Origin of the sequence: Paraburkholderia sp. GAS334 (genome assembly GCF_050436625.1) — a bacterium.
Taxonomy (GTDB): domain Bacteria; phylum Pseudomonadota; class Gammaproteobacteria; order Burkholderiales; family Burkholderiaceae; genus Paraburkholderia.
This window is the reverse complement of the sequence record NZ_JBNDMO010000011.1, coordinates 1-228,836: the sequence shown is the minus strand read 5'-3', so window position 1 is coordinate 228,836 and position 228,836 is coordinate 1. Positions and strand designations below refer to the sequence as shown.

Here is a 228,836-nt window from a genome sequence, read left to right as displayed (position 1 = left end):
GCCGCACAGGTCCATCAACTGCTCGAAGCCGAGCGATTTATCGTCACGCAGACGCGTCGCCACTTCGAGGTAATCACTCGCCTTGACGACGATCGTCAGCTCACCGATTGCTTCGGTGACGCTCAGCAGGCGGCCGCCAAAGGCCGCCTCGAGGTTCGCTTTGAGAGTCTCGAGTTTGCTTGCCATATTGTGGGGGAAGAGGCGTTGGCCTTATTGACGGGCGATGGTATTGGTGCGGCGGATCTTCGCCTGCAGCTGGATCACGCCGTAGACCAGCGCTTCCGCCGTGGGCGGACAACCCGGCACATAGACGTCGACCGGCACGATGCGATCGCAGCCACGCACCACCGAATACGAGTAGTGGTAGTAGCCGCCGCCGTTCGCGCACGAACCCATCGAGATCACCCAGCGCGGCTCGGCCATCTGGTCGTAGACCTTGCGCAGAGCAGGCGCCATCTTGTTGCACAGCGTGCCGGCGACGATCATCACATCCGACTGACGCGGACTCGGACGAAACACCACGCCGAAACGGTCGAGGTCGTAACGGGCAGCGCCCGCATGCATCATCTCGACCGCGCAACATGCGAGACCGAACGTCATCGGCCACAGCGAGCCGGTGCGCGTCCAGTTGATCAGCTTGTCAGCGGTGGTGGTGACAAACCCTTCCTTCAAGACCCCTTCGATACTCATTTGCTTTCCACTCCAGACGGGGCAGCAAGCCGTGCCACCCACGCAAACCGGCGATTAATCTGTCATTCCCAATCGAGGCCGCCCTTCTTCCAGATATAGGCGAAGCCAAGCAGGAATTCGAGCAGGAAAATCATCATCGCCATGAACCCGGGCCAGCCGATGTCGCGCAGGGCTACACCCCACGGGAACAGAAACGCGGTTTCAAGGTCGAAAATAATGAAGAGAATGGCAACCAGGTAGTAGCGCACGTCGAACTTCATGCGCGCATCTTCGAATGCCTCGAAGCCGCACTCGTACGGCGCGTTCTTCTCGGTGTCAGGCCGGTTGGGACCGAGGATCTTGCCGATACTGACCAGTGCTACGCCTAAACCGGTTCCAACAATAAGGAACAACAGGACGGGGAAATAGGCTGCGAGGTTCAAGACTATCCTCAATCGGTTGGTTCTGAATGTAGCCAGGGCGTGCAGCTTACCGCAGTTTCCTGACATCAAATCACTTCGGGCTACTTTGCAATGCAAGCAAATGGCAAGCAGCCCACCAGAAGTAAAAATGCCAGCCGAAGCAAAAGCAATCGGCTGGCATTAGATAACATTGGTGCCGACGGCGAGACTCGAACTCGCACAGCTTTCGCCACTACCCCCTCAAGATAGCGTGTCTACCAATTTCACCACGTCGGCACTACTGCAATCCGGGAAAACAAGCTATAAAACCCGCGAATCGCTTCAAGACTTCAATTGTAACTGGTTTAAACAGTTTGTTCAACGCACAAAAAGCGTTTCGACCGAAAATTTTATTTCGGCACGTCCTGGCCCGGAGCCGATGCAGCAGACGCCGCAACAGGCGCCGACACACCCGCCGGAGCGGACGCAGCAGAAGCCGAAACCGGAGCGGTCACTGCCGCGCCGAGCACGCCCACCGACGGTTTCGAGCGATACGAACCGAGGTACGTGAGCGTCAGCGTCGTGACGAAAAACACAGCGGCGAGCACGGCAGTGGTACGCGACAAAAAGTTTGCCGAGCCCGTCGCGCCGAAGAGACTTCCCGACGCGCCGCTGCCGAATGCAGCGCCCATATCGGCGCCCTTACCGTGCTGCAGCAAGACGAGGCCAATGACCCCAAGCGCCGACAGTAACTGAACGACGATGATCAACGTTTTCAAATACAGCATCACACTCACCTGAGAGTCTTTATTTAACCGCGCAACACAATGTGTGGTGCACGTAATGGGTCTTCCTCGCCCGGGCGCCCTGCCCGCCTGAGCGGCTTACGCCGCGTCGGCCATCACGGCTTGCGCCGCGCTGCAGATCGCCAGGAAATCCTTGTCCTTCAACGATGCGCCGCCAATCAGGCCGCCATCGATATCCGGCTGACGGAACAACTCTTCCGCGTTGTCGGGTTTCACACTGCCGCCATAGAGCACGTGCACATCGGCGACCGCTGCATCTTTTGCGGTGAGGCGCCCGCGCAAAAACGCATGAACCTGCTGCGCCTGTTCGGCCGTCGCACTCCTACCCGTGCCAATCGCCCAGACCGGCTCATAGGCCACCACGATGCGAACCGCCTCTTCCAGCGAAAGCTTCGCGAGCACGTCGTCAATCTGGGTGCCGACTACCAGCTCCGTCTCGCCCGCTTCACGCTGTTCGAGCGTTTCGCCGACACAGACAATCGGAATCAATCCCGCCTCAAGCGCACGCTGCGTCTTCGCGGCCACCAGCTCTGCGCTTTCGCGATGATACGCACGACGTTCCGAATGCCCGACGATCGCGAACTTCGCGCCGAAATCGGCGGCCATGTCCGCGGCTACTTCGCCGGTGTACGCACCTTCCTTGAACGCGGAGACATCCTGTACGCCCCAGGCCACGCGCGAACCTTCGAGCAACAACTGCGCCTGCGAAAGGTACGGGCACGGCACACACAGGCCCACCAGAATACCTTCCGGCAACGCATCGACGCCCTGCGCCACAGCCTTCAGCAGCCTCGCGTTATCGGCAAGGCGACCGAACATCTTCCAGTTACCGACTACCGCTTTTGCTCGTTGTTTCGACATTGTCTCGTCTTGTCATGAGACAGGCTCGGACACGAGGTCGGCCCGTCTTTCAGAATTCAATGAACCGTGCGTCGGGCGCAAAACATGCGATTTTACTGTGCGCAGACGGATCGGGTCAAACCAGTCGAATTAAACATCCGCGCCCCAATTCAGCACGATCTTGCCCACGTGCGTACTGCTTTCCATCAGCACATGCGCTTCGGCGGCCTGCGCAGCCGGAAACACGCGATGTACGACAGGCTTGATACGGCCACCCTCGATGTGCGGCCACACGTGCTCTTTCAGCTTCGCGGCGATTTTCGCCTTGAACTCGACCGGCTGCGGACGCAGCGTCGAACCGGTAATCGTCAGACGACGGCGCAGGATCTCGTTCAGGTTCACTTCCGCCTTCGCGCCGCCCAGCAGCGCGATCAACACCAGACGACCACCATTGGCGAGCGCCGTCAGTTCGCGCGGGATATAGCTGCCGGCCACCATATCGAGAATGACGTCGACGCCGCGATCGTTTGTCAGCGACTTCACCACTTCGACGAAATCTTCAGTCTTGTAGTTGATCGCGCGCTCGGCGCCCAGTTCTTCGCACGCGCGGCATTTGTCGTCCGATCCGGCGGTTGCGAACACGCGGAAACCCAGCGCATGCGCGATCTGGATCGCCGTCACGCCGATGCCGCTCGAACCGCCCTGCACCATGAACGTTTCGTTCGCGCCGCCCTCGCCCGCGCCCAGTTTCGCGCGATCGAACACGTTGCTCCACACTGTGAAGAAAGTCTCCGGCAGCGACGCCGCCTCGATATCGGTCAGGCCCTTCGGCACCGGCAGACATTGCGCAAGCGGCGCAACCGCGTATTCCGCGTAACCGCCGCCCGCGAGCAGCGCGCACACGCGATCGCCAATCTTCAGGCCAAACGGGTTGTGCTTCGCGTCGATCGAGCCGCCAACGATCTCGCCCGCCACTTCCAGCCCCGGCAGATCCGATGCGCCCGGCGGCGGCGCATACGCACCCTTGCGCTGGAACACGTCCGGACGGTTGATGCCCGACGCGGCCACCTTGATCAGCACTTCGCCCGCTTTCGGTTCTGGCATGGGCCGTTCGGCCAGCTTCAGAACGTCCGGCGCGCCGAATTCGGTAATCTCGATCGCTTTCATCTGCATCACCTCCAAAGGTGTGGATTGCACTGCAAACCCTGAGCCCGGGCCGGCCGGTTCGCAGTGCAATCCATCCTCCATGAAAAACGGCCGGCGCGCATTCACGCTACCGGCCGTCATTCCCCTACTGCATTACTGCGGCGTCGGCTCGCCTTGCGGCGCGCCAGCCGGCGTTTCGTTCAGCAACGCCTTGGCCGACAGACGCACACGACCCTTCTCGTCCGTCTGGATGACCTTGACCTTCACGTGCTGGCCGTCCTTCAGGTAGTCGTTGATATCCTTGATGCGCTCGTTCGCGATCTCGGAAATGTGCAACAGACCGTCCTTGCCCGGCAGGATGTTGACGATCGCGCCGAAATCCAGCAGCTTGAGAACCGTACCGTCATACACCTGACCGACTTCGACTTCCAGCGTGATGTTTTCGATACGCTTCTTCGCTTCGGCCATGCCTTCGCTGCTCGTGCTTGCGATGGTGACCACGCCGTCGTCCGAAATATCGATCGTCGTGCCGGTTTCTTCGGTCAGCGCGCGGATCACCGAACCACCCTTGCCGATCACGTCACGGATCTTTTCCGGATTGATCTTGATGGTGATCATGCGCGGCGCGAATTCCGACAGTTCCGTGTTCGCACCCGAAACAGCCGAGGTCATCTTGCCGAGGATGTGCATGCGGCCTTCCTTCGCCTGAGCGAGCGCGACCTGCATGATTTCCTTCGTGATGCCCTGGATCTTGATGTCCATCTGCAGCGCGGTCACGCCTTGTTCCGTACCCGCAACCTTGAAGTCCATGTCGCCGAGGTGATCTTCGTCGCCGAGGATGTCGGTCAGGACGGCAAACTTGTTACCTTCGAGGATCAGCCCCATCGCGATGCCGGCGACGTGCGCCTTCATCGGCACGCCGGCGTCCATCAGCGCGAGGCAGCCGCCGCACACCGAAGCCATCGACGACGAACCGTTCGATTCCGTGATTTCCGACACGACGCGGATCGAGTAGCCGAATTCTTCAGCGCTCGGCAGGCACGCGACGAGCGCGCGCTTGGCCAGACGGCCGTGACCGATTTCACGGCGCTTCGGCGAACCGACGCGGCCCGTTTCGCCGGTCGCGAACGGAGGCATGTTGTAGTGAAGCATGAAGCGTTCGCGGTATTCGCCTTCGAGCGCGTCGATGTTCTGTTCGTCGCCCTTCGTGCCGAGCGTCGCGATCACCAGCGCCTGCGTTTCGCCACGCGTGAACAGTGCCGAACCGTGCGTACGCGGCAGCACGCCGGTACGGATTTCGATCGGGCGCACCGTGCGCGTGTCGCGGCCGTCGATACGCGGCTCGCCGTTCAGGATCTGCGTACGGACGATCTTCGCTTCGATGTCGAACAGCACGTTGCCGACAGTTGCCTTGTCGGCGGCGACCGTGCCGGCAGCAGCGGCTTCTTCTTCCAGCTTTGCCGACGTGGCTGCGTAGACTTCCTTCAGCTTCGTCGAGCGCGCCTGCTTGTCGCGGATCTGGTACGCGGCGAGCAGATCGGCTTGCGCCAGTTCCGACACGCGTGCGATCAGCGCTTCGTTCTTCGCAGCCGGCTTCCAGTCCCATTCCGGCTTGCCGCCTTCACGGACGAGCTCGTGGATCGCGTCGATCGCGATCTGCATCTGCTCGTGACCGAACACCACTGCGCCGAGCATGACTTCTTCGGTCAGTTGCTGCGCTTCCGATTCCACCATCAGCACTGCACGTTCCGTACCGGCGACGATCAGGTCGAGCGCCGATTCCTTCATTTGCGGACGCGTCGGGTTCAGCACGAATTCGTTGTTGATGTAGGCCACGCGTGCTGCGCCGACCGGGCCGTTGAACGGCAGACCGGACACGGCGAGCGCTGCCGACGCGCCGATCAGCGCGGGAATGTCAGCAGGCACATCAGGGTTCAGCGACAGGACGTGGATCACGACCTGGACTTCGTTGTAGAAGCCTTCCGGGAACAGCGGACGCAGCGGACGGTCGATCAGGCGCGAGATCAGCGTTTCGCCTTCCGACGGACGGCCTTCGCGACGGAAGAAGCCACCCGGTATCTTGCCGGCAGCGTAGGTCTTTTCGAGGTAGTCGACGGTCAGCGGGAAGAAATCCTGGCCAGGCTTTGCCGTCTTGGCACCGACAACGGTGGCCAGCACAACGGTGTCTTCGACGTCGACGAGCACCGCACCGCTTGCCTGGCGGGCGATTTCGCCCGTCTCGAGGCGAACGTTATGTTGTCCCCATTTGAATTCTTTGACGATCTTGTTGAACATAGTCACTCCTTTTCTCTTCGTTATGCCGCGCGGACGGGCAGCGGCGCGGCAACGCCAGAGCCGGCGCCACACGGGAAGAGAAGTGTTATGCCATTCCAGAGAACCACGCTTAAGCGCGCGAACCGCTGGAATGACACAAAACTCTGCCCTGAGGCCCGGCCGTGTTCCGGTCACCCGCCGCATGATCTTCCATGCGCACCGCGGATGACATTTCGATGCGCCCCACATGAAGCGCACCGTTCAAAAACAAAATGCCTGTATCAGTTGACTGACACAGGCATCTTGCTGAGAGACTAACCCGATTACTTACGCAGACCCAGCTTCTCGATCAGCGCACGGTAACGGTCAGCGTCCTTGCCCTTCAGGTAGTCGAGCAGCTTACGACGACGGCTCACCATGCGCAGCAGACCGCGGCGGCTGTGGTGATCCTTCGTGTGAGCCTTGAAGTGAACGGTCAGTTCGTTGATGCGCGTCGTGAGCAGCGCGACCTGAACTTCGGGGGAGCCGGTGTCGTTAGCTGCGCGTGCGAATTGCGCAACGACGTCGGACTTCTTGCTTGTTTCAACTGCGGACATGTTGATTTCCTTAAGTACTAGACAGGCGGTCACGGAAGAAAGGCCGTGCCGTGGGGTTACAACGAGGGGCGTATTGTAGCACAGCCCGAACGGGCCGCGAACCCTCCCTTACAACCCTGAACGGGCCGGCCCAAAGGGCGCGACCGGCGCGCTCACGGGCGTTTCATGCGACAAACCGCCGGCGGCACGGTGCGCACCGCCGGCAGCGCCAGCACCGTACGGAATCCGTAGCCGGAGCCCTCGTTGTCGAAGCGCACGCCCGGCGTACCGGCCTTGTCCATCTCCATCACATAAAGGGGCTGGATGAATTGATGATCCTCCGCGCGCATCCACGATGAGTGGAAGCCGTTATCGAACTTCATACCCTCCAGCGCCTTCGCGACGGCCTCGGGCTGGGCGCTGGCCGCGCTGTTCATCGCGGCGGCGAGCATCTCGATCATCATTTCCATGCGTAGCACAGGATAGTCATCGGCTGCGGCGGGAAAACGGGTACGGAAGGCTTTGTACCACGCGTCTGAGGCCCCGCCACCAGCGTTCGGATGCCAGTCCGCAACCGCCACCACCCTGCCGACGCCCGCATCGCCGAGCGCAGCCGGCGCGCCGAGACTATTGCCGTAGAACGTATAGAACTTCGTGTTGAGTCCCTGCTCGCGCGCCGCCTTGACCAGCAGCGTCAGGTCGTTGCCCCAGTTGCCGGTCACGACCGCGTCCGCGCCGCTCGCGCGGATTTTCGCGACGTAAGGCGCGAAATCCTTCACGCGCCCAACCGGATGGAATTCATCGCCGACGATAGTGATATCCGGTCGCTTTGCCTTGAGCGTTACACGCGCCAGCGCGCTGACATCGTGGCCAAAGCTGTAATCCTGGTTCAGCAGATAGATTTTCTTCACGGACAGGTCGCGCTGGATCACGTCGGCGAGCGCGTCCATGCGCATGCCGGCGTGCGCGTCGAAGCGAAAATGCCAGAAGCTGCAGTTTGCGTTGGTCAGCGCGGGATCGTCGGCGGAATAGTTGAGGAACAGTTCGCGGTTATCCAGCTCGCGGGCGTTCTGCTTTTCGATCGCGGTCAGCAGCGCCGCGGCGACCGCCGAACTGTTGCCCTGCAGGATGTAGCCGATATGCTGGTCCGCCGCCGCGCGCAGTTGCACGAGCGCCTCTTCGGCGCTGCCCTTGCTGTCGAGCACGACGAGCTCGAGCGGATGCGCGCCGTCGGCGAGCTTCACGCCGCCCGCTGCGTTCACGCGCTCGACGCCGAGCCGCAGGTTCCGCTCCACCGCCGCGCCGGCGTTGGCAAACGGCCCCGACATGCCTTCGATCAGCGCGAGCCGCACCGGCTCGCCGCCGGCGTGCGCGGCCGTCATCGAGACTGCCGCGAGCGCGGCCAGCGCCGTTCGCATCCAGTTCGCCACCATCGTTGCTCCTGCTGTGGTTGGTTCATTCGAAGCGCGGATCATAGAGGCGTGCGCGGCGTCGGGCAAGCGTGCGCGCGATGCGCCGCAGGTGCGCCGTCACGCACCGCCGGCAAATCTTTTGCCGCGCCGCATGTCAAAATGACGTGGCTCCATGACAAAAAATGTAACGCGAGGCCACCAGAATGCCATCGGAGGAATTCATGTTTAACCGCCTCTCAACCGCGCCCGCCGCGACCCCGACGTCAGGACAGCCGGCAGAGCCACGCCGGCGTCTGCGGCGCGCGGCGCTCGCCTGCGTCGGCGTGCTGATGCTCGCGGGCTGTGCGCAGCCGTGGCAGCAGTTCCGGCCGGGCGAGGACCAGTCCGCGCTGATCACCCGCCTCGGCGCGCCGCGCGAAACGTATGACCTGCCGAACGGCAGCAGGCGTCTGATGTGGCCAACCCAGCCGATGGGCGAAACCACCACCGCCGCGGACGTCGACGCCGCCGGCAAGATTCTGTCCGTGCGTCAGGTGCTGCAACCCAACGAGTTTTATCGCGCCGATATCGGCAAGTGGACGCGCGACGATGTCCTCGTCAATTTCGGGCGCCCGGTGGAAACGTCGTACTTCCCGCTGATGAAGCGCGAGGTCTGGACCTACCGGTATCTCGAAGACAACATCTGGTACATGATGTTCAGCTTCTACTTCGACGATCAGGGTGTACTTCGGACCACGCAGAAAAGCCCGGATCCGCTGCACGACCCGAGCCGCCGCAACTTCTTCTGACCTTATCGCCGTCATTCGAGCACGCAGGCCGCCTCGTTTCCGAGGCGGCCTTTCTGTTCATCACCCGCCCCTCCGGAGCCGCTTTCGATGAACCTTCCACGACAGATGCTGGCCGCCAATGCCGAATGGGCAGAAGAAACCCTCGCGCGCGACCCGCTTTTCTTCAAGGAACTGTCACAGGGACAGAATCCACAGGTACTGTGGATCGGCTGCTCGGACAGCCGCGTCCCCGCCGAGACCATCACACATTGCCAGCCGGGCGATCTGTTCGTCCATCGCAACATTGCGAACCTTTTCCCGCCCGACGACGACAACTGCGCGAGCGTGCTCGAATACGCAGTGCGCGTGCTGAAGGTCGGTCACGTGATCGTCTGTGGCCACTATGGTTGCGGTGGCGTACGGGCCGCGCTGCTGCCGCCGTCGCCGGAGTTGCCGCATGTCAACCGGCGGATCGCGCCGCTTTGCGCGCTCGCGCAGACGCATCGCCACGAGCTTGACGTCCATGCGTCGGAGGACGGGCGCATTAACCGGCTCGCCGAACTGAATGTGCTGGAACAGGTTCAGCGGCTGCGTGACACCGCCATCGTGCGCGAAAGCCGGCCTGCGCCGCTCGTGCACGGCTGGATCTTTTCGCTCGACGACGGACGCATCAATGTCGTCGCATCGGGTTATTCCGGCGATGAGCCCGCTAGCGCGTAGGCGGTTTCGTTCACGCGAGTGCCGCGAGCATACGCCGCGGCGACACGCACGTGGCCCGGAAAGCAAAAACCCCGTGCTCTCGTGAAGCACGGGGTTTCAAATGAACGAACGCGCGGGACCGCACCCTGCGTCCCGCATATCAACATGCGTTATGAACGTTGCGGGTTCAGCTTGTCGAAGTTCGAGTACAGCTTGTTGAGCGCCGAGATATAAGCCTTGGCGGAAGCCGCGACGATATCCGGATCGGTGCCGACGCCGTTCACAATGCGGCCGCTCTTCGACAGACGCACCGTCACTTCGCCCTGCGCCTGCGTGCCCGTCGTGATTGCGTTCACCGAATACAGCAGCAGTTCCGAACCGCTGCCCACTTCGGTTTCGATCGCGTTCAGCGTGGCGTCAACCGGGCCGTTGCCGTTCGCTTCGCCGGTCACTTCCTTGCCTTCTATCGAGAACACGATCTTCGCGTGCGGCTGCTCGCCCGTTTCCGAATGCTGCGACAGCGACACGAACCTGTAATGTTCCTTTTCGTAAGCTTCAGCGGATTCTTCCGTGACGATCGCGATGATGTCTTCGTCGAAGATTTCCGACTTGCGGTCGGCCAGTTCCTTGAAGCGCGCGAACGCCGTGTTCAGTTCGCCTTCGCTTTCCAGCGAAATGCCGAGTTCCTGCAGACGCTGCTTGAACGCATTACGGCCCGAGAGCTTGCCGAGCACGATCTTGTTCGCGCTCCAGCCCACATCTTCGGCCCGCATGATTTCGTAGGTGTCGCGCGCCTTCAGGACGCCGTCCTGGTGAATGCCCGACGCGTGCGCAAACGCATTTGCGCCGACCACCGCCTTGTTCGGCTGCACGACAAAGCCGGTGATCTGCGACACGAGCTTCGACGCCGGCACGATCTGCGTCGTGTCGATACCGAGATCGAGGCCGAAATAATCCTTGCGGGTCTTCACGGCCATCACGATTTCTTCGAGCGACGTATTGCCCGCGCGCTCGCCGAGACCGTTGATCGTGCATTCGACTTGACGCGCGCCACCGATCTGCACGCCGGCCAGCGAGTTCGCCACGGCCATGCCGAGGTCGTTATGGCAATGCACGGAGAACACGGCCTTGTGCGAATTCGGGATGCGTTCGCGCAGATCCTTCACGAGCTTGCCGTACAGTTCCGGCACGCCGTAGCCGACCGTGTCAGCGATATTGATCGTGGTCGCGCCTTCGGCGATCACGGCTTCGAGCACGCGGCACAGGAAGTCCATGTCCGAGCGGCTGCCGTCTTCCGGCGAGAATTCGACGTCGTCTGTGAACTTGCGCGCGAAGCGCACCGCCAGCTTTGCCTGCTCGAACACCTGGTCGGGCGTCATGCGCAGCTTCTTTTCCATGTGCAGCGGCGACGTGGCAATGAACGTATGGATGCGGAAGCGCTCAGCGGGCTTCAACGCATCGGCGGCACGCTGGATGTCCTTGTCGTTCGCGCGGGCGAGCGAGCAGATCGTGCTTTCCTTGATCATCGACGCGATCGTGTGGATCGAATCGAAGTCGCCATTCGAGCTGGCCGCGAAGCCGGCTTCGATGACGTCCACTTTCATCCGTTCGAGCTGCTTCGCGATACGGATTTTCTCTTCCTTGGTCATCGACGCACCGGGCGATTGCTCGCCGTCGCGCAACGTCGTGTCGAATATGATCAGCTTGTCTGCCATGTCGGGTCTCCGGGGACTCAATCAAATGTGGGGATGAAGAAACGGAATTCGGGTGTTTGCGCCACCGCTGGCGACGCTCAACAACAGACGAGGCAGACGGGGGGCGAAAACGATCAGCGCGGCAGGCGCGCTAGCGCTAGTGCGCATAGAGGCGCACCGGCTTGAAGAGACAGGAAGGGGAACTGGAAAATAACCATGTCAGCGACTATAGCGGCATTCCGGAAAACGTGCAATTAGCGGCATTCCCTGCTCCGGAAATGAAAAACAGCAGCCCTGAGGCTGCCGTTTTCCCGCTTCCATCCCGGTCGCGTGAGCAGCGTCAGTGATCGCGCTGCGACGAACGGGCCGGATTCGCCCTGCCCCGGAGCGCCTGGTAGGCCCAGAACACATAGCCCGACAGGCCGTACAGCACAAACAGACCGAACAGCATCAACGGCGGATCGGACGAAACCAGCACGAACGCCATCACCACCAGCAGGATCACGCCGAACGGCACGCGATGCCGCACGTCGAGCGCCTTGCCGCTGTAGAACGGCGCGTTCGACACCATTGTCACGCCTGCATAGATCGTCAGCACGAACGCGACCCACGGCAGCCAGACGAGCTTGAGCGGCACGCGGTTATCGGTGGCGAGCCACACGAAGCCCGCGATCAGCGCCGCCGCAGCCGGACTTGGCATGCCCTGGAAGAACCGCTTGTCCACCACGCCGATGTTCGTGTTGAAGCGCGCGAGCCGCAACGCTGCGCCCGAGCAGTACACGAACGCCGCAAGCCAGCCCCAGCGGCCAAGGTCCTTCAGGATCCATTCGTACATCACGAGCGCCGGCGCGACGCCGAACGACACCATGTCGGAGAGGCTGTCGAACTGTTCGCCGAACGCGCTCTGCGTATGCGTCATACGCGCGACGCGGCCGTCCATGCCGTCGAGCACCATCGCGACGAAGATCGCGATCGCCGCGACTTCAAAGCGCACGTTCATCGCCTGCACGACGGCGAAGAAGCCGCAGAACAGCGCGGCGGTCGTGAAGGCATTCGGCAGCAGATAGATGCCGCGCTTGCGAAGGAACTGCTGGCGGGCGGCGCGCCGGCTATCGACTACGCCCGGCTCCTGGATCGGCTTGTTGCGGCGGAAAGGCCGCGGCTGCGGGCCGGCGCTACGGGGTCGACGCGATTTGAATGCGGCCATCGAAACCTCCTTGTGCCGCGTTATAGTTCAGCGAGGATCGTCGACGAGGCAGACACCTTCTCGCCAATCGACACACGTGGACGGCTGCCCACCGGCAGATACACGTCGACACGCGAGCCGAATCGGATGAAGCCGTAGCGCTGACCACGCGTGAGCGGTTCGCCCGCGCGCACATAGCAAAGAATCCGGCGTGCAATCAACCCTGCGATCTGCACCGACGTCACCGTCTGGCCGCCAGCCGTTTCGATCACCAGCGCATTGCGCTCGTTCTCGAGCGAGGCTTTATCGACTGCAGCATTCAGGTAAGCACCCGGAAAATATTCGACCTTCGAAATCGCGCCGTCCACCGGCGAGCGTTGCGAGTGGACGTTGAACACATTCATGAACACGCTGATCTTCAGCGCTTCCCGGTTCGCGTACGGATCATGTGCCGTCTCGACAGCGACGATGCGACCGTCGGCGGGACACAGCACAGCGTTGGCCTGCGTGGGAATCGGGCGAGCCGGATCGCGGAAGAACTGAACGATGAAAATCAGGATCAGCCAGAACGGCCATGCAAAGCCGAACCCCGCGATGGCATGGATCAACAACGCAACGACGGCCGCGATGGCGATGAACGGCCAGCCTTCGCGCGCGATGATCGGATGAGGGTAATTCATGAGTGGCTTCAGTATTTTTGTAAAACCGTAGGATAGCAAAAGCCGCCCAGGGTTCATCACACCTGGACGGCTTTTGGGACATCCGGTGAAGCGTTCGCGATTGCTGCGAACGCACAAACCGGATAGAAGAGCGCGCTAGCCTAGTTCTTCGACTGGTCGACCAGCTTGTTCGCAGCGATCCACGGCATCATCGAGCGCAGCTTTGCACCGACCGTTTCGATCTGGTGCTCAGCCGTCAGACGGCGACGCGATTGCAGCGTCGGTGCGCCAGCGCGGTTTTCGATGATGAAGCTCTTTGCGTACTCGCCCGTCTGAATGTCGGTGAGAACCTGCTTCATCGCCTTCTTCGTTTCGGCCGTCACGATCTTCGGACCCGTCACGTACTCGCCATATTCGGCATTGTTCGAGATCGAGTAGTTCATGTTCGCGATGCCGCCTTCGTAGATCAGGTCGACGATCAGCTTCAGTTCGTGCAGGCACTCGAAGTACGCCATTTCCGGCGCGTAGCCCGCTTCCACCAGCGTCTCGAAGCCAGCCTTGATCAGGTCGACCGTGCCGCCGCACAGCACGGCCTGTTCGCCGAACAGGTCGGTTTCGGTTTCTTCGCGGAAGTTCGTTTCGATGATGCCGGCACGGCCGCCGCCGTTCGCTGCTGCGTACGACAGTGCGATGTCACGCGCTGCGCCCGACTTGTCCTGCGCGACCGCGATCAGGTGCGGCACGCCGCCGCCTTGCGTGTACGTGCCGCGCACCGTGTGGCCCGGCGCCTTCGGCGCGATCATGATCACGTCGAGGTCAGCGCGCGGAATCACCTGGCCGTAATGCACGTTGAAGCCGTGCGCGAATGCGAGGGCCGCGCCCTGCTTGGCGTTCGCATGCACTTCCTTTGCGTAGACCTCGGCGATCTGCTCGTCCGGCAACAGCATCATGACGACGTCTGCGCCCTTCACGGCTTCGGCCACTTCCTTGACCTTCAGGCCGGCGTTCTCAGCCTTGCTCCACGATGCGCCACCCTTGCGCAGACCCACCGTCACGTTCACGCCGCTTTCGCTCAGGTTCAGCGCGTGGGCATGGCCTTGCGAGCCGTAACCGATGATGGTGACCTGCTTGCCTTTGATGAGGGAGAGGTCGGCGTCCTTGTCGTAGAAAACTTTCATGTTCGTTCCTTGGCAATATTCAGAGAGATTCAGGTACTGCGTGTTGTGTACTGCAGGCCGGGTTTGCGTGAAGCGCATCCGGCCCTGATCGATGCGAACGGCGTTACACCTTCAGAATGCGTTCGCCGCGCCCGATCCCCGAGCTGCCCGTGCGGACCGTTTCGAGAATCGCGGTAGCGTCGAGCCCTTCGATGAAGGCGTCGAGCTTGTCGCTCGCGCCCGTCAGTTCGATCGTGTAGGTCTTTTCGGTGACGTCGATGATGCGGCCGCGGAAAATATCCGACATCCGCTTCATCTCTTCACGCTCCTTGCCGACCGCCCTTACCTTGATCAACATCAGCTCACGCTCGATATGGGCGCCCTCGGTAAGGTCGACCACTTTCACCACCTCGATCAGGCGGTTCAGATGCTTCGTGATCTGTTCGATCACGTCGTCCGAGCCAATGGAAACGATGGTCAGGCGCGACAGCGAATGGTCTTCGGTCGGGGCCACCGTCAAGGTTTCAATGTTGTAGCCGCGTGCAGAGAAAAGACCGACCACGCGCGACAGCGCGCCCGGTTCATTTTCCAGCAGGACGGAAATAATGTGTCTCATGTTTCGCTTCTTCCAGATGTCGATGTATCGATGTATGCGGGCCGGTTCGGGCCGCTTCGTCCGCTCTCGCCCTTTGTGGAGACGTGCGCGACGAAGCCGGCGTCAGAAACGGTCGTTATAGATCTTCCGAACCCATGAGCATCTCCGTGATGCCCTTGCCGGCCTGAACCATCGGCCAGACGTTTTCGGTCGGATCGGTCTGGAAATCGAGAAACACCGTGCGATCTTTCAGGCGCAGCGCTTCCTTCAGCGCCGGCTCGACATCCGCGGTTTTTTCGACGCGGATACCGACGTGCCCGTAGGCTTCAGCGAGCTTCACGAAGTCAGGCAGCGCATCCATGTACGAATGCGAATAGCGCTTGCTGTATTCGATCTGCTGCCACTGGCGCACCATGCCCAGATAGCGGTTGTTCAGCGAAATGATCTTCACCGGCGTGTCGTACTGCTTGCAGGTCGACAGCTCCTGGATGCACATCTGGATCGAGCCTTCGCCCGTGATACAGAGCACGTCGTCGTCCGGATGTGCCATCTTCACGCCCATCGCCGCCGGCAGGCCGAAGCCCATCGTGCCGAGGCCACCGGAATTGATCCAGCGACGCGGCTTGTTGAAGCGATAGAACTGCGCCGCCCACATCTGATGCTGGCCGACGTCGGAACACACGAAGGCATTGCCGTCGGTCAGTTCCCACGCCTTTTCCACCACGTACTGCGGCTTGATGATCTCGCTCTTGCGATCGAACTTCAGGCAATCTTTCGCGCGCCAGGCTTCGATGTCCTTCCACCAGTCGGCGAGCGCCGCGGTGTCGGGGCCATGCTCGGCCGTCTGCAGCTGTTCGATCAGATCCTTCAGCACTTCCTTCACGTCGCCGACGATCGGAATGTCGACCTTGACGCGCTTGGAGATGGAGGAAGGATCGATGTCGATATGAATGATCTTGCGCGGACGCGACGCGAAGTGCGCCGGATCGCCGATCACACGGTCGTCGAAGCGTGCGCCGATCGCGATCAGCACGTCGCAGTGCTGCATCGCCATATTGGCTTCGTACGTGCCGTGCATGCCGAGCATGCCGAGGAATTTCTTGTCGCTCGCGCGGTAGCCGCCCAGCCCCATCAACGTGTTCGTAACGGGATAGCCGAGCAGATCCGCGAACTGGTTCAGCTCACGCGATGCGTCGGCCAGGATGATGCCGCCGCCGGTGTAGATATACGGACGCTTCGCCGACAGCAGCAAGGCAACCGCCTTGCGGATCTGACCGGAGTGGCCTTTCGTGACCGGGTTGTACGAGCGCAGCGAAACGGTCTTCATCGGCTCGTACTGGCAAGGCGCCTTCGACACGTCTTTCGGAATGTCGATCAGCACCGGGCCTGGCCGGCCGGTACGGGCAATGTAGAAAGCTTTCTTGACGGTAGCGGCAAGCTCACGCACGTCCTTCACAAGGAAGTTGTGCTTCACGCATGGACGCGTGATGCCGACCGTATCGCACTCCTGGAACGCGTCCTGGCCAATCGCGGCGGTCGGGACCTGGCCGCTGATCACCACCAACGGAATCGAATCCATATAGGCGGTGGCGATGCCGGTCACCGCATTGGTGACGCCGGGGCCGGAAGTCACGAGACACACGCCGACCTTGCCGGTCGAGCGTGAATAGGCGTCGGCGGCATGAACCGCGGCCTGCTCGTGGCGCACGAGGATGTGCTGGAATTTGTCCTGCTTGTACAGCTCGTCGTAGATGTAGAGTACCGAGCCGCCGGGATAGCCCCACACAAACTCGACGTCTTCGTCGGCCAGTGCGCGCATGAGCACGGTGGCGCCGATAGAGTCAGCTTCGTGAGGAGGAGTCGTATCCGACGTGGAGAATTCCGCGCTGGGCATATTCATTGTTCACCTTTCGAATTTTCGGCAAAAAATTGATCGGGTGCTCTCTGCCGGGCTTGTGGCTCGGGTTCAAGCGGCGCGTCCAGTTTGACAGGTGAGCTTCTTGGGCCACACCTCAAATGAGACAAGTCACTTATGTTGCGAACCGTCGACGATATCTGCTGTCGCGATATTGGTCAAGCAGATATTTCCGCGCTGCGGCATGCCACGCATCGGTTCAGCGCGCTTTTACCGGAGCATGCGCGTGCCCTCTTTTCCCTGGTGGGGGCAAAAGTTTGTTAGCATCCGCGGGTTTTACGACATTTTTCGACCGATTACGCGCACGCTCGTTGCGCCGACCCCCAAACGGATGGCATCAGACAAGGAACTCGCCGATTTTCTGGCGGGCGTCGAGAGGCGCGCATTCAAGCAGACGGTCTACGCCGTGCGGGATGATGACGCCGCACTCGACATCGTGCAGGACGCGATGATCAAGCTCGCCGAAAAATACGGCGACCGTCCTTCAGCCGAACTCCCGCTTTTGTTTCAGCGTATTCTCCAGAATACGATGCACGACTATTTCCGCCGGCAGAAGGTGCGAAATACGTGGGTCAGCCTGTTTTCGTCGCTCGGCGGTTCCGACGACGACGATTTCGACCCACTGGAAACGTTCGAAGCCCAGGAAGGATCGGCAGGCGCCGAGAGCAGCGAACAGCGGCTGGAGCGCGAACAGGTACTGCAGCTTATAGACGAAGAAATCCAGAAATTACCTGCACGTCAACGGGAGGCCTTTCTCATGCGTTACTGGGAAGATATGGATGTCGCTGAGACTGCCGCCGCGATGGGCTGCTCCGAAGGCAGTGTGAAAACGCACTGCTCGCGAGCTACCCACACGCTGGCGCAAGCGCTCAAGGCCAAAGGAATCACGCTATGAGCTCCGCTCCCGATACGAAAGAACTCGAGTTTGCGCGACAGCTGCGTCGCGCGCTCGACGAAACCACTGCCAGTCTTCCGCCCACTACCGTCGACCGTCTCGCTGCGGCGCGCCAGGCCGCGCTCGCCCGCAAGAAAGCCGAGCCGGTATCGGCGCCGGCGTTCGCGCCGGCTCTCGCTGGCGCTGCTGCCGGCATGTCTGCCGGTGCGCCGGTGCCCGAATTCCGCCCGGCGAATGCGCCGCGCCGCTCGCCGCTGCGCCGCTTCGCGCTCGCGTGGCCGCTTGCCGCGCTGGTCGTGAGCCTTGTGGCTATCGCCTACTGGGAAGACCAGCAGCGCACCGCCGAACTCGCCGATATCGACGCCGCCATGCTCAGCGACGACCTGCCGCTCAACGCGTACCTCGATCACGGGTTCAACGCGTATCTGTCGCGCGCGCGCTGACCGGAGGTCGATCGGGTGAGTTACAAGCGCGGCCTCGCCGTTGTCTCCGGATGCGTGATCGCGATCCTCGTATCGTTCGCCGCCACCTGGCCACGTTTCCATCCGAAGCCCGTGTCCGCTGCGGCACCCGTCGCCGGCGCGCCTGCTTCGTCGTCTTCGCCCTCGTTGGGTGTCGATCTGGCGGGAATTGCCAGCAACAACCCGCTTTCCTGGTCTCACCTTACTGAGGCCGAGCGCATCGCGCTTGCGCCGTTTGCCGGCCAATGGGATACCTTCAGCGACGCGCGCAAGCGCAAATGGATCAAGATCGCGTCGCGTTACGCGAAATTGTCGCCTGAAGCGCAGAAGCGACTCCATGAACAGATGACCGCATGGACCCGCATGACGCCGGAACAACGGCGTGTCGCGCGGGAAAACTATCAGGCGTCGAAAGAACTGCCGCGCGAAGCACGTCAGAATGCGTGGAAGGCGTATCAGCAGTTGTCGGAAGAACAAAAAGAGCGGCTGGCGGCAAGCGAGCACAAGCGCCGGCCGACCGTCGTCAGCGCGCCGCCGACGGGCAAAACCGAACTCAAGGACATCGACAGGCTTGTGAACGCCCGCGGCGCGAGCGGCCCGGTCGCGTCGGCAGCGGCGGCTGGCGCTCCTTTGCCCGCGCCGGCGGTCCTTCCGCCGGGTACGGCGCCCGCTGGCGGCTTTGTTCCGGCGACGCCGCAACCTGTCTCGCCCGCTGACGCGCCGTCGATCTTCAACGGCTCCTGAGCCCTTCTCTTTCGTCCGACGATCCGTGTCCAGCCCGCCCGCCACCGCCGACCTGACTCCGGATCGCCCCGCATCCGCTCCGACCGTGCGTCGCCGGCTGGCGACGATGCTCTACGAAGGCGTCATCCTGTTCGGCATCGTGTTCTTCGCCGGCTATCTGTTCAGCACGCTGACGCAGCAACGCAACGGCCTCACGCATCACAACCTGCTCGCCGCGTGGGTTGGGCTGGTGGTCGGCCTGTATTTCGTCTGGTTCTGGACGCACGGCGGACAGACGCTGCCCATGAAAACCTGGCGCCTGCGCCTCGTCAGCGCTGACGGCGCACCTGTTTCGACGGCGCGCGCGATCATGCGCTATGTGCTTGCGTGGTTGTGGTTTCTGCCGCCGCTCGCGCTGCATCCGCTGCTGGGACTGGCCGTGCCGCAGACGCTTTTCGTTGCTGCCGTCTGGTTCGTGCTGTGGGCGGCCACCGGGCGGTTCGGCGCGAGCCGCCAGTTTCTGCACGACCGGCTCGCCGGCACGCGGATTATCGAAGTGACGCGCTAGACGCGCCGGACACGCCGGCCGCGCGAACACGCGCGCCAATCGCGAGGCCGGCGAGCGGCACCATCCAAAACACGGTCCATAGCGACACTTTCACCGGCAGTTGATGCCGCGCGAACGCGCACACGTCGCAATGCACAACGGTTGTATTCCCGCCACGTAAGGATGCGCTGCCGCACGCCGTAATAAGAACTTCTCGTGACTGTCACGGCACCGACACACGCCGATGGCCGAATGCACGTACCGCAACCCGACGCGTGAGCCATGGACAACCAGACGTCCGCGACTTCCCTCTTCCGCCAGACCGGCCCCGGCGTCGACCCCGTCGCTTTCGGACCGGGCACCCTTCCCGGCAATACGATTCCGCTGCCCCATCCCCCGTCGATACCGGTGACGGGCGCAAGCCATCACGAAGATGACCACGACGCGACGCATCGTTACCGCACGATCTGGCTCTCGGACATCCACCTGGGTTCGAGCGGCTGTCAGGCGCCCTATCTGCTGGATTTCCTGCGTCACAACGAATCGGAATACCTGTACCTCGTCGGCGACATCATCGACGGCTGGCAGTTAAAGAAAGGCTGGTACTGGCCGCAGGCGCACAACGACGTCGTGCAGAAGATCCTGCGCAAGGCGCGCAAAGGCACGCAGGTCATCTACGTGCCGGGCAATCACGACGAAGGCGCGCGCCAGTTTTGCGACCTCGCGTTCGGCGACATCCACGTACGCGGCGAAGCCTTCCACACGACGCTCGCCGGCAAGCGTCTGTGGATCACGCACGGTGACCTGTTCGACGGCGTGATCCAGCACGCGAAGTGGCTCGCCTATCTCGGCGACTCGCTGTACACGCTGATCCTTCTGCTCAACCGCTGGTTCAACCGGATTCGCAGCCGGCTCGGATTCCAGTACTGGTCGCTGTCGCAATACCTGAAGCATCAGGTCAAGAACGCGGTGAACTTCATCTCGTCGTTCGAACGCGTGATGACCGACGAAGCGCGCCGCCGCGGCTGCGATGGCGTGGTCTGCGGACACATCCACAAGGCCGAGATCCGCGATATCGACGGCGTGCTCTACTGCAACGACGGCGACTGGGTCGAGAGTCTGTCGGCGCTCGTCGAGACGTTCGAAGGCGAACTCAAGGTGATCTACTGGACCGTGATGCGCTCGCCGGAAGCAGGCACGCAAAAGGCCCGGGCTACTGCCGCATAACGTGCATCACATCAAAACCTGCTGAACACGCGTCACCCCTTCACTTCACCTGGGCCAGAACGATGAAGATCATGATCGTCACCGATGCATGGGAACCGCAGGTCAACGGCGTCGTCCGTACGCTGAAGAACACGACGCGCGAACTGACCGCGCTCGGTCATCGCGTCGATCTGCTGACGCCGCTCGAATTCCGCACGATTCCGTGTCCGACGTACCCTGAGATCCGTCTCTCGCTGCTGCCGAAAAAGCGCCTGCGCCAGCGTATCGGCGAATTCGCGCCGGACGCGCTGCACATCGCCACCGAAGGTCCGCTTGGCCTCGCGGCGCGCGCGTATGCGATCCAGCACAAGCTGCCGTTCACGACCGCGTATCACACGCGCTTTCCGGAATACGTGCAGGCGCGCTTCGGCGTTCCGCTCGCCGCCACGTACAAATTCCTGCACTGGTTTCACAAGCCGTCGCTCGCGGTGATGGCGCCGACGCCGGTCGTGAAATCCGACCTCGAAAAGTTCGGCTTCACGAACGTCGTGCTATGGACGCGCGGCGTCGATCTCGACATCTTTCACCAGATGGACTCGAAGGTGCTCAACAGCGCACGGCCGATCTTCCTGTACGTCGGACGCGTGGCGGTCGAGAAGAATGTCGAGGCGTTTCTGAAGCTCGATTTGCCGGGCTCGAAATGGGTGGCCGGTGAAGGTCCCGCGCTCGCGGAACTGAAATCGCGCTATCCGACGGTGAACTATCTGGGCGTGCTGACGCAGGCTGAACTCGCGAAGGTGTATGCCGCCGCCGATGTTTTCGTCTTCCCGAGCCGCACCGACACGTTCGGTCTCGTGCTGCTCGAAGCGCTCGCGTGCGGCACGCCGGTCGCGGCGTATCCGGTCACGGGCCCGATCGATGTGCTGGGCGATGGGGGCGCGGGCGCAATGAACGAAGATCTGCGCGAAGCGTGTCTCGAAGCGCTGAAGATCGATCGCAATCATGCGCGTGCGTGGGCGGAACGCTTCTCGTGGGGCGCGGCGTCGGAACAGTTCGCGGCGCATCTGAAGCCGCTGCCGCGCGCGTCGTTCAGCGAGGAAAGCGCCGCCGCATGATGCGTCGCGCACCGCCCACCATGCAGGCCAGAACCTCCTCTGTCCGGCGCCCGTCCGCGGACGCGCCTCGCGCGCCGCGTGATGCGGCGCGCCCTCATCCTGCGGACGCCGACGGCGCCATCACCAACGGCATTGCCAACGCAAACGGCATTGATCCGTTCGACGACGAGTCACAGCCGCATTCGCAGTCGCACCCTCGTCCGCATGGCAAAGGCGGCACGATGCAGACGGACACAGAAACGCACGGCGAGCCGCTGGGCCCGGACGATCCACTCGCGCCCTTGCCGTTCAATCCATACAAAGGCAATCGCGGCCTGACGCGCGCCTGGCACGCGATGAAGAACTCGCTCGCCGGCTTTCAGGTCGCGATCCGGGAAGAAAGCGCGTTCCGCCAGGAGTTGACGCTCGCGGCGATTCTGCTGCCGATCGGCCTGATCGTGCCGGTCGAGCCCGTCGCGCGCGTGCTGCTGCTCGGCTCCGTGCTGCTCGTGCTGATCGTCGAACTGCTGAATTCGAGCGTCGAAGCCGCAATCGACCGCATTTCGCTCGAACGGCATGAATTGTCACGCCGCGCCAAGGACCTCGGCAGCGCGGCTGTGATGGTCGCGCTGGTGATGTGCCTGATGACGTGGGGACTTGTCCTTACCCCGCTCGTGCTTCGCTGGATCGAAGCATGGCGCTAGTCTCCGCTGACGCCGATCCCATCGGCGCGCGGGCGCCCATCCCGAATCTCGCCTGATAACCCTGGTAGCCCCGGTAACCCTGGTCAATTAACGTCCGGTTTATAATCGAACGATCCATTTTTTGACAATACCAACCGCGTCCGGGTGGAATTCGCAGCAGTTGTTGCCGCGCACCAACCCGGCCAAACCAGGGCCGGACGACATGGAAGCCAAACCTCCCCGCCGCACCCGCGAACGGATTCTCGAACTTTCGTTGAAGCTCTTCAACGAAATCGGCGAGCCGAACGTCACGACGACGACGATTGCCGAGGAAATGGAGATCAGTCCAGGCAACCTGTACTACCACTTCCGCAACAAAGACGACATCATCAACAGCATCTTCAGCCAGTTCGAGCAGGAGATCGAAAAGCGTCTGCGTTTCCCCGACGATCACCGCGCGACCATCGACGAAATGTGGTCGTATCTGCAGTACATGATCGATTTCACATGGCGCTACCGCTTCCTGTATCGCGATCTGAACGACCTGCTCGCGCGTAACCGCACGCTCGAGACGCACTTCAAGCAGATCATCAGCCACAAGGTGCGCTTTGCGAGCCAGTTCTGCGAGCAGCTGGTGACGGACGGCGAGATGGTCGCGACACCCGACGAACTGCACGTGATCGCAACCAACATCGGTGTGATCGCCACGTACTGGCTGTCGTACCAGTTCGTGATGAACCCGCGCAAATACAACGAGCAGGAAGCGATCCGCGTCGAGCTGCATCAGGTCAGCGTGCAGATCATTTCGCTGATGGCGCCTTATCTGCGCGGCCGCTCGCGACAGATCTTCGACGATCTCGTCTCGGGCAAGCTGCCGAAGCGCGAGTTCTACGATTACCTGCCTCCCAAAGACGGCGCTCTGCCGCGCAATGAATCGAAGGACAGTTGAGCATGAAGGCAGTCTGCGTATATTGCGGTTCCTCCGATGGAGCCAAACCTCTTTACGCCGAAGCTGCGAAAGCGTTCGGACGGGCACTCGTTAAAGCGGACCTCGCGCTCGTGTACGGCGGCGGCAAGGTCGGCCTGATGGGCGTGATCGCCGACGAAGTCATGACGGCTGGCGGTCGTGCGATCGGCGTGATTCCCGAGTTGCTGGTGAACAAGGAAGTCGGCCACAACGGGCTGACCGAACTGCACGTCGTGCCCGACATGCATCAGCGCAAGAAGATGATGGCTGACCTGTCGGATGCGTTTGTCGCGATGCCGGGCGGCGCGGGCACGCTCGAAGAGCTGTTCGAGGTGTTCACGTGGGCGCAACTGGGTTACCACCAGAAACCGGTGGCCGTGCTGAATATCGACGGCTTCTACGATCCGCTGGTGTCGCTCCTGCGTCACACCGTGGATGAAGGCTTCATGCGCCAGACGTACTTCGACATTCTGCAGATCGACGCAGACCCCATGGCGCTGATCGGCAAGCTGCAACGCTACCAGCCGCCCGCGCGGGACAAGTGGGCCGATAACCGCGAAGTCGTCTGATTTGTGTTTTACGCTGCGTTGATCGCTGACACTCTCCAAAGACTTCTGCCATGACCAAGGTCGTTCTGATCACAGGTGCAAGCCGCGGTATCGGACGCGCTACCGCGCGGCTTCTGGGCGCTCGCGGGTGGTCGGTCGGCGTCAATTACGCACACAACGAAGCGGCCGCGCGTGAAACCGCCGCTGAAGTCGGCCGCGCCGGCGGTCATGCGCGCGTCATTCCGGGCGATGTGGCCGATGAAAGCGCCGTCATCGCGATGTTCGACGCGCTCGTGCATGCGTTCGGACGCATCGATGCGGTGGTCAATAACGCGGGCATCGTCGCGCCGTCGATGCAACTCGCCGACATGGATGCCGCACGGTTGAAGCGCGTGTTCGACGTCAACGTACTTGGCGCGTATCTGGTCGCGCGCGAAGCTGCGCGGCGGATGGCGAAGGATCGCGGCGGCGATGGCGGTGCGATCGTGAACGTATCGTCGGCGGCATCGCGGCTCGGTTCGCCGAATGAATACATCGACTATGCCGGCTCGAAAGGCGCGATCGATACGATGACGATCGGCCTTGCGAAGGAACTCGGCCCGCAGGGCGTGCGCGTGAATGCGGTGCGTCCAGGACTCATCGACACCGAGATTCATGCGAGCGGCGGTCGCCCGGACCGCGCCGCGGTGCTCGGCGCGCAAACGCCGCTCGGACGCGCCGGCAGCGCGGACGAAGTGGCCGAAGCGATTGTGTGGCTGCTGGGCGATGCGGCGTCGTATGTAAACGGCGCGCTGCTGGACGTCAGCGCGGGACGCTGAAGCCACCCTCTCCCCTCTGTTTCTGGCTTTCTGCCGGGGCATAGTCGCGTCCGCGCGGCCGTATTTCAGAATCCTTGCGCGCCCTGTAACCGTTCGTAATAAATGGCGCATAGAATGTCGCCGGGTCTCGCGGAGCAATGCGCGAGCCAGGACTACACGTGGCGCTACCAGACAACACGGACGACACGCATAACCACTCGCGGACCGCAGGGTCGCAGCGGCGACGAGAGACTTTCGCAATGGATCACCCAAAGCCACATCCTGCGCGCGTTCACGCGACAGGCGCCGCCGTCGCGAGCGATGCGCGAACCGGCGCGGCAACCCCGCTGCTCATGGCCGGAAACCCGGCCGCTCCGCTTTCACCCGCCACGCCCGCGAGCCCGGTTCGCCGGATCGAATGGTCGCGCTCCGTCATCTGGATCATCGCCATCGCGCTGCTGTGTGCGTGGGTGCTGCCGGGCACACTCGGGCACGACCCGTGGAAGCAGGACGAAACGTATACATTCGGCATCGTCCAGCACATGCTCGAAACCGGCGACCTGGTGGTGCCGACCAACGCCGGCCAGCCTTTCGTCGAAAAGCCGCCCATCTATGACTGGGTCGCCGCAGGCCTAGCGTGGATGTTCGGACGCTATCTGCCGCTGCACGACGCCGCCCGCCTTGCGAGCGCGCTTTTCTCGGCCGCCACGCTGTTCTGCACGGCGCGCCTGGTGCGTGCTGGAACCGGCGCACAACGCTGGCTCGATATCCGCGTGATCGGCGGCATTGCGCTCTTCGCGAGCAGCCTTGTCGTGATCAAGCACGCGCACGACATGATGACCGACGTCGCGCTGATGGCGGGCGCAGCGCTCGGCTTTTGCGGACTGTTCGAGCTCGTGTGCGCGCAGCTTCGCACGATCGACGACGCTCCGCAGCCGGCTGCGAAGCACGCGGCGGTGATGTTCGGCGCGGGCGTCGGCGTCTCGCTGATGGCCAAGGGCCTGTTTGTGCCACTCGTGTTCGGTGCGACGACGGCGGCGGTCATGCTGCTCTATCCCGCGTGCCGCACGCGCAGCTTTGCGCGTTCGCTGATGCTCGCCGCGCTCGCGTTCGCGCCGTTTGCGCTGATCTGGCCGGCCTGTTTCTACACGCGCTCACCAGAGCTGTTCAAGGTCTGGCTGTGGGATAACAACGTCGGCCGCTTCTTCGGGTTTTCTGTGGCCGAGCTTGGCTCGGAAAACGACACGCGCTTTTTCATACTGCGCGCGCTCCTGACCGTCGGTTTCCCGGTCAGCCCGCTCGCGCTCATCGCGCTCGCGGCACGATTGCCCGGCGGATGGCGCCATCTGCTCGATCCGAAGATCGCGCTGCCGACGCTCTTCGCCGGCATCGGCGTGCTCGTCCTGCAGATGTCGGCGACTGCGCGTGAGGTCTATATCCTGCCGTTCATCGCACCGCTGGCGCTGCTCGCCATCCAGGGCGTCGAACGCGTACCGGAACGTGTCCATTTCTTCTGGGATATGACGAGCCGCGTGCTTTTCGGCGCGTTCGCCGCGCTCGCATGGACCGTCTGGTCGACGATGACGGGGCCGGTCAACGCCCATGCGAGCGTGCATCTGCTCGGCCGCTGGCTGCCGCTCGACTGGGTGATGCCGATGCGGCCGGTACTGATCGGTTCAGCGCTGCTGCTGACCACCGGCTGGCTGTGGCTGCTGCCGGCGCTCAAACATGCAGGCCGATGGCGCGGTGCGTTGAGCTGGTGCCTCGGTGCGATCGTCGCATGGGGTCTCGTCAGCACGCTCCTGCTGCCGTGGCTCGATGAGGCGAAAAGCTATCGTTCGGTGTTCGAAGACCTGCGCACGCACCTCGACATGGACTGGAACGACGGCGACTGCATGGCGAGTATCGGGCTGGGTGAATCGGAAGCGCCGATGCTGTATTACTTCGCCGGCGTTGAACACATGCCCGTCAAGGACACCGACAGCACGGAATGCACGTGGCTCATCGTGCAAGGCGGCCGACACGCCACGCGCCCTCTGTCAAGCGACTGGCAGCCGTACTGGTCAGGTGCGCGGCCCGGCGATACCGACGAACTGTTGAGCGTTTTCGTGCGCACGCCGGCCACTGGTCAGCCTTAACCGTCAACGACGCAGGCGGCGTGGCGACACGAACGTCTCCCTGCGCTACGCAGCGGCAGTTCATCCGGCCACGCGCTCACACAAACTCCAGCACGATGCGCCGCGTGCGCGCGCTCTTCTTTTCCAGCTTTGCCACACGTAACGCGCCGATTTCCTCCGTGTTGCGCACGTGCGTGCCGCCGCACGGCTGAAGATCCACATTTTCGATGCGCAACAGACGCACGCGCCCGAGCCCCATCGGCGGCTTCACGCTCATCGTGCGAACGAGTTCGGGACGCTGCTCCATTTCTTCGTCCGTGATCCATTGTGTCGAGACGCCATGCGCACCGCCGACCAGCTCGGCGAGACGCGCTTCGATCATCTCGCGTTCGATCGGCTCGACTGTCGCAAGATCCAGACGCGCGTATTCGCTCGTGATGCTGCAGCCGTCCACCGGATACGGCAGCACTGCGCAGATCAGATGACTCGCCGTATGCAGACGCATGTGCCGGTAGCGACGCTCCCAGTCGATGTCGGCCGTCACGCGCTCACCCGGCTGAAAGCGCGCCAGCAACGCTTCCTGGCCGGGCGCGGGAACATGCACGGCGTCATCGGGCGTGGCGCCTTCGAACTTCGCCTTGCGGGTGTCCGCGATAACAAGACGCGTGCCGTCGGCGAGCGTCAGCGTGCCGGCGTCGCCCGCCTGGCCGCCGCCTAGCGGATAGAACACCGTCTGGTCGAGATGGATGCCCTGCTCGTCCACGGCGGTAATCGTGGCTTCGCATTGCGTGAGATAGGCATCGTCGCGAAACAGCGCGCGCGTCGTCATGATGAATCCCTTCGTTGTTCCGCAAAAACCCATTATGCCGGGCGGTCGGCGGCACCGAAAGTCAGCCGCATGGCCAGGACGACCGGACTGTACTGGCTGTTGAAACAGGCCAGTTGCGGCCGCGCCGCGGCACCCCACGTCACGCAGAGCGCGGCGCAACGTGTTATCCGCCGCCAACTGGCAGACAGACGCGCAGCCGGATCAATCCGGCCGGTTACGCATCCAGCTCCTGTGAAGACTACTTACTGTTAGTTGTTGCCAAATAGCTGAGTGGAAAAAGGGTGAGTTCTATTCCGGAAGGCTGTTGCCATACTGCCGGACTCCGGGGCATGAGACTCGTCTTCTCCACGGATGACTTCGTCTACGCCGGACCGCCCCGTCCAGACCCAGTGAAACATAACTCCGTTCCGTATTTCACTTCGCCAGCAACCGTTGGTTATGCCCACGATATTGCGCGTCCCAGAGGTGACTCACGTCAGATACAACACGGCATCGCTGTCTCAGCCCCCTTTCGATTGGGCATCACGAAAACTTTTCCAGCAACCTGAGCCTGGAGAGAGGTTACCTCGTCGCGGAGCGTCTCGTTAATGGACGCAAGGGTGGCGATATCACTTTGCGCCGCCTTAAGCTGCTCTCGTAGTTCCTTCAGCTCGGCACGCGCCTCGGCAAGCTCTGCTGCCTTGATATCGCGCTGCTGGCGCGTGGAACGACCAACCAGGGCTCGAATGTCTTCAGCGGGGTCGGGGTAAGTGTTATGGATGAGGCTTGGGCTCACCCCCGCCTCGGCGGCGACCGCTGATATGCTCATTTTCAGGCCTTTATTCTTGACCCGCAAAACCGCAGACTGTAGTTCCTCCTTCGTCTTGTCCCGGTTGCGCGGCCGAGGCTCACGAGTCGCGTTTTTGCCAGTCGGCTTCACGAGATTATCCCCGACTTTGCGTAGGCCGCCCTTTGTGCCGCAGAAGGTAAAGGAACACCAGGTTCTCGTAGGACCTGCTTAGAGCGCCGAATTGCTCGCCGGGCCTTCTGCACCACGGCTGGGCCGCAATCAGTGACAGCCGCCAAACGCAGATTGTCAAGATGTATCGCCTGCCAAACGGCAGCATGGTTGCGGTCAATGACGGCATGGGAGCATGCCTGCACAATTCGTTGGCTCATAGACGCCCTGCCCGTGGCAAACTCGGGTGCCACTTAGGCACCAAGCGTGGCCAGTGCTACGAATTTCGATGGACTCCGCAGTATGCAGGAGCAGTTCGTCCAAGTCGCGGACAGGGATAGCTCGCGCTTGAAGCAACTTTTTGCCTCGGCGGAGCGAATTGGCTTGATAGTTCTTTTTCCTCGCCATTGACTGTTCCCCGGGTTATCAGTTCGAAGACGATGTGCTGACGCTGTGTGCGAGCAGCACCGGGGTTACGTCGTAGAGACGGTCGAACTCCTCCATCATCGAAAGCGCCTCTGCGCCCACGAGCCGCTCAATTTGGTCGAGGTACACCATCGTCGTCTGCACGTTCGTATGCCCGAGGCGGTCGCGGACATACATAAGCGGCTCCAACTTGATGCTCGGGTTCGCAACTGCAGGTCCTGACGGCATACCGCGCACGCGGTACTCCGGCGCTAGTAATGCCGTGTTACCAATCTCGCACCGCCGTTTCACCTGTGTCCAGCATCGCAACCTACACTTCGAGCCGTAGTCACTGACATTGCACTCGAATGTGCGAGGAGTAGCGAAGATGAACAAGAAGATACTTGGCGCAGCACTTGGTCTGGCGGTTCTGGCGGCATCAACGGCAGCATCGGCGCACGTCGACGTCGCCATCGGACTGGGCATCCCCGGAGCCGTGTATGCGCCGGCAGAGCCGGTGTACGCACCGCCACCTCCCGTCGTGTATGCTCCCGCACCTGTCGCCGTCGCGTACGACGGTGACGACTGGCGTGCCCGGGAATGGCGCGAGCGTCGTGAGTGGCGTGAACGTGAATGGCGCCGCCAGGAATGGCGTGAGCACGAGTGGCGCGAGCGTCGTGATTGGCGCGGGTATTGAAACGACACCGGAAAGCGCCACATCCGAAAAATAAAACCTCAGAGTACCTTCGAATGAAAGCTAGCCCGATAAGAATCGCCTTGATTGCAACGACGCTGGCCTTCGCAATGGCAGGCACGGCAAACGCCGCAGGCTGCCTCAAGGGCGCGGTGGTAGGCGGGGTCGCTGGGCATTACGCGGGGCACCACGCTGTCGTTGGTGCGGTAGGTGGCTGCATGGTCGGCAGGCACCTTGCGAAGCAGCACGCTCAACAGCAAGCCGCGCAACGTCAGGCAGCCCAGGCGCAATAAAACGTCGTGTCGTTTGCTTGCCCGGTGGGCCTGGAGAATCGCTAGTCCACCGGGCAACTGCCAACTGTGCTCAGGTCGCCAACTCGGCGCCAGACTCGACTGTGGCCACCGGAGCAGTCACGGCTGCGGTCTTGCGTGGCGCTTTCTTTGCCGGCGCTTTCTTGACTGCGGTCGGCACGGTGTTCTTCGCTGCTGCTTTCTTAGCCGGCGCCTTTGCGCTCACGGCCTTCCTGGCAGCAGTTTTCTTCGCCGTCGGGGCCTTCTTCGCAACAGCCTTCGTGACCGCCGGTTTCGCATCGGCCGCCGTGCTGTCGCCATCAATCAGAAACTCGCTGCGGTCTTTGGCACCAGCCAGCCACGCCGGCGCACGACCGCGGCCGCTCCATGTCGCGCCCGATGTTGGGTCCTGATACATCGCCGGCTGCGGACCGCGAACATAATTGCCAGCAGCCTTCGCTTCGCTGACGGGAGCCGGCTTCGCCATCGCCGTACTTCCGTCAAACAAGAATTTGTCTCGGTTCTTCGCGGCGGCAATCCAACCTGGTGCCCGGCCACGTCCGGTCCAGGTTGCACCACTCTTCGGGTCGCGATACTTGACCGCAGCAGCGCTACCTTTGCTCGTGGTCCTGGCAACTGCCTTCGTGGCGCGTTGCTTGCCGCCAGCGTGCGCGTCAATGTCAGCGGTGGTCAGGCCGTGCTTCGCCATCAACTCGCGAATCTTTTCGATGACGCCCGACGATTGCTTTGCAATCAGCGCATCCGCTTGGGCCTGCAATTTTTTAATCTTCGCCTGCATTGCTTTCAAAGTCGTTGCCATCAAGTGGCCTCCTCATAAATGTGGTCGCAATATGCCACGGTCTCGCTAGGAAAGGCTAGTGCATTGACTGGAGCGGCGTATCACCGAAAATCACAACACTGCGTCGCCGCGCTCCATGCCCTTCTATGCGGTCCGCTCAAGGCTTGTCCTTGCCGCGAACATTACTTGGTGGTTCCCCGGTGCTTCCACCGCTCCTCCTTCGGCGTTGGAAGAGTGCGCCGAATCCAACGGCTACAAGCAATGCCGTCATCAGACCGGCGCTCATGCCGGTCGTGCCCCGCGACTCACTCGCGCCCGAGGGAGTAGACGCGACCGTAGGCGAAGAGGCTTGTGTCTCCACGGGTTTCGGAAGCGCCACGCCGGCGGCACTCCCTTGGCGCACCAGAGATGCTTCCGAAGTCGGCAAGGCCTGGGATGCGGGATGGACGATTGCTTCCGAAGCAGGTCCGACAGGAGCCATGGCAGTAGCCGAGGTCATAACCGGAGCCACCGCAGCGCGGGAATTGGTTTCGACAGACTTGGCCATCGCCGCCCACCGAGCAAATACGCCGTCGATGCAGTGGACGTCACCGCAGGCGTTGCGCGATTGCCGCCACTGAGCGAGTTGTTCAGGTGAGAGCTTTCCACTGCTCAGCAGAGCCTGCTGCTGCGCGAAGACATCGTCGTATTCATTGTTCAGGATGGCGTGGTCGCATATCACGCGTTCCGCCGGTTGTCGCGTGGTCGCACATCGAATATCGCTCGCCCATGCCGCGGTCGAACCAAACGCTGCCATTGACAGCAACAAGACCAAATTTCGTCTCAGATACACCCGTCCTCCTGGAATGTGATTGCCGCTATTAAAACTGCCGTCGCCCGTGAGGGAGCTCAAGTCTGTGCCTAACGGACTCAAGGGACACATGGCGCCGCTATTGCATCAACCGTATTAGTTCAGTCGTGGGAAAGGTCTGAACTAACTCGCCTATCGTGAACAGCGGGAGTAGGCACCACGATGAATCCCCCTAGCTCATCGCCGTACGCTTCGACTCTTCCGTCAAGTAGATAATTTGCCGTCAACGCGCACAGCGCCGCATCAACGTCGTCGATAGACCTCAGCGGCGTTGTTTCAACTCCCTCATGTTTGAGGATTTCTCGGCGCTGAGTTCCCTTTTTCTTCGCTGATGCGACTTCCTTCCCAAGGTAGGCGCAAGTTATCGCGTGGGGAAACGTCTCGAAACACACTCGGTCACCGATTTCTTCACCATTCTTGAAAAGAGGAAAGTGTGGAGCGAATGCGTCATATACACGCTCGCCGTTGAACATCCACCCGTAGAATCCGCTTTTGCTGGACATGGCCATTTCGCGAGTCGGTGTGGCAAATGAAAAGATTCTTTGCTGAGCAAGAGACTTCTCAGCTTGCCTGCCAGCCTCGCCAATTCGCCACCTGCAGGGTGCGTCAATGCCCACCGCCGCTACCTCAAATTCGAAGCATTTTTCGAGCATATGCCCCGGCGCTTCTTTGCGGAGGTTGCACACAATCTGGGTACCACGCAGAATAACCAGATGATTCCCCTTCCGGTCGCCGCCAATATCGATTCCAGCTACAGCTCGTCCAGAGCTCATAGTGCAATTGCCCATTTAAATAAGTCCCGGCGTTCGCACGGGAGGAATGCAGAATAGACCGGTGCGTTGTCGTCGTCGAACTGAATGGGCACTCCACGCTGTACCCATCGCAGCGTCCTTCCGATCTGGTGAAATCCAGGCGTGAGGGTACTCGTGCTCCTTCGAGATTGAGCAAGCATTGCGTCAATGCTGACCGGCGTTTAGCAGCATCCAAATCTGCCGCGCCAGCGGTCCGACAAGAATTCGCGAAAACACCGCGCGACAGCGAGCGCGGGTGTAGTGCTCTTCTACTCGCACATCTTTCATCATGCCGGCGCCGTTGAGCGTGGGGTCTTGATGCGGCGGCTCAGCGGCCGACTTGCCGTATAGGTCAGCACATCGCGCACAAGGTTGAATCCAAAGGTCCATTCGTGAGTTGCCAAAAATTGCGAGCGGTCGTGGCTGACAACTGCAGTTGCGCGAGGAACTGTGCGGCTCGATTTAGCCAAGCCATTATCGCGGAGCAAAGTGATGGCAGTCATGCCGCCAGTCGGTGTTCGTAGTAAGGTCGGTCACGGTCGTCCAGAATTGCATACAACGCCGCAAGGTCGGATGCGTTCGGGTTGAGCCACGCGTCTAAGTTCTCTGGTTTTATCGGAATAACGCAGCGGTCATGCCCCGCTGCAGAAATCTCTGGGGGCGGCTCATCTGTGATGGCAGCAAATGAGAGCAAGTCTGGCTCGCCCGGTGCAGACCAGCGCGACCATAAACAGGCAACAAGCATGTCGTGCGCCGGATTCGGCCGGAATTCCAAAACAACGTTTTCGTCTCTCTCACCTTTGGCAACGTTTCGCCCCTCCATCTTTGCGCGGCTGACGTTTTCATAGAACGCATTGACGACAAGGATGCCGTGCGAGTAACCGAACAGCGGCTTCCAAAAACCTTCCAAGCTGTCTCTTCGGGCGTTATAGGTTCCGGGGAATTTGACGTCATACGACGCCGGTTTGCCCGCAATGCGGCACTGATAGCGCATGGGTTTTATGACGCGCTGTCCGTTCTCCATTACCATCACTGGCGCGTAGTGCCCAGGGAAGATGCGCGAATCGGGGGCCTTCGGCTCGGTCCGCTGTATGTCGTCAAGCTTGCCGCGGGCCCAGGCGATTTTGTCGGTGGCTATTCGCTGGCTTTCGGCGGCGGCTTTCGTCACCTTAGTCTGAAGTGAACGCTCGGCGTCCGCCAAGCGAGTGCGCTGCTTGAACAGGTCCTGCTCGAGCTTCGTCACCTGCTCTGCGTTAAACCGGTCGATGAGCGCCTTCACCTCGCGCTCGGCATCGGACTGAGGCTCCGAAAACGCGTCTTCCATAGCCTTCGGAATCTTCGCTTTGCTGCCCTCCGCTCGCTCGAAAAAGAGGCGCGCGAATTCCTTGAGGCTCATCGTCGCGCCAAACATCCGTACGAACTTGCGATAGTCAGCTTGAATCTGGGCCGAGTAGCACATGGGAGTCTCCGGTTCGCGTCTCCATGATAATAGAAGCGTACGTTGGTGCCACTCGGGACAATGTCCGGCCCCGACCTAAACCGAAGAGGGCGACCCGCCGGAGCTAAAGAGTTTTCTTCAAGCAGACGGCGGTCGCGGGACACAAATGGGCAAACTGCGCACTCGCCTGGAGCTCAGTAGGTGCGCTTCCTCGCAGAAGTACGCCTCGAGCGCGGTTGACGCTGCATACACCTATCGAGTCGCACCGACCATCCGTTTACACCTGGTCAATGGATTGGAAAGTCGACGATTCCAGCAGTGTTCCGAATCATTGGGCCGTTCACCCGGCACGTCAAACATGGGTTGCTTTGTTCAGGCGGGTACCAATGCGCGTCTCGATTCTCTTCTGGGGAAACGCCCAATGGTATTTGCCAGATGATGGACTAGCCTACTTTAACTATGTCGACACATAACATGTGAAGAAAAGGACATCACCATGCTTACATGCGAGAGGTGTAGTGCACATTTCCGTCACGTCATTTCCGTCGCGTTCCTCATTCTCGTCCTTTGATAGAGATAGCTGTCGCCACTGTGTCTTGAGGTCAGATGAAATGGTGAGCCACGTCGGGTGCCAGTGATGCAGCGGAGATAGCGCTTCAGTGAAAGTTGCGGCTCGTGATGGCAGCTCGCCAAGCAGATACGACATGTCGATGAGGCGTTGAGCCACGAGATGTCGTACCTCACCTTCGCACTGCCATACACCAGGCACTCCGAGTAACGATGCGCCAAGGACTTCCTTGCGCTGCTTCTCAAGCACTTTGGGCCAGACGATACCTAACGACTATGTCCGCGAACAGTCGTTGGCTTGTCACTTAGCTTTAGTCGGTTGTGGTCGAGGCGGAGGAAGCCGCCATTCTCTAAATGAAATAATCCGTGTCACATATCTCGCATATCTGCTTTGGAAAGCGGGCTATGGCGACGCAGATTTGCAACTTTTCTGCGAAGTCGAAGCAGTGCTGGATGCAGCAGTTATCCGGGCACAGCAGGACGCCTCGTGGAGGCTAGAGGAAGTCGAAGCCGCGGCCCCTCAGACTTACGTCATCTTCTTTACTAACGATTTCTGGTTGACCATCCAGTCCGCGGTTTCGAAGAACGAATGCAGGAGCCGCTCGCGCAGCACTTCGGGTAGCCCAATGTCTTCCATCGCCCACGCCATGCAGCGCAGCCACTGGTCGCGCTCGTCCGACGCGATCGCGAACGGCAGATGCCGCGCGCGCAGACGCGGATGCCCAAAGCGGCTGATGTAGTGATCCGGCCCGCCGAGCCAGCCGCACAGGAACCAGAAGAACTTGTCGCGCGAGCCTTCGAGCGTCGGCGGATGGAGCGCGCGGATGCCGGCGAATTCCGGTTCGAGGTCCATCAGGTCATAAAAGCGGTCGATGAGTTCGCGCACGCGCGTCTCGCCGCCCACGAGTTCGAACGCCGTGGTTTGAGCGGGCGCTTCGTCGATCGGATCAGTCATACGTGAAAATAGAAGAAAGTCGAAAAATCAGATGCGGCCTCGTGTCGGACGTGAGGCCTCAGGCGTCACGCAGCGATTGCAGTGCCGGACGCGACAGGACATGCCGCAGGCTCAGCCAGCCGCCGATGCCCGCGCACGCGATGCCCGCAGCGATCCCGGTCGGCAGCAGCCACGGGTTGAAGTCGAGATGAAAGTCGAAGACGCGCGTCGCGAGCACCCAGCCGATGATCTGCGCACCCACCGCCGCCATCAGGCCCGCGAGCGCGCCGACCGCGACGAACTCAGCCACCTGCACGGCGCGCACCTGTTGGTGCGACGCGCCCAATGCGCGCAGCAGCGCGGATTCTCGCATACGCTCGTCGCGCGTGCCGGCGAGCGCCGCGTACAGCACCAGCACGCCCGCCGCGAGCGTAAAAGCGAACAGGAACTGCACCGCGCCGATCACCTGCTGCAACACGCGTTGCACCTGGGCGAGAATCGGGCCGGTATCGATCGCGGTGAGGTTCGGATACGCGGAAATCAGGCCGTCGATCGTCGCGCGCTTTTCGGGCGCCAGATGGAAGCTCGTGATGAACGTCGCAGGAAAGTCCTGCAACGACGAGGGCGGCATCAGCACGAAGAAGTTAACCTTGAACGAGCCCCAGTCGAGCTTGCGCACGCTCGTGACGGGCGCGTCGATCTGCAGGCCGGTCACGTCGAAGCGCAGCGTATCGCCGGGCTTCACATTGATGATCTTCGCGAGACCCTGCTCGATCGAAATCTGCGGCTTCGTCGCCTCGCCGTACCACGTGCCGGCTTCGATGCGGTTGTCGTCGGGCAGGCTCGTCGTGTACGAGAGGTTGAATTCGCGATCCACCAGGCGCCGCGCGTCTTCGGTCTTGTACGAATCGGGATTGACCGGCTTGCCGTTGATGGCAATCAGACGACCACGCACCATCGGCGACAGTTCGGTGCCCGGCAGCCCGTGCGCATTCAGATACTGCGTGACAACTTCGCGCTGATCGGACTGGACATCGATGATGAATTCGTTCGGCGCATCCGGCGGCGTCGACTTGCGCCAGCCGGCAACCAGGTCGTTGCGCGTCATCGCGATCAGCAGCAGGCACATCAGTCCGATGCCGAGCGCCGTGATCTGCAACGCACTCGCGTTGCTGCGTCGTTCGAGCGAAGCCAGCGCGTATCGCCAGCCGATGCCCGCATTCAGACGCTCGCTGCGCACGAGCTTCGATGCGCCCCACAATGCGAGCCGGGCGATGATCGCGAACACGAGCAGCCCGCCCGCGAACCCGCCCGCGACGATACCGCCCAGCTTGAGTTCGCCTGCAGCGACGATCAGCAGCGCCGCGAACAGCACGATGCCGAGCGCGTATGCCGCCCACGCGATGCGCCCTTCGTCGCCCCACTCGCGACGCAGCACCCGCACGGGCGGCACGCGCGTCAGCGGCAGCAACAGCGGCAACGCGAAGCCGAGCAGCAGCACGAGACCGGCCGCGATGCCTTCGAGTGCGGGCCACGCGGTCGGCCACGGCAACGCGACGTCGATCAGGCTCGCGAGCCACCACAACAACGCGAGATGTCCGCCGAATCCAAGCGCCACGCCGAGCGCACCACCCATCACACCGAGCCCGACGAATTCGAGCGTGAAGAGCGAGCGCAGCGTCTTCTGGCTGACGCCGAGGCAACGCATCGCTGCGCAACCATCGAGATGCCGTCGCATATAACGATCCGCCGCCATCGCAATCGCGACGGCGGCAAGCAACGCCGTCAGCAGTGAAACGAGGGTGAGGAAATGGCTCGCGCGATCGAGCGTCTGGCGCACCTGCGGCTGCCCGTCCTGCAGTGATTCGAGCGCGACGCCGCGCATCTTGCCGCCGTCGACGCGTTCATGCGACCACTGCGCGAATTGCGCGACGGCTTCGTCCGGACCGGCGACAAGCAACCGATAAGTCACGCGACTGCCGTACGCAATCAGGCCGGTCGACGCGACTTCGTCGTCGCGCAGCATCAGGCGCGGCGAGAAATTGACGAACGAGAATCCGCGATCCAGTTCGCGCGTGATGACCGCGCCAATCGTAAATGTGCGACTACCTACCTTCACCGCGTCGCCGACCCGCGACTTCAACGCATCGAGCAGCGCCTGATCGACCCATACGGTGCCCTTCGGCGGAATCGCGTTGACGGCGTGGTCGGGCGCATCGGGCGCAGGCGCGATGCGCAGTGCGCCACGCAACGGATAGGCTTCCGATACGGCCTTGATCGCGGCGAGCCGCGACACCGGCTGGTTCGCGTTCGAACCCGGCGTCGAACTGATCATGCTCGGGAAAATGGCGGTGGTCGCCGTGTTCAGCTTCAGCGCCTGCGCTTCGCGGCTGAACTGCAGATCGACCGGATGATCGGCACGCACGATGAAATCGGCAGCAATCATCCGTCGCGCATCGCGTTCGAGACCTTGATGCAGGCGGTCGGCGAGAAAGCCGACGCTGGACAGTGCCGCGACCGCGAGCACCAGCGCGAGCAGCAGCATCGTCAGTTCGCCGGCGCGCCAGTCGCGCAGCGTCATGCGCCCGGCCTGCCTGATGAGATCAGACAGCGTGAACCGTCGCGCTGCCCTTTCGCCTGCCGGAATGCTGATCGAAATGCGCTGCGAATCGCTCAATCGTGCCGGCTCCTGACAAGGCGCGACACCATGTGGTTCGCCATCCCGCGAAAGCCGCCCTGCACGCCGCGCCACAAGCGCGGCAACGCCCACGCGGCCGCCATCAGGAAGCCGGTCAGCAGCAGCAGGAACAGAAACGGCACGAAGAGCGCGAGCAGCAGGCCGCCGAACACAAGCCCATCTTCCGCCGACGAAGCCACCACATTCGACACCGGTTCCGGCGACAGATTGATCAGCGCGCGTGTGCCCGCCTTGGCCAGATGCGCAGTGCCGGCGAGCGTGCCGCCGGCGAGCGCCGCGACTGTCAGCAGCGCCGGATCGGCGTGACCGAGCGCGCCAACAGCGAGCATCGCGCCAGCAGGAATGCGGATGAACGTGTGAATCGCGTCCCACAGGGAATCGACCGCAGGAATCTTGTCGGCGAGAAATTCAGCAACGGTCAGGATCGCGGCCGCGCCGATCACCCACGGCGACGACAGCACGGAAAGCGTTTCGGGAAGATGGATAAGACCGAGCCGTTCGAAGACACCCGCCAGCAACACGGTCAGATAGAGGCGCAAGCCGCTGCCCCATGAGAGGCCTGCTGCGAGCGAAAGTGGTTCAAGCATGGTTGCCTCCTGACGCGCTGCGCGTGCCGTGCTTCACGCTCGCACGCGCCGTAATGGCGACGTGCATGGCAAATGCGCTGGCCGGCACGATGACGGATCTCGCTGCGCCAGAGCGGTCAATCAGACCCGAAGCGACGCCAGACCAGCCGCGCGAGGCTATTTGTGACTGGATCTGGGTTCATTATAGCCACGTTGATTCGCAGCCCGCTGAATGACCGACCTGGACCTTAGGCCAACGTTGCGCGATGCCCACTCGTCAGAACGGTCGACGAACGGGCACCCGATGCGCTCAGTGCCCCGACGACAGCTTCAGCCCGACGAGACCAAAGACGATCAGCGCCGCGCTGACGACGCGCGCCACGCTCAGCGCTTCGCCCAGCATCACGATGCCGAAGATGAAGGCGCCAACCGCGCCGATCCCCGTCCAGACGGCGTAAGCCGTGCCGAGCGGCAACTGGCGCATGGCCATCGCGAGGAGGACGAAGCTGCCGAGCGCCGTCACGATCGTGAACGCCGACGGCCAGAAGCGGGTGAAACCTTCGGAGGATTTGAGACCGGCCGCCCACGCGACTTCCAGCAAACCGGCAATCAAAAGAAGAATCCAGGACACGAGGGACCTCCATGTATGAAATGGGGTCGTCCCCGCTGAACAGAACGTGCAAGGTCGTCCTTACACGTCTGTAATTATATCAAGATGAATCTGACCGTGCAGGTCCGGTATATCCAGAAACATATGATCAGCTGGCGCCGACCAGCCGGTAGCCCACACCCGTTTCCGTCACGATATGTTCGGGCTGGGCCGGGTCGCGCTCCAGTTTCTGCCGCAGATGCGCCATGTAGATGCGCAGATAGTGATGACTTTCGACGTGCGACGGCCCCCACACATCGCGCAGCAACTGGCGATGCGTCAGCACGCGGCCGGCGTGGCGCACGAGCGTTGCCAGCAGGCGGTATTCGAGCGGCGTCAGGTGGACCGGCGCACCCTCGCGTGTGACCTGACGCAATGCCAGATCGACCGTGATCTCGCCGAAATGGATCTGCGGTGATTCGTTCGCGCCGCCGTGATTGCGCCGGCGCATGTGGGCGCGAATCCGCGCGAGCAGTTCCGATACACCGAATGGCTTCGTCAGGTAATCGTCGGCGCCCGCGTCGAGGGCGGCGACTTTTTCGCTTTCCTGCGTACGCGCCGACAGCACGATGATCGGCAGTTCGCTCCAGCCGCGCAGTTCGCGGATCACGTCGAGGCCGTCCGTGTCCGGCAGGCCGAGGTCGACGATCACCAGATCGGGTTTGCGCGTGGCCGCTTCCACGAGCCCCTGCTTGCCAGTCTCCGCGTCATAGACCGCCATGCCCTCGCCTTCCAGCGACGTGCGCACGAACCGGCGGATCTGCTTTTCGTCTTCGATCAGGACGACGGTGATGCTCGGGTCACTCATGGGCGGGCTTTGGAGTCGGCTTGGGTTCGGCCGCGGTTTCGTGCGCAATGGTGGACTGTGACACGGCTGATGCGCTCGCGGGCGGCGTGCCTTTCGATGTCTTCAATGCGGCTTCGTCTTCGATCACGTCAGGCGCATTGAACGATTCAAGCGATTCAAGCGATTCAAGTGACTCCAGCGCATCCGTTCCTTCGGGCGACGGCGGCGGCGTTTCAACCGGCAGCGTGAACCAGAAGCGCGCGCCTTCGATCCGTCCGTCGGACGCCACGCGATTGAACGCGCCGATTGTACCGCCGTGCGCATCGACGATCGCACGGCAGATTGCAAGGCCGAGCCCGATGCCCGGCTTCGCCGATTCCTTCTCGCCGCGCGTGAATTTCTCGAACACGCGCGCTTCCATGCCGGCCGGCAAACCGGGGCCGGCGTCGTCGACGCTCACGCGCACGAACGGTTTACCGTCTTCTTCGATGCGCTCGGCGCCGATCGCGAGCGGCGTATCCAGAGGCGCGTATTTCGCGGCGTTTTCGAACAGGTTCGAAAAGAGACGCTCCATCAACACGGCATCGAGTTGAAGCAACGGCAGATCGAGCGGCAACTTCACCTGCACCGGATGCCGCGCCAGCACGCGACGACACGCACGCAGCGCGGCACCGACCGTCTCTTCGAGCAGCGACCATTGACGGTTCAGCTGCAGCCCGCCCGCCTGGAGCCGCGCCATGTCGAGCAGATTCGTGACGATGCCGGTCATCCGCAGCGCTTCTTCGTGAATCGATTCCACGAGGTCATCGCCCGGTTTCGGCTCGACGTTCGATTCACGCGACTGCGCCAGCATCGACGAAAAACCGACGATGGCCGTGAGCGGCGTGCGCAGATCGTGCGAGATCGCCGACAGCAGTGAATTGCGCAGGCGCTCCGATTCCATGTTCACCAGCGCATCGCGTGCGATGTCGACGTAATGCACGCGTTCGAGCGCCAGCGCAATCTGGGCGGCGAACGCGTCGAGCATGCGCTGCTGTTCAGGCACGTCGAGTTCACGCTCGTCGTGCGTCACGACGGCGAGCACGCCACGCGTGCGCATCGGCGCTTTCAACGGCAGATACAGCGCCGTGGCCGCCGGCAACGTATCGGTGCCGTGGCCGGCCGGCTTCTGCTGGTCGTAGACCCACTGCCCGACGTCGATATCGAGCGCGGCGCCCTCCAGCGTGATGGCGGCGTCGGTTTCCTCGATCTTCTGCTTCACCTGATCGGCGCTGTCCGGCAGCAGGATCGCGACACGCGCCCGGAACACGTCGCTCACGTGCCGGCTACCGATGCCGACGATCTGTTCCGTCGCAAGCGCGGCGGCGAGCTCGCGCGCCATCTCGTACATCGCGCCCGTGCGCTGCTCGCGCCGCCGCGCCACACTCGCCTCGCGCCGCAGGCTCGACGTCAGATGGCTGATCACGAGCGACGTCAGCAGCATGCCGAAGAACGTCAGCAGATATTGCGTATCCGTCACGGACAGCGACATGCGCGGCGGCACAAAGAAGAAATCGAACGCAGCCACACTCAGGAACGACAGCACGACGCCCGGGCCGCGGCCCAGTTTCGCCGCCGCGAAAATCACGCCGAGCAGATACAGCATGACGAGGTTCGTCAGATCGATGCGATTCTCAAGCTGGCTCGCGACCAGCGTGATGACCGCGCAGATCGCCAGCGCCCACCCATACGCAGCCGGCGGCGAGCGTCGCTCGCGGGCCGCGCTCAATGCGTCGCGCCAGGCGCTTGCGCCGGCATCGAGCGGTCTGCGACGTTCGCTTCCAGCGCTCTCGCTCGCCGCACGGATCAACGTCAGATCGAGATCGCCCGCGCGTTCCGCAATCCGGTCACCCAGCGGCCGACGGATCCAGCGTGTGAATCCCGAGCGCGACGAAGCGCCCGCAACCAGCTTCGACACGTTACGCACGCGTGCATAGCCAATCAGCGCAGCGACGGCATCGTTACCGGCGAGCGTCGCGGTTTCCGCGCCCATCTCCGCGGCAAGCTTCAACGCGTTGAGCGTGCGTTCGCGGCGCGCATCGGGCAGGCGTTGCAGCTTCGGCGTTTCCACATAGACGGCGATCCAGTCGGCCCTGAGGCTGGCGGCGAGACGCGCGGCGCCGCGCACGAGCGTCGGCGCTTCCGGTCCCGGCCCGACGCAGACAAGTAGCCGTTCGCGCGCCTGCCAGATGCGCTGGATCGAACGGTCGGCGCGATACTCGCGCATCTGCGCATCGACGCGATCCGCCGTGCGCCGCAACGCCAGTTCGCGCAACGCGATCAGGTTGCCCTTGCGAAAGAAATTGCGCACCGCGCGCTCGGCCTGCTGCGGCAGATACACCTTGCCGTCACGCATCCGGTCGAGCAGTTCTTCGGCGGGCAGATCGACAAGCGTCACTTCGTCGGCGCCATCGAACACGCGGTCGGGCACTGTCTCCCACACGCGGATGCCGGTAATCGCGCCCACCACATCGTTGAGGCTTTCCAGATGCTGGACGTTGACTGTCGTGTAGACATCGATGCCGGCATCGAGCAGTTCGTGGACATCCTGCCAGCGCTTCAGATGCCGTGCGCCCGGTACGTTCGAATGCGCGAGTTCGTCGACGAGGATCAGTTGCGGTTTGCGGGCGATCGCAGCGTCCAGATCGAATTCGCCGAGCTTGCGGCCACGATATTCGATGGGCGCGAGCGGCAGCACATCGAGGCCATCGAGCAGCGCCGCGGTCTCCGTGCGCCCGTGCGTCTCCGCAATGCCCACGACCACATCGACGCCTTCGTCGGCGCGGCGGCGCGCGGCCTGCAACATCGCATACGTTTTCCCCACGCCCGCCGACGCGCCGAAGAAAATCTTCAGCTTGCCGCGCAGGCTTCTGGCTTCCTCGCGTTGCAGCTTGTCGAGGAGCGCGTCGGGATCGGGTCGGTTCATGCGTGGTCGTTTTAATGTTGCCGCCGCGGCGTGCGCGCGAACGGCGGGTCATCCGTGCATGGTCGCACGCCGGCAAGACAACTGCAATTTGAGGGCTTTCAGTGGGAAAGACAAAAGGCGGCGCCGCAGCGCCGCCCCCACCTGCACCTGCACGCCTCTCGTCAAAACCTTATCCGTGATGCTCAGCGTCGAGCGCGAGATTCAATTGCAGCACGTTCACGCGCGCCTCGCCCAGGATGCCGAACTGACGGCCACTTGTATAACGGTCCACCAGCGCCTGCACGTCGTTCACATTCATCTTGCGCGCTTTCGCGACGCGGTCGATCTGATACGCCGCCGCAGCCGGGCTGATCTCAGGATCGAGACCGCTGCCCGACGACGTCACCAGATCGACCGGCACCGGCTGCGACATGTCGGTACCGGCCGCCTTCAGTGCATCGATGCGGCCCTTGACTTCATCGGTGAGCGCCGGGTTGAGCGGGCCGAGATTGGAGCCGGACGAACCCTGCGCGTTGTACGGCATCGGCGACGTTGCCGACAGACGGCCCCAGAAGTACTGCGGCGCATCGAACTGCTGGCCGATCAGCTTCGAGCCGACCACCTTTCCGTTCGCCTCGACGAGACTGCCGTTGGCCTGATCGTTGAACGCAGCCTGCCCCACCGCGGTCATGACAGCGGGATAAGCGAGACCCGTGACCGCGGTGAGTACGGCAAAGATCACGATCAGCGGACGAAATAACGATTTCATGATGAGTAATTCCCTTTAGACCGGGTCTGGTTAAACCCAGCCGAATGCGTTCAGAACCATGTCGATCAGCTTGATGAACGGGAACGGCAGCAGGATGCCGCCCAGCCCGTACACCAGCAGATTGCGGCGCAGCAGCGACGCGGCGCCAAGCGGCCGGTACTTCACGCCTTTGAGCGCAAGCGGAATCAGCGCAACGATGATCAGCGCGTTGAAAATCACCGCTGAAAGAATGGCCGACGACGGCGAGCTCAAATGCATCACGTCGAGCACCCGCAGTTGCGGATACGTCGTTGCAAACGCGGCCGGGATGATCGCGAAGTACTTGGCGACGTCGTTGGCAATCGAGAACGTCGTGAGCGAACCGCGCGTCATCAGCATCTGCTTGCCGATTTCAACGATCTCGATCAGCTTGGTCGGATTCGAATCGAGGTCGACCATGTTGCCGGCTTCCTTCGCGGCCTGCGTGCCGGTGTTCATCGCCACCGCGACGTCGGCCTGCGCGAGCGCCGGGGCGTCGTTGGTGCCGTCGCCGGTCATCGCGACAAGACGCCCTTCGGCCTGGTGCGCGCGGATCGTCGACAGCTTCGCTTCCGGCGTGGCTTCGGCGAGGAAATCGTCGACGCCCGCTTCGGCTGCGATGGCCGCGGCGGTCAGACGATTGTCGCCGGTCACCATCACCGTCTTGATGCCCATCTTGCGCAGTTCGGCAAAGCGTTCCTTGATGCCGCCCTTCACCACGTCCTTCAGTTCGATCACGCCCAGCACGCGTGCAGCGCCTTCGACCTGTTCGGCAACGACGAGCGGCGTGCTGCCACGGCGTGCAACTTCGGCGACGGCGTTGCTGACTTCAGTCGGATAACGGCCGCCATGGGCTTCGACGTAGTGCTTGATGGCATCGGCGGCGCCCTTGCGGATCTCGCGGCCCGGCGCCCCGGAGGAAGTCCCCGTGGGGGACAGGTCGACACCGCTCATCCGGGTCTGCGCGCTGAACGAGAGAAACACCGGATGCAGCGTTGCCAGGTCGCGCTGGCGGATGTTGAAGCGCTGTTTCGCGAGCACGACGATGCTGCGGCCTTCCGGCGTTTCGTCGGAAAGCGACGACAGTTGCGCGGCATCTGCGAGCGCTTCTTCCGTCACACCCGGCGCAGGCAGGAACAGCGACGCCTGACGGTTGCCCAGCGTGATCGTGCCGGTCTTGTCGAGCAGCAGCACGTCGACGTCGCCGGCGGCTTCCACCGCGCGGCCCGAGGTGGCGATCACGTTGGCCTGCATCATGCGGCTCATGCCGGCCACGCCGATCGCGGACAACAGACCGCCGATGGTGGTCGGGATCAGGCACACCAGCAGCGCGACCAGCGCCGTAATCGTCACCACGTGACCCATCTTCGCGGCTTCGACGGAGAACATCGAGAACGGCAGCAGCGTCGCGGTGGCGAGCAGCATCACGATCGTCAGCGCGACGAGCAGGATCGTCAGGGCGATTTCGTTCGGCGTCTTCTGACGCTTTGCGCCTTCGACCATCGCGATCATGCGGTCGAGGAACGCCTCACCCGGATTCGCGGTGACACGCACGACGATCCAGTCCGACAGCACGCGCGTGCCGCCCGTCACCGACGAGAAGTCGCCGCCCGACTCGCGGATCACCGGTGCGGATTCGCCCGTGATCGCCGATTCGTCGACCGATGCGACGCCTTCGATCACTTCGCCATCGGCCGGAATCACGTCGCCGGTTTCGACCAGCACGACGTCTCCGCGGCGCAGATCGGTAGCCGTCATGATGCGGATCGGCGACTTCGGATGCGGCTCGTTGAGCTTCTTCGCCATCACGTCTTTCTTCGCGCTACGCAGCGACGCGGCCTGGGCCTTCGAACGGCCTTCAGCCAGCGCCTCCGCGAAGTTCGCGAACAGCACCGTGAACCACAGCCACAGCGTGATCGCGAGAATGAAGCCCGCGGGCGCCTCGGCCTCGCCGGCTAGCGCGGCGATCCAGAGGATCGTCGTCAGGATGCTGCCGACGTACACACAAAACATCACGGGGTTGCGGAACTGCGTGCGCGGCGTGAGTTTTCTGAAAGAGTCCGCGATCGCCGGGCGCACCAGCGCCGGGTCGAACATGGACCGGGTTGCAGAATGGTCAGTCATTTTCTTTTGTCCGAATTCCAGTGAAATGCCACATCAATGGCCGACGATCATCATCAGATGTTCGACACCGGGCCCGAGCGCAAGGGCAGGCACATACGTCAGCGCGCCTACCAGCAGCACGGTGCCCAGCAGCAGGACCACGAACAGCGGACCGTGCGTCGGCAGCGTGCCGCCCGTTACGGCGATGCGCTTCTTCGCGGCGAGCGAACCGGCAATCGCCAGCACCGGCACGATCGAGCCGAAGCGGCCAAACCACATCGCGATACCGAGGAGCCAGTTGTAGAACGGCGTGCTCACAGTCAGGCCAGCGAATGCGCTGCCGTTGTTGTTCGCAGCGGAACTGAACGCGTAGAGGATTTCGGAGAAACCGTGCGCACCGGGGTTCGCGATACCGGCCCTGCCTGCATCCGTGAGCACCGCGATCGAGGTGCCGACGAGCACGAGCAGCGGCGTCAGCAGCACGACGATCGACACCATCTTCATCTCGTACGATTCGATCTTCTTGCCGACGTATTCCGGCGTGCGGCCGATCATCAGCCCCGCGACGAACACGGCGAGCAGCGCGAATACGAGCATCCCGTATAGACCGGAACCGACGCCACCGAAGATCACTTCGCCGAGCTGGATCAGCAGCATCGGAATCAGGCCGCCGAGCGGTGTCAGTGAATCGTGCATGGTGTTGACCGCACCGCACGAAGCCGCGGTCGTGGCCACTGTAAAGATGCCGGACTGCGCGATACCGAAGCGTGTTTCCTTGCCTTCCATATTGCCGCCCGCCTGCAGCGCGCTGGCCGACTGGTCGACGTGCAATGCAGTCAACGCCGGATTGCCGCTCTGTTCAGAGCCGATTTCACCGGCCACGCAGACAGCAAACGCGATCGCCATCACGGCGAGCACGGCGATGCCCTGCTTGCGGTCCGCGATCATCTGTCCGAACACGAGACACAGCGACGCCGGAATCAGCAGCATCGAGAAGATCTGCAGGAAGTTGGCGAACGGCGTCGGGTTTTCATACGGATGCGCCGAGTTGCCGTTGAAGAAGCCGCCACCGTTCGTGCCGAGCATCTTGATCGCTTCCTGCGAAGCCACCGGACCCATGGCGATGGTCTGCGTCTTCACCGGCGTATCGACCGTGACCGGATTACCCTTCGCGTCCTTCACCGGATTGCCTTGCGCGTCGAGCTTCGGCGCGGCGTAGGTCGTGGTTTGCAGCGTCGGCACGTCCTGATACGACTTGAAGTTCTGGATCACGCCCTGGCTCATGAACAGCCCGGCGATCACGATCGACATCGGCAGGAGCACGTACATCGTGACCCGCGTGATATCGACCCAGAAGTTGCCGATGGTCTGCGCCGTATGCCGCGCGAAACCGCGGATCAACGCGATCACCACGACGATGCCCGTTGCCGCAGACAGGAAGTTCTGCACCGTGAAGCCGAGCATCTGCGCGAGATAGCCAACGGTCTGTTCCGGCGAGTAATCCTGCCAGTTCGTGTTAGTGACAAAGCTGACGGCCGTGTTGAACGCGCCGTCGGCGGTCATCGCGCTGAACTGCTGCGGATTGCCCGGCAACCAGCCCTGCACGCGCAGCAGCAGGTACAGGAATGCGACGCCGAACACGTTGAACGCGAGCGTTGCGATCGCGTAATGTTTCCAGCTCATTTCCGTCGACGGATCGACGCCCGCGATGCGATACAGCAACCGCTCGATCGGACCGCCGAAACGCACGGCGCGCGAGGTGCCATCCATCACCTTCGTGATGTAGCGCGAGACGGGCACGGCCGCGGCCAGCAGGACGACGAGAAAGAGGACGCTTTGCAGGACATTGTTCGAGTTCATTCAATGTCCTCCGCGCGCAGCAGCGCATAGACGAGATAGGCGAACAGCAACGCTGTTGCCGTGCCCGAAAGCCACAGGATCCAGGTCATGAGCGCACTCCCTGGCCACGGCGGAACTGCATCAACTTCTCGCAGCCGGCGATCAATGCAAAGGTCAGCGCTGAGAAAAGCACCAGGCCCCCGATGTACAGCACATCCATTTAGAATTCTCCATGTACGGACTTTGGATGGCTGCCAAGATATGCCGATCGGCGTAAAGGACGGGTCAAAGCTGTCAGTCGTCGTATAAAAAACGCGTAAACGTACAAAGGCCGCGCCCGGTTTCCGGGGCGCGGCCTTTGTGCGTTCTGCTTTTACTGCTTCTTACTGCTTTGTCGCGTATGTCACATACGTTACGTCAAGGCAGCAAAACCGTCGAACCCGTCGTGCGCCGGCCTTCGAGATCGGCGTGCGCCTTTGCCACATCAGGCAACGCGTAACGCTGGTTCACGCTCGTCTTCACCTTGCCCGTCACGAGCACATCGAAGAGTTCCGCGGCCATTGCGTCATAGTCGGCGCGCTTGCCGATGTACGTAAAGAGTGTCGGCCGTGTGAAGAACAGCGAACCCCGTCCGGCGAATTCGGACGAATCGATCGGCGGCAGCGGTCCCGATGCGTTGCCGAAGCTCACGAACATCCCAAGTGGCGCGAGGCAGTCGAGCGAGGCCGTAAACGTGTCCTTGCCGATCGAATCGTAGACGACCGGCACGCCCGCGCCGTTCGTGATCTCGCGCACGCGCTTCGTGAAGTTCTCGCGTGTGTAGACGATCGGATGATCGCAGCCGTGCGCTTTCGCGATTTCCGCTTTTTCGTCGGAGCCGACCGTGCCGATCACCGTCGCGCCCAGCGCTTTCGCCCACTGGCATGCAAGCAGACCAACGCCGCCCGCAGCAGCCTGGATCAGGATCGTGTCACCGGCTTTCACCGGGTACGTGCGCCGCAAAAGATACTGCGCGGTCAGGCCTTGCAGCATGACCGATGCGGCGTCTTCATAGCTGATCGCGTCCGGCAGCTTCACGACCTGCGCGGCGGGCAGCACGCGCTCCTGCGCATATGCGCCTGGTGGACGCGCGACGTAGGCAACACGGTCGCCCGCCTTCACGTCCTTCACGCCCGCGCCGACTTCCGTCACCTCGCCCGCGGCTTCCATGCCGAGGCCACCCGGCAGCGGCAGCGGATACAGGCCCGTACGGAAGTAGATGTCGATGTAGTTGAGGCCGACCGCATGCTGCTTGATACGGATCTCGCCCTCGCCCGGCTTGCCCACCTCGACGTCGACCCACTTCATCACTTCCGGGCCGCCCGTCTTGTCGAATCGGATCGCTTTGGCCATGCTGTCTCCTGATGTTGCGATTTACCTGAAAATTGTCCGGGAAAGACGGCGTCAGATCTTCTGCGTGAGACGCAGCGTCAGCACGTCGAGAATCATCCGCGCGGTCGAGATGTTCGTTGCGCACGGGATGTTGTGCACGTCGCAGGCGCGCACCAGCGCGTTGATATCGGGTTCGTGCGGCTGCGGCGTCATGGGGTCGCGCAGGAAGATCACCATGTCGACCTTGCCTTCGGCGAGCTGCGCGCCGATCTGCAGGTCGCCGCCGTGCGGGCCCGACAGCATCCGCTCGACCGTCAGACCGTGCGCCGCGGCGATGCGCGAGCCGGTCGTGCCTGTCGCGACGAGTTCGCAACGCGCGAGCGTATCGACGTATTCGCCGGCGAGCTGGACGATGTCATCCTTCTTGTGATCGTGCGCGATCAGCGCGACGCGGGTTGTCATGAAGCGATACTCCTCAGTGTGTTGTTATGGTTGGGTGTTGCTTCGACAGCCTTGAACAGCGACAGCGGCGGTTTTCTAGAACGTGCCCGGATAGGCGCCGCCGTCGATCAGCCAGTTCTGGCCGGTAATGTAACCGGCATGGGTGCTGCACAGGAACGCGCAGGCGCGGCCGAATTCGTCGGACGTGCCGAAGCGCCCCACGGGAATCGCCGCCATCCGGCGCTTGCGCGATTCTTCGATCGAGATGTCATGCGCCTTAGCCTGCGCCTCGATCGTCGTGACGATGCGGTCGGTATCGAACATGCCCGGCAGCAGATTGTTGATCGTCACGCCCTGCGGCGCGACCTTGCGCGCGAGGCCCGCGACGAAGCCCGTCAGCCCCGAGCGCGCGCCGTTCGACAGTCCGAGCACGTCGATCGGCGCCTTGACCGCCGAGCTCGTGATATTGACGATGCGTCCAAAATTGCGGCCGATCATGCCGTCGATCGTCGCGCGCATCAGTTCGATCGGCGTCAGCATGTTGGCTTCGAGCGCGCGAATCCAGTCTTCGTGTGTGAACTGGCGGAAGTCGCCCGACGGCGGGCCGCCCGCGTTGTTGACGAGGATATCCGGCTGCGGACACGCGGCGATTGCCACGGCGCGGCCTTCGGCCGTGGTGATGTCGCAGGCGACCGCTTTGACCTCGACGCCCGTGTTCTTGCGGATGTCGGCGGCTGTGGCTTCGAGCGTCGCCGCCGTGCGCGCGACGATCACCAGGTTCACGCCTTCGGCGGCGAGCGCTTCGGCGCAGCCGCGCCCGAGACCCTTGCTCGCCGCGCACACCAGCGCGGTCCGTCCTGCGATGCCCATGTCCATGTGCGTGTCCTTTCTGTTCAGTGTGGGAAATGGAATGATGGTTTTGCCAGGGCCGGCGCGCCGCGTCTGCCTCGTGTAGCACCCATCGCGCCGTACTGATGCCCCGATTCTAGAAGAATCGCGGGCGCGCTGCCGGGGCTTGCCTCGCAATCTCCGGTATCTTCCGGCGACACTTTCGGTAAACTTGCAGCCGTGGTGCGCGCGGCCGGCCGGTTTTCCGGCGCCGCAGACGTGCCAGCCGATCCCTCTTGCCGCCGCTTGCGCCCACAGCCATGACACAGGACAGCCGTTTTCCCAATCTTTTCATCCTCGATCACCCGCTGATCCAGCACAAGCTGTCGCATATGCGCGACCGGGACACATCGACACGCACGTTCCGCGAGCTGCTGCGCGAGATTACGCTGCTGATGGGCTACGAAATCACCCGCAACCTGCCGATGACGACGCGCCCGGTCTCGACGCCGCTGGTCGACATCGACGCGCCGGTGATCGCCGGCAAGAAGCTGGCGATCGTGCCGGTGCTGCGGGCGGGCATCGGCATGTCGGACGGGCTGCTGGAACTGATTCCGTCGGCGCGCGTCGGCCATATCGGCGTGTACCGGGCGGACGATCACCGGCCGGTCGAATATCTGGTGCGCCTGCCGGATCTGGAAGACCGGATCTTCATCCTGTGCGATCCGATGGTCGCGACCGGCAATTCGGCGGTGCACGCGGTCGATGTGCTCAAGCGCCGCAACGTGCCGGGCGAAAACATCATGTTCCTCGCGCTGGTGGCCGCGCCGGAGGGCGTCCAGGTGTTCCAGGACGCGCATCCGGACGTGAAGCTGTATGTCGCTTCGCTGGATTCGCATCTGAACGAGCACGCGTACATCGTGCCCGGTCTGGGCGATGCCGGCGACCGGTTGTTTGGGACGAAGAACTGAGGGTTGGCGCCGGCGTCAGGCCGGCACCACGGAAAACCCGAGGCGCCTGCCCAGCGCCGCGAACGCCGATGCGACCGGGTCGATCTTCGTCCTCTGCGCGCCGGGGGTTTGACGGCATTTCCCCGTCCTTACCCCCTGCCGCCTCGCGCCGGCATGATAAAATTCGAATCCGCTCATCACGCGGCGCGAACCGGCCCCGAACCGGCCTCGAACCTCTCGCGTACCTGTGAAGCGCGCCTCGCGCGTGCGTGATCAAGCAGCGAAAACGCATCGACAAATCGGATTAATGCGTGCGCCCGTCCGGCGCATGCGACGGAGAAAGTAATGGCGGGTCATTCGAAATGGGCCAACATCAAGCATAAGAAAGCGGCGACCGATGCCAAACGCGGCAAGATCTGGACGCGGCTGATCAAGGAAATTCAGGTCGCAGCCCGCATGGGCGGCGGCGATGCCGACACGAATCCGCGTCTGCGGCTCGCTGTCGACAAGGCGTACGACGCCAACATGCCGAAGGACAACATCAACCGCGCGATCCAGCGTGGCGTGGGTGGCGTCGACGGCGCAAACTACGAAGAAATCCGCTACGAAGGCTACGGCATCGGCGGCGCGGCGATCATTGTCGATACGATGACCGACAACCGCACGCGCACCGTCGCGGAAGTTCGCCACGCGTTCTCGAAGTTCGGCGGCAACATGGGCACGGACGGCTCGGTGTCGTTCATGTTCGATCACGTCGGCCAGTTCCTGTTCGCACCCGGCACGCCGGAAGACAAGTTGATGGAAGCCGCGCTCGAAGCCGGCGCCGATGATGTCGTCACGAACGAAGACGGCAGCATCGAAGTCGTCTGCCCGGCAAACGATTTCCCGAAGGTGAAGGCTGCACTGGAAGCCGCCGGCTTCAAGGCAGAAGTCGCTGAAGTCACGATGAAGCCGCAGACGGAAGTCGAATTCACCGGCGACGACGCGGCAAAAATGCAGAAACTGCTCGACGCCCTGGAAAATCTGGACGACGTGCAGGAAGTCTATACAAACGCAGCCATCGCCGACGAATGAGCGTGGTGCGCGGCACAGCCGGCCGGGCGCCCTCTGCGCGCCGCCCGCCGGCGCCGCGCCCGCGCTGTGCGAGGCTGCTGTGCGATGCGCCGCCCGGTTCGCGCGCGTCCTGCAGCGGTTGCGTTGAGTGCAGTTATTGCGGCAAACCACGGCTGACGCAGGCGCGTCGGCCGTCACTGTTTTTTAGTCTTCGGGGAATCACATGAAGTTACTCGTCGTCGGGTCCGGCGGTCGCGAACACGCGCTCGCATGGAAGCTCGCGCAGTCGCCGCGCGTTCAGCTTGTCTACGTTGCCCCGGGCAACGGCGGCACCGCGCAGGACGAGCGTCTGCGCAACGTCGATATCACCGATCTGAACGAGCTTGCGGATTTCGTCGAGAAAGAACAGATCGCCTTCACGCTGGTCGGGCCGGAAACGCCGCTCGCCGCAGGCATCGTGAATCTGTTCCGCTCGCGTGGTCTGAAGATTTTCGGGCCGTCGAGGGAAGCTGCGCAGCTCGAAAGCTCGAAGGATTTCGCGAAGGGCTTCATGAAGCGTCACGCGATTCCGACCGCCGAATACGAAACCTTCGCCGATGTCGCCGCCGCGCACGCGTATCTGGATTCGAAGGGCGCGCCGATCGTCATCAAGGCGGACGGCCTCGCCGCCGGCAAGGGCGTCGTGGTCGCGACCACGCTTGAAGAGGCGCACACCGCCGTCGACATGATGCTGTCGGACAACAAGCTCGGCGATGCCGGCGCGCGCGTCGTGATCGAAGAATTCCTGGAAGGCGAGGAAGCGAGCTTCATCGTGATGGTCGACGGCAAGCACGTGCTGGCGCTCGCATCGAGCCAGGATCACAAGCGTCTCTTGGACGCCGATCAGGGCCCGAACACGGGCGGCATGGGCGCGTACTCGCCCGCGCCGATCGTCACGCCGCAACTGCATGCTCGCGTGATGCGCGAGATCATTCTGCCGACCGTGCGTGGGATGGAAAGGGAAGGCATCCGCTTTACCGGCTTCCTGTACGCCGGCCTGATGATCGACGCGCAGGGCAACCCGAAAACGCTCGAATTCAACTGCCGCATGGGCGACCCGGAAACGCAGCCGATCATGGCGCGTCTGAAGGGCGATTTTTCGAAGGTCGTCGAACAGGCGATCGCGGGCACGCTCGATACGGTCGAACTGGAGTGGGATCGCCGGACGGCGCTCGGCGTCGTGCTGGCCGCGCACAACTATCCGGACACGCCGAGGAAGGGCGACCGCATCGGCGACATTCCGCCTGAAGCCGTCGATTCAGTGACGTTCCACGCAGGCACGACACTGAAGGACGGCAAGCTCGTGACGTCGGGCGGGCGCGTGCTGTGTGTGGTGGGCCTCGCGGATTCGGTGCGCAGCGCGCAGTCGGTTGCGTACGAAACGATCAACCAGATCTCGTTCGACGGCATGCAGTACCGTCGCGACATCGGTTATCGCGCGGTCAACCGCAAGCACTGAACCCGCAGCGCAGCATGGCGCTCTTCGCAGGGAACGCTACACTTCGGGGTGTCCCGCGGTGTAGCGGCTTGACCGGTGGCGCTCTCTGCCGCCCGCTGCAAATCGATTCAGGCGGCGCGTCGGGGTGAATTCCCGGGAGAATTTCCGGGTTGGATTTCCGGACGCCCCACCCGCCTCATCACCGCCCATTCATGAACCCGTGGCCTGACTATCCGGCCGCAGATCAACATCCATGACCGATTCAACCTGTGACGTACAGGCCGTCCGCGTGTGGCTTCAGGGCCTGCAGACGCACATCGCCGATACACTCGGCGCTTTCGACGGTACGCCTTTCGCCACCGATACGTGGCAGCGCGCGCCCGGCGAGAAGCTGCGCGGCGGCGGCTGCACGCGGATTCTGGAAGGCGGCAACTTCTTCGAGCGCGCGGGCATCGGTTTTTCGGATGTGGCCGGCGATGCATTGCCGGGCTCGGCCAGCGCGGCACGACCGCAGCTCGCCGGACGCGGTTTTGAAGCGATGGGCGTGTCGCTCGTGCTGCATCCGCACAATCCGTATTGCCCGACCGTGCACATGAACGTGCGTATGCTGATTGCGACGAAACCCGGCGAAGCGCCTGTTTTCTGGTTCGGCGGCGGCATGGACCTGACGCCCTACTACGGCTACGAGGAAGACGCGCGGCATTTTCACCAGGTTTGCCGCGATTCGCTGCAGCCGTACGGCGCGGACCTGTACCCGCGCTTCAAGCAATGGTGCGACGAGTATTTCTTCCTGAAGCACCGCAACGAAACGCGCGGCATCGGCGGGATTTTCTTCGACGACTTCGCTGAACCTGGCTTTGACCGTTCGTTCGAGATGCTGAAAAGCGTCGGCGATGCGTTCCTGAAGGCGTATATGCCGATCATCGAAAAGCGCCGTTCGCAACCGTATGGCAAAGCGGAGCGCGATTTCCAGGCGTACCGACGTGGCCGTTATGTCGAGTTCAACCTGGTCTTCGACCGTGGCACACTGTTTGGGCTACAAAGCGGTGGACGCACCGAATCGATCCTGATATCGATGCCGCCTGTGGTGAACTGGCGCTATAACTGGCAGCCCGAGCCGGGCACGCCGGAAGCGCGCCTGTATTCCGATTTTCTCGTGCCGCGCGAGTGGGTCTGAGCCCGGCCGTCGCCCGCCAGTCAGCCTGAACGCACCGTCACCGTCACGAAAGGACCCGCACCTGAATCCGAACGCTCATCCTGTCGCGCTGCCTCGCCGGATTGGTCTGCTCGGCGGCACCTTCGATCCGATCCACGACGGCCACCTCGCGCTCGCGCGGCGTTTCGCCGACGTGTTGCGTCTGACCGAACTCGTGCTGCTGCCCGCGGGCCAGCCGTGGCAGAAAGCGGACGTGTCGGCGGCCAAACACCGGCTCGCGATGACGCGCGCGGCGTCCCGATCGCTCGTGCTGCCGGGCGTTAAGGTGAGCGTCGCGACCGATGAAATCGAGCACCACGGTCCGACCTACACCGTCGATACGCTGCAACGCTGGCGTGAACGCGAAGGCGCGGACGTCTCGCTGTCGCTCCTGGTCGGCGCCGATCAGCTCGTGCATCTCGACACGTGGCGCGACTGGAAACGGCTCTTCGACTACGCGCACATCTGCGCAGCGACGCGGCCCGGTTTTGAATTGACGACGATCCCGCCAGTGGTGGCCGACGAGATCGCCGCGCGCAAGGCCAGCGCGGAAGTTTTGCAGGGAACCCCCTGCGGCCATCTGCTGATCGATACGACGCTTGCGTTCGACGTTTCGGCCACCGACATCCGCTCGCATCTGCGCGAGCGGCTCCAGCACCACGCGGGCGGCAACATCCTGGACAGCGCAGTCAGCCACGTCCCTGAAGCCGTGTGGGACTATATTCTTCAACATCATCTGTACCATCGGTAAATATGGATATTCGCAAACTGCAACGCGTGATCGTCGACGCCCTCGAAGACGTGAAAGGGCAAGACATCAGGGTGTTCAACACCACCCATCTGACCTCGCTGTTCGACCGCGTGATTGTCGCGAGCGGTACGTCGAACCGGCAGACCAAGTCGCTTGCCTCCAGCGTGCGTGAAAAGGTCAAGGAAAGCGGCGGCGACGTGATCAGCACCGAGGGCGAGGACATCGGCGAATGGGTGCTGGTCGATTGCGGCGACGCGGTCGTACACATCCTGCAACCGGCGCTGCGCCAGTACTACAACCTCGAGGAAATCTGGGGTGACAAGCCGGTGCGCATCAAGCTGTCGACCCCGAACCCGTTCGGCGGCGCCCGCGCAAGCGAGCCGCTCGACGACGAGGAAGAAGACGAAGCGCCGGCCGCGAAGCCCGCACGCAAGGCACCGGCACGCCGTCGCTGATCGCTGGCAGGACGCTGCTGTGAAGCTGCATATCCTCGCCGTCGGCCACAAGATGCCGGACTGGATCGCCACCGGTTTCGACGAGTACGCGAAGCGCATGCCACCCGAGCTGCGCATCGAGCTACGCGAGATCAAGCCGGAGCAGCGTTCGTCGGGCCGCCCGGCCGGGAGCGTGATGGCTGCCGAGCGTGTCAGGATCGAAGCCGCGTTGCCGAAGAACGCGCGCATCGTCGCGCTCGACGAACGCGGCCGCGACTGGACCACGATGCAGCTGGCGGGCGCCCTGCCCGGCTGGCAGCAGGATGGGCGCGACGTCGCGTTTCTGATCGGCGGTGCGGACGGGCTCGATCCTGAGCTGAAAGCACGCGCCGATATGATGCTGCGCGTCTCCAGTCTGACACTCCCGCATGCGATGGTCCGCGTGCTGCTCGCCGAACAGCTTTACCGGGCGTGGACCATCACGCAAAATCATCCCTATCACCGCGCGTGAGCGCCGGGCGACCGCTAGCCTCTGACCTCGATCCCACAGTGTGACGGTCCCGTTTCGCTCCGGTCGCTTTCATGCGCCTCATGCGATTTGCTCTAACGAGATTAACGAGATCCGTACATGCCTTCGTCGTCCGCTGCGCTTCATCCCTTCGTTTATCTCGCTTCGCAAAGTCCGCGTCGTCAGGAGCTGCTGCAGCAACTCGGCGTGCGCTTCGAATTGCTGCTGCCGCGCCCCGACGAAGACGCCGAAGCGCTCGAAGCCGAACTGCCTCTTGAACTCGCGCACCATTACGTGATGCGCGTATGCGTCGCGAAGGCGGAAGCGGCACGCGCGCGACTGGTCGCGGGCGGCCATGCGAACGCGCCGATTCTGGTTGCGGACACAACCGTCACGATCGACGATGCGATCCTCGGCAAACCCGTCGATGCCGATGATGCCGTCGCGATGCTCACACGTCTCGCCGGACGCGACCATGAAGTACTGACCGCAGTCGCCGTTATCGCTGCGGACGGCGCGTTACTGCCCGCTGTGCTTTCGACTTCGCGCGTGCGTTTCGCTGCCGTGCAGCCCGACGCGCTGCGCCGCTACGTCGCCACCGGCGAGCCGCTCGGCAAGGCTGGCGCTTACGGCGTGCAAGGCCGCGCCGCCGAGTTTATCGAGCATATCGACGGGTCCTATTCAGGTATCATGGGTTTGCCGCTTTTTGAAACCGCTGCCCTCCTTCGTGCAGCGCGCATCGACTTCTAGAACAAGACCATGAATGAAGAAATCCTGATCAACGTCACGCCCCAGGAAACGCGCGTCGCGCTCGTCCAGCAAGGCGCTGTGCAGGAGCTTCATGTCGAGCGCACGCTCTCGCGTGGCCGCGTCGGCAATGTGTATCTCGGCAAGGTGGTACGCGTGCTGCCAGGCATGCAATCGGCCTTCATCGATATCGGACTCGAACGCGCCGCATTCCTTCATGTGGCCGATATCTGGCATCCGCGCATCGCGGGCGAACCGCAACATCAGGCGCCGCATCAGCCGATCGAAAAGATCGTATTCGAAGGTCAGTCGCTGATGGTGCAGGTCGTGAAGGATCCGATTGGCACCAAGGGCGCGCGACTCTCGACGCAGGTCAGTATCGCGGGTCGTACGCTCGTGTATCTGCCGCAGGAACCGCATATTGGCATCTCGCAGAAGATCGAAAGCGAAGCCGAGCGCGAAGCGATCCGTGCGCGCCTGACCGCCGTGCTGCCCGCCGATGAGAAAGGCGGCTATATCGTGCGCACCATCGCCGAAGATTCGACGAGCGAAGAGCTCGCCGCCGACGTCGCGTATCTGCGCAAGACGTGGACGACGATCGTGGCGCAGGGTCAGCGCCTGCCGCCGACAAGCCTCCTCTATCAGGATCTGAATCTGGCGCAACGCGTGCTGCGCGACTTCGTCAATGACGAGACATCGCGCATCCAGGTCGATTCACGCGAAACGTTCCAGATGCTGACGGAATTCGCAGCGGAGTTCACGCCAGCGGTGTCGTCGAAGCTGCATCACTACGCAGGCGAGCGACCGCTCTTCGACCTGTACAACATCGAGACGGAAATCCAGCGCGCCCTGTCGCGGCGCGTCGATCTGAAATCGGGCGGCTATCTGGTGATCGACCAGACCGAAGCGATGACGACCATCGACGTGAACACCGGCGGCTACGTCGGCGCACGCAACTTCGACGATACGATCTTCAAGACCAACCTTGAAGCCGCGCACACCATCGCGCGACAGTTGCGCCTGCGCAATCTGGGCGGCGTGATCATCATCGACTTCATCGATATGGAAAACGTCGAGCATCGCGAACAGGTGCTCGGTGAACTGAAGAAGGCGCTGTCGCGCGACCGGACGCGCGTGACCGTGAACGGGTTTTCGCAACTGGGTCTCGTGGAAATGACGCGCAAGCGCACCCGCGAATCGCTCGCACATGTGCTGTGCGAGCCTTGCCCGGTGTGTCAGGGCAAGGGTCAGGTCAAGACACCGCGCACCGTGTGCTACGACGTGCTGCGCGAGATTCTGCGCGAGTCGCGCCAGTTCAATCCGCGCGAGTTTCGCGTGGTCGCTTCGCAGCAGGTGATCGATCTCTTTCTCGAAGAAGAATCACAGCATCTGGCGATGCTGATCGACTTTATCGGCAAGCCGGTGTCGTTGCAGGTGGAGTCGAATCTGAGTCAGGAACAGTACGATATCGTCTTGATGTGAGGTTCCGCGAAGCGGCGCAGCGTTGACTCACGCACAGACACCCCATCCGATTCCCAACAGTTTTTTATTGAGATGGTTGGCAGAACGCCAAATTCGTTCTACAGTAATCCTCAGACGTAAAAGCAAAACAGGTCACCGACCAACATAAACGAAGCGTCATGGGGGGCAACACATGATGACCTTGATCGACCAGGACATCGCGCACATCACGCGCGTGATGCGGCCATCGTTGCACGGGGATCTCGGCGGGCCCATCCTGCCGCCGGCCTACTGGCGAAAGCGCCTCCACCGGCTACTCGACGCCGAACATCTTTCCAAAGCCCAACTCTGCCTGATCGACAGTCTGCTGCTGCAACTGGACGAGTTTGTCAGCAATGGCATTCCAGGAAGCACGGCCACGCCGGCGCCTGATCACACAGCGATACCGCACGAACTCGTCAGCCACAGCTAGAAAGTCGCTGTCGCTGGGGTTGCAGTCCTGCCGGTTGTCCGAACGGCCGGATGGATAATATTCAATTTATTCTGAATAATCCTTCAATCGATGGCCCGATTATCAAACACGACTGATCGGTAGAGAATGCGCTCGTCGTCTTTAACAACGCGTTCTTACGATGAGGGCCAGACCGGCGATTTCCAGGCGTTCGATCTGTATCGCGTGAAAGATGGCCGGATTGTCGAAAACGGGCATCTGGAGGACAACCTGACGCTGCAGAAGCAACTTGGCGTGATCAAGCCGTAGTTCGCGGCGCGGGGCCGGTCGAGCGTCACGCGTTTGCCTGCGGATCACCTAGAATTCTTGCATGACGTTGATCAGGACGGAGGCTGCCATGGCTGAATCGATGGTCAGCATCGTAGTGGGACTGGCGGCGGTCGTCGTCGCCGTGTTGCTCGTCGCGTCGCGTTACCGGCGCGACCATCGGGCACTTCACGAACAGCACCGGGAGCGGAACCGGTTCGACGGTCACCGGCTGTGGGATCGCATGCGTCATCGGCATTGATGTCCCGGCCGGGCGGGGTTGGCCGGGCAAGGAAAGTCCCAGTCGGGAAGCCCCACGGAAAACCTGGCGACGCGCCGCTCGATGCAGCCCCAATGGAGGTAAATATGTCCGACGAACACGCACCCTGGCAGATTGTCGAGTACGAGGGCTTCGAGATTCACGCGGCGCCGGTTCCGAAGGACGCTCAGGAAAGCGAGCCGCGCCGCCAGGCCGGGCCTTACACATATATCGGCTACGTCTGCCATCCGGGCGCCGATCCGGCGATTCCGGGTCATTCCGTACCCTTCCACGCCGATGGCGAAGAAACTTTCGCCACCTGCGACGATGCGCTATATGAAGCGTTTCATGTTGGGCGCAGTATCGTCGATGGTACGCATCCGGATCTGACGGTGTTGCCGCTGGTGACCGGGGGGGTGTGAACGGAAGGTTTCGCGACTGCGAGTCAGGCCGTCGTCTGCTGCTGATACTGGATCCGGTGCAGATGCGCGTAGAGGCCACCCTTGGTGAGCAGTTCTTCGTGACTACCCTGTTCCGCGATCTGTCCGGCTTCCAGCACAAGAATCCGGTCCGCACGTTCGATTGTCGACAGGCGGTGGGCAATGACAAGCGTCGTCCGCCCCTTCATCAAGGTCTCGAGCGCGGACTGGACGTGACGTTCCGATTCAGAATCGAGCGCTGAGGTCGCTTCGTCGAGAATCAGAATTGGTGCGTCCTTGTAGATCGCGCGCGCAATCGCAAGACGCTGCCGCTGGCCGCCCGACAACCGCATCCCGTTCCCACCCACAAGCGTATCGACCCCGGCGGGCATCGCCGCGACCGCGTCCATCAGATTCGCGGCGCGCAGTGCTGCTTCGACGCGCGCGCGATCCGGCTCGTGACCGTATGCCACGTTGGCCGCGATCGTATCGTTGAACAGCACGACGTCCTGGCTGACCATCGCCATCTGGCTACGCAGATCATGAAGGTCATATTCCGGGATCGGGACGCCGTCGACCAGAATGGCGCCGCCAGTCGGATCGAAAAAGCGTGGCAGGAGGTTCACCAGCGTCGTCTTGCCGCTACCGGATGGCCCTGCCAGCGCGACCATTTCGCCCGGCGAGACCCGGAACGAAATCCTGTCCAGCGTGGAGCGGTCGACCTCGCCGTAAGTGAATGACACATCGCGGAATTCGATTTCGCCGCGCGCATCGTGCAGCCTGCGATCGCCGCCCTGCGGTTCTTCCGGTTCATCGATCAGGCCGAAAATCAGCTCGGCGGCGGTCATGCCGCGCTGCAACGGCTGATTGACGTCAATCAGGTGCTTTAGCGGCGAAATGACCAGCAGCATCGAGGTGACGAATGCGACGAAACCGCCGACCGTGGTCTGGTCGCTCGCCGACTGGACCACGGCAATGGTGATGACGATCGCCAGCGCGATAGACGCGAGAAATTGCGTGAGTGGCTGGGCGAGCCCCCCCGAAATAGACATACGCATCGCGTAGCCCCTCAGGCGCTTGCTCATGGCCGTGAAGCGATCTATTTCGTACGACTCGCCGTTATGAACCTTGACGACCTTATAGCCGCCGACGGTTTCCTCGACGATGTACGAGAGCTCATTGGTCAGTGTCTGATGCTCGCGGTTAAGCTGCCGCAACCGGCGGTTGATCTTGCTGACGAGCCAGCCGATGCCAGGCAGGATCACGGCCACGATCAACGTGAGGCGCCAGTTCAGATAAAACAGATAACCCAGCAGGAAGATGACCGTCAGCGAGTCGCGAACCAGCGTGACCATCACGCCCATCAGGACGTTGAGGATCTGGTTGACCTCGAACACGATGGCATTGATCACCGTGCTTGCAGTCTCGCGCTGGAAGAACGACGCGCTCGTATGAATCATGCGCTGGAACATTTCCAGCCGCAGTTGCAGGAGGATGCGGTTCGACACGTATGCAAGCAGATAGCCCGACGCGTATTGCGCAAGGCCGCGCACCAGCGCGAGACCAATGACGGCAACCGGGACAAACCACTTCGCAATGTCGCTGCCATGCGCGCCGAAACCATGGTCGAGCAGCGGCTTCAGCAGGGCCGGAATACCGGCCTCCGTCGCGGCAACCACGCCCATTGAGACGACCGCCAGCACCACGACCCAGATGAGCGGCTTGATGAACGGCCAGAGGCGTGTCATGACCGCTTTCGACGAGGTACGCTCCGCGCCGCCTACCGTCTTTCGTAGTGTGTTCTGCGTTTCCAAGAATTTCCCTTCTGTTACCCGTGAGCCCGCGAGCGGGGTCTGATCGTCACCTCACCGGTGCTGTTCACGCCATCACCGTCCAGCGACGATCTCCGCCGACTGCGGCGCCTGTGACCGCTCAACGCACGTGCCGCGATAGATGATTGCCATCATGGTCGCCCAGAGCAACGCAACCAGCGACACATTCATCACCAACGAAAAAACGTCGATGCTGAATCCAAAGATGATGACCGAGCCCGTGATCGCAAGGCCGCAATAAGCGGCGGTCGACACCGTGCTGTCCGTCGACTTGCAGTTCCTGAGAAAATACAACATCGGCCCAAAATACACGAGGAGAAGGCAAACGACGCCGACGACGCCCAGTTCCGCAATCGTGGAAAAGAACTCGCTGTGGGCACGATCGTTGACGATGACCTGCGACGCCTGTCCGGCGTCGGCAAGCGACTTCAACGAGCGCTTGAGATGCCCCTTCCCGACGCCGAATATTGGATTCTTCTCGAAAAGCTCCGTCGACGCGCGCCACAATTGCAGACGTTGCCCAATCGATGAATCGGCGTCGCCCTGCTCGAGCTTGGCAAAATCGGATGATGTGTCAGTCAATCGCTGGCGCACCACCTGCGTCGACAGCAGGCCGGCAGCGCACACAACGAGCACGCTGAAGATTGCGAGCAGCCGCATGCGGCGCCGTGTCCAGCCGAAATTCGCAGCCGTCAGCCAGACCAGCAACGGCAAGGCCAGCCAGCCGCCCCGCGTGCCCGACAGATACGACGCGTAGCATCCCGCGATGAGCGCGACCGCCTTGACGACGATCGCTATCCGTCGATATGACATGTCCCAGCGAATCGAAAGCACTGACAGAAAACCGAGCAGGAGCGCCGTGTTGCCGAAGGGAATGGGATTGGTAAAAGAGTTGCCCAGCCGATGCAGGTCGCTCCAGCTTGCATCCATTCCACTGATGAGTGCCCATCCGCCCACGCCCAGCGCGCCTGCCGCGCATCCCCAGCCCACCATGGCCAGACTGCTGGTCGACACGGTGCACAGTAAAAGGAAGATGGGCAGGCTCAATATGAAACGCGACATCGCATCGAACTGCTGGGGAAAATAGTAATGCTCAACGATCTGCTGCAACGGAAGCGCGATCGCGAAGGCCACCATACTCCAGACGTAGAACGGGTACTGTCGCAGAGGCGCCGTGTATTCCCGGTTGCCTCGCGCCGCGACGAGCTTACCGATGCCAATGAGCATGAGAAGGACAAAGCAGTATCCGGCACCACCCCGAAAAGTCAGTATTGTTGCGGGCGCGAGAAACAGCAGCACAGCGACGACGACGGTATTAATTCTGCTAGCTGTCATAGCGCAACGAAGGGGCCATAGAAAAACAGGTCTTTATTGAGAAAGGTCGGTGCATTATAGCCTCCCGCCCCGGGGTTCCCGCGTTTGCGCCGGGTGTCGAGGTGGAGATGCTATGCTGCGCGAACGTCAAGTTTTCAGATTTTCACAATGGTCAAAGTCGTACCTGATGGACCTGTTCCCCCTCGTGCCAGCCTGCTGCTGATCGCGTATAACCAGGAAGACACGGTGGCCGCGGCGATTGAAGGCGCGCTGAGCCAGACGTACGCCCCGCTCGAAATCATCATCTCCGACGACGCGTCGACAGACCGCACTTTCGAGGTTGCCGAGCGCACTGTCGAGGGCTATGCGGGCCCGCACACCGTGCACCTGAGGCGAAATCCGTCGAACCTCGGCATCAGCGCGCACTTGAGCCTGCTGGCCGGACAAAGCACCGGCGAACTGCTGTTCGTCGCGGCCGGCGACGACATCTCGCTGCCTGGACGATGCGAGGAAGTCGTCGGCATGTGGTTGGCCCATGACCGCAAACCTGATCTGATTGCTACCGACCTCTGTGACCTGGACGCCAATGGACAGGTCCATGACGTGATCGAGGTCACTGACCTGGGCCCTTACAAAACGTTCGACGACTGGGCGAACAACCGCCCCCATGTTGTCGGCGCAGCGCATACATGGGCGCGCCGTCTGTTCGACACATTCGGCTACATGGAAGCGGGTATCTACGGCGAAGACCAGATCATGACTTTTCGCGCGATTGTGTCGGGTGGTGCGCTCACACTGCGCAAACCGCTCGTCAAATATCGCCGCGGTGGCCTGTCGCGCAAGCGGAAGTGGAAGTCCCCCGAAGAATACGTTGCCCGCTTCAGGCTCGCAAACCGCAACGGGCTCGGTGAAACGCGACAATTGATCCACGATGCGGAGCTTGCAGGCGTAGGTGAGAAAATGCGCGCGCTGCTCGCACGCAAGTCGGCACGTGAACAGTATGTGAACGGCGCATTTGGCGCAGCCTCACTGAACACGCGGTTGGCGCTGATGCTGCGCAGCCATGACGTGTCGATCGGATTCCGGTTGCGTGTTTTCATGTACGCGACCTGTCCGTCGCTGTACAAACCGTTTTTCTTCGTGAAATGGCACTTGCGTCGCTAGTCGCGTAGAGGCGTGGCCGCGGCGCGAGTGGGGTCGCTCACGACGCCCGCTATACTCGCGAACACTCCTTTATCTCACCTGGCCTCCAGATACCGACTCCATGGCGGAAACCACCCTTGGCGTTGCCCTGATCACGCGCAATGCAGCAGGACGACTCGCGCAGTGCCTCGAAGCGCTGTCATTCGCCGATGACATCGTCATCGTGGACAGCGGTAGCACGGACGATACGGCGACGATCGCCCGCGCCCATGGCGCACGTGTGATCGTCGCGGCCGACTGGCCAGGGTTCGGGCCACAAAAAAATCGGGCGGTGGCTGCGCTTTCGACCGACTGGATTCTGTCGATCGACGCCGATGAGATCGTGTCGCCGGAACTCCAGGCTTCCATCCTCGCGGCGATCCGCGCGCCCTCCGCCGACGTCTACGCCATTGACCGGCTGTCCAGCTTCTGCGGGCGCTGGGTCCACCACAGCGGCTGGTATCCGGACTGGATACCCCGGCTCTTCAGGCGTGACGCAGCGCGTTTCTCCAACGATCTGGTGCATGAACGGCTGGTATTTAACGCGTCGGCTGCACGGCTGGAGGGAAAGCTGCTCCATTACTCGTACGAGGATTTCGGCGCCGTTCTGCGAAAGCTCGACGCCTATTCGGACGCAGGCGCCAGACAACGCCACGCGGCGGGCCAGCGTTCCAGCTTCTCCAGGGCACTTGCCCGGGGCGCGTGGGCCTTCATGCGGACCTACCTGCTGCGACGCGGCTTTCTGGATGGTCGCACAGGGTTCATGATCGCCATGTTTAACGCGGAGACTGTCTATTACCGGTTTCTGAAACTGGACGCGATGAGTCGCAAACGCGACGGCGCCTGAATTCCGCGATACCTCAAAGCGACCGTGACCGAACCTGCGCGACCAGATCCAGCAGCGCATCGACGTGAGGCGCGACGCCAGGATCATAGCCGATCGAATTCTGGCCGGGCGGCGTGCGACGCCTGTCCGCGGCTGTTTCGACGGCTTCCGCAAGCGCCCGCCTTAATCCGTCGAGATCGCCCGGCGCGAACACAATACTCGCGTTGCCCGACAACACTTCACAGCACGCCACATTCGACGAAAGGATGACGGGCGTTCCGCACAACACCGATTCGACACCAACGAAACCGAAGGGCTCATAGTTCGATGCGAGGATCGAATAGTCGGCCGCGCGATACCAGTCCTCGATATTCTTCGCATAGCCGATAAAGCGGATGCGCGACGAGGTGCGCTCCGGGGCGCGTCCCGCCACGGCAACCACAACGGGTAGTGCAGTGTCGCGCAAAGCGGCTTCAATCAACGGTAGCCCTTTGCGCTCGTGGCTACTGGACGGAAACAGCAACACCACCTCGTTATCAGCGAATCCAGACTGCCGACGCAGGTTTGCACGAGTCACCTGATCGACCGGCGTAAAACGTTGCGCATCCACCGGTGGATACAGCAAACGGATTTTCTCTTCAGCCACACCGTAGAGTTCGATCAACTCATCGCGCATAAGTCCTGAGTGCGCGACGACAAACTGCGCCTGATCGTACTGCCGCTGCTCGAGCGTAATCTGCAGGCGGTCCGAAGCCTTTGCCTCACGCCCGGATGCACGTAAATATCCGCGATGCGTGCCGCCGCAGATCGCAATCTCCGACGAGTCCACGCGATTGCAGCCGATCAGCACATCGACATTCGCAGCCCGTTTTGCCCGGCGCAGCTTCCACGAAAAGTAGTGATCGCGGAGTTTTCCCGGAAGCCAGTTCACGGCAATCGGGTGCGGTTCGACGAGCTTGATTTCCGGCAGTGAGCGGTCGAAACGGCGCGCAAACACAGCGGGTTCGACGCCACTGGCGTCGAGTCCGCGCACCAGATCCATCGCGTAGCGTTCCAGTCCACCGCTATGACGGAACGCGTTGCATGACAGCCCGATTTTGCCCAGCGCGGCTTCAGGGATATCCTGCCCATGGGCATGGCGCGCGAGGCGCGACGTGCTCGTAGGCATCAATAAACAATCTCAATCGAACTGCCCGCGAACTCGCCGCGCAACGCCGCGATCAGTTCGTCGGTCGGCTTGACGCGCCACGCGTCGCCCAGACGCACCTCGCCTTCCGCATGCTCGCTGCGATAGACGACCTGCACTGCGAGTCCGTTGGGAATGTGAACGGGCGCCCGCTGCCGGTCGCCACCACCATAGCCACCGCCGCCGCCATTGCCGCCGCGCCCACCGCCGCCACGTGCGGCGACCGGAGCCGGTGCGGCCTTCGCCGCTTCCTCCGGCCCCGCGCAATGGGCTTCCAGCACGCGACGCAGCGCAATCGCATCCGCATTCCCGTTCATCTCGACTTTCACGGCCTGCGCATAGCGGCTGCGTGCACGCTCGAGATCCATCACGGTATCGACGGTGAAGCGGATGCCGCCCGTGAATGCATCGTTACGTGCCTGGCCCTGCACCACCAGCAGTTCGTCTTCCTTGAAGAGCTGCTTGTGCGCCTCGAATGTCTCGTTGAATACCGTGACTTCGCACTGGCCCGTGCCGTCGTCGAGCAACGCGATCAGCATCTTGCCGCGCTGGGTCATCTGCGTGCGCAGCGATGCGATGACGCCGGCGACCAGCTTGTCGCGCCCTTCCTTCAGTTCGCCGATCTTCTGGCGCACAAACCGGCGCACTTCGCCCTTGTACGCATCGAACAGATGGCCGGACAGGTAGAAGCCAAGCGCGGCCTTCTCTTCCTGCAGCTTCTTCTTTTCCGCCCACGCGGGTTCGTCGACAAGCTCATGCCCTTGCGACGGTTCGTCGCCCATGTCGAAGAGACCCGCCTGCATCGCGTTGGCGCTTGCCTGATCGGCGGCCTCCATCGCGAGCGATACCGACGCGATCAACTGGGCGCGGTTGTCATGCAGCAGATCGAACGCGCCCGCGCGGATCAATGCTTCGACCGTACGACGGTTCACCACGCGACGGTCGATCCGGTTACAGAAATCGAAGATGTCGATGAATGGACCGTCTTCACGCGCACGAAGGATTTCTTCGATCGCGTTCTGGCCACTACCCTTGATCGCGCCAAGGCCATAGCGGATCGTGTTCGAGCGCTTGCCATCCGCTTCCGCGACCGGCTCGAAGCGATATGCCGACTGGTTGATGTCCGGCGGCAGCACCTTCATGCCGTTCGAAATGCAGTCTTCGAACAGGATCTTGACCTTGTCGGTGTCGTCCATGGCAAGCGACATATTCGCTGCCATGAATTCGGCCGGATGGTGCGCTTTCAGCCACGCCGTGTAGTACGCGAGCAGCGCGTATGCGGCCGCGTGCGACTTGTTGAAGCCGTAGCCCGCGAACTTCTCCATCAAGTCGAAGATTTCGTCGGCCTTTTCGCCGGTCAGGCCATTCTTCGCCGCGCCCTCGCGGAACAGCGCGCGGTGCTCGGCCATTTCCTCGGCCTTCTTCTTGCCCATCGCGCGACGCAGCAAGTCAGCGCCACCCAGCGAGTAGCCACCGATGATCTGCGCCATCTGCATCACCTGCTCCTGGTAGACCATGATGCCGTAGGTCTCTTTCAGAACAGGTTCGACACGCGGATCCGGATACTCCACAACTTCGCGGCCGTGCTTACGGGCGCAGAAGCTCGGGATCAGATCCATCGGGCCCGGACGATACAGCGCCACGAGCGCAATGATGTCCTCGAACCGGTCAGGCTGCGCGTCCTTCAGCATGCCCTGCATGCCGCGGCTTTCCAGCTGGAACACAGCGACCGTATTCGCTTTCTTCAGGATCGAGAAGGACGCGGGGTCGTCGAGCGGTACCTGCGCGAGCGACCAGTCCTGCTTCGACGGATCGAGCCGGCGGATGTAGCGCTCGGCCCAGTCGAGGATCGTCAGCGTGGTGAGACCCAGAAAGTCGAACTTCACGAGGCCGACGGCTTCGACGTCGTCCTTGTCGTACTGGCTCACGACGCCACTGTCGTCGCCCTGCGTGTACAGCGGGCAGAAATCGGTCAGCTTGCCGGGCGCGATCAGCACGCCGCCCGCGTGCATGCCGACGTTACGCGTAAGGCCCTCCACCCGTTGCGCGAGTTCGAGCAACTGGTGTACTTCGTCTTCGTTGTCGAAGCGCTCCTGCAGGAGCGGCTCTTCCTTCATCGCGTCGGCAATCGTGACGTGCTTGCCTGGCTTGAACGGAATCAGCTTCGCGATGCCATCCGTGAACATGTAGCCCAGATCGAGCACACGGCCGATATCCCGCACCGCCGCCTTCGCCGCCATCGTACCGAAGGTCGCGATCTGCGAGACGGCGTCTGCGCCGTACTTCTGCTTCACGTACTGGATAACGCGGTCGCGCCCTTCCTGACAGAAGTCGATATCGAAGTCGGGCATCGACACCCGCTCCGGATTCAGGAAACGTTCGAACAACAGGTTGTAGCGCAGCGGGTCGAGGTCGGTCACGCCGAGCGCGTACGCGACGAGCGAGCCCGCGCCTGAGCCCCGGCCTGGGCCAACCGGCACGCCGTTGTTCTTCGCCCAGTTGATGAAGTCTGCAACGATCAGGAAGTAGCCTGGAAAGCCCATCTTGATGATCGTGCCGCATTCGAATTCGAGGCGCTGGAAGTATGTTTCGCGCTGCGCTTCGCGCTCGACGATGTTGGGATACAGTTGCTCAAGCCGCTTCTCGAGGCCTTCCTTCGACAGCTGGATCAGATAGTCGTCGAGCGACATGCCGTCGGGCGTCGGGAATAACGGCAGCTTCGGCTTGCCGAGTTCGAGCGTGAGGTTGCAGCGTTTCGCGATCTCGACCGTATTCGCGAGCGCCGATGGAATGTCCGCGAACAGCGCGGCCATCTCGTCCTGCGTGTGGAAATACTGGTCGGTCGTGAAGCGTTTCTGACGACGCGGATTGGCGAGCATGTCGCCTTCCGAAATACAGACACGCGCCTCGTGCGCGGTGAAGTCGTCCGGCGTCATGAACTGCATCGGGTGCGTGGCGACCACCGGCAGTTTCAGGGCGGCCGCGATGGCCACGGCCTGCTGCACGTATGCCTCGCCGCCCGGCTGGCCGCAGCGCTGCAACTCGATATAGAAGCCATCCGGAAACAGCTTCGCCCAGCGTTGCGCATTGCGCTTTGCCGCCTCCTCGTTGCCCGCGGCGAGCGCCAGGCCGATATCGCCCTGCTGCGCGCCCGAGAGCGCCAGCAGACCTTCGCCGAGACCCGTTTCGAGCCAGCTGACCTCGACCTCGGCGCGACCTCGATACTGGTTCGTCAACGACGCTCTGGAAAGCAGCTCGCACAGGTTCAGATAGCCGCGCCGGTTCTTGACCAGCAGCAGGAGTCGCGAAGGCTTGTCGCGATCGTCTGGATTCGTGATCCAGACGTCGCAGCCGGCGATGGGTTTGACCCCTTTGCCGCGGGCTTCCTTGTAGAAACGGACGAGACCGAACGCGTTGCCGAGGTCGGTGAGCGCGAGCGCGCCCTGACCGTCTTTGGCAGCGGCCTTGACGACGTCGTCAAGGCGCACGATGCCATCGGCAATCGAGAATTCGGAGTGGACGCGGAGATGAACGAAGCGGGGATCTGACATGGGCCACATTGTAACTCCACCCTCCCGAACATTTGAGCCGAAAACCGGCGCGTTAGCCGTTCGGCCAGGGGCGAATGTGGCAAATCCCCGCGACGTGGGTCGCAGCGGGTCGTGCTGGGCGCGCAGTTGTTCCCGACACCGCTCAACGCCGGTACGGCACCTTGCTTTCGATCATTAGCCGTTCGGCCGGGTTGCCGGCGAAATGGCGGGATGAGGGATAATACAGGTTCAAGTCTTCCTGCCGTGGCCCCATCGCTTCGAATCGCGCCGCATCTTTCGTTATCTCGCCGCGAATGCGCCTTCAACGCAGTCGGCCACCCTTTACTGCTGGACCATCATGAGTATTGTTAATCTCGCTGCCTATCATTTCGCGACCCTCGACGACATCGTCGCGTGGCGGCCGCTCGTCACGGATCGATGCAACGCGCTCGGTCTGCGCGGCACGATCCTGCTCGCGCCGGAGGGCATTAATCTGTTTGTCGCCGGCACGCCGGAAGCCGCGCGCGATTTCATCGGCTACATTCGCCACGATCCGCTGTTCGAAGGCAAGTTCGCCGGTCTGCAGTTCAAGGAAAGCGTGTCGGAAAAGCAGCCGTTCCGCCGCATGCTCGTCAAGCTGAAGCGCGAAATCATCACGATGAAAAAGCCGGCCATCCGTCCTGAACTGGGCCGGGCGCCGTTCGTCGATGCCCCTACGTTGAAAGCCTGGCTCGACCGTGGCCATGACGACGCTGGGCGCCCGGTTGTGATGCTGGATACGCGCAACGCGTTCGAAGTGGACGTGGGCACGTTCGACAACGCGCTCGATTACCGCATCGCGAAGTTCAGTGAATTTCCGGAGGTCATCGAACAGAATCGTGCGGATCTCGAAGGCAAGACGGTCGTGTCGTTCTGTACGGGTGGAATTCGTTGTGAGAAGGCAGCGATCCACATGAAGGAAGTCGGGATCGAGAACGTCTACCAGCTCGAAGGTGGCATCCTGAAGTACTTCGAGGAAGTCGGTGGCGCGCACTACCACGGTGAGTGCTTCGTGTTTGATTACCGTACTGCACTCAATCCGCAACTCGAACCGACGGCAACGGCGCAGTGTTTCGGTTGCCGCGCGGTAGTCAGCCCGGAGGCGCAGAAGTCGCCGCTGTACACGCCGGGCAAAACCTGCCCCGAATGTCATCCGGAAAAGAATGGCGCGCGGGCTGCGTGATTGCGGGTATGGCGGCGTCTAACGTCCTGACGGCAGACACGGGCGCGTCGCACGCCGCCGCGAAGCCTTACCGCGGGCGCTTCGCGCCCTCGCCTACTGGCCCGCTGCACTTCGGCTCGCTCGTGAGCGCGCTCGCCAGCTGGCTGGACGCTCGCGCCCATGGTGGCGCGTGGCTCATACGGATTGAAGACGTCGACGCACCACGCACGGTGCCCGGCGCCGCGGAAAACATCCTCGCGGCCCTCGCGCGCTTCGGCATGCACGCCGATGAACCACCTGTCTGGCAGAGCCAGCGTGCCGAACGCTACCAGCAGGCGTTCGAGCAACTCGAGCGTGATGGCTTCATCTACCCGTGCGGCTGCACCCGCAAGGAAATCGCGGATTCATTGCTTCACGAGCACGCGCGACACACGACGCTCGCCTATCCCGGCACATGCCGCGACGGCCTGCACGGCAAGCCCGCTCGTGCATGGCGGCTGCGGGTGCCGGACGGCAACGCAGCCGTCGTTAGCTTTGACGATCGCTGGCAAGGTCTGCAGACCCAGAATCTGGCGACTGAGGTCGGCGATTTTGTGTTGAAGCGGGCGGACGGCCAGTGGGCTTACCAGCTGGCGGTGGTCGTCGACGATGCGGACGCGGGCATCACCCACGTGGTTCGCGGCGCGGACCTGCTCGATTCGACCGCGCGGCAGATTTACCTGCAGCAATGTCTGGGCGTGTCGACGCCCTCGTATCTGCACGTCCCGGTCGTCACGAATGAAACCGGCGAGAAGCTGAGCAAGCAGACCGGCGCGACCGCACTGGACGCGGACAGTCCACTGGTTGCGCTATACGCGGCAGCGGAACATCTGGGGCTGGGCGAATCAGGCGCGACGTCGAGCACATCGCTAGAAGCGTTCTACGCGAGCGCAACGAAGGCATGGTCCGGGCGCATTGCGCAACCCGAAACGCGCGAACACTCCTGAACGCGCGATATCGCAAGACCAACAGCATCGGGTAAGCCCGCCTCAGGCACGACTTGCTCGATTGAAGAAAACCGTCGAACAAAGCCGCTGAAGAAAACCACGCGATATCGCGAAAACTCAGGAAGACGTCGTCTTACGCGGCATGCCCAGGCCACCCAGCAACGCAGCCAGCGGCTGCCTCGAAACGGGCTTTTGCGGCGCGGCCGGTGTGTCTTCCGGCTTCTTCGTGGAAGGCGACGGCTCGTAGGGCTTGAGGAAGAAATCGTCGACGGGCGGTGCCGCGTGGCGATGATGATGCGGACGGTCGAACGATGTCGGGCCGCCCGTCGTACGGCGACGCGCGGGACGCTCGTCGCGTTCGCGTCGGCCGCCGCGTTCTTCGTGATGGTGCCGCACGGGTATATCCACCGTCAGATGCTGCACGTCGAGCGGACGCTTGATCAGCTTCTCGATGTCGGCCAGCTGCTTGCGCTCGTTCGGGCTGCATAGCGACAGCGCGTCGCCCGACGCACCCGCGCGGCCTGTGCGGCCGATACGGTGCACGTAATCTTCCGGGTTCCACGGCAGGTCGAAGTTGATCACGGCCGGCAATTCGGCGATGTCGAGACCGCGCGCCGCCACATCGGTTGCGACCAGGGCTTCGATTTCGCCACGCTTGAACGCGTCGAGCGCCTGCATCCGCTCATTTTGCGTGCGGTCGCCGTGAATGGCGGTCGCCACCACGCCGTCGCGTTCGAGCGAACGCGCGAGGCGGCTCGCACCGATCTTGCTGTTGCAGAACACGATCACCTGTTTCAGGCTGCGATCGCGAATCAGTTTCACGACCGCGCCGGTCTTGTCGCCTTCCGGAACTTCAAACACGATCTGCGTCACATTCGTCGCAGTCGAATTGCTGCGCGCGACTTCGATCGTCTGCGGATTGCGCAGATACGTCGCGGCGAGTTTCTTGATTTCGCCGGAGAACGTGGCCGAGAACAACAGCGTCTGACGTTCTTTTGGCAGCAGGTTCAGGATGCGCTGCAGGTCCGGCAGGAAGCCCATGTCGAGCATCCGGTCGGCTTCGTCGAGCACCAGAATCTGGACCTGGCCGAGATTGGCCGTCTTTTGCTGGACGTGGTCGAGCAGGCGTCCAGGCGTTGCGATCAGGATTTCCACGCCGCGCCGCAATTCGGCCGACTGCGGATTCATGTCGACACCGCCGAACACCACGGCGCTCCGCAGTGACGTGTGCTTCGCGTACGACTGCACGTTCGCGGCGACCTGGTCGGCGAGTTCGCGCGTCGGCGTGAGGATCAGTGCGCGCACCGGATGGCGGGCGGGCGAGGCGCTCGTGCTGGCCTGCGGCAACAGCCGCTGGATGATCGGCAGCGAGAAGCTCGCGGTCTTGCCGGTCCCCGTCTGCGCGGCGCCCATGACGTCGCGGCCCGCGAGTACAACGGGAATGGCTTGTGCCTGGATCGGCGTCGGCGTCGTGTAGCCCGAGTCCGTGACGGCCTTCAGAATGTCGGCGTGAAGGCCGAACTGGTCGAAGGTCGGTGTTTCGGTGCTGGGCGTGACGGCTGTGTCGGACATGGTGGCTTTCGCTAAAAATGCGCCTGCGCGGTAAGCGTGGCAGCGGGCAAGGCCGCGGAGGGCATCAGGATGAAGGCGGAGCCACGGCATGCCGCACGGGACCCGAATGAACTTGGGGAAAGAATGCGGCCGGCTCCGGCCGGCGGAAACATCCGCCGGAAAGGGCGGTATTGTAGCACTTCAGCAAAAACACTCATGGCGCACCCGCCGGCTTTCTGCTCTGCGCCGCGCAACAGGCGCCGCATTGCTCTCGATCAGCGCCGGGGACAGATCCCGGCGCACCGAGCGTACTGCGGTCAGGCGACAGTTGCGTGACGACGGCCTTTTTCGCCGAAGCACGGGCAATCACTCATAAAACGCCAGAAAAATTGCCCACTCACCACGTCTCTCGCATCACCATCAGGCGGATTTCGGTCATGTCCTCGATCGCGTAGCGAATGCCTTCGCGTCCGAGACCTGAATCCTTGACGCCGCCGTACGGCATGTTGTCGACGCGGAACGACGGCACGTCGTTGATCACGACGCCGCCCACGTCGAGCCGATCCCACGCCTGATGTGCATGCGCGAGCGAATCGGTGAATACGCCGGCCTGCAGGCCGAAATCGCTGTCGTTGACGGTCGCGAGCGCGTCGTCGAACTTCTCGAAGCGCTCCAGAATCGCCACCGGCCCAAACGCTTCCTTGCGGTACAGGTCCTGGTCGCGATGCACGTTTTCAAGCAGCGTCGCTTCGAACATTGCGCCGTCGACCTTCCCGCCCGCGACGATTTTCGCGCCCGCCAGCACCGCCGTTTCCATCCAGCCGGCAAGCCGGTTCGATTCCGACTCCGAGATCATCGGTCCGACGAAGGTCTTTTCGTCCTTCGGATCGCCCATTTTTAGAGACTTCGTTTTCGCGATCAGTTTCTCGCGCAGAGCGTCGTAGATGCTGGTGTGAATCAGGATGCGCTGCACGCCGATGCAGCTCTGCCCCGACTGATAGAACGCGCCGAACGCCAGCCGGTCGACCACGTAATCGAGCTTGTCGCGCTGGTCGCCATCGACGATCGCCGCCGCGTTGCCGCCCAGTTCCAGAATCACCTTCTTCTTGCCGGCCTTCTTCTTCAGATCCCAGCCGACCGCCGGTGAGCCGGTGAACGACAACAGCTTGAAACGCTCATCGGTGGTGAACAGATCGGCGCCGTCGCGATGAGCTGGCAGGATCGAGAACGCGCCCTTCGGCAGATCCGTTTCCGCGAGAATTTCGCCGATGATCAGCGCGCCGACCGGCGTGCGGCTCGCCGGCTTCAAGACGAACGGCACACCCGCGGCGAGCCCCGGCGCGACCTTGTGCGCGGCCAGATTCAGCGGGAAATTGAACGGCGAGATGAACGAGCATGGACCGATCGGCACGCGCTTCGTGTACCCGTGGTAGCCCTTCGCACGCGGCGAAATCTCAAGATTGACGATCTCGCCATCGATGCGCACCGATTCTTCCGCCGCCACCTTGAAGGTATCGATCAGACGCGTGGCCTCGCCACGCGAATCGTTGATCGGCTTGCCGGCTTCGATGCAGAGCGCCATCGCCAGTTCGTCGTAGCGTTCGCGAAAGCGCGCCACGCAATGTTCGAGCACGGCCTGGCGCTTGAACGGCGGAAAATCGCGCATCGCGGGCATCACGTCGACGGCCGCGCCGATCGCCTTATCGATAGCTTTTGCATCGGCAAGCGCGACGCGCGTCGCGACTTCGCCGCTGAATTTATCGGTGACTTCGAGATCGGTGTTCGCCGCGACCGGTTCGTTCGCGAGGTAGTACGGGTAAGACTTCTTCAGCATGGCGCGTTCTCCTTTAAACGATGCAGCGTGCAATGCACGCGCAGTTTCAAAGCTGTGCACTCAACCGTTTGATCTCGCGGTTCAGCACGCGTTCGTTATCCGAGTAGTCGATCGGCAGATCGATCACGTGCACGCCCGGCGTCGCGAAGCATTCGCGCAGCAGCGGCGCGAACTCGGACGCCGCTTCGATTCGATGGCCTTGCGCGCCGTAGCTTTTCGCGTAGTCGACGAAATCCGGGTTGCGCAGCGTCATCCCGTAATCGGGGAAGTTCATGTTCTCCTGCTTCCAGCGGATCATGCCGAATGCGTCGTCGCGCAGGATCAGAACCACGAGGTCGAGCTTGAGCCGCACCGCCGTTTCGAGTTCCTGCGAGTTCATCATGAAGCCGCCGTCGCCGCACACGGCCATCACCTTGCGGTCCGGATGCACGATCTTGGTCGCGATCGCCGACGGCAACCCCGCGCCCATCGAAGCGAGCGCGTTGTCGAGCAGCAGCGAGTTCGGCTCGTGCGCACGGTAGTAGCGCGCGAACCAGATCTTGTACATGCCGTTGTCGAGACACACGATGCCGTCAACGGGTGTCGTCTCGTACACGTCGTTGACGATACGCACCGGATACATCGGAAAGCGGTCGTCGTGCTGCCCTTTCACGAGATGCGCCTCGAAGTGCTCCTTGATCTCCTTGAAACGCGTGAAGTCCCAATGCTCCTGGCGCTGCTTCAGGCTCTCCTTCAGTTGCCACACCGCATTCGCGATATCGCCGACCACTTCGATCTGCGGGAAATACACCGTATCGACTTCGGCGCCGAGGAAGTTCACGTGGATCACGGTCTTCTCTACCGCCTCGCCGCTACGCATGAAGAACGGCGGCTTCTCGATCACGTCGTGGCCGACGTTGATGATGCAGTCGGCATGGTCGATCGCACGATGAACGAAGTCGCCGTCCGACAGGGTCGCGTTGCCGAGCCACATCGGATGCGATTCGTCGATCACACCCTTGCCCATCTGCGTCGTAAAAAACGGAATGCCGGTCTGGTCGACGAATTCGCGCAGCATGCGCGTCGTCGTCTTGCGGTTGCCGCCGGCGCCGATCATCAGCAACGGGTGCTTCGCCTTCATGATCGCTTCGACGGCGTGCGCCACGGCCTTCTCTTCAGCCACCGGACGACGGCTGTAGCTTTTCGGAATCGGCTTGCCGTCGCCCTCTTCGTGCGCGACATCTTCCGGCAGTTCGAGATGCGTCGCACCCGGCCGCTCTTCTTCGGCCTGCCGGAAGGCCTCGCGCACCGACGCCGGAATGTTTGCGATCGACACGATCTGCCGCGTGTACTTCGTGAGCGGTTCCATCATCCGCACAACGTCGACGATCTGGAAGTGCCCCTGCTTGCTCGACTTGATCGGCTTTTGCCCTGTGACCATCAGCATCGGCATCCCGCCGAGCTGCGCGTAGGCGGCAGCGGTCACGAAGTTGGTCGCACCGGGACCGAGCGTTGCGAGGCACACACCCGTGCGGCCCGTCAGACGTCCGTAAGTAGCCGCCATAAAGCCGGCGGCCTGCTCATGGCGCGTCAGGATCAGACGGATTTTCGAACGGCGCAGCGATTCGAGGAGATCGAGATTTTCTTCACCGGGGATGCCGAACACATACTCGACACCTTCAGCTTCCAGTGACTTGACGAACAGATCTGAAGCTTTCATTGAGAGTCTCGCTTGATGAACGGACGCGGGCACGGCCTGCGCGATGTGATCCGGAACGGACAGACTAGGGCGAAGACGATGACGTGCGCGCCGCGCGGGCCAGCGGAACGGTCGGGCGCACGAGTCAGACAGCTTACTACTGGAAGGCGAAAGATGCGCGCAAGCGGGCAGCGCGGCGCGGACAGGAAGAAAAAACGGCGACATGCGTCGGCACGCTGCCGCATCACGTAAACAGCCGGAAAAACGCGCGGACTAGCGAATGATGGTCACACAGTCGGACAGGACCGGCGGCGCGTCCTCGCCGTTCATGGCGTCGTAGAGATCAGCGCGCGGACCCTTGGTCCACCACGTATAGCTGCCCGCCTGGTACTTCACACCCGAGGCGGACAGTGTATTGACGAACAGCAGTTGCTGCCCCTTGACGGGCACAAGCGCGAAGCTTTGTCCATTCGCCGTATTCCAGTACGTCACCTGCAGGACCCGGCCGGTCGCGCAGGTGTATTTGCTCGTATGACGGTCCTTCGGCTGGATTTCCGCGAGCCGAAACGATTCGGCCGACGCCGCGTGACAGAACACGACCGCACCCAGCACAGCCGATGCAACCCCGAATCCCGTTTTCATCGAATTCCCCAGATCAAACTGCGAGAGACGACGGCGCGTCATCAGATCAGGGATCGATCACATCGGCGCAGGCGTCGGTCGGCGCGGCCGCCACGTGGCCGACCACCGGCACGATCTTCAACCCCGCCGAAGCGATCCGGCACGGTGCCGCGGCGAGGCCGCAGCCGGCAAGTCCCGCGCACAGCGCCATCAGCACGCTCCAGCGAACGAGATTGTTGCGCCGTCGCTGCATCTGAAAACGCATGGCCGTGTTCGTGACAGCGCCCGTTCGACACGCCATCTGGGCTTCAGCCTGCGCGGCATGCACATCGGTCGCGGGCTTCATATTGGTACCTCCAGATTCACCTGCCAGCGCGAACATTCGACCCGAATGTCCGCGCCGTTCACCCGTCTATTTCGCCGACACCGGCCGCACAGCCGCGGCGGCCTGTTTCGCGCGCGTACGCGCTTCGTCGGTGGTCGCGCCGGTGGCAAGCGCCACGCCCATGCGGCGCTTCGTGAAGCTCTCCGGCTTGCCGAAGAGCCGCAGATCCGCGTTCGGCACGGCCAGCGCCTGAGCGACGCCTTCGAATGCGATGCCCGTTTCCTCAAGCCCGCCATAAATGACCGCCGACGCACCCGGCTCCCGCAGCGACGTATCCACCGGCAGACCGAGAATCGCGCGCGCGTGCAACTCGAACTCCGAAAAGCGTTGCGAGCACAGCGTAACGAGCCCCGTGTCATGCGGACGCGGACTCACCTCCGAAAACCATACGTCGTCGCCAGCCACAAAAAGTTCCACGCCGAAGAGGCCGCGACCGCCGAGCGCCGCCGTCACCTGATGCGCGATCTCGCGCGAACGCTGCAGTGCGACCGGGCTCATCGGCTGCGGCTGCCACGATTCGACGTAGTCGCCCGCGACCTGCACGTGACCGATCGGATCGCAGAAGTACGTGCTGTTTTCGCCCGTCGCCGGATCGATTGCGCGCACGGTCAGCTGCGTGATCTCGTAGTCGAAGTTGATAAAGCCTTCGACGATCACGCGCCCGCCCTTCACACGCCCTCCCGCCTGCGCATATTGCCAGGCGGGTTCGACGTCGGCGTCGCTCTTCAACACCGACTGCCCTTTGCCCGACGACGACATCACCGGCTTCACGACGCACGGATAACCCACCTTCGCGATGCCGGCCTTCAGTTCATCCAGCGAATCGGCGAATGCGTAAGGCGAGGTGGCGAGACCGAGTTCTTCGGCTGCGAGACGGCGGATGCCTTCGCGGTTCATGGTCAGCTGGGTCGCGCGCGCGGTCGGGATCACGACGGCGAGACCGTCGGCTTCGATCGTGGCGAGGGCATCGGTGGCGATGGCCTCGATTTCCGGCACGATCAGATGCGGCTTTTCCTGCTCGACGAGTGCGCGCAACGCGGCGCTGTCGGTCATGTCGATCACGTGCGCGCGGTGCGCAACCTGATGGCCGGGCGCATCGGCGTAACGGTCGACGGCGATCACTTCGACGCCAAGACGCTGCAGCGCGATGATGACTTCCTTGCCCAGTTCGCCTGCGCCGAGCAGCATGACGCGCGTTGCGGATGTCGACAGCGGCGTGCCGATCCGTTGACCGATCTGCATGAGATCTCCAGAGAGGAATCTGTGAAAAAAAGAGGGTACGCAATGTTAACATGCGCTCGCGCGCGGCCTGCCGAGTGCGATACCCTTACGCCTTCGCCAGTTTTGAAGAGGAACGACGCCATGGCCCTCCGGTCTTTCACGCGACATGTTGCGCATTACGTCGCCCCGCTGAGCCTCGCGTGCCTGTTGACCGCCTGCTCGCTCCCCGTGCACACCGACGCCTCGGCCGAAGCACCCGACCCGTTCAATCCGGCCGCAACCCAACTGCTCGACGATACCACCTGGGAACTGACCAGCTGGAAGCAGGCGGACGGCGCGATGCGCAATGTGCCACACGGCGACAACGGCGAACCGGTGACGCTGGCGCTTTCGACAGCCACCGGCCAGCGGCGGGCGAGCGGCTTCTCCGGCTGCAACCGCTATATGGGCACGTACGTACTGAAGGACGGCAAGCTGTCGTTCGGGCCGCTGGCCGGTACGCGGATGGCGTGCATGACGCCGGGCGGCCAGATCGAAAGCGCGTACCTCGACGCGCTCGCACATATCGACCGTACCGGCGTGCAGATGCGCGCGCCGCAACAGCTACAGTTGATTCCCGAAAACGGCGACACGCTGACTTTCACGCGACGCGAACAATGAACGCTCGCATGACGGATGCCGCGTCGACGGCCAGCGCGGCGGGTGTCGGCGGCTGTCATGTGCGCCGGCTTGCTGCGCTGGCCGCACTTCTGCCCCTGCGCCCGCGCACCTGTCTTCGAGGCGTCCCGCTTCACCGGTTAAACTCGGCGGATTGCGTTTTCGAGCGTCCGTCATTCGTTGATGTCTAGCATGCACACGGCAGTTTTCAGCTGGTTCGGCGGGTCGGCCGTCTGGCTTCTTCCCCTTTTGTGGCGTCTCGTGAAATCCGTTCTGCCCGGCGGCGCCGGGCTGCGCGGTCCGGGCACGATCCGTCTGTGGCTCGGCTTCGTCTGTGTGATGGTGACGAGTTGCACGCTCGAAGCCTCGCTGGTTCATATCGACGGCGTCAACGGTTTCGGGCACGCGATGGCGTCCGGGTTCGGGCATCTGCTCGGGCCGATCGGGACGCCGCTCGTGATGGCCGCGCTGCTGCTCGTGTGCGTGCCGTGGCTCGTGGGCTTTCGCTGGACACAGGCTGCGGTGTGGGCCGACGGCGCATTTGGCCTCGGCCTGTCGCGTCCGTTCTCGAAGCGCGATGACGAAGCGCGTCCGCGCTCGCGGCGCGGTGGTGGTGCTGCTGGCGCTGGTGATGCCCAGTCAACGCATATGGCTACGGCCACCCGTACGATGTCGCCGAAGTCCGAAGGCCGCTACGCGCGGCCGGTCGGCTGGCGACCGCCGGCGGTTGGGCGGGGGTCGGCGGCTGGCGGGGCTGCTTCGGGTGTTGCGGGTGTTACATCGACGTCGATGGGTGAAGCGCGCGCTTCCGGCTCACAAGCCGGCGCTGGCCGATTTCCGGGCACGCGCACCGACACGCGCGCAGCGGATGCTGCGCAGACTGGCGCTTCAGGCCGCACCGGTTCGATGATGCCGCCGCGACAGAACACGCGCGCCACGTCGTGGACTCCTTCCGAGCCGGTGGCGCCCGCTGGCTGGCTGCACGATCAGCCGGCGACGACGCCCCTGAATGCGTCTGCAGCTGGCGCTGTGTCGGGCCGATCCAGTAAGGATGCCTTGCAAGCTGGCGTGCACGCCGGCGCAGCGGCTGGCGCGGGTTCGGCGCTGGCCGGCTTGCGTGGCGCAGGCGCTGCTGCGGCGAGTGGCGCATCGATGACCGGCTCGACACGTCCCGTCTCCGGATCCGTTGCGGCAACGTCGCGTCAGGAACACCCTGCGCCTGACACGGCGCGCGCCCCCGCATATTCGCGCCCGTCGCCTGGCGCCCCGCGCGTCCAGCCGCCCGCCAGCGTGCAGGAGACGTTGCGCAGCATCGAGGAAAACGCCGCCCGCTGGACGACACTGGCCGGCGCCGGACTTGCGCGCGTCAGTGCGTCTGAAACTGCCGACGGCAATACGAGTTCGACTGCCGGGCCGTCCGCTGCGAATCGCGTGGAAGACATTCCGCCTGCAGTGACGCCGGTCGAAGCAATGGTCGAGACTCCGTCGGTAGCGGCAGTAACGCCCGTCGCTGCTGGGGCGCACGTCGAAATCACACCGGCGCCTGCGTTGAGCGAAAACGTCACGCCGGTTCAAATCCAGCCTGTGGCGGAACACGTTCAGATCGAGACGTCGGCTGGGATCGACACGACGTCCGCAGCACAATCCGCAACCGCAGCCGTCACGCACGCCGTTACCGAGGCTGCTGCCATTGCGCCGGCAACTACCGAAGCCGCCGCCGAAACATCCGTGACCGGCGCGTTCATCGCTCCGACGGAACCGCCCATCGTCGCGCCGTGGGAAACCGCGGCCGGCGAACTCGACGATGTCGTCGATGACGTCGCAGCGTTGAGAACCGGCTCATCGACGGCATCGCACCATCACGTTTTTGCACCGACGCATGGCAACGACGCGTCGTCGCGACCCGTTGCACCGTCGCTCCACGTAGTCAACGTACAGCCGGCTGAACAGGAAGCAGCGGCAGCCGAAGCGGCCGAAGCAGAAGCCGAAACAGGAGCACAGCCCGACCACTCCCCTGCCCCGTCGAACATCGTGCGTTTCCCTGGCGCGCCGCTGACCGGCGTCACGACAGGCGTCGAAAACGCGTCCAGCGAAAACGAAGAAGAAGCCGGCGACGAAACCAGCAGCGAAATCCGTACCGCCGCCGAAGCCCCGCCCGCGCCGACCGTCATCGCCCCGGCGCCGCCACGTGGCCACGCGCCGACCGGTTTCGAATTCCACGCGCCGGCGGCATCGATGGTCGAACTGCCGTCGCTCGATCTGCTCGAACGCACCTCGTCCGACGTCGAACCGGTCTCCGAAGAAAGGCTCGCCGAAACCAGCCAGCTGATCGAGCAGCGTCTGCAGGAATTCAAGGTGCCGGTGACCGTGGTCGGCGCATCGGCCGGCCCTGTCATCACACGCTTCGAAGTCGAACCCGCGCTCGGCGTGCGCGGCAGCCAGATCGTCGGGCTGATGAAGGATCTGTCGCGCGGCCTCGGACTCACGTCGATCCGCGTCGTCGAAACAATTCCCGGCAAGACCTGCATGGGTCTCGAACTGCCGAACGCGAAGCGCCAGATGATCCGCCTTTCGGAGATTCTCGAAGCGGGCGTCTACCAGAACTCGCGCTCGAACCTGACGCTCGCGATGGGCAAGGACATCACCGGCCACCCGGTGGTCGCCGATCTGGCCAAGGCGCCGCACATGCTCGTCGCGGGCACGACGGGTTCGGGCAAGTCGGTGGCGATCAACGCGATGATCGTCTCGCTGCTTTACAAGGCGACGCCCGAAGAAGTGCGCCTCATCATGATCGACCCGAAGATGCTGGAGCTGTCTGTCTACGAAGGCATTCCCCATCTGCTCGCGCCGGTTGTCACCGACATGAAGCTGGCGGCGAACGCACTCAACTGGTGTGTCGGCGAGATGGAGAAGCGCTACCGGCTGATGTCGGCCGTGGGCGTGCGCAATCTCGCGGGCTTCAACCAGAAAATTCGCGACGCCGAAGCCAGCGGCAAGAAGCTCGGCAATCCGTTCTCGTTGACGCCTGAGGCGCCGGAGCCGCTCGCGCCGCTGCCACTGATCGTTGTCGTGATCGACGAGCTCGCCGACCTGATGATGGTCGCCGGCAAGAAGATCGAAGAGTTGATCGCGCGCCTGGCGCAGAAGGCGCGCGCCGCCGGCATCCACCTGATTCTCGCGACGCAGCGTCCTTCGGTCGACGTCATCACCGGCCTCATCAAGGCGAACATTCCGACGCGCGTGGCGTTTCAGGTGTCGTCGAAGATCGACTCGCGCACGATCCTCGACCAGATGGGCGCGGAGTCGCTGCTCGGCCAGGGCGACATGCTGTTCCTGCCGCCGGGCACCGGCTACCCGCAGCGCGTGCACGGCGCATACGTCGAAGACGAGGAAGTGCACCGTATCGTCGAGTATCTGAAGCAGTTCGGCGAGCCGCAATACGAGGAAGGCATTCTCGATGGCCCGGCAACCGAAGGCGCGACGCAGGACCTGTTCGGCGAAGCACCGGATGCCGAAGCCGATCCGCTCTACGACGAAGCCGTGGCGTTCGTCGTGCGTACGCGGCGCGCATCGATCTCGTCGGTGCAGCGGCAGTTGCGCATCGGCTACAACCGCGCGGCACGTCTCGTCGAGCAGATGGAAACTGCGGGCCTGGTTTCCGCAATGGGCATCAACGGTAGCCGCGAAGTGCTCGCGCCTGGACCGGCCGAGTAGCGTATCGTTCGCGGAAACAACGACGCCTGGAAACAGAAACGGCGGCATCTCATCTCGAGATGCCGCCGTTTCTGTTTCCGCGAGGACACGACGTGAAGCCACGTGCCGCGCACCGACGTCTTCATTGTGCAAACCGCGTTGAACCCGGACGCGCGGTCGGTCGACGTGCCCCGCTCGTTCAGCCCGGCGAAATCAGCTTGAAATCCACCGGCGAATCGATATCGATGCGCTTCGGATTCGCCTCCAGCAAACCCGTCTGCGGGTCGCGCCGGAACACGTACACGGTCGCGCTGTTCTGGTTGCCGACGATCAGCCATTTGCCCGTCGGATCGATGGCGAATTCGCGAGGCGCTGCGCCGAGACTCGACTGATGGCCGGCCCGCTTCAGATGCCCGTTTGCCGGGTCGACCGCAAAGATCACAATCTCGTTCGCGTCGCCGCGATTGCTTACGTACACGAAGCGCCCGTCCGGCGACGGATGGATCGCCGCTGCACCCACCTTGCCCTTGAAGCCCGGCCTGGTGAGCGGCAGCGACTGCAGCAACGTGAGGTTGCCGTCGTCGTAGCGGAACGTTTCGACGGTCGCGGCCATCTCGCTCGTCAGGTACGCATACCTGCCGCTGGCACCGAACACGAGATGACGTGGACCGGAGCCGGGTTTCATCGCCGTGTAGCGTGTTTCCGTGGGGCCAAGCAACCCGCGGCTGCCGTCGGGCGTGTAGCGATATGAATAGACCTTGTCCGTGCCGAGATCCTGCGCGAACAGATAGCGACCATCGGGCGAGAAGACCGTGGAATGCACGTGCGCGTTGTCCTGCCGCCCTTTCACCGGGCCACCGCCATCATGATGGACGGTCAGCACGGCCGCGCCAACCTGGCCATCCGGCTGGAGCGGAAACACCGAGAAGCTGCCGCCAGGATTGGCCGCGACCGAGTAATTGGCGGTCGTCAGGTACCTGCCGTCCGGCGAGATGCTCAGATAGCACGGATCGTTGCCTTCCGACGAGACCTGGTTCAGAAACGTCAACTGGCCGCTTTGCGGATCGAAGCCGAACGCACTGATGCCGCCGCGCTGGCTCGCGGGTCCGTTGTCGCCGGGCAGCTCGTTGACGGCATACACATGACGCCGGTCGCTGCTCACCACGAGATACGACGGGTTCACGGTCTTCGCCGAGGAAACAGGCGTGACATCGCCGGTCTTCGTGTCGAAGCGGTACACGTAGATGCCTTCGCTCCTGCCGCCCGTGTACGTGCCGACGAGCAGGTCGTACACGCCGTCTGCAGGAACGGCTGCGGCGCCCTGGGCAAATGCCTGGCTTGCAACAATAGAGACCATAAGTGCGAAACCTTTTATTATCGAGCGGGCAGACAGCAAAGCAGCTTTCGATGCGGAGGGTGGCACGGCGAATGCTGCAGCGCGGCGACGGAAAGGCATGACGGGCTCCTTTGACATCGTGTTGTTCCGGTCAGGGTGTCACGGGTCTGCCACGCGTGTGATCTCGTTGTTTTGTGCTTCGGCAAGTATAGGAGTGTTGCACCGGAACGCACAGCCTGAAAGGCTGACAGGCAGGTTTCAGGTTCGTTACTGCACCTGAATTCATGCTGGTTTCACAGGCGACAGGATGCGAGGCGAGGCATCACGCGTCGTGCGCCCGGCAGGTTGTACTTTCAACAAAAACAGTTCCAACCCGTGGAGTTTTCATGAACATCACACTCAGTCTTGGTCCGCTCGTTGCCCTGATCGCCGGCATTCTCATTCTCATCATGCCGCGTCTGCTTAACTACATCGTGGCGCTGTATCTGATCATCATCGGGCTCATCGGCGTCTTCGACATGGGAAGCAAGCATTTCTGACCCGGCGGCACGTTTGCCGACGGGCGCAGGCGCGCGACGACACGCACCCGCTTCCGGGCGCGCTGTCGGGTAGAACCACTTGAAGCACCGTGAACACGGGCGGCGCCGATGGCCGCCCCATCCAGACAATCAGGCCATCAGCCGTTCGAGAGCTGGTCGAGGCGGAGCTTGCCCTGCAACGACAGGCCGCCGACGGCATAATGACCGTCGTTTTCCTGATAACGCGTGAAGCACGCGCGCTCGACGAGAAATGCCGCAGCCGTTTCCATTCCGTTGCGGGAAAGGCCAAGCTGGTCAGGATCGAGCGGGAGCATCGCGTCGTCGGCGAGCGTGCTGGCGGCGGAGAGTATGGTGATGCAATCCGATTTCGACAGGTTCAGCATGGCTTCAATCCTCGAAAAACAGCGTTGCGTGGGAAAGGTATAAAGCGATACGAAGCGGTAGAAAAGTGCAACACATGAACATGACACCAGGTTGGGCCCAAAGTGCCCGTTACCTGTCAGACGTCCGGATTGTAAGCAGCCATATTTCAGAATGCCAGTCATGGTTGACCATACTTCGTGTTGAATCCGACGCCTTCACACCGGTCCGGCATGACGCTGCCCGTGACCTGTCCAACGCGCCTGCGACGCGCTCTTATCCGCCCTCCCCATGCCCTCTCTCATTGAAGACTACGCACTCGTCGGCGACGGCCACACCGCCGCACTGATCGCCCGCAACGGTTCCGTCGACTGGCTCTGCTGGCCGCGCTTCGACTCCGGCGCGTGCTTCGCGGCCCTGCTCGGCACCGCGGACAACGGCCGCTGGCTGATCGCACCCGTCGTCGACAAAGGCGCGCCGGCGCCCGTCTCGTCGCGCCGCTATCGGGGCGAAACGCTGATTCTCGAGACCGATTTCGAAACGCCCGAAGGCGCGGTCACGGTCATCGATTTCATGCCGCCGGGTAACGGCACGTCTGAACTCGTGCGGATCGTCGTCGGCAAACGCGGCACCGTGCGCATGCAGATGGAACTGGTTTTGCGCTTCGACTACGGCTATTCCGTGCCGTGGGTCAGCCGTCTTGCCAACGACAGCGGCATCAAGGCCGTCGTCGGTCCCGACACCGCCGTGCTGCGTACACCGATCGACGTGCGCGGCGAAAATATGCGCACCGTCGCCGAATTCACGGTGACGGCCGGTGAGCGTGTGCCGTTCACGCTGACCTACACGTCGTCGCATCTGCGCACGCCGCACGCCCGCGATCCGCACACCGCGCTCGCCCGCACCGAAAACTACTGGCTCGAATGGTCGGCACGCGGCACCGTCACCGGCCGCTGGGCCGAGCCGATCCGGCGCTCGCTGATCACGCTGAAAGCGCTGGCCTACGAACCGACGGGCGGCATCGTCGCGGCACCGACCACGTCGCTGCCGGAACATCTCGGCGGCACGCGCAACTGGGATTACCGCTATTGCTGGCTGCGCGACGCGACGATCACCCTGCTCGCGATGATGCGCGGCGGCTACTATGACGAAGCGCGCGCGTGGCGTCAGTGGCTGGGCCGCGTGATGGCCGGCTCGCCGCAGCAGTTGCAGATCATGTATGGCATCGCCGGCGAGCGGCGCCTCCCGGAGTTCGAACTCGACTGGCTGCCCGGCTATCAGGGCGCCAAACCGGTGCGTGTCGGCAACAACGCCGTCGACCAGCTGCAACTCGACGTCTACGGCGAAGTGATGAACGCGCTACATCTGGCGCGCATCGGCGGTCTGCAGGCGGACGAAACCGCGTGGAACATCCAGTGCGCGATGCTCGTCCACCTCGAAAAGATCTGGAACCAGCCCGACGAAGGCATCTGGGAAACGCGCGGCGGGCCCCAGCATTTCACGTTTTCGAAGGTAATGGCATGGGTCGCGTTCGATCGCGCGATCAAATCGGCCGAATCATTCGATCTGCCGGCGCCGCTCGATCACTGGCACGCCGTCCGCGCGCAGATTCACACAGATGTCTGCGAAAAAGGCTATAACGCTTCGTTGAACGCGTTCACGCAGGTTTACGGCGGCGATGAACTCGATGCGAGCGTCCTGCTACTGCCGCTCCTCGGCTTCCTGCCGCCGTCCGACCCGCGCATCGCGGGCACGGTCGCGGGCGTCGAGAAGTTTCTGCTACATGACGGTTTTGTGATGCGCTACCGAACAACCGAATTCAACGACGGCCTGCCGCCCGGTGAAGGCACGTTCCTCGCATGCAGCTTCTGGATGGTGGACAACCTGGCGTTACAGGGCCGCGTGAAGGAAGCGACCGCGATGTACGAGCGCCTGCTGTCGCTGGCGAACGATGTCGGCCTGCTTTCGGAGGAATATGACCCGGCGGCACAGCGACTTGTCGGGAATTTTCCTCAGGGCTTTTCCCATGTCGCACTGGTCCATACAGGGCTGAATCTGATGAAACACGAGCAGGAAATGGCAAAGGCGACCGGACAGCCGCCCCACGACAGCCCCGCCCCTAATGGAAATGCGGGGAATGCGGAGGTTGCGACCCGGAAAACCATTCCAGGTGCCGCGCCAAATCCTTGATTTATTTACATTCCTTACGTGCGGTGCGACACGGTTGTTGCGTTGCACAATCGGTGTTTGTCCGATATCATGAATTTCGAATGTCGGCCGATAACCAATGGTCCACTGACGGTCCACGACCAATACCGGCCTCGCCACAACGCATTACGCGTTTTTGCGCCGCCCCACGCGAACAACACTAACGCTGGAGCACCCATGCTCTATCAACTGCACGAATTCCAGCGGGCACTTTTGAGCCCGCTTACCGCCTGGGCCCAGGCCGCGTCGAAATCCTTCGCGAATCCGGCCAGTCCGCTTGCCTACGTACCGGGGGCGACCCGCCTGTCCGCCGGCTACGAGCTCCTGTATCGCCTCGGCAAGGATTACGAAAAACCCGAGTTCAACCTGCACCAGATTGTCAAAGACGGTCATAAGATTCCAATCGTCGAGCAGACGGTCATCGAAAAGCCGTTTTGCCGCCTGCTGCGCTTCAAGCGCTATGCAGACGACAGCGGCGCCGTCACGCAACTGAAGGATGAGCCGGTCGTGCTGGTGTGCGCGCCGCTGTCGGGCCATCACTCCACGCTGTTGCGCGACACCGTGCGTACGCTGCTGCAGGATCACAAGGTCTACATCACCGACTGGATCGATGCGCGCATGGTGCCGCTCGAAGACGGCGCGTTCCATCTCGACGACTACATCGCATACATCCAGGAGTTCGTTCGCCACATCGGCGCGAAGGATCTGCACGTGATCTCGGTGTGCCAGCCGACTGTGCCGGTGCTCGCAGCGATCTCGCTGATGGCGAGCCGCGGCGAAGACACGCCGCGCACGATGACGATGATGGGCGGCCCGATCGACGCCCGCAAGAGCCCGACGGCCGTCAACTCGCTCGCCACGCAGCACTCGTACGAATGGTTCGACAACAACGTGATCTACACGGTGCCGCCGAACTATCCGGGTGTCGGTCGCAAGGTCTATCCGGGCTTCCTGCAGCACACCGGCTTCGTCGCAATGAATCCGGAACGGCATGCAGCGTCGCACTGGGATTACTACCAGAGCCTGATGCGCGGCGATGAGGAAGACGCCGAGCAGCATCGCCGCTTCTATGACGAGTACAACGCCGTGCTCGACATGGCCGCCGAGTACTACCTCGAAACGATCCAGATCGTGTTCCAGGAATTCCGTCTGGCGGAAGGCACGTGGGACGTCGCGGGTGAACGCGTGCGTCCGCAGGACATCACGCGCACCGCCCTCTTCACGATCGAAGGAGAGCTCGACGACATCTCCGGCAGCGGTCAGACGCGTGCCGCGCAGGAGCTGTGCAGCGGCATCCCGGAGGAGAACAAGCAGCATTTCACCGCCGAGAAGTGCGGTCACTACGGCATTTTCTCGGGCCGTCGCTGGCGCACCATCGTCTATCCGCAGTTGCGCGACTTCATCCTCGAGCACAACAAGCCGTTCACGGCTGAAAAGAAGGAAAGGATCGCGCAGCAGGCGTAACGCTGCAACCATTGCGTCCGCTGCGCCGGTGAAGGGCGCAGCGGCGTCCTGACGACGTCACCCTAGCGGCGCATCAGATACGCCAGCAGCAACTCAGTGTTCATCTGCACGATTTCGCTACGCTCGCTGACCGAGCTGAAATCGCGGCCGAGCGTCGCTTCGAGCGTGAAGCGGTTCGACACGATGTAATACCCCATCCCCGACAACGTCACGTAGAAGCGCAACGGGTCCACGCTCGTGCGGAACAGTCCTGCGCGCTGGCCGCGTTCGAGGATATTGCCGAGCGTCGCGACGATGGGCGAGATCATTTCGCGGATGCGCGTCGACTTCTGCATGTAGCGTGCCTCATGCAGGTTCTCGTTGTTCACGAGCCGGAGCAGTTCGGGGTGATCGCGGTAGTAGTCCCAGACGAAATGCGCGAGCCGCGTGATCGCCTCGACGGGCGCGATGCCGGCGAGGTCGAGCGTGCGTTCGGCTTCGGTGAGCGCGCTGAACGCGTGCTCCAGGACCGCGGTGAACAGTTGCTCCTTGCTACCGAAGTAGTAATAGAGCATGCGTTCATTGGTTTCCGCGCGGCGGGCAATCTGGTCGACGCGTGCGCCGAACAACCCACCATTTGCAAATTCCTCGGCCGCCGCGAGCAGGATGCGGCGACGGGTGCCTTCAGGATCTCTTTTGATTTTCGGCTGATTCATGGTGGCATCGTGCTTCGTGAGCCGCGTTATCCGGATCGTGCCGCCAGCCTCTCTCCTCGGCCAGGTACCTGCGGCACTGAGCGGGCGCGCCATGGTTGGGGGACACCCTGTTGCGGTCTTTCGAAAAAGCGCTTCGATTATGGCACATGGTTTGCGAAGCACAATCAGGGAAATCGGCGATAATCCCTTATTTGGCGGAAGCCCCGTCGCGCAAGCCCTCCGGCCTTGCTGCACACCGCCGCCGCGCGCCCGGCCGGGCCTTTTTTGACATCAGTCTGGCCTGCCAGCAAGCCCTCAAGTCTTGACCGTGACCGATTCCTTAACACTAGCTGATCGCATCGAAGATCTGCTGCCCCAGACCCAATGCACGAAGTGCGGCTACGCCGGTTGCCGCCCCTACGCCGAAGCGATTGCCCTTGGCGAGGCGAACTACAACCAGTGCCCGCCGGGCGGCGTCGAAGGCATCGCGCGCCTGGCCGGCCTGCTCGGCCAGCCTGTGATCCCGCTCAATCCGGCGAACGGCATCGAGCGTCCACGACCGCTGGCCGTTATCGACGAAAACCTGTGCATCGGCTGCACGCTGTGCATGCAGGCGTGTCCGGTCGATGCGATCGTCGGTGCACCCAAACAGATGCACACCGTGATCGAGGCGCTCTGCACCGGGTGCGATCTTTGCGTTCCGCCCTGCCCCGTCGACTGCATTGCGATGGTGCCTGCCACCGGCGAACGCACTGGCTGGGATGCGTGGTCGCAGGAACTCGCCAACGCAGCCCGCGAACGCTACGAGCAACGCAACGCCCGCCTCGCGCGCGAGCGTGAAGCCGCCGAAGCGCGTGCTGCGGCGCGCCGGGCGTCGAGTTCTGCTTCGGCCGCTGCTGACGCGCCTTCGGTTGCCGCGTCTTCTGCTGCTGTGACGTCTACCACCGTTGTCGCGGACGACCCCGAAGCCAGGAAACGCGCGATCATCCAGGCCGCGCTCGACCGCGCGCGCAGGAAGAAGGAAGAACTCGCCGCTCAGGGCAAAGGCCCGCAAAACACCCAGCAGGTGAGCGCCGATGTCCAGGCGCAGATCGACGCGGCCGAAGCGCGCCGTCGCCGGCTCGGCATTGCGCAGGACGACAACGCCAGCGACGCGGCCCCGTCCACGCAAGACGCCAGCGGCACCCAACCACCGAAATCCTGACAGCCAGCATGAACGCGAACAAACGCCGCGCTATCTACGAGACGCTGCAGGAACTCAACCCGCATCCGACAACCGAACTCGAATACACGACGCCGTTCGAACTGCTGATCGCCGTCATGCTGTCGGCGCAGGCCACTGACGTTTCGGTCAACAAGGCGATGCGCCGGATGTTCCCGGTGGCGAACACGCCGCAAACGGTCTTCGATCTCGGTGAAGAAGGCGTCGCCGACTACATCAAGACGATCGGGCTTTACCGTACCAAGGCGAAGAACGTCATCGCGACCTGCCGCGTCCTGCTCGACCAGTTCGGCGGCGCAGTGCCGGACGACCGCGAGGCGCTGGAAAGTTTGCCGGGCGTCGGACGCAAGACCGCGAACGTGATCCTGAATACGGCGTTCGGCCATCCGACGATTGCCGTCGATACGCACATCTTTCGGGTTGCCAATCGAACCGGGCTTGCGCCGGGCAAGGATGTGCGCGCAGTCGAAATCGCGCTGGAGAAATTCACACCCGCCGAATTCCGGCATGATGCCCATCACTGGCTGATCCTGCATGGGCGATATGTGTGCAAGGCGCGTCGGCCGGAATGCTGGCATTGCGTCATCGAGCCGTTGTGCGAGTACCGGCCGAAGACCCCGCCGCCGGAGCTTTGAGGCGCGACGGCTGAGGGCTGAGGGCTGGTCGCTGGCGGCCGCATCGTAGCGTGCGCCATGATGCGGGAGGCACGCCGCCACGCATCAACCCGACGCCCTCAGCGAACCTTCCCCCGCCGACGTAAAATACCCGCTTGCCGTTGCCATCAGCACGCCGCCCCATCCTCGATACCACCACGATGTTCAATCCCAGCCGCGACGAAGTCCGCCTCTTTTTCACTGACACCTGGCGCAAGCAGCGCGCAGGCGAAATCCTGACGCCGCTCGAAGCCATCGCCGCCGACTGGATCGTCGAGCACCCGGAATATCACGCCGACCTGACGAACGTCGAAGGCGCCCCGGCGCAGGACTACTCGCCTGAACGCGGCCAGACCAATCCTTTCCTGCATCTGTCGATGCATCTGGCGATCACCGAGCAACTGTCGATCGATCAGCCGCCTGGTATCCGCGCGGCACACGAGCGCCTCGCATCGCGTCTCGGCTCGACCCATGATGCGCAGCACGCGATCATGGATTGTCTCGGCGAAACCATCTGGGAAGCGCAGCGTACCGGCACGCCACCGGATACCGATGCGTATCTCGCACGCATCGAGCGCCGCGCTTCGCGCGACTGAACGACCTCGGCTCAAGCGCGCATATCAGCCAGCAGCCGGAATTCGACGCCCAAAAGCAGAACACCCCGCCGAAGCGGGGTGTTCCATTTCAACCGGCTGAAGAACACCGTAATTACTTTTTCTGCACGAGATCGCCGTCGATCGATTCGACGTAGGCGCCGATGTCCTTCATGTCGTTCGGCGACAGACTTTGCACCTGCACCTGCATGATCGAGTTGTTACGACCGAGGTGCGGGTTGCCCGTGCCCATCTGATACTGACGTAGCGCCCAGTAGATGTAATCGGCGTGCTGCCCTGCGAGCTTCGGAAACTCCGGGCTCACCGGTTTGTTCATGTTCGGACCGTGGCAGGCCGCGCAGTTGTGCGAATCAGCGAGCACCTTGCCATTGGAGGCATCGGCGGCATGCGCCGCGTTCGATGCGACGAGGCCCGTGAATGCGATCGTCGCAACCGTCGCGCACGCAGCCTTCAATACCGTGTGGAGTGCCTGATGGGGCTTCTTCATGAATTCTCCTATCCCGCGAATGTGGTGAACTGTGGGTGACCTGTACCGATCACTTGTCGGGATTGTTCTTCGAAGAGGATGTCTGCGCCGCGTAGTACGCCGCGACATCGGCGATGTCCTGGTCCGACAGCGACGCCGCGATGGCGTGCATGGAGTCGAAGTGGCGGTCACCCTTCCGGTAGGCGCGCAGCGCGCTTTCGAGGTAGGCCTGGTTCTGGCCGCCCAGCTTCGGCACCCGGTAGACCTCCGGGTACGCGGTGCGATATTCGGGGATGCCGTGGCAGCCGATACACATCGCGACCTTGCCCTGGCCCGCCTTCGCGTTGCCAACGACATCCGCTGCCTGCGCGCTGGCCGCAAAGCCTGCGAGCGCTGACAGCGCTGCGATCACGAGGTGTTTGCCGACGATTTTGTTCATAGGTTCTAACCTGGCATGAGGGGAAAACGGGCGCCCGAAAAAGGCAACGGCCTGCGCCGTTATTCTTGTAGAGGTGCCACGCAGGCCAAAAAAATCGCGCTAATTGTACCGCGACGCTACGCCGGGCGTCCACATGGCGGCCGCGAGGCCTCAATGCAGCGCCGCTCCAGCATGCCGCCCGCGTACGTCCAGCGCACAATCGAACGCGGTCGACACCGGGTTCACACCCTACCCGAGCCCGCTTCGGCCCAACAGGGCTTCTGACTTATACTGGACTTTTTCCGGGAGAGCAGTTCGCCATGCGCTTCGAAGGCTCATCGCAATACGTCGCCACCGACGACCTCAAACTCGCGGTCAATGCCGCGATGACGCTCAAACGGCCGCTCCTGATCAAGGGCGAGCCGGGCACGGGCAAGACCATGCTCGCCGAAGAAGTCGCGGCGGCGCTGGGCATGCCGCTTCTGCAGTGGCACATCAAGTCCACCACGAAGGCGCAGCAGGGCCTCTACGAGTATGACGCGGTCTCGCGTCTGCGTGATTCGCAGCTCGGTGACGAGCGCGTGAAGGACATCCGCAACTACATCGTGAAGGGCGTGCTGTGGCAGGCGTTCGAATCGGACGAACAGGTCGTGCTGCTGATCGACGAGATCGACAAGGCCGACATCGAATTCCCGAACGACCTGCTGCGTGAACTCGATCGCATGGAGTTCTACGTGTACGAGACGCGCGAACTCGTGAAGGCGAAACAGCGTCCGCTCGTCATCATCACGTCGAACAACGAAAAGGAACTGCCCGACGCGTTCCTGCGCCGCTGCTTCTTCCACTACATCCGCTTTCCCGATGCAGAGACGATGCAGCAGATCGTCGAGGTCCACTATCCGGGCATCAAGAGGGAACTGCTGGCCGCCGCGCTGCAGAGCTTCTTCGAACTGCGCAACGTGTCGGGTCTGAAGAAGAAGCCGTCGACGTCCGAACTGCTCGACTGGCTGAAGCTGCTGCTCGCCGAAGATATTCCGCCGGAAGCACTCCGCTCGGCCGACCAGAAGCAGATCATTCCGCCGCTGCACGGCGCGCTGTTGAAGAACGAGCAGGACGTGAGCCTCTTCGAACGCCTCATTTTCATGAACCGCAACAACCGGTAATCCGCGTTGGGCGCAGGGGTGCGACAGATTGTCGCGGCCCTGCCCTCACGTGAAAAACGTCATCGCACGCACCCGCACGGAGATTCGTTACATGAGCCGCTGGATAGAGCCCGTTACGCTGAAGGGCCAGCACGTCATTCTGGAACCGCTGACGCTCGATCACGAGCAGGCGATCGCCGCCGCGGCGGCAGATGGCGAGTTGTGGACGCTCTGGTACACGAGCGTGCCCGCGCCCGGCACTGAACGCGCGTGGATCGAAGCCGCGCTCTCGATGCGCGATAACCTCGGCGCACTACCCTTCGCGGTGCGCGATGCCGTCTCCGGCGAAATCGTCGGGTCGACGCGTATGTTCAACGTCGAGGCAGCACACCGTCGGCTCGAGATCGGTCACACGTGGTACGCGAAACGCGTGCAACGCACGCCGCTCAACACCGAAGCGAAGCTCCTGCTGCTCACGCACGCGTTCGAATCGCTGAAAGCCATTGCGGTCGAGTTCCGCACGCATTTCATGAACCATCAGTCGCGCACCGCGATTGCGCGCCTCGGCGCGAAGCAGGACGGCATCCTGCGCAATCACCAGATCGGCAAGGATGGCGTGTTGCGCGACACGGTCGTGTTCTCGATCATCGAGTCGGAATGGCCCGCCGTGCGCGCCCATCTGAAATACAAGCTCGAGCGCTAAGGCCAGCGGCACAACCGGAGCGCGGAAACATGGCAACGCACGGGCCCGAAGACGCAGAGGAAACAGCATGCTAATCGACTTCTTCTTTTCGCTACGCACCGCAAAGCTGCCGGTTTCGGTCAAGGAATACCTGACGCTGCTCGAAGCGCTGAAGGCGAATGTCATCGCGCCATCGCTCGATGAGTTCTATTACCTCGCGCGTCTCACGCTCGTGAAAGACGAGCAGTATTTCGATCGCTTCGATCAGGCGTTCGGCGAGTATTTTCACGGTGTCGCGGGCAAGACGGAACTTGCGTTCGACATCCCGCCCGACTGGCTGAAGAAGAAACTCGAGCGCGATTTCACGCCCGAAGAGAAAGCGCAGATCGAAGCGATGGGCGGCCTCGACAAGCTGATGGAGCGCCTGAAGGAACGCTTCGAAGAGCAGAAAGAGCGTCACGAAGGCGGCAACAAGTGGATCGGTACGGGCGGCACGTCGCCGTTCGGCCATGGTGGCTATAACCCGGAAGGCATCCGCATCGGCGGCGATGCGTCGGGTCATCGCAGCGCCGTGAAGGTCTGGGAAGCGCGCGCGTATAAAGACTATGACGACCACGTCGAAATCGGCACGCGCAACATCAAGATCGCACTGCGACGCCTGCGCCGCTTCGCGCGCGAAGGCGCCGCCGAAGAACTCGATCTGCCCGACACGATCCGCAGTACGGCGGCAAACGCCGGCTGGCTCGATCTGAAGATGGTGCCCGAGCGGCACAACAACGTGAAGGTGCTGATGCTGCTCGACGTCGGCGGCTCGATGGACGATCACATCAAGCGCACCGAAGAACTCTTTTCGGCGACGAAGGCCGAGTTCAAGCACCTCGAGTTCTACTACTTCCACAACTGCGTCTACGACTACCTGTGGAAGAACAACCGCCGACGTCATGCAGAACGCACGCCGACGTTCGACGTGCTGCACAAGTTCACGCCCGACTACAAGCTGATCTTCGTCGGCGACGCGACGATGAGCCCGTACGAAGTCGTGCAGGCCGGCGGCTCGGTCGAATACAACAACACCGAGCCGGGCGCCGTATGGCTGCGGCGTCTCGCCGACCAGTTCCCGCATTTCGCCTGGCTCAACCCCGAACCGGAAGGTTTGTGGCAATACCGGCAGTCGGTGTCGATCATCCGCGAAGTACTCGGTCAGCGGATGTATCCGCTGACGCTCGCCGGCCTCGAAGCCGCGATGCGCGTGCTGAGCAAATAACTCATCCCCTGACACAACCTGACAAAAGAATGACGCATGACGCAGTCTTCCACGCCTGAACTGTCCCCTTCCGCCGCACGGCCCGTGAAGCTCCGGCCGTTTGCCGATACGTCGGTGTCGGCAATCGTCGCCGGCTTTGTCGCGATGATGACGGGCTATACCAGCTCGCTCGTACTGATGTTCCAGGCCGGTCAGGCCGCGCACCTCTCCGACGCGCAGATTTCATCGTGGATCTGGGCGCTGTCGATCGGCATGGCGCTGACCACGATCGGGCTGTCGCTGAAATTCCGCGCGCCAATCGTCATTGCCTGGTCGACGCCTGGCGCGGCGCTGCTGATTTCGTCGCTGCCGCATGTGGCGTATCCGGAGGCGATCGGCGCGTTCATCGTGTGCGCACTGCTGCTGACTGTTGTTGGCCTGACGGGCTGGTTCGACGCGCTGATGAAGAAGATTCCGGCGGGCATCGCGGCGGCGCTGCTGGCCGGGATTCTCTTCGAGATCGGCATCGAAATTTTCCGCGCGGCGCAGTTCCAGACCACGCTCGTGCTCGTGATGTTCTTCACGTATCTCGTCATCAAACGCTTTGCGCCGCGCTATGCAATCGTGACGACGCTGATCGTCGGCACCGCTGTTGCGGGCGCGCTCGGGCTGCTCGACTTCAGCCGCTTTCACATCGCGCTCGCGCATCCCGTGCTGACGATGCCCGCGTTTTCGATCGCCGCGATTGTCAGCATCGGCATTCCGCTGTTCGTGGTGGCGATGGCTTCGCAGAACGTGCCCGGCATCGCCGTGCTGCGCGCCGACGGCTATACGACGCCTTCCGCGCCGCTGATCGCGACGACCGGCATCGCTTCCCTGATCCTCGCGCCGTTCGGCTCGCACGGCATCAATCTTGCGGCGATCACAGCGGCGATCTGCACCGGCCCGGAAGCGCACGAAAATCACTCGAAGCGCTACACGGCAGCCGTCTGGTGCGGCACGTTCTACCTGATCGCGGGCATTTTCGGCGCCACGATCGCGGCGCTTTTTGCTGCACTGCCGAAAGCGCTGGTGGTGTCGGTGGCTGCACTGGCGCTGTTCGGCTCGATCATGAGCGGCCTCGCCAACGCAATGCAGGACGTGAAGCAGCGCGAGGCGGCGCTCGTCACCTTCATGGTGACGGCTTCCGGCCTGACGCTGCTGTCGATCGGTTCCGCATTCTGGGGCCTGGTCGCCGGCGTGCTGACGCAGCTCGTTCTGAACGCCCGCCGCGCCTGAAGCCGCTGGACAGGCGGTATCGGCGAGATAAACAGGTGCCAGACGTGCACTGTAAAGACCCAGGCAGCCGATCCGCCATAGAATAGAGTTATTGGGCGACGCTCCACGCGAGGCGTCACGGCAACATTGCGTGAACGTCGCATGATGACTGGCTTCCGCTGCGGCATTGTGGCGGTCCCATCTTTCCCCTGGACCATGGCGCGTGCGCGCCCAGAAGGCTCGACATGACATCCGCACTCGATCAACTCAAGCAGTACACCACCGTCGTCGCCGATACCGGCGACTTCCAGCAACTCGCGCAGTACAAGCCGCGGGACGCGACGACCAACCCGTCGCTGATCCTGAAGGCCGTGCAGAAGGACGACTACCGTCCGCTGCTCGAAAAAACCGTCCGCGATCACGGATCGAAGCCGGTCGGCGCCATCATCGACCAGTTGCTGATCGCCTTCGGCAGCGAAATTCTCAAGATCATTCCGGGCCGTGTGTCGACCGAAGTGGATGCGCGTCTGTCGTTCGATACAAAAGCGTCGATCGAAAAAGCCCACGAACTGATCGGCTACTACAAGGCCGCGGGCATCGGACGCGAACGCGTGCTGATCAAGCTCGCGTCGACGTGGGAAGGCATCCGCGCCGCCGAAGCCCTGCAGAAGGACGGCATCAAGTGCAACATGACGCTACTGTTCTCGCTGGCACAGGCCGCTGCCTGCGCTGAAGCGGGCGCGCAGCTGATCTCGCCGTTCGTCGGCCGGATCTATGACTGGTACAAGAAAAACGCCGGCAGCAACTGGGACGAAGCGCGCGATGGCGGCGCGAACGACCCGGGCGTGCAGTCGGTGCGGCGCATCTATGCGTACTACAAGAAGTTCGGCTACAACACCGAAGTGATGGGCGCGAGCTTCCGTACGACGTCGCAGATCACCGAACTGGCCGGCTGCGATCTGCTGACGATCAGCCCCGACCTGCTGCAAAAGCTGCAGGACAGCACGGACAAGGTCGAACGCAAGCTGTCGCCGGAAATGGGCAATGGCGAAAATATCGCGCGCGTTGCGGTCGACGAGCCGTCGTTCCGCTTCCTGCTGAACGAAGAAGCGATGGCGACCGAGAAGCTCTCGGAAGGCATCCGCACGTTCGCCGCCGACGCCGTCAAGCTCGAAAAGCTGATCGAAAGCCTGCGTTAAGGCGTACTGCTTCACCCTGCGCGTGACCCGTTCGCGGTCACGCGCGCGGCCCTGCGCCGCGTCAACTGCCTGCCTTTCCGCTCCTCTTCGTCGCTGTCCACACACTGTCACAATCGCCTTCGTGACGGCGTCTACAATCTCTGTACGGTCGCTTTCCGGCGCGTTCCCGCACAACGGGACGGCCGATAGCGCTGCTTCCGCGGATACCCCGCGGCACACTCAAGGAGACGACGATGCAAGTCCAGCCTTATGTTTTTTTCAACGGTCGGTGTGAAGAAGCGATGAAGTTCTACGGCGAGAAACTCGGCGCCGAGGTGGTGTTCCAGATGCGCTTCAAGGACGCGCCGCCGTCCGCCGCGGAATCAGTGCCACCGGGCAACGAAGAAAAGATCATGCACACGACGTTCAGAATCGGTGCGACCGAACTGATGGCGTCCGACGGCGACTGCAAGGGCGAAGGCCCGCGGCCCGCGGGATTCAGCCTGTCGCTCACCGCCGACGACGTCCCGTCCGCTGAGAAATACTTCAACGCGCTATCGGACGGTGGCAACGTGATGATGCCGTGGCAGGCGACGTTCTGGTCGAAGGGCTTCGGCATGGTCGTCGACAGATTCGGCATTCCCTGGATGGTGACCGTTCCGCACGAAGGCGGCTGAGCGCGTCCGCTCAGGCCACGCACGCGCCCTCGCCTGGTCGGCTCATGCGACGGCGCGCGTATGCCGCTCGATATTCCAGTTCGACTCCGTTTCCAGCAGCATCGCGCGCAGTCTGTCGACCTGCTCCGCGAGCCGCAGCCCGAGCCAGTACGGGCCGTGCAGATCGGCCGGCAGGCTGGCGATCACCGCTGGATCGGGCGTCGCGAGCGGTGACGCTTCGGGAATCCGGAAGCGCGTCGCGCCCGCGAAACGCAACGCGCGCGCCATCGCGAGCAAGCTGCTGCGCACCGTGTACACCTCGATCCCGCATTCCCGCGCGAAGGCCGCCCGGCCGGCGGCATCCAGATGTCCGATCGTGCCCGTCGCCATCAGTTCCAGCGCGCTCAGCACCGAGCGGTGCAGCCGCTGGATCTCTTCGAGCTGCGCCTGCGGAAGGTCAATTTCCTTGGCCACCGAGGGAATCAGCGAACGTAGCTGCACCAGCCGCGTGTTGAGCGCCAGAAACATCTTCAGGGTATCGTCGGCGGAAGGCGGATCGCCGTCGCTTTGCACCATGCGCGCATAGATGCGCGCACACGCTCGAAGGTTGTCCGCGAGCAGATAGCGCCATGAGTACGTTGCGTGCAGCGGCAGCGCGAACGAAAATGCCAGCGCGATCACGATGCCGACCAGCACATTCAATGTGCGCCAGAGACCGACATCGATCTGGTTGTCGCCGTGTCCCGCGACGATGCACATCGTGATCGCCGTCAGTAACGCGATATAGCCCGGTTTACCGATCGCGAACCACGCGCAGATCGCGGCCACCACCGACATCAGCAGGTACGTGAGCGGCAGCGAGCCAATCCAGTTCTGCTGCAGGATCATCACAAGCCCGATCGTTGCGCCAAGGAGCGTGCCCGCCGCCCGTTCGGCGGCCTTCTTGCGGATATTGCCCTGGTGCTGCAGGCCGCCGATCACCACCAGCAGCGTCACCGATGCCCAGATGCCGTGCGGCACGTTGACACCCGTCGTCGCGAGAATCGACACCAGCATCGCCAGACCGACGCGCAGGCTGTGAATGAGGTTCGCGTGACGATAGCGGTAGTACGGAGAGACGATGGCGCGCAGGAAGCGTCTGACGCGACCGGGGCGCGTGCGAGGGGTCCCGAGCGGGTTGGAATCGGCTGTGGCCATGCTTGACGGTGTGGGGAGCGGGGAACGGGTCTCAGGCTGGAATCAGGTGAAAGCGTCGAATGATCAGTCGAGCGAACGCCCAGTATCCCGCACCAGAAGCAGAAACGCCCGCAACTTTCGTTGCGGGCGTTTCGTTTGCATCAAGCCATCGGCCGCGCACTGCACGCGATCGAACGGCTTTCGATCAGCTTTCGACCACGTCCAGATAGTCTTCCGGACGCGTGCGGTCTTCAGCCCGCGCCATGCCAAGCGAGCGCACCAGAACGCTCACGACAACCGCCACCACCAGGTTCACGATCAGCGACCACACCGCCGCGTAACCCGGAATCGCGAAACCGAACAGGTGGATCGTGAAGATCGAGCTGGCCAGCTTCAGCGAAATCGCCATCCACGTGCCGGTTGCGATGCCGACTGCCCAGCCGATCAGCAGGCCACGGTAGTCGAGCACGCGCGTGTACAGACCGAGCACGATCGCCGGCAGCGTCTGGATGATCCAGATCCCGCCGAGCAGCTGCAGCTGGATGGCATACGTGAGCGGCAAACCGAGAATGAACGCCACCGCGCCGACCTTGACGATCAGCGACACGAGCTTGGCGATGTTCGTCTCCTGCTCGTGCGTCATGTTACGGTTCACGAACTCCTTGTGGATGTTCCGCGTGTACAGGTTCGCAGCCGCAATCGACATGATCGCCGCCGGCACCAGCGCGCCGATGCCGATCGCCGCAAACGCGACGCCGACGAACCATGACGGGAAGAAGTGCAGGAACAGCGCCGGCACCGCGAAGTTCGGGCCGAACGCCTTGAAGTACGGCGCGAATTCCGGCATATCCTTCACGCCCGCAGCCAGCGCCATGAAGCCGAGCAGCGCGAGCAGACCGAGCACCAGCGAGTAAGCCGGCAGCATCGCCATGTTGCGGCGGATCGTGTTACCCGACTTCGACGACAGTACGGCCGTGATCGAGTGCGGATACAGAAACAGCGCGAGCGCCGAGCCGACCGCCAGCGTCGCATACGCGCTGTAGCCGTTCAGGCTGGCTGCATCCGGCGCCTTCAGCAGCAGCTTCGCAGGCGGCACGACCGAGAAGATGTGCCCGAAGCCGCCCAGCTGCGGCGGGATGATGATCACGGCTGCAGCGATCGTGACGTAGATCAGCACGTCCTTGACGACCGCGATCATCGCTGGCGCGCGCAGGCCGGACGTGTACGTGTACGCCGCCAGAATCGCGAAGGCGATGATCAGCGGCAGATCGCCGATGAAGCCCGTCGTATCGAACCCGAGCGCGCCGATCACCACTTCGATACCGACCAGCTGCAGCGCGATGTACGGCATCGTGGCGACGATACCGGTCACAGCAATCGCGAGCGCGAGCATGCGGCTGCCGTAACGTGCGCTGACGAAATCGGCGGACGTGACGTAGCCGTGACGCTTCGCGATGCTCCACAGCTTCGGGAACACGACGAACGCGAATGGATAGATCAGGATCGTGTACGGCAGCGCGAAGAAACCAGTCGCGCCTGCACCGAACACGAGCGCGGGCACGGCTATGAACGTGTACGCGGTGTACAGGTCGCCACCCAGCAGGAACCACGTGACGATCGTGCCGAAGCGGCGGCCACCGAGACCCCACTCTTCCAGATGGGCGAGATCGCCGCGCCGCCAGTGGGCCGCCACAAAGCCAAGAATCGTGACGCCGATAAAGAACAGGACGAAGACAAAGGTTGCGGTAGCGTTCATCGCGCGCCTCCTTGCGAACCGTTGCCCGTCGGGCGCTTTTTGGTCTTGAAGTACACGATCGCGGTGATGACGGCGCTGATCAGCACCCACATCAGCTGGTACCAGTAGAAGAACGGGAAGTCGAACAGTTGCGGCTCGACCTTGTTGTAGGACGGCACCCAGACCATCGCGATCCAGGGCAGCAGCAGCAGCCACAACCAGCGTTTGCTGGCCTTGTTGGCGTCGGCGTCGTGAGCCATGACGTCTCCTCTTTACTTTTATTGAATTGTCCGCCTGCGTCGACGGATACCGGCCCCGCAGGCGGATAGCCGACGGGCACCCCGAAAGCTTCGAAAGAGTATAGGAGCCGCGAACGTGCGGTCAAGCGGGGTTCTTCCCATGCCCACAAGGCTTGTCAAGCGAAAAAAACTCAGGTTTGACATGCCGATGGGCGACAGAGCGTCGCGCCAGCGTCATCGAATCAATAGAAAAAGGCCGCGACGGCATGTCTGCCGTTCGCGGCCTTCGGTGTGACTGTGGCTGCGGCACGCGCCCGAAGGCACGTGCGCGCCGGGTCAGATCGAGAACGAGCCGGACGTCTGTCCAGTCGACTCCTGCAGGCCCTTGAGCCACTTGCGCGCGGGCAGCGCGAGCGTCTCTTCGATCAGCTTCGCGCGCTTTTGCAGCGTGGCGAACGGCACGTCGATGGCCGGACCGGAGAACGCAATCGCGACACGGTTGCCGTCGTGCACTTCCGGCAGCGCGAACACGCGGCCGTCGAAGGCTTCGTTCAGACGCTTCATGTTGCGCACGAAGCTCGGATGATCGCCGAACAGGTTGATCGTGACCACACCTGCACCGGTCAGACACGCACGCACCGCGCGATAGAACGCGACGCTGTCGAGCACCGGGCCGCGCGCGGTCGCGTCATAGACGTCGATCTGCAACGCGCCGATCGTGCCGTGATTCGCGCGATCGTTGACGAAGTCCCATGCATCGGTTTCGTGCACGCTCAGACGGGCATCGTCGTGCGGGAGTTCGAACATCGTCCGTGCTGCGACGACGACGGCCGGGTTCAGTTCGACCGCCTCGACCTTCGCGCGCTTCAGGAAGCGATGCGCGAACTTGGTCAGCGCAGCGGCGCCAAGGCCAAGCTGGACGATGCGCTTCGGCGTTTCGAGGAACAGCAGCCAGGCCATCATCTGCTGCGCGTATTCGAGTTCGATGTGATGCGGCTTCTTCAGGCGCATCGCGCCCTGCACCCACTCGGTGCCGAAGTGCAGATAGCGCACGCCACCTTCTTCCGAGAACGTGACCGGCGCGAAACGCGGCTTGCGCGGCGCCTCGATGAGGGGCGCGTCGTCGAGGTCTTCGTCGCGGTTCCTGCCGGACGCGCGATTTTTCACGCGCGACATTTTCTGCTTCGATGCCACGGAATCAGCCTGTTTGTTGCGGAAAGCACGCGCCTCAGCTGAAGCGCGCTTGATCAGTTTCGTCATGTAAGGATGTCGCGCCAGAGACGCAATTTTTGGTCGAACGAGAGCATAGCATTCGCCGGACTCGACGAAGGCAATACGAGGGTGGTCTAACCCACCCCGGCGATTTTTGTTCAGTTTGACACCCCCGTCGATCACACAGCATGCTCCTGTCACGCACGCATTGCTTTTCGATGTGCACTGTTCCGCCGTTACGTCATCGAAGCCTGCCAGCACCGGTTCTGGTCAGGCCCGCTCCACGACAGGGGATCCGCAAGCATGAGCTACATCCATTTGATTGGCGGGGAAAAAGGTGGCGTCGGCAAATCGCTCGTCGCCCGCGTATTAGCCCAGTACTTTATCGATCGGAACCTGCCGTTCGTGGGCTTCGACACCGACAGATCGCATGGCGCGCTGCTGCGGTTCTACGCCGACTTTGCCGCTCCGGCCGTGCTGGATCAGCATGACAGCCTCGATCCCATCATGGAATCGGCGATTGAAGATCCACAGCGACGTATTCTGGTGGACCTCGCCGCCCAGACGCAGCAGTCGCTCGCCCGATGGCTCGACGATTCGGACGTGCTGGGCTTTGCCGAAGAGCACGGCCTCACGCTGACCTGGTGGCACGTCATGGACACCGGACGCGATTCGGTCGATCTGCTGCGGCAGTGGCTCGACGCATTCGGCGGACGAATCAAGCTGGTACTGGTCCTGAATGAAGTCCGCGGCGATCGTTTCGAGATTCTGGAGGCGTCCGGCGAACGCGAGCGGGCCGAAGCGCCTGGCGCCAGCGTGATTACGCTGCGCCGTCTGCCCGATACGACCATGCAGAAGATCGACCGGCAGAGCGCGAGCTTCTGGGCTGCCGTCAATCATCCGGATCGCGCCGCCACCGGGCTCGGCTTGCTGGAACGACAGCGCGTCAAGGTATGGCTGCATCGCGCTTATGACGAACTGGACAAGCTCGCCTTGTAGGCGGGTCCCCGAACTGCGCGGGGCGTCGAGACGTCAGGAAATAATCCGTCGCCAGAGAAGCAGTTTCTGCTCAAACGACAGCATTGCATTCGCCGGGCTCGACGAAGGCAGCACAAGCGTTTCATAACCCGCCGCGCCAATCACTTCGGCAAACCGCCCCGCCGTCTTGCCGTTGAAGCAAACGGTCTTCAGCAACGGAGCATGCTCGCGCAGCGACGCAAAATCATTAGGCTGCGCATTCCGGATCGCGGCATCGAGGCTACCTTCGCGGTGACACGCGGCCAGCACATCCCAGATGCCGATTCCCCGCGAAAGCACGCGCTTCAGCCGCTCGTCATAAGGCAATTCCTGCAGCGCAGGCACTCCAATTACCGCGCCCAGAAGTTTCCAGAACTGGTTGCGAGGATGCGCGTAGTACTGCGTCGCCGCGAGCGATGCTTCGCCCGGAAAGCTGCCGAGCACGAGCGTGTGTGTGTCGGCGGCGACCACTGGCGGAAAGCCGCGCAGCATCAGCGATTTCCTTCGCGTGGGGGTCGCGGTGCGGGATGCGTGGAATGAGCAGGATGGGCGCGCGAGGTGGTGTGATCGAGCGGCCGGCCATGCTCTCGCGGATGTGCACGTGGAGGCGTTTCGTGCGCGTGCTCATGCGCACGCGTCCGTTCAGCGAGATGCGCCCACAGCGCGGGCAGCATGCATTCGGTGACCATCAATGGCGCGTTGTGTCGCTCGAACACCGAACGACGCGCGACCAGTGCGTGCGGCACGGCACTTTCGATTTCACGCGACGCCAGTCGATGCAGCGGATGTCGCGCGCCCAGGCGCCGGCTCACCAGCGCAGAGCGGGCGACGCTGCTGTCGCTATACAGCAGTTCCGCGAGCGGCCGGGTGCGCAGCCGGCGCATCGCCTGCCACGCGCCGACGCTCGCCGCCAGCGGCGCGATGCTGTGCGCGGCGACAAACGGCGTGCCGTCGACGGAAAGCACGACTTCGCGCACCCAGACCGGCGAACGCGATGGGACACACAGCGCGGCATGCTCATCGTCCCACGGCCGCGCGACCACTTCACGCGTCACACGAACGGTGACGGCGCCGAGCGTCGCGAGATGCGCGGTCAGCGAACCACCGCGTGTAAGCCAGTCTTTCTGATCTGACGAGAAACCAGGCATGGGCGCGACGCGCCAGTGCGCATCGGCGGCATCGAAACGAATAGACATGGGCCGCATTATAAGATGCGCCCCGCTCTACTGCCTGTTCGCCGATATGAGCCGCTAACGTGCGGCGGCAGCAAGTTGCTGCAAACGGGCAATCACGCGTTCGACGACCGGCGACCAGTCGCCCGGCCGCCGCTGACGGAACAGCTCGACGGTGTCGTACCAGGGTTGCATCTCCGCGACGCCCCAGCACCAGTGCGACACGTGGTCCAGCATCGCCAGCACCGGACGTCCGAGCGCACCGCCAAGATGCAGCGGCGCACTGTCGATGGTCACGATGGCGTCGAGCGCGGTAACGTGCGCAGCGAGATCGTCGAAGCCTTCGATGTAGTGCGCCGTCAGGTCGCGTATCCGTGTGCTGGCGCTGGCGTTAAAGTCCGCGGCGAACGCGGCAACCAGTTCGCCGCCTGTGCCCGGCGTCAGCGGATGGAACACGACATGTGGCAATGCCAGCAGCGGCGCGAGCGCGTCGAGCGGAATCGAACGCTTCGCATCGCGTCGATGCGACGGACTTCCGCGCCAGACCAGACCGACATGCAACGCTCTGGCTTCCCCGCCATGATCCGCGCTGATCCGCTCGCGCCACGCCGCCGCTTTACCGTCATCCGCGCACAGATACGTATCGCCGCGCACCTGCTCCGGCTGAAGTCCGATCGCATACGGCACGCTCATCATCGGCAGCGTGTAGTGAGACTGGCTGGGTAAATCGTCTTCGATAGAAATGCAATCGACACCGCGAGAACAGCGGCTTGAGCGCGCGACGACACGCCAGCACGATGCGACCGCCTTCGTCGCGCACGCGCGCCGCCAGCGCGGGCAGAAAACGCACCATCTGGATATCGTCGCCGTTGCCCTGCTCGCTGTGGACGAAGAGCGTCCTGCCCGCGAGCGGCTCGCCGTGCCAGCGCGGCCCGCGTCGAGCCATGACGTTGACGATGTTGTCCGGGGTACGGTCGTCGCGCGCGAGCCGCGCTTCATACCGCGGCCAGGCCGCGCCCCACGCACCGCGACGCAATTCCAGTTCAGCAAGATCGACCGCCGCCATCACGGCATCCGGATCGAGTGCGAGCGCCGCGTGCAGCATGGCTTCGCTTTCGGCATAACGCGACTGCTCGGCAAGATACAGACCGATCGCCGTGACCACGGCGGCGTTACCCGGCGCGGCACGGTCGACGGCGCGCATCGTGAGTTCAGCCGCGGCCGCTTCGTTGCGCTGCCACTGCGCGTGACTGAGCTGCCAGGCCATTTCGGCGTCGGCGGGATTGCGCGCGAGCGCGTCGCGCGCCACACGCTCCACAGCGTCCCACGCGCGTATCTCGCGGCAGGCGATCGCGAACTGCAATGGCAACTCCGGGTGGATCGCAGGATCGAGCGCGAAAGCGCGCGCCAGCGCCGCATGCCGTTCGACTGTGGCCAGCGCAACGCCGGGCGCCATCGCGAGCGTCTGCGCGAGCCACCATGGCGCACGCGCGTCGTCAGGGAACTGACGCCCGTACGCGCGCAGCATGTGCGCGGCCGCCGCGTACGCCGCGCATCGGTTGACGAGCCAGATGATCCACTCGACGCTCGCCTCTCGCGGTTGCGTCAGAACCGCGTGCTCGCTATAGCGCTTCGCCGCTGACGCATCGCCGAGCGCGTCAGCGAATAACGCGAGCCGCGCGAAACGCGAGCCCCGATTCACCTCTTGCGGCGCCACGGAAGCGAGGTGATACGCATCTTCGAAATAGCCCGCGCTCGCGCACAAATCGGCGTGGACAGGGGACGACGCGCCATCGGTGGCCCGTTCGGACGCGCACTGTAGCGCTGCATCGAAGCCCTGCTGTCGCAGGGTCGACCAGACGATGAACACAGACTCGGCGATCGCCGACGAAACCTGCTCGGACATAGGAAAACGCAGAGCAAAACGCATAGGCAGACGGAACCGCACCGCACAGATTGATGTGTCGCAGAACACGATCGAAACGACCGCTACTGCCCGGGTACGCCCAACAGGACGGGCTCATGGCAGATTACGACGGCGCCGCTTCCGGCCATCTCACAAACGATTCAGAAAGTGCGCGCCCACAACACCATGCATCGTTACCCATACTGTTTTTCACGACCGGCATCGCGCGGGTCGCGTCTTTCATTCCGGGTTTAACCAGCAAAAAGGAGCAGAGATTTGACCGTCAATACAAAACACACGTCCGACCGCATCGCGCATCTGGCAGCCGTCGTGCTGGCAAGGCACAGTTCGTCGCACCTGGAAAAGGAACTGGCCGGCTCGGCGCTTGCGCAACACCACACGTCGAAGCAGTCGAGCATCGCAATGGGGCGCCTCGCGGCTCAGGTCCTCGACGACAGACACGCATCCGAAGAAGCAAAGGAACTCGCCGGCTCGGTGCTCGCGCAGGTTCGCCGGTTGAGCGAGGTGAGCCGCGAGCGTTGAGCGACGTACGTCTGCTGTAGCGACTGAGTGACTACGCCCGGCGAAAAAAATGCGCTGCTTCCATGCTGAAAGCAGCGCATTTTCACTACAGCTATTGAAGCAACAACGACAGCGTGAAGCCTGACCTGTGAAACGTATCAGACGCCTCGTGCCAGCAACAACGCGTTGGTCCGCTTGACGAAGCTCGCCGGATCTTCCAGCGCGCCGCCTTCCGCGAGCAACGCCTGATCGAACAGCAGATGGCACCAGTCATCGAAATTCGTGCTATCCGTATGCAGGTTCTTCACCAGCGCGTGCTCCGGATTCACTTCCAGAATCGGATGTGACGCCGGCGCCTGCTGCCCGGCCGCCTTCAACATGCGCTGCAGATAGCCGCTCATATCGCCGTCATCCGCGACGAGGCACGACGGCGAGTCCGTCAGACGGAACGTCAGACGCACATCTTTCGCCTTGTCCTTCAGCGCTTCTTTCATGCGTTCGACGAGCGGCTTCAGTTCTTCGCCGACCTTTTCCTGCGCCTGCTTTTCTTCATCGTTCAACGCGCCGAGATCGAGATCGCCACGCGCAACACTTTGCAGCGGCTTGCCATCGAATTCGTTCAGGAACGACAGCATCCACTCATCGACTCGATCGGTCAGCAGCAGCACTTCGACGCCCTTCTTGCGGAACACCTCGAGGTGCGGGCTGTGCGTCGCGGCCTGGAACGTATCGGCCGTGACGTAATAAATCTTCGACTGCTCCGGCTTCATGCGCGAAACGTAATCAGCCAGCGAAACGGTCTGCTCCGGCGAATCGGCCTGCGTCGACGCAAAGCGGATCAGCTTCGCGATACGTTCCTTGTTCGCGAAGTCTTCGCCGATGCCTTCCTTCAGCACCTGACCGAATTCGGTCCAGAACGTCGCGTACTTCGCCTTGACGGTTGCGTCTTCCGCGTTCGCCAGATCTTCCAGCATCGACAGCGAACGCTTCGTCACGCCTTCGCGGATTGCCTTCACATCGCGACTTTCCTGCAGGATTTCACGCGACACATTCAGCGGCAGATCAGCCGAATCGACGACGCCCTTCACGAAACGCAGATACGACGGCAGCAACTGCTCGGCGTCGTCCATGATGAAGACGCGCTTCACGTACAGCTTCAGACCGCCGCGATGATCGCGGTTCCACATGTCGAACGGCGCGTGCGAAGGCACGTACAACAGTTGTGTATATTCGCTGCGGCCTTCGACGCGGTTATGCGTCCACGTCAGCGGATCCTGATGATCGTGCGCGAGGTGCTCGTAGAACTGCGTGTACTGCTCGTCCGTGATGTCATTCTTCGAACGCGTCCACAGTGCGCTGGCCTGATTGACCGTTTCGTCTTCGTCCTTCGTGACCATCGCGCTCTTTTCGGCGTCCCACTCTTCCTTCTGCATCAGGATGGGCAGCGCGACGTGATCGGAATACTTCTGGATGATCGACTTGAGCTTGTACGTAGACAGCAGTTCGTCTTCGTCGGCGCGCAGATGCAGCGTGATCGTCGTGCCGCGTTGCGCGCGCCCGATCGAATCCACCGAGAAGTCGCCTTCGCCCGCGCTTTCCCAGCGCACACCTTCGCTTGCCGGCAGACCGGCGCGACGCGTCTCGACTGTAATGCGATCAGCGACGATAAAGCCCGAATAGAAACCAACGCCGAACTGCCCGATCAGCGCCGCATCTTTCTGCTGGTCGCCTGAGAGCTTGCCGAAAAATTCCTTCGTGCCCGAACGCGCGATCGTGCCGAGGTGCGCGACCGCTTCGTCGCGGCTCATGCCGATGCCGTTGTCGTCGATGGTGACGGTGCGCGCCGCTTTGTCGTACGACACGCGGATGCGCAGGTTCGGATCGTTTTCGTACAGCGCGCTGTTTTCGATGGCTTCGAAGCGCAGCTTGTCGGCGGCATCCGACGCGTTCGAAATCAGTTCGCGAAGGAAGATTTCCTTGTTGCTGTACAGCGAATGAATCATGAGGTGCAGAAGCTGTTTCACTTCTGCCTGAAAGCTCATGGTTTCTTGTGCCATGGTCGGATGTCCTCTCTGGTGCTGGATGGTTCAAAACAGGTGTGGACGCTTCTGCAGCGTGCCATTCGCGGTGCGCTTCGGGCATGGGTCCTGACCGGCGACCCCGCGCGTGCGCCCGCCGCGCGAATTGCCGGAATAAATGGGGCCGCCCGCGAACGTTTCAAGAGGCGCGGCGCGCGACGCTGTCCAGATAGCGGCACAGAAACACAGACAGCGCCGGATCGGTGCAGTTCGCGACGTTAAAGCGCATCCAGGTGGTCGGCGACTGGTTCGGCGAAAACAGGCTCCCGGGCGTCAGCAGGAAGCCTTCCTCGTGGCCGGCTGCCGCGAACACATCGGCGTCGACGCCCGTGTCGGCCCACAGGAACATCCCGGCGCCCGGCGCGAAGAATACCTTCATGCCGGCTTTTTCGAGCATTCGCACGGCCTTGTCGCGCACGCCGTCGAGCCGCGCGCGCAGCCGTTCGACATGCCGCCGGTAATGGCCTTCGGTCAGGATCTTGTACAGCACGCGCTCGTTGAGTTCGGGGCTCGTCATGCCGACGAGCATTTTCTGGTCGGTGATCGCGTTCGCCACCGCCGGCGCGCATGCGATGAAGCCGACCCGCAGGTTCGCCGCCAGCGTCTTCGAAAAGCTGCCGAGGTAGATCACGCGCCTGAGCTGATCGAGGCTCGCGACACGCGTCGCTGGATAGCCGGGCGGACAGAGATCGCCGTAGATATCGTCTTCGACGACGATGAAGTCATGCTCCTCAGCGAGACGCAGGATGCGAAACGCCTGCGCGGCGGTGAGCGACGTGCCGGTCGGGTTTTGCAGCACCGAATTGATCACGAGCATTTTCGGATGCCACGTCTTGATCAACTGTTCCAGCGCGTCGAGGTCGGGACCATCAGGCGTGTACGGCATGCCGACGAGTCGCGCGCCCTGCGAAGCGAAACGCCCGAACATCTGGAACCACGCCGGATCGCCGACGATCACGGCATCGCCCGGCTGAACGTAGATACGTGCGATCAGGTCGATCGCCTGCGTAATGCCCGACACCATCACGATCTGATCCGGCGACGCACCGATTTCCAGCTCTTCGAGCCGCGTCTGCAACTGCTGGCGCAGCGGCAGGAAACCCTGCGGCGTGCCGAAGCCGAGCATCTGCGCCCCGCTTTGCCGGCCGAGCGTGCGCAGCGCGCCGGTGATCAGGTCGCCGTCGAGCCAGCGGCTCGGCAGATAGCCAAGGCCCGGGCCTTTCTCGGGCCGCGTCGACGAATGCAGCATGTTGCGCAGCAGCCAGACCACATCGATCGTGCTCGGCGCGGGCGCCGCTTCGGTCAGCTGGCGGCGCTCGCCCGGCAGCTGGCTGATGGAACGCTCACGTACGTAGAAACCCGAACCGCGCCGCGAGTCGAGATATCCCTGCGCGACGAGCCGCTCGTACGCCTCGACCACCGTGAAGCGCGACACGCCCTTGTCGACCGCAAGCGTGCGGATCGACGGCATGCGCATGCCAGGCCGGAACACGCGTTCTTCGATGCGGCGACGCGCCCACTGCACAAGCTGGTCGACGAGCGTCAGCGACGACGCGTCATGAGGTGCGGGAATCAGGTCGAGCGGGACGGACATGGCAGGACTCCAACTGTACAGAACAGTATCGAGGCGATTGTACCGTTACTGTGCCGGTCACAGACGCTACATTGAGCCCTGTAGCGTGCGCTAGAGTGCGGGATTGTTGGCTGATCCCGGGCGTGAGAAGCCCGGCGCATGGCCCGGCGGCTAGGCGAACGGTTATGCTAACGACCCCGGTCGCTTTCTCCTTCGCGCTGTTCCGCGGCGCGGGCTGCGCGCCTGCCGTTCGCTGAAAAACTGTCTTTTATCGTCGCCATGACCGCCCAGAAGCTGTATCTCGATCACCTCGTTGTCACCGCCCGCACCCTCGATGAGGGCACGCAATACGTTGCCGATACGCTCGGCGTCGCGCCGGCCGGTGGCGGCGCACATCCGCTGATGCGCACGCACAATCGCCTGCTGAACCTGTGGGGCGGTGTGTATCTGGAAGTGCTCGCGATCGATCCGGAAGCCGACGCTCGCGCCGCCGAAAGCGACACCGCGCCGCGCCCCCGCGTCTTCGCGCTCGACGATCCGTCGACGCATGCGCGGCTGGCGAGCGGCCCGTATCTGTCGCACTGGGTCGCGCGCGTCGAGCGTCCGAAGAATCTGCTGCGCTGGCGCGAACAGTATCCCGAGCGGATCGCGCCGGTCGTGCCGATGTCGCGCGATGACTTCACATGGGGCTTGACCGTGCCGGACGACGGCGCGTTTCCCGCATGGCAAGGCGCAGGCGATGGTGTCGTGCCTTCGCTGATCCAGTGGGACACGGCGTTGCATCCGTCAGCGGTTTTGCCGGAACCGGAAGTCGCGCTCAAGTCGCTGAAGGGTTTTCATCCGCAAGCGAACATCGTTCGCACGCAGCTGGAGTGGCTCGGCGCTGCCCACCTGATTACGCTGGACACCACGTCGGACGGTGCGTCCCTCGTGGCCGAAATGGAAACACCCGCCGGACTTCGCACGCTCAAATAGCGTTAGCCGACCCGACAACCTGAACCCACCGTTCGAACCAGAGAGACACCTGCAATGAAACCGCGCGAATCCCAAGGCATGTTGCTTGGCCTCATCGGCGTCATGATCTTCAGCCTGACGCTGCCGATGACGCGAATCGTCGTACAGGAGTTTCATCCGCTGCTGAATGGCCTCGGCCGCGCGCTCGTTGCCGCGATTCCCGCTGCTGCGCTGCTGGCCTGGCGTCGCGAGCGCTGGCCGACGTGGCCACAGGTGAAAAACCTCGCCGTCGTTTCGCTGGGCGTGATCATCGCGTTTCCGGTGTTTTCCGCATGGTCGATGAAGACCGTGCCCGCTTCGCACGGCGCAGTCGTCAACGGCTTGCAGCCGCTGTGTGTCGCGCTCTATGCGGCATGGCTGTCGCACGAGCGGCCGTCGAAGGCGTTCTGGGCGAGCGCGATTGCGGGTAGCGCGATTGTCGTCGCGTTTGCGTTGCAGTCGGGCGGCGGTTCGCTGCAGGCAGGCGATCTGCTGATGCTCGTCGCCGTCGGCATCGGCGCGCTCGGCTACGCGGAAGGCGCACGCCTCGCGCGGCAGATCGGCGGCTGGCAGGTGATCTGCTGGGCGCTCGTGCTGTCCGCGCCGTTCCTCGTGATTCCGGTCGGCTGGCTCGGCTGGGAACATCACGTGCAGCATCCCGGCCCGGTCGCGCTGAAGACGTGGCTCGCGTTCGGCTACGTCACGCTGTTCTCGCAGTTCATCGGCTTTTTCGCGTGGTACGCGGGGCTCGCGATGGGCGGCACGGCACGCGTCGGCCAGGTCCAGCTGCTGCAGATTTTCTTCACGATGGCGTTTTCCGCCCTCTTCTTTGGCGAGCACGTCGCGGCATCGACATGGCTTTTTGCCGCCGCCGTGATCGCCACGGTCATGCTCGGCCGCAAGGCGGCCGTGCGCACCGTGCACGTGCCCGCGCGCGCTGCCTGGCGAGACGCGCGATAATCCCTGTCCTGACCGACCAATTTCAGTTTCAGTTTCAGCACCCGCAAACGAGGAGCCTATGGACCAAAGCGACCTTCAAGCCCCGACGTGGCAACTGTCCGAACGCGCGCGCAAGCTCACCAGCTCGGCGATTCGTGAAATCCTGAAGGTCACCGAGCGGCCGGAAGTCATTTCGTTCGCAGGCGGCCTGCCATCGCCCGCCACCTTTCCGGCCGAACGGATGCGCGAAGCGTGCGACCGCATCCTGCGTGACGCCCCCGCCGCCGCGCTTCAGTACAGCGCGACCGAAGGTTATCTGCCGCTGCGCGAGTGGATCGCCGCGCGCTATTCGGTGAACGGCGCCGTGATCCGTCCGTCACAGGTGCTGATCACGACCGGCTCGCAGCAGGCGCTCGATCTGCTCGGCAAGGTGCTGATCTGCAAGGACAGCCCGGTGCTCGTCGAAACGCCGACGTATCTCGGCGCGTTGCAGTCGTTCTCGATGTACGAGCCGCACTACGTGCAGGTGCCGACCGACGACAATGGTCTGGTCTCCGAAGCGCTCACGCCTGAACTGACCGCCGGCGCACGTCTGTTGTACGCGCAACCGAATTTCCAGAACCCGACGGGCCGCCGTCTGCCGGTCGAACGCCGTCGCGCGCTCGCCGCGTTTGCCAAGACCGCGCCGTTCCCGGTCATCGAAGACGACCCGTACGGCGCACTCGACTACGCGGGCGAGCCGCTGCCGACCATGCTGTCGTTGTCGCCCGATCACATCGTTCACCTTGGCTCGTTCTCGAAGGTGCTGGCGCCGGGTCTGCGGATCGGCTACATCATCGCGCCCGAGGAACTGCACTTCAAGCTGGTGCAGGCGAAGCAGGCCACCGATCTGCACACGCCGAGCTTCACGCAGCGCATCGTGCATGAAGTCGTGAAGGATGGCTTCCTCGACACGCACGTGCCGACGATCCGCGCGCTCTATCGCGATCAGTGCGCGGCGATGCTGGCTTCGCTCGAACGCTACATGCCGGAAGGCGTGAGCTGGAATCGCCCCGAAGGCGGCATGTTCGTGTGGGTCACGCTGCCCGCGCAGATGAACAGCATGAAGCTGCTCGAGGAAGCGGTCGCGCAGAATGTCGCGTTCGTGCCGGGCGGCCCGTTCTTCGCGAACGAGCCGCAGCACAACACGCTGCGTCTGTCGTTCGTGACCGTGCCGCCGGCAAAGATCGACGAAGGCGTCGCGAAGCTGGCCGCACTGATCCGCGCGCGGATCTGAACGGGTTGATCAAACTTTTCATCGAATTTATCCAGAGATAAAAGGACACGTCATGGCTCAAGCAAATGTGTATGACCGGCTGAAGGAACTCGGCATCGAACTGCCGCAGGCAGGCGCGCCGGCCGCCGCTTACGTGATGAGCGCGCAAAGCGGCAACACGGTGTTTCTCTCCGGCCACATTGCGAAGAAGGACGGCAAGCCGTGGGTCGGCAAGCTCGGTGAATCGCTGTCGACCGAAGAAGGCCAGGTCGCCGCGCGTTCGATCGCAATCGACCTGATCGCCACGTTGCATGCGCATGTCGGCGACCTGAACCGCGTGACGCGCATCGTCAAGCTGATGAGCCTCGTCAATTCGACGCCCACCTTTACCGAACAGCATCTCGTGACGAATGGCGCATCGGAACTGGTCGCGGATGTGTTTGGCGAACGCGGCAAGCACGCGCGCTCGGCTTTTGGCGTTGCGCAGATTCCGCTTGGCGCGTGCGTCGAAATTGAAATGATCGCTGAAGTGCAGTAGTACCTTTTTGCCTTTCCGGCTTTGATGCTTTAGAAGCCGTGCGGTACTCCAGACGCGCCGCGCTCGTTGTTCAGACCGCGGCGCGTCTGTTTTGATAGCGCGACTAAAGGGGCGATTTAAATATGAAGAATCGCGCTTCTTCGAATTGAACATCCAACCCGGGCAAAACTTATGCTTAGCCGCTTCAAGCAGGTCGATGTGTTTACCCTTGCCCCGTTCAAGGGCAATCCACTTGCCGTGATCCTCGAGGCCGACGATCTGACCACCGATCAGATGCAATCCATCGCACGCTGGACGAATCTGTCAGAGACCACGTTCCTGCTGAAGCCGACCGACCCATCCGCCGACTATCGGGTGCGCATTTTCACGACGGGCGGCGAGCTTCCCTTCGCGGGACATCCGACGCTCGGCACCGCGCATGCGCTGCTCGACAGTGGTTACACACCCAGGCAGCCAGGCAGGCTCGTGCAGCAATGTGGCGTCGGTCTCGTGGAACTGGCCCGGCAGGAAGCCGACGTATGGGCCTTCGCCGCGCCGCCGGCCCGTGTCACGCCTCTTCCTGAAGCGCAATACGCTGCGTTGCAGACGGCCCTGAAGACCGATGCGATCGACTTCAGTGCGCCGCCCTGTGCGGTCGATAACGGCGCGCCGTGGCTCGTCGTGCGCCTGCAATCCGCCGAGGCCTGTCTCACCCTGACGCCTGACCCGCAAGCGCTCGCCGCGATCGCGCATGCCGCCGATACGCACGGCCTTGCCGTCTATGGGCCGCATGCCGCCGGGGGTCCTGCGACGTTCGAGATCCGCTGCCTGATGGCTGGCGGCTCGTTTGGCGTCGGCGAAGACCCGGTGACGGGCAGCGCGAACGCCGCGCTTGCCGGTCTGCTGACACAGCAAAACCGCCGTCCCGGCGGTGGGTATACGGCCCGTCAGGGCACGGCCATCGGCCGCGACGGCCGCATCTTCGTGACCTATGACGACGCAGCCGGCAAGACGTGGATCGGCGGCTCCTCGGTGACGGTGGTGGACGGCACGTTCAGGCTGCCCTGAACCACTCGACCTGCTGGCGGACAACCGTGATCCCCGCATATAGCAAGGACCCGCTTCATAAGCGGTACGCCAGCGAACACGCGATGGTTTTCCACGGTTGCCCACAAAATGCCGCAGGCAGACAACCTCGCGCGCACTTGATGCGTATCGGATAAACCAGCAGCCTTCGATGCAGTCATCTCCTTGCATTGAAGGCCCGTCTGCTCACGTTGCCGTATTCGACGAAACCCTTCAAACGCGCGCAGGGTGCGAATCACGCGACGAAGCCAATGAGCCGTGCCAGGTATGCGCTCGCGTGCCTGGCCGGACGAGCGTATACCCGATGCGCGGACGCTTCCTTAATCTGTGGGCATTCAGTAATATCGAAAGGTCCCGGTGACCAACGGACTTCGGCACGACGCCACGCCCTCCTACCCCGCGCACCCGGTACCCCGTTCATCATGCAGCCTACCTCGAACCTCGCGCAGTCGACGTACCCGGAGCCGCTGCTGCGAGGCACGTGCCAGTGGTCCGCGCGATGAACTATTCCCGCTTTTCCACGATACGTGACGCAAGACTCCGCGACCCTGCGGTGTCGCGCCGTCGTGCGCTCCTTGCCATTCCCGCGCTCGGTGTACTGGTACTGGTCCTGTTGTGGACAGTCATCTTCGCGCGCCTGTCAGTGGAGAAAGAGACGACCTCGCGGGAAGCCATGGCATCGTCGGCGATTCTGTCGGCCGCGCTTGAACAGCACACCGTGAAGGCCATTCACCAGGTCGACCAGATCACACGCTTCGTCAAATACGAGTTCGAGAAAACCCCTAATCATTTTGATCTGTCGAGCACGGTCGAGAAAGGCGTCGTGCAGAGTGAGACGCTCGTGCAGGTGTCATTGATCGATGAGCGCGGCATGTTGATCGCGAACACCGCCGACCCCAATCCGAAACGGATCGACCTCTCGGATCGCGAACACTTCAAGGTGCACGAACACGAGGACGACGATGCGCTCTTCATCAGCAAGCCCGTGCTCGGACGCGTGTCCGGACACTGGACGTTGCAGATGACGCGCCGGCTGAATCATCCGGATGGCTCGTTCGCAGGTGTGGTCGTCGTGTCGGAAGACCCGAGCTACTTCACGAGTGACTTCTACAACAACGCGGCGATCGGCCGTGACGGTGTGATTGCCGTCATCTCCGATGCAGGCACGGTGCTCGCGCGCCGCACCGGCAGCGCCGAACATGCCGCGGGCTCGTTCTCGGCAAGCGGCACGTATCCGACATCGGAACATGTGTCGGGCACTTACGTCGATCCGATCGACAAGGTCACACGCATCGTGTCGTACCGGCATATCGATGGCTATCCGCTCGGCGTGCTGGTCGGTCTCTCGCAGGCAGAAGAGTTCGCCGACTACAACCACACGCGCAACGTCTATCTGCTCATGGCGGGCTTCATCTCGCTCGCGATGCTGAGCTTCTTCGCCGTCGCGACCGGTTTGATCGGCAAGCTGCTCGGACGCGAACGCGAGATGACGCATCTCGTCGAATACGATCTGCTGACGGGTCTGCGCAACCGCTACGCCACGCTGCAAAGCCTGCGCCATGATGTCGCGTTGCCGGTGAACGTCGGGCGCCTCGCGATCCTGTTCATCGACCTCGACAACTTCAAGACCGTCAACGACACGCTCGGCCACAACGCCGGCGACATCGTGCTGCAGATGACCGCCTCACGACTCGCGGACGCCGTCGGCGATCGGGGAGCACTCAGCCGCATCGGCGGCGACGAATTTGTTGTCATCGTCAAAGGCGAGAACGTCGAAAAGCGGGCCGTCGATCTCGCCGAGGCGACGGCCGAAGTCTTCGCGAAACCGTTCGAAGTGCGCGGCAGCGCATTCGTGCTGCACGCGAGCGTCGGCATTGCGCTGTACTCGGTGGCGAACGAAAGCGAGATCGATCTGCTGAAGAAAGCCGACCTCGCGATGTACAGCGCAAAGGACGCCGGCAAGAACTGCTACCAGTTCTATTCGCCGCAGCTGTCGCATCGCGCGGACCATCTGATGAAGTGGGAGCAGCAGTTGCGCGTCGCGCTGAACGAGGGGCAACTGTTCCTCGCGTACCAGCCGAAGATCGATCTCACCCGCCGGTGCATCACGGGCTTCGAGGCGCTGGTGCGCTGGAACCATCCACAGCACGGCCTGATCCCTGCCAACGAGTTCATTCCGGTCGCCGAATCGACTGGCCTGATCGTGCCGATCGGCGACTTCGTGATCGACACGGCATGCCGGCAGCTGGCTGTGTGGCAGCAGCAGGGCTACGACTCGCTGTCGCTGGCGGTGAACATCTCCGCCGTGCAGTTCTGGCGCGGCGACCTGTATCAGACGATCTCGCGAGCCATCGAGGAAACCGGCATTTCCGCGCGGCGCCTCGAACTGGAAATCACCGAGACGGCGATGATGGAATATCCCGATCTCGTCTCCGAAAAAATCTTCGCACTGAAGCGTCTTGGCGTGCGCATCGCCCTCGACGACTTCGGCACCGGCTATTCGTCGCTGTCGTACCTGAACCGCTTTTCGGTCGATACGTTAAAGGTCGACCGCTCGTTCGTGCAGGCCATTCCCGGCGACCGCAGCGTCTGCGTGATGGTTACGGCGATCGTCAACCTTGCGCGTTCGCTGGGTCTGACGGTGGTGGTCGAAGGCACGGAGACGGAAGAACAGATCGCGTGGCTCGCGGCGCTTGGCCATATCGAGGCGCAGGGCTTCCTGTTCTCGCGACCGGTGCCGGCGGATGGCATTCCGGCGCTGCTCGAACGGTTTGGCGTGTGCGGGATGCCGGACCGTCGTGTGACGCAGGAACCCGATCTCGACAGCGTGGGCAGCGCGCCAGGCACCAGCGGACTGTCTGCGTGAGTGCAGCGGTTGCGCTCCGTGAGCACGACACAGCGTCCGCGCAGCACGGATTGTCGGCGCGCGACATGCTGTCCACACAGCGCGCGGTGGGCCACATTCCCGGCAGGTCAGAGCGAAACGAGACGACACGCGCACCCGGCACGACCGGCGCGGATTTGCCATGCACATGATGACAACGAGGGTCGCCGCTCGACGGGGCGAGCGCGAACCGCTCTGGACCCTGTTCAGGGTGGTGTTCGGATTGTCCGCGCTGTCGTGGGGCGGTCTCGCACTCATGGCGCAACTGGAACATCACTACGTCGAACGCGAAGAACGACTGTCGCGTCTCGCCTTCTCCGATCTGATCGCGCTTGCCTGGATGGTGCCGGGGCCCGTCGGCTGCAACGTCGCCGTGCAGCTGGGGTACACGTTGCGCGGACGCTCTGGCGCATGGATCGCCGGCATCGCGAGCGTGCTGCCCTTCTTCCTGGTCATGACTCTTTTTGCGATCTTCTACCGCACGCCGCTCGTCCACGCGGCGGCGTCGGAGACGCTCATCAATCACTTCAGCGTCGTGCTGGCGACGCTGATCGGCGTGACCTGGTACAAGCAGACGCGCGCGCTTGTGCGAGGCCGCCTTGAGTGGATCGCGGCCCTCCTGTCATGCATCGCACTGACTTATGCGCATAGCCCGGCGGCCTACGTGCTCATGCTGGGCGGGGCATTTGCCGCAGGCTGGCTGAGGAGCCCCGCGCACCCGGTGCAGCTCGAAGTGTCGCTTGACGTGGGCGATGGCCAGTTGCTGGTGGGACTGGCCGCGCTCATTGTGCTGTTCGCGATTCCGCTGCCGCAGCGGTACGAATCCACGCTGCTGTGGCCGCGCCTCGCAGGTGCGGGCATGACGTTGTTTGGCGGCGGATTTTCAGCGTTACCGGTGCTGAAGACGCTGTTCGTCACGCCGGCCATCGGGGTGTCGAACAACGATTACACGTTGGCGTTTTCGCTGTCGCCGTTGTCGCCGGGGCCGCTTCTGAATGTGGTGCCGTTCATCGGTTATCTGATCAACGGGTGGGCGGGCGCACTGATCGCGACCATCGCCTTGTTCGTGCCGTCGGGCTGTCTGGTCGTGCTGGCACAACGACATCTGCATCAACTGAAGGCGCATCCGCGTTTCGAGCAGGGCATGCGTGTGCTGCGGGCGGTGACGACTGCATTTCTGGTGGTCGCCGTGCTGAGGATCGTGCAGCGCGTGCCGCTTCAGCCGGCGTATTGTGTGACCGCCCTGTTTTCGCTGGTGTGCTTCGCGCGGCTGAAGGTGCCCGTGTACATCGTGTATGGGACGGTGGCGATCGCCTGTGGCGTGTGGCTTTTCTATGCTCACGCCGTGTGAAGCCGGTTGACTTCGTATGACGCCGGGCTTCGCTGCCCGGTTGGCGGTCAGCCAGTCGCGGACTGAAACGCGATTAAAACCCGCGCGACATCACGGCAAACCCGATCGTCACGACGCCCAGCACCAGATTGATCACCACCAGACGCCGGACCGTGCCGACCGCACGAGCGCCATCTGGCCAGTTCTGAGCCTGCACAGCACGACGGATGCGCGGGAACACGGCAAAGCGGATATGCCCGAAGAGCAGCATCATCACGATGCCAAGGCCAGCCATGGCGTGCAGGGTCCACGACGCATGACCGCCGCCAGACTGCATCAACAGGAAACCACCCGAGATCAGGATCACGAGCACCGCGGCCGCAACCCAGTTGAAGAAGCGCCCGAAGACCGATTCCCACAGCGGCAGACGCAGTTGCGGAGAAAGGTCGGCGAGCGCCGGCCGCAGGCAGAAGTGTGCGAACACCATGCCACCGACCCACACGGCCACGCCGAGCAGATGCAGAAACAGCGCGAGTTCGATGGCTTTGTTCATGGTGTTTTCCCTGTGCGGTGTAGAACTGTCGCGCTTCGTTTGAAGCGTTCTTTGAGCGCATTCGACCACGGCTCAGCAGCGCAGTTCATCTTTATGTTTTATTTCGACTCTGTCCGCGATGAGAATCGTCGGCGGCAGGGGCCTTGCTTCACTTGATTTCGCTTCGCTTCACGCGATATCGACAACCGCGCTCCTTCGTTATGGCACGTGAATGACGAAGGACACATACGATATGCCCTTCGTCACCGGACGGCTCGCCTTTCGGACAACGCTCAGCCAGCCAGCGCCGGCCGCAATGCCTGCACCTTCAACTTCGTGTCCGGCGCGCGACCCTTGCGTGCCCGCTTGCCGACATGTGGCGCCAGCGCTGCGCCAGCCAGCGTTTCTTCCTGCTGCTTGCCACCGCGCCCCGTGCCGAGCAGGACGACGCCGGCCTTGCCGATCGCCAGTGCCTGCGTGAGCGCTTCCTTGTCGTCCAGCGCCATCAGCGTGACGCCGCGTCCGCCACCGGAGAGCGTCTTCATCTCGTCGAGACCGAACACCAGCAGGCGGCCACCGCCCGACAGACACGCCACCTGAGTCGCGTCCGGCAGCATCGGCATGGGCGCGAGCGGCGTCGCGCCTTCGTCGATCGTCATGAACGACTTGCCGGCCTTCACGCGGCTGACCATATCGCCGACCTTCGCCACGAAGCCAAAGCCGTTGCTCGATGCGAGCAGCAACGCCTGATCCACCGAAGCCGCGTAGTAGTGCATCAGGTGCGTGCCCGACTCGAGTTCGATCAGCGACGTAACCGGCACACCATCGCCACGCCCGCCCGGCAACGTGGCGACCGACACGGAATAGACGCGACCCTTGCTGCCCCACGCAATCAAAATGTCTGGTGTACGGCACTGGAACGCTGCGTAAAGGCCATCGCCGGCCTTGAACGTGAAGCCGGCCGGGTCGAGTGCATGGCCCTTCAGCGCCCGCACCCAGCCCTTCTGTGACACCACGACGGTCACCGGTTCGTCGACGACACGCGCTTCGAACGTCGCGCGCTTTTCCTGCTGGATCAACGTGCGGCGCTCGTCGCCGTACTGCTTTGCGTCGCCTTCGATTTCCTTGATGAGGAGACGCTTCATCGCGGATTCGCTGCCGAGCAGTTCTTCGAGCTTCGCTTTCTCGTCGCGCAATTCGGACAGTTCCTTCTCGATCTTGATCTTCTCGAGCCGCGCCAGTTGACGCAGACGGATCTCAAGAATGTCCTCAGCCTGACGATCCGACAGACTGAACGCCGAGATCAGCGCGGCCTTCGGCTCGTCGGATTCACGAATGATGCGGATGACTTCGTCGATATTCAGGAAGACGATCATCCGCCCTTCGAGAATATGGATCCGGTCGTCGACCTTCATCAAACGATGCTGCGTACGGCGTGTAACAGTCGCAAAGCGAAAGCCGATCCACTCGCCGAGAATCTCGCTGATCCCCTTCTGACGCGGCCTGCCATCTGAACCCACCATCACCAGATTCAGCGACGCGTTTGATTCGAGACTGGTATGCGCGAGCAGCGTGTTGACGAACTCGGTCTGGTCGATGCGGCTCGACTTCGGCTCGAACACGAGACGCACGGGCGCGTCCTTGCCCGACTCGTCGCGCACGGCATCGAGCAGCGCGAGCATCGTCTGCTTCGTCTGCAACTGCTCGGGCGTGAGTGTTTTCTTGCCGAGCTTGATTTTCGGGTTGGTCTGCTCTTCGATTTCTTCGAGCACCTTCTGCGCGGCGGTGTTCGGTGGCAGCTCGGTGATGACGAGCTGCCACTGACCGCGCGCCATCTCCTCGATCTTCCAGCGCGCGCGCACCTTCAGGCTGCCGCGGCCGGTTTCGTATGCGGCTGCGATTTCCGCTTCGCTGGAGATGATCTGCCCGCCGCCAGGGAAATCCGGACCCGGCACGAACTGCATCAATTCGGCATGCGAGAGCTTCGGGTTGCGGATCATGGCGACCGCCGCAGCCGCGACTTCGCGCAGGTTGTGCGACGGGATTTCCGTCGCGAGACCCACCGCGATCCCGGATGCGCCATTCAGCAGCACGAACGGCAGACGCGCCGGCAACAGCTTCGGTTCTTCAAACGAGCCGTCGTAGTTCGGCATGAAATCGACCGTGCCCTGGTTGATTTCATCGAGCAGCAGCTTCGCGATCGGTGTGAGACGCGCTTCCGTGTACCGCATCGCGGCGGCGCCGTCGCCGTCGCGCGAGCCGAAGTTGCCCTGGCCGTCGATCAGCGGATAGCGCATCGAGAAGTCCTGCGCGAGACGCACGAGCGCGTCATACGCCGACTGGTCGCCGTGCGGGTGATACTTACCCAGCACGTCACCGACGACCCGCGCCGACTTCACTGGCTTCGCGTTATCAGCGAGGCCCATCTCGTTCATCGCGAACAGAATACGGCGCTGCACGGGCTTCTGCCCGTCGCAGACGTCGGGCAGTGCGCGACCCTTCACCACGCTCACCGCGTAGTCGAGATACGCGCGTTCCGCGTAGTTGCCGAGCGTCAGGAAATCGCCGGCCGGTACCGCTTCGGTGAAAAGATCGGGAGTGTTATCGTCCATCTGGATGTCGTGTCCGTGTTTTTGCGTGAGGGCATGCGCTCGCGGGATGCGTTAGCGCGCTCGCTCAGATATCCGCTTCGACTTCGTTGCCCTTCTCTTCGAGCCAGCTGCGACGCGACGCCGCTTCGCCCTTGCCCATCAACATCGTCATGCGTGCGACGGTCGCGTCGAAATCGAGCGCGCCGAGCGCAACCGGCGACAGACGCCGTGTATCCGGGTTCATCGTCGTGTCCCACAACTGTTCGGCACTCATTTCGCCGAGGCCCTTGAAGCGACTGATTGTCCATTGCGATTCGCGCACGCCGTCCTTGCGGAGCTTGTCGAGAATCGCTTCGAGTTCGCCTTCGTCGAGCGCGTACAGTTTCTGCGCCGGCTTCTTGCCGCGCGCGGGCGCGTCGACACGGAACAGCGGCGGCCGCGCCACACACACGTGACCGCGCTCGATCAGTTGCGGGAAATGCTTGAAGAACAGCGTGAGCAACAGCACCTGGATGTGCGCGCCATCGACGTCCGCGTCCGACAGAATGCAGATCTTGCCGTAGCGCAGATTCGACAGATCGATCCTGTCGTCGGGACCATGCGGATCGACGCCGATCGCCACCGAAATGTCGTGCACTTCGTTGTTGGCGAACAGGCGATCACGTTCGGTTTCCCACGTGTTCAGCACCTTGCCGCGCAGCGGCAGGATCGCCTGATATTCCTTGTCGCGGCCCATCTTGGCCGAACCGCCCGCCGAATCACCTTCGACGAGGAACAGTTCATTGCGGCCAATCTCCGTCGATTCGCAGTCAGTCAGCTTGCCAGGCAGAACGGCAACGCCCGAACTCTTGCGCTTCTCGACCTTCTGGCCGGCGCGCGTGCGCGCCTGCGCCTGCTTGATGACGAGATCGGCAAGCTTCTTGCCGTGCTCGACGTGCTGGTTCAGCCACAACTCAAGCGCCGGACGCGCGAACGACGACACGAGCTTGACCGCATCGCGGCTGTTCAGGCGCTCCTTGATCTGACCTTGAAACTGCGGATCGAGCACCTTGGCCGACAGCACAAAGGAGACACGGGCGAACACGTCTTCGGCGAGCAGCTTCACGCCCTTCGGTTGCAGATTGTGCATCTCGACGAAGCTCTTCACCGCCTGGAAAAGCCCTTCGCGCAGGCCGGATTCATGCGTGCCGCCTGCGGGCGTCGGAATCAGGTTGACGTACGACTCACGCGTGAGCGGCCCTTCCTCGCTCCACGCGACGACCCATGCCGCACCCTCGCCTTCTGCGAACGTTTCTTCGTTCGAGCGCGAGCTTTCCGCATAGCGTTCGCCTTCGAAGAGCGGAATCAGCAGATCGCTACCCGCCATGCCTTCGAGCAGATAACCACGCAGACCGTCTTCGTACTTCCAGCTTTGCTGCTCGCCGGTTTTTTCGTTGACGAGCGTGACTTCGACGCCCGGCAGCAGCACCGCTTTCGAGCGCAGCAGGCGTTGCAGTTCGCCGACCGGCAGATTCGCCGAGTCAAAATACTTCGGATTGGCCCAGGCGCGCACGCGCGTGCCCGACTTCTTGTCGCCGCGCGCAGCGGGACGCACTTCGAGCGGCTTGACGACATCGCCATCGGCGAAACCGAGTTCGGCGATCTTGCCGTCGCGCCACACGGTGACGTCGAGGCGCGTGGACAGCGCGTTCGTAACCGACACGCCGACGCCGTGCAGGCCGCCCGAGAACGTGTACGCGCCACCGGATGCCTTGTCGAACTTGCCGCCTGCATGCAGGCGCGTGAACACGATCTCGACGACCGGCACGCCCTCTTCCGGGTGCATGCCGAACGGAATGCCGCGCGCGTCATCTTCGACGGACACGGACTGATCTGTATGCAACGTGACGGTGATCTGGCGACCATAGCCACCGAGCGCTTCGTCGGCGGCGTTGTCGATGACTTCCTGAATGATGTGCAGCGGATTTTCGGTGCGCGTGTACATGCCGGGCCGTTGCTTGACCGGCTCCAGGCCCTTCAGCACCTTGATCGACGCTTCGCTATACGCGGCGTTTGGCTTTTTCGTAGACATGGCTTGCTGTGGTCCGTCGGTTCATCGTTGTCCACAGGTCCTGTGGACATCTGCGTGGACAAACCGTTGAGTTTTCAAAAAAAGCGAAACGAAACAACGGGGTGAATTAGTGTGCCTGCCATTCGGGCAGCGTTTCTTGTTGACTGCCTGTGTTGCCGGTTCGTTGCCTGCTTCTTTCGTCGGCGGCTCGAGCTGGCCCGCTGACGGAAGCGTGTTCGCGGGGTATTTTACTGATTTCATTACGCGCGGCAATTCGGTGATGCAAGCGTTAGCCGTCTGGTAGAGAGAAAGGGCAGTCTTTCGCCAGTGGTCAGTGGCCAGTTGCCCGTGCCTGACGACAAACCAGGGAACCGGCCGGCGGTGACGGCCGGCATCGCACATCCACAGGGAATACGCCCGGAAAACCGGCGACGCTTACTTCCGCTTGCTCTCCAGTTCTTCCCATCGCTCGAGCGCCATCAACAACTCCTCGTCAATCGCCGCGTAGCGCTCGGTCAGCCGCGTGCCTTCCGCCGCGTCCTTCGCGAAGATCGAACCGTCTTCGAGCTGTGCGCCGATCGTCTTCTGCTCCGCCTCAAGCGCCGCGATCTGCTGCGGCAACGACTCCAGCTCACGTTGCTCCTTGAACGACAGCTTCACCGTGCGCTGCGCGTTGCGTCCGACTGCGCTGTCTTTGGGCGTTACGTCTTTCGCCGGCTCTTTCGCTGTTTCCGTCTGCGTGAGTTGCTGCGAGCGCTCGCGCTGTATCTGCCAGTCGGTGAAGCCGCCGACGTATTCGCGCCACTTGCCTTCGCCTTCCGACGCGATCACCGACGTCGCGACGTTATCGAGAAACGCCCGGTCGTGGCTCACGAGCAGCACCGTGCCGTCGTAGTCGGTCAACAGTTCTTCGAGCAGTTCGAGCGTCGGAATGTCGAGGTCGTTGGTCGGTTCGTCGAGCACCAGTACGTTCGCCGGCCTTGCAAACAACCGCGCGAGCAGCAGGCGGTTACGTTCGCCGCCTGACAGCGATTTCACCGGCGAACGGGCGCGCTCAGGTGCGAACAGGAAGTCGCCGAGATAGCTCATCACGTGCTTCTTCGTGCCGTTGACTTCGACCCACTCGCTGCCTGGACTGATCGTGTCGCTGAGGCTTTTATCCAGATCGAGCTGCGCGCGCATCTGGTCAAAATAGGCGACCTGGAGGTTCGTGCCGATGCGCACCTTGCCTTCGTCCGGCGTCAGTTCGCCAAGGATCAGCTTCAGGAGCGTCGTCTTGCCTGCGCCGTTCGGCCCGATAAAACCGATCTTGTCGCCGCGCATAACGGTCGCCGGGAAGCTGTCGACCACCGTGCGTGCGCCGTAGCGCTTCGTCACGTCGATCAGTTCGGCGACGATCTTGCCGGACTTCTCCCCTTGCCCGACATCCAGCCTGACGTTGCCCAGCGCGTTGCGACGCTCCGCGCGGTCATTGCGCATCTGCACGAGGCGCGCAATGCGTCCAACGCTACGAGTACGTCGCGCCTCGACGCCCTTGCGAATCCATACTTCTTCCTGCGCGAGCAGCTTGTCGGCTTTTTCGTTTTCGATACGCTCGACTTCCAGCTGTTGCGCCTTGCGCGTCTGGTACGCGGAGAAGTTACCCGGATACGAGAGCAGACGCCCGCGATCGAGTTCGACGATGCGTGTAGCAACGCGGTCGAGAAACGCGCGATCATGGGTGATGAACAGCAGCCCCGAGCGTTGCGAGATCAGGAGTTCTTCGAGCCAGCGAATGCCGTCAAAGTCGAGGTGGTTGGTCGGTTCGTCGAGCAGCAAGACATCCGGCTGGACGACCAGTGCGCGAGCGAGCGCCACACGCTTCTGCATGCCGCCCGACAGCGCGCCGACACGCGCGTCGCCATCGAGGCCGATCTGCGCAAGCGTGGTGGACACGCGGGTGCGCCAGCTCCATGCATCGGTGGCATCGAGCGACGACTGAAGTGTATTCATGCGCGCGAGCAGCGCGTCGTGCTGCGCGCCTTCCGGCGTTTCCGCGAGCGCGTGAGCGACGACGTCGTATTCGTCGAGCAACGCACGCGCGCCGGTCAAGCCGGCTGCGACGGCGTCGAACACCGACATATCGATGTCGAACTCGGGTTCCTGCGGCACATAGACCGTGGTCAGGTTTTGCTGACGCGTGACGAGGCCGTCGTCGGGCTTCGTGAGATCGGCAACGATCTTGAGCAGCGACGACTTGCCCGCGCCATTGCGACCGATCAGGCCGACGCGCTCCCCCGCTTCGAGAGAGAAATCGGCATGATCGAGCAACGCGACGTGACCGAACGCCAGTTGCGCTCCGGTAATGGTGTAAAGCGACATGGGGAGAAAGAAGAAGACCGCAATGAATCGGAACTGCTCATTGTACCGGTCGCGCGATTGAACGCCTCCCGGCCAGACGGCGTAGGCCGGATGGCCAGATTGAATCCACCGGGCCAGTACAGACAGAATGACGCTGCAAACCTGATGACGCAGCCGGCTCACACCGGCCGCACAGGTATCAAAGGCCTCGCTTCGTCGCGAGGCCCCGAACCCGCTTGACTGCCATGCTGCTCGTTATTTCACATGAACCGTAATCGTTTTGCTCATCTCCGGCCCATAGGAACGATGCGCACCGTCGCCGAACTGCAGCGTCAGCGTGTGATCGCCCGGCGGCAAGGTGAGCTCCGTTTCCGTCTGTCCCTTGCCGAAGTGCAGCGACTTGTCGCTGGCCGGAATGACTTCGCCCTTCGTCAGCGGCTGGCCGTCGATCAACAGATGATGATGGCCCGTTCCTTCTGTCATCGTGCCGGCGGGCGCGATCTTCATGCCGTCGACGGCAAATTTCACGTGCACAGGGTTGCTCACCGTGGCGCCGTCTTTCGGCTCGACGAACGACACGCCCTCCGCGCGCGCCACACCCGACGCGGCGAAGAGACCAGCAAACACCATGCTTACAAGCCATTTGTTGTTGAACATCGTGTTCTCCTTGAGGAAAGCAGCCCGATGCAGTTTGAACCCGCGCGCCCCGATCGCGCCGCGTCTGCGGGCGTCCGCACACCGCGCAGTGGCCGGGTTTTGAACGCGCACGGTCGACTTGCATCACAGGCTCATTGCAGGTGCGTCGACCGGGCGCGGGAAAGGCCGCGCCCCAGAGCATACACCGGACGTATGAACATCCTGATGCGCCCGGCAGCCGCCGCTGATACTGGAAATCACGCTGTGCGGCGACCTGGCGCAGCGGGGTTTTGATGAATTCCGGTAACATTGCGGCTCGCCGCGCCTGCACTGAAAAGGGGCAGAACGCGGGTCATTGCATTGAACTGAAGAAAGAGTACGTCGTGAGCGAAGTCATTGAATACAAGAGCTGGGTCTGCCTGATCTGCGGCTGGATCTACAACGAAGAAGAAGGTCTGCCGGAAGAAGGCATCGCGGCTGGAACGCGTTTTGCCGAGATCCCGGAAGACTGGCGCTGCCCGCTGTGCGATGTGGGCAAAGCGGAATTTGCCGTCGTCGAATTCTGAAGCCGGTTCCGCGCCCGTGCACGGCCGTCGGCCCTGCCAGCAGAACGCGGATTGAGCGCGTCGTAAAGGTCGACGAGGCGCGGGTCACGGTAGAGGTTCACAGGAGTCGTCGCCGGATGATAATGGCACTTGTGGGCGCAGTGCGCGGCGTCATTATCATCGTGAGACGCCTTTGCTATACTCTGGCCCCTGCGGCGCAATTCCTGCGCGCGTGACGGCGAACCATGCAAGCGACGGTTTTGCTTCCACGATGCACGAATCAAGGCGGTTCCAGCTACGGTGGGTGACTTAGGAACGTAGCGGTTGCGGAACACGCGGGTCATTCGCCTCGCCGCTGCTGTTCCATCTCCCTGTAGTTCAATGGATAGAACAAGTGCCTCCTAAGCGCTAGATACAGGTTCGATTCCTGTCAGGGGGACCAGTCAGCTTCCCGGATTTTCCCCAAAAGCCCCGTACTGCGGGGCTTTTTGCTGCCATCATTGCCCATCGGATTCGCGCGCGGTGCATACGTACTGTGCGAAAGCAAAACTGCCAGCGTCATCCTGTTCAAGCAGGCTGATTCCGATGCGTGTTCCTGGCAGACCCCGCACTATGCGCGGCTTTCCACGATCAGTGCTTATGGTGCATCCAGTCCCGAAGATGATGTTCCTGGAACCACTGGGTTAGCCGCTCGCGGTTGGTGGATGCGGCCCATATCCCGGCGCCGAACACAACCACGATGATCCCCATCAAACTCGCCATCATTGATTCGCTCATGGCAACGTTCTCCTGAGCACGATATTTTTCGGTGACGCACTCATGGAAATCAGTGCGCCACCCGATACCTTTGATTTCCGGCGCCGCAGCTTCAGTGCTTGTGATGCATCCAGCCCATGTGATGCGAATCGAGCCACTGAACCACACTCCCTCCCGGGCCTTCACGCCTGTAACGTCGCGCCAGCACGAATGCGGCAACCGCCAGCAGGATTGCCAGGCCCACCACAAAGCTAATCATCGACTCAGTCATGGCAGCCTCCTTATCAGGTCGCGACCATGATTACATTGTAGGTGATGCGCTTACTGAAGGCGGCGCCCGATCGGCCCCCTAATCTCTGGCACCCTGCTTCAATGCTTGTGCCTCATCCAGTCTACGTGGTGCGTATCAAGCCACCGGCCTTGCCGCTCGCGGTCATCCTTTCGGCTGTAACGGTTGGCGGCCCATATCGCGGCGCCCACCACTATCATCACGATTGGTCCCATGAAATACGCAATCATCGATTCAGTCATGGCACCCTCCTCCGAGGTCACGCTCACATTTTAGGCGTTGCTCTGAGCGAAAACGGCACCAAAAACGCGGTTCCCTCAAATAACCGACCGACGTGGGAATCGCACCTCCAGAATTCACAGCAACGCTTTTCTGGGGTACGGGTGTGAGTACAAAACCCCGTCGACCGTCAGAAATCCCCTTCCCTGTTTGATCCGTGAATTCTGTCAGGACCCGCGACGCTCCTCCGCGCCGCTCCCGGACCTGATACCCGCCGAACTGGCGAACTAACCGGCCTCTGATCGCCGGATTGCGCGCGCTCATGTAGCGGTACGCTTCATTCATCGCGACACCTGATCGCCGCCGAACCGAGGCAGGCAGGATGCGCTACGAATTCGATGGGGCCTCCCAATGGTTACTTTGATCGACCACGACATCGCACACATCGCGCGCATCATGCGACCGTCGCTATACAGCGATGCCGGCGGCCCGATCCTGCCGACGTCGTACTGGCGGCGCCGCCTTCATCACCTGCTGGACGCCTGGCATGTGACGAAAGCCCAGTTGCGCGCGATCGACAGCCTGCTACTGGAACTGGATCATTTCGACCGCAACCACGCGCGCGCAGCCACGCGCGAAGCGACGGTGTGCCCGGTGAGGGCAACCCCGGCATCGCGGGCGGCAGTACATCACAACCGCAACGTCTCCGCGGCCTGAGACGCCGACGTAACCTGCGACGGCATCGCGCCATAAACACGCGTTGCTTCGGTGTCAAAATACGGGACCACCGGCCGGAGGGCCGTCGATTTTCATCCATCCGCAAAGGAGTCCCGTGGACACCAGCAAACAGATCGCTGCACTGACCGTTTCCGGCATGCAGACCGCCGGCGCAAGTCAGGCAACCGCCATCGCCCTTCACGTCCTGATCCGGCACTTGAAGTCGCCGGAACTGCTGGCGGAACTGACCACGGCCTTCGAACAACATCAGGCTTTGATGCTGCAAAAACCGTGGCCGGAGCAGATGCTGGCTTCGTTCGAGGCCACGCGTCGCTTTCTTGAGAGCGCTGCGCGCAGCGACAACGGGCCCGACGCGCCCGGCAAGGCGGGCTGAGTCCCGAAGCCGGTCTGACGCGTCGTGCGTGCCGATGCCCTGTCCCTCATGACCCGCATTCACGACATCGCAACCGCGGCGCTTCCGATGCGGATCGTCCTGCCCAGCGCGATCGCGCGCGTGCCGAGCTGACCTCACACACACCGCCCGCTTCAGCTTCATGGAAAAAAGGCGCCGAAGCGCCTTTTTTCATGCGACAAAGCCAACGGGCTTACGGAGCTTTACGCTTTGCGTGGTCCTTCGCGTTTTCTTTTGCATCGCCGTAGGCCTTGCGCACTTCGCCCGCGGCCTGCTGGAGATCGCCCTTGACTTCCTGGGCGGTGTCGCCGGTTGCACGGCCGACGGTCTCATTGACCTTGCCCTTCACCTTTTCTGCCACGCCCTTCACCTGGTCCTTGTTCATGTCTGGCTCCCGTCGTACATAGTGCCGGCGCAAAATTGCGCCGGTACCCGGATGGCCAGCAACCGCTGTGCCCAAGCCGGCGCATTCGTCCGAAGAAACTGTGGCGCCTTGATGCATCACGCCCGGAAGCCCACCGCAGGCCGAGTGCCGTTCAGATCACGGATGGCGCTCCAGGCACAAAACACCCGTCAAACCGGAAAACCTGGGCGTGTCGCTGCCTGCGAAGACGTACAACAAGTCATGCGCCATCGGTGAAAACGCAAAATCAGAGCCTGTCGCCCCTAAAGCCGCGGCATCGGGTGCCGTTAACGGGGCATGGACCGCACATCCTTCGCCCGCACGGGCTCTTTCCAGACCACGCTGATCGACCAGGACATCGCGCACATTGCGCGTGTCATGCGACCGGCACTGCACGGCGATCTGGGCGGGCCGATCCTGCCGGCGTCGTACTGGCGGAAGCGTCTGCACACCCTGCTCGACGCCGATCACCTGACCAAGGGTCAGCTTCACGCAATCGACAGTCTGCTGCTGCAACTCGATCACTTCCCGCTTTGCGACCGGCCGGCCCCGCATGCGGTCAATGCGGTCAACGTCCCGATCACGAACGCGACGGCGCCAGACGCGCCGTACGCCGTTCAGGGATAAAACGCGAGGCCCGTGCCCGCGATCACCGCGCAGCGCGAACAACTGGCGGCCGGCGTGAGCGCCTGCTCCCCGGCCGCCAGGACTGCCCTCACCAGATCCATCCATGCGCATGCCCGCAAAGCCTCAACACCGCTTAGCCATGGCATCCGCGCCGCCAGCACAGACGCGGACTTTCCCCCGCTCCCCGCGTGACATATCAAAAAAGGGACGCGTTTCGGTCATAATGTCCGCAAAAATCCCCAGCAAGGACCGATAGTGACTCAGGCCACGCTGCTAGCACTGCTGAAACAGGCTCGCGCTCGCTATACACAACGAGAGATCGCCGACCACGTCGGCAAGGACGTCAAGACCGTCCGTCGCTGGGAAAAGCGCGAAACGCCGTGCCCGGCGATGCTCGGCCCCGCGCTGCGCCTGCTGCTCGCAACTGGCAGCGCCAATAGCACCGGCCGCGTCAGCGCGCCCTCACGGTTCACTTTCATCGACCTGTTTGCCGGCATCGGGGGCATCCGCATGGGCTTCGAGGCGCACGGCGGCGAATGCGTCTTCACGAGCGAGTGGAACGACTTTTCGAAGAAGACGTACCTCGAAAACTACGGCTCGCATCATGCATTCATCGGCGACATCGTGTCGTTTCCCGCCGACGACGTGCCCGCCCACGACATTCTGCTCGGCGGCTTTCCCTGCCAGCCGTTCTCGATTGCGGGCGTCAGCAAGAAAAACGCACTCGGGCGGCCACACGGCTTCGAATGCACGACGCAGGGCACGCTCTTCTTCGACGTCGCGCGGATCATCGCCGCGAAACGGCCGGCCGCGTTCCTGCTCGAAAACGTGAAGAACCTGCTGTCACACGACAAGGGCCGCACCTTCGACGTGATCCTGCAGACGCTGCGCGATGAACTTGGCTACGAAGTCCATTACCGCGTGATCGATGGCCAGCACTTCACGCCGCAGCATCGCGAGCGGATCATCATCGTGGGCTTTCGCGGAAAGACGTCGTTTTCGTGGGACGATCTGTGCCTGCCGGAAAACGGTCCGCGGCTCGCTTCGATCCTGCATCGCGCGGACGGCAGCGAACCCGTTCTGCCGTGGGATGGCGAGCGTTTCTTCGATCACGCCGCACGACGCGTGCAGCCGAAATACACGCTCACGCCAAAGCTGTGGGCCTATCTGCAGCAGTACGCGGAGAAGCATCGCGCGGCGGGCAACGGCTTCGGTTTCGGCATGGCATATCCGGACAGCGTCACGCGCACCTTGTCCGCGCGATATCATAAGGACGGCTCCGAAATCCTCGTGCATCAGGGCGATCACGGTGAAGGCCAGCGGCCGCGCCGTCTGACGCCACGCGAATGCGCGCGCCTGATGGGCTTTCCCGATACGTATCGCATTCCCGTCAGCGATACGCAGGCCTACCGGCAGTTCGGCAACAGCGTCGTGATGCCCGTGATGCAGGAAGTGGCGCGCATCATGACGCCGCACGTGGAAGCGCTACTGTCCGGCAACGGCGAACTCGACTCCACGCCGCCGCAGGACGTCGCGCTCGTCGCCTGATGGTCGACGTCGTCGACGCCGCGACGCGCAGCCGGATGATGTCCGGCATCCGCGGACGCAACACGAAGCCGGAGATCCTGGTCCGCAGCCTGCTGCATCGACGCGGCTTCCGCTTCCGGCTCGATGCGCGCGATCTGCCTGGCCGTCCCGACATCGTGTTGCCGCGCTATCGCGCCGTCGTCTTCGTGCATGGCTGTTTCTGGCACGGTCACGACTGTCACCTCTTCAAATGGCCGCAGACACGCCCCGAGTTCTGGCGCGAGAAGATCGCCCGCAACCGCAGCAACGACGAGCGCGCCGTGCAGGCCTTGCGCGCAGCGGGCTGGCGCGTGGCCATCGTGTGGGAATGCGCCTTGCGTGGAGCGAATCGGGACATCGAAGGCGTGATACAAAACCTCACCGACTGGCTGCAAAGCGAAGGCGTCGAGGATGAAGGCAGCAACGACAGCAACGACCGCGACATGCTCGAACTGCGCCTTTGACCCGACGCCCGGGTAAGTCCGCCTGCCGTCACACGATGGTTCGCAGGACGCGCGGTGATACACTCGATCAGCTCATCGCGACGGTCCACGCGCCGCTCACGCGGGCGCGAAACAGCGCCCGTTCCATATCAAGAACTTTCCTTGAAGGAGGCATCCGATGGCTGATTTCCGACTCTGGTCCGACGAGTTTCCCGCTAACGGCTTCATGACGAAGGCACAGGAATTCGACGACATATCATTCGGCGGCGATGGCGGCAACATCTCGCCTGCGTTGCAGTGGGACGCGCCGCCGGCCGACACGCAAAGCTTCGCCCTCACCGTCCACGATCCCGATGCGCCGACAGGCAGCGGCTTCTGGCACTGGGTCATCGTCAACATTCCGCCCGACGCCCGTTCGCTTCCGCGCAACGCCGGCAAGGCCGACGGCAGCCTGCTGCCGCCAGGCGCACTGCAGGTGCGCAACGATTACGGCACGGTCGGCTTCGGTGGCGCTGCGCCGCCGCGCGGCGACAGGACGCATCGCTATATCTTCCGTCTGCATGCGCTGAAGGTGCCGAATCTGCCGATCAACGCGGACGTGACGAATGCGGTCGCGCGCTTCATGACGCATCTGAACGAAATCGACTCGGCGACCTACACCGGCCTGTACGAACTGAAGTAACCGGTGGGGACGGGCGCAGGCACGCTGTTGCAGGCGCCCGTCGTTTCATCGCAGATGCAGCAGCGTGCCCGGCACTCGACGCGTCAGGCCGCACGCGGCACGACCGGACGCTGAACAACGAAAAAGGATGCACGCACAACCTTCCTGTAAGGACGGTTTCGTACAATTCGGCGTCTGCTTACTAACGGCCCGTGCCGATGAACCCAGAACAAGGCCTGCCTCTGCCGCAACGTTACGGCGCCATTGTCGTGGTAGCCCTCGGCATCACGCTTGCCGTGCTCGACAGCGCGATCGCCAACGTTGCGCTTCCGACCATCGCGCGTCATCTGAACGCAAGTGCCGCCAGTTCGATCTGGATCATCAACGCGTACCAGCTTGCCGTCACCATTTCGCTGCTGCCGCTCGCGTCGCTGGGCGACCGCATCGGCTACCGGCGTGTCTATCTCTCCGGCCTCGCGCTCTTCACTGTCGCGTCGCTCGGTTGCGCGCTCTCCAGCTCGCTGCCGATGCTTGCATTCGCGCGCGTGATCCAGGGCTTCGGCGCGGCGGGCATCATGAGCGTGAACACCGCGCTCGTCCGCATGATCTATCCGCCCGACCATCTCGGGCGCGGTGTCTCGATCAACGCGATGGTGGTTGCAGTATCGTCGGCAGTCGGGCCGACGGTGGCCTCCGCGGTGCTGTCCGTCGCGACGTGGCCGTGGCTCTTCGCGATCAACGTACCGATCGGCATCGCCGCGTTCGCCGGCGGCCTGAAGGCGTTGCCGCGCAACACGCCGCACAGCGCGCCGTACGACTACATGAGCGCCGTGATGAACGCGTTCGTGTTCGGCCTGCTGATCTTTGCGGTCGACGGGCTCGGCCACGGCGAGCATCGCGGTTATGTCGTCGCTGAAGTCTTCGCGGCGGTCGTGATCGGCTACTTCTTCGTGCGACGACAACTGGATCAGCCGGCGCCGCTGCTGCCCGTCGACCTGCTGAGGATCCCGATTTTCGCGTTGTCGATCGGGACGTCGATCTGTTCCTTCGCCGCGCAGATGCTGGCGTTCGTCTCGCTGCCGTTCCTGATGCAGGACACCTTCGGGCTCACCCAGGTGCAGACCGGCTTGCTGATGACGCCGTGGCCGCTCGTCATCATCGTCGCGGCGCCGCTCGCCGGCGTGCTGTCGGATCGCTATTCCGCGGGCATGCTCGGCGGCATCGGACTTTTCACGATGACCTGCGGCCTGCTGTTGCTGGCAACGCTCGGTGCGCATCCGGAGCCGGTCGATATCGCGTGGCGCATGGCGGTATGCGGGGCGGGATTTGGACTCTTTCAGTCGCCGAACAACCGGACCATTCTGTCGTCCGCGCCGCGCTCGCGCAGCGGCGGCGCGAGCGGCATGCTCGGCACGGCGCGACTGACCGGCCAGACGCTGGGTGCGGCACTCGTCGCGTTGATCTTCGGTGTAGCGCCGCAGCGTGGTCCGACGATCGCGCTTTATGTCGCGGCGAGCTTTGCGATAGTGGCGGCGACCGTGAGCATGTTGCGCGTGACGCAACGCGGGGCGACGGCTTCGACCTGAATGTCTTGCGTAGCGCAGCGCGACGCGGGCGACGCCGGCTTAAAGCCTCGTCATGGGATCAGAACGGAAGCTTGGGTTCAACCCCTGAGTCGCCCTGCGTCGCCAATCACGCACACAAAAAACGGCGGCCACAATGGCCGCCGGACGGGTTAGCTCGTATCGTTCTTTCGAGCCGGACGCCGGGCTTCTAGTTCGCCGTCGCGTCCGCGAGCTTTACCGCTTTCGCCGTCACCGAGGAAGCCGTCGCCACATTGCGCAGGTCGGCGAGGAAGTTATCGCGCCACACAGAAAGGTTGTTCTCACGCAGCGGCGCCATCATGTCCGCATGACGCGCCTGACGCTCGGCGAGCGGCATCGACAGCGCGCGCTCCAGCGCTTCAGCCATCTGCGACAGATCGAACGGATTCACGACCAGCGCGCCAGGCAGCTGCTCGGCAGCGCCCGCGAATTGCGACAGCACGAGCACGCCCGGATCAGCCGGATCCTGCGAAGCGACATATTCCTTCGCGACCAGATTCATCCCGTCGCGCAGCGGCGTCACATAACCCACCTGCGACTGCCGGAACAGCGCCATCAACAGATTGCGGTCGTACTTGCGGTTCAGGTACTGGATCGGCGTCCAGTCGAGTTGCGCGAAACGGCCATTGATGCGGCCCGCCTCTCCTTCCAGGGTCTGGCGAATGCGCTGATACGTCGACACATCGGAACGTGTCGGCGGCGCGATCTGCACCAGCGAAACGCGACCATGCCAGCCCGGCGCATTCAGCAACAGACGCTCGAACGCCTGAAAGCGCTCGACGAGGCCCTTCGAATAATCGAGCCGGTCGACGCTCATGATCAGCTTGCGCCCGCGCATGCCGTCACGCAGGCTGCGAACCGGCTTGCGATCGGTGAACTGTTCGGCGGCCTTCGCGATGGCATCCGGATAGATGCCGATCGGATAGGCGCCGACCTTCAGGAAACGGTCATACGCGTGCACCATGCCGTCTTCGCTCGACATGCCGTGCTGGCCGCGTTCGATGTAATCGACGAACGACTGGCGGTCCGCATCCGTCTGGAAGCCAACCACGTCATAGCTGCACATGCACTTCACGAGTTCTTCGTGCGGCGGCACGGTGCGCAGCACTTCGGGCACTGGAAACGGAATATGCAGGAAGAAGCCGACTGGATTCTTCACGCCGAGATCCCGCAGACAGCGTGCGAACGGCAGCAGGTGATAGTCGTGGACCCAGATGATGTCGTCGGGCTTGAGCAGCGCCTTGAGCTGCTTTGCGAGCGTCACGTTGACGCGCAGATAACCCGAATACTCCTGCCGGTCGTAGCGCGACAGGTCATTGCGATAGTGGAACGTCGGCCACAGTGTGGTGTTCGAAAAGCCGCGGTAATACTGGTCGTAGTCGCGCTTCGTGAGACCGACGGTGGCGTACGTGACGTTGCCCTGCTTTTCGATGACGGGCGCCGACGGTTCACTGACGGTCTCGCCACTCCAGCCGAACCACACACCACCCGTTTCCTTCAGCGCATCGAGTACGCCGATCGCGAGACCACCGGCGGCCGGACGGCCTTCCTGGGTCGGCGCGACACGATTCGATACCACGATCAATCTGCTCATTCGGCTCCACCTCATTCAGTTATGCATTGCATGCGGGGAATTCAGCTTTTATGGTGCACGCAAGTCGTATGCCGTGTCTCGTCCAAACCGGAACAAAAATGTATGCAAATGTGACGGGCGAGTAAAAACGTGCGGCGCATAGCGCGCCACACAGAAGTTTTTTCCGTTTTTCGACCCACATCCAGCAGCGAAGCAGTGGCTTGCGCGTCCTCAGGCGTCCTGTTCAGAGCCGAGATCGCGCTGATATTCGAGCCCTTCCGCGCGCACGCCGCCCTGGTTGTGATCGCCGTCCGGCGGCGCATGAGGCGCGGGACGATTCTGCGCAGCCGGGTCGGGACCCGCAGGCGGCCCGGCGGTCGCGCTACTGGCGGCATTGGCTGGACGTGCATCGCGCTTCGAATGGCGCGCGGAGCGCCGCAGGGCAGGATGTCTCATATCGATGCCTCCACTGGAAGGCCGCCACGCGAGCGGTGGCATGCACATAGTCTAGGGCCCGGCGTGGCAAATTGCCGGTAAAAACTCAGGCCGACTTGTAACAAGTACATTAAAGCCCTGCGCCGGGCGTCGCGATGCATGACGCATTGCCCAGCGTTAATGCAGGCGGCCGTACGGCGTCTGGTTGGGTTGCGGCGGTGGATCGCCGATCGGCGGGGTATCCGGAATCGTCGGTTCGTGCGCGGGATCGGGGACGGTGTCGGGTTCCTCGGGCGTCGACGGCGGCTCGATGGGCTCAGGGCGATGCGCGATCAGCGCCGGATGCCGCGTGGACAGAACAGTGTAGCGTTGCAGCATGAAAGCCTCCTCGTTCCAGTCGTCCCCTTTCATCGAGCAAGCGATGTGCCGTCGGGTGGACGTCGGCCACCAGATGCAAAATGGGCCTTCGTCCGACACGATGGCCCATTTCCGTTGCCCGGGTCCGGCTCTGAAAACTCAGGCGTCTGCGTCGCCCAGCGCGCGGGATTCGTCGTCCGCTTCGCCTTCCGCAAGACGGCTCGCGTCGTTGCCATATTCGACGAGCCGGTTGTACAGCGTCTTCAGGCTGATGCCGAGAATCTCCGCCGCGCGCGTTTTCACGCCGCCGCATTGTTCGAGCGTCGCGAGAATCAGCTGGCGGTCCGCTTCGGCGAGCGATGTGCCAAACGGAATCGTCACCGCCGTGCCCGCTGCCGGCTTCGACAGCGAGATCTGCAGCGGCACGGTCGCCGTGCTGTCGGACTCGGCGCCGGACATGATGTGCGCCCGCTGCACATAGTTCTTCAGTTCGCGCACGTTGCCGGGCCACGGGTACGACATCAGCATGTCCTTCACCGCCTGCGGGAAGTGCTTTTTCGTGCTGTGACGCTCGTTCAGTTCATCGAGGAAGGCCTGCGCGAGCAGGTCGACGTCCTTGCCGCGCTCGCGCAGCGGCGGCAGGCTGATCGGAAACACATTCAGCCGGTGATACAGATCGAGACGCAGCTTGCCTTCGAGCACGGCCTGCTCAGGATCGCGATTCGTCGCGGCGATCAGGCGCACGTCGGTCTCGATTTCCTTCGTCGTACCGACGCGCATGAACATGCCGGTTTCGAGCACGCGCAGCAGCTTGACCTGAAGTTCGACCGGCATCTCGGTAATTTCATCGAGGAACAGCGTGCCGCCGTTCGCGCGTTCGAAATAGCCCTTGTGCTGACGGTCAGCGCCCGTAAACGAGCCGCGCTCGTGGCCGAACATTTCCGACTCGATCAGGTTCGGCGAGATCGCGCCGCAGTTCACCGCGAGAAACGCGTGCTTGCGACGCAGACTCAACTGGTGAACCGTCTGCGCGGCGACTTCCTTGCCGGTGCCCGATTCGCCGACCAGCATCACCGAGGCCGCCGTCGGCGCAACGCGGCTGATCTGGTCGTAGACCTCCTGCATCACTGGCGAATTGCCGAGCATTAGCCCAAAGCGGCCCATGCGGCGTAGTTCGCCACGCAGGTTGCCGATCTCGGCTTTCAGATCACCGGGGCGCGGGAGCCGGCTCAAAATCGCCTTCACGCGCTGCATGTTGATCGGCTTCACGAGATAGTCGGTGGCGCCCATCTTCAGCGCATTCACCGCCGACTCGACCGTCGCATGCCCGGTAATGACAATGACCTCGACGCCGGACTGCGGATCGAGATCTTCGAACAGATCGACGCCGCTGCCGTCCGGCAGTTTGAGGTCGGTGAAAATCACGTCCGGCGTCTGCCGGACAAGCTGGATGCGCGCTTCACGCAGATCACCGGCCGTGACTGTCGTCAGACCGTCTTCTGTGATGATGGTGGCGAGCGCCTCGCGGGTACCTGGATCGTCATCGACAATCAATACGTGTGGCATTGCGTCTCGAAAGCGAGGGAAGCGTTGGGCGATCGCATTGACAGACGCATCGAACCCGCCGATAGCAGGACGCCGGATGCCCGGCGCACTGCAAAAACCGCACGGCCGGTGTGCGGTGATGATCGACCTGGATTCGATCGGCCCGGTCAGGACCCGGTGCGGCTGTGCAACAATCGGCGGCTGCGAGCGAGCCTGAACGCCTCATTGTTGTGGGTTCATCATTGTACGGCCTTACTACGGCCACACACCTCTATCTTATTGCGAGGCCGATCAGCTATGCGGAAACGGCCACGGCTCGCCTGATGTGCCGGTGTGGCCGGCGCCGTTGGCGGCGCCATTCGCAACGCTATTACTGGCGGTTTTCGCCGCTGCGACCGCCGGCTGCGCAGGCGTAACGACGTTACCGCCTTCGCCTTCCCAGCGGTTCAGATCGCGGCTCAAAGACACTTGCGCTGCGCGCTGCCGTTGCGACCAGCGCCATGCAAGGATGCCGCCGACAGCCACCAACGCGCCGAAAATGCCGATTCTGGGTTGTGCCATGTCGAACTCCTCCTGATCGCAAACCTGAAAAATCGCAGCAAAGCGCACAACAAAGCGAAACGTGGCTCAGCGCGCCAACAGCACGCCCAGCAAAAACCCGATTCCGGCCCCGACACCAACGGCCTGCCAGGGGTTGTCGCGTACGTAACGATCGGCGTTGTCAGCGGCGACGCGGTAGCGCTGCTTCGCTGCCGATTGCGCGTCGCCGAGCGCGAGCTGCATCGAGTCGACATGGGTGCGCAGACGTTCGCGCAATGCCTCGACGCCCTCGCCCGGGACGGCCGTCGCGAGTCGCAACATTTCCTCGGAGTCGGTCAGAAGCACCCTCAGGTCTTCGACGATTTTTTGCCTGCCAAGTGCAAGCTGGGCCGTGGTGTCGCTCATGATCAAAATACTCCTCATTGTTCGAAAAGACATCCGCTGACGTCCAGCGTCGCGCGGCCGTCCACCCAACGGCCGCACGCAGTGCGCGATGCAGGATGCGCGCGGTATGTGATAGCTGCTGCACGCAATCGCATGCAATCCGCGCGCCAGATGCCTGGCGTCGGCCCTCTTATGTCGATCGATTTCGGACGGACGAGTTCCGGCCGGGTACGCCGCGCTTGCGCGACGCCATGTTTCGGTCGATATTGCCGATTGCTAATGACAAATATGTCGTTAGTGCCGTTTATCGATCGACTCGCCAACCCGTGCGGCACACACACCCGTTTGATCGCGGCCATGCGGTCGCGCGCATTGCGGTGAAAGGTGCGCGAGTGGTTAAATCGCATTTACGAGATACTGAATCGACGCGGTTCGCCAGTCGCGCGAACCTGCACCGCCACAACGAAGAACATTTTTGCAGGACAACGTGTTTATGGCGTCAATCGATCTGGACTCGCCCGCTGTCGCCAGAGGCGGCGGCGCGGCGCAGACGAAGCAACGCGTCCCGGGCGACATCGCCGGCCTCAGGTCATATGGCCTGCTGTACGGCTCGTCGCCGGTAATGCTTGAGTTGTACGAGCAGATTAAACGCGTCGCCGCCACCGACGCGACCGCGTTGATCATCGGTGAATCGGGCACAGGCAAGGAACTGATCGCCCGCACGATTCACGGTCAGAGCGCGCGCCGTGACGCGCCGTTTATTGCCGTGAACTGCGGCGCGATTCCTGACGAGCTGATCGAAGCCGAACTCTTCGGCCACGAGAAAGGCAGCTTCACGGGCGCCGTGCAGGGGCGCATCGGCTACTTCGAGCACGCAAATGGCGGCACACTGTTCCTCGACGAAATCACCGAGATGGCGCCGGTGCGCCAGGTCAAACTGCTGCGGGCGCTCGAGACCGGCACGTTCTTTCGCGTCGGCGGGAGCGAGCTGATTCGCGCCGACGTGCGCGTGATCGCGGCGACCAACCGCGATCCTGTCGTCGCAATGAAGGAGAACGGGCTGCGCGAGGACCTGATGTACCGCCTGGCTGTGTTTCCGCTGCGCGCGCCGCCGCTGCGTGAACGCGAGAACGACCGCGAACTGCTCGCGCATTACTTCCTTGCCGCGATGAACCAGCAGGAAGGCACGAACAAGAGCTTCAGCAAGCGCGCGATCGAAACGCTGCGAACGTGGTCGTGGCCGGGGAATGTGCGCGAACTGAAGAACGCCGTCTATCGGGCGTTCATCCTCGCGGAGAAGACGGTCGAGTTGCCGCATCCACATCTCGCGTCGCGAGTCAAAAAGCCGGTGACGCAAGGTGACGCAATGAGCGTATGGATCGGCACGCCGCTCGCCGACGCGCAGAAGCAGATCATTCTCGGCACGCTGAAGTACTGCGGCGGCGACAAGCGTCGCGCGGCGAAGGCGCTCGGCGTGAGCCTGAAGACGCTGTACAACCGGCTCGGCACGTACGGCAGCGAAGACGGCGTCGAAGAAGAAAGCGAATAGCCGGCGCGCCGTCCGCTCGCGCCGGACTTCTCCTGAACGCGACATCTTTATCGTTACGACACGACGATGAATACGCGATGCCGTTACGGGCACTTGCAGTCCTGAAAATCAGAAAGCGCGTCGAATGCCGCCGACCATCCAGAAGCGCTTTTGACATGCATCAGGATTTGCAATTGCTTGCACTTTTCTCCTGCCATTTACAAATCGCATCCTGCAAAATGCTGCGGCAAGAAAGGACGTAAATAACGCGTCGTCTGGCTGCTGCCGCGCAGGGCGCGTGGTGGGCCGGCGGACGTCGCAAGCAGGAGCAATACAGGGAATGATGATCAGGATGCACCGGGCCAACGGAGCCCAGCGGATGAGCGTCAGCGCGCTCTCCGTGCTTGTGTCGCTTGTCGTCGTCACGACGGCGAGCTTGAGTGGATGCAACTCGGTCTATTCAGAAGGTGCGACCGCCGGCGCCGGTATCGCCGGCGCCGCCATCGCTTCCAGCGTCACCAATAACGCAGCCGTTGCAACCGGCATCGGCCTGGGCGCAGTCGCCGCTGCACGCGCCGGCGTCCAGTACTCGCAGCGCGTCGTCCACCGCGATACGCAGGATCGCATCGCGCAGGCCGCCGGCCCACTCGACGTCGGCGCTGTCTCCCCATGGAGTGTCACGCACTCGGTCCCGATCGAAGACGACGAGCACGGCCGCGTCACCGTCAGCCGCACGATCAGCACAGGCGCGCTCGACTGCAAGGAGATCGTCTTCTCCGTCGACAAAACCGCAACGCAGAACGTGCCGGCCAGCACGGCGTTCTACGTCGCTTCGATCTGCCGCGACGGCACCGCCTGGAAATGGGCGCTGGCGGAACCGGCCACCGAACGCTGGGGCGCGCTGCAATGAGTGCGGCTGCCCGTGTACGGCTCGCACTGGCCACCGCCGTCTGCGTGAGCGCCAGCGTGTTGATGAGCGGGTGCTCGTCGACGTCGGTCGGCGCCGCGAGCGGCGCAGCGGCAGGCGTCGCAACCGGTCTCGTCACGGCGAACCCGGCTGTCGGCATCGGCGTCGGCATCGCGGTGCAGGCAGCGACCGACGAGGTGGTCAAGCGCTACATGCGCGACATGCATAGCGACCAGCAGGACCTGATCGCGGCGCTCGCGGGCGCGATGCCGGTCGGCGAGACGCGGCCGTGGAGCGTCAGGCACACAATGCCCATCGAGAACGGCCACGGCCAGGTTCGCGTCACGCGCGCGTTCACATCGGCGCTCGCGATCTGCAAAGACTTCGTGTTCTCAGTGAAGGACGGCGACGATCCCGGCGCGCACGAAGCCTGGTACACCGGCAGCGCGTGTCAGCAGCAGAAGGGCTGGAAGTGGGCACTGGCCGAACCGGCCGTGGATCGCTGGGGCAACCTGCAATAGCGTCTTCTGACGTTCGCGTGATGTTGACAGGCGCCGCGTCATGACAAAAGGCCGTGCAAACCAGATGCACGGCCTTTTGTCGTTTCGCTTCCCGCACGACCTTCCAGACAGCAATCAGGACTCGACGTCTTCCAGACTGAAAATTTCGGTCTGGTCGTTATACGAGAAGATCTCGCCATAACGGCCCCAGTTGATGACGGCGTCGAGCGTCTCTTCGGCGGCCTTGTCGGAGAGGAAATCTTCCAGTTCCTGTTCGAAGCGCACGCGCGGCGCGCGATGCCCCGGCCGTTCGTTCAGTACCTTCTTGATCCGCGCGGCGAGCGGCACATGCCGCAGCAGATGTTCGGCAAACATCATCTTCCGTTCCTGCGTGCCGAATTCCGAGAACACGCGCGCCGGCGGCGTCAGGAAAATATCGCCTTCGCGCACATCGGCGAAACCGAGATGCTGCAGCACTTCGGCGACCGGGAACAGATCGTCGACCTCCAGATGCAGCGAACGCGCGATTTCCGGCATGTCGGCGCGGCCGTGGTACGGCGCGGCGGCCAGCGTCTCGATCAGACCGGCCATCAGGTTGGTCGACACATGCGGCAGCCAGCTGCTGAGCTCCAGCCCCTTGCGGGTTTTTTCGTCGGTCTGGCGCGCCGTCATCTTGGCGTAGATCTCGTCGACCAGACGCCGGAACGCCGGGTCCAACCGGTTACGCGGATGCTTGAACGGCACCTTGATCTCGGCGATCACGCGGCCGGGATTCGACGACAGCACGAGGATCCGGTCGCACATGAACACCGCTTCCTCGATGTTGTGCGTGACGATCAGCACCGACTTGATCGGCATGCGCCCCTGCGTCCACAGGTCGAGCAGGTCGGTACGCAGCGTTTCGGCGGTCAGGACGTCGAGCGCGGAGAACGGCTCGTCCATCAGCAGCAACGTCGGATCGACCACCAGCGCGCGCGCAAAGCCCACGCGCTGACGCATGCCGCCCGACAGCTCGCGCGGATACGCGTTCTCGAAACCGTCGAGACCGATCAGGTCGATCGCCGCCAGCGCGCGCTCGCGACGCTCGCGCGCCGGAACACCCTGCGCCTCGAGTCCCGCTTCCACGTTCTGCAGCACGGTCAGCCACGGGAACAGCGCGAAGGTCTGGAACACCATCGCGACGCCTTCCGCCGGGCCGTCGAGCGGCTTGCCCATATACGTGACTTCGCCGTCGGTCGGCTCGATCAGGCCAGCGATGATGCGTAGCAGCGTCGACTTGCCCGAGCCCGAGCGGCCCAGCAGCCCAACAATCTCGCCTTCACGCAGCGACAGGTTCGCATCGTCGAGGACGAGCAGTTCGCCCTGGGTCTTGTTAAAGCCACGGCACACGTCCTTGACGCGCAGGATCTCCTCGCCGAGACGGGGTGGCATCGGCGGCGTCTGGATCGGCGCGGCGGCTACGGCTTTCGGGTTTTGCATCGTGTTTCGCTCTCAATCGAGTCGAAGCTTTGCTTCGGCGTAGGCGTACATCGGACGCCACAACAGGCGGTTGAACAGGGTCACGAACAGCGACATGACGGCGATACCGAGAATGATCTTCGGATAATCGCCCGCTTCCGTATTCTGCGCGATGTAGGCGCCGAGGCCGTGCGCGACGACCTTGGTATTACCCCACTGCACCGCCTCAGCGACGATGCTCGCATTCCACGCGCCACCCGACGCGGTGATCGCGCCCGTCACGTAGTAAGGAAAGATGCCCGGCAGCATCGCCTGACGCCACCATTGCCAGCCGCGAATGCGGAAGTTGGCGGCCGCCTCGCGATAGTCGTTCGGATACGACGTTGCGCCGGCAATCACGTTGAACAGGATATACCACTGCGTGCCGAGCACGATCAGCGGCGACAGCCAGATATCCGGGTTCAGGTGAAAGCGCACGATCACGATCACGAATACCGGAAACAGCAGGTTCGCCGGGAACGCAGCGAGAAACTGCGCCAGCGGCTGCATCTTTTCGGCAAGCTTCGGACGCAGCCCGATCAGCACGCCGATCGGCACCCACACCACGGAAGCAATCGCGATCAGCACAACCACGCGCAGCAGCGTGATGAGCCCGAGCACGAACGCGTGACCGACTTCATCCATCGTCACGCCGGTGCGCACGTAGCTCACCACGCGATACACCACATACACGGTTGCGATCAGCACGATGACCGACCACACCATGTCGCCCAGCTTCGACGACTTCTCGCGCTGAGGAATCTGGAAGCCCACGCGGTCGAACGACGGCAGGCGCAGCGGCACGCGCGCCGCCTTCGCGAACAGCCAGCCGAGCGGTACGAGCAGCCGGTGAATCAGCCGCGTGCGGCGGATCAGATCGAGCAGCCATGACTCCGGTGCGTTGCCCGAACTGGTGGTTTCCATGCGGAACTTGTCGGCCCACGCGACGAGCGGCCGGAACAGGAACTGGTCGTACGCGAGGATCACGACGGTCATCGTCAGGATCACCCAGCCGATCGCGTGCAGATCCTTTTCGGAGATCGCCGCGGCCAGATACGCACCGATGCCCGGCAGCGTGATCGAATGATTACCGACTGTAATGGCTTCGGACGCGACGACGAAGAACCATCCGCCCGACATCGACATCATCATGTTCCAGATGAGGCCCGGCATCGAGAACGGCACTTCGAGCTTCCAGAAACGCTGCCAGGACGTCAGGTGAAAGCCGCGTGAGACTTCGTCCAGATCGCGCGGCACCGTGCGCAGCGACTGGTAGAAGCTGAACGTCATGTTCCACGCCTGGCTCGTGAAGATCGCGAAGATCGCCGCGAGTTCGGCGCCGAGCACGCGCGCCGGGAACAGCGCGAGAAAGAAGGTGACCGTAAACGAGATGTAGCCGAGCACCGGCACCGACTGCAGGATGTCGAGAATCGGCACCAGCACCTGTCCCGCGCGACGGCTCTTCGCGGCGAGCGTGCCGTACACCAGCGTGAAGACCAGCGACGCGACCATCGCTGCGAGCATGCGCAGCGTGGTGCGCATCGCGTATTCGGGCAGATTCGCCGGGTCGAGCGAGATCGCCTGCGTCTGCAGGGTGGAAATCGGCGCCATCGTCTCGTGGAAACCGATCGCCGCCATCGCGATGATGCAGATGATCAGCGGAAAGGCGACGAAGTCCCAGCGATTGGGCAGCACCCGCCATGCCGACGCATTGGCGGTGCGGTTCAGGTTGAAACCGAAGTCCATCAGACGCCCTCCCCGTGCACTGGAGCGAGAGGGGCAGCCATCGCGTCGGCTGCGGCAGCAACGCACGCCGGGCGGGCAGCAGGCGCCGCGCGCACGCTGCAACGGTCGAGGAATCGGTCCGGAAAGCGGAATTCAGGCATGGCTAGACGCTTATGCGCGGTAAATCGTTGGCGTTGGGGACGCGTTGACCGGTTGCAGGGCGAGCCGTGCGGCGAATCACGCCGACTTCCCGCTCCCGCCCGGCACCCGCCACCACTGGGGCCGCCCGAAGGCTGGCGAGCTTTCCTCGTTTTGGACGGCACGACACTACTACAACCTGTGTTTCAGGCACAACCTCGGGCACCACTTTTACATCTAATGCGTGTCATTCAGGTCATCCGGCCGGCAGACGTTCCCCGAAGGCGTCGCGTGCGAGCCACATCCGGTAAACCCGTGTCCCCATTCAGAAAAAGCCCCGGTGAGCCGTTAAAGATCCTGATGAGTGGTCACGCGATGCAATATGCGCCTCTCCAGACGCCGCGCGACGGTTAAAATCACAGGGTGGCGAGCAGCGCCTGGATTTTCCGGCGACCTGCAACGCCCTGCTGTCCAGGTCCACAGGTACAACGCGGGTAAGAATCAGCGCCGGTGCGCTGCCACGCATGACCCTGTCGCATTTAACAGTCAGACGGATCGAACGGATCAAGCAGATCAACACGCCGATGAACAGGACAACCTTGCGCCAGGCAACCGGGCCGGTCAGTTTCTTGCTGATCGTGCTCGTGTGCTGGTTCGTCGCGGGCATGATCGCGGACCGGATGGTACAGCAAGAGCTGAACGCCGCGATGCGAGCGCAGGAGCAGATGTCGCTGTCGATCGTCGACAACATGGCGGAAGTGGTCGCAAGCGATCTCGCCATGTCGCGCGCCATCCCGGCCACGATGGCCGAACTGGGCGTCGTCCAGCACGCGCTGACGCAAACGCAGAATTATGCCGCGAACAGCGCCGGCGCGGAACCTGCTCATCAGGATGAACTGCTCCACATCCCCGAACTGGCGTCCGTCAGCAGCTTTCTGCATGACGCACAAGGTTTTTCAGGCCTCGACTCCATCTGGCTCGTGAACTCGAACGGGGTGTGCGTCGCGTCGAGCAGCGCGCGGAACGAGCAAAGCTTCGTCGGCATCGATATGCGCACGCGCGGCTATCTGGCCAGCACGCTGCTCGGCGCGTTCGCCGAAGCGTACGGCGTCGGCAGGGCGAGCGGCGAGCCGGGCATCTTCATCTCGGCGCCGGTCTACGACGACGGCATACTGGTCGGCGCGGTCGTCGCCAAGGTCGGCATCGCCCGGTTGCGCCACTGGGTCGCGCACGCCGGCACCTTCGTCGCCGACGAAAACGGCGTCATCATCATGGCGCACAACAGCGCGCTCGAAGGGCGCGCGCTGCCCCGCTCGCGGGTCACGCAGATGCCCGTCGCCGAGCGGATGAGCATCTATCGCCGCGACGCCTTCCCCGAAATCGAGATCCGCAAGGCCGGTCACGATGTGTCCCGGCAGGCGCCCTGGTTTCCCGAAGCGCAGGCGGCCAAGCTCGTCGAGATGCCGGAGCGCCACGATCCGTCGCTCTACCAGTCGCGCATCGGGCTGAACTCCGGGCTGTCAGCGCATCTGTTCGATCCGGTGACGGCGTATCCGGAACTCGTGCGCAATCACAAGCGCGACCGTCTGCTCGTGTTTCTGACGCTGACCGGTCTGGCGGCGCTCGCGTGGGTGATCACTGTTTCCTATATGCGCGAGCGGCGTCACCATCGCGCGACCCGCGATCTCGCCGAGCAGTTGCAGTCGGCCAATACGCTGCTGTCGGCCGAAGCACGCCACGACGCGCTGACCGGCGCCCTCTCGCGACGCTATTTCCTCGATCTGCTGCGGCGGGAGATCGACGGCGCGCGCGCCGCGCGCGAACCGATGTGCGTCGCGATCGCCGATCTCGACCATTTCAAGCAGATCAACGACCGCTTCGGCCACGCGGCCGGCGACCGCGCGCTCGAGCATTTCGTCGACACCTGCCGCGCCGAGCTGCGCGGCGGCGATTCGATCGGCCGGCTTGGCGGCGAGGAGTTCGGCATTTTGCTGCCGGCCACCTCGCTGCCGGCGGGCCTCGAAGTCGTCGAGCGGCTGCGCAAGCGGCTGAAGGCCGCACCTTCGACGAAGCTGCCTTCGTCGGCGGCACTGAGCGTCAGCATCGGCATTACCGAACTCTCGCCGGAAGACCTGCCCGAACGCATCATGAGCCGCGCCGACCTCGCGCTCTACGCGGCGAAGTCTGGCGGCCGCGACCGTAGCGAAGCCGTCCCGCCGGACGACACTGCGCCGCCCGCGCGCGCCGCCGCGTCGGTCTGGTGACCGGCTCCGTTCGTACGGCCACGTCGACCGGAACGAGCGCCGGATTCCCCCGAAAGAAGCAGGTATCATCAACTTTCATACGAAGGTTGTTGCCACCGTCTACCGGGAGAGTCGCATGAAGGGAAATCTGGTCATCGTCTGTCGCGATCAGGATGCTGTCGCGTTCGACCATTTGCTGGCCGAATATGGCTCGTTCCAGACACGGCTATCGTCGACGGCCTGGTATCTGAAGCTCGAAGTTGCGCCGGAAGTGATTCAGGAGGAAATTCTCGCGCGCCTCGGCAAGTACACGACCCACTATATCTTCGAGGCGGAAACGGTCACGTGGAATACGGTCGACAGCGACGCCGCCACCGCCCTCAATACGCTTTTCACTGAATAAATGAGCGCGGCCGAAGGCGGACGCGCCCGGCCGGCTGGCCGCTGGCGCGTCCTGCTATATAGGTGATCTGATCCGGGGCACCGCGCCGGCCTACCTTCCCCAGGCGCTTTCCGTCGTAGTCGCTTCGCCACGCGGCAGGACGTCGAAGGCGAAGCTCATCAGGACACGCAAACCACGTCCTTCGTGGTTGCCGATTTCCCACTCCCCGCCCGCACGCCTGACCAGCCGCTCGACGATCGCGAGACCCAGGCCGCTATGGCCATTGCCGCCGCGCGCCGGATCGAGCCGCACGAACGGCCGGCTCGCGCTGATCAGATCGTGCGCGGCAATGCCGTTGCCGTTGTCGTAGACCGACAGCGTGAAGCCCGTGGCCGTGCGCGCCGTTTCGACGACGATCGGCGGCGCGCCATACGCGTGCGCATTGTCGAGCAGATTGGACAGGATGCGATCGAGCGTCGCGGCCGGCAGACGGAATCCCTGACCGGCGTTCAGCATCGTCAGCACGGCAGGCGCACCGGCCGCAACCGCGCGGTAGCTGCGCACCACGCGCTCACATTGCATATCGACCGCTACGGCTTCGCTGCGGTCCGCGCCGTCGTGGGCGAAGACCAGGAACTGGTCGACGATATGCGCCATCGAATCGACGTCGCGCACCACGCCGTCGCGCACCTTGGCCTCTTCCATCATCTCGGCGCGCAGGCGCAGCCGCGCGAGCGGCGTCTTCAGATCGTGCGCGACGCCTGCCAGCATCACGGCGCGGTCGTTTTCCGTGCTCGCGACCTCCTGAACCATCTGGTTGAAGCCGTGCGTAAGTTGCCGCAGTTCACGCGGGCCACGTTCGGGCACGGGCGGCACCGGCTGCCCGCGGCCAAATCGCGCGACAGCCTGCGCGAGCGAGCGCAGCGGCTGCTGCAACTGCCACGCGGCGAAGAGCGCGGCCATCACGCCAGCTGAAAAAATGATGACGAGCCACCAGACCGTCCGGTCGAGCGGACGCGGCGGCCTGAGCGGCTGCACCGGGACGACGATCCAGCTATGGTCGGCGGCCGTGCGCACCCACAGCGAGGGCGGCTTGCCGGGCATACCGATGCGCACCTGCGTGCCGGCGGGCATCCGGTCCCGAACATCGTCCACAAAACGCTGCAGCCCGGCCGGCAGATCGGTGGCGATGGCGGGCACGTCCGGACTCGCCGGATCGACCAGACGTACGCGCGAAGGCAGCGGCTGATCCGGCGAACGCGCGACGTGCTGACGCACCGCATCGACAAGGAAGGTGGCTTCTTCGACCGCGTAGCGCGCCTGTAGCTGGCTGCGATCGAGACGCATCAACGCATACCACGCGAAATGCGAGATCAGCAGCACACTGACGACCAGCAGCGCCAGTCGTCCGAACAGCGAATCAGCTGGCCGACGCATGTTGCTCGCCGTCAGGCACGAACACGTAGCCGCGACCGCGCACCGTCTGGATGAAACGCGGCGTGGACGGATCGGTTTCGAGAATGCGACGCAGGCGCCACACCTGCACGTCGATGCCGCGGTCGGTACCGTCGTATTCCGGACCGTGCAGCAGTTCGAGCAGGCGTTCACGCGTGAGCGTACGCATCGGGTGGTTCACGAAGATCTTCAGGAGCGCGAATTCGCTGCCCGACAGCGTCAGCGGCCGGCTGTCCTGGCTCAGCGTACGTGACTGGAAGTCGAGCGTGAATCGCCCGAACGCGAACGGCTCGCGCTGCTCGGGCGCGGCCGCCGACGGCAGCGTGCGACGACGGCGCAGCACCGCCTGCACGCGGGCGAGCAGTTCGCGCGGGTTGAACGGCTTGCCGAGGTAGTCGTCCGCACCGAGTTCGAGGCCGACAATGCGATCGACGTCATCCGCGCGCGCGGTCAGCATGATGACCGGGATGTCGTCGCCGGAAGCGCGGAGCTTTCGCAGCGCCGTCAGGCCGTCGACACCCGGCATCATCAGGTCGAGCACGATCAGGTCCGGCCGCTCGCGTTCAAGCCGGCGTTCGAGAGAACCGGCGTCATGCAGCACCGAGACTTCGATGCCCTGCCGGGCCAGATAGTCGCGCAGAAGATCGCGCAGTTCGACGTCGTCATCGACGACCAGAATTTGAGTAGCCATGGGACGAAGTTTAACGCGCGCGAACCCCCGTTTTCGACACAAACCTCCCGCAAAGGGTTACTGGGTGTTACCGCGAAAGGCGTACGTAATGTCGTGTAATGGCCGCGGTCATGCGTGTAACACGCGGCGCTCCGGCCACCCCTACGCTGTGTCTAACCGAATGCGGGCCTTCTCACTCTCTCGAGATCACGCGGCCTGCCCGTCGGCCTGGATCAATACAAAGGAGTCGCTCCATGTCTACAAAAACTTCACGCTTTCTCGCCGTTGCCGCTTCATCTCTCGCGCTGAGTCTCGGCATCGCCTACGCTGCGCAGCCTGCTGCGCCTATGGGTGGTCCCGGCGGCCCCGGTGGTCCTGGCGGCTGGCACGGTCACTTCATGAAGGAGCTGAGCCAGTTGCACGGCCAGCTGAACCTGAACGCGGATCAGGAGAAGCAATGGCAAACCGCGCTCGACACGATGAAGCAGACGCACGAAGCCGAACGCGCGAATCATGACCAGATGAAGCAGCAGTTCAAGTCGATGCAACAGCAACCGATTCTCGACCTGAACGCGATGTACGCCGCCCATCAGAAGATCGAGCAGCAGGACGCACAACTGCGCGGGCAGAGCGCGAACGCGTGGCTCGCGTTCTACAACGGCCTGAACGATCAGCAGAAGACGACCGTCAGCACAGCGCTCAAGCAGCGCTTCGCCAAGATGGAAGAACGCCACGAGAAGATGCACGAGCGTTGGGAACAGCATCGCGGCGCGGCGCCGGATGCGGCTTCGGCGGTCAAGCCGTAAGTACTTCGTGCTTATGGATGACCGGGCGCGCTTCGTGATCACCAGAACCAGCGAAGCCGTCCTGATCCTGCGGGTGTCACGCGCCGCCTGCAGGACGCATGAAAAAACGCCACGGGTGTTGATTCCGTGGCGTTTCTTTTTGTCGCTCGCGTTGCGGACCCGCACCCCCGGCCTGCAAGGCCGGGCCAGGCTGACGTGAGGTCAGCCCAGATCAAACAGCAACACTTCTGCCTGGGTGCCCTTTTCGAGCGTCACCGTGTCGACGTCGGACAGCATCGCCGCATCGCCGGCCACCAGCGCTTCGCCGTTGACCGTCACGCCGCCGCGCGCGACCTGCACATAGACACGCCGTCCGGCTGGCACCGCATGGTCGGCGCGCTCGGCGCCGTCAAAGAGGCCGGCGTGGATCGATGCATCCGAATGAATCGTCACCGAACCATCGCGCCCATCCGGCGAGGCGACCACGCGCAGGCGGCCACGTTTGTCGGCGTCGTCGAAGTGCTTCTCTTCGTAGCCGGGCTGGTCACCGCGACGGGCCGGCAGCACCCAGATCTGCAGCAGATGCAGCGAGTCTTCCTTCGACGCGTTGAACTCACTGTGCATCACGCCCGTGCCGGCGCTCATCCGTTGCACGTCGCCGGGACCGATCGTCGAGCCGTTGCCCATGCTGTCCTTGTGCGCGAGCGCGCCTTCGAGCACGTACGTAACGATCTCCATGTCGCGATGGCTGTGCGCACCGAATCCTTCGCCTGGCCCGATCACGTCTTCGTTGATGACGCGCAGTGGCCCGAACTGCATATGGTCCGGATCGTAGTAATCGGCAAACGAAAAGCTGTGATACGAGTCGAGCCAGCCGTGGTTGGCGTGACCGCGTTCGTCGGAGCGGCGAATCTGCAGCATGTCGATCTCCCGTCAGTATTGAGCGATGCGCAGAATGTATGGGCATGCGGCACAAAGCACAATCCGCACGGGCGCACAGCATCGTTTCACCGGTGACGGCAATCGCGCGCGCCCATGACAGGCTGCACGCCAGGGGTATGCCCGACCCTGGATAAAGCTTCGGTGGCGCACGCCGGCTGTTCGGGTAAAATACCGCGCTTTTCGGTCGGACGGACTTGTGCCGCACGCCCTTGCGCCGCCCGCGGTAGTCCAGCGAGCGGATCAATGTGGCGCCTGCGCGGCAATTTTGTCCGCCTAGAATAGCGACGGCGAGCCAGACATGGTGACCGCTGGCCGGATATCCGGCCATCGATTGCCACCGCGCGCCGGCGGAAACTTGCGAAGGGAGACCGGGCCGGTACCAATGGGCCGGACGGGGGTTCTGGTTATACAGTCGGAAAAAGCGCTGCTCCGCCGGCGACGACATGGCAGGTAGCCCGCAGAAGGCGGGAAGCCTGGCGTGTTTCGCGGCCCCGGATCCGGGGCACGGCGAGGCAGTCACGAATCGCACAGCGGCCCGCTGTGCGTCGGGCGTCCTGCCGGATCGACGGATCCACCGGCTGGAGGGCGCACGACGCACGCAGATCGCGTCTTTTGCGGCGTCGAGACGCGTCGTCAAGGACTTCATATGTTTCTTCAAGGCTACGGCCCGATCATCCTTGCCGGCACCTGGCAGACCGTCAAACTGGCGGTGTTGTCACTGGCATTCGCGTTTCTCCTCGGGCTGCTGGGCGCGGGGGCGAAACTGTCGAAGAACCGCGTGTCGCACGGCGTCGGCACGCTGTATACAACCCTGATTCGCGGCGTCCCCGATCTCGTGCTGATGCTGCTGCTCTTCTACAGTATCCAGATCTGGCTGAACGACCTGACCGACCTGATCGGCTGGCAGCAGATCGACATCGACCCGTTCGTCGCCGGGGTCATCGTGCTGGGCTTCATCTACGGCGCGTATTTCACCGAGACCTTCCGCGGCGCGTTCCTCTCGGTGCCGCGTGGCCAGCTCGAAGCGGGTTCAGCGTACGGCATGAGCGGGTGGCAGGTGTTCTCGCGGATCATGTTCCCGCAGATGATGCGCTTCGCGCTCCCCGGCATCGGCAATAACTGGCAGGTGATGGTCAAGGCCACTGCGCTGGTGTCGATCATCGGGCTCGCCGACGTCGTCAAGGCTTCGCAGGACGCCGGCAAGGGCACGCTGCGGTTCTTCTTCTTCACGCTGCTGGCCGGCGCGATCTACCTCGTCATCACCACCGTCTCGAACTTTGTGCTGATGTACCTCGAAAAACGTTACTCGACCGGTGTGCGAAAGGCGGACCTATGATCGGGCTGATCCAGGAATACTGGCGCAACTATCTCTTCACCGACGGCTACCGCTTCACTGGCCTCGCCATTACGATGTGGCTGCTGGTCGTGTCGATCGGGCTCGGCTTCTGTCTGTCGATCCCGCTCGCGGTCGCGCGCGTGTCGAAGAAGAAATGGCTGTCGCGCTCGGTGTGGCTGTATACCTATATATTCCGCGGCACGCCGCTCTATGTGCAGCTGCTGCTTTGCTACACGGGCCTCTACAGCCTCGAAGTCGTCCACACGCACGTGCTCACCGACGCGTTCTTCCGCAACGGCATGAACTGCACGCTGCTCGCGTTCACGCTGAACACCTGCGCATACACCACCGAAATCTTCGCGGGCGCGATCAAGGCGACGCCGTATGGCGAGATTGAAGCGGCTCGCGCGTACGGCATGTCGCAGTTCACGCTGTATCGCCGGGTGATCCTGCCTTCGGCGCTGCGCCGCGCGTTGCCGTACTACAGCAACGAAGTGATCCTGATGCTGCACGCCACCACCGTCGCCTTCACTGCGACCGTGCCGGACATCCTCAAGATCGCGCGTGACGTGAATTCCGCCACCTATCAGTCGTTCGGAGCGTTCGGCATTGCCGCCCTGCTCTACCTCGTCGTTTCTTTCACGCTCGTGTGGCTGTTCCGCCGCGCCGAGCACCGCTGGCTCGCCTATCTGCGGCCGCAGGGCAAGTAAGCCTGACAAGGACACAGATGAAATCCAGCAAACAGAAACTATTCGTCGACGAACTCCACAAGCAGTACGGCGACAACGAAGTCCTTAAAGGCGTCTCGCTGAAAGCGAATGCCGGCGATGTGATCAGCGTCATCGGCTCGTCCGGCTCGGGCAAGAGCACGATGCTTCGCTGCATCAACTTCCTCGAACAGCCGAACTCGGGCCGCATCTTTGTCGACGGCGAGGAAGTGCGTACGGCGAAGGACAACCGCAACGGCGCGCTGCGCGTGGCCGACCACAAGCAGTTGCAGCGCGTTCGCACCAAACTCTCGATGGTGTTCCAGCACTTCAACCTGTGGTCGCACATGTCGGTGCTGGAGAATGTGACCGAGGCGCCTGTCAACGTGCTCGGCCTGCCGCGCCGTGAAGCCGAGGAGCGCGCCCGTCAGTACCTCGAAAAGGTCGGCCTCGCGCCGCGCGTGGAGAAACAGTATCCGTCGCATCTGTCGGGCGGCCAGCAGCAGCGCGTGGCGATCGCCCGCGCGCTGGCGATGCATCCCGACGTGATGCTGTTCGACGAGCCGACTTCGGCGCTCGACCCGGAGCTTGTCGGCGAAGTGCTGAAGGTGATGCAGACGCTCGCCGAGGAAGGCCGCACGATGATCGTCGTCACGCACGAGATGGCGTTCGCGCGCAACGTGTCGAACCACGTGATGTTCCTGCATCAGGGGCGCGTCGAAGAGGAAGGTCATCCGGACGAAGTGTTCAGGAACACGAAGAGCGACCGCCTCAAGCAGTTCCTGTCGGGCAGCCTCAAATAGAAACTACGGACTTGTAGTTTATGTAGTTTTACAAGGCGCTTTCAGCGCCTTGTTTTATTTCGGTCACCTGCACGTTGAATGTGCATTTCATCCCAGCATGTGCGCAAAAACACGGTCGAAGCGCTTTACTCCTCACGATTTCCGCCGTCAATAGTGACAATCCTTGACTGAGTGCCCGCCGAACCGTGATTCCCTTGTCGGACAAGGGTTTAAGCGCTTTTTTACGCATCTGTCGAAGAGCAGCGCGCACATTCGTATTGCAATTTGGCGACACCTGTTTGGGACACGTCGATTTTCTTCGCCAGGTAGGGGTATTTTTGCTAAATTAGTAACCAAAGTAGCAAAACAAAGTTCGATAAAAGTAGTTTCACTTCATACGACGCACAGGAGATACCGGTCGACGAGGGATCGGGCGTGACGTAAAGATGGCCGCAACGAGGCCGCGCGTCATCAACATACGACCCCGGCCGCAAAGCTCTCTGGTACGAGATTTCTGTTCGGCGCTTCTGGCGTCCGGACACCATTCGCAGTACTGGGTTTACTTTTTGACAGGGTATGGAGGAGAAGATGAAGAAAGCTTTGCTCGCGGCATCGCTGCTGACGTTCGGCGTGGCGGCACACGCACAGAGCAGCGTAACGCTGTATGGGCGCCTGGATGCCGGCCTTGAGTACATGTCCGGTGTTCCGACAAACCCGAGCGCTACGGGCGCAGCAACCAGCAGCTCGCACCGCTTCCGCGCGGAAAGCGGCGACTGGGGTACCAGCCTGTGGGGCATGAAGGGTGTTGAGGACATTGGTGGCGGCAACAAGGTGCTGTTCCAGCTGGAAGGCTCCTTCAACACCATGACGGGCGCAGGCCCGGGCGGTGGCGGTCTCTTCAATCGCTGGGCAACGGTCGGTATGTCGAACGATCAGTTCGGTACGCTGCTGTTGGGTCGCGAGCTCTTCATCTCGAACGGCGTGTGGGACTTCGATCCGTTCGGTCAATCGAACTGGTCGTCGGCGTCGCTGGTGCGTGGTCGTAACTGGCCGCAATCGAGCAACAACGTGTCGTACCAGTCGCCGAAGTTCGCAGGCTTTGACTTCTACGGTCAGTACGCACTGTCGAATGCGACGAACTGGAACGGCAACGGCACGACCACGCAAGGTCGTGAAGCTGGCGCGCAGATCACCTACACGAATGCCCTGTTCCAGGTTCGCGGCCTGTACGACGAAATCCGCAACCCGGCAAATGGTTCGCTGTACGGCGTGCAAACGGGAGCGATCAACAACGCCAACGTTGGCGGCGGCGTATTCTCGGCATCGCGCGAATACTCGGCTCTCGTGAACGTGTTCCTCGGTCAGTTCAAGGTCCAGGCTGCTTACCAGGCGATCCGCTCGTCGGGTGCTACGGGCGTTCTGCCGGGCCAGCCGACGACGCTCAATCACGAATGGGGCGGTGTGACGTGGCAAGCAACGCCGGCAGCTGCACTGATCGCAGCGGTGTACCACGTCAATGGCAACAATGGCGCGGGCAACGCAACGATCTACACGGTTGGCGGTTCGTACAACCTGTCGAAGCGCACGCTGCTCGACCTCCAGGTCGCGACGACGCAGAACAGCAAGTCGGCTAACTACGGCCTGAATGCCAACAACCCGGGTACGTCGGTGGGTACTGACAACCCGCTGCCGGGCCACAGCCAGACCGGTGTGTACGCAGGTATTCAACACTCGTTCTAATCAAACGGTGTAATCAGAACAGTTAAAGAGAAGTTTTCACGCTGCTGCGAGAGGCGCGTATCGGTGCGGTACCCGAAAGGGTATCGCACCGTTTTTTATTTCTGGCATACCCATACAAAAGCACCAGCGTGGTGCAACGCCGGCGCCTGATCTCGGCTTTCCCCTACATCACACTGCGGCTTCGTTTTCCTCGCCGGTGCGGATGCGGATCACCCGCTCGACTTCCGCGACAAAAATCTTGCCGTCGCCGATCTTGCCCGTGCGTGCCGCACCGATGATCGCGTCGATGACCTGATCGCATTGATCGTTCGCCACCACCACTTCGATCTTCACCTTCGGCAGGAAATCGACGACGTATTCCGCGCCGCGATACAGCTCGGTGTGGCCCTTCTGGCGTCCGAAGCCTTTGACTTCCGTGACGGTCAGCCCGGTCAGCCCGACTTCGGCCAGCGCTTCGCGCACTTCGTCGAGCTTGAACGGTTTAATGACTGCGGTGATGCGTTTCATGGCGGGCCTCATCCAGGTCGAGAGATTGAACAGATTGAAAACGGAACGAATGCTTTTGATTCTACGCCGCGCCAGACACGTTGCGAGTAGTCCGTCGCAGCAGATGCGATCTCATTCGACGGGTTCCGTGTAACGCGACGTGATCGGATAACGCCAGTCGCGGCCAAACGCGCGATGCGTGACGCGGATGCCGATCGGCGCCTGACGCCGTTTGTACTCGTTGATCTTGATGAGACGCGTGACACGTTTGACGTCTTCGACCGCGTATCCGGCGGCGATGATTTCCGCGAGCGAGCGGTCCTCTTCCATGTACATGCGCATGATCGCGTCGAGCACGTCGTATTCAGGCAGGCTGTCCTGGTCGGTCTGGTTCTCGCGCAGTTCCGCCGACGGCGCGCGCGTGAGAATCCGCTCCGGGATGATCTCCTGCTTCGCGAACGTGGTCGCCGCATTCCGGTAGTGGCACAGACGATAGACGAGCGTCTTCGCGATGTCCTTGATGACGGCGAAGCCGCCGGCCATATCGCCGTACAACGTGCAATAACCGACAGCCATCTCGCTCTTGTTGCCGGTCGTCAGCACGATCGAGCCGAACTTGTTCGACAAGGCCATCAGCAGCGTGCCGCGAATACGGGCCTGGATGTTTTCCTCGGTGGCGTCTTCGGCGCGGCCGGCGAACTCATCCGCGAGCGAAGTGCGGAACGCATCGAACATCGGCGCAATCGCGATTTCGTCGTAGCGCACGCCGACGCGGCGCGCCATCTCGGCAGCGTCGGTCGTGGAGATATCGGCGGTATAGCGCGACGGCATCATCACCGCGCGCACGCGGTCGGCGCCGAGCGCATCGCATGCAACGGCCAGCACCAGCGCCGAATCCACGCCGCCTGACAGGCCAATCAGCGCGCCGGGAAAGCCGTTCTTGTTGATGTAGTCGCGCACGCCCATCACGAGCGCCGCGTAGACCTGCGCTTCGATCGACAGTTCGGGCGCGATCGCGGAAGGCACGGGCGTGGCGCCATCGAATTCGACGATCGCGTGCCCTTCCTCGAACTGTGCCATCTTCGCGACTACTTCGCCCTTTGCGTCGAGCACGAACGAGCCGCCGTCGAACACGAGTTCGTCCTGCGCGCCGACCATGTTCACGTAGACCATCGGCAGACCCGTCTCGCGGATCCGCGAGCGCAGGATATCGACGCGCACCGCTTCCTTGTTCAGGTGATACGGCGAGCCGTTCGGGATCAGCAGCACCTGCGCGCCCGCCGCCTTCGCGATCTGCGCCGCGGACGCATGCCACACGTCCTCGCAGATCACGACGCCGTAGGTCACGCCATCGAGATCGAACACGAACGGCTGCGGGTCCGTGGCGAAATAGCGCTTCTCGTCGAACACTTCGGTGTTCGGCAGATCCTGCTTGCGATACGTGCCGACAATCTCGCCATCGACGATCAGCGACGCCGCGTTGAATGTATCGACGGGCGGCACGCCGCGCTCGATTGGCGCGTTTGCATTACCATGGCCGTTCGCCGGGTCGCGATGCGGATGCCCGACGATCACGCGCAGGCCCTTGAAAGGCTTCAGTTGCGCGGCGAGATCGGCCAGCGCCGCGGCGCTCGCGGTGTAGAACGCGGGACGCAGCAACAGGTCTTCGGGTGGATAGCCGGAGAGCGCAAGTTCCGGCGCGACCAGCAGCTTCGCACCATCGTTGTGCGCAGCGCGGGCCGCGTTGACGATCTTCGCGACGTTGCCGGCGAAGTCGCCGACGGTGACATTGAGTTGGGCTAGAGCGATTCGGGTCTTCATGGCAGAACGTGGGAGGCGGGCCCGCAGCCTGACGGCGAAGGCAGCAACAGTGGTTCGTTGCAACAGACGAACCGACGGACGAAACGAAACCCGGTGCAATCACGGACGACGCAGCGCACATCGTGCAGCCAGACGTCGAACAGAGTGGAACGGTCATACAGATTGAATCAGGAACGCTTTAATTATCGCACGGGCATTCTGGCGTCGCCGCTCGAGGTGGACGCCGTCGAATGGAACGCGCTCCTCGCACGGCAGTCGCAACCGACGCCGTTTCTGCGCCACGAATTCTTGAGCGCGCTGCACGCGACGCGTTGCGCCGTGCCCGACACCGGCTGGGCGACGCAGTTCGTCACGCTCACCGATGAGCGCACGGGACGTCTCGAAGCCGCCGCACCGGTGTATCTCAAGGGACATTCATACGGCGAGTATGTGTTCGACTGGGCCTGGGCGGATGCGTACAAGCGCAACGGCGTGCCCTACTATCCGAAGCTGCTGTGCGCGGTGCCGTTCACGCCGGTGCAGGGCAACCGGCTGCTTGCCAGCAGCGAACACGCGCTGCGCCACCTCGCCGCGACGGTGATGGCGTTTGCCGAACAGGCGGACGTATCGTCGCTGCACGTGCTCTTCCCGACCGAAACCGAAGCCGAAGCGCTGACCGATCTCGGCATGATGCAGCGCGAAGGCGTCCAGTTTCACTGGCTCAACGACGGCTATCAGACCTTCGACGACTTCCTGTCGACGCTCGAACAGAAGAAGCGCAAGAACATCCGCGCCGAGCGACGCAAGGTGCATGACGCGGGCGTCACGTGCCGCCGCATCCGCGGCGAGGATGCCACGGATGCCGACTGGCGCTTCTTCAGCAAATGCTATCGGCAGACGTACCGGGAGCACTTTTCGACGCCGTATCTGAACCTCGACTTCTTCCGGATGATCGGCGAAACGATGCCTGAAAATCTGCTGCTCGTGATCGCGGAATTCGAAGGCAAGCCGATCGCGAGTTCGCTGGTCGTCTATCAGCGCGACGAAAAAACCGGCGGCACGCTGTATGGACGCTACTGGGGTGCGCTCGAACACGTGCCGTGCCTGCACTTCGAAACGGCGTACTACCAGCCGCTCGAATTCTGCATCGAGGAGAAACTCGGTGCTTTCGAAGGCGGCGCGCAGGGTGAGCACAAGATGGCACGCGGCTTCCTGCCGACCGTCACGCGTTCAGCGCACTGGCTCGCGCATCCGGCGTTCTCGGATGCCGTCGCACAATTCCTCGCAGGCGAAACGGGCAACATCCACGCATATGTCGACGAACTGCGCGAACACAATCCGTTCAAGGGCTGATTTACTGACGCTGACGGCTTTTCGTCGGGTTACGGCTACGGGTTTCTATGGGAAACTCGTGGCCATCCCTCTTTCCCAGGACGTGTTGTTTCCTGCCCCGTATGCCGTGGTTTCTCTACCTGATTGAATGCGAAGACGGCAGTGTCTACACCGGCATTGCGGTCGATGTGCAGGCGCGCTTTGACAAACACGTCAGCGGCACCGGCGCGCGCTATACGCGCTCGCGCAAACCGCGACAGCTGCTCGCTTCGTTTGAACTCGCCGACCGGTCGAGCGCTTCGCGCGCCGAGTACTGGGTCAAGCGGCTGACGGCTGTTGAAAAACGCGCGCTGGCTGCCGGCGCGCGCACGCTTGAATCGGTGTTGCCCGTGGTCGATGCGGTCGATGTGGTCGAGCCAGAGGCCGAGCCTTCGGAAGCCGGCGGGGCGTCTGGAAAAGCATAAGAAATCGCGCGCCGCCCGATGCGTCGACAAAGCAGTCAGACGCATCAGGTCAAGCGATACCTTAAAGCGACTCATCCGACAGCGAGGCGCGAGGTCTCACTGGGCGACGAACAGCATCCCATGCGGGTCCTGCAGCGCCGACGCAACACCGATACCGGCGACCACCGGCGTCAGATGTCCGGTCTTGACGTCCAGCTGCATCACCTGACCCTGGCCCGCACTGTAGGCATCGCCCTGCTTGAAGGGCGCATCGACCCGATAGGTCGTGTTGTTTGCATCCGTGAAGAGCATGAACGTTGTGCCAGTCGGGCCCTGCGTCGGTACGAAACGCGTATCGTCCACCGGATAGGTCGGACCGTCCTTGTCGTTATACAACGTCAGCGCGAGCATCCTGACGGTCTGGCTCGGACCCGGGTTGGTGATGAATACCAGCTTGCCATCCGACTGGCTGTCCAGCACGAGATTGCCGGAAGGATCGATGGCCTCCGAATCAGGGTCGGCCAGCGCGAACGTCACCGGCTGATTGAAAGTCGGGTTTGGCGAACCCCCTACCGACGGCGTGATGTCTATCTTCTGTGCGCTGCCGTCCAGCACCGTCGCGACGTCGAACGTCGTACCGTTGGGGTTCAACGTAAGGGCGACGACAGAGGGACCCGTGCCTGGCGTGGTGGGTGCCGAGGCACTGACGTATACAACGCCATTCAGCAACTGCATGTCGTCATAACCGCCGCCATGCGCTGTCGGGTTGACGGTTGCCTGATAGGTCTTTTGCGTACCGGAGGCGAGGTCGATGATCGTCAGCTCCGGATTGCCGTCTTCGTTCGCCATGGCCCACAGAGTATTGGTGTCGCTGCGCGCAAGCAGGCCGTCCACGTGTCCCGGGGCCGTGAACGTCTTGAGTGCATTGCCCTTCAGATCGTACTGCACGATCTGATTGGTGATGCCGGGCACGGAGCCGTCTTTAACCTCGCCGGCATTCTGATAACCGATGAATACGGTTGAGCCCATCTGCACGATCGAGTCGGGCTTGCTGGTTGCAGACGGTGCCTTCGCGAACACCGAAAGAGTGTAGCCCGTTGCCGTTGCCGTGTTGGGAACAGGCGCGGCCGCAGGCGCGGCGGCGTTGTTGTTGTCGCTTCCGCCACAGGCAGAAAGCGTAATCACGGCCGAAATCACCAGAGCCACGGTGTTCAATTTCATTTGAAAGGTGTCCTGATTGAATCAATCTCTAGGGTGAGAAAAAGTTGGTTTCCGGCATCGCGCTTCAAAATGATAGATGACGGCGGTTTCACTTTAACCGGCCCAAATGTCAATCGAGTGACACCTCAAGGCGAATCCGGTTCTGATGCGGGGGATTGAATTTTTGCGGATGACGCTCGCGGGATGTATCACCTGTCACCCTCTCCCGCCGCGTCGTTCGATGGATGCTACAGCGCAGTACTTAAGGCATTCTTAACGGGCTGGTCTTTGTGCGGATCCGGGTGCCGCAGCATAAAAAAACCGCGCGGCCCCGAAGGGCTCGCGCGGTTTTCTCTTCTACGGCAGCTTCGACGAATTACTTCTTGAAGTTCGCGATGCCGTCGGCGATTTCCTTGTGCGCGGCATCGATGCCCGCCCAGCCATCCACCTTCACCCACTTGCCCTTCTCCAGCGCCTTGTACTGCTCGAAGAAGTGCTTGATCTGGTCTTTCAGATACGCGGGCACGTCGTCGACCGACTTCAGGTCTGCCGTCATCGGGCAGATCTTGTCGTGCGGCACGGCGATCAGCTTCGCGTCGACGCCCGATTCGTCCGTCATCTGCAGCATGCCGAGCGCGCGCGCGCGCACCACCGAGCCGGCCAGCAGCGGGAACGGCGTGATCACGAGCACGTCGACCGGGTCGCCGTCGCCGGAGAGCGTCTGCGGAATGAAGCCGTAGTTAGCCGGATAGCGCATGCCCGTGCCGATGAAACGGTCGACGACGAGCAGGCCCAGATCCTTGTCGGCCTCGTACTTCACCGGATCGCTTTGCGCCGGGATTTCGATGATGACGTTGAAATCTTGCGGGAGATCTTTGCCTGCGGGCACGTGATTAAAGCTCATGAGCGTTCTCTGGTCAGGATGAAATTCGGAGCACGGCTGCGGCGCGGCGCCTTGACAGGCGCACGCGGCCACGCGGCCGGACGGTGCGGAATGCGCCATTATAGCCAATCGGCCGATGGCGGCCGGCACGGGATCGGCGCGATAATCGTTCTACGCCTTGTGGATCGGGCATCACGCGCGGCACGGCGCGGGCCGCCGCGCCGGCGTTCCCGGGCGGCGTCACGCGCGATTCCGGTTCGGGCCCGCGCGGGTGGGCATCTTCAGTTCTCAACCAGGAGCATGCATGGAAGAAGCGAAACACTTCATCGGCAGCGAATGGAGCAGTTCCACGGGCAACGAGACGATCGACGTCATCGATCCATCGGACGGCCAGCCCTTCACGCGCCTCGCGCGCGGCACGGCAGCAGACATCGACCGCGCGGTACGGGCCGCCCGCCGTGCTTACGAAGGCGCATGGGGCGCGGCGAGCGCGGCCGAGCGCGGCCGCGTGCTGTACCGGCTGTCGATGCTGGTCACCGCGTGTCACGAAGAACTCGCGAAGCTCGAGGCGCAGGACACCGGCAAGCCGCTCAGGCAGGCCCGCGCGGATGCATCGGCACTGTCGCGCTACTTCGAGTTCTACGCCGGCGCCGCCGATAAGCTTCACGGCGAAACGCTGCCCTACCAGCCGGGCTACACGGTCTTCACGATTCGCGAACCACACGGCGTCACGGGCCATATCGTGCCGTGGAACTACCCCATGCAGATCTTCGGCCGCAGCGTCGGCGCGGCGCTTGCCGCAGGCAACGCGTGCGTCGTGAAGCCAGCCGAGGATGCGTGCCTGACGGTATTGCGCGTCGCCGAACTGGCCGCCGAAGCGGGCCTGCCGGCCGGCGCGCTGAACGTCGTCACGGGTTATGGGCACGAAGCGGGTGCGGCGCTCGCGCGTCATCCCGGCATCGATCACATCTCGTTCACGGGCTCGCCGGAGACGGGCAAGCTCGTCACACAGATGGCGGCCGAAAACCACGTGCCGGTCACGCTGGAACTCGGCGGCAAGTCGCCGCAGATCGTGTTTGCCGACGCTGACCTCGAAGCCGCGTTACCGGTGCTCGTGTCGGCCATCGTCCAGAACGCCGGGCAGACGTGTTCGGCAGGCAGCCGCGTGCTCATCGACCGCACGATTTACGAACCGTTGCTCGAGCGGCTTGGCGCGGCGTTTCGCGCGTTGCGCGTCGGGCCGTCCACCGCGGATCTCGATTGCGGCCCACTGATCAGCGCAAAACAGCAGCAACGCGTGTGGGATTTCCTTTCCGATGCGCAGCACGATGGCGTGGCCATGGCCGCGCATGGCGAGGTGATCGTCGATGCGCCCGAGACCGGCTTCTATCAGGCGCCGACGCTCCTGCGCGATGTGCCGCCCACGCATCGCCTCGCGCGCGAAGAAGTGTTCGGCCCCGTGCTCGCCGCGATGCCCTTCAACGACGAAGACGAAGCGGTTGCGCTCGCGAACGGCACGCCATACGGGCTCGTCGCCGGTATCTGGACGCGCGACGGCGGGCGACAACTGCGCCTTGCGCGGCGGGTGCGTTCGGGCCAGGTATTCATCAACAACTATGGCGCGGGCGGTGGCGTCGAACTGCCGTTCGGCGGCGTTCGCCATTCCGGCCATGGCCGGGAGAAGGGCTTCGAGGCGCTCTACGGATTCACCGTGCTGAAAACGGTTGCGATCCGGCACGGCTAGCTGTTCCGTTCGAAGGTATTGCGTTCTGGCGTCGGCGAAAACACAAAGGAGACATCATGCGGTTGACAGGCAAGACAGCCATCGTCACAGGTGGCGGCTCGGGTTTCGGTGAAGGCATCGCGAAAACGTACGCACGCGAGGGCGCGAACGTCGTCGTCAACGATCTGAACGGTCCGGCGGCCGAACGCGTCGCGAGCGAAATTGCGCTCGCGGGCGGCAAGGCGATTGCGGTCGCGGGCGACGTCACACGCAGTGAAGACTGGACTACGCTGCGCGAAGCCGCACTCGAAGACTTCGGCAGCGTGCAGATCGTCGTCAACAATGCTGGCACGACGCATCGCAACAAACCGGTGCTCGACGTGACCGAGACCGAGTTCGATCGCGTCTATGCGGTCAACGTCAAAAGCATCTACTGGAGCGTGCAGCAGTTTGTGCCGTACTTCCGCGCACAGGGCGGCGGCGTGTTCGTCAACATCGCGTCGACGGCGGGCGTGCGGCCGCGGCCGGGGCTCGTCTGGTACAACGGCAGCAAGGGCGCGGTGATCATCGCGAGCAAGTCGCTTGCGGCCGAACTCGGGCCGGACCGCATCCGCGTGAACTGCGTGGCCCCGGTGATGGGCGAAACCGCCCTGCTCTCCGAATTCATGGGCGTCGAAGACACGCCGGAGAATCGCAAGCGCTTTCTTGCCGGTATCCCGCTCGGTCGCTTCTCGACGCCGCAGGACGTCGCCAACGCGTGTCTGTACCTCGCTTCGGACGAAGCGGAGTTCGTCACCGGTGTGTGTCTCGAAGTCGACGGCGGGCGCTGCGTCTAGTGTCCACTGCGGCGCGCGCTGCAGCGACCGGTCTGCGCCGGGTTGCAGCAGCGGCCGCCGGAGTGCGGCGGGGTTCACGCCGCGGCGCCTCGGTGTTTTCCCCGACTTCGGCGGTCCGGATTTCGTTTGAACCACGTATAGAATGCGCGAAACGCGGCACTTCTATCTACGTAGAACGAACGAGGAGACACCATGGCCAGTCCCGCGAATCCGCTGCACGCCCCCGGCGCCGGCGCGCCGCCTTCCACCTTCGAAGAGGCGACGTACCGCAAGGTGGCCTGGCGGCTCACGCCGCTTCTGATGCTCTGCTACGTCGTCGCGTATCTCGATCGCGTCAACGTCGGCTTTGCAAAGCTGCAGATGACCGCCGATCTCAACCTGAGCGACGCGGTCTACGGTTTCGGCGCGGGTATCTTCTTCGTCGGCTACTTTATCTTCGAGATTCCCAGCAACCTCATCCTGCACAAGGTCGGCGCACGCGTGTGGATCGCGCGGATCATGGCGACGTGGGGCATCGTCTCGATGCTGACGATGTTCGTCACCACGCCGACGATGTTCTACGCGATGCGCTTTTTGCTCGGCCTCGCCGAAGCGGGTTTCTTCCCCGGCATCATTCTCTATCTCACGTACTGGTATCCGGCGCACCGGCGCGGTCGCATGACGACATGGTTCATGACGGCCATCGCGCTCTCCGGTGTGATCGGCGGCCCCGTGTCGGGCTACATCCTGAAGAACTTCAACGGCCTGAACGGCTGGCACGGCTGGCAGTGGCTGTTTCTGCTCGAAGGGATTCCGTCGGTGCTCGTCGGCGTGTGGGTGTTCCTGAAACTGGACGACCGCATCAGCAAGGCGACGTGGCTGACGCCGGAAGAGCAGCAACTGCTCGAACGCAATGTCGCCGCCGAAGAAGCGGTCAAGCACGACATGCCGGTCGCCAGGGTGCTGTCGAACCCGCGCGTGTGGCTGATGAGCCTGATCTATTTCTCGTTCGTGATGGGCCTGTACGGCGTGAGTTTCTGGCTGCCGACGATCATCAAGGCAACCGGTGTCACCGACGCGTTCTCGATCGGCCTGCTTTCGGCGATTCCGTTCGCGGCCGCCGTGGTCGCGATGGTGCTGATCGCGAAAAGCGCCGACCGCATGCGCGAGCGCCGCTGGCACATCGCCGTGCCGGCGTTCGCGGGCGCATTGGGGTTGGTGCTCTCGGTGGTGTGGGCGCACAACACCCTGCTCGCGATGACCGGCCTCACCCTGGCGACGATGGGCATTCTGACGACACTGCCGCTCTTCTGGAGCCTGCCGACGGCAATTCTCGCCGGGACCGGCGCCGCGGCCGGTATTGCGATGATCAATTCGCTGGGTAACCTCGCAGGCTTTCTGAGCCCGTATGCGGTGGGCTGGCTCAAGCAGGCCACCGCTGCCAACGACTCCGGTATGTACCTGCTGGCCGCATGCATGATTCTCGGCGGCCTGCTCGCGATCAGCGTGCCGGCAAGGCTGGTGAACCGGTAGCAGTGCGCTCTGGCCCGTTAGCGGCCAATAAAGAAAAAGCCTCCGGAGGCAACGCCCCGGAGGCTTCGATCATCCAGCGTCAACGCACCCGCTAACCGCGTTAAAGCCCGTTAGACCACGTTCATCGCCAGCGCACTTTCCCGATAGTGCTCGCTGGCCTTACCCGCATCGCCAAGCTGCTCGTGCAGTCTCGCGAGCGCGCGATGCGAGCGGATCTTCAGCGGTTCGTTATCAGCGAGCTTCAACGCCTGTTCGAGGAACGACTGCGCCTTGCCCCACAACTGTTGATGCAGACACAGACGCCCGAGCGCGAACAGCAGATCGGCATCGTCAGGGCGATCGTTCTTCCACGCTTCCGCCTTCTGGATCAGCGGCAATGCATCGCCGCCGGCTGTTTCCGGATAGCGACGCAGCAAACGCGCGTCCCAGTTCTGCGCGAGCGCTTCTTCGACAATCTTGCGCGCGTCGTTCGGACGGTTCAGGCCGAGCAGCAACTCGGCAGCCAGATCGGCGAGACGCGGCGAATGCCGCTCGGTCGGCGACAACGAATGCCACAGTTCGAGTAGCGCATCGGCGTTATGACGACGGTCGCGCAACAGATTCTCCGCAGCCAGCTGACGCAGGCGCACCGCCACGGCCGGATGGATCGCCTCGCGCTTCTCCAGCGTCTTGACGAGCTTCAGCACTTCACTCCAGTTCTTCAGTTGCTGCTGCGCGCGCAAGGTGATCTGCTGCGCGTGAATACGCCGGCCACCCTGCGTCTGCATCTGCTTCAACGCTTCGAGTGCGCCGTCCGCATCGCGGCCATCGGCGCGCATATCGGCGGTGGCCATCAAACGCGCATCCTGCCAGTCCGCCTCGTCGATCTGCGCGAGCCATTCGTCGCGACGCGCGTATTCGTGCATGCGGTGCGCCGCATTCGCCGCGATCAGACCTGCGGCACCCTTGTTGTCGGGATTCGTCAGCGCATCGCGCGCCGCTTTTTCCGCGCGCGAGAAACGCCCCGCATAGAGGTTGCCGATCGCGTCGCGCAATGCCGCCTGCGCCTTCGCCACGCGCGAGCGCGCACGATAGGCGGCGACACGCTGCGGCATGCGCCAGATATTGCGGATCGCACGCATCAGTGCGTACAGCACGATAAACGTGACGACGAGACCGACGACAAACAGGTTCAGCGAAATATCGATGCGATACGGCGGGTAGACGAGCAACACCTGACCGGTGTCGAACCGGCCGGCCGTCGCCAGCACCACCGCAATCGCAAACAGGAAGGCCAGCCAGAGAAGTCCGCGGATAGCCATGATTAACCCCGGCTCCGGTATTGGTGGACAGCCTGCAGGCTCGTGTTCAGGTTTGGCAGTTCAACCGCCGCCGAACCGGTATCGACGTCCTTCACCAGGCCGCGCACCGTTTGCACGCGCTTCGACGAGCTGTCGAAGTAGCGGCTGAGCGCGGCATCGGCGGCGTGAAGGTCGGACTTGAGTGTGGTCTGGTTGCGCGAGAGCAGCGCGAGGCGCGCCGACAACAGGCGCAGCTTCAGGTTTTCGCGCACGAAGTAGCCTTCATCGGGCGAGACGAGCATCGCGTCGGCATTGTCGATACGGCGCACCTGCACGAGGCTCGCCAGCTGCTGGCCGACGCCCGACGTGAACTGACGCCACAACACCTTCCAGCGTGGCTCGCCCGTGGCCGCCGAGACCTTCGTTGAATCAGCCGGGGCAGCGGCATGCGCGGCGGCGTGGCCAATCGGCGCTTCGCCGGAAAGCGGCAGCGAATCGACCATATCGATCGCGTTGTCGAGCTTGATGGCGAGGCCCGTGAGATCGGTGGACGGGGCCGACTTCAGCTTGTCGATGTCCTGCGCGATCGCCTTGCGCACCGTGATAACCTGGGCACTGTCCGATGCGGCGAGACGCGTGTCGGCGCTTTGCAGCGCGAACAGCGCGAGTTGCGTGTTGCCCGTGAGTTGCAGTTGCTGGCTGGCAGCGGACAGCATCTGCCCGACTTCAGCAAGCGTCCAGTCATCGCGGTTGCGCGCGAGATCGGCGTATTGCTGTTGCAGCGCCTGCTGTCCCGCCTGTGCATCGGCGAGTTTGCCTTCGAGCTGCGAGACCTGAGAATCGGACTGATGCACCGTTGCCAGCGCCTGTTCGGTCTTCACATTGAGCGCAGCGGTTTGCGCATCGTTGGCCTGCTGACGCTGCGCCAGTTGCTGCTCCATCCGGTCGACCTTGCGGTTCAGCGCAAACGCGCCGACGCCCGCCGCGCAGATCAGCACGACGATGACGAACCACAGCAAGGGCCCGCTCACGTTGCGCGGTTTCTGCTGCGCTTCATAGGGCGTGAAAGGCGGGTTCGGCGGCAACGGAGGCGTGGCAGCCGGAGGAATGGAAGCGTTTCTGGAATCGTTCGAATCTGTCATGCGTGAGTGAGCCGGGTTGGACGGTACCGGTTTAACAACGGAAGCAACGGAGGCTGCAGAGGCGAGCAATGCACGGGCGATACGCTCATCGCCCGCGCCAGACACCGTAATCCTATCAAAACCCACTCCCCGCGCGGTCTGCGCGATGCGTGGATGTGGCGTGACGAGCGATACGCGCTTCAGTTGCGCGATCTCGCCGGTGGTCAGATGTTCGCGCGCCAGCTCGTCGAGATTGCGCACGCCTTCCGAACTCGTCAGGAGCCACGTGTGCGGCTCGCCCGACAGCAACGCGTACACCCGCGACCACGCACCGATCGACGGGTCCGGCACGATCCGCCGGTAGGCGGCCACGGTCTCGACCTGTGCGCCCGCTTCACGCAGACGGTCGGCGAGCCATTCGCGGCCGCCGTCGCCGCGCACGATCAGTACGCGCCGCCCTTCGAAGCCGCCCGTGCCGAGCGTCGCCTCGAGCGCAGTGAAGAGCGCTTCGGAATCGAAACGGCCGGTATCGTCGTCGGCGTCGACGGTCGGGCTGATCACGCGATACGCGGGCGCTTCCACACCGTGCCGCGCCAGCGCCGCCACACTTCCCGGCCCGACGACGCCAACCGGCAGCGCATGTGGCCAGATCGCATCGTAGTGCGCAAAGGCGCGGTCGACCGCGTTCGGCGACACGAACACCACCAGCGCATAATTTTCGAGCGAGGCCAGCGCCGCGCGCAGCGGGCCCGCATCTTCGACGTCGCCGATGTCGATCAAAGGGAATTCAAGCGTCGATACGCCGGCAGCAGACAGCGCCGCCATCAACCCAGCCGATTGTCCGGCGGGCCGCGTGATCACGACGGTGAAATCAGCCTCCACCGCTGCGCCGCTGGCAACCGGGGGATCGACGCGTGCTCCGGTCGACATCACGCGCCGGTCACGTTGCCGCTCGCGGTACTCAGCGACCGGACAATATCGAGCGCGCCCTGGCTTTCAAGCGACGCCGCCACCTCACGGCCCAGTTCGATCGCGGCGCCCACCGTCGGCGCGGGTGCGGACGCATGCGCGTTCAGTACACGCCGGCCGTCAGGCGTCGCGACCATGCCGCGCAGATGCAGCGCGCCGTCATGCCAGGTCGCATACGCGGCGAGCGGCACTTCGCAACTGCCGCCCAGCATCCGCGACACCATGCGCTCGGCCTCAACCGCCGCCGCCGTATGTTCGTGATGCAGCGGCGCAAGCCACGCGGCCAGATCGGCGCGATCTTCGCGAATCTCGATGCCGAGCGCGCCCTGCCCGGCTGCGGGCAGGCTGTCGTCCGGATCGAGCGGCGCGCGGATGCGTTCAGCGAGACCCAGCCGCTTCAACCCCGCCGCAGCGAGGATGATGGCCGCGTAGTCGCCGCGATCGAGCTTGGCGAGGCGCGTATCCAGATTGCCGCGCAACGGCTGGACGACAAGCTGCGGATAGCGCGCCCGCAACATCGCTTCGCGCCGCAAACTGGATGTGCCGACCACGCTGCCCGCAGGCAACGCCGCGAGCGAGTCATACATGTTCGAGACAAACGCGTCGCGCGGATCCTCGCGCTCCATGATGGTCGACAGGGCAAAGCCAGCCGGCAGTTCCATCGGCACGTCTTTCAGCGAATGGACGGCCAGATCGGCGCGGCCATCGGCCAGCGCGTTCTCCAGTTCCTTGACGAACAGGCCCTTGCCGCCGACCTTCGAAAGCGTGCGATCGAGAATCTGATCACCACGTGTTGTCATTCCGAGGATTTTTACGTCGCAAGATGGATATAATTTGTGCAGCGCACACCGCACGTGTTCGGCCTGCCACATGGCAAGGCGGCTTTCTCGCGAAGCAATCACCAGCGTGCGGGGTAGCGCTGAATGGGTCTCGGAATTCATTGCAAGGTCAGTGGAAGACGGGGTTCAATAACAATCAATGTTAGCACGCACGCCAGTGTCGCTTTACAGGCCGGATGGCCATGCTGGCGTGGCATCGACGCAGGAGACAGGCCCGTTCCGGGCGCTGCCGCTGTATCTGCCCCCAAGGCTTCCCGTACGGTCGTTCGCGCGCCGCGCGGTGGCATGCGGGATGATGCGTTGCGGCGCGTCACGCGGCAATGGGCGTTTCCCTTCCTCGTGTGCCTTCCTGCGTGCCTGTCGTTTCAGCAGTTCCGTGTCGTTGCGCGCCCGCTCTTCGTCGGCGCGCGGCGGCGCCTGCGCAGTTCGCGCGCATGTGTTTTGAAACCGCTCTTCATCATCAATAGACCCTGGCTTCCCTGAGGAAACCCATCGTGACGTCTTCCGGATCGGCGCGCCCCGCCCGCCGCAACACTGCATCGCCCACCGCTTCTTCGGCCGTGACCACCGCCCATGCGAAACCTGCCCAAGCAGCCAAAGCCACCCAGGCAGCCGCTAAAGGCGTGAAATCCAGCAAAGCCGTCAAATCCGTTGCGCCTGAGAAGGCCGCGAAAGCACTGAAATCAGTCAAGGCCGGCGCGGCGCTCGACGGCGCCCTGGCCACATCGATCACGAAGCCGGTTGAAAAGTCGGCCAACGGCTCCGCGAAAGACCGGGCGAAAGCCGCAAGGTCCGCCACGACAGACGCCACGCCCGCAGCCGCTACACAGCCTGCAACAACGACGCCCGCGAAATCCGGCGGCCGCACGCGCGAAGACAAGGATCAACCGCTCTTCCAGGACATCCGCTATCTGGGACGCCTGCTCGGCGACGTCGTGCGTGAGCAGGAAGGCGACGCGGTATTCGACGTCGTCGAAACGATCCGTCAGACGGCTGTGCGCTTTCGTCGCGAAGACGACAGCGTCGCCGCGCAGACGCTCGAAAAGAAGCTGCGCACGCTGAGCCCGGAACAGACGGTGAGCGTCGTGCGTGCGTTCAGCTACTTCTCGCACCTCGCGAACATCGCCGAAGACCGTCACCGCAATCGCCGTCACCGTATCCACGCGCTGGCCAATGCGGCGCCGCGTCCGGGCACGATGGCCTACGCGCTCGAACGCCTGATGGAAGCCGAAGCTGCGCCGACACCGGTGTTGCAGCAGTTCTTCAACGATGCGCTGATCGTCCCGGTGCTGACCGCCCACCCGACCGAAGTGCAGCGCAAGAGCATTCTCGACGCGGAACACGACATCGCGCATCTGCTCGCCGAGCGCGACCAGCAGTTGACCGAGCGCGAACGCGCGCACAACGAAACGATGCTGCGCGCCCGTGTTACGTCGCTGTGGCAGACGCGGATGCTGCGCGACTCGCGTCTGACCGTCGCCGATGAAATCGAAAACGCGCTGTCGTACTACCGCGCGACCTTCCTCGAGGAAATCCCCGCGCTCTACGCCGACATCGAAGCCGCGCTCGCCGAACACGGTCTGCCGGCGCGCCTGCCGCCGTTCTTCCAGATGGGCAGCTGGATTGGCGGCGACCGCGACGGCAATCCGAACGTGACGGCAGAAACGCTCGAGCACGCGATCACCCGCCAGGCCGCGGTGATCCTCGAGCACTACATGGAGCAGGTGCACAAGCTCGGCGCGGAACTGTCCGTGTCGAACCTGCTCGCCGGTTCGAGCGACGCGCTGAAAGCACTGACCGACGCCTCGCCCGACCAGTCGCCGCATCGCACCGACGAGCCGTATCGCCGCGCGCTGATCGGCATCTACACGCGGCTTGCGGCGAGCGCGCGCGTGCGTCTGGGCGAAGGCAGCGTGCCCGTGCGCAGCGCGGGCCGCGGCGTGGCGCCGGTGCGTGCGAAACCGTACGGCGACGCCGCCGAATTCACGCGCGACCTGCATGTGCTGATGGATTCGCTCACCGAACATCACGGCGCATCGCTGACAACGCCGCGCCTGTCGCCGCTCGCGCGCGCGTCCGAAGTGTTCGGCTTCCATCTGGCGAGCATCGATCTGCGGCAGAGCTCCGACGTGCACGAAGCGGTGATCGCGGAGCTGCTCAAATGCGCGGGCGTCGAAGCGGATTACGCGGCGCTGTCCGAAGCGGACAAGCTCACCGTGCTGCTCGCCGAACTCGCGCAGCCGCGCGCATTGCGTCTGCCGTACGCCGACTATTCCGATCTCGTGAAGAGCGAGCTCGGCGTGCTCGAAGAGGCCCGCGTGACGCGCGAAAAATTCGGTGCGCGCGCGGTGCGCAACTACATCATTTCGCACACGGAGACCGTCAGCGATCTCGTCGAAGTGATGTTGCTGCAGAAGGAAACCGGCCTGCTGCACGGGCGTCTGGGCGACGCGAACGATCCGGCGAAAGCGGGCCTGATGGTAATTCCGCTCTTCGAGACGATCCCCGACCTGCGCAATGCGCCGCACATCATGCGCGACCTGATCGCGCTACCGGGCGTCGACGCGCTGATCGAACATCAGGGCGGCGAGCAGGAAGTCATGCTCGGCTACTCGGACAGCAACAAGGACGGCGGCTTCCTGACATCGAACTGGGAGCTGTATCGCGCGGAACTGGCGCTCGTGTCACTCTTCAACGAACGCGGCGTGACGCTGCGGCTCTTCCACGGCCGCGGCGGCACAGTCGGACGCGGCGGTGGCCCGACGTATCAGGCCATCCTCTCGCAACCTCCGGGCACGGTCGACGGCCAGATCCGTCTCACCGAACAGGGTGAAGTGATCGCGAGCAAATTCGGCAACCCGGACATCGGCCGACGCAATCTGGAAACGGTCGTCGCCGCGACGCTCGAAGCATCGCTGCTGCCGCACGGCAACGCGCCCGACCAGTTGCCCGCTTTCGAAGAAACGATGCAGCAGCTTTCGGATGCGGCGATGGCGTCGTATCGCGCGCTGGTCTACGAAACGGCGGGCTTCAAGGAGTATTTCTTCGAGTCGACGCCGATTTCGGAAATCGCCGAGCTGAACATCGGCAGCCGTCCGGCATCGCGCAAGCTGCAGGACCCGAAGCAACGCAGGATCGAAGATCTGCGTGCGATTCCGTGGGGTTTCTCGTGGGGCCAATGCCGTCTGCTGCTGACGGGCTGGTATGGCTTCGGCAGCGCGGTGTCGGCGCATCTGGACAGCGCGCCGACCGATGCCGAACGCGCACGCCGTCTTTCGCTGCTGAAGAAGATGCACAAGACGTGGCCGTTCTTCTCGAACCTGCTGTCGAACATGGACATGGTGCTGGCGAAGACCGATCTCGCGGTCGCATCGCGCTACGCACAGCTCGTGACCGACAAGAAGCTGCGCAAGCACGTGTTCGAGCGCATCGTCGCGGAATGGGAACGCACGTCGAAGGTGCTGTCGGAGATCACTGGCAAGAGCGAGCGGCTCGCCGATAACCCGCTGCTCGCGCGTTCGATCAAGAACCGCTTCCCGTATCTCGATCCACTGAATCACCTGCAGGTGGAACTGCTCAAGCGCCACCGCGCGGGTGACCGGAATGCGCGTCTGCGGCGCGGGATTCATTTGACGATCAACGGTATTGCCGCAGGGCTGCGCAATACGGGCTGACCGGCCTGACTTCTGGTGTGGCTTGGTCTGGTTTGATGCGCTTTGGTTCGACGGGCACGCAATCTGGTTTATCGGATCGCGTGCCCTTTTTGTTTCTGGCGCCTTCGGGTTGCGAATCGCCCTTCTCTCCGCCGGTTAGCGCGCCTCGATCATCAACGCATCGAGTTCGAAAGAACCGTCGTCCTGCACATTGAAATACTGAAGCACCTCGTCCGGCGCACTGGACCAGACCGACTGGATCGCAATGACGCGCGGCTGCGGCGTGCGCATTCGCTTGACCCACGCATCGAATTCGATCGGCAGGCGCCAGCGCTCGCGAATCGACGCCCTGAATCCCGCTGCTTCGAACAGCGCGACCCATTCGTCGCTGCGATAGTCGCGGATATGCGAGCCGTCGCGCAGCAGTTCAACCGCCTGAATATGCGTGTCGAGCAACGGATGGTCACTGCCGGCGATATCGATGAACAGCACCTGGCCGCCTGGCTTCAGCACGCGACGCACTTCCTTAAGCGCCTGCGGCACGTCGTGCCAGTGGTGCGCGCTCATGCGGCTGATGACCCAGTCGAACGACGCGTCGGCGAACGGCAGTGTTTCCGCCGCGCCCTGCTGCGTGCGGATCGTGTCGAGCCCGCGTTCACGCGCGGCGGCGGCGACGGTTTCGAGCATCTGCGGCGCGATGTCATACGCGACGACCGACTTCGCGTGCGGCGCCACCGCAAAACTCGCGTGACCTGCACCGCAGCCCATGTCGAGCACGGTCGCGCCAGGCGTCGCCTGAATGGCAGCGGCCAGCGTCTGCAGATCGGCGCCCGTCGCGTGCACGTGACTCGTCAGATAAGCGGCGGCGGTGGAGCCGAATGCGTCGGCGACCTGATCGTGATGCTTCATGGGAAGCTCCTCTTCGGGGTTGAGGCGGTTTGGCTCGTATTGTTCGCGGGAAAACGTCAGGAAGCGGCGCGCCGATGCGGTTTTTGCCGTTCCTGCCGCTACAATAGAGCCCGCTCTGTACTGGTACAAGTCAAGCAATTATTCCAGTATTAATACCACCCGCCTCTCTCACACACGATGACCCGGCCGTCTTCACCCGAACTGTCTCCGCCACCGCTCGACGCCACGCCTGCCCGCGCACTGGGCGATTTCATCCGTGCGCACCGCGAGCGGCTGTCGCCGCAGGCGGTCGGCCTGCCGCCCGGCCCGCGCCGTCGCACGCCCGGTTTGCGGCGCGAGGAAGTGGCGCAGTTGTGTGGTGTCAGCCCGACCTGGTACACGTGGATCGAACAGGGCCGGCCCGTGTCGGCTTCGGCCGATGCGCTCGCGCGCATCGCCGTCGCGCTGCAACTGTCCCGCGCCGAACGGGCGTATCTGTTCGAACTCGCCGCACAGCGCGATCCCGCCGAGCCGGACCCGGCCGCCGCCGACGCGCCCGCGCGGCTGCTCGAAACCGTCCAGCTAATCGACGCGCCGGCCTATGTGCTCGACCGCCAGTGGAATGCGCTCGCGTGGAATGCGCGGGCGGCGGACCTGTTCGTCGGCTGGCTCGATGGTGAACATGACCGCAACCTGCTGCGCTTCACGTTCACGGAGCCCGGTGCGCGCGAACTGATCGCAGACTGGGAACCGCGCGCGAGGCGGCTCGCCGCCGAGTTTCGGGCAGATTCGATCCGCCATCTGAATGAAGCGCCAACCCGTACGCTGATCGATTCACTGAGCGCCGCGAGCGACGCGTTCGCGCGCTTCTGGGCGTCGCAGGATGTCGGCGGACGCGAGGGTGGACGGCGCGAGTTCAACCATCCGCGCCACGGCCGCGTCGTCTACGACCAGATGACGTTCAAGCCCGCGCATCGCGAGGACCTGAAGCTGGTTGTACTGGTGCGCATGTAACGCGCGCCGGCGGCGAAGCTCACCGCCGGCGCGAGCGCGCTGGCCGTGCCGCCGCCGGATGCTAAAATCGCTGTCTCGTTTGAGTCTTTTCTTACCGGCGACGTATGCTCAGGTCGCCCGCCTTTCACCGTCTCTCCACTGCCAAACATCATGACGTCCCAACTGCACAAAAAAGGCGAAGCCTGGTCGGCACGGTTCTCGGAGCCGATGTCGGAACTCGTCAAACGCTATACGTCGTCGGTTTTCTTCGACAAGCGTCTGGCGCTGGTCGATATCGAAGGCTCGCTCGCGCACGCTTCGATGCTGGCGGCGCAGAAGATCATCGCCGCCGACGACCTCGCTGCGATCCAGCGCGGCATGGCGCAGATCAAGGGTGAAATCGAGCGTGGCGAATTCGAGTGGCAACTCGACCTGGAAGACGTCCACCTGAACATCGAAGCGCGCCTGACGGCCCTGATCGGCGATGCGGGCAAGCGTCTGCATACGGGCCGCTCGCGTAACGATCAGGTCGCGACCGATATCCGTCTGTGGCTGCGTGGCGAGATCGATCGTATCGGCGGATTGCTGAAGGATCTGCGCGGTGCGCTGATCGATCTCGCCGAGCAGAATGCGGCGACGATCATGCCTGGCTTTACGCATTTGCAGGTTGCACAGCCGGTGACGTTTGGTCATCACCTGCTGGCCTACGTCGAAATGTTTACGCGCGATACCGAGCGGATGCGCGATTGCCGTACGCGCGTGAACCGTCTGCCGCTGGGCGCGGCTGCGCTGGCTGGGACGAGCTATCCGATCGATCGTCTTGCTGTCGCGAAGACGCTTGGGTTCGATGGCATCTGCGCGAATTCTCTCGATGCAGTTTCTGATCGTGATTTCGCGATTGAATTTACTGCGGCTTCGGCGCTGGTGATGACGCACGTGTCGCGGTTTTCTGAAGAGCTCGTTCTGTGGATGAGCCCGCGCGTCGGGTTTATCGATCTTGCCGACCGGTTCTGCACCGGGTCGTCGATCATGCCGCAGAAGAAGAATCCCGATGTGCCTGAGCTTGCCCGTGGCAAGACCGGGCGCGTGAATGGGCATTTGATGGCGCTGCTGACGCTGATGAAAGGTCAACCGCTCGCGTACAACAAGGACAATCAGGAAGATAAGGAGCCGCTGTTCGATACCGTCGATACGGTGGCCGATACGTTGCGGATTTTTGCCGAGATGGTCGCCGGGATTTCTGTGAAGCCTGCGGCTATGCGGGATGCTGCGCTTCAAGGGTTTTCTACTGCGACTGATCTGGCGGATTATCTGGTTAAACGCGGGCTGCCTTTCCGTGATGCGCATGAGGCTGTCGCGCTTGCTGTTCGCGTTTGCGTCGATCGTGGGTGTGATCTGGCCGATCTTTCGCTCGATGAGATGCGGGCTGAATTGTCTAATGTCGCTCAGCTTATCGGTGAAGATGTTTTTGAGTACCTCACGCTTGAAGGGTCTGTCGGTAGTCGGAATCATCCCGGCGGGACCGCGCCTGAGCAGGTTGTTCTGGCTGTTAAGGCTGCGCGGGCTGGTTTGGGTTAAGACTTTTGCGCTTGCCGCGCGGGCTTGTTTTTGATTGAGGCGGGTCCTTTTTGGGGTCCGCCTTTTTTCTTTGGCCTTTCCTCTTTGGCCTTTCCTTGTGTTGGTGTCGGTCTATTTGCGTCGCCCCTGTGCGGGGCGGCACCTACTTTTCTTTGTCTTCCAAAGAAAAGTAGGCAAAAGAAAGGCGCTTCGAGAACTCAGATCTTCCAGGTTGCGTCGGTAACCGCGAATGGCAACCCATGAAGTGTCGCCATAGCACTTCACACCACATAGGTCCGCGCGCGAGACCGTCCCTCGCGCAGCAACCTTTGTGACACAGCACTCATCCATCCGCCTCCGCACTTCGTGCGTCGCCGACCAGTAAGCCGCTCCGTGCGGCCATTCGCCGCCTTTGAACCCGTCGCCACATGTTTTCGCGATAATGCAGGATCGTCGCCACCGAGTCGTTGCCATCAGCCATGATCGTTCGCCCGCGCCTCCACTGGTTTCGCATGCTCCTCGCCTGGAAGGGATCCGTGCTGCCAGAACTGCTGCCGCGGCTCTTTCTCATCTTCTGCATCTCCGTCGTCGCCGTCGCGTCCCACGACCGTGTCCTCAAAGTCACCGTCGATCTCAGCCCCACGCCGTTTTCACTCGTCGGGATCGCGCTCGCCGTGTTCCTCGGGTTCCGTAACAACGCCAGCTACGATCGATACTGGGAAGCGCGCAAGCTGTGGGGTCAACTGCTCAACGAATCACGCTCGCTGACCCGGCAGGCACTCACGCTGCCCCGCGATGCGGTCAGCGTCGACGAGACCCGGCTTTTCGTCCGCATTCTCGGTGCGTTTCCGCATGCGCTGCGCCACCAGTTGAGACAGACCGATCCACGGAATGACCTCGCCACGCGTCTGCCTTCGCCGCTCCTCGAACGCGTCATGGCGGCACGCTATCGTCCCGCGACGATCATGCTCTGGCTCGGAGAGTGGGTGCAATTGCGTACGCGCGAAGGCGCGCTCGATGCATGGGCGGCCCTCGCCTTCGATCGCAATCTGAATGGTCTTTCGGATGTGGTCGGCGGCTGCGAGCGCATCGCCTCCACGCCGCTGCCGTTCGCGTACTCGGTCATGATTCACCGTACGGTCTACTTCTTCTGCGCGGCGCTGCCGTTCGGACTCGTGGATAGCATCGGCAACTTCACGCCAGTCTTCTCGGTGTTCGTCGCATACACCTTCATGGCCCTCGAAGCCATCGCGTCGCAAATCGAAGAGCCATTCGGCACCGAAGACAACGATCTCGCGCTCGATGCCATGTCCGCGTTCATCGAAGATGCCACGCGCGATCTGCTTGGCGAGCCAGCGCTCGCCACGAGCGCGCCGCAGCCGGATCCTTTCACGTTCAGTTGACCCGGTGGCGTGCTGCTTGGGGACGTGGAGCGCGGAGGCGGGCAGGCCGTCTTCCGCCTCAAACCCCACGCCTCAGTCGTTACCCACCGTCTCCGACAGCCGCTTCAACGTCGCAACCCGCGCGCCGATCATATCGATGCGCCCGCGTTCGTCGATCAGCGGCGTCGTCGCGTCACGGAAGCCGAGCCACGCGCGTTGCGCGCGCACGAGCGTCGGACGGATACGTGACGGCATCTCTGTGTGCAAACGCTGGTAGTAACGGTTCAGGTCACGGTTCGCATGCGCGCATTGCGCATCCTGTGAGCACGCACGCAGGCGCATCGCCGGTTTGTTGCCGCTGGCACCGTCCGCGTTCGCAGCAGCGCTGCGCAAGCCCAGCGCGCGGTCACGTACCGGCTGCAATTGCATGTCCGCCTCGAACATCACGTACATCGTACCGTGCGTCGTCGCGAACACCGCCGCCAGCATCGGCGCCTCCGCATCGCGCCACGCCTTCCAGCTTCGCTGGCTGCGCTCCCAGCCCTTGCGCGCCGCCACAGGCGTCTTCGCCAGCAGCTGCTGGAACGCGAGGTCAGACGCGGATTGCCACGCCGCCCGCGCCGTCTCCATACATTGCACCTGCCCCGCCGTCGATGACATGTCGCTACGTGCCAGACACGTTCGCATCGAAGCATCGATCGGATCGGCCGCTGCGACTTCAGCGCGCGCCGCGCCAGACAGCATCGCGAACACGGCCCCAGCGACGCACCACCACGCGCGCGCCGCCGGCCTCAAACGCCCCTTCACTCGACGCGGACGCAATCGACGAAGTACTCGATGCGCCCGTTGATCATCTCACCCACCAGTCCGTGGATATCCGTGTGGAAGCCCGGGAAACGCTCGTTGAACTCGCGCGCGAACCGCAGGTAGCTGACGATCGTCTTGTTGAAGCGCTCGCCCGGAATCAGCAAGGGAATGCCCGGCGGATACGGCGTGAGCAAAATCGACGTCACGCGGCCTTCGAGTTCGTCGATCGGTACCCGGTCGATCTCGCGATGCGCCAGCTTTGCAAATGCATCCGACGGCTTCATCGCCGGTTCCATGCTCGACAGATACATCTCGGTCGTCAGACGCGCGATGTCGTTTGCACGATAGACACTGTGGATCTGCTCGCACAGATCGCGCAGGCCAATGCGCTCATACATCGGATGATGCGCGACGAACTCCGGCAGCACGCGCCACAGCGGCTGATTGTTGTCGTAGTCGTCCTTGAACTGCTGGAGTTCGGTGACCATCGAGTTCCAGCGGCCCTTCGTGATGCCGATCGTGAACATGATGAAGAACGAATACAGCCCGGTCTTCTCGACGATGATGCCGTGCTCGGCCAGATACTTCGTCACGATCGCAGCCGGAATGCCGGACTCGCCGAAATCGCCGTCCACATCCAGACCCGGCGTGACAATCGTCGCCTTGATCGGGTCGAGCATGTTGAAGCCTTCGGCGAGCGGGCCGAAGCCGTGCCAGCGGTCGTTCGGACGCAGCATCCAGTCTTCGCGCGAGCCGATGCCTTCCTCGGCCAGCTCTTCCGGGCCCCATACCTTGAAGAACCACTCGTCGCCGTATTCGGCGTCGACCTTGCGCATCGCGCGGCGAAAATCCAGCGCCTCCGCGATCGATTCCTCCACCAGCGCCGTGCCGCCCGGCGGCTCCATCATCGCAGCCGCCACATCGCACGACGCGATGATCGCGTACTGCGGGCTCGTCGACGTGTGCATCAGATACGCTTCGTTGAAACGATGGCGGTCGAACGTGCTGTTCTCGCTGTCCTGCACGACGATCTGCGAAGCCTGCGAGATGCCGGCGAGCAGCTTGTGCGTCGAGTGCGTCGCGAACACGAGCGCGCCGGTACGCGGACGGCCCGCGCCGATCGCGTGCATGTCCTGATAGAACTCGTGGAATTCGGCGTGCGGCAGCCACGCTTCGTCGAAGTGCAGCGTGTCGAGCAGATCGCCCAGCAGGTCCTTGATCATCTCGACGTTGTAGATCACGCCGTCATACGTGCTCTGCGTGATCGTCAGAATGCGCGGCTTCAGGTTCGGGTTCTTCGCGAGCGCTTCACGCGCGAACGGATTCGCCTCGATCTTCTTGCGGATGTTCTCCGGCTTGAACTCGTCGCGGGGAATCGGCCCGATGATGCCGAAGTTATTGCGCGTCGGCGTGAGGAACACGGGGATCGCGTGCGTCATCGTGATCGCGTGCAGGATCGACTTGTGGCAGTTACGGTCCACGAGCACGATGTCGCCCGGCGCGACCGTGGCGTGCCACACGATCTTGTTCGACGTCGACGTGCCGTTCGTCACGAAAAACAGGTGATCCGCGCTGAAGATGCGCGCCGCGTTGCGCTCGGATGCCGCGACCGGCCCGGTGTGATCGAGCAACTGGCCGAGTTCATCGACGGCATTACAGACGTCCGCGCGCAGCATGTTCTCGCCGAAGAACTGGTGGAACATCTGCCCCAGCGGATTCTTCAGGAACGCGACGCCGCCCGAGTGCCCCGGGCAGTGCCACGAATACGAGCCTTCTTCCGCGTACTGCACCAGTTCCTTGAAGAACGGCGGCGCCAGCGAATCGAGATAAACCTTTGCTTCACGGATGATGTGGCGCGCGACGAATTCCGGCGTGTCCTCGAACATGTGGATGAAGCCGTGCAGTTCGCGCAGGATGTCGTTCGGCAGGTGGCGCGACGTGCGCGTCTCGCCGTACAGGAAGATCGGAATGTCGGCGTTGCGGCGGCGCACTTCGGTCACGAACGCGCGCAGCGCGACGATCGCCGCGGCCAGTTCCGGCGTCTCGCCCTCGACCACGACGTTGTCGACGTACGGCAGCAGTTCATCGTCGTCGATCGACAGGATGAAGCACGACGCGCGGCTCGACTGCTGCGCGAACGAGGTCAGGTCGCCGTAGCTCGTGAGCCCGAGCACCTCCGCGCCTTCTTTCTCGATGGCTTCGGCCAGTGCCCGGATGCCGGAACCCGAGATGTTCTCGGAGCGGAAATCTTCGTCGATGATGACGACGGGAAAACGAAACTTCATGGGCGATTCTCCAAAAAGAACGACCGCTGCTTCTGATGCGCAGCGGTCACCCGAAATGCCGGTGAGTCAATGCGCTGGGCGCGTCACGTTTTAGGCAACGTCACGCCGTGCTGACCTTGATATTTGCCGCCGCGATCCGCGTACGACACTTCACAAATTTCGTCGCTCTCGAAGAACAGAACCTGCGCGACGCCTTCGTTCGCGTAGATTTTGGCAGGCAAAGGTGTCGTATTTGAGAATTCGAGCGTGACGTGTCCTTCCCACTCCGGTTCGAACGGCGTCACATTCACGATGATCCCGCAGCGCGCATACGTCGACTTGCCGAGACACACGGTCAGGACGCTGCGCGGAATGCGGAAGTACTCGACCGTGCGCGCCAGCGCGAACGAGTTCGGCGGGATGATGCAGACGTCGCCCTTGAAGTCGACAAACGATTTCTCGTCGAAGTTCTTCGGATCGACGATCGTCGAGTTGATATTGGTGAAGATCTTGAATTCGTCGGCGCAGCGGATGTCGTAGCCGTAGCTCGACGTCCCATAGCTGACGATCTTCCGGCCGTCTTCGGAGACACGGACCTGGTCGGGCGCAAACGGCTCGATCATGTTGTGCGATTCGGCCATGCGCCGGATCCACTTGTCGGATTTGATGGTCATAGTTGAACGCTACGTGACAGATAAAAGGCCAGGTAAAAAGCCGGATCATGGGCCAGCCAAGGGGGCTGGCCGGCAGGCGGTGTACGCGCACTGCCGGGCTGGGCGTCCCGGGCTACGGCGTCCCGGCCAGGCGCCCCCGACGAAAGGCGCTCATTTTACGCGATAGAACAAAAGCTGCCGGTAGTGGGGAATTTCACTGCCGGATCAGCCCGCAGGCGAGCGGAACGCCCGCGCCATGCTGCGGGTAAGCGTACGGGTCGCTGGCGTCGTGATGCAGCAGCACCGAGCGCTGAACGACAGACCGTACGCCGTCGAGCGACACGTCCGGCGCGACGATAAAGCCGGTTGCCACGCCGTTCGAATCCGCATGAATGTTGCCGAGGTCGCCCTCGACGCGTGCACCGGCTTTCAGCCGTTCGGCGGCCGGTGAGAAGATCGCGCCGGCGCTGGAGCCGTCGGCGGCGTTGCAGTCGCCGCGCTCATGGACCTGCAGCGCGTGCTCGCTGTTCGGCGGCAGCCCCGCCAGGTTATACGTGACCTGCACGCCGTCGGAGCGCTCGATGAACGTCACCGTGCCGCGCGCCAGATTGCCGACGGTGGGCAGCAACTGCGCGTCGGCGCGTTTTTCCTGTGGTCTCAGGAAGGAAGTGCAGCCGCACAAAAGCAGGCTGCTGGCAGCCAGGACGATGAACGCATGCACCGCCTGTCCGTCGATTCGTTGTCTCATGCGATCCTCTTGTCGGCTGGCGACCGCCCCTGCGGCCGCCCGGCCAGACTTCGAAGCCGACATGATACCGCGCCGGCATCGCGCATTGACGCATGTGACATACCTGCCGGATGGCTAACGCAGCCTGCTGCACAGGCCGACGCGCGCCAACGCGGAAAAGCTCAGGTGTTCTGCACGACGATATTGGGAAACTTCGAGGTCATATCGCGTGCACGTTCGGCGATGTGGATCGCCACCTTGCGCGCGATCGAGCGATAAATCTCCGCGACGCGCCCGTCCGGATCGGTCACCACCGTGGGCCGGCCGGAGTCGGCCTGCTCGCGGATCGCGATATCGAGGGGCAGGCTGCCGAGCATGTCGACGCCGTATTCCCTGCCCATCCGCTCGCCGCCGCCAGCGCCGAAAATGTGCTCTTCGTGGCCGCAGTTCGAGCAGATATGCATGCCCATGTTCTCGACGATGCCGAGAATCGGAATGCCCACCTTTTCGAACATCTTGAGGCCCTTCTTCGCGTCGAGGAGCGCGATGTCCTGCGGCGTCGTGACGATCACCGCGCCCGTCACCGGCACGCGCTGGGACAGCGTCAGCTGGATATCGCCGGTGCCCGGCGGCATGTCGACGATCAGATAGTCGAGGTCCTGCCAGTTCGTCTGCCGCAGCAGCTGTTCGAGCGCGGAAGTGGCCATCGGGCCGCGCCACACCATCGGATTGTCCTGGTCGACCAGAAAGCCGATCGAGTTGGCCTGCACGCCGTGGCCGGTCATCGGATTCATCGACTGGCCGTCGGGCGATTCCGGACGACCCGTGATTCCGAGCATCATCGGCAGCGACGGGCCGTAGATGTCCGCATCGAGGATGCCGACGGATGCGCCATCGCTCGCCAGCGCCAGCGCCAGGTTCACGGCGGTCGTGCTCTTGCCGACGCCGCCCTTGCCCGACGCGACGGCGACGATGTTCTTCACATTCGGCAACAGTTTGACGCCGCGCTGTACCGTATGCGCCGCGATCTGCTGCGAGACCTGCACCCGCGTATGAGCGACGCCCGGCACCTGGCGCAGCGCGCCGGCGACCAGCGCCTCGATCGCTGCGAACTGACGTTTAGCCGGATAGCCGAGTACCACATCGACGCCGACTGTTGCATCATCGATGGAAACGTTCTTGAAGTTTTTTGCCGCCGCGAACGGGCGGCCGGTGTTAGGGTCAGCGACGGCTGCAAGCGCAGCGTCGACCAAAGCCCGATCAATACTCATTGAAACTCCGGGAACAGTTGCGGCACGGTCGAATCGAAGCTTCGCCGGCCGCTTGAAATTGAAAGAAATTGTTGCACAGCATTGCGAAAAACAGGCTTGCCGGGCACGCTTCGGCGGCTTCTTTCAGAAGGGCCAAATCGCTGTACGCTTAGTCATCATTGTAGTGGCTGGCGCGGGGCCTTGCCGGAAGACCCTTTTCCGCTGTCGGGCCGGGCAATCTGCTTTGGGCATCGACGAGCGATTTTTTCGAAGAAAGGAACCACAATGAACATGAAAATCATCAGCCGTCTTACGGTGTTTGCAGTCGCTGGCGCACTACTCGCCGGCTGCGCGACGCAGCAGGGCACCGACACGGCCGTCGGTACGGGCGTGGGCGCGGCAACGGGCGCCGGCCTCGGCGCGATCTTCGGCGGCGGCAAGGGCGCGGCGATTGGCGCGGGCGTGGGCGCGGCGGTCGGCGGCGTCGCCGGCTACAACTGGCAGTCGATTCACAACAAGCTGTCGGGCGCCACCAAGGGCACCGGCACGCAGATCACCGAGCAGCCGGACGGCTCGCTCAAGCTGAACATCCCGAGCTCGGTCACGTTCGATACCAACAGCTACGCGATCAAGCCGTCGTTCGCGCCGGTGCTGGATCAGGTCGGTCAGACGCTGTCCCAGAGCCCGGAAGTGAACGCGCAGGTGGTCGGCCATACGGATAGCACGGGCCAGCCGGCGTACAACCAGACGCTGTCGTTGAACCGCGCGCAAAGCGTCGTGAACTACCTGGCGACGCACGGCGTCGCGGCACAACGCCTGTCATCACAGGGTCTGGGTTCGACCCAGCCGGTCGCCGACAACAGCACGGAAACCGGCCGCGCCCAGAACCGTCGCGTTGAAATCTATCTGCGCGCAATGGCCCAGCCGGGTCAGCAGCCGAAGTAACCACGTCTGTTCGAGGGAAATGGCGGGCCGGCTGGTCCGCCGGAAAGTCGGGCCGGACAACATGAAATGTCCGCCCCGACAATTCAGGCAACGAATCGAAAAATATTTCGAACTCTGCAGGAAATCTGCTGTCTGTCTTTACGGTACGTGGCTGGCGATGCCGCCGCGTCACCATTCTCCTCTTGTCGTTGTTGCTCCGGGGCCCACTAGCCCCGGTTTTTTTTGGGCGTCCGGTTTTCGGCAGAACGTCCACGCAGCAGGCTCTTCAGCCCCGCCACGCGTTTCAACACTTCCCCTTCGCCGCCCGGCGGCCCGACGCTTCTCCTGTTCGTCGCCAGGGCTTCCCCAGCCATCCGGCCAGCCCCGCGCTGACGGGTCTGCCCTGCTAGAATCGAAGTTTCGTCCTTCCGCAAGCCCCAGAATCCCTATGTCAGCACCCGTTACCGATCTCACTGCAGGCACGCCGCCGGGCCGTCGCCAGATTCTCGTCACGTCCGCACTGCCGTACGCGAACGGACAGATTCACATTGGCCACCTGGTCGAATACATCCAGACGGACATCTGGGTCCGGTCGATGCGCATGCACGGGCACGAGATCTACTACGTGGGCGCCGACGATACGCATGGCACGCCGATCATGCTGCGCGCGGAAAAGGAAGGCATCACGCCGAAGCAGCTGATCGATCGCGTCTGGCAGGAACACAGGCGCGATTTCGACAACTTCGGCATTTCCTTCGACAACTACTATTCAACTGATTCGGAAGAGAACCGTGTCCTGAGCGAATCGGTGTACGTAGCGCTGCGCGAAGCCGGCCTGATCGAAGCGCGCGACATCGAACAGGCATACGACCCGGTCAAGGAAATGTTCCTGCCGGACCGATTCATCAAGGGCGAATGCCCGAAGTGCGGCGCGAAAGACCAGTACGGCGACAGCTGTGAAGTGTGTGGCTCGACCTACCAGCCAACCGAACTGATCAACCCGTATTCGGTCGTTTCCGGCGCCACGCCGATCCGCAAGACGTCGACGCACTATTTCTTCCGCCTGTCCGATCCGCGCTGCGAGAACTTCCTGCGCGACTGGGTCGGCGGTCTGGCGCAGCCGGAAGCGACCAACAAGATGCGCGAGTGGCTCGGCGATTCGGGTGAGGCGAAACTCGCCGACTGGGACATTTCGCGCGACGCGCCCTACTTCGGCTTCGAGATTCCAGGCGCGCCCGGCAAGTACTTCTACGTGTGGCTCGACGCGCCGGTCGGCTATTACGCGAGCTTCAAGAATCTCGCGGAAAAGCGCGGTATCGATTTCGACGCGTGGACACGCAAAGGGTCGACGACCGAGCAGTATCACTTTATCGGCAAGGACATCCTCTATTTCCACACGCTGTTCTGGCCGGCGATGCTCGAATTCTCGGGCCATCGCACGCCGACCAACGTGTTCGCACACGGCTTCCTGACGGTCGACGGCGCGAAGATGTCGAAGTCGCGCGGCACGTTCATCACCGCACAAAGCGTCATCGACACCGGCCTGAACCCGGAATGGCTGCGTTACTACTTCGCGGCCAAGCTGAACAGCACGATGGAAGACCTCGACCTGCACCTCGACGACTTCCAGGCGCGGGTGAACAGCGACCTCGTCGGCAAGTACGTGAATATCGCGAGCCGCGCGGCGGGCTTCCTGATCAAGCGTTTCGACGGCCGCATCCAGGACAGCGCGATGCAGCATCCGCTGCTCGCGACGCTGCGCGCGGCGATTCCGCAGATCGCGGCGAACTACGAGGCACGCGAGTACAGCCGCGCGCTGCGCCAGACCATGGAACTCGCGGACACGGTGAATGCGTACGTGGACACCGCCAAGCCGTGGGATCAGGCGAAAGACCCGGCGAACGCGGTCGCGCTGCACGAAACCTGCTCGGTCAGCGTCGAGGCATTCCGCCTGCTGTCGCTGGCGCTCAAGCCGGTGCTGCCGAAGCTCGCCGAAGCCGTTGAAGCGTTCCTTGGCATCGAGCCGCTCAAGTGGTCGGATGCGAGCGTGCCGCTGAGCTCGGAGCGCGCCATCAACGCGTACAAACATCTGATGACGCGCGTCGATCCGAAGCAGATCGAGGCGCTGCTCGAAGCGAATCGTGACTCGCTGCAGGCCACCGAAACCGGTGCGCCCACCGCGGACGAAAAGGCCAAAGCCAAAGCGAAGGTGAAAGCCGCCGCGGCGAACGGCAAGGCCGAGAACAAGGCCGACGCGGACGATTCCGGTGTCATCTCGATCGACGACTTCGCGAAGATCGACCTGCGTATCGCCAGGATCGTCGACTGCCGCGCGGTCGATGGGTCGGACAAGCTGCTGCAACTGACGCTCGACGTCGGCGAAGACAAAACGCGCAACGTGTTTTCGGGCATCAAGTCGGCGTATCAACCGGAGCAGCTGGTCGGCAAGCTAACGGTGATGGTCGTGAATCTCGCGCCGCGCAAGATGAAGTTTGGTCTGTCCGAAGGGATGGTGCTGGCGGCGTCGGCGGCTGACGAGAAGGCCGAACCGGGCATCTACGTGCTCGAGCCGGACAGCGGCGCGAAGCCCGGCATGCGCGTGAAGTGAAACAAGCTGATCGAAAGGCGCGCCATTCCGGGCGCCCGGGATGCGAAAAAAAGCACGTCCGGGGACGTGCTTTTTTCATTCACCCATTCACCAGTTGATCCGGTCGAAACGCCGCGTGTAGAACAGTTCGACGCCGTCGAACGTGCCGCCGTAGGCGGCGACCGACCAGTATCGCGTCAGGTTCACGGTTGCCTTGATCGCGTTGCTCGCCGTCTGCAGCCCCTGCTCGTAACCGATCACGAGCCATTCGTTGATCGCCTTCGACACCATCACGACCTCCGGGTCCGTCAGCCCGACGTCGCTGCGCCCGATGGAGAATTCGTCGAGTCCGAACGTATTCGCAATCTTCTTGCCGTTCGCGCTGCCCAGCAGCGCGAGCGCGGTCGTCATCGTGCTCTGCTGGCCGAGGTTATTGCCCTGATCGGTGCCATGGCCGAACAGCAGCCAGGAGAGTTTTTCGTTGTCCGCCACGTTCGGCTCGGAGACGAGCCTCGCAACCGGCGACTGGATCGTGCCCGTCACCTGCACGCCCGCCTCGACCTGCTGGTTGCGGCGCATCGCGAGAATGTTGATACCCGGATTCGCCACCGGCCCGTTGAACGTGAAGAAGCCGTTTTCGATGCCGAGCTTGCGCCCGAACGCGGTGTAGGTCGAACCTTCGGTGACGCGCACATTGCCCACCGCGCGCAGCGGCAGGTTCGGCGCGCTCATCGCGGTAATCGTGCCGCGCAGGCCGAGGTCGGCGCCCTGTCCGCGGAAACGGAAGTCATTGCCGAGATTGATGTCGATGTTGGCGCGCGGCGCGAACGGCCCGATGGACTTCTCGCTGCCCGCCACCGTGGGCTTCTTCTCGCCCAGCACGGTGCCGTCGGGACGCACGATCACGACATCGTCGCCGAGCTTCGGCGCCGATTGCTCCGGCATGTCGAAGAGCGCGTGATCGACGTTGAACTTGCCGTTGATCGCGAGGCCGCCGAGCGGGCCGGCGCTCGCGACACTCGCGCTACCCGACAGCGACAGCTGGCGATCCGGCGACGCGAACAGTTCGAGCTTGTCTGCGACGATGCTCGCCTTGACGTCCGGATCCGGACCGCCAACCCTCACCTGACCCGTCGCGCGCAGCGTGCCGCTCGCGCCGTGAAACTCGACCTGCTGGAAATCGACGAGGTTTTCCGACAGCGCAATGTGAATGACGCCGTCCTTCAGTTGCACACCCTGGTCGACGAGTGTGGCCGAGAGCCCGTCGCCTATCAGCGAGCCGGACAGGTTCGGCTTTGCAACGGTGCCGGCAAGCGCCAGCTTCAGCGCGAGGTGACCGTCGAGCAGATAGCTCGGTCCAAACAGACCGCCCGTTGTCTTCAGCGACGGGACGTTGGCGATCACGCTGCCTGTCAGCGGCGCCTCTTCGCCCAGCGCCAGCATGCCGTCCTGCATGACGAGCGTCGTATGCGCGTCGGCGTCGATGACGCCGAGGCGGTTCGCCTGCGCATGCACCGTCGCGCTCAGCCGGTTGCCGCCGCTGAACTCGGCGCGCGCCGCGATATCGGTGATCCCCAGCGAGGCGAGACCACGCCCGACTTCGACGGTGATGTCGCCGGTACGGCGCTTTAGCTGGATGTGACCGGTCGCGGTTTCGCCGAGCGAGAAGTCCCAGTCGCCATCGAAGACGAGGTCGGTTTTCACGACCGGCGGCGTGCCGGTGATTTCCTGTCGCAACGCCTGCAAACGCGGCACCGATATGTCGGCAATCGAGCCCGCCGAGCGCATGCGGCCGTGGTCGAAGACGAACGATTTCAGATCGAGCACCGCGGTTTCGAGCGTCAGGCGCATCGAACCGAGCGTCACGCGGCTCGGGGCGACGCTCACCGTCAGCGGCGACTCGAGGTTGAGGGACGGCGTGCCGCGATTCTGCAGACGCGTCACCGTACCGTCCCAGTGCGTACCGTCGCGGGCGTCGGTGAGGTGGCCGCTGGCTGCCAGCGTCATGTCCAGCGACCGCTCGCGAATCTTGCCGATCGCTTCGGCATCGAGCGTGTGATTCGCGCGGGTGCCACGCAGATGCGCGCTGAGCGTCGCCAGTTCGACGCCCTCGGTGGTCAGGTTACGCGCGTCCGTCGTGAAGACGAGCGCGCCGTTCGCCCCATCGCGCAGTTCGGCGTGCCCTTCCGCGTGGCCAAGCCGGTTGGCGCCGAACGCGACACTGTCGGCCTTGTAGTTCAGCACGACGTCCGGATGCGCGAACGAGCCGGTCACGTCGCCATCCGCCGCGACAGCGCCCGCGATGCCAAAACCGAGACGCCCCAGCTGGGGCGCGTCGACCTTGAACCGCAGACGGTCGCCGCGCCCGCCGAAGCTGCCCTGCAGATCGACGTCGTTGCCCGCCACCGAGAGGTTCGCCTTACTCGGCAGAATCCGCGAACCAGCGAGCTGGATCGTGCCGCCGCCCGTCAGCGGCAGGTCGTCGTAGACGCTCGGACCGAGGCGGAAATCGGCCTTCGTCGTGAACGTCGGACCGAGCACACCAGCCGCCGTGATCGAACCATTGACGCGTGCTTCGATCCTGCGCTTCGCCGGAGCCGGGTGCTTCGTGGCGGGCTTGTGGGGCTCGGGGTTTGTAGCGTTCGCGACGTTCGTGGCGTTCGCACCCTTTGCGCCTGTCCCACCCTTCGTAGCCGACGCAGGCGCGCGCGACGGCATCTGCGAAGTCAGCAGCAACGGATCGAAATCGGTCAGCGTCGCCTTCAGGTTGTAGGTGGAATTCGCATCGTGCTTGATGGCCCCGGCCAGATCGATACGACCCCTGGCCGCAGTCAGCCTGACGTCGCTGAAGCTCAGACGCGCCGGATCGAACGTCACCTTGCCCTGCGCGCGCAGCGCGGCCTTCGGATCGTTGAGGTCCAGCGTGATGGTCTGAATATCGTCGTTCAGACGGATGCTGACGGGTCCCGAGAACTGCGTCGGCATGACGCTCGCCTCGATCGCGTTCAGATCGAGACCCGCGACACGCAGATCAAACTGGCCACGCTTGCCGCTCAATGCGCCGCCACCGGTAATCGTCGCCGTCTTGACGAGCCGCACGTTCAGGTTCGAGATGCGCTGCGCCTGTGCGTCAAGCCGCACGTCGGCACGGGCGTCGATGAGGGGCAGCAGTTTCTGGTCGATGCCGCCGGGCTTCGCGTTGACGATCGATACCGAGCCCACGACAGCGAAGCCGGGCTTTTTACCGCCCGGCGCCGCGCTGCCGGCGGCCGTCGGGGCAGCGGTGCGGCTCGCGGCATCTGCAACGCCTGCAGCACTACCCGCGACGGCTGCGCTTGCCGCTTTCGCCGCGCCCGGGACACGTGCGCTACTGGACGCACGCGTCGCGACAGCCGCACGTGAAGCCGCACGCGAAGCACTTGCGGCTTTCGCTCCTTTCGTACCGCTGGCCACGACAGTCGACGAAGCAGCCGAAGCCGAGGCAGAAGCCACCTCGGGCGCCAGCAACACGGCACCGCCCTCACCCGCCTCCACCGGCTGCAACTCAGCCCGCACGGCCAGATCCGCGAACGGAGCGCCTGGCGCGAAAGCCTGCGGATTCACGTGATCGAAGGTGAGCGTCGCGCGCCGGATGGGCACGGCGGCAAATGGCGTCGCCTCGACGCGCGCGTGACCCGTGAGCTTCATGCCGCTCGCGTCAAGTTCAGCGACAAGCGTCTCCAGCGAGCCCGTCAAATGCCCGCCGACCTGCACGGCTTCGTTGTTGACCTTGCCCGAATAGCCGGCGTCGCCGGTCAGCGCAAACGGCTTGACGCCATCGAGCTTCGCCGATGCCGTCACGGCGCCGAACGGCGTATCGAGCCGGTCGATCGCGGCATCATGGTGACGGCCATCGCTGCGCCCGTGAAAGACGAAGCGCGAGAATTCCATCGTCGATCCGCCCTGACGCAGCAGCAGTTTGTCCACACGCAGATCGCGCACCTCGAGCTGCAACGGCAACCGCAGATCCTGCGGCAGTTGCAGCGGGCCCGCACTGGACGTGGAAGGCGCGACGCGCGCGTCGATCGTGCCCACGTGCAGAGAGTCGATCGCGAATCGCCACGGCTTGTCGGTCAGCGCCCAGCGACCCGCAATGCGGTCAATCCTGATATCGGTGCCACTGCCGTCGAGGCTGCGCCATTCCACCTGATGCAGCCGCAGCCCGGTCGCGATCGTGCCGCCTTCGAGCGTGCCGGTCAGCCGCCCGTCCAGGATTCTGACCGCCGCGCGCCAGGCGTAAGCCGTGCCGCGCTCGGTCGTCAGCGTGCCGTACAGCAGGCCCGCCACCAGCGCGACGAGCACCACCGGCACCGTCGCCGCCCACACCAGCGCCGTCCACAGCCGACGCCGGCGCGGGCGCCCAGGCGGCGGCGTGGCGTCGCCGGGCTGGTCGGGTGGCGGGTTGGCGGGCGTATCCGTCGTCATGAATAGCATCAGAAAGCGATGCCGAGCGTCAGATACGGACGCACGCTGTGATTGCGAATGCCGTACGCGAGATCGACGTTGACCGGGCCAACCGGGCTGCGCCAGCGCGCGCCCAGGCCGACGCCCGGATAAAAGACCTTTTCGCCCCAGGTGTCGGTGGCCGTGCCGATATCGAAAAACGCCGCCGCGCCCCAGTCGCGATTGAACCAGTGCTGGTATTCGCTCGTCGCGGTGGCAAGGTACTTGGTCGGCAGCGTCGAGCCGCCGACGTTATTACCGATGCTCTGGAAGCTGTAGCCGCGCACCGAATTCGAGCCGCCCGCGCGGAACAGCAGCGACGCCGGAATGCCGCTCGAAGGACCGCTCGTAAACACGCCGCCCAGTTCCGCGCGAAACAGGATGAGGTCGCGCTTGCCGATCGGCAGATACTGCTGGCCGCGCGCATAGCCGCGCACGAAGCTCTGGTCGGTCAGCACGTTCTTGACCGCAAAGCCAGCCTCGACGTGAATCAGATTGCCGGAGCGCGGGAACAGCGGGTCGTCGGTATTGCGGCGGGTCCACGACCAGGCGGGAACGAGGGCGTGACTCGTCGTAGGCGGCCCGACGTTCTGGTACAGCCGGTCCTGGTAGTAGAGAACCGAGTACGCGTAATCGATGAACTGGGAGGTCCGCGTGCGCTGCACACCGGCGCGTGCGCTATAGATGTGCGTATCGGACACGTTGGTGCTCGTATAGGACGCGAGCACGCTGTTCACCCAGCCACGTTTGCCCGGCGGCATCGACAGCTGGATCTGTCCGTATTGCTGGATCTGGTCGATCCGCCCGTCGACGGAAAACGGATAGGCGCGGCCGAACGTGTCGAGATACGAATAGGAACCCTGGACTCGCGGACCGTTGTCGGTCGAATAACCGACGCCGCCGCGGATGCTGTTGTAAGGATATTCGCTAACCTTCACGTGGACGGGCGTTTCGAGCGGCTTCGCAGGATCGCTGTCGGTATCGATCGCGACGCTCGCGTAATACGGCGTGTTCTGCAGTTGACGCTGAAGCTCGACGACGCGCTTCTCGTCGTAGATATCGCCGACACCGATCGGGTTCACGTTGTCGACGATCTGCTCCGGATAGCGACGCGTGCCCGACACATCGAGCTTGCCCATCGTGAACGTCGGGCCGCTGTCGAACGTGACGCTCAGTGTCGCCTCGCGCGTGCGCGGATCGACGCGGGCTTCGGAGTGGTCGATTTTCGCGCCCAGATAACGGCGCGCCTGGAGCGCTTTCAGTGACGCATTCTTCGCGGCGTCCCAGTCGCCTTGCGTAAACGGGTCGCCTTCGTGCAGCGAGAACGCGAAGCGCGTGGCGTTCTCCTGCGCCGGGTCTTCCGTCAGCACCGGCCCGCGGAAGGACAGCGAAATCGACGCGATCGTGGTCATCGGACCGGGATCGACGCTGACCGTGACCTCGCGCTTGCCCTCGACCGTGCGGACGTCGGTTCGGACAACCGGAGAGAAGTAGCCCTGCGTCGCCGTGAGGTCGCGCACCTGCTGCGGCGTGGCGGTGACGAGGAATTCGAACTGGTCGTCGCTGATGTCCTGTCGCTTCGCAAAGCGCGCGATGTCGAGGTGCTCTTCCAGCAGCTTGCGCAGCGCGCGCGGCGAGGTTTCGATGTCGATCTTGTAGGCCGGCGCGGTACGCGCGTCCGCCTTGCCGGCCGTCAATGCCCATGCGAACACGAGGAAGCCGAATACGAGCCCTGCGCGCAGCATGCGCGCCGACAGGCGCGCGGCGTAGAGACGCCCCGCACCGGCTGCTGCACGCGACACACGCGACGGTTCGATCACACACCCCGCCAAACGGGACCTCCGGCCATTATTGGTTGTTTCCGCCCGGCGCCGCGGTAGCGGGCTGAAGCTCGCTATTTGACCACATCGGCACGGTCCAGCGATCTCAATAAACGTTCGGCCAGGCGCGCCAGAGCAGGCCGCTGGGCCGCCAGGCCGCTGGGCCGCCAGGCCGCGCGCGCAGGCTCTATAGGGCGGCACGCGGGCGGCATGCGGCGCCCGCGCTTCGACGCTGTGCCGACGGGAATGTTCCGCGACTTTTCGACCGGGCGAGGCGCTTGCGGTAAAATTGCGTTCGACATCGGCCGCCGCCCGCGCGGCGGCCGCATTCTTCTCTCACGGACGTCGAGCCATGTATCAATCGGATATCACGCAGTTCCTGAATCAGCTGAAGCAGCAAAAGCCCACTCTGGAGGCAGAACAGCGCCGCGGCCGTTCACTGCTGTGGGACAAGCAGCCGATTGATCTGGACGAGCGCGCCAAGCAGCAGTCGTCGCGCGTTGAGCAGACGCCTTACGTCTATTACCAGAACTTCTGAGCGTGACCACTGCCGACGAGGCCCGCGCCGCATCGGGCCGGCCCGACGCAGCGCTCGCCGCGCCCGCGACTGATTCGACGCCCGATGTCGTCGACGGCATCGCTTTCGCGCGCCTGTACGGCGAGCCGCTCTTCAAGCTGCCGACGGACCTGTACATCCCGCCGGACGCACTCGAAGTCTTTCTCGAAACGTTCGAAGGGCCGCTGGATCTGTTGCTGTACCTGATCCGCAAGCAGAACTTCAACGTCCTCGACATTCCGATGGCGGACGTGACGACCCAGTATCTCGGCTACGTCGACCAGTTGCGCAAGACCAATCTCGAACTCGCCGCCGAGTATCTGCTGATGGCCGCGATGCTGATCGAGATCAAGTCGCGCATGCTGCTGCCGGTGAAAAAGGCCGACACGGGCGAGGAAGCCGAAGATCCGCGTGCCGAACTCGTACGCCGTCTGCTCGAATATGAGCAGATGAAGCTCGCCGCACAGCGTCTCGACCAGTTGCCGCAGCTCGGGCGCGATTTTCTGCGCGCCGAGGTGTACATCGAGCAGAGCATCACGCCGCGCTTCCCCGACGTGAATTCCGACGACCTGCGCGCCGCGTGGGCCGACGTGATCAAACGGGCGAAGCTTGTGCAGCATCACCGTATTTCGCGTGAAGAGCTGTCCGTGCGCGAGCATATGAGCGTGATCCTGCGGCGCCTGCAGAATGCGCGATTCATGGAGTTTTCCGATCTGTTCGATACCACGCGCGGCGTGCCGGTCGTGGTGGTGAACTTCATCGCGATGCTCGAACTGTCGCGTGAATCGCTGATCGAGATTACCCAGGCCGAGCCGTTTGCGCCCATTTACGTCCGTCTGGCCTACCTGCCTGCATGAGTCTCCACGTATGAACGGCCCGCAGCAGCGGCTGGCTGCGTCAGTACGCGCCGGGGATTCCGTGATATGCCTCGTTTCGGTGCGGCAGCGTCACAAATCCACTACAATCCCGCGCTCCAAGTCCGTCTTCACGGCCGGGGAGCGCCAGGCGCGAGACAGCCGGCCGTTCGCCGACAGCGCGCCCTCTCCCGCTTAAGGAATCCGCAAGGAACCCGCGACCGATCATGAAAGTCATCAGCTCGATCCACGAATTGCGCGACCAGTTGCGCGGCCAGAACCGCACTGCCTTCGTTCCGACGATGGGCAACCTGCACGAAGGCCACCTGTCGCTGATGCGCCTCGCGCGCCAGCACGGCGATCCGGTTGTCGCAAGCATCTTCGTCAACCGGCTGCAGTTCGGCCCGAACGAGGATTTCGACAAATATCCGCGCACGCTCGAAGCGGACATCGAGAAACTGCAGAAGGAAAACGTCTACGTGCTGTTCGCGCCGACGGAGAAGGATCTGTATCCGCAGCCGCAGGAGTATCGCGTGCATCCGCCGCACGATCTGGGCGACATCCTCGAAGGCGAATTCCGGCCGGGCTTCTTTCAGGGCGTGTGTACGGTCGTGATGAAGCTGATGTCGTGCGTGCAGCCGCGCGTCGCGGTGTTCGGCAAGAAGGATTACCAGCAGTTGATGATCGTCCGGCAGATGTGCAACCAGTTCGCGCTGCCGACCGACATCATCGCCGCCGAGACGGTGCGCGACACCGACGGCCTCGCGCTCAGCTCGCGCAACCGTTACCTGCAGGCCGCCGAGCGCGCCGAGGCGCCGGTGCTCGCCGCGACGCTCAACCGCGTGCGCGACGAAGTGCTGGCCGGCAACCGCGATTTCGCGAAGGTCGAAGCGGCCGCGATGGCGTCGCTGACCGCGCGCGGCTGGCAGCCGGACTACATCGCCGTGCGCAAACGCGTGAACCTGCTGCCGCCGGCCGCGCAGGATATCGACGAACCGCTCGTCGTCCTCGCCGCCGCGAAACTGGGCGCGACGCGCCTGATCGACAACCTCGAAATCTGACGCTGCCGTCTGCCGGCATCCATCGCGCATCCAGGTCCAGGGAACATAGGGAAGGAAACGGTCATGCAACGCCACATGCTGAAATCGAAGATCCATCGCGCGGCGGTCACGCACTGCGAGCTGCACTATGAGGGTTCGTGCGCAATCGACGAAGACCTGCTCGAAGCGGCGAACATCGTCGAAAACGAGCGGATCGACATCTGGAACATCAACAATGGCGAGCGTTTCTCGACGTACGCGATCAAGGGCGAGCGCGGCAGCGGGATGATTTCGCTGAACGGATCGGCGGCCCGACGCGCGCAGCTGGGCGATCTCGTCATCATCGCGGCGTTCGCGACGGTCGATGAAGCCGAGTTGAAGGCAGGCTGGAAGCCAGATCTGGTGTTCGTCGACGAAAACAACCGGATCAAGGGCAGCCGGGATCACGTGCCGACGCAGAGCTGGACCTGAAAGGCACGTTTCGTACTTGCCTGCCGGCTTCCGGTGGCCTCCGGTGAGGCAGCACTCCGCCGCAAGATGCAAAAAAGCGCAGCGAATTCACGCTGCGCTTTTTTTCAATACAAGACCATCTGCGTACACCGAAATAGTGCGATCACCCGTCCATTGGGCGCAAACACTTTGGCGTCCCAGATCTGGGTACTCCGCCCAAGATGGACGCCTGTCGCCTCGGCCCTCACCACGCCTTCAACCGCAGTCCCTAGGAAATTGCTCTTCAACTCGATCGTCGTGAAATTCACAGCCTTCTCGGGCAAATGAGCAAGACACGCATATCCGCAAGCTGTATCGGCCAGCCCGATAACGGACGCCGCATGTAAAAACCCGTTCGGCGCAAGCAGATCCGCGCGAACGGTCAGTTCGCCGACCAGCGAACCCTGCTCCAGCGACACGACACGAAACCCGAGCAGATCAGGCAGCGTTCCGCGCTGGCGGTCGCGCAGGCGTTCAATCGTATATTCCTGGCGAAGCGTGCTCATAGCGTTCGAACCTCAGCGGGAAAAGTTAAAAAAACCGGGCCGCCGGTGCAAAGACTTCGGCGCAAGCGGATTTGCCGATATTATCAACGCCTGAACGGGATTGATTGCGAAGCAAAAGGAAACACCAAGAAAGCACACAGGCACGGCAAACCGGCTGGCGTGGCCAGCCTTCTTCCCGGGAGAATTCATGACGGTAATCGTAGTGGCGAACCCGAAGGGCGGCGTAGGCAAAAGCACGCTCTCTACCAATCTGGCCGGTTTTTTTGCGGCATCCGGCGAGTGGGTTGCGCTCGCGGACCTGGACAAACAGCATTCCGCGCACGCGTGGCTCGACTTGCGGGCTGACACGCTGCCCGCCATCGAAAGGTGGGAAATCGATCACGACGCCCCGGCCAAACCGCCCAAGGGCCTCGAACACGCGATCATCGATACCCCCGCCGGCCTGCACGGCAATCGCATGAGCGTCGCGCTGGACCTGGCGGACAAGATCATCGTGCCGCTCCAGCCGTCCATTTTCGATATCCTCGCGACGCAGGAATTCCTCGAACGGCTCGCCAAAGAAAAGGCCATCAGGAAAGGCAACATCGAAGTCGGCGTGGTCGGTATGCGGGTCGACGCGCGTACGCGCTCGGCCGATCAGCTGCATCGCTTCGTCGAAGGCCTCAAGCTGCCGGTGCTGGGCTATCTGCGCGACACGCAGAACTACGTCCAGCTGGCGGCGCACGGGCTGACGCTGTGGGACGTTGCCAGAAGCCGCGTCGAGAAAGACCTCGAACAGTGGCAGCCCATCATCGAATGGACCAACGGCAAGGCCTGAACATCCCGGGAAGGCGGCCGGCCGGCGAATGACCCGTGGGCTGCCTGACGTGGGTGTGACGCGCCAGGTGCGCTCGCCCTCATCCCGGCAACGATCGGGAAACCGACGTGTGCCGCCCCCGGGAGGGGCGACACACATCGACCAATACCTGACGAGGCAAAGGCCGGAAACCCGGCTCGAAAGATAGAACAACCAGAAGAATCAAGCCCCGACGACCTGCCGCGGCGCGCGCGCCGCGCCCACCGAATAGAGCCCGCCGCCAAGCAGCCCTTGCACAACCAGCGCGACAGCCCAGAACGCCGGATACTCCCATCCGCCGTTAGGCGAAGTGAAACTCCATCCATTGTGCAGATGGACCGACATCGCGCCGAGCATGAACGGCAGCAACACAGCCGCAACCCAGCGAACCTGGAACCCCAGCAAAAGCGCCACGCCACCGGCAAGTTCAACAAACGTGGTCACATACGCAAGCCAGCCTGGCAAGCCGATAGAAACAAAAAACCCGGCCGCCCCCGGCAACGTAAATACGAAAATCTTCTGCAGACTGTGCGCGAGATAAAGCACGCCCAGCGTGAGCCGCAGGATCGTGGCGGCTGCATCTGCGTGACGGGTCGAATTCATGTCCGGCTCCTCAAAGGATGTTGAAAAGACAGCGCCATGCGCGCCATCAATGGACCAGACTGTATTCGAACCAGCAAAGAGGAAAAACCGCAGATAACGCTTAGATTATTTCCTCACAGGCGTTAATCAGCGGTTCAACCGATCGCACCAAACAGCTTCGGCAGATCGAGATGCGCCGCCAGCGTATCCGCGAGACGATCGAGCGAAGCCTCCCGCAGCGCGGGATAGTCCACATCCTGCGCGTCGGCCAGCCCCGCCCACGCGAGCATTGCGCTGCAAGCCTCCGGCGTATCGAACAGTCCGTGCATATAGGTGGCCAGAATCTGCCCATCGCCGGAAATTGCGCCGTCGGGGCGATCGTCACCCGCCCCGTCAGCCGATAGCATCAGCGCTGGTCGCTCGAGCGCCGGCCCCTCTGTCTCGCCCATGTGAATTTCATATCCGGCCACCGGAGCGGATCCGTCCAGAGCAAGTCGACCCGTCACGTTCTTGAGCGTCTTCGCCTGCGTCAGCGTCGTCGAAAAATCGAGCCAGCCGAGGCCGGCGACGCTCCCCGGCGCGCCCTCCACGCCATGCGGGTCCGCCACTTCGCGCCCCAGCATCTGCATGCCGCCGCAAATGCCGACCACACGTCCGCCGTAGCGCAAGTGGCGACGCAGCGCCTCCTCCCACCCCTGCGCCCGAAGCCACGCAAGATCGGCCTGCACGTTCTTCGAGCCGGGCAAAATCACCAGATCAGCCGGCGGCGGCGCAGTGCCCGCGCGCACATAACTGAAATCGACCTGCGGGTGCGCACGCAGCGCATCGAAATCCGTGTGATTGCTGATATGCGGCAACGCCGGCACCACGACACGCAAGGCTCCTGCGCCATCGCCCGCATGCGCTGAATGCGGATCGCGCGGCAGCATGTCCTCGGCGTCGAGGGTGAGACCGTGCAGGTACGGCACCACGCCGAGCACCGGCTTGCCGGTCTTTGCTTCGAGCCAGTCGAGCCCGGGTTTCAGCAGGCCGATGTCGCCCCGAAACCGGTTGATGATGAAGCCGCGCACCCGCGCCTGCTCACTCGCCGACAGACACGCAAGCGTCCCCGTCAGATGCGCGAAGACACCACCCCGATCGATATCCGCGACGAGCACGACGGGGCAATCCACTGCTTCGGCAAAGCCCATGTTCGCGATGTCGCGATCGCGCAGGTTGACCTCGGCGGGACTCCCCGCGCCTTCGACGAAGATTGTGTCGTACGCAGCCTGCAGGCGGGCATACGACTCCAGCACCGCCTCGAACGCGACGGGTTTGTAGTCGTGATACGCCCGCGCGTCGAGATTCATCCGCGCCTTGCCGTGGATGATCACCTGCGCGCCGCGGTCGCTCGTCGGCTTGAGGAGCACCGGGTTCAGGTCAGTGTGCGCGTCGATGCCGGCCGCCACCGCCTGCAGCGCCTGCGCGCGTCCGATCTCCCCGCCGTCAACCGTCACGGCGCTGTTGAGCGCCATGTTCTGCGGCTTGAACGGCGCGACCCGCACGCCCGCGCGACGCGCCAGCCGGCACAGCCCGGCGACGAGCGTGCTCTTGCCCGCATCGGACGTCGTGCCCTGAATCATCAGTGTGCCGCACGGGACATGTACGTCTATGTGCGCATCGTGGCCCGATAAAGATGGCGAAGAGAGCGGAGGCAATGAAGAAGTCGTCACGAAAGAATCGCAGAGCGGCGGAAGCGGAGCCCGCATTATCGCCCGCGTGGGAACACGCCGGTACAATCACGCGATGATTCCACGTGATCTCACCTTCGTGCTCGGCGGCGCCCGCTCGGGCAAGAGCCTGCATGCCGAACAGCTCGCCAGCGAAAGCGGGTTTCCGGTCACCTATATCGCCACCGCGCGCGTCGCGGACGCCGAATTCGCCGCACGCGTCGCGCATCATCGCGAGCGCCGTCCGTCGCACTGGCAGCTGCGCGAAGCGCCGGTCGATCTCGCCGGCGCCGTGACATCGATCGATGCACCGGGCCACTGCATCCTGATCGACTGTCTGACGCTCTGGCTCGCCAACCTCCTCTGTCCGCCCGACGACACGCCGCTCATCAGCGACGCCCACGCACAGCTACTCGCGTTCGAAGCCGCACTCGTGTCGGCGCGCGGCAGGATCATCGTCGTCAGCAATGAGATCGGGCTCGGCGTCGTGCCGCTTGGCGCGGCGACACGTCTTTATGTCGACGAACTCGGGCGCCTGAACCAGCGCATCGCCGCGTTGAGCACGCAGGTCACGATGATGGTCGCGGGCCTGCCGCTCGTACTCAAGACACCGGGACACACATGATCCTGACGATGCCGCTCATCGCGACGCTTGCGACCGCCTCGGTGGCCGTCGACCGCTGGTTTGGCGAACCACGCACTGCGCATCCGCTGATCGGGTTTGGCAAGCTCGCCGCGGCCATCGAAACGCGTCTGAACACCGGCGTGCGGGTGCGGCTGATGGGCATCGTCGCGTGGCTCCTCGCCGTCGTGCCGCCAGTCGCGATCGCCGCATGGCTCGTCGCCGTGCTGCCGTTCATGTATGCCTGTACGTTGCATGTCGCGCTGCTGTGGTTCGCGCTCGGCGCGCGCAGCCTGCACGATCACATCGAGCCGATCGCACGCGCGCTCGTCAAACGCGATCTCGCAGAGGCGCGGGTGTTGACGTCGCGCATCGTATCGCGCGAAACAGCGCACGCCGACGAGGCCGCGCTCTCGCGAGCCGCGGTCGAATCCGCGCTCGAAAACGGCAACGACGCGATCTTCGGCGCGCTCTTCTGGTTCGCGATTTTCGGTGGGCCGGGCGCGCTCGCGTTCCGCCTCGCCAACACGCTCGACGCGATGTGGGGCTATCGCACGCCGCGCTATCTGCGCTTCGGCTGGGCGGCCGCGCGTTTCGACGACGTACTCAACTGGATCCCCGCGCGTCTCACGGCCGCGAGTTACGCGCTGCTCGGCGATACGCGCAACGCGCTGCGCTGCTGGCGCGAGCAGGCGCATCGCTGGGATAGTCCGAATGCGGGGCCGGTGATGGCATCCGGCGCGGGCAGCCTGAATGTGCAGATCGGTGGGCCGGCCGTGTATCACGGCGCCATCGAGCAACGTCCGACGCTCGGCATGGGCCGCGCTGCGACCGCGCAGCACGTGGTGGCGGCGCTGACGCTCGTCGAGCGGAGCGTGTTCCTGTGGCTCGCCGTGCTGATCGTACTGGCCCTTCTGAGCGTGCCGTTCAATGTCTGACGCAATCGCTCACGGCGGCAATCTGCACGAAGCGGCGCGCCGCTACGGCATCCCGTACGACGACTGGCTCGATCTGTCGACCGGCATCAATCCGCACGGCTATCCGGTGCCGCCGGTTCCCGCTGACGCGTGGCGTCGCCTGCCCGACGAAGGCGATGGTTATGCCGCCTGCGCCGCGCGCTACTACGGCGCGCCAGACGCCTCACACGTGCTTCCAGTCGCGGGCAGTCAGGCGGCGATCCGCACACTGCCAAAGCTGTTGCCGCACGGCACGGTCGGCGTCGCGCCGTTGACGTATGGTGAATATGCACCGGCGTTCGTGCGCGCCGGTCATCGGGTGATGACGCTCGACGTTGCCCGCGCATCGTTGCCCGACGAGATGACGCACGCGGTTGTGGTCAATCCGAACAATCCGACGGCGCAACACGTTAGCGCTGCGACGTTGCTTCGATGGCACGCGCAGTTGTCGGCGCGCGGCGGCACGCTGATTGTCGACGAAGCGTTCGCCGATACGATGCCATCCGGATCGCTCGCGGGGTCGACGGATCTTGCCGGGCTTGTCGTGTTTCGTTCACCGGGCAAGTTCTTTGGACTCGCCGGCGTGCGCGCGGGCTTCGTGCTTGCCGCGCCCGCGTTGCTCGCCCCACTGCGTGAAGCGCTCGGCGCGTGGACCGTGAGCGGTCCCGCGCGTCACGCTGTTACCGCTGCATTCAGCGATGCAAAATGGCAGCGCGCGATGAAAGCGCAACTCGATACAGACAGCGCACGACTGGCCGCGCTGCTCGACGTGCATCGGTTGCCGCTGCATCGCACGCCACTCTTCGCATGGACACCGGATGCACGCGCAGAGGCGCTTCATCACGCGCTCGCGCAACGCGGTATCTGGACGCGTTTTTTCCCGACGCCCGCAAGCGTGCGTTTCGGTCTGCCTGCGTCGGATGCGCAATGGTTGCGTCTCGAACAGGCCTTGAAAGACAGCATGCGTGAGATCGAAAATGCGTCCCCCTCTTCCGTGCCCAATCGATGAAGAAGCGCTTTGCCCTCTTTGCCCTTACCGCCTTAACGGCCGGCATGGCGTCAGCAAACACGCTCGCGATCAGCGTCACCGACGATTCCGGCGCCATCGTCACCCTTTCCGCTCCAGCTCAACGCGTGATCAGCCTCGCGCCGCACGTCACCGAACTGCTTTATGCAGCCGGCGGCGGCTCGAAACTGGTCGGTGCCGTGACGTATAGCGACTATCCGCCCGAGGCGAAACAGATCCCGCGCGTCGGCGACAACAAGGCGCTCGATCTCGAACGCATCGTCGCACTGAAACCGGATCTGATCGTCGTGTGGCGTCATGGCAATGCACAGCGGCAACTCGATCGTCTGCGTGACCTGCACATTCCACTGTTCTTCAGCGAACCGCATCATCTCGACGACATCGCCGTCTCGCTGACGAAGTTCGGCACGCTGCTCGGCACATCGTCGACCGCTGACGCTGCCGCGAACGCGTATCGCAACAACATCGCGCAACTACGGGCGCGCTATGCGGCAAAGCCGCCCGTCAGCGTGTTTTATCAGGTCTGGGATGAGCCGTTGATGACGCTCAACGGCACACACCTGATCAGCGAAGTGATCGCGCTCTGCGGCGGACGCAATGTGTTTGCGAAGCTCGAACCGCTCGTGCCGACGGTCTCCACCGAAGCGGTGCTGGCCGCGAATCCGGAAGCGATCGTAACCGCATCGCCCGGCGCGACGACGCCCGACCGGACCTTGCCGCAGATCGATAAATGGCGCGCGTGGCCGGCGCTCGATGCAGTCGCGCACGACAACCTGTTCACCATCGATGGCGATCTGATCAACCGTCCCGCACCTCGCATCGCGCAAGGCGCTACGCTGCTCTGTCAGGATCTGGAGATGGCCCGCTTGCGAAGAACGGGCGCTGCGCGCTAACGGTGGCTCGTGCATTTGAGTTGCCCACGCGCGGCTTATGTGCGGCTCACGTGCGGCTTATGCGTTGCGCTCGCGCCGCTTGCGCGTGGCCTGGGTGCGAGTCGCTCACGCGTTCCAGCGCACGAGCGTCCACGGCTGGGTCGCATCGCGACGCCTTAGCCACACCACACCTGCAAAATCGATCGACCACGAGAGCGCCTGCTCAAGCGATACGCCAAGCGAAAGCGACGCCAGCACGCGAATCACACCGGCATGCGTGACGACATGCGCGCACGTGTGACTGGCTCCGGCTTGCCATTGATCGAACCACCCCTGCACCCGCGCGCTGAACTGCGCGACACTTTCGCCGCCATGCGCACGTGCATGATGCAAATCGGCCGCCCAGTCGTCGAGCAATGTGCGATCGATGGCGTCCCACCGCTGCTGTTCCCACGTGCCGAAGTCCATCTCCTGCAAGCGCGTATCGATATGAAGCTCGCACCGTGAACGCGCGGCCCATGGTTCTGCAATCGAAGCGCATCGCGTGAGCGGACTCGACCACACAACGTCCGGTGTGGGAAGAACAACCCGCCGCTGAAGCGCCGCCACGCTAACGAGCGGCTCATCGACAAGCGCCACGTCGCTGCGCCCGTAACAGACGCCTGCATCGATCGCGACCGTCGGATGGCGGATCAGTACGAGATCCATGCCAGCCCCGTCAGATAGATCGCGATTTCGAAGACCTGCTGCGCGAAGCCGAGACAATCCCCCGTATAACCGCCGATGCGTCGCACGAAGTAACGCCCGAGCGCGAACCGCAGTACGAGCAATACAGCAAGCGTCGCACAACCCGCGTGCCAGTCCGGCCAGAAGAGCCACGCCAGACCAAACACGCCGGCCAGCATCAACGCAAACACGCTCATGCGCTGCGCGACCGGCTTCGCCTTGCCTTCGGCGCGCACGTAGTCGAGCGTCGCAAGATAGCTGATCGCACACGCACGGCTTGCCGCATGCGCCGCGATCATCAGCCACGCGGCACGCAATGGCGGCAACGCGGCCAGCGTCTGCCATTTGAGTGCGAGCGCAACGATCAGCGCGATTGCACCGAACGCGCCGATGCGCGAGTCGTGCATGATGCGCAGCACGTCCTCACGCGTGTGTCCGCCGCCGAACGCATCGAGGCAGTCGGCGAGACCGTCTTCATGGAGTGCGCCGGTGACAAGCAGCGTCGCGGCCATCGAAAGCAGCACGGCTACGCCCGGTGGAAACACACGCAGCGCCGCAAGATAGACCACCGCCCCCAGACCGCCGACAAGCGTGCCCACCAGTGGAAAATATCGCGCCGCCGCGTTCAGATAGTGCGGCTCATAGCCGACCCAGCGCGGCACCGGCACGCGCGTGAAATAGCCGAGCGCGGTGAAGAAGTAACGCAGTTCAGCAAGCGGATTCATGATGGCGCGGGCCCGGCTGGAGCATCAGGCGTCGCGGTTCGCGACACCCGCGGACTCGAAGCTCGCCATCTCGTTGACGAACGCGACCGCTGCCCGCAACAATGGCAGCGCGAGCGCGGCGCCCGTGCCTTCACCGAGCCGCAGGTCGAGCGCGAGGAGCGGCTGCGCGCCGAAATGTTCGAGCATGCGTCGATGCCCGGCTTCGTTCGATGCATGCGCGAACACGCAATAGTCGACGACATCGGGTGCCAGCCCCTGCGCAACCAGCAAAGCCGATGTCGCGATGAAACCATCGACCAGAATCGTCATGCGCACTTCTGCTGCGGCCATAAACGCGCCGGTCATCATCGCGATTTCGAAACCGCCGAAGGTTGCAAGCACATCGATCGCCGTGCGGGCCTGCGGATGCGCGGCCAGCGCCGCGGCCAGGATGTCGCGCTTTTTCGCGAGACCCGCGTCATCCAACCCCGTGCCACGCCCGACGCATTCGCCGATCGGCACGCCGCACAACCGGCTCATGATGCACGCCGCCGCCGACGTATTCGCAATTCCCATCTCACCGAACCCGATCACGTTGGTGCCGAGCGCTGCATGATGTCGCACGCGCGCCGCGCCGGCCTGTAATGCGGCGAGCGCTTCATCATGCGTCATCGCGGGTTCGTGCGCGAAGTTGCGTGTACCGTTTGCCACGGGAATGTCGATGAGTGCTTCGGACGGCGGCAACGGTGTCGCCACACCCGCATTCACGATTTCGAGCGTCAACCCGGCGACGCCGCTCAGCGCATTGATCGCCGCGCCGCCCGCCAGAAAGTTCGCAACCATCTGCGCGGTGACCGCCTGCGGATACGGGCTCACGCCTTCGTGCGCGATGCCGTGATCGGCGGCGAAAACAATCATCGCCGGGCGCGCGATCACCGGATGCGTCGTGCGCTGGATCATGCCCATCTGAAGCGCGAGGTCTTCGAGCCGGCCAAGACTGCCGGGCGGCTTCGTTTTCGTATTGATGATGTGCTGCAGGTCGGCGCGCAACGTCCGATCGAGAGGTTCGACAACGGGTAGCGCGGGCGTGAATGAAGTCATGGTTGTCTGCTTGAAGAATAAGAGTTGTTGCGTTGGGTCGCGGGGATCAGCGCTTCATGCTCGCCGTCGCGGATCAGGATGAGCGGATAGCCGAAGGCGCGGCTCGCGAGCGCCGGCGTGAGCACGTCGCGCACGGCGCCCGCGTGCGCAGCGCCGTTTCCATCGAGTAACAGCGCGTGTGTCGCGAAGCGGCGCGCAAGATTGAGGTCGTGGCACGAAAAGATCACGCTACGCTGCGACTGCTGCGCCCAACGCATCAGCGCTTCGAGACAGTCGATCTGATGATGCAGGTCGAGATGCGACAGCGGTTCATCGAGAAGCAGCAGCGGCGCGTCCTGGCACAGCACCGCAGCAAGCGCCACACGTTGCCGTTCGCCACCGGAGAGCGACAGCACGTCGCGCGTTTGCAGCGCGGTGAGACCGAGCGTATCGAGCGCGGCGTGTGCAGCCGCTCGATCTTCCGCACGTTCCCAGCCCCAGCCTGCGAGATGCGGAAAACGGTTGAGCATCACGATGTCGAGGACGCTCGCGCTGAACGCATCACGCTCGCCTTGAGGCATCAGCGCGCGACGCTGCGCAAGCTCGACCGGCGACCACGCGTCGATGCGCATGCCGTCGACTTCGACGTGACCGCTCGACGGTTCGAGCAGACCCGCCAGCGCAGAAATCAGCGTGGTTTTTCCCGCGCCGTTCGGACCCGCGATGCACCACACTTCGCCGGGATAGAACGTGTGCGTGAAATCGTCGAGCAGCGTGCGAGTGCCGGCGCGCAGTGTGACGCGTTGCGCGGAAAGTGCCGGAGTAGCGGGAACGCGTGCGTTCATCATCATCGCCTGCGCAATAGCATCCAGAGGAACACAGGCACGCCCGCCAGCGCCGTGATCACGCCAACCGGCAACTGCGCGGGTGCGATGACCGTTCGCGCGACGAGGTCGGCTCCCATGACGGCAAAGCCACCCGCGAGCGCGGCAGCGGGCAGCAACATGCGCTGGTCGTTGCCGAAGCACAGTCGCAGCATGTGCGGTACCACGAGTCCGACGAAGCCAATCGTGCCGCCCGTCGTTACCGCAGCCGCAGCCGCGAGCGACGCCACGAGATACACACGAAGCCGCACGCGTATGACGGGCACGCCAAGCGCCTGCGCCGCCGCATCGCCGCGCAGGAGCACGTTCAGTTGCGGCGCGGCGGGCACGATCGACACAAGCGCGACGAGCAGTGCAACAAGCGCAACCCACGGCATGCCGCCGCCGTTGAGATCGCCGGTCAGCCAGAACAACATGCCGCGCAGACGGCTTTCGGGCGCAACGCTCAGCAGCAATGTGATGACAGCGCCCCAACCCGCCGCGATCACCGCGCCGGTCAGCAACAGACGCGGCGACGCATCCTGCGGCTCACCGCGCCACAATTCACGACGCGCGAGGCCGAGCACCAGCAGGATCGACACGAACGCACCCGTGAACGCGCTGGCATCGACGATCCACCATGCGCATCCGGCAATCATCGCGACGAGCGCAAAGCTCGCCGCACCGCCCGATACGCCAAGCACATACGGCTCTGCCAGCGGATTGCGCAGCAACACCTGCAGCAGCGCGCCGGCAATCGCGAGCAACGCGCCGCACGCAAAGCCAGCCAGCGCACGCGGCAGGCGCAGTGTGCGAACGATCTCGATCGCGAGATCCGGTGACGACGACGAAGACGATGACGTTAGCGACGACGAAAATTCACTCACATGCCACGGCATCAACGCAGCAAGCACACGCAGCGGCCCCACTGCGACACTGCCAAGCGCGAGCGACGCAATGAACACAACAAGCGCCAGCATGCCGAGACCGCACCAGATCAAGACGGCGCGCTTCGCGGTCATACCCGTGACGGAACGCATCGCAGCGCGATTCATCGCGGTGAAATCAGACGACATATCGACTCAGCCTGTGAGGCAGCAACGCAAGGCGCGTCACTGCTGCTGCCAGCCGAGCGTGAGATACGCGCCGCGTCGCGGGGTGTTGTATGTGTAAGCCAGTTCATAGTCCCTGTCGAAAAGATTCTGGATCTGCGCGGCCACGTACCACGCCTTCGTGATGGTGTAGCGCGCCGACAGATTCACGACGCCGTAGCCTGCAAGTGTATTGCCGCTATCGTTTCGCTTGCCGCTCACGAGCCACTCGCCGCCCACACGCCAGCCGCCGATATCGCGATTCGCCGCGAACGAGGCGAAGCGACGCGCGCGCCGGTTCAGATCGGTGTCCGTGTCTTCGTCGACGGGATTCTGGACCGTAAAGGTTGCGCGCACATCGGTCTTGCCGACATGCCCGCTCCACGATCCCTCGACGCCCTGCACCTTCGCTTGCCCGACGTTCTGCGCAACGAATTCACCTGGACTCACCTGCTGATACTCGATCAGATTCGTATAGCGCGTCTGGAATGCGGTGAGCTTCATCACGCCGAGCGCGTTCGACGCGTACTGCAACGCCGCTTCGACCGAATGACTGCGTTCCGGCTGGATCGACGGATTGCCGCTGAACGGGAAGTACAGATCGTTGAAGGTCGGCGCGCGAAAAGCATCGGACCAGCTTGCAGTCACCTTCCAGTGATCGGTGAAATCGTATCCGTAGCCGAGATAGTAACTGTTCGCGCCACCGAAATCGGAGTACTGGTCGCGTCGCACGTTCGCCTGGAACTGGCTGGCGCCAAAGCGTCCCGTATAACCGGCGAAGCCCGAGTTCACGTGACGGTCGGGCGCAGCGTAGGCGTTCGAATCAAGGCTCTGGTCGAGATGCTCGTAGCCGAGCTGAAACTTCTGCTGCGGCGCGAACGTGAAATCGTTCTGCCACGTGTATTGACGGTTATCCGTGTTGAAGTGGTCGGTGTAAGTGCCGTTCAAGGCCGTCGTGCTGCGATCGTTACCCGCAGCGACGATGAAGTGCGTCGTCCACCCGTCGGTCACGCGACCGTTCGCGAACACTGACGCCTGCTGTACCTTGCTGTATAGATTGTTGAGATCGGTGGGCGCGCTGAACGGATTGTCGAAGCTGTCGTTGCCGTTCGACTGGAAGTAGCGCACGCCCACGTCCCAGCTTTCGTTGAAGCGGTGCCGCACGGATGCCGCGATGCTTTCGTTCAGATAGCCGTTCGCGTTCGGGTTGACCGGCGCGAGCGCGGGATTGATCGACGAGAAGCCGTCGTCCTTCGCGCGCGCGATTGAAAGGCTGAAGGTCGTCTTGCCGTCCTTGTCGAGCGCGCCATCCACGCCGGCCTGCTGGCGCTGCGTGTGATAGCTGCCGTATTCGACGGAGAAATTGAAGCGCGGCGGATGATTGCCGCCATCTTTCGTGAACACCTGCACGACGCCGCCAACCGCACCCGATCCGTACAACGCCGACACGTTACCGTTCACCACCTCGACGTGATCGATCTGGTCGAGTGGAAGCTGTTCGATCTGCGCGTTGCCAAGGCTCACCGAATCGACGCGCACGCCATCGATCAAAATGAGCGACTGCTGCGCCGAAGCGCCTCGCAGAAAAAGACTCGCCGACGAACCCGGGCCGCCATTGCGCACAATCTGTGCGCCGGGCGCGAGTTGCAGCAGGCCGGGCAGATCGCGCGCGGTGCTGTCGGCGATGTCCTGCGGGTCGAAGCGCGTGGTCTCTGGAATGGCATCGGCGAGCGACTGCGGTCCGCGCGCCGCGGTGACCACGACTGGCGCCAGCGTGACCACTGGCGCCGCGGACGGCGTCGCGTTCTGCGTGGACGCCGGTGCGTCGTCCGTCTTCGCGGACTGGGCCTGTGCGGCAAGCGGCAGGCCGGTCAAGGCGAGCAGCGCCGCGCGGGCGATGGGCGTGTACATCGGATGAATTCCTGTGGCTGGCGTGCACGGCCCGCTTCCCCGCAGGCCGTTGCGTAGCAGGACGGCCGTTCATCGACGCGCAGGCAGCCTGACGCGTGCGAACGACGTCCTTCCCTCTGGCCGGTATCCGGGCTGGCGACGCATCGATCCGCCTTCCCACGCATGAATGCGCAGTGGCATTGCACGCCTTTTTTAAGGGCGTGTACTGGATCGACTTGCGTGAAATAACGCGGTCGCTTACCGTTGCGGGGGCAGCACAGGTTAGCGCGGCCGTATCGCCGCGCGCCCTGTTTCCCGTTTAACTGCGCGACATGAAAACGCGCGCGGGCACCAAAGTGCCGCAAGTGTAGGAGCGACCTGCTGTAGCGTCAAGAAAGCCCGGCTCACTGCAATTCGCGTGCGCGCCATTTGCACGATTTCAGCGTTTTGCAGGCATAAAACTCGCAAAAAGCCGTGTTGTTACGTCTCGAAACGAGACAATTGTCGGAACCTGCGACATTCCGCGCTAGAATGCCGTGTCTTTAGAGGACGCAGCACATGCTCAACGAACTCGAAACACTCTCACAAAACATTGGCCGGCTGATCGAAATCAGCCAGCGTCATCACGAGGCGCGCCGCGCACTCGAAGATCAACTCGCCCAGGCGCGCGCAGAATGCGCAGCCATACGCGTTGAACTCGAGCAGACACGCGAAGAGCGCAACGCGCTGCAAGCGGAGCGCGACACGCTCTCGTCGAAGATCGACGACGCGCAGGTTCGCCTGAACGCCATCCTCGAAAAACTCCCGCGCGCGCGATCGCACGCCGAGCCGGACAACCAGCTCGACCTGCTTGCGACCTCGCAGCACGAGGCGCATGAAGAGCACGACCAGGAAGCCGGCCGCGAAGTCACCCGCCACGGAGAAAATGCATGACCACGAAGCAGATCGAAGTCTCGATTCTCGGCCAGCCGTATCGTCTCGCCTGTTCGCCGGAAACCGAAGGCGCGCTGCTTGAAGCAGTGGCACGTGTCGATGCGGAAATGTCGAAGATCCGCTCGGGCAGCAACGTGCGTGGGCAGGATCGTATTGCCGTGATGGCGGCGCTGTCGCTGGCATCGGAACTGCTTAAGCTGCAAGCCAGTGTGCGACACGGAGAATCTTTTCCCGCTGAAGAAATCCGGCGTACAATGCACTCCATGAACGAACAGCTGGGCGCAGTCATCCAGCAGTACGGTGTGCAGTAAAAGTTTTAAAGGCCGGTTGTTTTAAAGGGCGATTGTTTTAAAGGCCGGTTATGTGGCCGGTCTTCGAGTTCAGCGCAGCGTACTTCGTGAGGTCGCTGTGAATGCAGCGAGCGTCTGGATTCAAAAAGTTTAGTCAGCTTCCCTGCCTGGTTCGCCAAGGTCATATATTCCTTGAACCAATGCCATGTGCACGGTTGCGGAAATTTGCAGCACGGGTGTGCGCGTCACTCTGTCTGATGTACCCGAAGTGCGGCTAACTGCGACCAATTCTGAACTCCCGGTTCAGGATGCCGGCCTAGCGGCTATGGCGGGGACCTATCCAACGGCATCGGACACTCGTCCGGTGCCGTTTCCGTTTGTAGTTCCGCTTTCTTTCGCTCTCTCTCCCTTTCTTCTCGACGTTCATATCGACTCATGCGCTACTGGCTAATGAAGTCCGAACCGGACGAAGCAAGCATCGATCATCTCGCCAACGCCCCGCATCGCACACTGCCCTGGACGGGCGTGCGCAACTATCAGGCACGCAACTTCATGCGCGACATGATGCAGGTCGGCGACGGTGTGCTGTTCTATCACTCGAGTTGCCCTGAGCCGGGTATTGCTGGCATCGCGGAAGTATCGTCGACACCCTATCCCGATCCGACCCAGTTCGACGCGAAGAGCCCGTACTACGATCCGAAATCGGATCGTGAGACGCCGCGCTGGACGCTCGTCGATGTCGTCTTCAAGAAGAAGATTCCGCTGATCCCGCTGGCGACGCTGCGTGAGCATCCCGAACTCGCGGACATGCGTGTGCTCGCAAGAGGCAACCGGCTGTCGATCACGCCTGTGACCGAAGCCGAATGGCGATTCATCACGAAGCACCTCGTGTGAGCCGGCGGACGCGATTTGTGTAATCGAATATTGCTTGCGGGAACCCGGCGGCCTGACAGACGCCTAACAGTTCCGCAAGCGCCGTGCCAGTTCGATGCACGACGCGTGCCGTGACGGTTCGTAATGGCGTGCTATTGCCGGGACCGTCGTGCACAACCGGTTGAAGAAGGAACTCATTCAAATGATCAGAAAAACCGCACTCGCTTTCGCCTTCGCTCTTGCGTCCGTGACGCCGCTCGCCCTCTCGCTCGCACCCACTGCAGCGTTCGCGCAGACGCTCGTGCAGAATCCGCCGTCGGGCGTGCTGTCGCTGTCCGCGCAGGCCAGCGCCGATGTGGCGCAGGACGTCGTCAACATCACGCTCTTCTATGAACAGGAAGCGAGCGACCCCGGCTCGCTCACGGGCACGCTGAACCAGCGCGCCGACTCGGCGCTGCAAAAGGCCAAAGGTGTCGCGGGCGTGACAGCGCGCACCGGCGCGTTCTCGATCTATCCGTCGACGGACCGCGACGGCCGTATTTCCGCGTGGCGCGGCCGTACGGAAGTGCAGCTCGAATCGCACGACTTCGCGGCGGCGTCGAAGCTTGCAGGCCAGTTGTCGTCGGTCATGCAGGTCGGCAATGTGTCGTTCTCGTTGTCGCCTGAAGCACAGCGCGCCGCTGAACAGAAGCTGACCGGCCAGGCGATCGCATCGTTCCGTCAGCAGGCCACGTCGTCGGCTCAAGCGTTTGGCTATAGCGGGTACACGATTCGCGAGGTCAACGTGGGACACAACGGCTTGATGCCGCGTCCGATGATGATGATGAGTGCCCGTGCAGGCGCCGATGCGAAGGCTGCCGCGCCGATTCCGCTCGAAGGTGGGACATCGACGGTGACCGTCAACGTGTCGGGTTCTGTGCAGATGAAGTAACGCGCTTTCGTTTGAGGCGCGCGTAGAAACAGAAAAGCCACGGCATGCCGTGGCTTTTCTGTTTTCAACCGGCCGCTACGCCGAAGGTGAGTTTGTACCCACCACCGGCTCCGGCTGGCGTCGGCCGCGACGATACGCCCACAGCAGCATGAGGATGCCGGCGAGCACCATCGGCAGCGACAGCCACTGCCCCATCGAAAGCCCCAGCGCCAGCAGGCCCAGGAAATCGTCCGGCTCGCGTGCGAACTCCACCGTGAAGCGTGCAAGGCCATAGCCGATCAGAAACACCGCTGACGCCGCGCCCACCGGCCGCGGCTTGCGCGTAAAGAACCACAGCACGAAGAACAGCACGACACCTTCCAGCGCGATCTCATACAACTGCGACGGATGACGCGGCAGCATGTGATATTGCGCGAATACGTCGGCGAGATGCCAGCGCGACACGAGGTCCGGGTGCGTAGCCATCCAGCCCGCGTCTTCGTTTGCGGCGCCCGGGAACAGCATCGCCCAGGGCGAGCTCGGGTCCGTCACGCGGCCCCACAGTTCGCCATTAATGAAGTTGCCGAGCCGCCCGGCCGCGAGGCCCGCCGGCACCATCGGGGCGACGAAGTCGGTGACCTGCAGCCACGTGCGCTTGCGTTGCCACGCGAAGAGCGTCATTGCGAGCGTCACGCCAAGGAAGCCGCCGTGAAACGACATGCCGCCTTCCCAGACCTTGAAGATGTCGAGCGGATGCGCGAAGTACCAGCTTGCCTTATAGAACAGCACGTAGCCGATCCGGCCGCCAAAAATCGTACCGAGCACGCCGTAGAACAGCATGTCGTCGATATCTTTCGCGGTCCAGCCTTGCGCAGCAACGTGCGGCAGACGCAGCCGCAACCGGCCGACGACAATCGCCGCAATGAACGCCACAAGGTACATGAGCCCGTACCAGCGCACGGCGAGCGGCCCCAGGTGAATGGCGACGGGATCGAAATTGGGGTGAATGAGCATGTGTTTTTATGGGTGGTTCAACGGCGGATTCTTTATCGATAACGACCGCGGGCGCGACACGCCGCCTGCAGCATGGATTGGACGGCCTGGCGGGCAATGCGTTCGCGGCACCCGCGCGAAAAACCATCAGCGCCTGCGTGTGCGGGCCTGCGCCGGCTTCGCGCGTTGCGTCCCTGAGGCCGCGCTCAGCGCAGGATTCGTCGCAAGGTTCGCCACATACGCGCGCACGATGTCGATGAAACCTGCGAGCACCGGGCTCACCTCGGCCGTGCGCCACACGAGACCCGTCTCGATGGCGGGCACCGATTCGCGCAGCGGACGGTACACGACGCCGGTGCGCCGCAGGTTACGCAGCGATTGCGGCACCAGTGCGACGCCCATACCGGCTGACACGAGGCTGACGATCGTCTGCATCTGGATCGCCTCCTGGCCGATGCGCGGCGTGAGGCCCGCAACGCCGTAGCAATCCATAATGATGTCATAAAAGCCCGGCGCCAGACGCCTTGGGAAGATCACCAGCGGCGCATCGGCGACATCGCGCAGGCTGACGGGCGTGTCGCGCCAGTCTTCGTCGGCGTGATCATCCACGCGCGCCGCCACCTCCGATGACATCGCGATCACCAGCGGCTCACGCGCGATCGGCAGCCACGACAGTTGCGCGAGATGCCGCGGCGGCAGCGGCGCAATCACGAGGCCGGCGTCGACGCGGCCCGCGACGAGTTCGTCGATCTGCACGTCGCTCGTCGCTTCGGCGAGTTGCAGGCGCACGCGCGGATGGCGCGCGCCGAAATCGCGCAGCAGCAACGGCAAGAGGCCGTAATCCGCCGTCGAAACAAACGCCAGCGACAACACCCCGGCCTCGCCGCGCGCCAGACCCTGCGCGAGCGGTCGCAGCCCTTCCGCGCTGGCCAGCAACCGGCGCACTTCAGGCAGCAGATCGGCACCCACCTGCGTCAGCTCGACCGAGCGCCTGGTGCGCGCGAACAGTTCGACGCCGAGCGTCTCTTCGAGCGCCCGGATAGCCTGTGACAGCGGCGGCTGCGTCATCGACAGACGTGCGGCAGCGCGCCCAAAGTGCTTCTCTTCGGCGACGGCGATAAAGTAGCGCAACTGGCGCAGATCGGGCGTGGCGGCTTGCATCGATTGATACTTTTTTCGACCTTATCAAGCCTGAATAATATATTGGACACGCGCCTTGAGAAACTGCATTCTTGCGCGACGTGCTGGAAACATCCGCCCTGCACCTCCCGGACGGCGGATTTCCCCAACCCTGCACCGCACCCCGGACAAGACCCCCGGACAAAGACATTACGGAGCTCCCCATGTCGTACAACCGTCGTTCGAAGAACATCACCCAAGGCGTCGCGCGCGCGCCGAACCGGTCGATGTATTACGCGCTCGGCTACGAGAAGGCCGATTTCGACAAGCCGATGATCGGCATCGCAAACGGCCACTCGACCATCACGCCGTGCAATTCCGGCCTGCAGCGTCTCGCCGACGCCGCCGTGAAAGCCGTCAAGCTGTCCGACGCGAACCCGCAGATCTTCGGCACGCCGACCATTTCGGACGGCATGTCGATGGGCACCGAGGGCATGAAGTACTCGCTCGTGTCGCGCGAAGTGATCTCAGACTGTATCGAGACCTGCGTGCAGGGCCAGTGGATGGACGGCGTCGTCGTGATCGGCGGCTGCGACAAGAACATGCCAGGCGGCATGATCGCGCTCGCACGCTGCAACGTGCCGGGCATCTACGTCTACGGCGGCACGATCCGCCCGGGCAACTGGAAGGGCCGCGACCTGACGATCGTGTCGTCGTTCGAAGCCGTGGGCGAATTCACGGCCGGCCGCATGTCGCAGGAAGATTTTGAAGGGGTCGAAAAGAACGCGTGCCCGTCGTCGGGTTCGTGCGGCGGCATGTACACCGCCAACACGATGAGCTCGTCGTTCGAAGCGCTCGGCATGTCGCTGCTGTATTCGTCGACGATGGCGAATCCGGACGACGAAAAAGTCGACTCGGCCGCCGAATCGGCACGCGTGCTGGTCGAAGCGGTCAAGAAGGACCTGAAGCCGCGCGACATCATCACGAAGAAGTCGATCGAAAACGCCGTGGCTGTGATCATGGCAACCGGCGGCTCGACGAACGCGGTGCTGCACTTCCTCGCGATTGCGCACGCAGCCGAAGTGGAATGGACCATCGACGACTTCGAGCGCATGCGCAAGAAAGTGCCGGTGATCTGCGACCTGAAGCCGTCGGGCCAGTTCGTCGCGACCGATCTGCACAAGGCCGGCGGCATCCCGCAGGTCATGAAGATCCTGCTGGATGCAGGTCTCTTGCACGGCGATTGCATGACGATCACCGGCAAGACGATGGCCGAGGAACTGAAAGACGTGCCGTCGAAGCCGCGCGCGGACCAGAAGGTGATTTTCCCGATCTCGCAGGCTTTGTATAAGGAAGGCCACCTCGCGATCCTGAAGGGCAACCTGGCACCGGAAGGCGCGGTCGCGAAGATCACGGGCCTGAAGAACCCGGTGATCACGGGCCCGGCCCGCGTGTTCGACGACGAGCAGAGCGCGATGGAAGCGATTCTCGCCGACGGGATCAAGCCGGGCGACGTCCTGGTGCTGCGCTATCTCGGACCGAAGGGCGGCCCCGGCATGCCGGAAATGCTCGCGCCGACTTCCGCACTGATCGGCAAGGGTCTCGGCGAATCCGTCGGCCTTATCACCGACGGCCGTTTCTCGGGCGGCACGTGGGGCATGGTGGTCGGTCACGTCGCGCCGGAAGCGTTTGTGGGCGGCACGATTGGCCTCGTGCAGGAAGGCGATTCGATCACGATCGATGCGCACAAGCTGCAACTGGAACTGAACGTCGACGCCGCGGAAATCGAGCGCCGCCGCGCTCTATGGCAGCAACCGAAGCCGCGTTACACGCGTGGCGTGCTGGCAAAGTACGCCGCGCTCGCACTGCCGGCCAACAAGGGCGCCATCACGGGCTGATGCATGAGTCAGGCATGAAGTCAGGCATGACCGGCGGTTGACGGCGCGCGGTTCCACGCGTCGCTGGCTGCCGGTCACCGTTTGACGGGCTTCATGCAGGGCAAAGGGGCACACGACGGATCGTGTGCCCCTTTGCTTTTATAATGCGTCCACAAGAAGTCCCACACGAGTCCGGCACACGTACCGGCGGAGACCAGAATGAATCGGAAGTCGTATGCAGCAATGGCGCTTGCGGGCGCCCTGGCAGTCGGCGGAACGGCGCATGCACAGGAACCACCGGGCGATGGGCTCGCCCTCGCGAGAGCGCAGAACTGCATGAGCTGCCACTCGGTGAACCGGCCGCTTATGGGGCCGGCGTTGCGTGACATAGCGGCACGCTACGCGACGCGCAGCAATGCCGTGACCTATCTGTCGCACAAGATCGTCGAAGGCAGCACGGGCGTCTGGGGGCCGGTGCAAATGCCCGCCAATACACAGCTTTCACCCGATCAGGCTGTGGCACTGGCGAACTGGATACTGACGCTGAAATAACTGACGCCCGATTTCGATTCCGGCCACCGCGCAGGTCATACTCAACGGTGACGTTTGCGCTCTTCTTCCACTGCTTCGCGCACCCAGCCGCTCATCTGCGCTTCGAGCACCGCCCCGACTTCCTTCGCGATCTGACCGACGAGCCACGTCGCGTGGACCTGCATGGCCGCGCGACAGCGTTCCTCGATGACCTCCTGCCCGGCTCCGCGCAGGTAGGCCGAGAAGCGCGCGCGCAGGTGTTCGGCGAGGAGGTCGGCGTCAGGGCCGGCTGCTGCGCGAGCGTGGGTGTGGGTGTGCGCCGACGCGGGTGACGGCGCCGATGGTGGCGGCGGTGGTGGCGTTGTGGCGGCGGGCATGGTGAACGGAAGCGCCGTGGCTTCGGCTGCTGAAACAACCGGCGCTGCGTGCTTCGATCCGGAGTGCGCCGGGGCCGCGTGCTTCACGTGCTTCGTGTGCTTCGCTGCTACGGGCGGCTCGGGTTCAGGTTCCGGCGCGGCAGGCTGTGCACTATCAGCCGGCACTTCGGCCGCGACTTCATGAGACTGGGCTTGCGCATGCTCATCCGCGGGCGCTTGCGCGACACCAGCCGGTTCACTCGCCGCGGTCGTGGCGATGACAGCGGGCGCCGGCACTTCTTCGGGCGCATGTCCGTGCGGAGCGGGCTCATGCGCCGGCGCGCCGAAGATGTCCTCAAGCACGGGCACGTCGTCAGGCACGGGGCTGTGAGCATGCTCAGCGGGCTTCGGCGGAGGCGCCGCGACTACATTCTCCTGCGCAGGCACGTTACCAGCCGCATGAGCATGCACAGGCTCCTCCTGTGTCGGCGCAGACGGCTCTAAAACGTCTTCGAGCACCGGCACGTCACCGGCCGCGGGCGGATCGTGAGGCTCCGCCGCCTTCGGCGCAGGCGCTTCGAACACATCCTCCAGCACCGGCACGTCTTCGAGCGGGTTGACCGGTCCCGCCGCTGCTGTCTGATGGCCATGCGTGGGACTTCCGGCAACGAGGACTTCGGTCAGAACCGGAATCACCTTGTCGTGGCTGTCTTTGCTGTCGCTGGAATGGGACACGAATACACTCCCTCGATGGGTCGGGCAAGCCGATATTGAATCGAATCCAGAGCGGCATGGCCGTGCGAGCACCGCCCTCAGCCGCCCTGCTTGTAGTTGTTCAGAGGATAGCCGCGATCGCGGTAAAAGCGATAGCGGTCGCGACCTGCGGCGAGTTCATCGGGCGCATTGCCGACCACTTCAAGCAGCCGTTCGAAACGCGCGAACTGCGCCGGAACCTCGGCGCCCAGATTCAGCAGCACCTGATGGTGCGGTGCATCGTCGAGGTTCGTGGTGAGCACAATCGGCGTGGTGGCGGCGAGCGGGCTGCCGGCCATGCAGTGCGGCACGAAATCCAGCGGCGAAAACGTCCACAGCTGCTCGTCGAAGACGCGCAGCCGCGCGGCGTCGGCCAGCACGATGGTCGGCTGGCCCGCCTGATACGCCTTGCGCATCAGGCGGCATGCATATAGCAGCGCATCGCCCACGTTCGAGTGGAAGTCGATCCTCGTCATGCCCGGCTCCGCGCTGCCACGCCCTTGCTGCGACGCGTCATTGCGCCGCGCGGTCGATCAGGAACTGCGCGAGCAGCGGCACCGGACGGCCCGTTGCGCCCTTCGCAGCCCCGCTCTTCCACGCCGTGCCGGCGATGTCGAGGTGAGCCCACGGATAGCCGTCGGTGAAGCGCGACAGGAAGCACGCTGCCGTCACGCTGCCCGCCGGACGGCCGCCGATGTTCGCGATGTCCGCGAAATTCGACTTCAACTGGTCCTGATACTCGTCGTCGAGCGGCAGGCGCCACGCCGGATCGGAGGCTTCTTTCGATGCGTCGAGCAGTTCGCCTGCGAGCGTGTCGTCCTTCGAGAACAGACCGCTGTTGTGATGGCCAAGCGCGATGATGCAGGCGCCCGTCAGCGTAGCGATATCGACGACCGCAGCCGGCTTGAAGCGCTTCGCGTAAGTGAGCGCGTCGCACAGGATGAGACGGCCTTCGGCGTCGGTGTTCAGCACTTCGATCGTGAGACCGGACATGCTGGTGACGATGTCGCCCGGCTTCGTCGCCGTAGCGGACGGCATGTTTTCAACGGCCGCGATGATGCCGACGACGTTGATCTTCAGGCCCATTTCCGCGACCGCACGCAATGTGCCCAGCACCGAACCGGCGCCGCACATGTCGTATTTCATCTCGTCCATGGCTTCGCCCGGCTTCAGCGAAATGCCGCCGGTGTCGAACGTGACACCCTTGCCGACCAGCACCACCGGCGCGGATTTCGCGGCGCCACCCTGGTACTGCAGCACGATGAACTGCGCCGGTTCGACCGAGCCGGCCGTGACCGACAGGAACGAACCCATCTTGAGCGCTTCGCATTGCTTCTCGCCCAGCACTTCGACCTTCAGCTTCCAGTCTTTCGCGAGCTTCTTCGCGGTGTTCGCGAGGTAGGTCGGCGTGCAGACGTTGCTCGGCAGGTTGCCGAGGTCGCGCGTCAGGTCCATGCCATTGGCGAGCGCGGCGCCCTGCTTCGTGGCGACCTTTGCCGCCTTTTCGTCGGCGGTGTCGACGCTGAAGACGATGCGCTTCAGGGCCCGCACGCTGGTGTCGGGCTTGCTCTTCATCTGGGTAAACTTATACGTCTGTTCGCGCAGCGCGAGGATGGCGGCACGCACGTTCCAGTCGCTCGTGCGTTCCTGGACCGGCAACTGTGCGAGCGTGAACGTGACCTGCACGACCTTCGTGGCGACGAGCGCGCGCCATGCGGCACGCACGGCGTCGCCGTAGGCTTTCTGCGTGAACGCATCCTGTTTGCCGAGGCCGACGAGCAGCACGCGCGAGGCGCCAATGCCGGATACTTCGTGCAGGAACAGCGTGGTGCCGCTCTTGCCGTCCATGTCGCCCGCCTTGATGATGCGGGTGAGCAGGCCTTTGGTGGCCGCGTCGATTTCCAGTGCGGCACCCGAAAGCGTCTGCGACTCGAACACGCCGATTACGATGCAATCGGATTTTCCGGTCAGGAATCCGTTTGACGAGCCTTTGCTCCAATCACAGGCTTTTATGCTAAAGTCCATCGCGCTTGTCCTCGGATAAAATCTGGGCTTAGGATGAAAGCCGCAATTATCCGCTATTTTTCCCGCGGCGGCTGCAAGGGAGGCGTTACGGCAATCAAGCCGGGCGTCTTCCGGGGCACGCCCTCTCTTCATCAACAATGATCTTCGAACGCTCCCTCCAGCGCGAACTCGCGTATACGGCTGGTGCCGTGTTCATGGTTCTGCTGACGTTAGTGCTGACGACGATGATGATCCGCATCGTCGGCTTTGCCGCGTCGGGCGAGATCGATCCGCGCGACGTCCTGGTTCTGATCGGCCTCACCGTTATCGGCTATCTGGCGATCATGCTCGTCGCGACACTTTTCGTGTCGATCCTGTTCGTCCTCACGCGCTGGTACAAAGATTCCGAAATGGTGGTGTGGCACGCGTCCGGCGTGAGCCTCACGCGCCTCATCAAACCGGTCGCCGTGTTTTCGACGCCGATCATCATCCTCATCATGTTCTTCGTGTTCGTGGGCTGGCCGTGGTCGAACCAGCAGAGCAAGCTGATTCGCGCGCGCTTCCAGCAGCGCGATGAAGTATCGATGCTCGCGCCTGGCCAGTTCCGCGAATCGCCGGCGAGCCATCGCGTGTTCTTCATCGAGAAGATGTCGCCCGATCAGGGCCACGTGGAGAATGTGTTCGTGACGAGCACGGAAAACGGCAAGGTCAACGTGATCGTGTCGAAGAACGGCCACACGGAAACGCAGAAGAATGGCGACCGCTTTGTCGTGCTGGAAAACGGCCGTCGTTATGACGGCGAGCCGGGTCATCCGGATTTCCGCATCATGGAATTCGAACGCTACGGCGTGAAGATCCAGAGCCAGCCGGTGGTGAGCACGCCCACGACGACGGGCACGCCGACACTCGAACTGTTCCGCAATCCGACGAAGGAAAACCTCGCCGAATTCGCGTGGCGCGCCGGCTTGCCGCTGATCGCGATCAACCTGATGTTGCTGGCGATTCCACTTGCACACCAGAACCCGCGACGCAGCCGCACGATCAATCTGGTGATGGCGGTGCTGATTTATCTGACGTATTCGAATCTCTTGAACGTCGTGCAATCGTGGATCGAGCAGGGAAAACTGTCGTTTGGCGTCGGGATTATCGGGCTGCATATTGTGGTGGCGGCGATAGTCGGCTTCCTTTTCTGGCTGCGCGTGCGCAACCGTCCGCTGTTCACGCGGGCGATGCTCCACCGTTCGACGCAGGGGGCCTGACCGATGCGCATTTATGAAAATTATTTCGCACGTCAGATCTACCTCACGTTCATCTTTATTCTGTTCGCGTTTTCGGGTCTGTTCTTCTTTTTCGACCTGATCAACGAACTGAATTCGGTCGGGCACGGCAACTACAAATTCAGCTACGCGGTGCTGCGCGTTGCGCTGCAGACGCCCTCGCGCTTCTACGAAATCATCCCGGTGGCCGCGCTGATCAGCGCGATCTACGTGTTTGCGCAGATGGCGGCGAATTCCGAGTACACGATTTTCCGCGTGTCCGGCCTCGCGACGAATCAGGCGCTGCGTTCGCTGATGAAGATCGGCATTCCGCTGGTGTTTCTGACCTATCTGATCGGCGAAGTGGTCGGACCGTATACGGATCAGCTGTCCGAACGCGTGCGGCTGGAGGCGCTGGGTTCAGCGGTGTCGAGCACCTTCGAATCGGGCGTGTGGGTGAAGGACACGCTCACGGCGCGTTCCGATGGCGAGCAGGTGACGCGTTTCGTGAATGTCGGCGAACTGCGTCCGGATGCCACGATCAGCAACGTGCGCATTTACGAGTTTGACTCGCAGTTTCGTCTGGCGAATGTACGCATCGCGAAGACGGGCACATACGCGCCGCCTGGGCACTGGCAATTGACCGATGTCACCGATACGCAGTTGATCGATGTTGTGCCGGCGGGCGCGAAACCGGCCGATGCGCTGAACCCGGTTTATCGCGCCAGACAGGTGACGCTGCCTGAGTATTCGCTACGTTCGGAGTTGACGCCGCAGATTCTGTCGGTGCTGCTGGTTTCGCCTGAGCGGATGTCGATGTTCAATCTTTTCCGCTACATCCAGCATTTGACGGAGAATCATCAGGACACGCAGCGTTACCAGATCGCGTTGTGGCGCAAGCTGCTGTATCCGTTTGCGGTGTTCGTGATGCTGGTGCTGTCGTTGCCGTTTGCGTATCTGCATACGCGCGCGGGCGTGGTGGGGGTGAAGGTGTTTGGCGGGATCATGCTGGGGATGAGCTTTCAGCTCTTCAATACGCTGTTCTCGCACATTGGCACGTTGAATACGTGGCCGGCGCCTTTGACTGCGGCGACGCCAGGGTTGATCTATCTTGCTCTTGGGTTGATCGGGTTGAAGTGGGTTGATCGACACTAGCGTGTTGTGCTTTTGCGGGAAACTGCATGATGGGGACGCACGGAATCGTTCTGTTTGGGCACGGCGCGCGCGATCCGCGATGGGCTGAGCCGTTTGCCCGCCTCGCGGCGAAGCTGGCCGCTGCGCGCGGGGATGCCGGGCCTGTTTCGCTGGCTTTTCTTGAGTTGATGTCGCCGGATTTGCCTGCTGCTGTTTCCGCGCAGGTTGCGCTTGGGTGTAGCGATATTACGGTTGTGCCTGTTTTTTTTGGGCAGGGCGGGCATGTGAGGCGGGATCTGCCAGAGATTGTTGCTCGCTGTCGCGAGGCGTTTCCTAATGTGGCTGTTCGATGCGCTACCGCGGTGGGGGAGGATGAGGCTGTTCTCGATGCTGTTGCTGAGTATTGCCTTCGGCAGGTTTTCTGATTTTTCGTTTTTCTGGCTGTTTTTTTGGCCTTTTCTTGTATTCGTGTCGGTCTATTGGCGCTTCTTGCGGCGTTTGGGGGGAGTGTCTGAATTTTTGTGTGCAAGGCAGATAGAGACCTGCCGTCTGGCAGGACGTCAATTGCATTCTACAAATGATTCCTGGTGAAGCGATC

215 protein-coding genes, 2 tRNA genes, 1 other RNA gene, 2 pseudogenes and 1 riboswitch (1 of these 221 running past the window's edge) are annotated in these 228,836 nt (G+C 63.1%); of the genes and pseudogenes, 106 read left to right on the top strand and 114 right to left on the bottom strand.

The genetic code is table 11. The annotated features are described in order from the left end of the window. From P3T21_RS21710 to P3T21_RS21665, 10 genes are all read right to left on the bottom strand, one after another. A protein-coding gene (locus P3T21_RS21710; protein ID WP_429257999.1) for an NADH-quinone oxidoreductase subunit C crosses the window boundary here: on the bottom strand, positions 1-186 show its 5' end (the start). It extends 417 nt beyond the left edge of the window; the window shows 186 of its 603 coding nt (coding positions 1-186); it begins with the start codon at positions 184-186; its stop codon lies beyond the left edge, outside the window. A gap of 24 nt (positions 187-210) precedes the next feature. Then, on the bottom strand, positions 211-690 hold the full coding sequence (locus P3T21_RS21705) for a NuoB/complex I 20 kDa subunit family protein (protein ID WP_006052903.1): 480 nt from the start codon (positions 688-690) through the stop codon (positions 211-213). Positions 691-752: 62 nt separating this feature from the next. Beyond that, on the bottom strand, positions 753-1,112 hold the full coding sequence (locus P3T21_RS21700; protein ID WP_090531360.1) for an NADH-quinone oxidoreductase subunit A: 360 nt from the start codon (positions 1,110-1,112) through the stop codon (positions 753-755). A 170-nt stretch (positions 1,113-1,282) separates the two neighbouring features. Next, a tRNA-Leu gene (locus P3T21_RS21695) sits at positions 1,283-1,367 on the bottom strand. Positions 1,368-1,480: 113 nt separating this feature from the next. Then, entirely contained in the window at positions 1,481-1,858 is a 378-nt protein-coding gene (gene secG, locus P3T21_RS21690; RefSeq protein ID WP_429257998.1) for a preprotein translocase subunit SecG, read from the bottom strand. Between the two features lie 96 nt (positions 1,859-1,954). Continuing rightward, positions 1,955-2,737, bottom strand: a complete 783-nt coding sequence (gene tpiA / locus P3T21_RS21685) for a triose-phosphate isomerase (protein ID WP_429257997.1) — start codon at positions 2,735-2,737, stop codon at positions 1,955-1,957. 129 nt (positions 2,738-2,866) lie between these two features. Continuing rightward, positions 2,867-3,883 carry an NAD(P)H-quinone oxidoreductase gene (locus P3T21_RS21680; RefSeq protein WP_429257996.1) on the bottom strand — a complete coding sequence of 339 codons (1,017 nt, stop codon included), beginning with the start codon at positions 3,881-3,883 and terminating at the stop codon, positions 2,867-2,869. A 132-nt stretch (positions 3,884-4,015) separates the two neighbouring features. Beyond that, entirely contained in the window at positions 4,016-6,163 is a 2,148-nt protein-coding gene (gene pnp / locus P3T21_RS21675; RefSeq protein WP_429257995.1) for a polyribonucleotide nucleotidyltransferase, read from the bottom strand. 296 nt (positions 6,164-6,459) lie between these two features. After that, on the bottom strand, positions 6,460-6,732 hold the full coding sequence (gene rpsO / locus P3T21_RS21670) for a 30S ribosomal protein S15 (protein WP_025496081.1): 273 nt from the start codon (positions 6,730-6,732) through the stop codon (positions 6,460-6,462). 152 nt (positions 6,733-6,884) lie between these two features. After that, positions 6,885-8,144 (bottom strand): branched-chain amino acid ABC transporter substrate-binding protein, encoded by a 1,260-nt coding sequence (locus tag P3T21_RS21665; RefSeq protein ID WP_429257994.1) that lies wholly within the window; start codon positions 8,142-8,144, stop codon positions 6,885-6,887. A gap of 200 nt (positions 8,145-8,344) precedes the next feature. Between P3T21_RS21665 and P3T21_RS21660 the strand changes: the two genes are divergently transcribed. Further along, entirely contained in the window at positions 8,345-8,911 is a 567-nt protein-coding gene (locus tag P3T21_RS21660) for a hypothetical protein (protein ID WP_429257993.1), read from the top strand. Between the two features lie 87 nt (positions 8,912-8,998). Continuing rightward, positions 8,999-9,610 (top strand): carbonic anhydrase, encoded by a 612-nt coding sequence (locus P3T21_RS21655; protein WP_429257992.1) that lies wholly within the window; start codon positions 8,999-9,001, stop codon positions 9,608-9,610. Positions 9,611-9,759: 149 nt separating this feature from the next. Here P3T21_RS21655 and P3T21_RS21650 read toward each other — a convergent pair whose 3' ends face one another. Next, positions 9,760-11,304, bottom strand: coding sequence for a 2-isopropylmalate synthase (locus P3T21_RS21650; RefSeq protein ID WP_429257991.1), 1,545 nt, complete (start codon positions 11,302-11,304; stop codon positions 9,760-9,762). Positions 11,305-11,465: 161 nt separating this feature from the next. Between P3T21_RS21650 and P3T21_RS21645 the strand changes: the two genes are divergently transcribed. After that, entirely contained in the window at positions 11,466-11,630 is a 165-nt protein-coding gene (locus P3T21_RS21645; RefSeq protein ID WP_429257990.1) for a hypothetical protein, read from the top strand. On the opposite strand, the gene pssA is transcribed toward P3T21_RS21645, so the two are convergent. The 5 genes from pssA to P3T21_RS21620 form a co-directional block, all read right to left on the bottom strand. Beyond that, complete coding sequence (gene pssA / locus P3T21_RS21640; RefSeq protein ID WP_429257989.1) at positions 11,624-12,490, bottom strand: CDP-diacylglycerol--serine O-phosphatidyltransferase; 867 nt, start codon at positions 12,488-12,490, stop codon at positions 11,624-11,626. The two genes, P3T21_RS21645 and pssA, sit on opposite strands and share 7 nt — an antisense overlap. Positions 12,491-12,510: 20 nt before the next feature. Further along, positions 12,511-13,149 carry a phosphatidylserine decarboxylase gene (locus P3T21_RS21635; RefSeq protein ID WP_429257988.1) on the bottom strand — a complete coding sequence of 213 codons (639 nt, stop codon included), beginning with the start codon at positions 13,147-13,149 and terminating at the stop codon, positions 12,511-12,513. 140 nt (positions 13,150-13,289) lie between these two features. Then, positions 13,290-14,306: a ketol-acid reductoisomerase gene (ilvC, locus tag P3T21_RS21630; protein ID WP_429257987.1), complete on the bottom strand. Its 1,017-nt coding sequence runs from the start codon at positions 14,304-14,306 to the stop codon at positions 13,290-13,292. A 103-nt stretch (positions 14,307-14,409) separates the two neighbouring features. Further along, the gene (gene ilvN, locus P3T21_RS21625) at positions 14,410-14,901 is read right to left on the bottom strand and encodes an acetolactate synthase small subunit (protein ID WP_137954521.1); all 492 of its coding nucleotides are present in this window, start codon (positions 14,899-14,901) and stop codon (positions 14,410-14,412) included. A 115-nt stretch (positions 14,902-15,016) separates the two neighbouring features. Then, positions 15,017-16,780, bottom strand: coding sequence for an acetolactate synthase 3 catalytic subunit (locus P3T21_RS21620; protein WP_429257986.1), 1,764 nt, complete (start codon positions 16,778-16,780; stop codon positions 15,017-15,019). Between the two features lie 346 nt (positions 16,781-17,126). Here P3T21_RS21620 and P3T21_RS21615 point away from each other — a divergent pair, with 346 nt between their 5' ends. The 11 genes from P3T21_RS21615 (at position 17,127) to P3T21_RS21565 (ending at position 26,854) form a co-directional block, all read left to right on the top strand. After that, the gene (locus tag P3T21_RS21615) at positions 17,127-17,690 is read left to right on the top strand and encodes an RNA polymerase sigma factor (RefSeq protein WP_429257985.1); all 564 of its coding nucleotides are present in this window, start codon (positions 17,127-17,129) and stop codon (positions 17,688-17,690) included. Next, a complete protein-coding gene (locus P3T21_RS21610) occupies positions 17,687-18,133 on the top strand; it encodes a DUF3619 family protein (protein ID WP_429257984.1) in 447 nt (148 codons plus the stop codon). Before P3T21_RS21615 ends, P3T21_RS21610 begins: the two co-directional genes overlap by 4 nt. A 15-nt stretch (positions 18,134-18,148) precedes the next feature. Continuing rightward, the gene (locus P3T21_RS21605; RefSeq protein ID WP_429257983.1) at positions 18,149-18,895 is read left to right on the top strand and encodes a DUF3106 domain-containing protein; all 747 of its coding nucleotides are present in this window, start codon (positions 18,149-18,151) and stop codon (positions 18,893-18,895) included. A 25-nt stretch (positions 18,896-18,920) separates the two neighbouring features. Further along, on the top strand, positions 18,921-19,442 hold the full coding sequence (locus P3T21_RS21600) for an RDD family protein (RefSeq protein WP_429257982.1): 522 nt from the start codon (positions 18,921-18,923) through the stop codon (positions 19,440-19,442). Positions 19,443-19,703: 261 nt separating this feature from the next. Further along, on the top strand, positions 19,704-20,648 hold the full coding sequence (locus P3T21_RS21595; RefSeq protein WP_429257981.1) for a UDP-2,3-diacylglucosamine diphosphatase: 945 nt from the start codon (positions 19,704-19,706) through the stop codon (positions 20,646-20,648). 62 nt (positions 20,649-20,710) lie between these two features. Beyond that, complete coding sequence (locus tag P3T21_RS21590) at positions 20,711-21,742, top strand: glycosyltransferase family 4 protein (RefSeq protein ID WP_429257980.1); 1,032 nt, start codon at positions 20,711-20,713, stop codon at positions 21,740-21,742. Then, complete coding sequence (locus tag P3T21_RS21585) at positions 21,739-22,425, top strand: diacylglycerol kinase (protein WP_429257979.1); 687 nt, start codon at positions 21,739-21,741, stop codon at positions 22,423-22,425. The genes P3T21_RS21590 and P3T21_RS21585 overlap by 4 nt, the downstream gene beginning before the upstream one ends. A gap of 202 nt (positions 22,426-22,627) precedes the next feature. Beyond that, positions 22,628-23,353 (top strand): TetR/AcrR family transcriptional regulator, encoded by a 726-nt coding sequence (locus tag P3T21_RS21580; protein WP_429258036.1) that lies wholly within the window; start codon positions 22,628-22,630, stop codon positions 23,351-23,353. Positions 23,354-23,355: 2 nt separating this feature from the next. Then, on the top strand, positions 23,356-23,940 hold the full coding sequence (locus tag P3T21_RS21575; RefSeq protein WP_429257978.1) for a TIGR00730 family Rossman fold protein: 585 nt from the start codon (positions 23,356-23,358) through the stop codon (positions 23,938-23,940). 50 nt (positions 23,941-23,990) lie between these two features. After that, positions 23,991-24,737, top strand: coding sequence for an SDR family oxidoreductase (locus P3T21_RS21570; protein WP_429257977.1), 747 nt, complete (start codon positions 23,991-23,993; stop codon positions 24,735-24,737). A 239-nt stretch (positions 24,738-24,976) separates the two neighbouring features. Next, positions 24,977-26,854: an ArnT family glycosyltransferase gene (locus P3T21_RS21565; RefSeq protein WP_429257976.1), complete on the top strand. Its 1,878-nt coding sequence runs from the start codon at positions 24,977-24,979 to the stop codon at positions 26,852-26,854. Positions 26,855-26,930: 76 nt separating this feature from the next. On the opposite strand, the gene P3T21_RS21560 is transcribed toward P3T21_RS21565, so the two are convergent. The 3 genes from P3T21_RS21560 to P3T21_RS21550 form a co-directional block, all read right to left on the bottom strand. Beyond that, positions 26,931-27,662 carry an alanyl-tRNA editing protein gene (locus P3T21_RS21560; protein ID WP_429257975.1) on the bottom strand — a complete coding sequence of 244 codons (732 nt, stop codon included), beginning with the start codon at positions 27,660-27,662 and terminating at the stop codon, positions 26,931-26,933. Between the two features lie 475 nt (positions 27,663-28,137). Next, on the bottom strand, positions 28,138-28,581 hold the full coding sequence (locus P3T21_RS21555; protein WP_429257974.1) for a TetR family transcriptional regulator: 444 nt from the start codon (positions 28,579-28,581) through the stop codon (positions 28,138-28,140). 444 nt (positions 28,582-29,025) lie between these two features. Beyond that, complete coding sequence (locus P3T21_RS21550) at positions 29,026-29,202, bottom strand: hypothetical protein (protein ID WP_429257973.1); 177 nt, start codon at positions 29,200-29,202, stop codon at positions 29,026-29,028. Positions 29,203-29,392: 190 nt separating this feature from the next. On the opposite strand from P3T21_RS21550, the gene P3T21_RS21545 reads away from it, so the two are divergent. Together P3T21_RS21545 and P3T21_RS21540 are read left to right on the top strand one after the other, a co-directional pair. Next, on the top strand, positions 29,393-29,701 hold the full coding sequence (locus P3T21_RS21545; protein ID WP_429257972.1) for a hypothetical protein: 309 nt from the start codon (positions 29,393-29,395) through the stop codon (positions 29,699-29,701). Positions 29,702-29,754: 53 nt separating this feature from the next. Continuing rightward, on the top strand, positions 29,755-29,991 hold the full coding sequence (locus P3T21_RS21540) for a hypothetical protein (RefSeq protein WP_429257971.1): 237 nt from the start codon (positions 29,755-29,757) through the stop codon (positions 29,989-29,991). 70 nt (positions 29,992-30,061) lie between these two features. On the opposite strand, the gene P3T21_RS21535 is transcribed toward P3T21_RS21540, so the two are convergent. The 19 genes from P3T21_RS21535 to P3T21_RS21445 form a co-directional block, all read right to left on the bottom strand. Beyond that, entirely contained in the window at positions 30,062-30,808 is a 747-nt protein-coding gene (locus tag P3T21_RS21535) for an H-NS family nucleoid-associated regulatory protein (protein WP_429257970.1), read from the bottom strand. Positions 30,809-30,944: 136 nt separating this feature from the next. Beyond that, a complete protein-coding gene (locus tag P3T21_RS21530) occupies positions 30,945-31,679 on the bottom strand; it encodes a hypothetical protein (protein WP_429257969.1) in 735 nt (244 codons plus the stop codon). Positions 31,680-31,738: 59 nt separating this feature from the next. Then, a complete protein-coding gene (locus P3T21_RS21525; protein ID WP_429257968.1) occupies positions 31,739-32,410 on the bottom strand; it encodes a DUF429 domain-containing protein in 672 nt (223 codons plus the stop codon). A gap of 305 nt (positions 32,411-32,715) precedes the next feature. Next, a complete protein-coding gene (locus P3T21_RS21520) occupies positions 32,716-32,931 on the bottom strand; it encodes a hypothetical protein (protein ID WP_429257967.1) in 216 nt (71 codons plus the stop codon). Continuing rightward, positions 32,928-33,887, bottom strand: a complete 960-nt coding sequence (locus P3T21_RS21515; protein ID WP_429257966.1) for an SOS response-associated peptidase family protein — start codon at positions 33,885-33,887, stop codon at positions 32,928-32,930. The genes P3T21_RS21520 and P3T21_RS21515 overlap by 4 nt, the downstream gene beginning before the upstream one ends. Before the next feature lie 1,072 nt (positions 33,888-34,959). Beyond that, positions 34,960-35,388 carry a group II truncated hemoglobin gene (locus P3T21_RS21510; protein WP_429257965.1) on the bottom strand — a complete coding sequence of 143 codons (429 nt, stop codon included), beginning with the start codon at positions 35,386-35,388 and terminating at the stop codon, positions 34,960-34,962. A gap of 58 nt (positions 35,389-35,446) precedes the next feature. Next, entirely contained in the window at positions 35,447-37,948 is a 2,502-nt protein-coding gene (locus tag P3T21_RS21505) for an ABC transporter permease (protein WP_429258035.1), read from the bottom strand. A 92-nt stretch (positions 37,949-38,040) separates the two neighbouring features. Next, a complete protein-coding gene (locus P3T21_RS21500; protein ID WP_429257964.1) occupies positions 38,041-38,652 on the bottom strand; it encodes a DUF4126 domain-containing protein in 612 nt (203 codons plus the stop codon). Positions 38,653-38,941: 289 nt separating this feature from the next. Beyond that, positions 38,942-39,262: a quaternary ammonium compound efflux SMR transporter SugE gene (gene sugE, locus P3T21_RS21495; protein ID WP_429257963.1), complete on the bottom strand. Its 321-nt coding sequence runs from the start codon at positions 39,260-39,262 to the stop codon at positions 38,942-38,944. Between the two features lie 127 nt (positions 39,263-39,389). Further along, entirely contained in the window at positions 39,390-40,088 is a 699-nt protein-coding gene (gene kdpE, locus P3T21_RS21490) for a two-component system response regulator KdpE (protein ID WP_429257962.1), read from the bottom strand. Next, on the bottom strand, positions 40,081-43,032 hold the full coding sequence (locus P3T21_RS21485; RefSeq protein ID WP_429257961.1) for a DUF4118 domain-containing protein: 2,952 nt from the start codon (positions 43,030-43,032) through the stop codon (positions 40,081-40,083). The genes kdpE and P3T21_RS21485 overlap by 8 nt, the downstream gene beginning before the upstream one ends. 169 nt (positions 43,033-43,201) lie before the next feature. Continuing rightward, positions 43,202-43,780, bottom strand: a complete 579-nt coding sequence (gene kdpC, locus P3T21_RS21480; protein WP_429257960.1) for a potassium-transporting ATPase subunit KdpC — start codon at positions 43,778-43,780, stop codon at positions 43,202-43,204. A gap of 30 nt (positions 43,781-43,810) precedes the next feature. Further along, positions 43,811-45,922, bottom strand: a complete 2,112-nt coding sequence (gene kdpB, locus P3T21_RS21475) for a potassium-transporting ATPase subunit KdpB (protein ID WP_429257959.1) — start codon at positions 45,920-45,922, stop codon at positions 43,811-43,813. A 33-nt stretch (positions 45,923-45,955) separates the two neighbouring features. Then, positions 45,956-47,761, bottom strand: a complete 1,806-nt coding sequence (gene kdpA / locus P3T21_RS21470; protein ID WP_429257958.1) for a potassium-transporting ATPase subunit KdpA — start codon at positions 47,759-47,761, stop codon at positions 45,956-45,958. Next, positions 47,758-47,850, bottom strand: a complete 93-nt coding sequence (gene kdpF / locus P3T21_RS21465; RefSeq protein ID WP_429257957.1) for a K(+)-transporting ATPase subunit F — start codon at positions 47,848-47,850, stop codon at positions 47,758-47,760. Before kdpF ends, kdpA begins: the two co-directional genes overlap by 4 nt. Beyond that, complete coding sequence (locus P3T21_RS21460) at positions 47,847-47,960, bottom strand: potassium ABC transporter ATPase (protein ID WP_429257956.1); 114 nt, start codon at positions 47,958-47,960, stop codon at positions 47,847-47,849. The genes kdpF and P3T21_RS21460 overlap by 4 nt, the downstream gene beginning before the upstream one ends. Positions 47,961-48,157: 197 nt before the next feature. Next, entirely contained in the window at positions 48,158-49,132 is a 975-nt protein-coding gene (locus P3T21_RS21455; RefSeq protein WP_429257955.1) for a quinone oxidoreductase family protein, read from the bottom strand. Positions 49,133-49,183: 51 nt separating this feature from the next. Beyond that, positions 49,184-49,573 (bottom strand): methylglyoxal synthase, encoded by a 390-nt coding sequence (locus tag P3T21_RS21450; RefSeq protein WP_429257954.1) that lies wholly within the window; start codon positions 49,571-49,573, stop codon positions 49,184-49,186. A 75-nt stretch (positions 49,574-49,648) separates the two neighbouring features. Further along, complete coding sequence (locus tag P3T21_RS21445) at positions 49,649-50,428, bottom strand: SDR family oxidoreductase (RefSeq protein WP_429257953.1); 780 nt, start codon at positions 50,426-50,428, stop codon at positions 49,649-49,651. Positions 50,429-50,700: 272 nt separating this feature from the next. Here P3T21_RS21445 and upp point away from each other — a divergent pair, with 272 nt between their 5' ends. The 13 genes and pseudogenes from upp (at position 50,701) to P3T21_RS21380 (ending at position 60,394) form a co-directional block, all read left to right on the top strand. Beyond that, positions 50,701-51,351: a uracil phosphoribosyltransferase gene (upp, locus tag P3T21_RS21440; RefSeq protein WP_429257952.1), complete on the top strand. Its 651-nt coding sequence runs from the start codon at positions 50,701-50,703 to the stop codon at positions 51,349-51,351. Between the two features lie 324 nt (positions 51,352-51,675). Further along, a complete protein-coding gene (locus tag P3T21_RS21435) occupies positions 51,676-52,404 on the top strand; it encodes a YebC/PmpR family DNA-binding transcriptional regulator (protein ID WP_429257951.1) in 729 nt (242 codons plus the stop codon). Positions 52,405-52,606: 202 nt separating this feature from the next. Beyond that, positions 52,607-53,881 carry a phosphoribosylamine--glycine ligase gene (gene purD / locus P3T21_RS21430; RefSeq protein WP_429257950.1) on the top strand — a complete coding sequence of 425 codons (1,275 nt, stop codon included), beginning with the start codon at positions 52,607-52,609 and terminating at the stop codon, positions 53,879-53,881. A gap of 232 nt (positions 53,882-54,113) precedes the next feature. Then, the gene (gene hemF / locus P3T21_RS21425) at positions 54,114-55,037 is read left to right on the top strand and encodes an oxygen-dependent coproporphyrinogen oxidase (RefSeq protein ID WP_429257949.1); all 924 of its coding nucleotides are present in this window, start codon (positions 54,114-54,116) and stop codon (positions 55,035-55,037) included. Between the two features lie 25 nt (positions 55,038-55,062). Continuing rightward, positions 55,063-55,806: a nicotinate-nucleotide adenylyltransferase gene (locus tag P3T21_RS21420; protein ID WP_429258034.1), complete on the top strand. Its 744-nt coding sequence runs from the start codon at positions 55,063-55,065 to the stop codon at positions 55,804-55,806. A 2-nt stretch (positions 55,807-55,808) separates the two neighbouring features. Then, positions 55,809-56,261, top strand: a complete 453-nt coding sequence (gene rsfS, locus P3T21_RS21415) for a ribosome silencing factor (protein ID WP_429257948.1) — start codon at positions 55,809-55,811, stop codon at positions 56,259-56,261. Positions 56,262-56,280: 19 nt separating this feature from the next. Further along, the gene (gene rlmH / locus P3T21_RS21410; protein ID WP_429257947.1) at positions 56,281-56,751 is read left to right on the top strand and encodes a 23S rRNA (pseudouridine(1915)-N(3))-methyltransferase RlmH; all 471 of its coding nucleotides are present in this window, start codon (positions 56,281-56,283) and stop codon (positions 56,749-56,751) included. Between the two features lie 117 nt (positions 56,752-56,868). Beyond that, positions 56,869-57,498, top strand: a complete 630-nt coding sequence (locus tag P3T21_RS21405; RefSeq protein WP_429257946.1) for a Maf family protein — start codon at positions 56,869-56,871, stop codon at positions 57,496-57,498. A gap of 9 nt (positions 57,499-57,507) precedes the next feature. Beyond that, positions 57,508-58,977: a ribonuclease G gene (gene rng, locus P3T21_RS21400; RefSeq protein WP_429257945.1), complete on the top strand. Its 1,470-nt coding sequence runs from the start codon at positions 57,508-57,510 to the stop codon at positions 58,975-58,977. 172 nt (positions 58,978-59,149) lie between these two features. Beyond that, positions 59,150-59,428 (top strand): hypothetical protein, encoded by a 279-nt coding sequence (locus tag P3T21_RS21395; protein WP_429257944.1) that lies wholly within the window; start codon positions 59,150-59,152, stop codon positions 59,426-59,428. A 162-nt stretch (positions 59,429-59,590) separates the two neighbouring features. Then, positions 59,591-59,716 (top strand): annotated as a pseudogene (locus P3T21_RS21390) (ester cyclase); the annotation flags it as partial. 88 nt (positions 59,717-59,804) lie between these two features. Continuing rightward, positions 59,805-59,975 carry a hypothetical protein gene (locus P3T21_RS21385; RefSeq protein ID WP_429257943.1) on the top strand — a complete coding sequence of 57 codons (171 nt, stop codon included), beginning with the start codon at positions 59,805-59,807 and terminating at the stop codon, positions 59,973-59,975. Between the two features lie 104 nt (positions 59,976-60,079). Continuing rightward, positions 60,080-60,394 carry a hypothetical protein gene (locus P3T21_RS21380; RefSeq protein ID WP_429257942.1) on the top strand — a complete coding sequence of 105 codons (315 nt, stop codon included), beginning with the start codon at positions 60,080-60,082 and terminating at the stop codon, positions 60,392-60,394. 23 nt (positions 60,395-60,417) lie between these two features. Here P3T21_RS21380 and msbA read toward each other — a convergent pair whose 3' ends face one another. Both msbA and P3T21_RS21370 read right to left on the bottom strand, forming a co-directional pair. Next, the gene (gene msbA, locus P3T21_RS21375) at positions 60,418-62,205 is read right to left on the bottom strand and encodes a lipid A export permease/ATP-binding protein MsbA (protein ID WP_429257941.1); all 1,788 of its coding nucleotides are present in this window, start codon (positions 62,203-62,205) and stop codon (positions 60,418-60,420) included. Between the two features lie 72 nt (positions 62,206-62,277). Beyond that, positions 62,278-63,450 (bottom strand): O-antigen ligase family protein, encoded by a 1,173-nt coding sequence (locus P3T21_RS21370; RefSeq protein ID WP_429257940.1) that lies wholly within the window; start codon positions 63,448-63,450, stop codon positions 62,278-62,280. Positions 63,451-63,705: 255 nt separating this feature from the next. On the opposite strand from P3T21_RS21370, the gene P3T21_RS21365 reads away from it, so the two are divergent. Further along, positions 63,706-64,701 (top strand): glycosyltransferase family 2 protein, encoded by a 996-nt coding sequence (locus P3T21_RS21365; protein WP_429257939.1) that lies wholly within the window; start codon positions 63,706-63,708, stop codon positions 64,699-64,701. A 100-nt stretch (positions 64,702-64,801) separates the two neighbouring features. Continuing rightward, complete coding sequence (locus tag P3T21_RS21360) at positions 64,802-65,566, top strand: glycosyltransferase family 2 protein (RefSeq protein WP_429257938.1); 765 nt, start codon at positions 64,802-64,804, stop codon at positions 65,564-65,566. A gap of 13 nt (positions 65,567-65,579) precedes the next feature. Here the strand turns inward: P3T21_RS21360 and P3T21_RS21355 are convergent, their stop codons facing one another. Further along, the gene (locus P3T21_RS21355; protein ID WP_429258033.1) at positions 65,580-66,650 is read right to left on the bottom strand and encodes a glycosyltransferase family 4 protein; all 1,071 of its coding nucleotides are present in this window, start codon (positions 66,648-66,650) and stop codon (positions 65,580-65,582) included. Between the two features lie 62 nt (positions 66,651-66,712). Then, positions 66,713-70,291 (bottom strand): DNA polymerase III subunit alpha, encoded by a 3,579-nt coding sequence (gene dnaE, locus P3T21_RS21350; RefSeq protein WP_429257937.1) that lies wholly within the window; start codon positions 70,289-70,291, stop codon positions 66,713-66,715. 328 nt (positions 70,292-70,619) lie between these two features. Between dnaE and P3T21_RS21345 the strand changes: the two genes are divergently transcribed. Continuing rightward, positions 70,620-71,483: a sulfurtransferase gene (locus P3T21_RS21345; RefSeq protein WP_429257936.1), complete on the top strand. Its 864-nt coding sequence runs from the start codon at positions 70,620-70,622 to the stop codon at positions 71,481-71,483. 8 nt (positions 71,484-71,491) lie between these two features. Further along, positions 71,492-72,448 carry a tRNA glutamyl-Q(34) synthetase GluQRS gene (gene gluQRS, locus P3T21_RS21340; protein WP_429258032.1) on the top strand — a complete coding sequence of 319 codons (957 nt, stop codon included), beginning with the start codon at positions 71,492-71,494 and terminating at the stop codon, positions 72,446-72,448. 117 nt (positions 72,449-72,565) lie between these two features. Here gluQRS and P3T21_RS21335 read toward each other — a convergent pair whose 3' ends face one another. The 6 genes from P3T21_RS21335 to purT all read right to left on the bottom strand — a co-directional run bounded on the left by P3T21_RS21335 (position 72,566) and on the right by purT (position 79,759). Further along, a complete protein-coding gene (locus tag P3T21_RS21335) occupies positions 72,566-74,020 on the bottom strand; it encodes a DEAD/DEAH box helicase (RefSeq protein ID WP_429257935.1) in 1,455 nt (484 codons plus the stop codon). A gap of 376 nt (positions 74,021-74,396) precedes the next feature. After that, on the bottom strand, positions 74,397-75,833 hold the full coding sequence (locus P3T21_RS21330; RefSeq protein ID WP_429257934.1) for an aldehyde dehydrogenase family protein: 1,437 nt from the start codon (positions 75,831-75,833) through the stop codon (positions 74,397-74,399). A gap of 46 nt (positions 75,834-75,879) precedes the next feature. Next, a complete protein-coding gene (locus tag P3T21_RS21325) occupies positions 75,880-77,532 on the bottom strand; it encodes an acetolactate synthase large subunit (protein WP_429257933.1) in 1,653 nt (550 codons plus the stop codon). Between the two features lie 252 nt (positions 77,533-77,784). Further along, positions 77,785-78,153 (bottom strand): MliC family protein, encoded by a 369-nt coding sequence (locus P3T21_RS21320; RefSeq protein WP_429257932.1) that lies wholly within the window; start codon positions 78,151-78,153, stop codon positions 77,785-77,787. 46 nt (positions 78,154-78,199) lie between these two features. Continuing rightward, the gene (locus tag P3T21_RS21315; RefSeq protein ID WP_429258031.1) at positions 78,200-78,385 is read right to left on the bottom strand and encodes a DUF6726 family protein; all 186 of its coding nucleotides are present in this window, start codon (positions 78,383-78,385) and stop codon (positions 78,200-78,202) included. A gap of 159 nt (positions 78,386-78,544) precedes the next feature. Further along, complete coding sequence (purT, locus tag P3T21_RS21310; protein WP_429257931.1) at positions 78,545-79,759, bottom strand: formate-dependent phosphoribosylglycinamide formyltransferase; 1,215 nt, start codon at positions 79,757-79,759, stop codon at positions 78,545-78,547. A gap of 120 nt (positions 79,760-79,879) precedes the next feature. Between purT and P3T21_RS21305 the strand changes: the two genes are divergently transcribed. After that, entirely contained in the window at positions 79,880-80,398 is a 519-nt protein-coding gene (locus P3T21_RS21305) for an META domain-containing protein (protein ID WP_429257930.1), read from the top strand. A gap of 258 nt (positions 80,399-80,656) precedes the next feature. Continuing rightward, a complete protein-coding gene (locus tag P3T21_RS21300) occupies positions 80,657-84,109 on the top strand; it encodes a DNA translocase FtsK (RefSeq protein WP_429257929.1) in 3,453 nt (1,150 codons plus the stop codon). 178 nt (positions 84,110-84,287) lie between these two features. Here the strand turns inward: P3T21_RS21300 and P3T21_RS21295 are convergent, their stop codons facing one another. Continuing rightward, a complete protein-coding gene (locus tag P3T21_RS21295; protein ID WP_429257928.1) occupies positions 84,288-85,445 on the bottom strand; it encodes a lactonase family protein in 1,158 nt (385 codons plus the stop codon). 365 nt (positions 85,446-85,810) lie between these two features. Here P3T21_RS21295 and P3T21_RS21290 point away from each other — a divergent pair, with 365 nt between their 5' ends. After that, positions 85,811-85,963: a DUF3096 domain-containing protein gene (locus P3T21_RS21290; protein WP_429257927.1), complete on the top strand. Its 153-nt coding sequence runs from the start codon at positions 85,811-85,813 to the stop codon at positions 85,961-85,963. A 137-nt stretch (positions 85,964-86,100) separates the two neighbouring features. Here P3T21_RS21290 and P3T21_RS21285 read toward each other — a convergent pair whose 3' ends face one another. Next, positions 86,101-86,346 (bottom strand): hypothetical protein, encoded by a 246-nt coding sequence (locus P3T21_RS21285; protein ID WP_429257926.1) that lies wholly within the window; start codon positions 86,344-86,346, stop codon positions 86,101-86,103. A 268-nt stretch (positions 86,347-86,614) separates the two neighbouring features. Between P3T21_RS21285 and P3T21_RS21280 the strand changes: the two genes are divergently transcribed. Both P3T21_RS21280 and P3T21_RS21275 read left to right on the top strand, forming a co-directional pair. Next, positions 86,615-88,513: a glycoside hydrolase family 15 protein gene (locus P3T21_RS21280; protein ID WP_429257925.1), complete on the top strand. Its 1,899-nt coding sequence runs from the start codon at positions 86,615-86,617 to the stop codon at positions 88,511-88,513. 195 nt (positions 88,514-88,708) lie between these two features. Beyond that, positions 88,709-89,995: a polyhydroxyalkanoate depolymerase gene (locus tag P3T21_RS21275; RefSeq protein ID WP_429257924.1), complete on the top strand. Its 1,287-nt coding sequence runs from the start codon at positions 88,709-88,711 to the stop codon at positions 89,993-89,995. A 62-nt stretch (positions 89,996-90,057) separates the two neighbouring features. On the opposite strand, the gene P3T21_RS21270 is transcribed toward P3T21_RS21275, so the two are convergent. Continuing rightward, positions 90,058-90,690: a TetR family transcriptional regulator gene (locus tag P3T21_RS21270; RefSeq protein ID WP_429257923.1), complete on the bottom strand. Its 633-nt coding sequence runs from the start codon at positions 90,688-90,690 to the stop codon at positions 90,058-90,060. 301 nt (positions 90,691-90,991) lie between these two features. Between P3T21_RS21270 and rsxB the strand changes: the two genes are divergently transcribed. The 3 genes from rsxB (at position 90,992) to P3T21_RS21255 (ending at position 93,140) form a co-directional block, all read left to right on the top strand. Beyond that, entirely contained in the window at positions 90,992-91,873 is an 882-nt protein-coding gene (gene rsxB / locus P3T21_RS21265; protein ID WP_429257922.1) for an electron transport complex subunit RsxB, read from the top strand. 8 nt (positions 91,874-91,881) lie between these two features. Continuing rightward, positions 91,882-92,526, top strand: coding sequence for an endonuclease III (gene nth / locus P3T21_RS21260; RefSeq protein ID WP_429257921.1), 645 nt, complete (start codon positions 91,882-91,884; stop codon positions 92,524-92,526). Positions 92,527-92,705: 179 nt separating this feature from the next. Next, positions 92,706-93,140, top strand: a complete 435-nt coding sequence (locus P3T21_RS21255) for a DUF1841 family protein (protein WP_429257920.1) — start codon at positions 92,706-92,708, stop codon at positions 93,138-93,140. Between the two features lie 112 nt (positions 93,141-93,252). On the opposite strand, the gene P3T21_RS21250 is transcribed toward P3T21_RS21255, so the two are convergent. Beyond that, on the bottom strand, positions 93,253-93,645 hold the full coding sequence (locus tag P3T21_RS21250; RefSeq protein WP_429257919.1) for a c-type cytochrome: 393 nt from the start codon (positions 93,643-93,645) through the stop codon (positions 93,253-93,255). A gap of 49 nt (positions 93,646-93,694) precedes the next feature. Beyond that, positions 93,695-94,063 carry a c-type cytochrome gene (locus P3T21_RS21245; protein ID WP_429257918.1) on the bottom strand — a complete coding sequence of 123 codons (369 nt, stop codon included), beginning with the start codon at positions 94,061-94,063 and terminating at the stop codon, positions 93,695-93,697. A 299-nt stretch (positions 94,064-94,362) separates the two neighbouring features. On the opposite strand from P3T21_RS21245, the gene P3T21_RS21240 reads away from it, so the two are divergent. From P3T21_RS21240 to P3T21_RS21215, 6 genes are all read left to right on the top strand, one after another. Continuing rightward, the gene (locus P3T21_RS21240) at positions 94,363-95,205 is read left to right on the top strand and encodes an AAA family ATPase (RefSeq protein ID WP_429257917.1); all 843 of its coding nucleotides are present in this window, start codon (positions 94,363-94,365) and stop codon (positions 95,203-95,205) included. 91 nt (positions 95,206-95,296) lie between these two features. Beyond that, entirely contained in the window at positions 95,297-95,887 is a 591-nt protein-coding gene (locus tag P3T21_RS21235; protein WP_429257916.1) for a GNAT family N-acetyltransferase, read from the top strand. A gap of 67 nt (positions 95,888-95,954) precedes the next feature. Continuing rightward, positions 95,955-97,130, top strand: coding sequence for a vWA domain-containing protein (locus P3T21_RS21230; RefSeq protein WP_429257915.1), 1,176 nt, complete (start codon positions 95,955-95,957; stop codon positions 97,128-97,130). A gap of 36 nt (positions 97,131-97,166) precedes the next feature. After that, positions 97,167-98,387 (top strand): benzoate/H(+) symporter BenE family transporter, encoded by a 1,221-nt coding sequence (locus P3T21_RS21225; protein ID WP_429257914.1) that lies wholly within the window; start codon positions 97,167-97,169, stop codon positions 98,385-98,387. Positions 98,388-98,611: 224 nt separating this feature from the next. Beyond that, positions 98,612-99,565, top strand: a complete 954-nt coding sequence (tal, locus tag P3T21_RS21220) for a transaldolase (protein WP_429257913.1) — start codon at positions 98,612-98,614, stop codon at positions 99,563-99,565. A gap of 233 nt (positions 99,566-99,798) precedes the next feature. Further along, positions 99,799-100,221, top strand: coding sequence for a VOC family protein (locus P3T21_RS21215; protein ID WP_429257912.1), 423 nt, complete (start codon positions 99,799-99,801; stop codon positions 100,219-100,221). 42 nt (positions 100,222-100,263) lie between these two features. Here P3T21_RS21215 and P3T21_RS21210 read toward each other — a convergent pair whose 3' ends face one another. The 5 genes and pseudogenes from P3T21_RS21210 to P3T21_RS21190 form a co-directional block, all read right to left on the bottom strand. Further along, positions 100,264-101,397: an FUSC family protein gene (locus P3T21_RS21210; RefSeq protein WP_429257911.1), complete on the bottom strand. Its 1,134-nt coding sequence runs from the start codon at positions 101,395-101,397 to the stop codon at positions 100,264-100,266. 184 nt (positions 101,398-101,581) lie between these two features. Next, positions 101,582-103,132: a monocarboxylate uptake permease MctP gene (gene mctP / locus P3T21_RS21205; protein ID WP_429257910.1), complete on the bottom strand. Its 1,551-nt coding sequence runs from the start codon at positions 103,130-103,132 to the stop codon at positions 101,582-101,584. Next, positions 103,129-103,371, bottom strand: coding sequence for a DUF3311 domain-containing protein (locus P3T21_RS21200; RefSeq protein WP_429257909.1), 243 nt, complete (start codon positions 103,369-103,371; stop codon positions 103,129-103,131). Before P3T21_RS21200 ends, mctP begins: the two co-directional genes overlap by 4 nt. A 315-nt stretch (positions 103,372-103,686) precedes the next feature. Beyond that, positions 103,687-104,610, bottom strand: coding sequence for a spermidine synthase (locus tag P3T21_RS21195; RefSeq protein ID WP_429257908.1), 924 nt, complete (start codon positions 104,608-104,610; stop codon positions 103,687-103,689). After that, positions 104,607-104,696 (bottom strand): annotated as a pseudogene (locus P3T21_RS21190) (DNA-deoxyinosine glycosylase); the annotation flags it as partial. The pseudogene P3T21_RS21190 and the gene P3T21_RS21195, both read right to left, overlap by 4 nt. Before the next feature lie 169 nt (positions 104,697-104,865). On the opposite strand from P3T21_RS21190, the gene P3T21_RS21185 reads away from it, so the two are divergent. After that, the gene (locus P3T21_RS21185; RefSeq protein WP_429257907.1) at positions 104,866-105,561 is read left to right on the top strand and encodes a mobilization protein; all 696 of its coding nucleotides are present in this window, start codon (positions 104,866-104,868) and stop codon (positions 105,559-105,561) included. A 33-nt stretch (positions 105,562-105,594) separates the two neighbouring features. Here the strand turns inward: P3T21_RS21185 and P3T21_RS21180 are convergent, their stop codons facing one another. Genes P3T21_RS21180 through P3T21_RS21165 form a run of 4 tightly spaced genes read right to left on the bottom strand, consistent with a single transcriptional unit; the run spans position 105,595 to position 108,657 of the window. Then, positions 105,595-106,071 (bottom strand): DNA-deoxyinosine glycosylase, encoded by a 477-nt coding sequence (locus tag P3T21_RS21180; protein ID WP_429257906.1) that lies wholly within the window; start codon positions 106,069-106,071, stop codon positions 105,595-105,597. Next, complete coding sequence (locus P3T21_RS21175; protein ID WP_429257905.1) at positions 106,071-106,775, bottom strand: chorismate--pyruvate lyase family protein; 705 nt, start codon at positions 106,773-106,775, stop codon at positions 106,071-106,073. The genes P3T21_RS21180 and P3T21_RS21175 overlap by 1 nt, the downstream gene beginning before the upstream one ends. 54 nt (positions 106,776-106,829) lie before the next feature. Then, positions 106,830-107,444: a hypothetical protein gene (locus P3T21_RS21170; protein WP_429257904.1), complete on the bottom strand. Its 615-nt coding sequence runs from the start codon at positions 107,442-107,444 to the stop codon at positions 106,830-106,832. Next, positions 107,374-108,657, bottom strand: coding sequence for a hypothetical protein (locus P3T21_RS21165; RefSeq protein ID WP_429257903.1), 1,284 nt, complete (start codon positions 108,655-108,657; stop codon positions 107,374-107,376). Before P3T21_RS21165 ends, P3T21_RS21170 begins: the two co-directional genes overlap by 71 nt. Before the next feature lie 276 nt (positions 108,658-108,933). On the opposite strand from P3T21_RS21165, the gene P3T21_RS21160 reads away from it, so the two are divergent. Continuing rightward, the gene (locus tag P3T21_RS21160; RefSeq protein ID WP_429257902.1) at positions 108,934-109,200 is read left to right on the top strand and encodes a hypothetical protein; all 267 of its coding nucleotides are present in this window, start codon (positions 108,934-108,936) and stop codon (positions 109,198-109,200) included. A gap of 137 nt (positions 109,201-109,337) precedes the next feature. On the opposite strand, the gene htpG is transcribed toward P3T21_RS21160, so the two are convergent. Then, a complete protein-coding gene (htpG, locus tag P3T21_RS21155) occupies positions 109,338-111,236 on the bottom strand; it encodes a molecular chaperone HtpG (protein ID WP_429257901.1) in 1,899 nt (632 codons plus the stop codon). 160 nt (positions 111,237-111,396) lie between these two features. Further along, positions 111,397-112,851, bottom strand: coding sequence for a PLP-dependent aminotransferase family protein (locus P3T21_RS21150; RefSeq protein WP_429257900.1), 1,455 nt, complete (start codon positions 112,849-112,851; stop codon positions 111,397-111,399). 258 nt (positions 112,852-113,109) lie between these two features. Between P3T21_RS21150 and P3T21_RS21145 the strand changes: the two genes are divergently transcribed. The 7 genes from P3T21_RS21145 to P3T21_RS21115 all read left to right on the top strand — a co-directional run bounded on the left by P3T21_RS21145 (position 113,110) and on the right by P3T21_RS21115 (position 121,855). Next, positions 113,110-113,805 carry a VOC family protein gene (locus P3T21_RS21145; protein ID WP_429257899.1) on the top strand — a complete coding sequence of 232 codons (696 nt, stop codon included), beginning with the start codon at positions 113,110-113,112 and terminating at the stop codon, positions 113,803-113,805. A 54-nt stretch (positions 113,806-113,859) separates the two neighbouring features. Further along, positions 113,860-114,783, top strand: coding sequence for a DMT family transporter (locus tag P3T21_RS21140; RefSeq protein ID WP_429257898.1), 924 nt, complete (start codon positions 113,860-113,862; stop codon positions 114,781-114,783). Between the two features lie 58 nt (positions 114,784-114,841). Next, complete coding sequence (locus P3T21_RS21135; RefSeq protein ID WP_429257897.1) at positions 114,842-116,038, top strand: PLP-dependent aminotransferase family protein; 1,197 nt, start codon at positions 114,842-114,844, stop codon at positions 116,036-116,038. 52 nt (positions 116,039-116,090) lie between these two features. Next, entirely contained in the window at positions 116,091-116,555 is a 465-nt protein-coding gene (locus tag P3T21_RS21130) for a RidA family protein (protein WP_429257896.1), read from the top strand. Positions 116,556-116,726: 171 nt separating this feature from the next. Next, positions 116,727-117,602 carry a PhzF family phenazine biosynthesis protein gene (locus P3T21_RS21125; RefSeq protein WP_429257895.1) on the top strand — a complete coding sequence of 292 codons (876 nt, stop codon included), beginning with the start codon at positions 116,727-116,729 and terminating at the stop codon, positions 117,600-117,602. A gap of 517 nt (positions 117,603-118,119) precedes the next feature. Further along, positions 118,120-120,486: a bifunctional diguanylate cyclase/phosphodiesterase gene (locus P3T21_RS21120; protein WP_429257894.1), complete on the top strand. Its 2,367-nt coding sequence runs from the start codon at positions 118,120-118,122 to the stop codon at positions 120,484-120,486. A 160-nt stretch (positions 120,487-120,646) separates the two neighbouring features. After that, a complete protein-coding gene (locus P3T21_RS21115; protein WP_429257893.1) occupies positions 120,647-121,855 on the top strand; it encodes a chromate transporter in 1,209 nt (402 codons plus the stop codon). A 73-nt stretch (positions 121,856-121,928) separates the two neighbouring features. Here the strand turns inward: P3T21_RS21115 and P3T21_RS21110 are convergent, their stop codons facing one another. From P3T21_RS21110 to P3T21_RS21090, 5 genes are all read right to left on the bottom strand, one after another. Continuing rightward, positions 121,929-122,387 carry a CopD family protein gene (locus P3T21_RS21110; RefSeq protein ID WP_429257892.1) on the bottom strand — a complete coding sequence of 153 codons (459 nt, stop codon included), beginning with the start codon at positions 122,385-122,387 and terminating at the stop codon, positions 121,929-121,931. Between the two features lie 272 nt (positions 122,388-122,659). Further along, complete coding sequence (gene parC, locus P3T21_RS21105) at positions 122,660-124,978, bottom strand: DNA topoisomerase IV subunit A (protein ID WP_429257891.1); 2,319 nt, start codon at positions 124,976-124,978, stop codon at positions 122,660-122,662. Positions 124,979-125,042: 64 nt separating this feature from the next. After that, positions 125,043-127,028 carry a DNA topoisomerase IV subunit B gene (locus P3T21_RS21100; RefSeq protein WP_429257890.1) on the bottom strand — a complete coding sequence of 662 codons (1,986 nt, stop codon included), beginning with the start codon at positions 127,026-127,028 and terminating at the stop codon, positions 125,043-125,045. Positions 127,029-127,442: 414 nt separating this feature from the next. Then, positions 127,443-129,368 carry an ATP-binding cassette domain-containing protein gene (locus P3T21_RS21095; protein ID WP_429257889.1) on the bottom strand — a complete coding sequence of 642 codons (1,926 nt, stop codon included), beginning with the start codon at positions 129,366-129,368 and terminating at the stop codon, positions 127,443-127,445. Between the two features lie 234 nt (positions 129,369-129,602). Beyond that, positions 129,603-130,004 (bottom strand): DUF4399 domain-containing protein, encoded by a 402-nt coding sequence (locus P3T21_RS21090; protein WP_429257888.1) that lies wholly within the window; start codon positions 130,002-130,004, stop codon positions 129,603-129,605. A gap of 362 nt (positions 130,005-130,366) precedes the next feature. On the opposite strand from P3T21_RS21090, the gene P3T21_RS21085 reads away from it, so the two are divergent. Together P3T21_RS21085 and P3T21_RS21080 are read left to right on the top strand one after the other, a co-directional pair. After that, positions 130,367-130,549, top strand: a complete 183-nt coding sequence (locus P3T21_RS21085) for a rubredoxin (protein WP_429258030.1) — start codon at positions 130,367-130,369, stop codon at positions 130,547-130,549. Between the two features lie 346 nt (positions 130,550-130,895). After that, positions 130,896-130,970 (top strand) — tRNA-Arg (locus P3T21_RS21080). Between the two features lie 188 nt (positions 130,971-131,158). Here the strand turns inward: P3T21_RS21080 and P3T21_RS21075 are convergent. The 3 genes from P3T21_RS21075 to P3T21_RS21065 all read right to left on the bottom strand — a co-directional run bounded on the left by P3T21_RS21075 (position 131,159) and on the right by P3T21_RS21065 (position 131,815). Further along, positions 131,159-131,305 (bottom strand): hypothetical protein, encoded by a 147-nt coding sequence (locus P3T21_RS21075; protein ID WP_429257887.1) that lies wholly within the window; start codon positions 131,303-131,305, stop codon positions 131,159-131,161. Positions 131,306-131,396: 91 nt separating this feature from the next. Then, positions 131,397-131,555, bottom strand: a complete 159-nt coding sequence (locus P3T21_RS21070; RefSeq protein WP_429257886.1) for a hypothetical protein — start codon at positions 131,553-131,555, stop codon at positions 131,397-131,399. A 98-nt stretch (positions 131,556-131,653) separates the two neighbouring features. Then, positions 131,654-131,815 carry a hypothetical protein gene (locus P3T21_RS21065; RefSeq protein ID WP_429257885.1) on the bottom strand — a complete coding sequence of 54 codons (162 nt, stop codon included), beginning with the start codon at positions 131,813-131,815 and terminating at the stop codon, positions 131,654-131,656. 388 nt (positions 131,816-132,203) lie between these two features. Here P3T21_RS21065 and P3T21_RS21060 point away from each other — a divergent pair, with 388 nt between their 5' ends. Both P3T21_RS21060 and P3T21_RS21055 read left to right on the top strand, forming a co-directional pair. After that, positions 132,204-132,509 carry a hypothetical protein gene (locus tag P3T21_RS21060; RefSeq protein WP_429257884.1) on the top strand — a complete coding sequence of 102 codons (306 nt, stop codon included), beginning with the start codon at positions 132,204-132,206 and terminating at the stop codon, positions 132,507-132,509. Between the two features lie 115 nt (positions 132,510-132,624). Further along, the gene (locus tag P3T21_RS21055; protein ID WP_429257883.1) at positions 132,625-132,903 is read left to right on the top strand and encodes a hypothetical protein; all 279 of its coding nucleotides are present in this window, start codon (positions 132,625-132,627) and stop codon (positions 132,901-132,903) included. Positions 132,904-133,114: 211 nt separating this feature from the next. Here P3T21_RS21055 and P3T21_RS21050 read toward each other — a convergent pair whose 3' ends face one another. Then, positions 133,115-133,306 (bottom strand): CsbD family protein, encoded by a 192-nt coding sequence (locus P3T21_RS21050; RefSeq protein ID WP_429257882.1) that lies wholly within the window; start codon positions 133,304-133,306, stop codon positions 133,115-133,117. Between the two features lie 315 nt (positions 133,307-133,621). Between P3T21_RS21050 and P3T21_RS21045 the strand changes: the two genes are divergently transcribed. The 5 genes from P3T21_RS21045 to P3T21_RS21025 all read left to right on the top strand — a co-directional run bounded on the left by P3T21_RS21045 (position 133,622) and on the right by P3T21_RS21025 (position 138,207). After that, positions 133,622-133,951 carry a hypothetical protein gene (locus P3T21_RS21045; RefSeq protein ID WP_429257881.1) on the top strand — a complete coding sequence of 110 codons (330 nt, stop codon included), beginning with the start codon at positions 133,622-133,624 and terminating at the stop codon, positions 133,949-133,951. Positions 133,952-134,206: 255 nt separating this feature from the next. Continuing rightward, positions 134,207-135,499, top strand: coding sequence for a DNA (cytosine-5-)-methyltransferase (gene dcm / locus P3T21_RS21040; RefSeq protein ID WP_429257880.1), 1,293 nt, complete (start codon positions 134,207-134,209; stop codon positions 135,497-135,499). Further along, positions 135,499-135,981 (top strand): very short patch repair endonuclease, encoded by a 483-nt coding sequence (locus P3T21_RS21035; protein ID WP_429257879.1) that lies wholly within the window; start codon positions 135,499-135,501, stop codon positions 135,979-135,981. Before dcm ends, P3T21_RS21035 begins: the two co-directional genes overlap by 1 nt. 157 nt (positions 135,982-136,138) lie before the next feature. Beyond that, positions 136,139-136,642: a YbhB/YbcL family Raf kinase inhibitor-like protein gene (locus P3T21_RS21030; RefSeq protein WP_429257878.1), complete on the top strand. Its 504-nt coding sequence runs from the start codon at positions 136,139-136,141 to the stop codon at positions 136,640-136,642. Positions 136,643-136,839: 197 nt separating this feature from the next. Next, entirely contained in the window at positions 136,840-138,207 is a 1,368-nt protein-coding gene (locus tag P3T21_RS21025) for an MFS transporter (protein WP_429257877.1), read from the top strand. 187 nt (positions 138,208-138,394) lie between these two features. Here P3T21_RS21025 and otsA read toward each other — a convergent pair whose 3' ends face one another. The 6 genes from otsA to P3T21_RS20995 all read right to left on the bottom strand — a co-directional run bounded on the left by otsA (position 138,395) and on the right by P3T21_RS20995 (position 143,080). Further along, positions 138,395-139,819: an alpha,alpha-trehalose-phosphate synthase (UDP-forming) gene (otsA, locus tag P3T21_RS21020; RefSeq protein ID WP_429257876.1), complete on the bottom strand. Its 1,425-nt coding sequence runs from the start codon at positions 139,817-139,819 to the stop codon at positions 138,395-138,397. A gap of 210 nt (positions 139,820-140,029) precedes the next feature. Beyond that, on the bottom strand, positions 140,030-140,254 hold the full coding sequence (locus P3T21_RS21015) for a hypothetical protein (RefSeq protein WP_429257875.1): 225 nt from the start codon (positions 140,252-140,254) through the stop codon (positions 140,030-140,032). Positions 140,255-140,410: 156 nt separating this feature from the next. Continuing rightward, positions 140,411-140,611 carry a hypothetical protein gene (locus P3T21_RS21010; protein ID WP_429257874.1) on the bottom strand — a complete coding sequence of 67 codons (201 nt, stop codon included), beginning with the start codon at positions 140,609-140,611 and terminating at the stop codon, positions 140,411-140,413. Between the two features lie 138 nt (positions 140,612-140,749). Further along, positions 140,750-142,156: a sigma-54-dependent transcriptional regulator gene (locus tag P3T21_RS21005; protein WP_429257873.1), complete on the bottom strand. Its 1,407-nt coding sequence runs from the start codon at positions 142,154-142,156 to the stop codon at positions 140,750-140,752. A gap of 270 nt (positions 142,157-142,426) precedes the next feature. After that, a complete protein-coding gene (locus P3T21_RS21000) occupies positions 142,427-142,696 on the bottom strand; it encodes a hypothetical protein (RefSeq protein WP_429257872.1) in 270 nt (89 codons plus the stop codon). 66 nt (positions 142,697-142,762) lie between these two features. Continuing rightward, the gene (locus tag P3T21_RS20995) at positions 142,763-143,080 is read right to left on the bottom strand and encodes a DUF883 family protein (RefSeq protein ID WP_429257871.1); all 318 of its coding nucleotides are present in this window, start codon (positions 143,078-143,080) and stop codon (positions 142,763-142,765) included. Between the two features lie 472 nt (positions 143,081-143,552). Between P3T21_RS20995 and P3T21_RS20990 the strand changes: the two genes are divergently transcribed. The 3 genes from P3T21_RS20990 (at position 143,553) to P3T21_RS20980 (ending at position 146,015) form a co-directional block, all read left to right on the top strand. Beyond that, the gene (locus P3T21_RS20990; RefSeq protein WP_429257870.1) at positions 143,553-144,608 is read left to right on the top strand and encodes a sigma-54 interaction domain-containing protein; all 1,056 of its coding nucleotides are present in this window, start codon (positions 143,553-143,555) and stop codon (positions 144,606-144,608) included. A gap of 358 nt (positions 144,609-144,966) precedes the next feature. Continuing rightward, complete coding sequence (locus P3T21_RS20985) at positions 144,967-145,497, top strand: hypothetical protein (protein WP_429257869.1); 531 nt, start codon at positions 144,967-144,969, stop codon at positions 145,495-145,497. Beyond that, positions 145,494-146,015, top strand: a complete 522-nt coding sequence (locus P3T21_RS20980; protein ID WP_429257868.1) for a hypothetical protein — start codon at positions 145,494-145,496, stop codon at positions 146,013-146,015. The genes P3T21_RS20985 and P3T21_RS20980 overlap by 4 nt, the downstream gene beginning before the upstream one ends. 114 nt (positions 146,016-146,129) lie before the next feature. Here P3T21_RS20980 and P3T21_RS20975 read toward each other — a convergent pair whose 3' ends face one another. Beyond that, positions 146,130-147,473: an AAA-associated domain-containing protein gene (locus P3T21_RS20975; protein ID WP_429257867.1), complete on the bottom strand. Its 1,344-nt coding sequence runs from the start codon at positions 147,471-147,473 to the stop codon at positions 146,130-146,132. A 12-nt stretch (positions 147,474-147,485) separates the two neighbouring features. Then, on the bottom strand, positions 147,486-149,237 hold the full coding sequence (locus P3T21_RS20970; protein WP_429257866.1) for an ABC transporter permease: 1,752 nt from the start codon (positions 149,235-149,237) through the stop codon (positions 147,486-147,488). Positions 149,238-149,938: 701 nt separating this feature from the next. Here P3T21_RS20970 and P3T21_RS20965 point away from each other — a divergent pair. Further along, positions 149,939-151,618 carry a sensor domain-containing diguanylate cyclase gene (locus P3T21_RS20965; protein ID WP_429258029.1) on the top strand — a complete coding sequence of 560 codons (1,680 nt, stop codon included), beginning with the start codon at positions 149,939-149,941 and terminating at the stop codon, positions 151,616-151,618. 115 nt (positions 151,619-151,733) lie between these two features. Then, positions 151,734-152,000, top strand: a complete 267-nt coding sequence (locus P3T21_RS20960; protein ID WP_429257865.1) for a hypothetical protein — start codon at positions 151,734-151,736, stop codon at positions 151,998-152,000. 90 nt (positions 152,001-152,090) lie between these two features. On the opposite strand, the gene P3T21_RS20955 is transcribed toward P3T21_RS20960, so the two are convergent. Both P3T21_RS20955 and P3T21_RS20950 read right to left on the bottom strand, forming a co-directional pair. Then, complete coding sequence (locus P3T21_RS20955) at positions 152,091-153,416, bottom strand: ATP-binding protein (RefSeq protein ID WP_429257864.1); 1,326 nt, start codon at positions 153,414-153,416, stop codon at positions 152,091-152,093. Continuing rightward, entirely contained in the window at positions 153,400-154,125 is a 726-nt protein-coding gene (locus P3T21_RS20950; RefSeq protein WP_429257863.1) for a response regulator, read from the bottom strand. The genes P3T21_RS20955 and P3T21_RS20950 overlap by 17 nt, the downstream gene beginning before the upstream one ends. Before the next feature lie 233 nt (positions 154,126-154,358). Here P3T21_RS20950 and P3T21_RS20945 point away from each other — a divergent pair, with 233 nt between their 5' ends. After that, positions 154,359-154,910, top strand: coding sequence for a periplasmic heavy metal sensor (locus P3T21_RS20945; RefSeq protein WP_429257862.1), 552 nt, complete (start codon positions 154,359-154,361; stop codon positions 154,908-154,910). 34 nt (positions 154,911-154,944) lie between these two features. After that, positions 154,945-155,109 (top strand): hypothetical protein, encoded by a 165-nt coding sequence (locus tag P3T21_RS20940; protein WP_429257861.1) that lies wholly within the window; start codon positions 154,945-154,947, stop codon positions 155,107-155,109. 2 nt (positions 155,110-155,111) lie between these two features. On the opposite strand, the gene P3T21_RS20935 is transcribed toward P3T21_RS20940, so the two are convergent. Further along, complete coding sequence (locus P3T21_RS20935) at positions 155,112-155,810, bottom strand: pirin family protein (protein ID WP_429257860.1); 699 nt, start codon at positions 155,808-155,810, stop codon at positions 155,112-155,114. A gap of 667 nt (positions 155,811-156,477) precedes the next feature. On the opposite strand from P3T21_RS20935, the gene P3T21_RS20930 reads away from it, so the two are divergent. From P3T21_RS20930 to P3T21_RS20915, 4 genes are all read left to right on the top strand, one after another. Next, positions 156,478-157,167, top strand: a complete 690-nt coding sequence (locus P3T21_RS20930) for an ABC transporter permease (RefSeq protein WP_429257859.1) — start codon at positions 156,478-156,480, stop codon at positions 157,165-157,167. Then, the gene (locus P3T21_RS20925) at positions 157,164-157,877 is read left to right on the top strand and encodes an ABC transporter permease (RefSeq protein WP_429257858.1); all 714 of its coding nucleotides are present in this window, start codon (positions 157,164-157,166) and stop codon (positions 157,875-157,877) included. Before P3T21_RS20930 ends, P3T21_RS20925 begins: the two co-directional genes overlap by 4 nt. 17 nt (positions 157,878-157,894) lie before the next feature. After that, positions 157,895-158,677, top strand: a complete 783-nt coding sequence (locus P3T21_RS20920; RefSeq protein WP_429257857.1) for an ABC transporter ATP-binding protein — start codon at positions 157,895-157,897, stop codon at positions 158,675-158,677. Positions 158,678-159,244: 567 nt separating this feature from the next. Then, entirely contained in the window at positions 159,245-160,396 is a 1,152-nt protein-coding gene (locus tag P3T21_RS20915; RefSeq protein ID WP_429257856.1) for a porin, read from the top strand. A gap of 168 nt (positions 160,397-160,564) precedes the next feature. Here the strand turns inward: P3T21_RS20915 and glnK are convergent, their stop codons facing one another. Both glnK and P3T21_RS20905 read right to left on the bottom strand, forming a co-directional pair. Next, on the bottom strand, positions 160,565-160,903 hold the full coding sequence (gene glnK / locus P3T21_RS20910; protein WP_074265470.1) for a P-II family nitrogen regulator: 339 nt from the start codon (positions 160,901-160,903) through the stop codon (positions 160,565-160,567). A gap of 111 nt (positions 160,904-161,014) precedes the next feature. Further along, on the bottom strand, positions 161,015-162,703 hold the full coding sequence (locus P3T21_RS20905) for an NAD+ synthase (RefSeq protein WP_429257855.1): 1,689 nt from the start codon (positions 162,701-162,703) through the stop codon (positions 161,015-161,017). 162 nt (positions 162,704-162,865) lie between these two features. Between P3T21_RS20905 and P3T21_RS20900 the strand changes: the two genes are divergently transcribed. Together P3T21_RS20900 and P3T21_RS20895 are read left to right on the top strand one after the other, a co-directional pair. Then, a complete protein-coding gene (locus P3T21_RS20900) occupies positions 162,866-164,035 on the top strand; it encodes a GNAT family N-acetyltransferase (protein ID WP_429257854.1) in 1,170 nt (389 codons plus the stop codon). A gap of 101 nt (positions 164,036-164,136) precedes the next feature. After that, positions 164,137-164,478 carry a GIY-YIG nuclease family protein gene (locus P3T21_RS20895; protein WP_429257853.1) on the top strand — a complete coding sequence of 114 codons (342 nt, stop codon included), beginning with the start codon at positions 164,137-164,139 and terminating at the stop codon, positions 164,476-164,478. Positions 164,479-164,574: 96 nt separating this feature from the next. Here the strand turns inward: P3T21_RS20895 and P3T21_RS20890 are convergent, their stop codons facing one another. Next, complete coding sequence (locus P3T21_RS20890) at positions 164,575-165,678, bottom strand: hypothetical protein (protein WP_429257852.1); 1,104 nt, start codon at positions 165,676-165,678, stop codon at positions 164,575-164,577. Positions 165,679-166,033: 355 nt separating this feature from the next. Continuing rightward, positions 166,034-166,561 (bottom strand): inorganic diphosphatase, encoded by a 528-nt coding sequence (gene ppa, locus P3T21_RS20885; protein ID WP_429257851.1) that lies wholly within the window; start codon positions 166,559-166,561, stop codon positions 166,034-166,036. A gap of 283 nt (positions 166,562-166,844) precedes the next feature. On the opposite strand from ppa, the gene P3T21_RS20880 reads away from it, so the two are divergent. The 3 genes from P3T21_RS20880 (at position 166,845) to P3T21_RS20870 (ending at position 170,611) form a co-directional block, all read left to right on the top strand. Beyond that, a complete protein-coding gene (locus P3T21_RS20880; RefSeq protein WP_429257850.1) occupies positions 166,845-168,284 on the top strand; it encodes an aldehyde dehydrogenase family protein in 1,440 nt (479 codons plus the stop codon). Positions 168,285-168,340: 56 nt separating this feature from the next. Beyond that, positions 168,341-169,099, top strand: coding sequence for an SDR family oxidoreductase (locus P3T21_RS20875; protein WP_429257849.1), 759 nt, complete (start codon positions 168,341-168,343; stop codon positions 169,097-169,099). A gap of 192 nt (positions 169,100-169,291) precedes the next feature. Then, positions 169,292-170,611 (top strand): MFS transporter, encoded by a 1,320-nt coding sequence (locus P3T21_RS20870; protein WP_429257848.1) that lies wholly within the window; start codon positions 169,292-169,294, stop codon positions 170,609-170,611. Between the two features lie 110 nt (positions 170,612-170,721). Here P3T21_RS20870 and P3T21_RS20865 read toward each other — a convergent pair whose 3' ends face one another. The 4 genes from P3T21_RS20865 to P3T21_RS20850 all read right to left on the bottom strand — a co-directional run bounded on the left by P3T21_RS20865 (position 170,722) and on the right by P3T21_RS20850 (position 175,424). Then, positions 170,722-171,912, bottom strand: a complete 1,191-nt coding sequence (locus tag P3T21_RS20865) for a heme biosynthesis protein HemY (protein ID WP_429257847.1) — start codon at positions 171,910-171,912, stop codon at positions 170,722-170,724. A 2-nt stretch (positions 171,913-171,914) separates the two neighbouring features. Continuing rightward, positions 171,915-173,942, bottom strand: coding sequence for a fused uroporphyrinogen-III synthase HemD/membrane protein HemX (hemDX, locus tag P3T21_RS20860; RefSeq protein WP_429257846.1), 2,028 nt, complete (start codon positions 173,940-173,942; stop codon positions 171,915-171,917). Further along, on the bottom strand, positions 173,942-174,922 hold the full coding sequence (gene hemC / locus P3T21_RS20855) for a hydroxymethylbilane synthase (RefSeq protein WP_429257845.1): 981 nt from the start codon (positions 174,920-174,922) through the stop codon (positions 173,942-173,944). The genes hemDX and hemC overlap by 1 nt, the downstream gene beginning before the upstream one ends. Before the next feature lie 358 nt (positions 174,923-175,280). Further along, a complete protein-coding gene (locus tag P3T21_RS20850) occupies positions 175,281-175,424 on the bottom strand; it encodes a hypothetical protein (protein ID WP_429257844.1) in 144 nt (47 codons plus the stop codon). 19 nt (positions 175,425-175,443) lie between these two features. Between P3T21_RS20850 and ppc the strand changes: the two genes are divergently transcribed. Then, complete coding sequence (ppc, locus tag P3T21_RS20845) at positions 175,444-178,494, top strand: phosphoenolpyruvate carboxylase (RefSeq protein WP_429257843.1); 3,051 nt, start codon at positions 175,444-175,446, stop codon at positions 178,492-178,494. Between the two features lie 135 nt (positions 178,495-178,629). Here the strand turns inward: ppc and P3T21_RS20840 are convergent, their stop codons facing one another. Continuing rightward, entirely contained in the window at positions 178,630-179,382 is a 753-nt protein-coding gene (locus P3T21_RS20840; protein ID WP_429257842.1) for a class I SAM-dependent methyltransferase, read from the bottom strand. A gap of 177 nt (positions 179,383-179,559) precedes the next feature. Here P3T21_RS20840 and P3T21_RS20835 point away from each other — a divergent pair, with 177 nt between their 5' ends. The 3 genes from P3T21_RS20835 (at position 179,560) to P3T21_RS20825 (ending at position 183,314) form a co-directional block, all read left to right on the top strand. Continuing rightward, entirely contained in the window at positions 179,560-180,375 is an 816-nt protein-coding gene (locus P3T21_RS20835; RefSeq protein WP_429257841.1) for a helix-turn-helix transcriptional regulator, read from the top strand. A gap of 150 nt (positions 180,376-180,525) precedes the next feature. After that, a complete protein-coding gene (argH, locus tag P3T21_RS20830) occupies positions 180,526-181,932 on the top strand; it encodes an argininosuccinate lyase (protein WP_429257840.1) in 1,407 nt (468 codons plus the stop codon). A 458-nt stretch (positions 181,933-182,390) separates the two neighbouring features. Then, complete coding sequence (locus tag P3T21_RS20825; RefSeq protein WP_429257839.1) at positions 182,391-183,314, top strand: bestrophin family protein; 924 nt, start codon at positions 182,391-182,393, stop codon at positions 183,312-183,314. Between the two features lie 72 nt (positions 183,315-183,386). Here P3T21_RS20825 and P3T21_RS20820 read toward each other — a convergent pair whose 3' ends face one another. The 5 genes from P3T21_RS20820 to apbC form a co-directional block, all read right to left on the bottom strand. Next, complete coding sequence (locus P3T21_RS20820) at positions 183,387-184,037, bottom strand: lysozyme inhibitor LprI family protein (RefSeq protein WP_429258028.1); 651 nt, start codon at positions 184,035-184,037, stop codon at positions 183,387-183,389. A gap of 59 nt (positions 184,038-184,096) precedes the next feature. Then, complete coding sequence (locus P3T21_RS20815) at positions 184,097-186,385, bottom strand: Orn/Lys/Arg decarboxylase N-terminal domain-containing protein (RefSeq protein ID WP_429257838.1); 2,289 nt, start codon at positions 186,383-186,385, stop codon at positions 184,097-184,099. An 83-nt stretch (positions 186,386-186,468) separates the two neighbouring features. Then, entirely contained in the window at positions 186,469-187,038 is a 570-nt protein-coding gene (gene dcd, locus P3T21_RS20810) for a dCTP deaminase (protein ID WP_429257837.1), read from the bottom strand. Positions 187,039-187,231: 193 nt separating this feature from the next. Beyond that, a complete protein-coding gene (locus P3T21_RS20805) occupies positions 187,232-187,765 on the bottom strand; it encodes a superoxide dismutase family protein (RefSeq protein ID WP_429257836.1) in 534 nt (177 codons plus the stop codon). A gap of 161 nt (positions 187,766-187,926) precedes the next feature. Further along, positions 187,927-189,015 carry an iron-sulfur cluster carrier protein ApbC gene (gene apbC, locus P3T21_RS20800; RefSeq protein ID WP_429257835.1) on the bottom strand — a complete coding sequence of 363 codons (1,089 nt, stop codon included), beginning with the start codon at positions 189,013-189,015 and terminating at the stop codon, positions 187,927-187,929. 264 nt (positions 189,016-189,279) lie between these two features. Here apbC and P3T21_RS20795 point away from each other — a divergent pair, with 264 nt between their 5' ends. Next, complete coding sequence (locus P3T21_RS20795) at positions 189,280-189,939, top strand: OmpA family protein (RefSeq protein ID WP_429257834.1); 660 nt, start codon at positions 189,280-189,282, stop codon at positions 189,937-189,939. Between the two features lie 427 nt (positions 189,940-190,366). Continuing rightward, complete coding sequence (gene metG, locus P3T21_RS20790) at positions 190,367-192,526, top strand: methionine--tRNA ligase (RefSeq protein WP_429257833.1); 2,160 nt, start codon at positions 190,367-190,369, stop codon at positions 192,524-192,526. 87 nt (positions 192,527-192,613) lie between these two features. Here metG and P3T21_RS20785 read toward each other — a convergent pair whose 3' ends face one another. Both P3T21_RS20785 and P3T21_RS20780 read right to left on the bottom strand, forming a co-directional pair. Further along, positions 192,614-196,969: a translocation/assembly module TamB domain-containing protein gene (locus P3T21_RS20785; protein ID WP_429257832.1), complete on the bottom strand. Its 4,356-nt coding sequence runs from the start codon at positions 196,967-196,969 to the stop codon at positions 192,614-192,616. An 8-nt stretch (positions 196,970-196,977) separates the two neighbouring features. Then, positions 196,978-198,819 (bottom strand): autotransporter assembly complex protein TamA, encoded by a 1,842-nt coding sequence (locus tag P3T21_RS20780; RefSeq protein WP_429257831.1) that lies wholly within the window; start codon positions 198,817-198,819, stop codon positions 196,978-196,980. A gap of 340 nt (positions 198,820-199,159) precedes the next feature. Between P3T21_RS20780 and P3T21_RS20775 the strand changes: the two genes are divergently transcribed. From P3T21_RS20775 to panD, 4 genes are all read left to right on the top strand, one after another. Next, positions 199,160-199,345, top strand: a complete 186-nt coding sequence (locus tag P3T21_RS20775) for a DUF3460 family protein (protein ID WP_429257830.1) — start codon at positions 199,160-199,162, stop codon at positions 199,343-199,345. 2 nt (positions 199,346-199,347) lie between these two features. Continuing rightward, positions 199,348-200,220 (top strand): segregation and condensation protein A, encoded by an 873-nt coding sequence (locus P3T21_RS20770; protein ID WP_429257829.1) that lies wholly within the window; start codon positions 199,348-199,350, stop codon positions 200,218-200,220. A 224-nt stretch (positions 200,221-200,444) separates the two neighbouring features. After that, positions 200,445-201,278: a pantoate--beta-alanine ligase gene (gene panC, locus P3T21_RS20765; RefSeq protein ID WP_429257828.1), complete on the top strand. Its 834-nt coding sequence runs from the start codon at positions 200,445-200,447 to the stop codon at positions 201,276-201,278. Between the two features lie 63 nt (positions 201,279-201,341). Continuing rightward, positions 201,342-201,728, top strand: coding sequence for an aspartate 1-decarboxylase (gene panD / locus P3T21_RS20760; protein ID WP_429257827.1), 387 nt, complete (start codon positions 201,342-201,344; stop codon positions 201,726-201,728). Between the two features lie 104 nt (positions 201,729-201,832). Here panD and P3T21_RS20755 read toward each other — a convergent pair whose 3' ends face one another. Further along, positions 201,833-202,252, bottom strand: a complete 420-nt coding sequence (locus tag P3T21_RS20755; RefSeq protein WP_429257826.1) for a PaaI family thioesterase — start codon at positions 202,250-202,252, stop codon at positions 201,833-201,835. Positions 202,253-202,439: 187 nt separating this feature from the next. Here P3T21_RS20755 and P3T21_RS20750 point away from each other — a divergent pair, with 187 nt between their 5' ends. Then, entirely contained in the window at positions 202,440-203,069 is a 630-nt protein-coding gene (locus P3T21_RS20750) for an AAA family ATPase (RefSeq protein WP_429257825.1), read from the top strand. A gap of 201 nt (positions 203,070-203,270) precedes the next feature. Here P3T21_RS20750 and P3T21_RS20745 read toward each other — a convergent pair whose 3' ends face one another. Together P3T21_RS20745 and P3T21_RS20740 are read right to left on the bottom strand one after the other, a co-directional pair. Continuing rightward, positions 203,271-203,690: a DoxX family protein gene (locus P3T21_RS20745; RefSeq protein WP_429257824.1), complete on the bottom strand. Its 420-nt coding sequence runs from the start codon at positions 203,688-203,690 to the stop codon at positions 203,271-203,273. Positions 203,691-203,824: 134 nt separating this feature from the next. Next, on the bottom strand, positions 203,825-205,291 hold the full coding sequence (locus tag P3T21_RS20740) for a cobyric acid synthase (protein ID WP_429257823.1): 1,467 nt from the start codon (positions 205,289-205,291) through the stop codon (positions 203,825-203,827). A gap of 163 nt (positions 205,292-205,454) precedes the next feature. On the opposite strand from P3T21_RS20740, the gene cobU reads away from it, so the two are divergent. From cobU to P3T21_RS20720, 4 genes are read left to right on the top strand one after another with little or no spacing between them, the layout of a single operon-like run. Continuing rightward, complete coding sequence (cobU, locus tag P3T21_RS20735; RefSeq protein WP_429257822.1) at positions 205,455-206,003, top strand: bifunctional adenosylcobinamide kinase/adenosylcobinamide-phosphate guanylyltransferase; 549 nt, start codon at positions 205,455-205,457, stop codon at positions 206,001-206,003. After that, entirely contained in the window at positions 206,000-206,938 is a 939-nt protein-coding gene (gene cbiB / locus P3T21_RS20730; protein ID WP_429257821.1) for an adenosylcobinamide-phosphate synthase CbiB, read from the top strand. The genes cobU and cbiB overlap by 4 nt, the downstream gene beginning before the upstream one ends. Beyond that, on the top strand, positions 206,931-207,965 hold the full coding sequence (gene cobD / locus P3T21_RS20725; RefSeq protein ID WP_429257820.1) for a threonine-phosphate decarboxylase CobD: 1,035 nt from the start codon (positions 206,931-206,933) through the stop codon (positions 207,963-207,965). The genes cbiB and cobD overlap by 8 nt, the downstream gene beginning before the upstream one ends. Positions 207,966-208,009: 44 nt before the next feature. Then, positions 208,010-208,876 (top strand): cobalamin-binding protein, encoded by an 867-nt coding sequence (locus tag P3T21_RS20720; protein WP_429258027.1) that lies wholly within the window; start codon positions 208,010-208,012, stop codon positions 208,874-208,876. 105 nt (positions 208,877-208,981) lie between these two features. On the opposite strand, the gene cobC is transcribed toward P3T21_RS20720, so the two are convergent. From cobC to P3T21_RS20690, 6 genes are read right to left on the bottom strand one after another with little or no spacing between them, the layout of a single operon-like run. Then, complete coding sequence (gene cobC, locus P3T21_RS20715) at positions 208,982-209,563, bottom strand: alpha-ribazole phosphatase (RefSeq protein WP_429257819.1); 582 nt, start codon at positions 209,561-209,563, stop codon at positions 208,982-208,984. Beyond that, entirely contained in the window at positions 209,548-210,306 is a 759-nt protein-coding gene (locus P3T21_RS20710) for an adenosylcobinamide-GDP ribazoletransferase (RefSeq protein ID WP_429257818.1), read from the bottom strand. Before P3T21_RS20710 ends, cobC begins: the two co-directional genes overlap by 16 nt. A gap of 24 nt (positions 210,307-210,330) precedes the next feature. After that, the gene (gene cobT / locus P3T21_RS20705; RefSeq protein WP_429257817.1) at positions 210,331-211,386 is read right to left on the bottom strand and encodes a nicotinate-nucleotide--dimethylbenzimidazole phosphoribosyltransferase; all 1,056 of its coding nucleotides are present in this window, start codon (positions 211,384-211,386) and stop codon (positions 210,331-210,333) included. Continuing rightward, positions 211,383-212,213, bottom strand: coding sequence for an ABC transporter ATP-binding protein (locus P3T21_RS20700; protein ID WP_429257816.1), 831 nt, complete (start codon positions 212,211-212,213; stop codon positions 211,383-211,385). The genes cobT and P3T21_RS20700 overlap by 4 nt, the downstream gene beginning before the upstream one ends. Further along, a complete protein-coding gene (locus tag P3T21_RS20695) occupies positions 212,213-213,304 on the bottom strand; it encodes a FecCD family ABC transporter permease (RefSeq protein ID WP_429257815.1) in 1,092 nt (363 codons plus the stop codon). The genes P3T21_RS20700 and P3T21_RS20695 overlap by 1 nt, the downstream gene beginning before the upstream one ends. A gap of 36 nt (positions 213,305-213,340) precedes the next feature. Beyond that, on the bottom strand, positions 213,341-215,230 hold the full coding sequence (locus P3T21_RS20690; RefSeq protein ID WP_429257814.1) for a TonB-dependent receptor plug domain-containing protein: 1,890 nt from the start codon (positions 215,228-215,230) through the stop codon (positions 213,341-213,343). Between the two features lie 101 nt (positions 215,231-215,331). Further along, positions 215,332-215,580: riboswitch (cobalamin riboswitch) on the bottom strand. 187 nt (positions 215,581-215,767) lie between these two features. On the opposite strand from P3T21_RS20690, the gene P3T21_RS20685 reads away from it, so the two are divergent. From P3T21_RS20685 to P3T21_RS20665, 5 genes are all read left to right on the top strand, one after another. After that, on the top strand, positions 215,768-216,142 hold the full coding sequence (locus tag P3T21_RS20685) for an ATPase (protein ID WP_429257813.1): 375 nt from the start codon (positions 215,768-215,770) through the stop codon (positions 216,140-216,142). Then, positions 216,139-216,453: a cell division protein ZapA gene (locus tag P3T21_RS20680; protein WP_287186743.1), complete on the top strand. Its 315-nt coding sequence runs from the start codon at positions 216,139-216,141 to the stop codon at positions 216,451-216,453. Before P3T21_RS20685 ends, P3T21_RS20680 begins: the two co-directional genes overlap by 4 nt. Positions 216,454-216,589: 136 nt before the next feature. Beyond that, a non-coding RNA gene (ssrS, locus tag P3T21_RS20675) (6S RNA) lies at positions 216,590-216,771 on the top strand. A gap of 96 nt (positions 216,772-216,867) precedes the next feature. Then, a complete protein-coding gene (locus tag P3T21_RS20670) occupies positions 216,868-217,326 on the top strand; it encodes an EVE domain-containing protein (protein WP_429257812.1) in 459 nt (152 codons plus the stop codon). A 181-nt stretch (positions 217,327-217,507) separates the two neighbouring features. Further along, positions 217,508-218,236: an SIMPL domain-containing protein gene (locus tag P3T21_RS20665; RefSeq protein ID WP_429257811.1), complete on the top strand. Its 729-nt coding sequence runs from the start codon at positions 217,508-217,510 to the stop codon at positions 218,234-218,236. 75 nt (positions 218,237-218,311) lie between these two features. Here P3T21_RS20665 and lgt read toward each other — a convergent pair whose 3' ends face one another. Both lgt and P3T21_RS20655 read right to left on the bottom strand, forming a co-directional pair. Next, on the bottom strand, positions 218,312-219,229 hold the full coding sequence (lgt, locus tag P3T21_RS20660) for a prolipoprotein diacylglyceryl transferase (RefSeq protein ID WP_429257810.1): 918 nt from the start codon (positions 219,227-219,229) through the stop codon (positions 218,312-218,314). A 126-nt stretch (positions 219,230-219,355) separates the two neighbouring features. Next, entirely contained in the window at positions 219,356-220,369 is a 1,014-nt protein-coding gene (locus tag P3T21_RS20655) for a LysR family transcriptional regulator (protein WP_429257809.1), read from the bottom strand. Between the two features lie 182 nt (positions 220,370-220,551). Between P3T21_RS20655 and ilvD the strand changes: the two genes are divergently transcribed. Together ilvD and P3T21_RS20645 are read left to right on the top strand one after the other, a co-directional pair. Further along, a complete protein-coding gene (ilvD, locus tag P3T21_RS20650; protein WP_429257808.1) occupies positions 220,552-222,225 on the top strand; it encodes a dihydroxy-acid dehydratase in 1,674 nt (557 codons plus the stop codon). 198 nt (positions 222,226-222,423) lie between these two features. Then, positions 222,424-222,756: a c-type cytochrome gene (locus P3T21_RS20645; protein WP_429257807.1), complete on the top strand. Its 333-nt coding sequence runs from the start codon at positions 222,424-222,426 to the stop codon at positions 222,754-222,756. Positions 222,757-222,797: 41 nt separating this feature from the next. Here P3T21_RS20645 and P3T21_RS20640 read toward each other — a convergent pair whose 3' ends face one another. From P3T21_RS20640 to P3T21_RS20630, 3 genes are all read right to left on the bottom strand, one after another. Then, positions 222,798-223,826 (bottom strand): DUF2486 family protein, encoded by a 1,029-nt coding sequence (locus P3T21_RS20640; RefSeq protein ID WP_429257806.1) that lies wholly within the window; start codon positions 223,824-223,826, stop codon positions 222,798-222,800. A 77-nt stretch (positions 223,827-223,903) separates the two neighbouring features. Then, the gene (locus P3T21_RS20635; protein WP_429257805.1) at positions 223,904-224,320 is read right to left on the bottom strand and encodes a DNA polymerase III subunit chi; all 417 of its coding nucleotides are present in this window, start codon (positions 224,318-224,320) and stop codon (positions 223,904-223,906) included. A 37-nt stretch (positions 224,321-224,357) separates the two neighbouring features. Next, positions 224,358-225,869 carry a leucyl aminopeptidase gene (locus tag P3T21_RS20630; protein ID WP_429257804.1) on the bottom strand — a complete coding sequence of 504 codons (1,512 nt, stop codon included), beginning with the start codon at positions 225,867-225,869 and terminating at the stop codon, positions 224,358-224,360. A gap of 137 nt (positions 225,870-226,006) precedes the next feature. Between P3T21_RS20630 and lptF the strand changes: the two genes are divergently transcribed. Genes lptF through P3T21_RS20615 form a run of 3 tightly spaced genes read left to right on the top strand, consistent with a single transcriptional unit; the run spans position 226,007 to position 228,663 of the window. Continuing rightward, positions 226,007-227,107, top strand: a complete 1,101-nt coding sequence (gene lptF, locus P3T21_RS20625; RefSeq protein WP_429257803.1) for an LPS export ABC transporter permease LptF — start codon at positions 226,007-226,009, stop codon at positions 227,105-227,107. Positions 227,108-227,110: 3 nt separating this feature from the next. Beyond that, positions 227,111-228,259: an LPS export ABC transporter permease LptG gene (gene lptG / locus P3T21_RS20620; RefSeq protein WP_429257802.1), complete on the top strand. Its 1,149-nt coding sequence runs from the start codon at positions 227,111-227,113 to the stop codon at positions 228,257-228,259. A gap of 29 nt (positions 228,260-228,288) precedes the next feature. Then, positions 228,289-228,663 carry a sirohydrochlorin chelatase gene (locus P3T21_RS20615; protein ID WP_429258026.1) on the top strand — a complete coding sequence of 125 codons (375 nt, stop codon included), beginning with the start codon at positions 228,289-228,291 and terminating at the stop codon, positions 228,661-228,663. Positions 228,664-228,836: the final 173 nt, after the last annotated feature.

Coding starts and splice junctions, on each gene's coding strand:
- P3T21_RS21705 (WP_006052903.1), bottom strand. CDS start 690: ATGAGTATCGAAGGGGTCTTGAAGGAAGGGTTTGTCACCACCACCGCT.
- secG (WP_429257998.1), bottom strand. CDS start 1,858: ATGCTGTATTTGAAAACGTTGATCATCGTCGTTCAGTTACTGTCGGCG.
- tpiA (WP_429257997.1), bottom strand. CDS start 2,737: ATGTCGAAACAACGAGCAAAAGCGGTAGTCGGTAACTGGAAGATGTTC.
- P3T21_RS21680 (WP_429257996.1), bottom strand. CDS start 3,883: ATGAAAGCGATCGAGATTACCGAATTCGGCGCGCCGGACGTTCTGAAG.
- rpsO (WP_025496081.1), bottom strand. CDS start 6,732: ATGTCCGCAGTTGAAACAAGCAAGAAGTCCGACGTCGTTGCGCAATTC.
- P3T21_RS21665 (WP_429257994.1), bottom strand. CDS start 8,144: ATGGTGGCGAACTGGATGCGAACGGCGCTGGCCGCGCTCGCGGCAGTC.
- P3T21_RS21660 (WP_429257993.1), top strand. CDS start 8,345: ATGTTTAACCGCCTCTCAACCGCGCCCGCCGCGACCCCGACGTCAGGA.
- P3T21_RS21655 (WP_429257992.1), top strand. CDS start 8,999: ATGAACCTTCCACGACAGATGCTGGCCGCCAATGCCGAATGGGCAGAA.
- P3T21_RS21650 (WP_429257991.1), bottom strand. CDS start 11,304: ATGGCAGACAAGCTGATCATATTCGACACGACGTTGCGCGACGGCGAG.
- pssA (WP_429257989.1), bottom strand. CDS start 12,490: ATGGCCGCATTCAAATCGCGTCGACCCCGTAGCGCCGGCCCGCAGCCG.
- P3T21_RS21635 (WP_429257988.1), bottom strand. CDS start 13,149: ATGAATTACCCTCATCCGATCATCGCGCGCGAAGGCTGGCCGTTCATC.
- ilvC (WP_429257987.1), bottom strand. CDS start 14,306: ATGAAAGTTTTCTACGACAAGGACGCCGACCTCTCCCTCATCAAAGGC.
- ilvN (WP_137954521.1), bottom strand. CDS start 14,901: ATGAGACACATTATTTCCGTCCTGCTGGAAAATGAACCGGGCGCGCTG.
- P3T21_RS21620 (WP_429257986.1), bottom strand. CDS start 16,780: ATGAATATGCCCAGCGCGGAATTCTCCACGTCGGATACGACTCCTCCT.
- P3T21_RS21615 (WP_429257985.1), top strand. CDS start 17,127: ATGGCATCAGACAAGGAACTCGCCGATTTTCTGGCGGGCGTCGAGAGG.
- P3T21_RS21610 (WP_429257984.1), top strand. CDS start 17,687: ATGAGCTCCGCTCCCGATACGAAAGAACTCGAGTTTGCGCGACAGCTG.
- P3T21_RS21595 (WP_429257981.1), top strand. CDS start 19,704: ATGGACAACCAGACGTCCGCGACTTCCCTCTTCCGCCAGACCGGCCCC.
- P3T21_RS21590 (WP_429257980.1), top strand. CDS start 20,711: ATGAAGATCATGATCGTCACCGATGCATGGGAACCGCAGGTCAACGGC.
- P3T21_RS21585 (WP_429257979.1), top strand. CDS start 21,739: ATGATGCGTCGCGCACCGCCCACCATGCAGGCCAGAACCTCCTCTGTC.
- P3T21_RS21580 (WP_429258036.1), top strand. CDS start 22,628: ATGGAAGCCAAACCTCCCCGCCGCACCCGCGAACGGATTCTCGAACTT.
- P3T21_RS21575 (WP_429257978.1), top strand. CDS start 23,356: ATGAAGGCAGTCTGCGTATATTGCGGTTCCTCCGATGGAGCCAAACCT.
- P3T21_RS21570 (WP_429257977.1), top strand. CDS start 23,991: ATGACCAAGGTCGTTCTGATCACAGGTGCAAGCCGCGGTATCGGACGC.
- P3T21_RS21565 (WP_429257976.1), top strand. CDS start 24,977: ATGGATCACCCAAAGCCACATCCTGCGCGCGTTCACGCGACAGGCGCC.
- P3T21_RS21560 (WP_429257975.1), bottom strand. CDS start 27,662: ATGACGACGCGCGCGCTGTTTCGCGACGATGCCTATCTCACGCAATGC.
- P3T21_RS21550 (WP_429257973.1), bottom strand. CDS start 29,202: ATGTATGTCCGCGACCGCCTCGGGCATACGAACGTGCAGACGACGATG.
- P3T21_RS21545 (WP_429257972.1), top strand. CDS start 29,393: ATGAACAAGAAGATACTTGGCGCAGCACTTGGTCTGGCGGTTCTGGCG.
- P3T21_RS21540 (WP_429257971.1), top strand. CDS start 29,755: ATGAAAGCTAGCCCGATAAGAATCGCCTTGATTGCAACGACGCTGGCC.
- P3T21_RS21535 (WP_429257970.1), bottom strand. CDS start 30,808: ATGGCAACGACTTTGAAAGCAATGCAGGCGAAGATTAAAAAATTGCAG.
- P3T21_RS21525 (WP_429257968.1), bottom strand. CDS start 32,410: ATGAGCTCTGGACGAGCTGTAGCTGGAATCGATATTGGCGGCGACCGG.
- P3T21_RS21520 (WP_429257967.1), bottom strand. CDS start 32,931: ATGACTGCCATCACTTTGCTCCGCGATAATGGCTTGGCTAAATCGAGC.
- P3T21_RS21515 (WP_429257966.1), bottom strand. CDS start 33,887: ATGTGCTACTCGGCCCAGATTCAAGCTGACTATCGCAAGTTCGTACGG.
- P3T21_RS21510 (WP_429257965.1), bottom strand. CDS start 35,388: ATGACTGATCCGATCGACGAAGCGCCCGCTCAAACCACGGCGTTCGAA.
- P3T21_RS21505 (WP_429258035.1), bottom strand. CDS start 37,948: ATGACGCTGCGCGACTGGCGCGCCGGCGAACTGACGATGCTGCTGCTC.
- P3T21_RS21500 (WP_429257964.1), bottom strand. CDS start 38,652: ATGCTTGAACCACTTTCGCTCGCAGCAGGCCTCTCATGGGGCAGCGGC.
- kdpE (WP_429257962.1), bottom strand. CDS start 40,088: ATGAGTGACCCGAGCATCACCGTCGTCCTGATCGAAGACGAAAAGCAG.
- P3T21_RS21485 (WP_429257961.1), bottom strand. CDS start 43,032: ATGAACCGACCCGATCCCGACGCGCTCCTCGACAAGCTGCAACGCGAG.
- kdpC (WP_429257960.1), bottom strand. CDS start 43,780: ATGAAATCGTTATTTCGTCCGCTGATCGTGATCTTTGCCGTACTCACC.
- kdpB (WP_429257959.1), bottom strand. CDS start 45,922: ATGACTGACCATTCTGCAACCCGGTCCATGTTCGACCCGGCGCTGGTG.
- kdpA (WP_429257958.1), bottom strand. CDS start 47,761: ATGAACTCGAACAATGTCCTGCAAAGCGTCCTCTTTCTCGTCGTCCTG.
- kdpF (WP_429257957.1), bottom strand. CDS start 47,850: ATGACCTGGATCCTGTGGCTTTCGGGCACGGCAACAGCGTTGCTGTTC.
- P3T21_RS21460 (WP_429257956.1), bottom strand. CDS start 47,960: ATGGATGTGCTGTACATCGGGGGCCTGGTGCTTTTCTCAGCGCTGACC.
- P3T21_RS21455 (WP_429257955.1), bottom strand. CDS start 49,132: ATGGCCAAAGCGATCCGATTCGACAAGACGGGCGGCCCGGAAGTGATG.
- P3T21_RS21450 (WP_429257954.1), bottom strand. CDS start 49,573: ATGACAACCCGCGTCGCGCTGATCGCGCACGATCACAAGAAGGATGAC.
- P3T21_RS21445 (WP_429257953.1), bottom strand. CDS start 50,428: ATGGACATGGGCATCGCAGGACGGACCGCGCTGGTGTGCGCGGCGAGC.
- upp (WP_429257952.1), top strand. CDS start 50,701: ATGACACAGGACAGCCGTTTTCCCAATCTTTTCATCCTCGATCACCCG.
- P3T21_RS21435 (WP_429257951.1), top strand. CDS start 51,676: ATGGCGGGTCATTCGAAATGGGCCAACATCAAGCATAAGAAAGCGGCG.
- purD (WP_429257950.1), top strand. CDS start 52,607: ATGAAGTTACTCGTCGTCGGGTCCGGCGGTCGCGAACACGCGCTCGCA.
- hemF (WP_429257949.1), top strand. CDS start 54,114: ATGACCGATTCAACCTGTGACGTACAGGCCGTCCGCGTGTGGCTTCAG.
- rsfS (WP_429257948.1), top strand. CDS start 55,809: ATGGATATTCGCAAACTGCAACGCGTGATCGTCGACGCCCTCGAAGAC.
- P3T21_RS21405 (WP_429257946.1), top strand. CDS start 56,869: ATGCCTTCGTCGTCCGCTGCGCTTCATCCCTTCGTTTATCTCGCTTCG.
- rng (WP_429257945.1), top strand. CDS start 57,508: ATGAATGAAGAAATCCTGATCAACGTCACGCCCCAGGAAACGCGCGTC.
- P3T21_RS21395 (WP_429257944.1), top strand. CDS start 59,150: ATGATGACCTTGATCGACCAGGACATCGCGCACATCACGCGCGTGATG.
- P3T21_RS21385 (WP_429257943.1), top strand. CDS start 59,805: ATGGCTGAATCGATGGTCAGCATCGTAGTGGGACTGGCGGCGGTCGTC.
- P3T21_RS21380 (WP_429257942.1), top strand. CDS start 60,080: ATGTCCGACGAACACGCACCCTGGCAGATTGTCGAGTACGAGGGCTTC.
- P3T21_RS21370 (WP_429257940.1), bottom strand. CDS start 63,450: ATGCTCATTGGCATCGGTAAGCTCGTCGCGGCGCGAGGCAACCGGGAA.
- P3T21_RS21365 (WP_429257939.1), top strand. CDS start 63,706: ATGGTCAAAGTCGTACCTGATGGACCTGTTCCCCCTCGTGCCAGCCTG.
- P3T21_RS21360 (WP_429257938.1), top strand. CDS start 64,802: ATGGCGGAAACCACCCTTGGCGTTGCCCTGATCACGCGCAATGCAGCA.
- dnaE (WP_429257937.1), bottom strand. CDS start 70,291: ATGTGGCCCATGTCAGATCCCCGCTTCGTTCATCTCCGCGTCCACTCC.
- P3T21_RS21345 (WP_429257936.1), top strand. CDS start 70,620: ATGAGTATTGTTAATCTCGCTGCCTATCATTTCGCGACCCTCGACGAC.
- gluQRS (WP_429258032.1), top strand. CDS start 71,492: ATGGCGGCGTCTAACGTCCTGACGGCAGACACGGGCGCGTCGCACGCC.
- P3T21_RS21335 (WP_429257935.1), bottom strand. CDS start 74,020: ATGTCCGACACAGCCGTCACGCCCAGCACCGAAACACCGACCTTCGAC.
- P3T21_RS21330 (WP_429257934.1), bottom strand. CDS start 75,833: ATGCTGAAGAAGTCTTACCCGTACTACCTCGCGAACGAACCGGTCGCG.
- P3T21_RS21325 (WP_429257933.1), bottom strand. CDS start 77,532: ATGAAAGCTTCAGATCTGTTCGTCAAGTCACTGGAAGCTGAAGGTGTC.
- P3T21_RS21320 (WP_429257932.1), bottom strand. CDS start 78,153: ATGAAAACGGGATTCGGGGTTGCATCGGCTGTGCTGGGTGCGGTCGTG.
- P3T21_RS21315 (WP_429258031.1), bottom strand. CDS start 78,385: ATGCAGCGACGGCGCAACAATCTCGTTCGCTGGAGCGTGCTGATGGCG.
- purT (WP_429257931.1), bottom strand. CDS start 79,759: ATGCAGATCGGTCAACGGATCGGCACGCCGCTGTCGACATCCGCAACG.
- P3T21_RS21305 (WP_429257930.1), top strand. CDS start 79,880: ATGGCCCTCCGGTCTTTCACGCGACATGTTGCGCATTACGTCGCCCCG.
- P3T21_RS21295 (WP_429257928.1), bottom strand. CDS start 85,445: ATGGTCTCTATTGTTGCAAGCCAGGCATTTGCCCAGGGCGCCGCAGCC.
- P3T21_RS21290 (WP_429257927.1), top strand. CDS start 85,811: ATGAACATCACACTCAGTCTTGGTCCGCTCGTTGCCCTGATCGCCGGC.
- P3T21_RS21285 (WP_429257926.1), bottom strand. CDS start 86,346: ATGCTGAACCTGTCGAAATCGGATTGCATCACCATACTCTCCGCCGCC.
- P3T21_RS21280 (WP_429257925.1), top strand. CDS start 86,615: ATGCCCTCTCTCATTGAAGACTACGCACTCGTCGGCGACGGCCACACC.
- P3T21_RS21275 (WP_429257924.1), top strand. CDS start 88,709: ATGCTCTATCAACTGCACGAATTCCAGCGGGCACTTTTGAGCCCGCTT.
- P3T21_RS21270 (WP_429257923.1), bottom strand. CDS start 90,690: ATGAATCAGCCGAAAATCAAAAGAGATCCTGAAGGCACCCGTCGCCGC.
- nth (WP_429257921.1), top strand. CDS start 91,882: ATGAACGCGAACAAACGCCGCGCTATCTACGAGACGCTGCAGGAACTC.
- P3T21_RS21255 (WP_429257920.1), top strand. CDS start 92,706: ATGTTCAATCCCAGCCGCGACGAAGTCCGCCTCTTTTTCACTGACACC.
- P3T21_RS21250 (WP_429257919.1), bottom strand. CDS start 93,645: ATGAAGAAGCCCCATCAGGCACTCCACACGGTATTGAAGGCTGCGTGC.
- P3T21_RS21245 (WP_429257918.1), bottom strand. CDS start 94,063: ATGAACAAAATCGTCGGCAAACACCTCGTGATCGCAGCGCTGTCAGCG.
- P3T21_RS21240 (WP_429257917.1), top strand. CDS start 94,363: ATGCGCTTCGAAGGCTCATCGCAATACGTCGCCACCGACGACCTCAAA.
- P3T21_RS21235 (WP_429257916.1), top strand. CDS start 95,297: ATGAGCCGCTGGATAGAGCCCGTTACGCTGAAGGGCCAGCACGTCATT.
- P3T21_RS21230 (WP_429257915.1), top strand. CDS start 95,955: ATGCTAATCGACTTCTTCTTTTCGCTACGCACCGCAAAGCTGCCGGTT.
- P3T21_RS21225 (WP_429257914.1), top strand. CDS start 97,167: ATGACGCAGTCTTCCACGCCTGAACTGTCCCCTTCCGCCGCACGGCCC.
- tal (WP_429257913.1), top strand. CDS start 98,612: ATGACATCCGCACTCGATCAACTCAAGCAGTACACCACCGTCGTCGCC.
- P3T21_RS21215 (WP_429257912.1), top strand. CDS start 99,799: ATGCAAGTCCAGCCTTATGTTTTTTTCAACGGTCGGTGTGAAGAAGCG.
- P3T21_RS21210 (WP_429257911.1), bottom strand. CDS start 101,397: ATGGCCACAGCCGATTCCAACCCGCTCGGGACCCCTCGCACGCGCCCC.
- mctP (WP_429257910.1), bottom strand. CDS start 103,132: ATGAACGCTACCGCAACCTTTGTCTTCGTCCTGTTCTTTATCGGCGTC.
- P3T21_RS21200 (WP_429257909.1), bottom strand. CDS start 103,371: ATGGCTCACGACGCCGACGCCAACAAGGCCAGCAAACGCTGGTTGTGG.
- P3T21_RS21195 (WP_429257908.1), bottom strand. CDS start 104,610: ATGACGAAACTGATCAAGCGCGCTTCAGCTGAGGCGCGTGCTTTCCGC.
- P3T21_RS21185 (WP_429257907.1), top strand. CDS start 104,866: ATGAGCTACATCCATTTGATTGGCGGGGAAAAAGGTGGCGTCGGCAAA.
- P3T21_RS21180 (WP_429257906.1), bottom strand. CDS start 106,071: ATGCTGCGCGGCTTTCCGCCAGTGGTCGCCGCCGACACACACACGCTC.
- P3T21_RS21175 (WP_429257905.1), bottom strand. CDS start 106,775: ATGTCTATTCGTTTCGATGCCGCCGATGCGCACTGGCGCGTCGCGCCC.
- P3T21_RS21170 (WP_429257904.1), bottom strand. CDS start 107,444: ATGAGCGTGCCGTATGCGATCGGACTTCAGCCGGAGCAGGTGCGCGGC.
- P3T21_RS21165 (WP_429257903.1), bottom strand. CDS start 108,657: ATGTCCGAGCAGGTTTCGTCGGCGATCGCCGAGTCTGTGTTCATCGTC.
- htpG (WP_429257901.1), bottom strand. CDS start 111,236: ATGGCACAAGAAACCATGAGCTTTCAGGCAGAAGTGAAACAGCTTCTG.
- P3T21_RS21150 (WP_429257900.1), bottom strand. CDS start 112,851: ATGTCCGTCCCGCTCGACCTGATTCCCGCACCTCATGACGCGTCGTCG.
- P3T21_RS21145 (WP_429257899.1), top strand. CDS start 113,110: ATGACCGCCCAGAAGCTGTATCTCGATCACCTCGTTGTCACCGCCCGC.
- P3T21_RS21140 (WP_429257898.1), top strand. CDS start 113,860: ATGAAACCGCGCGAATCCCAAGGCATGTTGCTTGGCCTCATCGGCGTC.
- P3T21_RS21135 (WP_429257897.1), top strand. CDS start 114,842: ATGGACCAAAGCGACCTTCAAGCCCCGACGTGGCAACTGTCCGAACGC.
- P3T21_RS21130 (WP_429257896.1), top strand. CDS start 116,091: ATGGCTCAAGCAAATGTGTATGACCGGCTGAAGGAACTCGGCATCGAA.
- P3T21_RS21125 (WP_429257895.1), top strand. CDS start 116,727: ATGCTTAGCCGCTTCAAGCAGGTCGATGTGTTTACCCTTGCCCCGTTC.
- P3T21_RS21120 (WP_429257894.1), top strand. CDS start 118,120: ATGAACTATTCCCGCTTTTCCACGATACGTGACGCAAGACTCCGCGAC.
- P3T21_RS21115 (WP_429257893.1), top strand. CDS start 120,647: ATGCACATGATGACAACGAGGGTCGCCGCTCGACGGGGCGAGCGCGAA.
- P3T21_RS21110 (WP_429257892.1), bottom strand. CDS start 122,387: ATGAACAAAGCCATCGAACTCGCGCTGTTTCTGCATCTGCTCGGCGTG.
- parC (WP_429257891.1), bottom strand. CDS start 124,978: ATGGACGATAACACTCCCGATCTTTTCACCGAAGCGGTACCGGCCGGC.
- P3T21_RS21100 (WP_429257890.1), bottom strand. CDS start 127,028: ATGTCTACGAAAAAGCCAAACGCCGCGTATAGCGAAGCGTCGATCAAG.
- P3T21_RS21095 (WP_429257889.1), bottom strand. CDS start 129,368: ATGTCGCTTTACACCATTACCGGAGCGCAACTGGCGTTCGGTCACGTC.
- P3T21_RS21090 (WP_429257888.1), bottom strand. CDS start 130,004: ATGTTCAACAACAAATGGCTTGTAAGCATGGTGTTTGCTGGTCTCTTC.
- P3T21_RS21075 (WP_429257887.1), bottom strand. CDS start 131,305: ATGAGCGAATCAATGATGGCGAGTTTGATGGGGATCATCGTGGTTGTG.
- P3T21_RS21070 (WP_429257886.1), bottom strand. CDS start 131,555: ATGACTGAGTCGATGATTAGCTTTGTGGTGGGCCTGGCAATCCTGCTG.
- P3T21_RS21065 (WP_429257885.1), bottom strand. CDS start 131,815: ATGACTGAATCGATGATTGCGTATTTCATGGGACCAATCGTGATGATA.
- P3T21_RS21060 (WP_429257884.1), top strand. CDS start 132,204: ATGGTTACTTTGATCGACCACGACATCGCACACATCGCGCGCATCATG.
- P3T21_RS21050 (WP_429257882.1), bottom strand. CDS start 133,306: ATGAACAAGGACCAGGTGAAGGGCGTGGCAGAAAAGGTGAAGGGCAAG.
- P3T21_RS21045 (WP_429257881.1), top strand. CDS start 133,622: ATGGACCGCACATCCTTCGCCCGCACGGGCTCTTTCCAGACCACGCTG.
- P3T21_RS21035 (WP_429257879.1), top strand. CDS start 135,499: ATGGTCGACGTCGTCGACGCCGCGACGCGCAGCCGGATGATGTCCGGC.
- P3T21_RS21030 (WP_429257878.1), top strand. CDS start 136,139: ATGGCTGATTTCCGACTCTGGTCCGACGAGTTTCCCGCTAACGGCTTC.
- P3T21_RS21025 (WP_429257877.1), top strand. CDS start 136,840: ATGAACCCAGAACAAGGCCTGCCTCTGCCGCAACGTTACGGCGCCATT.
- otsA (WP_429257876.1), bottom strand. CDS start 139,819: ATGAGCAGATTGATCGTGGTATCGAATCGTGTCGCGCCGACCCAGGAA.
- P3T21_RS21015 (WP_429257875.1), bottom strand. CDS start 140,254: ATGAGACATCCTGCCCTGCGGCGCTCCGCGCGCCATTCGAAGCGCGAT.
- P3T21_RS21010 (WP_429257874.1), bottom strand. CDS start 140,611: ATGCTGCAACGCTACACTGTTCTGTCCACGCGGCATCCGGCGCTGATC.
- P3T21_RS21005 (WP_429257873.1), bottom strand. CDS start 142,156: ATGCCACACGTATTGATTGTCGATGACGATCCAGGTACCCGCGAGGCG.
- P3T21_RS21000 (WP_429257872.1), bottom strand. CDS start 142,696: ATGGCACAACCCAGAATCGGCATTTTCGGCGCGTTGGTGGCTGTCGGC.
- P3T21_RS20995 (WP_429257871.1), bottom strand. CDS start 143,080: ATGAGCGACACCACGGCCCAGCTTGCACTTGGCAGGCAAAAAATCGTC.
- P3T21_RS20990 (WP_429257870.1), top strand. CDS start 143,553: ATGGCGTCAATCGATCTGGACTCGCCCGCTGTCGCCAGAGGCGGCGGC.
- P3T21_RS20985 (WP_429257869.1), top strand. CDS start 144,967: ATGAGCGTCAGCGCGCTCTCCGTGCTTGTGTCGCTTGTCGTCGTCACG.
- P3T21_RS20980 (WP_429257868.1), top strand. CDS start 145,494: ATGAGTGCGGCTGCCCGTGTACGGCTCGCACTGGCCACCGCCGTCTGC.
- P3T21_RS20975 (WP_429257867.1), bottom strand. CDS start 147,473: ATGCAAAACCCGAAAGCCGTAGCCGCCGCGCCGATCCAGACGCCGCCG.
- P3T21_RS20970 (WP_429257866.1), bottom strand. CDS start 149,237: ATGGACTTCGGTTTCAACCTGAACCGCACCGCCAATGCGTCGGCATGG.
- P3T21_RS20965 (WP_429258029.1), top strand. CDS start 149,939: ATGAACAGGACAACCTTGCGCCAGGCAACCGGGCCGGTCAGTTTCTTG.
- P3T21_RS20960 (WP_429257865.1), top strand. CDS start 151,734: ATGAAGGGAAATCTGGTCATCGTCTGTCGCGATCAGGATGCTGTCGCG.
- P3T21_RS20955 (WP_429257864.1), bottom strand. CDS start 153,416: ATGCGTCGGCCAGCTGATTCGCTGTTCGGACGACTGGCGCTGCTGGTC.
- P3T21_RS20950 (WP_429257863.1), bottom strand. CDS start 154,125: ATGGCTACTCAAATTCTGGTCGTCGATGACGACGTCGAACTGCGCGAT.
- P3T21_RS20945 (WP_429257862.1), top strand. CDS start 154,359: ATGTCTACAAAAACTTCACGCTTTCTCGCCGTTGCCGCTTCATCTCTC.
- P3T21_RS20935 (WP_429257860.1), bottom strand. CDS start 155,810: ATGCTGCAGATTCGCCGCTCCGACGAACGCGGTCACGCCAACCACGGC.
- P3T21_RS20930 (WP_429257859.1), top strand. CDS start 156,478: ATGTTTCTTCAAGGCTACGGCCCGATCATCCTTGCCGGCACCTGGCAG.
- P3T21_RS20925 (WP_429257858.1), top strand. CDS start 157,164: ATGATCGGGCTGATCCAGGAATACTGGCGCAACTATCTCTTCACCGAC.
- P3T21_RS20920 (WP_429257857.1), top strand. CDS start 157,895: ATGAAATCCAGCAAACAGAAACTATTCGTCGACGAACTCCACAAGCAG.
- P3T21_RS20915 (WP_429257856.1), top strand. CDS start 159,245: ATGAAGAAAGCTTTGCTCGCGGCATCGCTGCTGACGTTCGGCGTGGCG.
- glnK (WP_074265470.1), bottom strand. CDS start 160,903: ATGAAACGCATCACCGCAGTCATTAAACCGTTCAAGCTCGACGAAGTG.
- P3T21_RS20905 (WP_429257855.1), bottom strand. CDS start 162,703: ATGAAGACCCGAATCGCTCTAGCCCAACTCAATGTCACCGTCGGCGAC.
- P3T21_RS20895 (WP_429257853.1), top strand. CDS start 164,137: ATGCCGTGGTTTCTCTACCTGATTGAATGCGAAGACGGCAGTGTCTAC.
- P3T21_RS20890 (WP_429257852.1), bottom strand. CDS start 165,678: ATGAAATTGAACACCGTGGCTCTGGTGATTTCGGCCGTGATTACGCTT.
- ppa (WP_429257851.1), bottom strand. CDS start 166,561: ATGAGCTTTAATCACGTGCCCGCAGGCAAAGATCTCCCGCAAGATTTC.
- P3T21_RS20880 (WP_429257850.1), top strand. CDS start 166,845: ATGGAAGAAGCGAAACACTTCATCGGCAGCGAATGGAGCAGTTCCACG.
- P3T21_RS20875 (WP_429257849.1), top strand. CDS start 168,341: ATGCGGTTGACAGGCAAGACAGCCATCGTCACAGGTGGCGGCTCGGGT.
- P3T21_RS20870 (WP_429257848.1), top strand. CDS start 169,292: ATGGCCAGTCCCGCGAATCCGCTGCACGCCCCCGGCGCCGGCGCGCCG.
- P3T21_RS20865 (WP_429257847.1), bottom strand. CDS start 171,912: ATGGCTATCCGCGGACTTCTCTGGCTGGCCTTCCTGTTTGCGATTGCG.
- hemDX (WP_429257846.1), bottom strand. CDS start 173,942: ATGTCGACCGGAGCACGCGTCGATCCCCCGGTTGCCAGCGGCGCAGCG.
- hemC (WP_429257845.1), bottom strand. CDS start 174,922: ATGAATTCCGAGACCCATTCAGCGCTACCCCGCACGCTGGTGATTGCT.
- P3T21_RS20840 (WP_429257842.1), bottom strand. CDS start 179,382: ATGAAGCATCACGATCAGGTCGCCGACGCATTCGGCTCCACCGCCGCC.
- P3T21_RS20835 (WP_429257841.1), top strand. CDS start 179,560: ATGACCCGGCCGTCTTCACCCGAACTGTCTCCGCCACCGCTCGACGCC.
- argH (WP_429257840.1), top strand. CDS start 180,526: ATGACGTCCCAACTGCACAAAAAAGGCGAAGCCTGGTCGGCACGGTTC.
- P3T21_RS20825 (WP_429257839.1), top strand. CDS start 182,391: ATGATCGTTCGCCCGCGCCTCCACTGGTTTCGCATGCTCCTCGCCTGG.
- P3T21_RS20820 (WP_429258028.1), bottom strand. CDS start 184,037: ATGCTGTCTGGCGCGGCGCGCGCTGAAGTCGCAGCGGCCGATCCGATC.
- P3T21_RS20815 (WP_429257838.1), bottom strand. CDS start 186,385: ATGAAGTTTCGTTTTCCCGTCGTCATCATCGACGAAGATTTCCGCTCC.
- dcd (WP_429257837.1), bottom strand. CDS start 187,038: ATGACCATCAAATCCGACAAGTGGATCCGGCGCATGGCCGAATCGCAC.
- P3T21_RS20805 (WP_429257836.1), bottom strand. CDS start 187,765: ATGAGACAACGAATCGACGGACAGGCGGTGCATGCGTTCATCGTCCTG.
- apbC (WP_429257835.1), bottom strand. CDS start 189,015: ATGAGTATTGATCGGGCTTTGGTCGACGCTGCGCTTGCAGCCGTCGCT.
- P3T21_RS20795 (WP_429257834.1), top strand. CDS start 189,280: ATGAACATGAAAATCATCAGCCGTCTTACGGTGTTTGCAGTCGCTGGC.
- metG (WP_429257833.1), top strand. CDS start 190,367: ATGTCAGCACCCGTTACCGATCTCACTGCAGGCACGCCGCCGGGCCGT.
- P3T21_RS20785 (WP_429257832.1), bottom strand. CDS start 196,969: ATGACGACGGATACGCCCGCCAACCCGCCACCCGACCAGCCCGGCGAC.
- P3T21_RS20775 (WP_429257830.1), top strand. CDS start 199,160: ATGTATCAATCGGATATCACGCAGTTCCTGAATCAGCTGAAGCAGCAA.
- panC (WP_429257828.1), top strand. CDS start 200,445: ATGAAAGTCATCAGCTCGATCCACGAATTGCGCGACCAGTTGCGCGGC.
- panD (WP_429257827.1), top strand. CDS start 201,342: ATGCAACGCCACATGCTGAAATCGAAGATCCATCGCGCGGCGGTCACG.
- P3T21_RS20755 (WP_429257826.1), bottom strand. CDS start 202,252: ATGAGCACGCTTCGCCAGGAATATACGATTGAACGCCTGCGCGACCGC.
- P3T21_RS20750 (WP_429257825.1), top strand. CDS start 202,440: ATGACGGTAATCGTAGTGGCGAACCCGAAGGGCGGCGTAGGCAAAAGC.
- P3T21_RS20745 (WP_429257824.1), bottom strand. CDS start 203,690: ATGAATTCGACCCGTCACGCAGATGCAGCCGCCACGATCCTGCGGCTC.
- P3T21_RS20740 (WP_429257823.1), bottom strand. CDS start 205,291: ATGATTCAGGGCACGACGTCCGATGCGGGCAAGAGCACGCTCGTCGCC.
- cobU (WP_429257822.1), top strand. CDS start 205,455: ATGATTCCACGTGATCTCACCTTCGTGCTCGGCGGCGCCCGCTCGGGC.
- cbiB (WP_429257821.1), top strand. CDS start 206,000: ATGATCCTGACGATGCCGCTCATCGCGACGCTTGCGACCGCCTCGGTG.
- cobD (WP_429257820.1), top strand. CDS start 206,931: ATGTCTGACGCAATCGCTCACGGCGGCAATCTGCACGAAGCGGCGCGC.
- P3T21_RS20720 (WP_429258027.1), top strand. CDS start 208,010: ATGGCGTCAGCAAACACGCTCGCGATCAGCGTCACCGACGATTCCGGC.
- cobC (WP_429257819.1), bottom strand. CDS start 209,563: ATGGATCTCGTACTGATCCGCCATCCGACGGTCGCGATCGATGCAGGC.
- P3T21_RS20710 (WP_429257818.1), bottom strand. CDS start 210,306: ATGAATCCGCTTGCTGAACTGCGTTACTTCTTCACCGCGCTCGGCTAT.
- cobT (WP_429257817.1), bottom strand. CDS start 211,386: ATGACTTCATTCACGCCCGCGCTACCCGTTGTCGAACCTCTCGATCGG.
- P3T21_RS20700 (WP_429257816.1), bottom strand. CDS start 212,213: ATGATGAACGCACGCGTTCCCGCTACTCCGGCACTTTCCGCGCAACGC.
- P3T21_RS20695 (WP_429257815.1), bottom strand. CDS start 213,304: ATGTCGTCTGATTTCACCGCGATGAATCGCGCTGCGATGCGTTCCGTC.
- P3T21_RS20690 (WP_429257814.1), bottom strand. CDS start 215,230: ATGTACACGCCCATCGCCCGCGCGGCGCTGCTCGCCTTGACCGGCCTG.
- P3T21_RS20685 (WP_429257813.1), top strand. CDS start 215,768: ATGCTCAACGAACTCGAAACACTCTCACAAAACATTGGCCGGCTGATC.
- P3T21_RS20680 (WP_287186743.1), top strand. CDS start 216,139: ATGACCACGAAGCAGATCGAAGTCTCGATTCTCGGCCAGCCGTATCGT.
- P3T21_RS20670 (WP_429257812.1), top strand. CDS start 216,868: ATGCGCTACTGGCTAATGAAGTCCGAACCGGACGAAGCAAGCATCGAT.
- P3T21_RS20665 (WP_429257811.1), top strand. CDS start 217,508: ATGATCAGAAAAACCGCACTCGCTTTCGCCTTCGCTCTTGCGTCCGTG.
- lgt (WP_429257810.1), bottom strand. CDS start 219,229: ATGCTCATTCACCCCAATTTCGATCCCGTCGCCATTCACCTGGGGCCG.
- P3T21_RS20655 (WP_429257809.1), bottom strand. CDS start 220,369: ATGCAAGCCGCCACGCCCGATCTGCGCCAGTTGCGCTACTTTATCGCC.
- ilvD (WP_429257808.1), top strand. CDS start 220,552: ATGTCGTACAACCGTCGTTCGAAGAACATCACCCAAGGCGTCGCGCGC.
- P3T21_RS20645 (WP_429257807.1), top strand. CDS start 222,424: ATGAATCGGAAGTCGTATGCAGCAATGGCGCTTGCGGGCGCCCTGGCA.
- P3T21_RS20635 (WP_429257805.1), bottom strand. CDS start 224,320: ATGACGAGGATCGACTTCCACTCGAACGTGGGCGATGCGCTGCTATAT.
- P3T21_RS20630 (WP_429257804.1), bottom strand. CDS start 225,869: ATGGACTTTAGCATAAAAGCCTGTGATTGGAGCAAAGGCTCGTCAAAC.
- lptF (WP_429257803.1), top strand. CDS start 226,007: ATGATCTTCGAACGCTCCCTCCAGCGCGAACTCGCGTATACGGCTGGT.
- lptG (WP_429257802.1), top strand. CDS start 227,111: ATGCGCATTTATGAAAATTATTTCGCACGTCAGATCTACCTCACGTTC.
- P3T21_RS20615 (WP_429258026.1), top strand. CDS start 228,289: ATGGGGACGCACGGAATCGTTCTGTTTGGGCACGGCGCGCGCGATCCG.